We start from the raw sequence: 225,727 nt of genomic DNA on the forward strand, positions 1-225,727 counted from the left end.
CTCGGCCCGGTGCTCGAGTTGATCGTCAACGGCCGCTACGTCTGGCTGCCCATGGAAAACATCGCCAGCCTCAGCGTCGAAGCGCCCAGCGACCTGCGTGATCTGGTCTGGCTGCCGGCCCAGCTGACCCTGACCAACGGCGGCAGCACCGTGGCGCTGATCCCCAGTCGCTATCCTGGCACCCATGCCAGCAGCGATGGTGCGTTGCGCCTGGCCCGCAAGACCGAATGGCAGGACAACGGTGTACCGCTCGGCCAGCGCCTGCTGGCCTTCGATGAGGGCGAGAAGGCGCTGTTCGATCTGCGCACGCTGAGTTTCGAGCACGGGAATGCTGCGGCATGGCCGACCTGAAACGCCAGGAACGCCTGCAGCCCGCCCTGCTCGACCGTCTGCTCGACGACGACCCGAGCAACCCGGCGGAGAGCGTCGACAAGCGCGTGCTGACCCTCAACCAGTTGCGCGCCTCGGTGCTGCGCGACCTGGCCTGGCTGTTCAACACCATCGCTCCGCTGACCAGCGACGACGAGGCCCTGACCCGGGCCGGCAGTTCGGTGGTCAATTTCGGCCTGCCGCCATTGGCCGGGCACAGCGCTTCGAGCATCGACATCCCGGCGGTCGAGCGCCTGCTGACCAAGGCCATCGCCGACTTCGAGCCGCGTATCGTGCGCTCGTCATTGCGCGTGCGCGCCCGCCAGGAAGCCGAGGAAATGAGCCACAACTCCCTGAGTTTCGAGATCGAGGGTGATCTCTGGGCGCACCCGATGCCGCTGCGCCTGCTGCTGACCACCGAGCTGGACCTGGAAACCGGGCACGTCCAGGTGCTGCCCGCCGACGCCTCACGGAGACGCCGATGAACCCGCGCCTGCTCGGTTACTACAACCAGGAGCTGCAGCACATCCGCGAAAGCGCGGAGGAGTTCGCCGGCGAATTCCCGAAGATCGCCAGCCGCCTGAGCCTGTCCGGGGTCGAATGTGCCGACCCCTACGTGGAACGTCTGCTCGAAGGTTTCGCCTACCTGACGGCACGGGTGCAGCTCAAGCTCGACGCCGAATACCCGACCTTCACCCACAACCTGTTGGAAATCGCCTACCCGCACTACCTGGCGCCGACCCCGTCGATGACCGTGGTACAGCTGTGCGCCGATCCCAACGAGGGCTCGCTGAGCAGCGGCTTCACCCTCGAGCGCGGCGCCTCACTGCGCGGCGCCCTGGGCAGCGAGGCGCAGACCGCCTGCGAATACCGCACCTGCCAGCCGGTCACCCTGTGGCCGCTGGAGGTCACCCAGGCCAGCTATTTCGGCAACCCGAGCACCCAGCTCGGCCGCCTGGCCGCCAGCGAGCCCGGCGCCAAGGCCGCCGTGCGGCTGCGCCTGCGTACCGGTGCCGGTTTGGCGTTCAACGCCCTGGACCTGGATACCCTGACCTTCTTCCTGCACGGCGCCGACGAGCAGCCGTTCCGCCTCTACGAACAGCTGATGGGCAATGTCTGCGCGCTGTTCGTGCGCGCCGTGGACGGCTCCTGGGTCGAGCGCCTGCCGCCGGACAGCCTGCGCCCGCGCGGCTTCGACGACCAGGACGCCGCCCTACCGGTGGTGCCCCGCGCCTTCCAGGGCTACCGCCTGCTGCAGGAGTACTTCGCCCTGCCCAACCGCTTCCTGTTCGTCGAGCTGACCGGCCTCAAGCGCGCCGTGCAGCGCAATGCCAGCCAGGAGCTGGAGCTGGTGGTGCTGTTCAACCGCCTCGACAACAGCCTGGAAAACAGCATCGGTGCCGAGCAGTTCCGGCTGTTCTGCACCCCGGCGATCAACCTGTTCGCCCGCCGTGCCGACCGCATCCACCTGAGCGATCGCGTGCACGAGCACCAGATCATCGCCGACCGCACCCGGCCGCAGGACTTCGAGATCCACTCGATCACCGAAGTCAGCGGCCATGGCAGCGGCCCCGAGCAGCCCTTCCAGCCCTTCTACGCGGTGCGCGATCCGTCACGCTATGGCCGTGAACAGGCCTGGTACAGCTTGCGTCGCGAACCGCGGGTGCTGTCGAGCAAGCAGCGGCGCAACGGCCCGCGCTCCACCTACGTGGGCAGCGAGACCTTCATCTCCCTGGTCGACGCCAACCAGGCGCCCTATCGCCACGACCTGCGCCAGCTGGGCATCGGTGCGCTGTGCACCAACCGTGACCTGCCACTGTCGATGCCGACCGGTGGCACGCGCAGCGATTTCACCCTGGAAGACAGCGCCCCGGTAGTCGCCGTGCGCTGCCTGGCCGGCCCCAGCCGCCCACGGGCCAGCCGCGCCCACGACGCCAGCGCCTGGCGCCTGATCAGCCAGCTGTCGCTCAACTACCTGTCGCTCAGCGAGCAGGGCCAGGGCGCCGCCGCCCTGCGTGAACTGCTGCGCCTGTACGGCGATGCCGGTGACAACGCCCTGCAGCTGCAGATCGACGGCCTGCGCCAGGTCACCGCCCAGCCCTGCACGCGACGCCTGCCGATGCCGGGGCCGATCGTCTTCGGCCGGGGCCTGGAGATCGGCCTGGAGTTCGACGAGAACGCCTTCCGTGGTACCGGCGTGTTCCTGCTCGGCTCGGTGCTGGAGCGTTTCCTGACCCGTTACGTATCCATCAACAGCTTCACCGAGACGGTGCTGCGCACCAGCGAACGCGGTGAAGTGATGCGCTGGAGGGCCAAGCCCGGATGTCGGCCGACGCTGTGAACAGCCTGGCGGCGATGGCCGACGCGCCCTGGAACTATGACTTCTTCCAGGCCATGCGGCGCATCGAGTGCGAATACCCCGAAAGCCCGCGCCTGGGCCATTCCGTGCGCCTGGTCGACGACCCGCTGCGCCTGGGCCAGAAGCCGGACTGCGGCTTCGCGCCCTCGACCCTGGCCAGCGTCATCCACGACAGCACCGGCACGCCGCGCATCGAGCAGTTCTTCTTCGGCCTTACCGGGCCCAACGGGCCGTTGCCGATCCACCTGACCGAGCATGCCCGCGAGCGCCAGCGCCATCACGGCGACGCTACCTTCAAACGCTTTCTCGACGTTTTCAATCATCGCCTGCTGACCCTGTTCTACCGCGCCTGGGCCGAGGCCCGGCCAACGGTGGCCCAGGATCGCGCCGCAGACGACTACTGGTCACCGCGCCTCGGCGCACTGTCCGGCCGCGGCATGCACAGCCTGCTCGGCCAGGGCCCGATCCCGGATGCGGCGCGCTATTACTTCACCGGCCATCTGGCCGCCCAGACCCGCTACCCCGATGGCCTGCAGGCCATCCTCGCCGAGTACTTCGGCGTGCCGGTGGCGCTCGAGGAATACGTCGGCCAGTGGCTGCCGTTGCCCGAGTACAGCCGCCTGGGCGCCAGCACTTGCACCCTCGGCATGGACCTGTGCCTGGGCACCCACGTGTGGGACCGGCAGCACAAATTCCGCTTGCGCATCGGCCCGCTCAGCCTGGCGCAATACCGCCGCTTCTTGCCCTATCAGCCGCTGCTCGCCGAGCTGGGGGCCTGGGTCGCCGAGTACGTCGGCATGGAACTGGACTGGGACACCAACCTGGTGCTCAAACAGGAGGAGGTACCGCCCGCATCGCTGGATGGCGGTTGCCGACTCGGCTTCGATACCTGGCTCGGCAAACCGGGCGAGGATGCAAAGGATCTGCTGCTGGACCGACACCATGTCGCTACCCAGCCGCTCACTACCCCGAATTAGAGGACAGGAAAATGGGTGAAATCAGTCGCGCCGCGTTGTTCGGCAAGCTCAACAGCGTCGCCTACAAGGCCATCGAAGCCGCCACCGTATTCTGCAAGCTGCGTGGCAACCCCTATGTCGAGCTGAGCCACTGGCTGCACCAGATCCTGCAACTGCAGGACTCCGACCTGCACCAGATCATCCGCCAGTTCAGCATCGAGCCGGCGCGCCTGGCCAAGGACATCACCGAGGCCCTGGATCGCCTGCCGCGTGGCTCCACCTCGATCACCGACCTGTCCTCCCACGTCGAGGAAGCGGTCGAGCGCGGCTGGGTGTACGGCAGCCTGATGTTCGGCGAAAGCCAGGTGCGCACCGGCTACCTGATCGTCGGCATCCTCAAGACGCCAAGCCTGCGCAACGCCCTGCTGGCCATCTCCCGGGAGTTCGACAAGCTCAAGGTCGAGACCCTGACCGAGCGCTTCGACGAAGTGGTCGGCACCTCGCCGGAAAACGCCCTGGCCGCCACCGACGGCTTCCAGGCTGGCGCTGCACCCGGCGAAGCCAGCGGCGCCATCGCACCCAGCGCCATGGGAAAGCAGGAAGCGCTCAAGCGCTTCACCGTCGACCTCACCGAGCAGGCCCGTAGCGGCAAGCTCGACCCCATCGTCGGCCGTGACGACGAGATCCGCCAGCTGGTCGACATCCTCATGCGTCGCCGGCAGAACAACCCGATCCTTACCGGTGAAGCCGGCGTCGGCAAGACCGCGGTGGTCGAAGGTTTCGCCCTGCGCATCGTCGCCGGCGACGTGCCGCCGAGCCTCAAGGACGTCGAGTTGCGCAGCCTGGACGTCGGCCTGCTGCAGGCCGGCGCCAGCATGAAAGGTGAATTCGAGCAGCGCCTGCGCCAGGTCATCGAGGACGTGCAGAGCTCACCGAAGCCGATCATCCTGTTCATCGACGAAGCCCATACCCTGGTCGGCGCCGGTGGCGCGGCCGGTACCGGTGATGCCGCCAACCTGCTCAAGCCGGCGCTGGCCCGCGGCACCCTGCGCACCGTGGCCGCCACTACCTGGGCCGAGTACAAGAAGCACATCGAGAAAGACCCGGCCCTGACCCGCCGCTTCCAGGTGGTGCAGGTGGACGAGCCTTCCGAGCACCGGGCGATTCTGATGATGCGCGGCGTCGCCGCGACCATGGAGAAGCACCACCAGGTGCAGATTCTCGACGAGGCCCTGGAAGCCTCGGTCAAGCTATCGCACCGCTACATCCCGGCGCGCCAGTTGCCGGACAAGTCGGTGAGCCTGCTCGACACCGCCTGCGCCCGCGTGGCCATCAGCCTGCACGCGGTGCCCGCCGAGGTGGACGACAGCCGTCGGCGCATCGAAGCCCTGGAAACCGAGCTGGCGATCATTGGCCGCGAACAAGCCATCGGCGTGAACATCGGTAGCCGTCGCCGCGACAGCGAGTCGGCGTTGGCCGAGGAGCGTAGCCGTCTGGCCGGCCTGGAGGCACGCTGGAGTGAGGAGAAGGCACTGGTCGACGAACTGCTGGCCACCCGCGCCAGCCTGCGCGCTGCCGCCGAGCCGGTGGACGACACCAGCCGCGAGACGGGCGACGCCCACCTGAGCGACGAGGAGCACGCCGCCCTGCGCAGCAAACTGGCCGATCTGCAGAGCCGCCTGAGCGCCTTGCAGGGCGAAGACCCGCTGATCCTGCCGACCGTCGATTACCAGGCGGTGGCGTCGGTGGTCGCCGACTGGACCGGCATTCCGGTCGGGCGCATGGCCCGCAACGAGATCGAGACCGTTCTCAAGCTGGATGCGCACCTGAAGAAGCGCATCATCGGCCAGGACCACGCCCTGGAAATGATCGCCAAGCGTATCCAGACCTCCCGCGCCGGGCTCGACAACCCCAACAAGCCGATCGGCGTGTTCATGCTCGCCGGCACCTCCGGCGTGGGCAAGACCGAAACTGCCCTGGCCCTGGCCGAAGCCCTGTATGGCGGTGAACAGAACGTCATCACCATCAACATGAGCGAGTTCCAGGAAGCCCACACGGTGTCCACCCTCAAGGGCGCGCCACCGGGCTACATCGGCTACGGCGAGGGCGGTGTGCTGACCGAGGCGGTACGCCGCCGCCCTTACAGCGTGGTGCTGCTCGACGAGGTCGAGAAGGCCCACCCGGACGTCCACGAGATCTTCTTCCAGGTGTTCGACAAGGGCGTGATGGAGGACGGCGAAGGCCGCCAGATCGACTTCAAGAACTCCCTGATCCTGCTGACCACCAACGCCGGCACCGAGATGATCGCCGGGCTGTGCAGCGACCCGGAGCTGATGCCCGAACCCGAAGGCATCGCCAAGGCCCTGCGCGAGCCGCTGCTGAAGATCTTCCCGCCGGCCCTGCTCGGCCGCCTGGTGACCATCCCCTACTACCCGCTGTCGGACGACATGCTCAAGGCCATCACCCGCCTGCAGCTCGAGCGCATCAAGAAGCGCATCGAAAGCACCCACAAGGTGCCGTTCAGCTACGACGACGCGGTGGTCGACCTGGTGGTATCGCGCTGCACCGAGAACGAGAGCGGCGGCCGGCAGATCGATGCCATCCTCACCAACAGCATGCTGCCGGACATGAGCCGCGAGTTCCTCGGCCGCCTGCTTGAAGGCAAACCGCTGGCCGGCGTGCAGGTGAGCGTGCAGAACCAGGACCTGCATTACGAGATCGCGGCTACGCAGTAACCGGTAAGGGGAGCATGATGGCAATCACCCAGGCAACTCGCATGGCCGTGATCACCAGCCCCCTGGGCGGTGACACCCTGGTACTGGAACGGCTCGAGGGCCATGACGAACTGGGTCGGCCATTCAGCCATGAACTGGCGCTGATTTCGGAAGACGACGGGCTGTCCCTGGACGCGTTGCTCGGCAAGCCCATGGGCCTGGCGGTGCAGCTGGCCGACGGCAGCGACCGCTACTTCCACGGCATCGTCGCACGCTGCAGCCAGACCGCCCACCGTGGCCAGTTCGCCAGCTACCAGGTCACCCTCAAGCCCTGGCTGTGGCTGCTGTCGCGCACCTCCGACTGCCGCATCTTCCAGGGCAAGACGGTGCCGGACATCGTCAAGCAGGTGTTCCGCGACCTGGGTTTCTCCGACTTCGAGGACGCCCTGACCCGCTCCTACCGCGAGTGGGACTACTGTGTGCAGTACCGCGAAACCAGCTTCGATTTCGTCAGCCGGCTGATGGAGCAGGAAGGCATCTACTACTACTTCCGCCACGAGAAATCCCGCCATGTGCTGGTGCTGTGCGATGCCTACGGCGCTCACCACACGGCGCCCGGTTATGCCAGCGTGCCCTTCTACCCGCTCGACGACCAGATGCGCGAGCGCGACCACATTCACGACTGGCGCATGGCACGCGAGGTGCAACCTGGCTCCCTGGAGCTCAACGACTACGACTTCCAGCGCCCCAGCGCGCGTCTGGAGGTGCGATCCAGCATTGCCCGCCCACACAGCAATGCCGACTACCCGCTCTACGACTACCCGGGCGAATACGTGCAGAGCAAGGACGGCGAGCAATACGCCCGCAACCGCATCGAGGCGATCCAGACCCAGCACGAGCGGGTACAGCTGAAAACCAACGCCCGCGGCCTCGGCGCCGGCAACCTGTTCAGCATGACCGGCTACCCGCGCGAGGATCAGAACCGCGAGTACCTGGTCGTGGCCGTCGCCTACCTGATCACCCAGGAGCGTTACGAGAGCGGCAGCGACAGCGTGGCGTTCCAGTTCGACAGTGCCTTGACCTGCATCGATGCCAGCCAGGCGTTCCGCCCGCTGCCGCTGACCGTACAACCCATAGTGCAGGGCCCGCAGACGGCCATGGTGGTCGGCCCCAAGGACGAGGAAATCTGGACCGACCAGTACGGCCGCGTGAAGGTGCACTTCTACTGGGACCGCCACGACCAGTCCAACGAGAACAGCTCCTGCTGGATTCGCGTGTCGCAGAACTGGGCGGGCAAGAACTGGGGTGCGATCCAGATTCCGCGCATTGGTCAGGAGGTCATCGTCAGCTTCCTGGAAGGCGATCCCGACCGGCCGATCATCACCGGTCGCGTCTACAACGCCGAACAGACGGTGCCCTACGACCTGCCCGCCAACGCCACCCAGAGCGGCACCAAGAGCCGTTCGAGCAAGGGCGGTACGCCGGCCAACTTCAATGAAATCCGCATGGAGGACAAGAGGGGCGAGGAGCAGCTGTTCATTCACGCCGAGCGCAACCAGGACATCGAGGTCGAGAACGACGAGACCCACTGGGTGGGCCATGACCGCAGCAAGACCATCGACAACGACGAGACCGTGAAGGTCAAGCGCGACCGCAAGGAAACCGTGGATCGCCACGAGACCATCACCGTGCACGGTAACCGCAGCAAGACCGTCGACAAGAACGAGACGGTCAAGATCGGCATGAACAAGTCCGAGACCATCCTCATGGCCTCGCTGCAGAACGTTGGCATGGGGCGCATGGACAACGTCGGCCTGGGCTACAGCCTCAACGTCGGCATGATGATGAACACCTTGGTGGGCCTCAACCAGAGCACCCAGGTGACGAGGAAGAAGACCACCTCGGTGGGCGAGCAGTACGCCATCAGCGTAGGCGGCAACGACGATGGCTCGAGCGTTACCCTGGACGGCAAGAGTATTCGCCTCGGCGCCCAGACCATCGAGCTGACCGCCGACCAGGAGATCCGTCTTAGCTGTGGTCAGAGCACCATCCGCATCACCGCCGGCGAGATCGAGATCCTGTCGCCAAAGGTCGACATCAACTGCTAGGCACAGGCATGGCTCGCGCAAGCGAAGAACAGCGATATGCGAGGCGGTGTGAGGCCGTACGCGCTCTTCTCCCCGCGATCCGCGTGTCGCCGTGGCAATACGGGCCAGCCCCCAGGATAGGAAATCATGAGCATGTCATCCGTTACCCTGCATAAAACCCAGTCATCTGCGCGCCACGCATCCGCAGGGCTCTCGCTATGAGCGGTTCCGGGCTGCCGGTTTCTCATGTCGGAGAGAAGGTCGCCGGGGGCGTGATCGCCACGGGATCACCCACTGTGCATGTTGGCAGTACAGCGGTAGGTATCGCAGACCGTGTCTCGGCCTGCCTGCCGAGCGTCGGCCAGCCCGTCAATCCCATGCTGGGCTGCAAGCTGCTGCCCGAAGAGGTCGATTTCGCCCTGGCCGCACCAGACACCTTCGCCTTCGCGCGCGGTTATCTGTCCAGCAACCCGCGTGTCGGCAGCCTCGGGCAGGGCTGGTGGCTGCCTGGCGAAAGCATGCAGTTGCAGCTGAGCGAGCAGGCCTGCGTATTGGTGGATGCCCAGGCACGGCACATCAGCTTTCCCGCCCTGGCGCCTGGTGTGTCCTTCTATTCAGGCAGCGAGCGCCTGTGGATCCGGCGCGGCGGCCAGGATAATGCAACGTCCCAGCGCTGGCGCCCATGGGATGCCCGCTGGGCCGCCATTGCCGAAGCCCAGCAGCGGGACGAAAGCGCGATTTTCCTGCTTGACGGCAACGACCACTTTCATTTCCAACGCCATACGGACGGCATCTGGCGCCTGCATGCCACCTTCGGTCGCAATGGCTATCGCACGGAGTATGTCTGGGGTGAACGCGGCCACCTGACCAGCATCCGCGACAGCGCCGACCGTAGTTACGTGCTGGTCTACCAGATGGTCTGCGACCCAGGCGAGCATGATGACGGCATGCGCCTGTTCGGCGTGGTTCTCGCCAGCCATGCCGGCCCCACGCCCCTCATCGACCCACAGGCACCGGGCCTGGACTGGCTGGTGCGTTATGAATTCAATGACAGCGGTGACCTGATCGCAGTACGCAATCGCCAGGGCGAGGTGGTCAGGGTGTTCGCCTGGTGCAACCACATCATGATCGCCCACGGTGAACCGGGCGGGCTGGAGGTGCGTTACGAATGGGACGAGCACACCCCTGCTGGGCGAGTGGTGCGGCAAACCGAAAAGGACGGCCTGGCTCGCGAATTCCGCTACCACGAGGGCAGCACCGAGGTCATCGACAGCATCGGGCGCATCGAGCACTACCACTTCACGGGTGAAGGTGGAGAACGGCGCTGGACGGCGCTGATACGCGCCGACGGCAGCCGGTTCGAATTTGACTACGACCTGTTCGGCCGTCAGGTGGCTTTGCGCGATCCACTTGGCCGCGAGACACGTCGTCGGCTAGACGGCCAGGGGCGCTTGCGTGAAGAACAGTCGCCGGGCCGACATCGCTATCGCCAGGTGCTCAACGAGCAAACCGACCTGCTCGATGAGCTGGTGGATTTCGCGGGGCGAACCTGGCGCTTCGAGCGCGACACGCGAGGCAATCTGCTGCGTGTCGAAGGCCCTGCGGGCGCGACGCGCTACACCTACGGCGACCCCAGGCTCCCGGATCGCCCAACGTCCATCACCGATCCCTGGGGTGGCGTGCGCCTCATGCAGTGGAGCCCCCTAGGCCAGTTGACCAGCCATACCGACTGCTCCGGCCATACCACCCGCCACGAATACGACGCCGAAGGACGGCTCGTCGCCAGCCAGGATGCCATGGGGCAGGTCACCCGCTGGCAATACGATGCGCTCGGCCAGGTCACGACGGTGATCTTTGCCGATGGAACCCGCCTGCACTATCGCTACGACGCCCAGGGCCGGCAGACCGCAATCGGCGACGACGCCGGCAATGCCACCCAGTTCGTCTGGGACCATGCCGGTCGCCTGGTACAGGCGACCGATCCTGCTGGCCGCACGCAGCACTACCAGTACGACGCAGCCGGACGCCTGTGCGCGCTCACCGATGAGAACGGCGCACTGGCCCGCTTCGTCTACGATGTCGTGGACCGCCTGGTGGAACAGACCGGCTTCGATGGTCGCGTGCAGCGTTACCGCTACAACGCCGCCGATGAGTGCATCACGCGGATTGAGGCCGACGGCCTGGAAACCCGCTATGTCTATGATCGCGATGGCCGCCTGACCGCCCGTGAACTGCCAGGCACCCCTTTCGCAGCACCGAGCCGCGAGTGCTATTGCTGGCACGCCGATGGTCGCCTGGCCAGTGTCAGCAACCCCGAATGCCAGGTTCATTTGGCCTACGACAAGGCTGGCAACCTCTGCCTGGAAAACCAGGTTCACGCCGATGGCTGGGTCTACGACGTTGCCCATCAGCACGATGAACAGGGTGTGCGCCAGCTCAGCCGCTATGGCGATGCCCCGGTGCTGGCCTGGCTCACCTACGGCCCTGGTCATCTGCACGGCGTGCGCGTGGCCCATGTGGAAATGGCCTTCGAGCGTGATGCCCTGCATCGCGAGATACACCGCGACGCTCGACGCCTCGACCAGGCCGGTGTGCTGTTCGAGCGGACACAAGGCTACGACCCGCTGGGGCGGCTGGCCCAACAGCGGCTGACCACAGTCAGCGCCGCCTGGCAACGTCGTTACCGGCATGATGCCTGGGGTCAACTGACAGCCGTCGATGATGATCAATACCTGCCGCGCCGCTACCAGTACGAGCCCGGTGGGCGTCTGGTCGCCAGCAAACAGGGCGACGCCATACCGTGCCGCTACGTCTTCGACCCAGCAGGCAATCGCCTGGACAGTAGCGGTGAGCTGGCTGGCGGCCATGCCCGGTCGAGTCACCACGACAGCGAGTTATACCGCTCCGGCTACCAGCATACCGAGCGTGAACAAGAGCCGGGGATCTCTTCCGGCGCTACCAGGTGGCCGGGCAATCGCGTCACCACCCACGGTGGCAACCAGTATCGTTTCGACGCTGCCGGCAACCTGATTGAACGCGTTGGAGCGGATGGTCATCGGCTGCTGCTGGGCTACGATGGCGCGCAGCGGCTAGTGCAGCTCACACGCCACGAGGCGGATGGCAGCAGCCTGGAGGCCCATTACCGCTATGACGGCTTAGGAAGGCGCATTGCCAAACGGGTGCGCCAGGGAGGCCGTGACACACTGACCCGCTACGGCTGGGACGGCGATCGCCAATGTGCCGAGGCGGACGGCACGCAGGTGCGCACGCTGGTGCACGAGCCCGGTAGCTACATCCCTCTGCTGCGCCTGCAGCAACGCTGCGCGCCACTAAGCGAGGAGCTACTGCAGGTGCGACGCGCGCTGGCTTTAGAGGGCGAAGCCTTGCCCGATGCCTGCCGGCCAGTGCTGGACACGCCGCTTATCGCTTTCTTCCATAACGACCAGATCGGCACGCCCCTGCGCCTCAGCGATGACAAGGGTCTGCAGCAATGGCGCGCCGACCCCGATGACTGGCAAGCGGTACGCGATGAAACCGGCCCAGGCGAGCAGCCAGTGCGCTTCCAGGGCCAGTACCACGACAAGGAAAGCGGTCTGTACTACAACCGCCATCGCTACTACCTGCCGGAGCTCGGTCGCTATGCCAGCCAGGATCCGATCGGCCTGGCCGGTGGCAGCAACCCCTATCAGTACGCCCATGCCAACCCGGTGGTGGCTTACGACCCTACCGGCCTGATCGTGCCGCTGGTGATAGTGGCCGGTTTCCTTGGCCGTGCCGCGTTGGGTGCCGCAATCGAAGTGGGCATGCAGGGCGGCAAACAGATCCTCGGCCAAATGAAAGACAACTGGGACAACGACCGCTCGCTGACCGATATCAAACTGAGCTGCATCGACATCAACTGGAAACATGTGGCCGCTTCGGCGGCCGTTGGCACAGTCGCGCCCGGTATGCTGAGCACCGGCAAGACGGTCTACCAGTCGAGCAATGCGCTCAAGACGCTCTCCGGGCAGGCCGCCAACACCGCCAACCGCGCGGCCAAACTGGCGGCGCGCAAGGCCGCACACCGCAACACCATCAAGGAGGCCGTGGCAGTCCAGGCGGCGTGGCAAACCGGCAAGGCCGTGGTCAAATGTCCATTGAAAGACGAGCAAGAGGAGTGTCCGCCCCAGTGATCAAACGCTATCTGATCTACACCGCGCTGTTCATCCCGGTGGCGCTGCTTTACGTCGTGCTGGAGCACTACTTCGGCGACAGCTGGCTGACCGTGGGCATCTTCGTGGTGATCTTGCTGGCAGGCAGGATTGGCTTGCTGCTTTACCGACGTGCCAAGGGCATCCACGACAGCTGGCTCGACGGCTGAAAAGGTCTGCTGATCACCGCGCAGCCTGTGAACCGCTGCATCCCACAAGGCCGTTCACTCCAGACTGGAAAATTTCCGATGACCCAGGATCTGCCCAGCTTTCGCCACCTGCCTATATGCAAGCGTTGAGCACAGATGGCAACCCGACCGGATATCTGTTCCGCTGCGTGCGCTGCGGCACGTATCGGCTGCATACCGACGGCACCTGACCCTTGAGCCCTGCGCTAGAATCGCCCCATGAAAAGCCCACGCTCCAGCTTCCTGACCGTTCTGTCCATCTTCGCCATCGCCGCCACCGTGACCGGTGGATTCTGCCTGATCGGTTTGGCCATTTACCTGTTCTTCACGGGCGCGATCTTTATCGATGGGGTAGCCAGTGCCGCGGTCTTGCTGGCGTTCGCCGCCATTGCCTGGAAGGCGCACATCACCTGGGCGAAACCGGTGGCGGCGGCGGTGCTGATTGCCATCACCGCCTATGTCGGGATGTTCCTCGATGCCCGCGGCAATCCGGTCTACAACAAGCCGCTGGAGTGGTTGTTCGCCCCGGCGGGGGCGCAGTTGCAGACCCGAGAGATCGTTACCCACGGCGGTGGCAGCACCGGGGTCAATTACGATTTCCACTTCGTCGGTACCCGCGGCCAGTGGGTGGATGAGCTGAGCAGCTGGGTGGTGTTGCCCTTTCGTTTCCTCGAGTACCTGCTGATCCTGTCTGCACTCATGTGGCCACTGACCTGGCTGCGTGGCCGGTTCGGCCGATCGCACTGGTTGCCGCCACCGTCGCGCCAAGGCTCGCGCACCGCTCGCAAAACCCTTACCTGCTTCCAGCCTATCAGGAATCTTCATGGTCAATCCCTACGCGATCAATACGGCCGAATCCGGCACTTCCCATGAAGCCCGCCAACCGTCGCGACTGCCCATACGCCTGCTGTTCACGGCACTGGCGTGCTGTACGGCAAGCCTGGTGATCCACTGGGTCATCATGTGGCTGACCCTGGAGCCGGAGCATTTCCAGGCCTACCTGAACAACCTGTGGCAGCTGGGCGCCTATTGGCTCAGCGCCCTGGCGGTCGACGGCTGCAGCGCACTGCTGCTCGCCCGCTACTACCTGCAGCGATACGCGCTGGTGGATGTCAGCCGCCCGGCGCGGCTTGTCGCGCTGTCAGTAGGCCTCTACCTGGTGGCCATTTTCGTCGTCGGTTTGCTCTACAACCTGTTGTGGGCGCAGATAGGGCCCTGGCTGTACGAGAACGCCAGCGGCCTCTCGCCCACCCTGCTCATGCTGCCACTGAACCTGGTGTCCTACATGCTGGCGACCCTGTTGCCGCTGTGGCTGAGCCTGCAGCTGATGCGCCGCACGGGCCAGTTCCAGAGCGGCCCCACTCGGATAAGCCGTGGTGAAACCGCACTGGCCTTCGGCCTGCTGTTCGTCGTGTTCTACACCAAGCTGCTGACGCTGCTGCCCTCCACCGCCATCAGCCCCTACGGCATGGAGTGGATGCTGGGGCTCAGCAGTGCTGTCGGGTTGGTGTACGGCCTGGTGGCGCTGATCGCCGCCCACCGCTCCCTGCCGGCGCAGTTGCCACGGCTGGCCATCGGCCGCCTGCTGGTGAGCGTCCTGGTGTGCATGGCGATCTGGCTGCTGGTGGCCGGCGTACTGGGTTTCGTGTTGCTGGTGGCCCTGTACGCCGGCTCGGAAATTCTGGTGCTGGTGCTGATGGTGCTGTTCGGGATCCTGCTGCTGGCGCTGCTGTGGCCGCTGACTCACCTGAGCCTGCGCTGGATCTATCGCCCACTCGCGGCCTGAGTTGCCGGGGGCCTCGGGGTGCGGGACAATCCGCGCCGATTCAGGCCAGCGGATACCTTCACATGCAGCAGCGCACCGTTCTCTTCGACCTCGACGGCACCCTCACCGACCCACGTGAAGGCATCACCCGCTCGGTGCAGTATGCGCTGTCGAAACTGGATATCCATGAGCCCGACCTGGTGGCGCTGGAGCACTTCATCGGCCCGCCGCTGCTGCAGTGTTTCATGCATACCTACAGCCTGACGGAGGCGCGCGCCTGGGAGGCGGTGAATCACTACCGTGATCGCTTCCGCGAGGTCGGGCTGTACGAGAACCAGGTATTCGACGGCGTGATCGAGTTGCTGCAATTGCTGCAGGATCAGGGCCGCATCCTGTACATCGCCACCAGCAAGCCCACGGTGTTCGCCAGGGAGATCGCCCGGCACTTCGATTTCGCGCGCTACTTCAAGGCCATCTACGGCAGCGAGCTGGATGGCACGCGCACCAACAAGGTGGAACTGATCGCTCACCTGCTCGAACAGGAAGGGCTGGACCCGGCCGATACGCTGATGATCGGCGACCGTAAGCATGACCTGATCGGCGCCCATAGCAACGGCGTGCAGGCGGTGGCGGTCGGTTACGGGTTCGGTAGCCTGGAAGAGCTGAGCAGCGAGCGCCCGGCTCACCATGTGCAGACCCTGGCGCAGCTGCGCCAGGCATTCGCCGGCTGAAACGATAGCGGCGTGGGCCGCTACATCATTCGCGAGCCGGTCAGGTCGTTGCGCTGGTAGATCACCTTGCGGCTGCCACCGTCGCAGGTGCCGATCACCATGGTGTCGTCCTCGACCTCTTCGTTGGGCACGATTTCCAGGGTATAACTGGCCACGCCCGCCGCCTGGATCTTCACTTCGATTTCCTGCTTGAGCTCTTCACACGATTTGGGCGCCGCCCAGGCGCTGCCGCTCACCACGCCCAGCACCAGCATCACCGCCGTCCATCCTCTCATCACGACCTTCCTCTGCGTCTAGTTGGTTCTGACCCTACTCTGGGACAGCAGCCAACGCCTGCAGTTGTATAAGCCGTTGCGCTGGCGGCAACGAACCCAGGTCGGCGACCCGCCGGTAGAAGGTCGGCCAATCGCCGTTGACCTCGGCGAACAGCCTGGCGAACGCCGCGACCCACTGGTCGTAAAGCCCGAAAGGCAGCAGCTTGGCGTTGTTCAAGGGACCGTTGATCCAGGCATCGTAGTAACCCACGCCATTCCACTGGCTGGCGCGCAGTTGCCGATACTCGGCGCGCAGGCGGTCGAATTCCGCCTGCTTGCCGGCACGCATCGCCTCGTTACCCAGGTCGCTGGCGTAGAGGGTTTCCAGACGCACGCGGCTGGCCAGTACCAGCTCGGCGAACTGCTCCCGCGGCTGCACGCCGAGCGTCTTGGCGGCTGGCAGACCACGTGCGGCGCGCCATTGCCGCAAGCCCTCCTGCTCGACGAAGGTGGCATAGGACTCGTTGAACGCCGTGTCGCCGGCCAGGTAATACTGCTGGTGCGCCAGCTCATGGAAGATCACCGCCACCAGGCGCTCGTCGCTCCAGCGCAGCATGGTGTTGAGGATCGGGTCATCGAACCAGCCCAGGGTCGAATAGGCTTCAATGCCACCCAGATAGGTATCCAACCCCTGGGCCTCGAGCAAGGCTGCCGCGCCGCGGGCACGGCTCTGCTCGTAGAACCCGCGGTAGGCCACGCAGCCGGCAATGGGAAAACAGTGCAGCTGTGGTTGCAGCGAGAACTCGGGCGTTGCAAACAGATTCCACACCACGAACGGCCGCTGCAGATCGGCATACAAGCGATAGCTGCGATTGTCCGGCAGCGCCAGCTGCGCACTGGCGAACCGGCGAGCCTCCTGGGAAAGCGCCAGGCGCTGACGCACCTGTGCATCGGTCGCCGGGTCGTCGATCACGGCCTGCATCGGTTGCCGTGCATTGAGCAGTTGCAGTTGCCCGCGCGCCAGTTGCCCGTAGTAATCGACCGTGCTGCAGCCGGTCAGCAGCAGCGCCAGCAGGGGAACCCCAGCGCGGCGCGGCAGGTCGAGAAGAAGAGAGGTGCACTGCTCGAGCATGGCCGTCGTCATGTAAAGGGTAAGCGCCTCATCCTACCGCGAAGTCGCGGTTGCTTTGCGCGATACTGCTGCATCTGCACAATCGCCTACCGGAGACACTTCGATGCGCCAGCCCCTATTGCTTGCCAGCCTGTTGCTCCTCGGTGCCTGCGCGTCGCCGCTGCCACCCGCCGACCCGAACATGGCCTGGATCGACCTCAAGGGTGAAGGCATCGACCTGCTGATGGCCGAGCGCCTGGACCGCGAGCGCGTCAATGACGGCCGTTATTTTCAGGTGACCCCTGGCGCCCATGAGCTGGAAATGCGCTATCGCTTCGAAGTGGCCGGCGGCGGTGGCGCCTCGATGATGTCCGAGCCCCAGCAACTGACCTGTGATATCCGCATTCGCTATGACGACTTCAAGGCCGGCCAGCGCTATCGCGTCGAGGCCCGTTCGGTGGTAATGCGCGGTCAGGCGGTGCTCTACGATGCCGAGCGCAACGTATTGGCACAGGGCAAGAATCTGCGCTGCGGCAGTTTCTGAATAAAGTGGAACAAGCGGTCTGAGCCGCGCGGGGCGGCTCAGCGGCTGGAAGACGAGAAGCCGGTCAGGCTTCCAGTACGGCTTCCAGGGTGATCTCGGCGTTCAGGACCTTGGAAACCGGGCAACCGGTCTTGGCGGTCTCCACCGCTTTTTCGAAGGCGGCGCGATCAGCACCCGGAATCCTGGCCTTGAGCGACAGGTGCACGGCGGTGATGGCGAAGCCGCCGTCCTGCTTGTCCAGGGTCACTTCAGCCTTGGTATCGATGCTTTCGGCAGTCATGCCCGCTTCGCCAAGCTCCTTGGACAGCGCCATGGAGAAGCAGCCGGCATGGGCCGCACCGATCAGCTCTTCCGGGTTGGTGCCGGGCTTGTCTTCGAAGCGGGTATTGAAGCCGTAGGGCTGCTCGGAAAGCACCCCGCTCTGGGTGGAAATGGTGCCCTTGCCGTCTTTGATGCCGCCCTGCCAGTGGGCCGATGCTGTCTTCTTCATCTCGCTGCTCCGGTTGATGAGGGGTACAGGATTGAGAGAGACAGCGGCCAGGCAAGTTCGAGTTTTTTGGGCTGTGCCGCCTCGATCAACGCAGGCTGGCAAGGATATCGAAGGCGTGCAGGCGGTCGGCGAAATCATAGTGGTCGCAGGTGAAGATCAGCTCGTCGGCCTCGGTCTGCTCCAGCAACACCTCCAGCCGCGCGCGAATCTTCTGCGGCCCGCCGATCACCGCCATGCCCAGGAAGCTGCCCACGGCATCGCGCTCGTGGGGCAGCCACAGGCCGTCCATCGACTCCACCGGGGGGCGCTGCACCAGGCTCTGGCCGCGAATCAGCGAGAGGATGCGCTGGTAGGCGGAGGTGGCCAAGTGTTGCGCCTGCTCGTCGGTATCGGCGGCCAGCAGCGGCACGCCCAGCATCACGTAGGGCTTGTCGAGCACCTCGGAAGGCTGGAAGGCATTACGGTAGACCCGGATCGCCTCATGCACGTATCGCGGCGCGAAGTGCGAGGCGAAGGCATAGGGCAAGCCTCGCTCACCGGCCAGCTGGGCGCTGAACAGGCTGGAGCCGAGCAGCCAGATCGGCACGTTGGTGCCGGTGCCGGGTACGGCGATGACACGTTGATCCGGTGTGCGCGGGCCGAGGTAACGCTGCAGCTCGGCGACGTCCTGGGGAAAGTCGTCAGCGCTGCCGGAGCGCTCGCGGCGCAACGCATGGGCGGTGAACTGATCCGCCCCGGGCGCGCGCCCCAGCCCCAGCTCGATACGCCCCGGATACAGGGTCGCCAGGGTGCCGAACTGCTCGGCGACCACCAGCGGCGCGTGGTTGGGCAGCATCACCCCGCCCGACCCCAGGCGAATGCGCGAGGTGCCGGCCGCCAGGTAGCCGAGCAGCACGGCGGTCGCCGAGCTGGCGATGCCATCCATGTTGTGGTGCTCGGCGACCCAGAAGCGGTTGAAGTCCAATGACTCGACATGCCGGGCCAGCGCCAGCGAGTTATGCAGCGCCTGCTGCGGGCTGCCGGTGTCGCGGATCGGCGCCAGGTCGAGAACGGAGAAAGGAAGTTTCGCGAGTGCGGACATGAGAGAACCCTTGCTGGTGGATAACGCCGGGGCTTTATCCGAGTGAAACAGTAGGTCTTATCCTACGCTTCCCAATCGGCTCAGGCCAACTCATGACAAATCGCAGGCAGTAAAAAGCCGGCATCGCAGAGGCTGCGAGCCGGCTTTCGAGCCTCGTCATCAGTTGCGCTGGTAGACGATTTCCTTGGTGCCGCCATCGCAGGTGCCGACCACCTGGCGATCGGTCACGCTGCCTTTGTCGACGATTTCCAGGGTGTAGGACGATACGCCGTTGGCCTGGATCTTCGCATCGATCTCGTCTTTGAGCTCTTCGCAGTCTTTTGCCGCGAAAGCGGAACCCGCGAGTGCCATCAGGCCTGCTGCAAACAACACTTTCTTCATCACAAACGCTCCCTCGTAACAGTGAACAACACCGGGCGCCAAAAAAGTGGCCCGGCTCAATAAAGCCGCAGATCACCGTTATGGCAAGTGACTGCGGCTAACCCAGGCTCGCCATCATCAGCTGTTGGCGATGCGGAACCCGACTTTCAAGGTGACCTGATAGTGAGCCACCGCACCATCGGCGATATGCCCACGGGTCTCGGTGATTTCGAACCACTCCAGATGCCGAATGCTCTTGCTGGCCTCGGTCAGGGCATTGTTGATGGCATCTTCGATACTCGAGGTGGAAGAGCCAACCAGCTCGACCTTCTTGTAAGTGTGATGATCCGACATATCCGCCTCCAGGGCTGGTAAATACAGATGGGCCGATCGCCCTTAATCAATCAGTCACTGGAGGGCGCTGCTAAGTTCAGGTTTTCGCTAGCAGGATCGGGGCAGCATCCTTGACATGCCTCGATTCGCGCTCGACCCGCGCCAGGCAAGCAGCGCGCTGCCAACCATTTCGCGCACCGCTGAGGACACCGGATGCTTACCCGGCTGACCAACCGCCGACCGCCATGTTCACCATCGGCCAGATCCCAGCCGCTCGCCGACTGCTCCAGCTTACCGGCTGGAACGTGAGGATCGGTTGGCTCGCAGATGCCGTTCAGCCTGTCGCGGACCTCTTGGGATTGCCCGGCCCAGGCAGTAGAATCCGCCGCTTTCCCAGGCGATCACGACCATGCAACCAGGTGACTCCCCGCGTAACGGCGAACTGATCTACGGCCTCGAAGACCGCCCGCGCCCGCTGGTGGCGATCCTCGCCGCCCTGCAACACCTGCTGGCGATCATCGTGCCGATCGTCACACCGGGCCTGCTGATCTGCCAGGCGCTGGGGGTGTCGGCCCGCGACACCAACCTGATCGTGTCCATGAGCCTGGTGATTTCCGGCATCGCCACCTACGTGCAATGCCGCCGCTTCGGCCCGCTGGGTGCGGGTTTGCTGGTGGTGCAGGGCACCAGCTTCAACTTCGTCGGCCCGCTGATCGCCGGCGGCGCGCTGATGGTCAAGCAGGGCACCCCGGTGGAGGGCGTGATGGCGGCGATCTTCGGCGTGGTGATCGCCGGCTCGTTCGTGGAGATCGGCATCTCGCGCATCCTGCCGTTCGTGAAACGGCTGATCACCCCGCTGGTGACCGGCATCGTGGTGCTGATGATCGGCCTGACGCTGATCAAGGTCGGCCTGATCAGCATGGGCGGCGGCTACGGCGCCATGGCGGGCGGCACCTTCGCCAACGGCGAGAACCTGCTGCTGTCCGGCGTGGTACTGGCGGTGATCGTGGTGCTCAACCGCGTTCCCGTGGTGTGGATGCGCAGCTGCGCCATCGTCATCGCCCTGCTGGTCGGCTACGCCCTGGCCGGCTACCTGGGCCGCCTGGATTTCACCGGCATGCACCAGGCCGAGCTGTTCCAGGTGCCGACACCATTGCATTTCGGCCTGGGCTTCTCATGGAGCCTGTTCATCCCGATGCTGGTGATCTATCTGGTGACCTCCCTGGAAGCCATCGGCGACGTCACCGCCACCAGCAAGGTGTCCCGCCAGCCGGTGGAAGGCCCGCTGTGGATGCAGCGCATCAAGGGCGGCGTGCTGGTCAACGGCGTCAATTCGCTGCTGGCCGGCGTGTTCAATACCTTTCCCAGCTCGATCTTCGCCCAGAACAATGGGGTGATTCAGCTGACCGGCATCGCCAGCCGCCATATCGGCGTGTGGATCGCCCTGGCGCTGGTGATTCTCGGCCTGTTCCCGGCAGTAGCCGGCGTGATCCAGGCGGTGCCCGAGCCGGTGCTCGGTGGCGCGGCGATGGTCATGTTCGGCGCCGTGGCGGCCTCGGGCATCAACATCCTCGCCGGCATCGAGCTGGATCGTCGCGCGCTGCTGATCATCGCCGTGTCCCTGGCCCTCGGCCTGGGCGTTTCCCAGGTGCCGGAGTTCCTCGCCCATATGCCGGCAGCCCTGCGCAACGTGCTGGAGTCCGGCGTGGCCACCGGCGGCATCTGCGCGTTGGTGCTCAACTGGTTCCTGCCGGAGAGCACGGCCAAGGCCGACCTGCACGACTGAGAATCTGTCCACCGTCTGCTGCGCGTCGGCGCTACTGCGTTAAAAACAAGCTCGGAATGCTCATTTACCACTTGTAAACTCCGCTTCCTCGCTTGTTTTTGCCTTGTATCGCTCTAGCTCGCAAGACCGTGAACAGATTCTGTGGCCCGTCATCGCCAGGGTGCGTGCCACCCTGGCGGACTTCAGCGCAACTTCTCCAGCATCTGGTAGTACCACATGCCCGCCGCCAGCATCGGGTTGCCGAGCTGGTCGCCCAGGGGCACCTTGATGTGCTTGCAGGCGGCGAAGGTGTCGAACTGCTCCAGGTCGCCGGTAATCGCCTTGGCCATGATCTCGCCCATGATGTGACTGGTCGCCACGCCATGGCCGGAGTAGCCCTGGCAGTACCAGACGTTACCCGACAGCTTGCCCAGCTGCGGGATGCGGTTCATCACGATGCCCATGGCGCAGCTCCACTGAAAGTCGATCGGCACGCCCTTGAGTTGTGGAAAGGTGCGCTCGATGCACGGGCGCAGCTCGCCGGCGATGTCCCGTGAATCACGCCCGGAGTAGTTGGCGCCACCGCCGAACAGCAGGCGGCCATCGCCGGTGAGGCGGTAATAGTCGAGCACGAAGCGGCAGTCGTACACCGCCAGGTCCTGGGGGTTGATCTCTTGCGCCAACTCACCGAGCGGCGCGGTGGTGACGATACCGCCCATGGCCGGGAAGATCAGGCCCTTGAGCTGGCGGCGCTCCAGTTTGTGGTACACGTCGCCGGCCAGCAGCACCTGTTTGGCTTCGATGCGCCCGCCGGTGGTGACCACCGCCGGACGCGGGCCGTGGACGATTTCCAGCACCTTGGAATGTTCGAAGATCAGCGCCCCCAGGCGCTCGGCCGCCCTGGCCTCGCCGAGGCAGAGGTTGAGCGGGTGCAGGTGCATGTTGCGCGTGTTCTTCAACGCGCCGCAGTACAGGTCGCTGCCCAATTGCGCACGCACGCCGGCGGCGTCGAGTAGCGTCACGTCATCACCCATGCCACGGCGCAGCGCTTCGTCGTAGGTCGCCTTGAGCTCATCCATATGGCTGGCTTTCATCGCCGTATGCAGGTGGCCGTGCTTGAGGTCGCAGGCGATGTCGTACTTGGCCACGCGGCTCTTGATGATTTCATGGCCGCGCCAGCGCAGGTGCCAGATGAAGTCGTCCACCTCCTCGCCCAGGGTGTTGCCCATCTGCTTGCCCATGGCCTCGTCGCCGGACAGGCTGCCGGTGACCTGGCCACCGTTGCGCCCGCTGGCGCCCCAGCCGACCTTGTGGGTTTCCACCACGGCCGCCTTGAGGCCGCGCTCGGCCAGCTCCACCGCCGTGGCGATGCCGGTGAAACCGCCGCCGATGGTGGCCACGTCCACGCTCACGCTACCCTGCAGTGTCGGGTAGTCGCTCTCGAAGTTGAGCGAGGCCGCGTAGTACGACGGCGCGCGCTCGGCGGCGGGTTTGACGGGTTGATTGCTTGCGTTCATTGCTTGTCCTTGGGGTGCGTTCACACCGATAAATCAGCTATGGGGCTAAAGCCCCTCCCACGGAGCGCCTTATGTGGGAGGGGCTCCCCCAATCCTTGCAAAGAGGCGCCCTTAGGCGTTGCTCAGGTACCAGCGCCAGTCCTGCTCGCCGACCTCGCCCATGAACTGGCGGTATTCGGCGCGCTTGACCGCGAGAAAGACCTTGAGGAAATCGGCGCCGAAGGTTTCGTGCGCCCACTCGGATTGCTCCAGTGCCTGGATTGCCGCCGACCACTGGGTAGGCAGATGCTCGGTAGCCTGGGCATAGCCATTACCCTCGACCGGCGCACCAGGGTCCAGCGCCTGGCGGATGCCACGGTGAATCCCGGCCAGGATCGCGGCGGCGGCCAGATAGGGGTTGGCATCGGCGCCGCAGATGCGGTGCTCGACGTGCCGGGTATTCGCCGGGCCACCGGGTACGCGCAGGCTGACGGTGCGGTTATCCACACCCCAGGTGGGCGCCAGCGGCGCATAGCTGTTGGCCTGGAAACGCCGGTAGGAGTTGGCGTTGGGGCAGAACAGCAGCAGTGAGTCGAGCAGGCTGGCGAGCATGCCACCGACCGCCTGGCGCAGCAGCGGCGTGCCGGCTGGGCTTTCACTGGCGAACAGGTTGTCACCCTGCCCATCGGCCAGGCTCACGTGCATATGCATACCCGTGCCGGCCAGGTGATCGAAAGGCTTGGCCATAAAGCACGCCTGCATGCCGTGGGCATGGGCGACGCCCTTGACCAGGCGCTTGTAGCGCACCGCCTGGTCCATGGCCGCGAGCGCCGGGCCGTGCTCAAGGGTGATCTCCACCTGGCCGGGGGCGTATTCGGAAATCGCCGTGCGCGCCGGGATGCCCTGGGCCTTGCAGGCCCCATAGAGATCCTTGAGGAACGGTTCGATCTGCTCCAGCTCGCGCAGGCCGTAGACCTGGGTCTGCCGTGGCCGACCGCCGTCGCCGTCCAGCGCCGGCTGCGGGCGGCCGTGGGCGTCGCGTTTCTGGTCGAGCAGGTAGAACTCCAGCTCGCAGGCCATCACCGGGTGGTAACCGTCGGCTTCGAGCTGCTCGATCACCCGCTGCAGCAAATGCCGCGGGTCGGCCGGCGTAGCTGGCATTCCCTCGGTCGGGTGCATCGACACCTGCACGGCGGCGGTGGGAATCTGCCGCCAGGGCAAACGCACCAGGCTGCCGGCCAGCGGGTAGGCGCGGCAGTCGATATCGCCCACCTCCCAGACCAGCCCGGTGTCCTCGACGTCTTCGCCCTGGATGGACAGACCAAGCATCGTACTCGGCAGCGGCCGGCCACTCTGGTACAGCGCCAGCAGTTCCTCGCGGTGCAGCAGCTTGCCGCGCGGCACGCCATTGGCGTCAAGGATGAACAGCTCGATCAATTCGATATCGGGGTTAGCGGCCAGGAAATCCTGGGCTTGCTGCACAGCGGCAAAACTCGTCATATCGCACTCGCTTGCGCCAGTGGGGCGCTCGGTGTCCGCACGGCCGGCTCGCTTGGCGAACAGGTGGCGCAGGCAGACAGACAAATAGGCATCAGCGGCTGCGGACATGGCGCAGCCATCGGAATCAGCGGGCGAGAAGGACGTCAGGCGGGCGGGCGTGGCGGCAATGCCAGAGCGCCCAGAAGGCGAGGATCTGCGGCAGCGCCGTGGGTTCGGGCGCCCGGCCCCGCGAGCGCAAGGCTGGCAGGGCAAGAACGTGGGCAGGGCTGCAGACCGGGATAGACATGCCCCGAGGCTCGCACACCGCGACAGTCAGGTTAAATCGTTATTGCCGCACCTTCAGGTAGCCAGCGGCTAAACAATCGCAATCACGGCTCCGGCTTGTAGCCCAGGCGCAAGCCGCCCCAGTGCTTGCCCTGCACCCGGATCGGCACCGACAGGTCATGCATCAGTTCGCCGGTATCGCGCATGTAGGTCTGCAGCAGCACGCGCTGCTGGTGGCTGCCGCAACGAATCCCGGTGCGGTCGTTGAACAGCCGCTTGCTGCGACTCTTCACGGTGTCCACGGCGCGCTCACCGGTGGGCGGATGGTTGAAGGCCTGGTTGTGGGTCGGCACGTAGCCTTCGGGCGTGGTGGCGATGGCGAACACCAGGCCTTCGTGGCGCTTGAGCAGCGGCTCCTGGATGGCCGGTAGCACGCCATCGGCGTAGCTGTCGAAGCGCGTGCGGAACTTGGCCGGGAAGCTGCCTGGTATCGGCTGGTACTGACGGTCGAACAGGTCCGCCAGGCTGATGCGCCCGGCCTGGATATCGGCCTCGAATTGCCGGGCAATCGCCGTTGCACCTTCCAGCGCCAGGTCGTAGATGCGCTGGTGGTAGTCGTCGAGCCCGACGCTGGCCAGCTGCTCGCTGACGCTTTCCGCCTGGCCGACCAGTTGCTCGGCGGCCTTGCCCAGCTGGCGGGTCCGGTCCTCGCTGCTGCGCACGTCGCCACGCAGTTGCTCGACGGCCACCAGCAACTCGGCCAGATGCCGGTGATTGCTCGCCGTGCCGGCGCTGATCTGCTCCACCTGGGCGTCGACATCGGCGGCCAGGTCGGCGATGCCGCGCAGTTGCTCGCCGGTGAATTCGACCTGCCGGGCGGCCGCTTCCAGCTCCTCGGCCTGGCGCTGGATATGGCTGACCACCGCAGCGCTCTGCTGGCGGATATCGGCGACCATCTGCCCCACCTCGCCGGTGGCGCTGGCGGTACGCCCGGCCAGGCTGCGCACCTCGTCGGCGACCACGGCGAAACCGCGGCCCTGCTCACCGGCACGGGCGGCCTCGATGGCGGCGTTGAGCGCCAGCAGGTTGGTCTGGCTGGCAATGGACTGGATCACCTGGGTGACCTGCTCGATCTGCTCGGTCCGCGCGCCAAGGCCGTCGATCAATTCGCGACTGGCGGCGGCCTGGGCGCTGAGCTGCTGCATGCGCGCGATGGCCTGCTGCAACTCGGTCTGGCCACTGGCGCTGCTGGCGCGTACCCTCTGCGCGGCCCCAAGGGTCTGGCCGGCCCGTTCGGCATTGCTCTGCTCGGTGCGGGTCACGGCGTGGGCACCTTCGCTGATCTGCTCGACCGCGGCCAGCTGCGACTGCAACCGGCCAGCCAGCTGCTGCACGGTGAAGGCCACCTGGGCGGCGGACAGCGCGTTATGGCAGGTGTGCTGCGACAAGCTCTTGCTCAGCTTGTCCAGCGAGGCCGCGGGGGCGGCGGTAGACGCCGTTGCAGCCGGGCGTCGCCAGGGGCCGAGCCAAGGCCACAGCGCCAATCCAAACAAGGCGATGACGAATACATAGGCAGACAGCTGCACCTGCTGCCAGACCACCAGCAGCGCCAGCAAGCCCAGAACATGCAAGGCCAGCGCAAGCCGATCACGAGTAGTACCAGTATCCATGGCGAACCTCGTTGTTCTTTTTATGCGGTAATAAGGCTACAGGGCCCTGGCAACGGAAGCCGCCCTTCTCTTCAGCTCATCGACCGTGGGACGTAAAACTGTAGCCATGTATCGAACCGCTGAGTTGACCATTCCACGCCACATCGGGCTATGGCACTTTGGTCGCAGAGGGCGAACGCCGGTCAGCGTTCGAGGCGATGGCGTTTTACGAAGGCGCGGTCGAAGTAGTCCTTGCAGCGCCCGTAGAGCTGCCCACCCCCGCTCCACTGGTGCCAACCCAGCAGGGCGCCGCCATCGCCACTGGCCAGCAGCAGGGGGCGTTGGCCGTGCGCCTTGTAGTCACGCAGCGCGCCGCCGCGCAGGGCCGCAGCCAGGTTGGCGGCGAGCACCGGCACCTGGCGCATCGAGTACAGGCCGCTCTTGCGCACCCCGGGCAGGCTGGCGCAGTCGCCGACAGCGAACACCTGGGGGTGGGAATGGCTTTGCAGCGTGGGGGCGATGTGCACGAAGCCGTCGCCGTCGCAGCTCAGGCCGCTGGTGGCGATCCACGGCAGCGCCTGGGCGCCGCTGGCCAGCAGCAGGCGGCCACCGTGCCACACCGGGGCCTCACCGCTGATCAGGCAGTTGCCGTCGATACGGCTGATCGGGCAGTGCTCGCGCACCTGCACGCGGCGCATGCGCAGGTGCCCCCAGGCGCGCATGCGCAAACCGGCGCAGTGACCGGCCAGCAGCGGCTCACCGCAGAACAGCGCCAGCTGCGGCACCTGATCGGCGAGCGCCAGGGCCATTTCCACGCCCGCCACACCGCCACCGAGAATGGCCAGGGGTTGCGGGTCGCGCTGCCAGGCCTGCCAGCCGCTGATGAACTGATCGACCGGCTTCACCGCCAGCACGTCCAGGCCCTCGCCTTCACGCGGCGGGCAGGCAACCCGGTCGCCGACGTTGAGCGACAGCCAGTTGCCCTGCAGCACGCAGCCATCGGCCAGGGTCAGCTGGCGCGTGGCGGCGTCCAGCGTGACGACGGGCGCGACGATCAGCTCGACCTGCGCTGCCTGGCACAGTGCGCGCAAGCCGATCTGGCAATCCTCGGGGGAGTAACGACCACCGACCAGCCCGGGCAGCATGCCGGCGTGCCAGGTGTGCTCGGCACCCGCCACCAGGGCGATACGACCCCCCGGCCGCTCGATCAGCGCCCAACGCCGCAGAACCCCGAGATGGGCCGGGCCTGCGCCTACCAGCAACAGATCGTGGTCAATCATCTACACCGATATCCTTGAGAGCCTGGGAGCGACGTGCAGCCACCTCGGGCAATGCACCGCAAGCTTTGACCCAAACAGGCGCGCAATGATCCCGCCCACGACGGGTTGATGGAGCATGGCGGCGGCAGGCCGTTTCGAGCAAGAGAAGAGACGCTTGCGGCGGCCTTTCGGCACATTTTTCCTGCAGCCATTACGCGCCGCAGGTCGCCGCGGCCCGGTCGAGCGCTGCAGCGTCCGGGCTACAGGGGCGGTATAAATCGCAGGCAAAAAAAGACCCGCCGAAGCGGGTCTTTGCAACGGCGTGGCTTACGCCAGCTCGTCGAAGCATTCGGCCACGATGGCGATGCCTTTTTCCAGCTGGGCGTCCGGAATGGTCACCGGCATCAGGAAGCGCACCACGTTGTAGTAGGTGCCGCACGACAGCAGGATCAGACCCTTCTCGCGCGCCTTGGCGACGATCTTGCCGGTCAGTTCGGCAGCCGGCTTGCTGTGGTCGCCGCCCTCGAACAGCTCGATGGCGACCATCGAACCCAGGCCGCGCACGTCGCCGATCACCTTGTGCTTGGCAGCGATGTCACGCAGGCCCGCCTTCAGCTTCTCGCCAACGGCGTTGGAGCGATCCAGCAGCTTCTCTTCGTCGAATACCTTCAGCACGGCCAGGGCCGCGGCGCAGGCGATCGGGCTGCCGGCATAGGTGCCGCCCAGGCCACCGGGGGCAATCTTGTCCATGATCTCGGCCTTGCCGCTGACACCGGAGATCGGGAAGCCGCCGCCGACGGACTTGGCGAAGGTGGTCAGGTCCGGCACCACGCCCAGTTGTTCGGTGGCGAAGAAGGTGCCGGTACGGCCAGCACCGGTCTGCACTTCGTCAGCGATCAGCAGGATGCCGTGCTGGTCGCACAGGGCACGCAGGCGTTGCATGAAGGCTGGCGAGTTGACGTAGAAACCACCTTCGCCCTGCACCGGCTCGATGATGATCGCGGCGATGTCCTGGGGCTGGGCATCGTTCTTGAAGATGCGCTCGATGCTGGCGATGGATTCGTCTTCGCTCACGCCATGCAGCTCGCACGGCGCGATGGCGCGGTACACGCCAGCGGGCATCAGGCCCATGCCGGCGGAGTACGGCACCACCTTGCCGGTCAGCGACAGGGTCATCATGGTGCGGCCGTGGTAGGCGCCGGTGAAGGCGATCACGCCGGCACGACCAGTGGCGGCGCGGGCGATCTTCACGGCGTTCTCGACGGCTTCGGAGCCCGAGGTGACCAGCAGGGTCTTCTTGGCGAAGTCGCCCGGTACGCGCTTGGCGATTTCCTCGCACAGCTCGATGTAGGGCTCGTAGGCCAGCACCTGGAAGCAGGTGTGGGTCAGCTTGGTCAGCTGTTCCTGAACGGCGGCAACCACTTTCGGGTGCAGGTGGCCGGTGTTGAGCACGGCGATACCACCGGCGAAGTCGATGTACTCGCGGCCTTCGACGTCCCACACGGTGGCGTTCTCGGCGCGCTCGGCGACGATCGGGTGGATCTGGCCGACACCACGCGGTACGGCGGCTTGGCGGCGTTGCAGCAGGGATTCGTTGGTCTTGCTCATGGCTTCCTCATTCACCGCTCATCGTCGGTGTGGTTCAAGGATGAAATGACCGGGTCAGCGCCGTCGCAGCATACGATGATCGACTGCAACACTCGCCCCGATCACAGGGACTATTTTTGCTTTCACGCACTATCGGAGCGTAGCGAGCGAAGGTCAGGCAAGGCGGCGGGGTCGGGAAAAAGCGGAGTTGGCTGTTGCCAATGAGCATTTTTCCCGGCCCCGCCAACGCAGCATCACCGAAGCGCAGTAGCGACTACCTAGATGCTCAGGCAGAGGTACTTGATTTCCAGATAATCCTCGATGCCGTACTTGGAGCCTTCACGGCCCAGGCCCGAGGCCTTGATGCCGCCGAACGGCGCCACTTCGTTGGAGATCAGACCGGTGTTGATGCCGACCATACCGTATTCCAGCGCCTCGGCCACGCGGAATACGCGGGAGAGGTCGCGGGCGTAGAAGTAGGAGGCCAGGCCGAACTCGGTGTCGTTGGCCATGGCGATCACTTCGGCCTCGTCCTTGAAACGGAACAGCGGTGCCAGCGGGCCGAAGGTTTCGTCCTTGGAGACCAGCGCGTTCTTCGGCACGTCGCCCAGAATGGTCGGTTCGAAGAAGGTGCCGCCCAGGGCGTGGGTCTTGCCACCGGAGAGGATCTTGGCGCCTTTGGAAACGGCGTCCTCGATGTGCTCCTTGACCTTGGCCACGGCCTTCTCGTCGATCAGCGGGCCGGTGGTGGTGCCGTCTTCCAGGCCATTGCCGATCTTCAGTTTCTCGACCGCGACCTTGAGCTTCTCGGCGAAGGCATCGTAGACGCCATCCTGCACGTAGATGCGGTTGGCGCACACGCAGGTCTGACCGTTGTTGCGGTACTTGGAGATGATCGCGCCTTCGATGGCCTTGTCCAGGTCGGCATCGTCGAACACGATGAAGGGCGCGTTGCCGCCCAGCTCCAGGGATACCTTCTTGATATCCTGGGCGCATTCGGCCATCAGCTGGCGACCGATCTCGGTGGAGCCGGTGAACGACAGCTTGCGCACGATCGGGTTGCCGGTCAGCTCGCCGCCCACTTCACCGGCGCTGCCGGTCACCACGCTGAACACGCCAGCCGGGATGCCGGCACGGGTGGCCAGCTCGGCCAGGGCCAGGGCGGAGTAAGGGGTCTGCGAAGCTGGCTTGAGCACCATGGTGCAGCCAGCGGCCAGCGCCGGGCCGGCCTTGCGGGTGATCATCGCCGCCGGGAAGTTCCACGGGGTGATGGCCGCGGTGACGCCGATCGGCTGCTTGATGACGATCAGGCGCTTGTCAGCCTGGTGGCCCGGAATGGTGTCGCCGTACACGCGCTTGGCTTCTTCGGCGAACCACTCGATGAACGAGGCAGCGTAGGCGATCTCGCCCTTGGCTTCGGCCAGCGGCTTGCCCTGCTCGATGGTCATCAGGCGCGCCAGGTCGTCCTGGTTCTCCAGCATCAGCTCGTACCAGCGACGCAGCTTGGCGGAACGCTCCTTGGCGGTCAGTGCACGCCAGGCCGGCAGCGCCTTGTCGGCCGCTTCGATGGCACGACGGGTTTCGGCGGCGCCCATCTTCGGCACGCTGCCGATCACTTCACCGGTGGCCGGGTTGGTCACCTTGATGGTCTGGCCGCTGTCGGCATCAGCCCAGGCGCCGTTGATGAAAGCCTGCTGGCGGAACAGTTGCGCGTCTTTCAGTTGCATGGCGATCTCCTCTATCCCGGCACCATGGCGCCGGGAGATGACGAAAGAAGCTGGGAGCGAACCCAGGTAGGGTAGAGCGACAGATTAGCCACTGCCTGGCAGTTCGAACGGCGTGTAACCGGGAGCTCAGCCTGGTAAACACCGACGTTTGAAATATCAAACAGATCCTAAGATCAGCTCGCCAAAAGGGCAATAGGCTGTTCGAGAAAATTAACAGCCCCAGATGGATGGAAGTCGAGCCGGCTTTTCTTATAGCCCAAACCCGCTGCTAAGGCCCACCAAACGAGCCTCTCGCGCAGCATGGACGCACGCCAGCGACACGCGTATGATGGCGCCCCGCAACGCACTCGTAGCTCAGCTGGATAGAGTACTGCCCTCCGAAGGCAGGGGTCGTGGGTTCGAATCCCGCCGAGTGCGCCAGATCGCTGCTTTCCCTTCACCCGAGAGGCGATGAGAAAGCACACACGAAGCCCGCCATGTGCGGGCTTTGCCGTTTCTGGCGCTTGCTCCTTTGTTGCTCTGAATCGTTATGAGGCACTTGCCTCAGCGTTTGGGCCACCCTTGCACCACTGCGTCCGATGCAGTGCTTACGCCTGTGCATATCGGGTCGAAGCAGTTGCCTGATGACCAGGCAAGGAGGCGAATCCCTCGTCGCTTCTGCCATGCCCTCTACCGAAAGCCTGTGGTCAATCAATCGAAACCGCGATCCATTTGTGGGTGTCCACTGCATCACTATCGACTCTACCCACTCAGGATGCTCAGCATGTACAACCCGGCCATTCACGCCAAAGGCGAACTCTCCCGAGGCGTCGTCTGGCTCGCTCGGACTGGCTATGCGGCGCGTGGCGTGGTGTACCTGATCATCGGTACCTTTGCGCTGCTCGCCGCCAGAGGGAGCGGTGACACGGTCGGCACCAAAGGCGCCATTTCGCAGCTGATGGGGCAACCATTCGGCGAAACGCTGCTGTGGATCATGGTGGTCGGGCTTGTCGCCTATGCCGCCTGGCGGCTGACCCAGGCCGTCACCGACCCGGAAGACCACGGCACCGACGCCAAGGGGCTCGCCGCGCGTGCAGGCCTTGTCGGCAGCGCCATCAGTTACAGCCTGCTGACCCTGTTCACACTGGGCCTGCTGGGCAGCTCGCTCGGCGAGTCCTCCGGGGGTGGCAGTGGCGGCGAAGACTTCCTCTCCGGCATCCTGGGCTGGAAGTATTCAAACTATCTGGTCTACCTGGTCGCGCTGGTGCCCTTGGGCGTCGGTATCGCCCATATCATCAAGGGCTGGAAAGCCAAGTTCGAAAAGTACTTCTCGGCCTCGGACGAGGTCATGCGTTGGGTAACGCCCATTTCCAAAGCAGGCCTCATCGCCCGCGGCGTTTCCTTTCTCGTGGTGGCCGGCATGCTGTTCAGCGGCGGTACCCGTTACCAACCCACGTCTCCACCGGGCCTCGAGGACGCGCTGCACGCATTGCAATCCTTGCCCTTCGGCACCTTTTGGCTGGGCTTGATTGGCGCGGGCTTGATCGCCTTCGCGCTCTACAGTTTTGCCGAAGCGATCTGGCGGCGTATCGACACGGCGGCGGTCTTTGATTGAAGCCTCGCGCCCCAGAAAAGCGTCGGTATCCTGTTTTGTTTGGCGAACAGTGTCGGTAAGAATGCCAGGCAGCAAATCCCGCTATAAATGGGCTCTGTTGCTCTCGAGTAGGTAAGTCCAGGCATCACTATGCCCGGCTTTGCGACATGTTCCGTATGCAAGGCAGGCAGGTATTGAACTAGCCAGTCCCTGGGTATACGCCTTCAGCTGATACAAGCTACGAGCCATACGCAGATCCGTAGGGTGGAAGACGCTTCATCCTTCCACCACTATGTCGCTGCGGTGCACAGGCCCCTACGAGTCGGCCCGTAGCTGGTTTGAGCGCAGCCATACAGGGGGACATGCGAATCGCCTTTGTGGATCCGGTTTTCCCGCTCTGAAAAGACGAAACCCCAGATCTCTGTCGAGACCTGGGGTTTCTTATAGAAGCTTGACGATGACCTACTCTCACATGGAGAAGCTCCACACTACCATCGGCGATGCGTCGTTTCACTACTGAGTTCGGGATGGGATCAGGTGGTTCCAACGCTCTATGGTCGTCAAGCAAACTGGTTGCTGCTTCGGGTTTAGCCGCTGCAGCGAATTGGGTATGTGATATCGGTTGGTAGTGCGTGTTCTCGCAAATTTTCGGCATTACTGTCGACTTCAACCGTCTAACAGCCAAATTGTTTGGGTGTTATATGGTCAAGCCTCACGGGCAATTAGTACTGGTTAGCTCAACGCCTCACAACGCTTACACACCCAGCCTATCAACGTCGTAGTCTTCGACGGCCCTTTAGGGAACTCAAGGTTCCAGTGAGATCTCATCTTGAGGCAAGTTTCCCGCTTAGATGCTTTCAGCGGTTATCTTTCCCGAACATAGCTACCCGGCAATGCCACTGGCGTGACAACCGGAACACCAGAGGTTCGTCCACTCCGGTCCTCTCGTACTAGGAGCAGCCCCTCTCAAATCTCAAACGTCCACGGCAGATAGGGACCGAACTGTCTCACGACGTTCTAAACCCAGCTCGCGTACCACTTTAAATGGCGAACAGCCATACCCTTGGGACCGGCTTCAGCCCCAGGATGTGATGAGCCGACATCGAGGTGCCAAACACCGCCGTCGATATGAACTCTTGGGCGGTATCAGCCTGTTATCCCCGGAGTACCTTTTATCCGTTGAGCGATGGCCCTTCCATACAGAACCACCGGATCACTAAGACCTACTTTCGTACCTGCTCGACGTGTCTGTCTCGCAGTCAAGCGCGCTTTTGCCTTTATACTCTGCGACCGATTTCCGACCGGTCTGAGCGCACCTTCGTACTCCTCCGTTACTCTTTAGGAGGAGACCGCCCCAGTCAAACTACCCACCATACACTGTCCTCGATCCGGATAACGGACCAGAGTTAGAACCTCAAGGTTGCCAGGGTGGTATTTCAAGGATGGCTCCATGAGAACTGGCGTCCCCACTTCAAAGCCTCCCACCTATCCTACACAAGCAAGCTCAAAGTCCAGTGCAAAGCTATAGTAAAGGTTCACGGGGTCTTTCCGTCTAGCCGCGGATACACTGCATCTTCACAGCGATTTCAATTTCACTGAGTCTCGGGTGGAGACAGCGCCGCCATCGTTACGCCATTCGTGCAGGTCGGAACTTACCCGACAAGGAATTTCGCTACCTTAGGACCGTTATAGTTACGGCCGCCGTTTACCGGGGCTTCGATCAAGAGCTTCGCGTTAGCTAACCCCATCAATTAACCTTCCGGCACCGGGCAGGCGTCACACCCTATACGTCCACTTTCGTGTTTGCAGAGTGCTGTGTTTTTAATAAACAGTCGCAGCGGCCTGGTATCTTCGACCGGCATGTGCTTACGGGGTAAACCCTTCACACTCACCGGCGCACCTTCTCCCGAAGTTACGGTGCCATTTTGCCTAGTTCCTTCACCCGAGTTCTCTCAAGCGCCTTGGTATTCTCTACCTAACCACCTGTGTCGGTTTGGGGTACGGTTCCTAATTACCTGAAGCTTAGAAGCTTTTCCTGGAAGCATGGCATCAACCACTTCATCGTCCTAAAGGACAACTCGTCATCAGCTCTCGGCCTTGATTTCCCGGATTTACCTAAGAAACCAGCCTACCACCTTAAACACGGACAACCAACGCCGTGCTGGCCTAGCCTTCTCCGTCCCTCCATCGCAGTAATTAGAAGTACGGGAATATTAACCCGTTTCCCATCGACTACGCATTTCTGCCTCGCCTTAGGGGCCGACTCACCCTGCGTCGATTAACGTTGCGCAGGAAACCTTGGTCTTTCGGCGTGCGAGTTTTTCACTCGCATTGTCGTTACTCATGTCAGCATTCGCACTTCTGATACCTCCAGCAAGCTTCTCAACTCACCTTCACAGGCTTACAGAACGCTCCTCTACCGCTCAACTTACGTTGAACCCGTAGCTTCGGTGTATGGTTTGAGCCCCGTTACATCTTCCGCGCAGGCCGACTCGACTAGTGAGCTATTACGCTTTCTTTAAAGGGTGGCTGCTTCTAAGCCAACCTCCTAGCTGTCTAAGCCTTCCCACATCGTTTCCCACTTAACCATAACTTTGGGACCTTAGCTGACGGTCTGGGTTGTTTCCCTTTTCACGACGGACGTTAGCACCCGCCGTGTGTCTCCCGTGCTGACACTTGCTGGTATTCGGAGTTTGCATCGGTTTGGTAAGTCGGGATGACCCCCTAGCCGAAACAGTGCTCTACCCCCAGCAGTGATACACGAGGCGCTACCTAAATAGCTTTCGAGGAGAACCAGCTATCTCCGAGCTTGATTAGCCTTTCACTCCGATCCACAGGTCATCCGCTAACTTTTCAACGGTAGTCGGTTCGGTCCTCCAGTCAGTGTTACCTAACCTTCAACCTGCCCATGGATAGATCGCCCGGTTTCGGGTCTATACCCAGCGACTAAACGCCCTATTAAGACTCGCTTTCGCTACGCCTCCCCTATTCGGTTAAGCTCGCCACTGAATATAAGTCGCTGACCCATTATACAAAAGGTACGCAGTCACCCAACAAAGTAGGCTCCCACTGCTTGTACGCATACGGTTTCAGGTTCTATTTCACTCCCCTCTCCGGGGTTCTTTTCGCCTTTCCCTCACGGTACTGGTTCACTATCGGTCAGTCAGTAGTATTTAGCCTTGGAGGATGGTCCCCCCATATTCAGACAAAGTTTCTCGTGCTCCGTCCTACTCGATTTCATTGATAAGAGCATTTCGTGTACGGGGCTATCACCCACTACGGCGGCACTTTCCAGAGCCTTCCACTACACTCTAATCAACTTAAGGGCTAGTCCCCGTTCGCTCGCCACTACTAAGGGAATCTCGGTTGATTTCTTTTCCTCAGGGTACTTAGATGTTTCAGTTCCCCTGGTTCGCCTCATGCACCTATGTATTCAGTGCATGATACCCAGCTTATGCTAGGTGGGTTCCCCCATTCAGAGATCTCTGGATCACAGTCTGTTTGCCGACTCCCCAAAGCTTATCGCAGGCTACAACGTCTTTCATCGCCTCTGACTGCCAAGGCATCCACCGTATGCGCTTCTTCACTTGACCATATAACCCCAAGCAATCTGGTTACTGTCTATAACGTGAAGACGACATTCGCCGAAAATTTGCACTTGAGAACAACGCAAATTTTACCTTGACCAGATCAACTGCCAGTGAAAGCAGCCAATCAGTCACTTCTATCACATACCCAAATTTTTAAAGAACGATGTATCGACTGGTCAAAGACCAGAAATCAACATTCTCTCTGCCACCGGCAGGAATGCTCATTTCTGAACTCTCAACGTAACGACTGTAACCCGAAAGTGGTGGAGCCAAGCGGGATCGAACCGCTGACCTCCTGCGTGCAAGGCAGGCGCTCTCCCAGCTGAGCTATGGCCCCGTATCATCTGCACCTGAATTGGTAGGTCTGGGCAGATTTGAACTGCCGACCTCACCCTTATCAGGGGTGCGCTCTAACCAACTGAGCTACAGACCTATAACAGGGCGGCACCAAGCCGACCTCACCCTACTCTCTACAACAGCGTGGGGTGCGCTCCAACCAACTGAGCACCGGCCTAGGCAAGGCGTTACAGCATCGTCTTCTACAATGAATCAAGCAATTCGTGTGGGAGCTTATGAATAAGCTGCGATCTTCGATTAAGGAGGTGATCCAGCCGCAGGTTCCCCTACGGCTACCTTGTTACGACTTCACCCCAGTCATGAATCACACCGTGGTAACCGTCCCCCCGAAGGTTAGACTAGCTACTTCTGGTGCAACCCACTCCCATGGTGTGACGGGCGGTGTGTACAAGGCCCGGGAACGTATTCACCGTGACATTCTGATTCACGATTACTAGCGATTCCGACTTCACGCAGTCGAGTTGCAGACTGCGATCCGGACTACGATCGGTTTTATGGGATTAGCTCCACCTCGCGGCTTGGCAACCCTTTGTACCGACCATTGTAGCACGTGTGTAGCCCTGGCCGTAAGGGCCATGATGACTTGACGTCATCCCCACCTTCCTCCGGTTTGTCACCGGCAGTCTCCTTAGAGTTCCCACCCGAGGTGCTGGTAACTAAGGACAAGGGTTGCGCTCGTTACGGGACTTAACCCAACATCTCACGACACGAGCTGACGACAGCCATGCAGCACCTGTGTCTGAGCTCCCGAAGGCACCAATCCATCTCTGGAAAGTTCTCAGCATGTCAAGGCCAGGTAAGGTTCTTCGCGTTGCTTCGAATTAAACCACATGCTCCACCGCTTGTGCGGGCCCCCGTCAATTCATTTGAGTTTTAACCTTGCGGCCGTACTCCCCAGGCGGTCAACTTAATGCGTTAGCTGCGCCACTAAAATCTCAAGGATTCCAACGGCTAGTTGACATCGTTTACGGCGTGGACTACCAGGGTATCTAATCCTGTTTGCTCCCCACGCTTTCGCACCTCAGTGTCAGTATCAGTCCAGGTGGTCGCCTTCGCCACTGGTGTTCCTTCCTATATCTACGCATTTCACCGCTACACAGGAAATTCCACCACCCTCTACCGTACTCTAGCTTGCCAGTTTTGGATGCAGTTCCCAGGTTGAGCCCGGGGCTTTCACATCCAACTTAACAAACCACCTACGCGCGCTTTACGCCCAGTAATTCCGATTAACGCTTGCACCCTCTGTATTACCGCGGCTGCTGGCACAGAGTTAGCCGGTGCTTATTCTGTCGGTAACGTCAAAATTGCAGAGTATTAATCTACAACCCTTCCTCCCAACTTAAAGTGCTTTACAATCCGAAGACCTTCTTCACACACGCGGCATGGCTGGATCAGGCTTTCGCCCATTGTCCAATATTCCCCACTGCTGCCTCCCGTAGGAGTCTGGACCGTGTCTCAGTTCCAGTGTGACTGATCATCCTCTCAGACCAGTTACGGATCGTCGCCTTGGTGAGCCTTTACCCCACCAACTAGCTAATCCGACCTAGGCTCATCTATTAGCGCAAGGCCCAAAGGTCCCCTGCTTTCTCCCGTAGGACGTATGCGGTATTAGCGTTCCTTTCGAAACGTTGTCCCCCACTAATAGGCAGATTCCTAGGCATTACTCACCCGTCCGCCGCTGAATCAGGGAGCAAGCTCCCTTCAACCGCTCGACTTGCATGTGTTAGGCCTGCCGCCAGCGTTCAATCTGAGCCATGATCAAACTCTTCAGTTCAATACTGCTTGGGTTTTGAGAAAACCCTAAACTTGGCTCAGCAATCGCAAACCTCTCTATCGCTAGAGAGTTAACTCTCGAATTAACGAGTGCTTACTTGTGATGCTGATAATCTTGCGATCAGTCAGTCTTAACCCACAAGCACCCACACGAATTGCTTGATTCAGTTGTTAAAGAACGGTTGGCTGAGGCTTTCGTCTCAACCGAGGCGCGCATCTTACAGCACCCTCATTTGCTGTCAAGCTGCTTTTGAAGAACTTTTTCTTTCTTCTCAACACCTTGCAGCGCCCGACCAGATCATCTTCTCTCCAGCGGGAGGCGCATTCTACAGCGTTACAAACCGCTGTCAACACCCTCTTTACCGCCTTCGATCAAACCTGATCGAACCATCAACAGCGCCACTCAAACCACCCTGTCGATGCCGGCGCATTCTACTCGAATTCGCCGTCCGTGCAACCTTTATTTTCATCTAACTCGTTGATCTACAAGGAGTTTTCAGATCAGGCTGCGCCGGAAGTGGTGCGCATTATAGGCCCCCAGAAACTCAGGTCAACCGTTTATTTCATCGAATTGAAATAAAGCGGCTAAACGGGCTTTTCCCATATAGGCAGCCGCCTCCAGCCGGGCTATCTGAGTCCCAACCGCCTGGCCAGGCGCTGCAGGTTGGCACGATCGACCGCGAGCTCGCGCGCCACGTCTGTCCAGCGCCCGGCATGACGCTCGAGCGATGCTTCTATAAGACGCCGCTGGTAGTCATCCACCGAGTCGCGAAGCGGCTGGCCCACCGACGGCACCTCGGACTCAGTCGCCCTACTCACCTGTTCTTCTATATAAGTGGGATGTGCGGGGTGCAGATCCAGTGCGCGACTGTCGATGGTCAATATCTGCGGGCGCTCGGCGCAGGCCGATAGCGCCTTGATCGCCGCACGGCCGATCAGGTGCTCGAGCTCACGTACGTTGCCGGGCCAGTCATGCTGCAGCAGCGTCTTCTGCGCATCCGGCGCAAGACGCAGGCTACGAAGCCCCAGGCGCGCCCGGTTGTCTTCAAGGAAGTAACCCGCCAGCAGCAGCACGTCACGACCCCGCTCACGCAGGGCCGGCACCTTGAGCGGATATACGCTCAAGCGGTGGTAGAGGTCAGCGCGAAAACGCCCGGCACGCACTTCTTCGGCCAGATCACGGTTGGTGGCCGCCAGCACGCGGACATCTACCCGATGTTCCCGGTCCGAACCGACACGTTGCAACTGCCCACTCTGCAGCACCCGCAGCAGTTTGGACTGCACCGTAAGAGGCAGCTCACCCACCTCATCGAGAAACAGGGTGGCGCCGTCAGCCAGCTCGAACTTGCCACGCCGCTCGCTGACTGCCCCGGAAAAGGCACCGCGCACATGACCGAACAGCTCGCTTTCCACCAGGGTATCCGGCAAGGCTGCACAGTTGATGCTGACCATTGGCCTGGAGGCACGGGACGAAGCCCCATGCAGCGCCTCGGCCACCAGTTCCTTGCCGACGCCCGTCTCGCCGCTGATCAGCACCGTCAGGTCACTGCTGCCGACCAGCTCTATTTCCTGCAGCAGCGCCTTGTGCCTGGGGCTCTGGCCGATCATCTCCCTTGGCCGCACGGCGGCAGCTGCTTGCTTATAAAGGTCGGCGCGGCGCTGCTCATCTTCCACGCGCCCCATGAGCAGGGAAATGCGCTCACTGGCCGCCACGGTCGCCGCCGCCAGGCTGGCGAAAGCTTCCAGCATGCCCAGATCGACACGACCGAAGCTGCTTGACTGCAGTGAGTCCAGGGTCAACAACCCCCACAACTGCTCCTTGACGTAAAGCGGGCACCCCAGGCAGTCGTGTACCTCCAGGTGCCCGTTTTGGCCCTCCAGCAGGCCATCGTAGGGATCGGGCAGCTCGCAGTCAGCGGCGAATCGAGTAGGCCCGCGGTGCTGCAGCAGTTCATGCAGCCGGGGATGCTCGCTTACCTTGAAGCGGCGCCCCATGGTGTCGGCACTCAGCCCCTCTACGGACAGCGGTACCAGCACCTCGCCATCGAGCCTGAGCAGTGCCACGGCATCGCAGGGAAACAACTGCCGTAGCGCCGCGAGCAGGCGCCGGTAACGCTCGCTTTCAGGCAGATCCCGGGAGAGGTCATCGACCAGCGGAAGCAGGGCAACCAGCAGAGGATTGGAAGTCATAAAGACACCTGAAGAGTCATAAAGACACATAACGCATGCGGTCAAAATGACTCATAACATGCACAGGCCCAGTAATCCAGCAGGTTTGCCAGTTGGCACGGGATATGTAATGGCCATGGCAGATCCCATTCATGCCTTGCCACAGGAAACCATCACCATGCTGAGCCACCAACAACGCGCCATCATCAAAGCCACCGTCCCGTTGCTGGAAACCGGGGGCGAAGCCCTGACCCGGCACTTCTACGCGATGATGCTGGAGGAGTATCCCGAGGTACGTCCGCTGTTCAACCAGGCCCACCAGGCCAGCGGTGCCCAGCAGCGTGCGCTGGCCAATGCGGTCCTGATGTATGCCCGCCACATCGATCGCCTCGAAGCGCTCGGCCCGCTGGTGAGCCAGATCGTCAACAAGCACGTGGCGCTGCAGATCCTCCCGGAACATTACCCGATCGTGGGCAGCTGCCTGCTGCGCGCCATTCGCGAAGTGCTGGGCGAGGAGACCGCCACCGATGAAGTGATCCAGGCCTGGGGCGTGGCTTACGGGCAACTGGCAGACATTCTGATCGGTGCGGAGGAAAGTGCTTATAAGGAGCACGAACAGGCGCCGGGGGGATGGCGCGGCTCGCGGGACTTCAAGGTAGTGGCCAAGACGCCCGAGAGCGAAGAGATCACCTCGTTCCTTCTGGCGCCAGTGGACGGCGGTACGGTGCTGCTTCAACAGCCGGGGCAATACATCGGCCTGCGCATGGTCATCGACGGCCAGGAGCAGCGCCGCAACTACTCGCTATCCGCTCGGGGCAATGGTCGCCAGTACCGGATCAGCGTCAAGCGCGAAACCGACGGCAAGGTCTCCAACTACCTGCACGACCGTATTCAGGTCGGCGATACCCTGGAGCTGTTCCCGCCGGCGGGCGACTTCGTGCTACGCCCCTCAAGCAAGCCCCTGGCGTTGATCACCGCAGGCGTAGGCATCACCCCGGCGCTGGCGATGGTGGAAGCGGCCCGCGAGAGCGGCCGGCCCATTCACTTCATCCATTATGCCCGCCACGGCGGTGTGCATGCGTTCAGGCAGTGGATCGAGGCGCAGAGCCGCGACTACCCGCAGATCAGCTATCGCTTCTGCTACAGCGACCCGCGCGACGGTGACCAGCCCCATGCCCAGGGCGTGGTTAGCCGCGAGCAGCTGGCCGAGTGGCTGCCCGAGGATCGTGATCTGGATGCCTACTTCCTGGGGCCCAAGCCCTTTATGGCGCAGGTGAAACGGCATCTGAACGATCTGGGCGTACCCGCTGGACAGTGCCGCTACGAGTTCTTCGGCCCCGCCTCCCAGCTGGACGCCTGACGCCGATGTCCCTGGGGCGCTGGAGATAGGTCAGATCACGCCCTGGCTGCGCAGCGCCTCGATCTGCCCGGCGTCCAGCCCCAGCACCTCGCCTAGCACCCGCTCGGTATGCTCACCCAGCAGCGGCGGCGCCTGGCGGTACTCGACGGGGCTGGCCGACAGGCGCAGGGGGCTGGCCACCTGGGGCGTACTGCCCGCCAGGGGATGCGCCAGGTCGAGCCGCAGGCCCCGGGCAATCACCTGGGGATCGGCGAATACCTGCTGCAGATCGTTGACCGGGCCGCACGGCACGCCCGCGGCCTCGAGCAGCGTCACCCACGCAGCCGTGGTGCGGAACACCGTGGCCTGGCGGATCAGCGGGATCAGCTCGGCCCGGTGGGCGACACGTTGGCCGTTGCTGGCGAAACGCGGGTCCACGCCCCACTCGGGATGGCCGGCCACCTCGCAGAATTTGCGGAACTGGCTGTCGTTGCCGACGGTAAGGATCAGGTCGCCGTCGGCCGTCGGGAAGGCCTGGTAGGGCACGATATTCGGATGGGCATTGCCCAGGCGCTTCGGCGAAACGCCGGTGGTGAGGTAGTTCATCGCCTGATTGGCCAGGCACGCCACCTGCACGTCGAGCAGGGCCATGTCGATGTGCTGGCCTTCGCCGGTCTTCTCCCGGTGCGCCAATGCGGCGAGCACGGCGACCGTGGCGTACAACCCGGTGAGGATATCGGTCAGCGCCACGCCGACCTTCACCGGGCCCGCGCCGTCGCTACCGTCGGGCTGGCCGGTCAGGCTCATCAGGCCGCCCAGACCCTGGATCATGAAGTCGTAACCGGCCCGCTTGGCATAGGGGCCGCTCTGGCCGAAACCGGTGATGGAGCAATAGATCAGCCGGGGGTTGATCGCCTCGAGGCTGGCGTAATCCAGCCCGTAGGCCGCCAGCCCGCCGACCTTGAAGTTCTCGACAAGGATGTCCGACTTGGCCGCCAGCTCGCGCACCAGGCGCTGGCCCTCGGCCTGGGTGAAATCCAGGGTCAGCGACTGCTTGTTGCGGTTGGCCGCGAGGAAATAGGCCGCCTCGCTGGTATCGCGCCCCTTGCTATCACGCAGGTAGGGCGGCCCCCAATGGCGGGTGTCATCACCGACCTTGGGGCGCTCGACCTTGATCACCTCGGCGCCAAGGTCGGCCAGGTTCTGCCCGCACCAGGGGCCGGCGAGCACGCGGGACAGGTCGAGCACACGCAGATGGGACAGGGCACCGGACATCGCAGAGGCCTCGTACAAGGGTGGACGCAGGGCGTCACCGGCAGCGTTCCCACGCGGACGGTTCGACGGGGGAACAATAGACAGCTCAGAGCCGGGTATTAGAAGAAGGCCTGGATGCCCGTCTGCGCCCGCCCCAGAATCAGCGCGTGCACGTCGTGGGTGCCTTCATAGGTGTTGACCACCTCGAGGTTGACCAGGTGGCGGGCCACGCCGAACTCGTCGCTGATGCCGTTACCGCCGAGCATGTCGCGAGCCATCCGGGCAATATCCAGCGCCTTGCCGCAGCTGTTGCGCTTCATGATCGAGGTGATTTCCACCGCCGCCGTGCCTTCGTCCTTCATCCGCCCCAGGCGCAGGCAGCCTTGCAGGGCCAGGGTGATTTCGGTCTGCATATCGGCGAGCTTCTTCTGGATCAGCTGGTTGGCTGCCAATGGGCGGCCGAACTGCTGACGGTCCAGGGTGTACTGGCGCGCCGTGTGCCAGCAGGCTTCGGCGGCGCCCAAGGCGCCCCAGCTGATGCCATAGCGGGCGGAGTTCAGGCAGGTGAACGGGCCGCGCAGGCCGCGCACGTCCGGGAAGGCGTTCTCTTCAGGGCAGAACACGTTGTCCATGACGATCTCGCCGGTGATCGACGCACGCAGGCCGACCTTGCCGTGAATGGCAGGCGCCGAGAGACCTTCCCAGCCCTTCTCCAGCACGAAGCCGCGGATCTCGCCGGCGTCATCCTTGGCCCAGACCACGAAGACATCGGCGATGGGCGAATTGGTGATCCACATCTTGCTGCCGCTCAGGCGATAGCCGCCGTCGACCTTCCTGGCGCGGGTGATCATCGAGCCCGGATCGGAGCCGTAGTTCGGCTCAGTAAGGCCGAAGCAGCCGATATATTCGCCGGTGGCCAGCTTGGGCAGGTATTTCTGCTTGGTGGCTTCGCTGCCGAATTCATTGATCGGCACCATCACCAACGATGACTGCACGCTCATCATCGAGCGGTAGCCGGAGTCGATACGCTCCACCTCGCGGGCGATCAGCCCGTAGCACACATAGTTGAGGCCGCTGCCGCCATAGGCTTCGGGAATGGTGGCGCCGAGCAGGCCGGTTTCGCCCATCTCGCGGAAGATCGCCGGGTCGGTCTTCTCGTGACGGAAGGCTTCGAGCACCCGCGGCGCCAGCTTGTCGGCGGCGAACTGCTCGGCGCTGTCACGCACCATGCGCTCTTCTTCGCTGAGCTGCTGGTCGAGCAGCAGCGGGTCGATCCAGTTGAAGCTTGCCTTGGCGGCCATCGCAAAATCCTCGGGCAGTAACCTAGTGGGCTCAGCCTAAGAGCCTAGTCGGCTGGCCGCAAACGACTAATCCGCACGCCACTGTGCAAAAAACTCACTCCGAGATAGCCTGGGGAACCCGAATAACCACTCATGAGTGAGGCGTTTGCACATGCGGCGCAAGATTCCCAGCACGGCGGCGCTGGTCGCCTTCGAGGCCTCGGCTCGCCACCAGAGTTTCACCCGCGCCGCCGACGAACTGGCGCTGACCCAGGGCGCGGTGTGCCGGCAGATCGCCGGCCTGGAGGCATTTCTCGGCGTGGAGCTGTTTCGCCGCTCGCGCCGTGGCGTGCTGCTGACCGAAGCAGGCACCGCCTACGCGGCCAAGGTCGCGGCGCAGCTCGATGCGGTGGAGCGCGACACCCTGGCGCTGATGGGTGCCCAGGGCGCCATGGGCCTGGAGCTGGCCGTGGTGCCGACCTTCGCGACGCAGTGGCTGCTGCCGCGCCTGAAGGATTTCCAGCGCCTGCACCCGGAGGTCACCGTGCACCTGACCAACCGCACCCGCCCGTTCCTGTTCGCCGATACCGGCTTCGACGCGGCGATCTACTTTGGCGATGGCGACTGGTCGGGTACCGAAGCGCATTTCCTGATGCACGAGCACCTGATGCCGGTGTGCAGCCCGGCGCTGCTCGGCGGCCAGCCGGCCAGTGCCGAGCGCATCGCCGAGCTGCCGCTGCTGCAGCAGAGCACCCGCCCCTATGCCTGGCGCCAGTGGTTCGCCGCCCAGGGGCTGAACGTCAGCCGCGACATGACCGGGCCGCGCCTGGAACTGTTCTCGATGCTTGCCCAGGCGGCCCGCCACGAGATGGGCGTGGCACTGATCCCGCCCTTTCTTATCCAGCGGGAACTGGCCGATGGCAGCCTGATGGTCGTCCTCGACCGTCCGGTACCCGACGGCGGCCGCGCCTATTACCTGACGGTACCGGAGCGCAAGGTCGAGTCGGCGGCGTTGCAAGCCTTTCGGGACTGGTTGTTGGCCGAGGCGAAGCAGTATCGGGAGGTACACTGAAGAAACGGCGTTTAGCTGCAAAATGGTAAGAGTAGGCATTGGTCCGCTTTTTGTGGGAGCGGGCGGGGTCCATGCGCGAGAATCACGGGCATGGCTCGTTCCCACAGAAAAAATGCGCACCAACGACGGCTCCCACCAGAGAGCTGCCTACGTAGCCCTGGCAACATGGAAGGGTTCATGGCATCCGTAAATAGCCTCCATCACGGCTGATCGGCGGAAGCCTCAAGTTTGGGCAAATGCAGTATCCTGCGCATCGATCTAGATGACTGCCAGAACTGCCTTGTCCCTAATCGCCTCCAGCAAGACCCTTGTGTTCCGGATCATCGCGCTGATGCAGCGCCATCCGGGCGTGATCGCCATTTTCGGGTTTCTCTCCGGTGTCGCCAGTTTCGTGCTGGTCGACCGCCAGGCCGGGCTCGCCAAGGTGCTGGCCCTGGTCCTGCTGGTCAGCTGGCTGTGGCTGATTCTGGAAAACGTGCTGCGCGAACGCATCGCCGCGCGCTTCGGTTTCGAGTTGCCGCGCCCGCTGCTGCGCTACGCCACGCAGATGATTCACCAGGAAAGCCTGTTCTTCGTTCTGCCGTTCTTCTTCATCACCACCACCTGGAACAGCAGCCAGGCCCTGTTCAGCGGGTTGCTGGCCGCGGCGGCGCTGGTGTCGATCACCGACCCGCTGTACTACAAGTGGCTGGCGCCCAGGCGCTGGATCTTTCTCGCCTACCACACCCTGGCCCTGTTCGCGGTGATGCTCACGGCGCTGCCGATCATCTTCAAGCTCAACACCACCCAGAGCTATCAGTACTCGCTCGCCGCCGCGGTGGTGCTGTCGTTTCCGAGCCTGTTCAGCATCATCACCGTGCGCAAATGGTGGCGCGGCCTGCTGCTGGTCGGCCTGACCCTGGCCATCGGCGCCTTCGGCTGGGTGACCCGTACCTGGGTGCCGCCAGCCACGCTGTGGCTGACCGAGGTGGCGATCACCACCGAGTTCGACAACCAGAACCGCTCGCCCGGCGAAGGCATCGATCAGCTGACCGCCAGCCAGCTGCGCAGCACCGGCCTGTATGCCTACACGGCGATCAACGCCCCACGCGGCCTGGACGAGCGCATCTACCATGTCTGGGAACATAACGGCCAGGAGCTGGAGCGCATTGCCCTAGATATCCACGGCGGCCGCGAGAAAGGCTACCGCGCCTGGACGCACAAGCAGAATTTCCCCCAGGACGTGGAGGGTGACTGGCAGATTCAGGTGCTGACCGACGCCGGGCAGATGATCGGCGTGCTGCGTTTCGAGGTGACGCCTGACACGGCAGCTGGACAAAGCCCCGCCGCGGGCGCGGATCAGGCGCCGACGGAGCCGGAATCGGCAACGCCTGCGAGCGGCGAGGCCGAGCCACCGGCAGCTGTCGAGCCAGACGAGCCCGAAGCCCAGCCCGGGGCTCAGCCTTCAGAGATGCCCGAAAGCGCTGGTCAACCAAAGAACCAGTAACACACCGCGATCGCCGCGATGACCCCAGCCAGTTCGGCGAGCAGTGCGCATCCCACGGCATGCCGGGCGCGCTGGATGCCCACCGCACCGAAGTACACGGCCAGCACGTAGAAAGTGGTTTCGGTACTGCCCTGCACGGTGGCCGCCACCAGCGCCGGGAAGCTGTCGACGCCCTGGCTCTGCATGGTTTCGATCAGCATGGCACGTGCCGCGCTGCCAGAGAACGGCTTGACCATGGCGGTGGGTAGCGCGTCGACGAAGCGGGTATCCCAGCCGCCCCAGGCGACCAGCCAGCGAATGCCGTCCAGCGCCATTTCCAGGGCTCCCGATGCACGCAGCACACCGACGGCGCAGAGCATCGCCACCAGATACGGCAGCAGGCTCTTGGCCACATCGAAGCCTTCCCTGGCACCCTCGATGAATTGTTCGTATACCTGAATCTTGCGCAGTGCACCGAGGACCAGAAAGGCGATGATCACGCCGAACAGCGTCAGGTTGCCGAGCAGCGACGACAGCGCCGCCAGGGCCGTCGCCGTCATGCCCGCAAGCAGCGCCATAAAGCTGCCCAGCAGCAGCGCACCGGGGATCAGATACGCCAACACCACCGGATCCCACAGGCGCAGGCGCTGCATGATAGCTACCGAGAGCAGGCCGACCAGCGTCGAGGCACTGGTGGCCAGCAGGATCGGCAGGAACACCAGGGTCGGATCCGGTGCGCCCTGCTGGGCGCGGTACATGAAGATGGTGACCGGCAGCAGGGTCAGCGACGAGGCGTTGAGCACCAGAAACAGAATCTGCGCATTGCTCGCCGTGTTGCTGCTGGGGTTGAGATCCTGCAGGGCGCGCATGGCCTTGAGGCCGATGGGCGTCGCGGCGTTATCCAGGCCCAGGCCATTGGCGGCGAAGTTCATGGTGATCAGGCCGAGAGCCGGATGGCCACGCGGCACCTCGGGCATCAGCCGGGCGAACAGCGGGCCGAGCAAGCGCGCCAGGGCATCTACCAGGCCGGCCTTTTCGGCGATACGCAGCAGCCCCAGCCACAGGGTCAGGGTGCCGAACAGCACCACCATCACCTCGACCGAAAGCTTGGCCATGGCGAACAGGCTTTCCACCATGGCGGCGAATACCGCCGGGTCGTCCGCCAGCAACCAACGGCTGAGCCCCGCTACCGCTGCCACCACGAAAAAGCTCAGCCACAGGCCGTTGAGCATAGGTCACCCCCCTTGAACGTAGCGGCTGATGATAGCGCGCCTCGGCTCGAGAAGAAGCAGGCAACGGCATGCGGATTGGGGACTACAGAGGGAGCAACGGCGCCAGAAGGCGCCGTTATAAGCATCAGTACCAGTCGGGATCTTTCTGCAACTGTTCCTGTAGCAGTTGCTTGACGCCGTCATCCGGCTCGCCGAGCCAGCGCAGGTCAGCGTGCTTACTGGGCGCCTTGTCCTTCGGCAGACCTTCGGGTACCTGTACCCAGAGGGCGTAAGCATCGTCCTTGTCTGGTGTGAAGGCGACATATAGGCGTTGATTGAAACAGTTCGAGGTTTCGCACAACTGCCCGACCAGATATTGGTCACCGTCTTCTTCCAGGGTTTTCATCGGTGTGGCTACGCCACTGAGGTTGATCACCCATTCGGGCAGACGCTCCTCATCCTGAATCAGATCCTGCCAGGCTTCACGATAGTCCGGGTTGCTCCCGAGCAGCTCGTTGAGGCGGAACGCACCATCCGTATTGGCGGCCAAGGCCGCCGCGCTGCCACCCAGCATAAGGGCAGCAGCGAGCGTCTTGAATCGATTCATGGTCATGCCTCGCCTAGCCTCGTGGGCGGCGGCCCATGATGAAGGAAACGATGAACATGACCAGGAACACCACGAAAAGGATTTTCGCGATACCTGTGGCAGTGCCCGCGATACCACCGAAACCCAGTACAGCGGCAACAATGGCGATGATCAGAAAGGTAATGGCCCAACTCAGCATGGCGTTTCTCCTTGGTTTTTTGAGGTCTTACGGGTGTAACACTGAAAAGTCGGTGAAGGGGGGCTGTCAGAACACCCAACGGGTTTGCTTGGCAGGCACTTCAACAGAGTCGGCACGTACCCAATCACTGTCGCTGTGCGCCGTCGACGCGCTAATGGTTTGCAGAGAGGCCGCCGCGTGAATCGCGGCTGGGCGGGCTTCGGACCAGCCTTCGACCGAAACGGGCATGACCGCCTGGGCAGACACCTGTGGCGTCAGGACGTGCTGCTCAGGCGCCTTGGTCGCCACGCTCACCAACAGCACCAGTACGGCAGCGACGGCCAGAATCAGGACCTCGGTATGGGCGCGGTGAAGGTTCATGCTGGGCTCCTCAAGATCGTCGACGAACGGCTTGTCGTTCAGTTCATGAGGGGATAATTGCAGCCTGCGTGCCAGTTTTTTTAAAAAACTATTCCTTTTAAAAACAGATACTTAACAGAGATAAACCAAATGCCATCATTGGCATCCTGCACGATGCGCACCTGCGGCTCGGGCGTTCTGCACGACGCCGCAGACAGCGCTATCAGGCGTTCCTGAGTTCGCGCATGCGTTGATGACAGGCGCGCACCTTGGGCATCTCCACCGCGAGCAGCGCCTGGACGTCTGGTTGGGCGGTTTCCATGGCGTCTTCGAATGCCTCCAGAATGCGATCTTCGGCTTCTTCAAGCTGGGCGACGTAAGTCGTCTCCTCATCACTCGATAACGTGGCGCGAGCATCGGCATAGGCCTGGCGCAGCTTGCCGACGAGGGTGCCGCTGTCGGTAGGTTCCTCATGGTTGGCCGCGACCTTGACGGACAGCGCCTGGATAATCTGATGCTTGGCCTGGGCCATGTCTCGGCACAGGGCCTTGAGTTGCTCATTGCTGATTTCGTCGTGGGCATGCTCGTAGAAGCGCTGGCCGTCGCGGATGATGGCGATCAGCTCGTTCAATTGCTCTGTCTTGTGGCTCATGGTGGCTCTCCTGGTAAGGCCTGCAGCGCCGGTGGCACTGAATAGGGCAGTATGCGAGCCGGAGGGCCCGCCGTGCTGAGGGTGATTAGCTGGCGATGCGCAGTGCGTCGGCGTCGACGCCACGCACCCCGCGGATGTTGCGCGCAGTTTCCACGGCCAGGCGCTTTTCGGCATTGCTGAGCACCGTGCCGCTGAGACTGACGAAGCCCTCGCGGGTATCGACCTTGATGTTCAGGGCGTCGAGGTTGCGGCTATAGAGGAAGCTGGCCATCACCTTGTTGGTGATCCAGGTGTCGCTGATCGAGGCCGCTGCATCGTTGGCGGCGTTCTGCGCTTCGGCGGTGGCACTGTCGGCCGTGTTGATGCTGAGGTGGTTGTGTACCTCGCGCACGCCTTCGGTGTTGGTGACCAGTTCACCGGCCAGTTCCTTGGCAGCCGGCGTTCCGGCATTGCCACTGAGGCTGACCACGCCATTTTCGGCACGCACCTGGATGTCGAGCCCTTCGGTGTTGCTGTTCCACAACAGCTTGGACTTCACCGTCGCGGCCAGGGTCGCATCATCGAAGCGTTGGGCCAGGGTCTTTTCGGTAACGATCCTGGCCTGCTTTTCGATCACTGGCGGGGCCAGGTCGGGATCGATCTGCAACTGATTATCGACCTCGCGAACCCCTTCGATGCTGCTTGCCAGTTCGCTGGCAAGTTCCTGTTCGGCGGTGTTCTCCACCACTCCCGTCAAGGTGGCGACGCCATCTTCCACGGCCACCGCGATATCGAACGGGTCGAGATGCCGATTAAGGGCGAATGCGGTGTCGATGGCCCCCTGCTGGCGGGCATCGCTCAATTGCCGCGAGAGGTCGCCTTCGGCTGCCTGCACGAGCGGAGCCAGGGTGATCAGACCGGTAACGGCCATGGCCAACGTGCTTTGTCTCAACAGCATGTAACGCCTCCTTCTTTGCCAAAAAAAGCTGCCCGCAAGCGGACCGAGGAGCGTCGCAAGGGCTATGCCAGCCACCAGTAAAAATAAAAACCAACTAAAATCAGCTGGTTAAATCCAATGCCTGGCTAATGACCGCTTGCACGATGCAAGATCGCGTCATACTAGCCGTGCAACTTGCACGAAGATTTCCCGATAATCTCTGCCATTCACCCCATGGAGCACGTAAATGGAAGCAACAGGTCAGAGCGGACGCATTCTATTGGTCGACGACGAAGCGGCTATCCTGCGTACCTTCCGCTATTGCCTGGAGGACGAGGGCTATCAGGTCACGACCGCCAACAGCGCCGCGCAAACCGAATCGCTGCTGCAGCGCCAGGTATTCGACATGTGCTTCCTCGATCTGCGCCTGGGGGATGAAAATGGCCTGGACGTGCTCGCCCAGATGCGTGTCCAGGCGCCCTGGATGCGGGTGGTGATCGTCACCGCGCACTCGGCCATCGACAGTGCGGTGGACGCCATGCAGGCCGGCGCCGCCGATTACCTGGTCAAACCGTGCAGCCCCGACCAGTTGCGCCTGGCTGCCGCCAAGCAACTGGAAGTGCGCCAGCTGTCCGCACGCCTCGAAGCCCTGGAAGGCGAAGTGCGCAAGCCCAGCGATGGCATCGACTCGCACAGCCCGGCGATGATGGCGATCCTGGAGACCGCCCGGCAGGTGGCCGCCACCGACGCCAACATCCTCATCCTCGGCGAGTCGGGCACCGGCAAGGGCGAGCTGGCACGCGCCATCCACGGCTGGAGCCGCCGCGCCAAGAAGTCCTGCGTGACCATCAACTGCCCGTCGCTGACCGCCGAACTGATGGAAAGCGAGCTGTTCGGCCACAGCCGCGGCGCGTTCACCGGCGCCAGCGAAAGCACCCTGGGCCGAGTCAACCAGGCCGACGGCGGCACGCTGTTCCTCGACGAGATCGGCGACTTCCCGCTGACCCTGCAGCCCAAGCTGCTGCGCTTCATTCAGGACAAGGAGTACGAACGGGTCGGTGACCCGGTGACTCGCCACGCCGACGTGCGCATCCTCGCGGCGACCAACCGTGATCTCAACGAGATGGTCAAGGAGGGTCATTTCCGCGAAGACCTGCTGTATCGCCTCAACGTCATCACCCTGACCCTGCCGCCGCTGCGCGAACGAGCCGACGACATACTGACCCTCGCCGACCGCTTTCTGGCCCGCTTCGTCAAGGACTACGCCCGCCCGGCGCGGGGCTTCAGCGAAGACGCCGTCAAGGCGTTGCTCGCCTACCAGTGGCCCGGCAACATCCGCGAGCTGCGCAACGTGATCGAGCGCGCCAGCATCATCTGCCCAGGCGAGTGGGTGGAAGTCGCCCACCTGGGCATGAGCGCGCCAGCCGCCAACAGCGCGCCACGGGTGGGTGCCGACCTGAGCCTCGAGGAGCTGGAAAAAGCCCATATCGCCGCGGTGCTGGCCAACAGCGACACCCTGGACCAGGCGGCCAAGACCCTGGGCATCGATGCCTCGACCCTGTATCGCAAACGCAAGCAGCTCGGCCTATGAAGCTGCGCAGCAAGCTGTTTCTCAGCACCAGTGCGCTGCTTACCGTGGCCTTGCTGGGGCTGAGCCTGGGCATCTTCAGCGTGCTGCAGCTGACTCAGTCCCAGAGTCGCTCGCTGGCCCACAACCTGGAAGTCATCAGCACCAGCCTGGATCTACGCCAGGAACTGGGCCGGCAGTTGTTCCTGATGCTCGGCGAAGACTTCGACGAGCGCACCGTGCAGAGCCTGCAGGAGTCCGACCAGCGCATCCGCCGCTGGCTCGATGACAGCCTGAAAGGCAGCATGACCGAGAATGACCGCCGGGCGATTGTGGAGATCCAGACGGCCTACCAGAAGTTCAGCACCTTGCTCGAAGACCCGATAACGGTCCGTCACGAGTTGCTGACCAACGACGACTTCGCCAAGACCATCGAAACCGTCCGCGATCGCCTCAACTCCCTGCAGGTTCACTACGTCTCCACCGTCAAGGAAGCGGAGGCGCAGTCCCACGAACGGGCCTGGCTGATCGCTGGGCTGCTGGGCCTGGTCGGTCTGGCGGTGCTGGTGATCGGTTTCATCACCGCGCACACCATCGCCCGCCGGGTCGGTCAGCCGATCGATGCCCTGGCCCGCGCCGCCGATCAGATCGGCCGTGGCGACTTCCAGGTCACCCTGCCGATCACCCCGGTTGCCGAACTGTCGGCACTGAGCCGCCGCTTCGGCCTGATGGCCGAGAGCCTGCGCCAGCTCAAGAGCAGCAACGTCGAAGCACTGATGTCCGAGCAACGACGGCTGCAGGCGGTGCTCGACAGCATCGACGACGGCCTGCTGATCTTCGGCCGTGACGGCCTGCTCGAACATTTCAATCCGGTGGCCCAGCGCCAGCTGGGCTGGGACGATCAGCCGCTCGGCCAACGCCCGAGCCAGGCCCTGGGCCGCCCCGAGCTGGACGAGCAACTGCGGCACGTTCTCCTGGGACACAACCTGGAGCAGCGCCTGGCGGATCTGCAGGTCGAGGCCAATGGCGAGACGCGCCTGCTCAACTACAGCCTGACGCCGGTGAGCCACAGCCAGGGGCATATCCTCGGCGCGGTGATGGTGCTGCATGACGTGACCGAGCAGCGCGCGTTCGAACGGGCGCGTAACGAGTTCGTGCTGCGCGCCTCCCATGAACTGCGCACGCCGGTGACCGGCATGCACATGGCCTTTGGTTTACTGCGTGAACGCAGCAAGTTCGCCGAGGAATCCCGCGAAGCCGACCTGGTGCGCATCGTCGACGAGGAAATGGAGCGGCTGGTGCACCTGATCGAGGATCTGCTGAATTTCTCGCGCTACCAGAGCGGCGTGCAGAAACTCGAGCGGGCGCCCTGCGACATCCCGGAGCTGCTCGAAAACGCAGCCAGGCGCCACCGCGGCAAGGCCCAGGCCCGCGAGATCCATATGGAAATGGAAGTCGGCGATACCTTGCCGCGAACCCACCTGGACCGGGCGCAGATCGATCGGGTGCTCGATCACCTGATCGACAACGCCCTGCGCCACAGCCCGGAAGGTGGCACCCTGCGACTGTCCGCCCAGCGCCAGGACGAACGCCTGCTGATCAGCGTCGAGGACGAAGGCGAAGGCATCGCCTACGGCCAGCAGGCCCGCCTGTTCGAGCCATTCGTGCAGATCGGCCACAAGAAGGGCGGCGCCGGCCTCGGCCTGGCGCTGTGCAAGGAAATCGTCCAGTTACATGGCGGGCGCATCGGCGCCGAATCCCAGCCGGGACAGGGCGCGCGCTTTCACCTCGCCCTGCCGCTGTAAGTCCCCCGGGCCTACCCGGCGGGCGGTTCAGCCCCTGGCCAGGCGGTTGACTTCCAGCAGCAGGGCTGCGGTTTCCGCATCCGGCTGGCCGTCGTAGAGCGCCTGTCGGTACTTCATCTGGAAAGCACGAATCACGTTGCGCGTGGCTTCGTCCAGGACGCCAGTGCTCGGCACCTCATAGCCCTGTTCCGCCAATTGCTGCTGGAACCAGGCGACACTCGGTAGGCTGGTGCTGAACACGGCCTGTTGGCGAGCGACCACCTCGGCATTCGGCCAAGGCATCAGACCGGCGTCGGCCAGCTGCTTCCAGGGAAACAGCGGGCCCGGATCCACCTTGCGCTGCGGCGCGATATCGCTGTGGCCGATGATGCTGCCCGGCGGCAGGTTGTGGCGCTGCATGATGTCCTTGAGCAGCACGATCAGTGCGTCGATCTGCGCCTGGGCATAGGGCTGCCAGTAACGGCCCCTGGGCGTGTCGAAATAGCCCTGGTTGATCAGCTCGATGCCGATGGTCGTGCCGTTGAGCCAGGTGCGCCCCTGCCACTCGCTGACCCCGGCATGCCAGGCCCGGCGGTTCTCGTCGACCAACTGGTAGATGGTCGGCGGCACGGCGTTGATCAGGTAGTGGGCGCTGACCTCTTCCTCGGTCAGCAGCTGCAGCGAGCGCGGCAGGTCGGCCGAGGTGTAGTGCAGCACGATGTACTGCACGCGGCTGCTCTGCCCGCTGGCGGTGTAGCTGTGGTCGATGCGCGGGCCGCTGCTGCAGCCGGCGAGCAGGAGTACGAACAAGGCAAGGCTGAGAAATTTCATGGCTGGATATGCAATACGCTCTGAATGTTGTCCAGCAGCATGTCGACGCTGAGCATGATCAACAACATGCCCATCAGTCGCTCCACTGCGGTCAGCCCGCGAGGGCCGAGGAAGCGCTGCAGGAAAGAAGCCTGCAACAGGATGAATGCGGTCGCGGCCCAGGCCATGATCAGTGCCAGGTAAAGCTCCCAGAGCGCGCCTTCGTGGGTGTTGCGCAAGGTCATCAGCACCGCCAGGGCCGAGGGGCCGGCAACCGCCGGGGTGGCCAGCGGCACCAGCATCGGCTCGCCGTCCGGCACGTCGCCCAGTACGCCCTGGGGGCTGGGGAAGATCAAGCGCATGGCGATGACGAACAGGATGATACCGCCGGCGATCGCCGTTGCCTCCCGCGACAGGCCCAGCGCGCTGAGCACTTTGTCACCAAAGGTAAGGAACAGCAGCAGCAACGCCAGGGCGAACAGCAGCTCCCGCGCGGCCACCCACAGCCGGCGCTCGGGCGCGACGTTCTTCAGGGCAGCGATGAAGATGGCGATGTTGCCGAACGGATCGGTGACCAGAAACAGCAACACGGCGATGCTGAAGATATCCATTGTACGGGGCTCCTGAAAAACAGCCGCGTAGTCTAGTGGCTGCAGCCGCTCGCGTCAGTCAGCAACGCGCCCTCGACCCGTCTTCGATAACCACCGGTCGCCGCCGGACGGTGCTGAACTTGTCGTACCTCTATGCGATCAACATAGAGTCGACTATGAGGGAACATGCCATGCGCGCGCTGCTCTGGTTCAAACAGGATCTTCGCCTCGATGATCACCCCGCCCTGCAGGCCGCACTCGCGTCCAATTGTCTGCTGCCGCTCTACGTGCTCGACCCGGCACTGCTGCAATTCGACCAATTCGGCAGCCGGCGCATCGGCGTGCATCGCGCACGCTTCCTGCTGGAAAGCCTCACCGCCCTGGACAGCGCGCTGCGCCAGCGCGGCTCCAAGCTGCTGGTGGCGACCGGCAAGCCGGAAGAGGTGATCACCCAGCTGGTCGGTCAGTTCGACATCCGTCAGGTGCTGACACTCGACGAAATCGCCCCGCAGGAACGTGCGGTTCTCGCCCGCGTGCGTGACAGCCTGGGCAGCGTGCCGCTGCGCACTGCCCAGGGCAATGGCCTGTTCAGCGAAGCGGAGCTGCCCTGCCCGCTCGATCAGCTGCCCCAGGTCTACAGCCAGTTCCGCGCGCTGATCGATGCCCGCCAGTACGTGTTCCAGCCGCAAGCGGCCCCCGACCAGCTACCACCCTTGCCGGAAGGCCTGGACGCCCACGCCTACGCCCTGCCCACCCAGTCGCAGCTGGGCCTGGGCGATGCCCTGAGCGTGGTACCCAGTGCCTTCCCCTTCTCCGGTGGCGAAACCGCCGCCCTGGCGCGCCTGCGCGATTACCTGTGGGACAGCCAGCACGTGCGTACCTACAAGGACACCCGCAATGGCATGATCGGCAGCGAGTACTCCTCCAAGTTCTCGCCCTGGCTGGCCAATGGCTCGCTGTCGCCACGCCGCACCGCGGCCGAGTTGCGGCGCCATGAGTCGCTTTATGGCGCCAACGAGTCGACCTACTGGCTGTGGCTGGAACTGCTGTGGCGCGAATTCTTCCGCTGCACCCTGCAGCGTTATGGCCAGGCGCTGTTCGAGGCCGGGGGCCTGAAAGCCACCGAGCGGGCGCCGCAGCAGATCGACGAGCGTTTCGAGCACTGGACCCAGGGCCGCACCGGCATGCCGCTGGTGGATGCCAACATGCGCGAGCTGATCGCCACCGGCTATATGTCCAACCGCGGCCGCCAGGTGGTGGCCAGCTACCTCGTCAGCGATCTGCAGCAGGACTGGCGCCACGGCGCGGCCTGGTTCGAGGAACACCTGATCGACTACGATCCGGCAAGCAACTGGGGCAACTGGGCGTACCTGGCGGGTGTGGGCAGCGACCCTCGGCTCAAACGCACCTTCAATGCGCTCAAGCAGGCGCGCCAGTACGACCCCAAGGGCGAGTACGTGAGCCTTTGGCTACCGGAGCTGCGCCAGCTGCCGGAGCATCTGCGCCACACGCCGTTCCTGCTGCAGGCACAGCAGCTCGATGCCATCAACTACCCACGGCTGGAGCGGATTCCGGAAGCCTGGCAACGCCACCTCAACGAAGTGGCTTGAGCGAGAGCCAAGCGTGCTCGATGGCCGCTCGGCAGCTGGCTGGCAGCCCTGATCAGGCGCCCGGGGAGAAGTGTTTCTGGGCGGTACCACGGGCGATCAAGCGGGACAGGTAGTCCATCTTCTGTGGGTCGCGGTCGACGAAGCGAAACACTACCTGCAGCCATTCGCTGTCCGGCTTGGGCTCGAAGGCGGAAACGCTGTGCAGGTAGCCATTGAGCCGCGCCACTTCCGAGGCTTCACCCTGCTCGAGGTCGAGCACCGCACTTTCCAGCACCTGGGGTAGCAATTCGCCTCGCTTGACCACCAGCAACGCTTCCTTGAGGCTCAGGGCCTTGACCACGCAGGCCATCATGCCGCCCGGCAAACGCAGTTGCCCCTGGCCGCGCCCGGCTGGCGCCGCGGCAGCCTTGGCAGGCGCAGCTGCAGGATTCGGCGCAAAGGCTGCCGCAGGCGTGGGCGCAGCAGGCCGCACCACTTCGGTCTTGCCACCCGTCAGCGCGGCCAGCGAGTCGTTGGCAAAGGCACCGCTGCTGAGCATCTTCGGCGGTGCCGCCGACATCAGCGCGGCCAGCTTGCCAGCGCGCTGCAGGGCTTTCTTGACCTTGGTGATCAGTTGCTCGTTGGAAAACGGCTTGCCGATGAAATCGGAGACGCCGGCCTGAATGGCCTGCACCACGTTTTCCTTGTCGCCACGGCTGGTGACCATGATGAAGGGCACGCCTTTCAGCGCATCCTGCTCGCGGCACCATTGCAGCAGCTCGAGGCCGGACATTTCCGGCATTTCCCAATCACAGAGAATCAGATCGATCGGATTGCGGCCGAGAATCTGCTGGGCCTTGCGCCCGTTGACCGCTTCCTCGATCTGGATACCGGGCAGGTTGTCACGCAGCCCCTTCTTCACCAGATCGCGGATAAAGGTGGCGTCGTCCACCACCAGTACACTGACTTTGCTCATCGACCACTCCCTCGAATGGCCATTAGCATAGACGTGTGCACTGGCTCATTGCCAACACTAAAGCACATCCCCGGGCGAGCGCGCACAACCAGAGCATTCGCTGCGCAGACCTGCGCCCGCCGGACCGCCATCACTCCTTGGCGCCGCCCCGCACTTCTTCCTGCATGCGGGTCAGGCCGATGTGTTTGACGTCGGTGCCGCGCACCAGGTAGATCACCAGTTCGGCGATGTTGCGCGCGTGGTCGCCGATACGCTCCAGGGAGCGCAGCGCCCAGATCACGTTGAGCACGCGGGAGATCGAGCGTGGGTCTTCCATCATGAAGGTGACCAGCTCGCGCAGGGCGGTCTTGTACTCGCGGTCGACGGTCTTGTCGTACTGGGCGACCGACAGGGCCAGGTCGGCGTCGAAACGGGCGAAGGCGTCCAGTGCTTCCTGAACCATCTTGCGCACCTGGTCGCCGATGTGGCGAACCTCGACGTAACCGCGTGGCGACTCGCCCTCTTCGGTGAGCAGAATCGCGCGCTTGGCGATCTTGGTGGCTTCGTCACCGATGCGCTCCAGGTCGATCACCGACTTGGAGATGCTGATGATCAGGCGCAGGTCAGAGGCGGCCGGCTGGCGACGGGCGAGAATGCGCACGCATTCTTCGTCGATGTTGCGCTCCATCTGGTTGATCTGGTCATCGATCTCGCGCACCTGCTGGGCCAGGCCGGAGTCGGCCTCGATCAGCGAGGTGACCGCGTCGTTGACCTGCTTCTCGACCAGGCCACCCATGGCCAGGAGGTGGCTGCGCACTTCCTCCAGCTCGGCGTTGAACTGCTGGGAGATATGGTGGGTCAGGCTGTCTTTGTTGATCATCGGGTTCGCTCCGCGAGCCACAGGCTGCAGGCTACAGGCCGCAGGCTGTCAGTGATTGTCTGTACCATCGAGTCGGCGCATCGGCTTACGGCCTGTAGCCTGTAGCTGGCACGCAACGCGTGCCTTAACCGTAGCGGCCGGTGATGTAGTCTTCGGTCTGCTTCTTGGCCGGGTTGGTGAACAGCGCGTCGGTGTCACCGAACTCGATCAGTTTGCCCATGTACATGAACGCCGTGTAGTCGGACACCCGCGCGGCCTGCTGCATGTTGTGGGTCACGATGACGATGGTGTACTTGGATTTCAATTCGTAGATCAGCTCTTCGACCTTCAGCGTGGAGATCGGGTCAAGGGCCGAGCACGGCTCGTCGAGCAGCAGCACTTCGGGCTGCACCGCCACGGTACGGGCGATCACCAGGCGCTGCTGCTGGCCGCCGGACAGGCCGAGGGCCGACTCGTGCAGACGATCCTTCACTTCGTCCCACAGGGCGGCGCTCTTCAGGCCCCATTCGACGGCCTCGTCGAGGACGCGCTTCTGGTTGATACCCTGGATGCGCAGGCCGTACACCACGTTCTCGTAGATGCTCTTGGGGAACGGGTTGGGCTTCTGGAACACCATGCCGACGCGGCGACGCAGCTCGGCGACGTCCTCGCCCTTGCGGTAGATGTTGCGGCCGTCGATATTGATCTCGCCTTCCACGCGGCAGCCGTCGACCAGATCGTTCATCCGGTTGAAGGTGCGCAGCAGGGTCGACTTGCCGCAGCCCGACGGGCCGATAAAGGCGGTCACACGCTGCTTGGGGATGTTCATCTTGACGTCGTACAGCGCCTGCTTGTCGCCATAGAACAGGTTCAGGCCCGGTACTTCGATGGCCGTGGTTTCCTTGGTCAGGTCGAGGCTCTGCTTGTCACGGCCCAGTGCCGCGAGATCGATGCCGTGGGTAGCGGTTTCGTGTTGCATAGGTGCTCACTCCGTTCGCAGCGGCAAGCTGCAAGCTACAAGCTGCAAGCCCTTTCGCCACGCTTCTGCGGGAAGCTTGCGGCTCGAGGCTTGCGGCTCGGATTTAATGATCCAAGGCCTTGTATTTCTCGCGCAGGCGGTTGCGCAGGTAGATGGCCGTCAGGTTGAGAATCGCGATGACCAGCACCAGCAGCAAGGCTGTAGCGTAGACCAGGGGGCGCGCCGCTTCGACGTTGGGGCTCTGGAAGCCGACGTCGAAGATATGGAAGCCCAGGTGCATGATCTTCTGGTCCAGGTGCAGATAAGGGTAGTTGCCGTCCACCGGCAGGCTCGGCGCCAGCTTGACCACGCCCACCAGCATCAGCGGCGCGACTTCACCGGCGGCGCGGGCCACGGCGAGGATCAGGCCGGTCATCATCGCCGGGCTGGCCATCGGCAGCACCACGCGCCACAGGGTCTCCACCTTGGTCGCGCCCAGGGCCAGGGAGCCCTCACGCAATGCCCGTGGGATACGCGACAGGCCTTCCTCGGTGGCAACGATCACCACCGGTACCGCGAGCAGCGCCAGGGTCAGCGAGGCCCACAGCAGGCCGGGGGTGCCGAAGGTCGGCGCTGGCGCGGCTTCCGGGAAGAACAGGCGGTCGATCGAGCCACCCAGGACATAGACGAAGAAGCCCAGGCCGAATACGCCGTAGACGATCGCCGGCACACCGGCCAGGTTGTTCACCGCGATGCGGATCACCCGGGTCAACGGGCCCTGCTTGGCGTATTCGCGCAGGTAGATGGCGGCAATCACCCCGAATGGCGTGACGATCACCGCCATGATCAGGGTCATCATGATGGTGCCGAAGATCGCCGGGAAGATCCCGCCCTCGGTGTTCGCTTCGCGCGGGTCGTCGCTGACGAACTCCCACAGCTTGCTGCCGTAGAAGCCGAGCTTGTCCAGCGTGGTCATGGCGTTGGGGCGATAGGCCCGTACCACCTTGCCGAGGCTGATTTCCTGCTCGCGACCTTCGGCCGAGCGCACGGTCACGCTGTCGCGGTTGAACTGCTGGTGGCGGGCGTTGAGCTCCTGCTCCAGGACCTTGTATTCGGCGTCCCAGCGGGCGCGCTCGGCGGCCAGATCGGCTTGCGCGGCCTCGGTCAGCTGACCGTCGAGTTCCAGCCGGCGGGTCTGCAGGCGGACCCGCTCGAGACCGGCGTTGATACGGCCGATATCGCGCTTTTCCAGCCTGACGATTTCGCCGTGCAGCTTTTCGACACGCGCCAGGCGCTTCTGCAGCTCCGGCCAGGCTGCCTCGCCTTCGGCGACCAGGCGACCCTCTTCCTTGACGTTGACCACATAGCCATAGAAGTTGCCCCACTCGCGCCGCTCGAAGGCAGTCATGTCCCTGGGCTTGCGCAGATCGGTCAGCCATTCGCCGACCACCCAGGAGAAGTCCGCGCCATAGAAGTCACGGTTACCCACCTTGAGCAGTTCACGGGTCATGAACTCGCCACCATCGACGTTCACCGGCAGCCCGGCGGAGGCCAGGCGGGCGCGCGGAATCTCTTCCTTCTGCACCACTTCACCGGCCATGACCGTGGCGGCCTGGCCGGGTATCAGGTAGCTGCCCTCGACGATATCGGCCGGCCAGAAATGCGCCAGGCCGCGCACGGCGATCACCGCCAGCAGGCCAATGACCATGACGATGGCGATGGATACCGCACCGGCATTCATCCAGATCCACGGCGAGCCGCTCTTGAACCAGGATTTGAGGTTGTTCTGTTTCACGGACATGGTCTTGCAGTCCTCAGAGCGATGCGTACTTGACGCGCAGGCGTTGACGCACCAGCTCGGCCAGGGTGTTCATGAAGAACGTGAAGGTCAGCAGCACCAGCGCGGAGAGGAACAGCACGCGATAGTGCGTACCGCCGACCTCCGACTCGGGCATTTCCACCGCCACGTTGGCCGCCAGGGTGCGCAGGCCCTGGAAGATGTTCATGTCCATGATCGGCGTGTTGCCGGTGGCCATCAGCACGATCATGGTCTCGCCGACGGCGCGGCCCATGCCGATCATCAGCGCGGAAAAGATGCCCGGGCTGGCGGTCAGGATCACCACGCGGGTGAGGGTCTGCCAGGGCGTGGCACCCAGTGCCAGGGAACCGAAGGTCAGGCTCTTGGGCACGCTGAACACGGCGTCCTCGGCGATCGAGTAGATGTTCGGAATCACTGCGAAGCCCATGGCCAGGCCAACCACCAGGGCGTTGCGCTGGTCGAACGGAATGCCTAGGTCATTGGTCAGCCAGGCGCGCATGTTGCCGTCGAACAGCCAGTTTTCCAGGTGCCCGCTCATGCTCAGGGAGAACGAGCCGACCAGCAGGATCACCGGAATCAGCAAGGCTGCTTCCCAGCCATCCGGCACGCGCAGGCGAATGGACTCCGGCAGGCGGGACCAGAGGAAACCCGCCAGCAGGATGCCGACCGGGGTGAAGATCAGCAGACTGAATATCCCGGGCAGGTGTCCTTCGACGTAGGGCGCCAGGAACAGGCCGGCGAAGAAGCCGAGGATCACCGTCGGCAACGCTTCCATCAGCTCGATGACCGGCTTGACCTTGCCGCGCATGGCCGGGGCCATGAAGTAGGCAGTATAGATCGCCGCGGCGATAGCCAGGGGCGCAGCCAGCAACATGGCGTAGAAGGCAGCTTTCAGGGTACCGAAGGCCAGCGGAGCCAGACTCAGCTTGGGCTCGGCATCGGTACTGGCGGAGGTCGACTGCCAGACGTACTCCGGCTTGTCGTAGTTCTCGTACCACACCTTACCCCACAGCGAGCTCCAGGAAATCTCCGGGTGGGGGTTGTCGATCAGGATACGCTCGATCTTGCCATTGGCCTCGACCAGTGCACGGTTGGCTCGCGGCGACAGCGCGGCGATGTCGTGGCCTTCGGCCACCGGCTCGACCAGCAGGGTTCGGTGCGCAGTACTGTGGAAGATCCCCAGGTTGCCCTTCTCGTCCAGGGCGATGAAGCCCTTGCGACGCTCCTCGGAGAGGATCTGGCTGACCGGGCTGTCGGCCATCTGGAATTCACGCACCTGCTTGAGTTCGGACTTGCCGTCTTCGTCGCGCACCATGAACCACTGGCCGATACCGCCGGTGCTGTCGCCGATGAGCAGCGAGATGCCGCCCAGCAGCGAGGTGGCGTGGGTCACTTCGCGAGCGCCATCGTTGAGCAGCTTGTAGCGGCCGTTGAGGGCCTTGGCGCGCAGGTCGAATACATCGGCGGTGGCGCGACCGTTGATCACGAACAGCCAGTGCTGACGTGGCTCGATGATCAGCTCCTTGATTGGCTCGGCGATCTGCGGCAGCGCCAGGCGCTCCTCGCTGACCTCGACCTCGCCGGTCATCATGTTTTCCTCGCGGCTCAGGCTCAGCACCTGCAGCTCGCTGCCCACGGAGCCGGCGATCAGCAGCGTGCCGCTGTTCACACTGATGCCCATGTGCTCCAGCGGACGGCCTTGGGGATCGATGGTCAGCGGCGCCTCACCGAAGGGGTAGGCGATGGACGGCGTGATGGTCTTCACGTCATCGGGATAGGTGATGCGGTAGGCATGTTCGAACACCAGCGCCTGGCCATTGGACAGACCAAGGGCGACACGGTGGCTGCCTGGCTGATCCTGCCCGACGGAAACCACTTCGGTGCCGGCCGGCAGGGGCAGGTCGATCGCGGTCAGGGCTGCCATGCTCTTGGCATCGAAGAACTGGATCTTGCCATCGTTGGCCAGGCGCATGCCGACCTGGTTCTGCTCCTCCAGCGACATCAGCAGGGGCTTGCCGGCATCGGCCAGCCAGGCTGGCTGAACGGCATCGCGTTTCTCGAGATCGGCGCCCTGGAACATCGGCAACACGACATAGGCAAGATAGAAGAAGATCAGGGTAATGGCACCCAATACAGCCAGGCCGCCAATGGATACGCACCAGCGGGCCAGGCGATCCTTGAAGGCGCGTATGCGCCGCTTGCGTTTCAGGGCCGGCGTGTTGAAGTCCAGCCCGAGGGAATTGGGAGAGGCGGTCATGGGTTCACTTGCCAAGTCATTCATAATGGAGAGCGTCTCTGCGCGGCCATGAGCGCGCCGTATTTTTCGTCTGTTTCACGAGCCGGACAATCTAGCCGGCTCATGTGACAGAAAAGTTACAGCACGGTGACGTAGCGAAGCCCACCTCTCGAGGAGAGGCGGGCTTCGGTGTCGCTGATTAGGATCTGATTACAGACCCAGTTCCTTGCGGGTCTTCTCGATGACCTTGAGCGGCAGCGGGATGTAGCCGTCCTTGACCACCACGTCCTGGCCCTGCTTGGACAGGATCAGCTTGAGGAACTCGGCATCCAGCGGGCTCAACGGCTTGTTGGGCGCCTTGTTCACGTAGATGTAGAAGAAGCGAGCCAGCGGGTATTTGCCCGACAGCGCGTTGCTCTCGTTGGCTTCCTCGACTTCACCCTTCTTGTTGACCAGGGGAACGGCGCGCACGCTGGCGGTGCGGTAACCGATGCCCGAGTAACCGATGGCGTTGACGGTGCTGGAGATCGACTGCACCACGGAGGCCGAACCCGGCTGCTCGTTGACGTTGGACTTGAAGTCGCCTTTGCACAGGGCTTCTTCCTTGAAGTAGCCGTAGGTGCCGGATACCGAGTTACGGCCGAACAGCTGGATCGGCTTGGCCGCCCACTCACCGCTCAGGCCCAGTTCGCCCCAGGTTTTCACGTCCTTGGCTTCACCGCACAGACGGGTGCTGGAGAAGATGGCGTCGACCTGCTGCATGGTCAGCTGCTTGATCGGGTTGTCCTTGTGTACGAATACCGCCAGGGCATCGATGGCGACCGGCACGGCAGTCGGCTTGTAACCGAATTTCTGCTCGAAGGCCTGGATTTCGCTGTCCTTCATCGGGCGCGACATCGGGCCGAGGTTGGCGGTGCCTTCGGTCAGCGCCGGTGGCGCGGTGGAGGAGCCGGCGGCCTGGATCTGGATGTTCACGTTCGGGTAGGACTGCTTGTAGCTCTCAGCCCACAGGGTCATCAGGTTGGCCAGAGAGTCGGAGCCGACGCTGGACAGGTTGCCCGATACACCCGAGGTCTTCTCATAGGTCGGCAGAGCCGGATCGACAGCGGCAACCGCGTTGGCAGTGGCGACGCCAGCGGCGACGAATGTCATGGCGGCCATCAAACGCTTCAGTTTCATGCCTTGCTCCTAGCAGAGTGGTAATCAGTGAAAGGCTGGCTGCCGTGGTCGTAGCGCCCGATCTACCGCCTTGTCACGATTGGGTCGTGTTGGTTGGAACGGTGCTCAGTATCGTCAGCCCATGTGACCACTCTATGTAACAAATATGACAGTCGGATGACGGCGCAGACGGGCATGGCGGATTCGTGAATCGGCGCGCGCAGGCGTCTGCAATGCGCTAAGGTCGCGGTGCGACCACCCAGCCGGTATACTTTCCCGGCCCCTGCCTGCAGGGCCCACCACTGCGCCGCGAGCCGTGAACAGATGAAAGACCTCGAACAGGAAGACCCGATACCGCAAGGCGACCTGGCCCTGCAGATCACCGCCCTGCCGCGCGAAACCAATGGCTTCGGCGACATTTATGGCGGTTGGCTGGTTTCGCAGATGGACCTGGCAGGCACCGCCATGGCCACCAAGGTTGCAGCAGGCCGCGTGGCGACCGTGGCGATCGATCGCATGGCCTTCCTGGTACCGGTGCCGGTCGGCGCACAGCTGTCCTTCTATACCCAGACCCTGGAAGTCGGCCGCAGCTCGATCCAGATGCTGGTGGAAGTGTGGAGTGACGATCCGCTGTCCAGCGAGTGGCGCAAGGTGACCGAAGCGGTATTCGTGTTCGTCGCCATCGACAGCAGCGGCCGCACCCGCGCCGTATCGCGCCGCTGAGTTCGCGCCGCGCCTGATGCGCGGCGTCCTGCGGTAGGCTAGCGACCCTGCCCTAGCAACTCGGTGACCCGCAGACGATCCGCGGCAAAGGTTTTCTGCGCCTGCGCACGCGCCGCCTGATAGCGCTCAATGTCCTTTTTCACGCGAACTTGCTCATCGCGCTGGCTGGCGATCTGGTCCAGCAAGGGTTTGGGCACTTCGCGCCCGGCCCGCTCGTGATCCGCCGCCTGCTTCTGCAGGTTGGCCTGCTGCTGGCGCACCGACTGCAGATTGCCCTTGGCCACGCCGATCAGGCCGTCGAGCTCGGCGAGCTTGCGCGCCTGGGCGCGATCGACGTCCTCGAGGCTGCTGTACAGACGCAGCAGCTGGGCATCGGATTTCGCTCGTTCGCGATCGGCGAGAATCTTCTGCATCTCTTCGGCGGTCGGCGCCGGCGGCACCACGCGCACCACACGACCCTGCTCGTTGAGCACCTCGTAGCCCTTGGCGATGAACTCGCTGGGCACGCCCTGGCGGTCGATCACCGTGATGCCCTGGGCATTGGTGTAGCGATACATCTCCGCCGCATTCGCCCATAACGGCAGCAACAGACCAAGCCAGAGGGTACGGCGCATCAGGTGCAAGGTGGACATAGGCACGTTCTCTCGGCGAGCCGCCGGTCAGATGCCGAATTCGGCCCGGTAGGCTTCCACGGCTGGCAGGTGTTGTTTCAGTTCAGCATCCTCGGCCAGATATTCCAGCACCTGCTGCAGGGAAACGATGCTGACCACCGGAATGTTGAAATCGCGCTCGACTTCCTGGATCGCCGACAGCTCGCCGCGGCCACGCTCCTGGCGATCCAGGGCGACCAGTACGCCAGCGGCCTGGGCACCCTGGGCCTGGATGATCTGCATCACTTCGCGGATCGCCGTGCCGGCGGTGATCACGTCATCGATGATCAGCACGCGGCCACTCAGCGGCGCACCGACCAGGGTGCCGCCCTCGCCGTGATCCTTGGCTTCCTTGCGGTTGAAGCACCAGGGCGTATCCACATCATGGTGCTCGGCCAGGGCCACACCGGTGCTGGCGGCCAGCGGGATGCCCTTGTAGGCCGGGCCGAACAGCACATCGAAGGAAATGCCGCTGTTCACCACTGCCGCTGCATAGAAACGCCCCAGCTTGGCCAGCGCCAGGCCGCTGTCGAACAGCCCGGCATTGAAGAAGTACGGGCTGACGCGACCGGACTTGAGGGTGAACTGGCCGAAGCGCAGAACGCCTCGCTCGATGGCAAATCGAATGAAATCGCGCTGATACGTTTGCATGAAAGACCTTGAGGCAGCACAGGATGTGGCTTTGAATTACTAAACGACGTCTAGCTCAGGTATCATACACGCACGTGTTTTTGGGGGCCATTTATGCGGATCATCAGTGTGAACGTGAATGGTATTCATGCTGCAGTCGAGCGCGGTTTGCTCAGTTGGCTGCAAGCACAGAATGCCGACGTGATCTGCCTGCAGGATACCCGTGCCTCCGCCTTTGAACTGGACGACCAAGCCCTCCAACTGGATGGCTATTTCCTCTATGCCTGCGATGCAGAAGTACCAAGCCAGGGTGGCGTGGCGCTGTATTCGCGGTTGCAACCCAAGGCGGTAATCAGCGGGCTCGGTTTTGAAACGGCCGATCGCTACGGGCGCTACCTGCAGGCTGATTTCGACAAGGTGAGTATCGCCTCGCTGCTGCTGCCATCGGGCATGGGCGGTGACGAGAACCTGAATCAGAAATTCAAGTTCATGGACGATTTCTCCAAGTACCTGGACAAGCAACGCCGCAAGCGCCGCGATTACATCTATTGCGGCTCGCTGTACGTCGCCCACCAGAAGCTGGACGTGAAGAACTGGCGCGACTGCCAGCAATCACCTGGCTTCATGGCGCCCGAGCGCGCCTGGATGGACGAGGTGACCGGCACCATGGGTTATGTCGATGCCGTGCGCGAGGTCAATCGCGAGGCCGATCAGTTCAGCTGGTGGCCGGACAACGAGCAGGCGGAGATGCTCAACCTGGGCTATCGCTTCGACTACCAGTTGCTCACCCCGGGCATGCGCCGCAGCGTGCGCAGCGCCCGTCTGCCACGCCAGCCGCGCTTCTCGCAGCACGCGCCGCTGATCGTCGACTACGACTGGACGCTGACCGTCTGATCGATGCCATGCGGACGAAAACGCCCCGACCTGTACGGGGCGTTTTCATTTGCGCCGCGCTGTAGAGCGCCTCTAACAAGGTTGGCGAGTTTTCAGCGGTGCTCTGTATGGGGAAAAACGCCACTAACTGTGGCGTGTCACCCGAGCCCATACGCGTTAGCCTTCCGGTCCGCATACCACCACCCGAGGCCGCGCCCATGACACCCAAGGACATCCTGCTGGCCGCCGTGGTGATCGTCGCCTGGGGCGTCAACTTCGTGATCATCAAGGTCGGCCTCGAGGGTGTGCCGCCCATGCTGCTCGGCGCTCTGCGCTTCATGCTCGCCGCCTTTCCGGCGATCCTCTTCATTCGCCGCCCGGCCATGCCACTGCGCTGGCTGCTGGCCTACGGCCTGACCATCTCCCTGGGGCAGTTCGCCTTTCTGTTCTCGGCCATGTACGTCGGCATGCCCGCCGGGCTGGCGTCGCTGGTGCTGCAGGCGCAGGCGTTCTTCACCCTGGGTTTCGCCGCGCTGTTCATCGGCGAGACCGTGCGCCGCAGCAGCCTGATCGGCCTGGTAGTAGCGGCGGCGGGCCTGCTGCTGATCGGCAGCGAGAGCGGACGCGCCTTCACCCTGGCCGGCTTCGTGCTGACCCTGTGCGCGGCGGCGATGTGGGGGCTGGGCAATGTGGTCACCAAGCGCATCGGCAAGGTCAACCTGGTCAGTCTGGTGGTCTGGGGCAGCCTGATTCCGCCACTGCCGTTCCTGGCCCTGTCGCTGATAATGGAAGGCCCGGCGCAGATCGAGACGGCATTGCGCAGCATTTCCCTCAGCTCGGTGCTGGCCATCGCCTACCTGGCCTTTATCGCCACCCTGCTCGGCTACGGGCTGTGGAGCCGCCTGCTGTCGCGCTACCCGGCCAGCCAGGTGGCGCCGTTCTCCCTGCTGGTGCCGGTGGTCGGCCTCAGCTCGGCATGGCTGTTTCTCGGCGAGGCACTGAGCACCGTGCAGTGGCTCGGCGCGGCCATCGTCATGCTCGGCTTGCTGATCAACGTGTTCGGCCCGCGCCTGCTGCAACAACTGCGTGGCGCGACGGCCTGATCAGCCCTGCCGCGACATGCGCCAGCAGAACCAGCCCGCCCCGGCCATGGCAAAGGCGATCAAGCTGTGCAGCAGCAACGTCAGGCAATAGCCCAGTGGGTGGGTGGCAAGCGGGTAAAAGGTCGCCGGACCGATTCTGGACGGTGAGATGGCCACGCCGCTGTGCAGCGCCTGCCCCACCGTGAACAGCAGCGCCGCAGCGCAGACCGCCATGACCAGCGCAGTCACCGGCAACAGCAGGCGCGCTGCCCAGGCCGCGCGAGCGCTGGGCTGGGGCATCTGCCATTGCGGGCGATGGCGTGCATGGCCGGCGCGGCGGGCCTGACGTCTAGGGTCTGTTGCCGTTTCACGCACGGCCGCGCCGGAGCCCGTTTTGCCGCGAGGCAAGGCACGAGCCGCGAAGTTTGGCTGGCCAAATGAGCCGGCGAGAAGCGCCGCATCGCGACAAAACAGGCCCGGCCCTTCGGGTGGGGCCGCCTAGGTTGCGCGAGAAACCTCGCCTGGCGAGATTTCTCGCAGCAACGCGGCTCGCGTTGAAACGGCAACAGACCCTGGACAGGCGAGTCATCGGCTCAGTCGATGCGCTCGAACTTGAGGTCCCATACGCCGTGCCCGAGGCGCTCGCCGCGACGCTCGAACTTGGTCACCGGGCGCTCGGCCGGGCGTTCGACGCAACGGCCATCGGTGGCGAGGTTGCGATACCCCGGCGCCACGTTCATCACCTCCAGCATGTATTCGGCGTAGGGCTCCCAGTCGGTGGCCATGTGCAGCACGCCGCCCACCTTGAGCTTCTGGCGTACCAGCTCGGCAAAGGCCGGCTGGACGATGCGGCGCTTGTTATGACGCGCCTTGTGCCAGGGATCCGGGAAGAACAGCAGCACGCGGTCGAGGCTGGCATCGGGCACGCACTGACGCAGCACTTCCAGGGCATCGCAACTGTAAACACGCAGGTTGGTCAGGTTCTGCGTCATCACGCCGTTGAGCAAGGCGCCCACGCCCGGCCGGTGCACTTCCACGCCGATGAAGTCCTGTTCAGGCGCGGCGGCAGCCATTTCCAGGGTAGAGTGGCCCATGCCGAAGCCGATTTCGAAGGTACGCGGCGCCTGGCGTCCGAATACCGCGTCGAAATCCTGCATGCCATCGTTCAACTCCAGGCCGAATTTCGGCAGCCCCTGGTCGAAGCCACGCTGCTGGCCTTCGGTCATGCGCCCGGCACGCATCACGAAACTCTTGATGGCGCGCATGTGCCGTGGGGTTTCTTCGGCTGGGGTTTGTTCGATATCGCTCATTGGAACACTCGGCAACGCAGGTATTAAATTGATAAAGGGAGGGCAACTAATAACGATCTTGCGAGCTAGAGCCTGTTTTCAACGCAGCAGGGCCGACGCGCAGCTGATCGTGGAGAGTCAGCGGATCAGCCCCTCCAAGGGGGACGACGCGCTGGCATAGAGTTTCTTCGGCATGCGCCCGGCCAGGTAGGCCAGGCGGCCTGCCTCGATGGCGTATTTCATGGCCTGGGCCATCAGCACCGGATGCTGGGCATGGGCGATGGCGCTGTTCATCAGCACCGCCTCGCAACCCAGCTCCATGGCGATGGTCGCGTCGGACGCCGTGCCGACGCCGGCATCGACCAGCACGGGCACCTTGGCTTCCTCGAGGATGATGCGCAGGTTGTAGGGGTTGCAGATGCCCAGCCCGGTGCCGATCAGGCCGGCCAGGGGCATCACGGCGATGCAGCCCATCTCGGCCAGCTGGCGCGCGATGATCGGGTCATCGCTGGTATAGACCATTACGTCGAAACCTTCCTTGACCAGCACCTCGGCGGCCTTGAGGGTTTCGATCACGTTGGGGAACAGGGTCTTCTGGTCGGCCAGCACTTCCAGCTTGACCAGCTTGTGGCCGTCGAGCAGCTCGCGGGCCAGGCGGCAGGTACGCACGGCCTCGATGGCGTCATAGCAACCGGCGGTGTTGGGCAGGATGGTGTAGCGATCCGGGGAAATCACGTCGAGCAGGTTCGGCTCGCCCGGGTTCTGGCCGATATTGGTACGGCGCACCGCCACGGTGACGATCTCCGCGCCCGAGGCCTCGATGGCGTCGCGGGTCTCGTCGAGATCCTTGTATTTACCGGTGCCGACCAGCAGGCGCGACTGGTAGGTGCGGCCGGCCAGGGTAAACGGCTTGTCACTGACAGCGTGGCTCATGGAGATTCCTCTGCAGAAAGTGGGAAGGGCGTGGCGCGGGGCTCAACCGCCGCCGATGGCATGGACCACTTCGAGGCGGTCACCGTCGGCCAGCGCCGTGCTGGCGTACTGGCTGCGCGGCACGATATCGAGGTTACGCTCGACCGCCACGCGACGCCCGCTCAGTTCCAGGCGCTCGATCAGGTCGGCGACGCTGGCACCTTCGGGCAGCTCGAGGGATTCACCGTTCAACTGGATATGCATGGCGACCCGTCACAACAGGAGAAAGGGCCGGCATTCTAGCCCGATCCCCGGCGATGACCAAGGCGCAGGCCTGCCATTGGTCTCATGTCGTCTCAGAGCCTGATCAGGATCTTGCGAGCTAGAGCGATCCAAGGGCTAGGCGCCCCCGCAAAAACAAGCGAGGAACGGACTGGGCTCGCACTCGAGTTTACGAGTGGTAAATAAGCATTACTCGCTTCGCTCGCCCTTCGGGCCGCGCTAAAGCGCGTTAGCCGCAAGCGGCTTTCCGACTGGGCTGGCAATCCAGCTTGTTTTTAACGCAGGAGCGCCGACGCGCAGCAGATCATGAAGAGGCTCTCAGGCCATGCGCCAGGCAAGCAGCCCCAGGCAAGTCCAGCCGGCCAGAAAGGCCAGGCCGCCAATGGGCGTGATGATACCCAGCTTGCCGATACCGCTAAGGGTCAACAGGTAGAGGCTGCCCGAGAACAGCAGGATACCGACGGCAAAGCAGGTGCCTGCCAGGTTGACCAGGCGCCCTGGCGCGACCAGCGCCAGGATGGCCACGCCCAGCAGAGCCAGGGCATGGATCAACTGATAATGGGTGCCGGTCTGGAACACCGCCAGGTACTCGGCGCTCAGCCTGCTCTTCAGGCCATGGGCGGCGAAGGCACCCAGTGCAACTCCGGTAAAGCCGGCAAAGGCCGACAGCAACAACCACAGGCGAACCATAACGCTCTCATCGATGCGAAAAATGAGCGTGCAGTTTACGCCCACACCCGCCCGACCGCGCGCCCCGGATTGCCGCAGCGTTGTCCGCAACCTCACCAGGCGCCGTATACTAATCGGCCAATCAAGCCTGGCTACCTGCGCATGCTCCGATCCCTTCGCCGCCTCCTGCTGAAGTTGCTGCTCTGGTTCATCGCCGGCTCCTTCCTGCTGGTGCTCGCCCTGCGCTGGGTGCCGCCACCGGGCACGGCGCTTATGGTCGAGCGCAAGATCGAGTCCTGGGTCGACGGCAAACCCATCGACCTGCAGCGCACCTGGCGCTCCTGGGATCAACTGCCGGATGACCTGAAGATCGCGGTCATCGCCAGCGAAGACCAGAAGTTCGCCCAACACTGGGGCTTCGACGTCGAGGCGATCAAGGCGGCACTGTCCCACAACCAGCAAGGCGGCTCGGTACGCGGCGCCAGCACCCTCAGCCAGCAGGTGGCCAAGAACCTGTTCCTGTGGTCCGGCCGCAGCTGGCTGCGCAAGGGTATCGAGGTGTGGTTCACGGCGCTGATCGAACTGTTGTGGCCCAAGGAGCGCATCCTCGAGGTCTACCTCAACAGCGCGGAATGGGCGGACGGCGTGTTCGGCGCCGAGGCGGCGGCTCGGCACCATTTCAACATCGGCGCCGCCTACCTGTCGGCGCGCCAGGCCAGCCTGCTCGCGGCGGTGCTGCCCAACCCGCGGCAGTTCGATGCGGGCCGCCCCAGCGGCTACGTCAACCAGCGGGCCAACTGGATTCGCCGGCAGATGCGCCAGCTAGGTGGCAGCCACTACCTGGACCAGTTGCAGGCGCCACGGCCGGGGTGGTGGGCGAAGTAAGCTCAGGAAACGACGCGGCTCAAGGTGGGAGCGCCCGGGGACGCCTAGTCCATGCCCGCGAAAGGAGCGTCCACTCACAAGTGTGGAATTCGCGGGCATGGCCCACTCCCACAATCCCCACGATAATTAAAATCCGCAGTAGATCTAAATCGCCACCCCCAAAAAAACGCCCCGAACAGGTCGGGGCGTTTTGGGTGTTGCTGTAAGGATCAGGCGGCGATGGAGCCCTTGAGCTTGTTCATCGCATTCTTCTCCAACTGACGGATACGCTCCGCCGAGACGTTGTACTTGGCCGCCAGCTCGTGCAGCGTGGCCTTCTCTTCGGCCAACCAGCGCTGCTGCAGAATATCGCGGCTGCGCTCGTCGAGCGCTTCGAGCGCCTCGTGCAGGTTGGCACTGGAGGTGTCGCTCCAGTCCTCGTCTTCCATCTGCCGAGCGGGATCGTAGCGGTGGTCTTCCAGGTACTGGGCCGGGGACTGAAAGGCGCTGTCGTCGTCGGCATCGGCAGCCGGGTCGAAGGCCATGTCCTGACCGGTCAGGCGGCTTTCCATCTCGCGCACCTCACGGGCCTCGACGCCCAGGCTTTCGGCCACGGCGTTGACTTCGTCGTTATTCAGCCAGGCCAGGCGCTTCTTCTGGCTACGCAGGTTGAAGAACAGTTTACGCTGGGCCTTGGTGGTCGCGACCTTGACGATCCGCCAGTTCTTAAGAATGAACTCGTGGATTTCGGCACGGATCCAGTGCACGGCGAACGACACCAGGCGCACGCCCATTTCCGGGTTGAAACGCTTGACCGCCTTCATCAGGCCGACGTTGCCTTCCTGGATCAGGTCGGCCTGGGCCAGACCGTAGCCGGAGTAACTGCGCGCGATATGCACCACGAAACGCAGGTGAGCCAATACCATCTGGCGGGCTGCATCGAGGTCCTGCTTGTAGAAGAGATTACCGGCCAGTTCACGCTCCTGCTCGGGCGTCAGCAGCGGAATGCTGTTAACGGCATGCACGTAAGCTTCCAGGTTGGCGCCTGGAACCAGAGCATGAACAGGTTGCAAAGAAGTGGACATTCGAATCCTCCGATTCACGAAACATACGCAGTGTAGCACTGCGCAATATGACCGGAAGCCACCATCCTGGTTCCCCGGTCAATAGTCAATATCAACCAAATCAATATGTTAGCGAAACGCCTAACTGGCACGTCAGCGAGGAGCAAGCTCCCTGAGATGCCGCGCCACCGCCAGCCACGCACCGATATACCCCAACAGCACCGCCCCCAGCAATAGGGAGAAGCCGTCACCCGCCGGCACACCGGCCAGGGCGAAATCACTGCCATACAATCCGGACAGGCGCACCACGGCATCGTTCAACCAGTTCAGCCCAAAGGCCAGCACCAGCCACGACAGCACGCCGGCGCCCAGGCCATACAGCGCACCCATATAAAGGAATGGGCGGCGTACGTAGCTATCGGTGCCGCCGACCAGCTTGATCACCTCGATCTCGGTACGCCGGTTCTCGATATGCAGGCGGATGGTGTTACCTATCACCAGCAGCAGCGCCATGATCAGCAAAACCGTGAGGCCAAAAACGAAACGGTCGCCCAGCTTGAGGATTGCGCTCAAACGCTCGACCCAGACCAAGTCCAGCTGTGCCTGCTCCACGCCGGGCAGCTCTGCCAAACGCAAACGCAACGCCTCAAGAGTGGCTTTGTCGACTTCCTTGGGCGTTACCAGCACAGCACCAGGCAACGGATTGTTCGGCAACTCCTTGAGGGCTTCGCCCAGCCCGGACTGCTGCTGAAACTCTTCTAGCGCCTGCTCGCGACTGATCCATTCGGCTTCGGCCACGTCGTCCATGCCGGCGATTTCTTCGCGCAGAGCCTGGCCCTGACTATCGCTGGCGTCGATATTGAGGAACACCGAGATCTGCGCAGCACGCTCCCAGGTGCCACCCAGGCGCTCGACGTTGCCGAGCAGCAACGACAGGCCCATGGGCAGGCTTAGGGCCACGGCCATCACCAGGCAGGTAAAGAAGCTGCCGATCGGCTGCTTGCCCAGGCGGCGCAGGCTGTCGACCAGGCTGGAGCGGTGGCTTTCCAGCCAGGCGCGGGTCAGGGTGCGAAAATCCGGTTCGTTATCCGGCCCCTGGGGCTCGGCGTTCTTGGGTGCCGCGCCGACGCGCTGGGAGGGCTGCGGTGGTGGGATGCGCGACGCACTCATTCGCCGGCCTCCCCATCGCCGATCAGGCGGCCACGTTGCAGGGTGAGCATGCGGTGACGCATGCGCGCGATCAGTGCCAGGTCGTGACTGGCGATCAGCACGCTGGTGCCGAGGCGGTTGATGTCTTCGAATACGCCCATGATTTCCGCCGCCAGACGCGGGTCGAGGTTACCGGTGGGTTCGTCGGCCAGCAGCAGGGCCGGACGATGGACGATGGCACGGGCGATGCCGACGCGCTGTTGCTGCCCGGTCGACAGATCGCCAGGGTACAGCTCGGCCTTGTCGCTCAGCGACACCCGCTCCAGGGCAGAACCGACGCGGCGGCCGATATCGCTCTTGGACAGGCCGAGGATCTGCAGCGGCAGGGCCACGTTGTCGAACACGCTGCGGTCGAACAGCAGCTGGTGGTTCTGGAACACCACGCCGATCTGCCGGCGCAGAAAGGGAATCTGCGCGTTGCTGATCTGCCCCAGGTCCTGCCCGGCCAGCAGCAGCTTGCCCGAGGTCGGGCGCTCCATGGCCAGCAGCAGGCGCAGCAGGGTGCTCTTGCCGGCGCCGGAGTGACCGGTGACGAACAGAAACTCGCCGCGGCGCACGCGAAAACTCAACTCATGCAACCCGACATGGCCGTTGGGGTAACGCTTGCCGACCTGCTCGAATCGGATCATCACTGCTCCCGTTGCTGGAAAAGCGCCTGAACGAAGGGTTCGGCCTCGAAGGTACGCAGATCGTCGATACCTTCGCCAACACCGATGTAGCGAATCGGCAGGCCGAACTGCTTGGCCAGGGCGAAGATCACCCCGCCCTTGGCCGTGCCATCCAGCTTGGTCAGGACCAGGCCGGTCAAGTTCACCGTCTGGTTGAATTGTTTGGCCTGGTTGATGGCGTTCTGGCCGGTGCCGGCATCCAGCACCAGCAGCACTTCATGGGGGGCGCTGTCGTCGAGCTTGCCGATCACCCGACGGACCTTCTTCAGCTCCTCCATCAGGTTGTCCTTGGTGTGCAGACGGCCGGCGGTATCGGCGATCAGCACGTCCATGCCACGGGCCTTGGCGGCCTGCACGGCATCGAAGATCACCGAGGCCGAATCGGCGCCGGTGTGCTGGGCGATGACCGGGATCCTGTTGCGCTCACCCCACACCTGCAGCTGCTCGACGGCGGCGGCGCGGAAGGTATCGCCGGCGGCGAGCATGACCTTCTTGCCCTCGCCCTGCAGCTTCTTGGCCAGTTTGCCGATGGTGGTGGTCTTGCCGGCGCCGTTCACACCGACCACCAGGATCACGTAGGGACGCTTGGCGCCGTCGATATGCAGCGGTTGCTCGACCGGGCGCAGCATGGCGGCCAGCTCTTCCTGCAGCGCCTTGAACAGTGCATCGCTGTCGGTCAGCTGCTTGCGCGCGACCCTCTGGGTCAGGCTGCCGATGATCGCCGTGGTGGCTTCGACGCCTACGTCGGCGGTAAGCAGGCGGGTCTCGATCTCGTCGAGCAGATCGTCGTCGATGGTCTTCTTGCCGAGGAACAGACTGGCCATGCCTTCGCCGATGCTGGCGCTGGTCTTGGACAGGCCCTGGCGCAGGCGGGCGAACCAGCCGCCCTTGTTGTCCGAGGGTTTGTTCTGCTCGACCACCGCCTCACTGACCGCCTCGGCCGGTGCGGTGAGCACCGCGGCCGGCGTGGCGGGGACGGCATGCTGCACGTCGCTGCCGGTGGCCAGCTCAGGCGAATGCTCGGGCTGCGCCGCCGGCTGCTCGGCAACCGGCTCTGGCAGGGCTTCAGGGCCATGACGGGTGGCGTCGTCCACCACGGGCTCGGCGGCGACGGCCGGCTCGCTGACAGCCGGCGCGTCGACGGCAGCGCCCTGCACAGCCTGAGGCGCTTCGGCCGGCTGCTCTTGCGGCGACGGCTCTGGCTGGCTCTGCGCCGCTCCCTCCGGCACCTCGGCCTGGGGCTCGGAGGCGGCTGGCGCGGGCTCGGTCGGCTTCTTGCGCAGCCAGCCAAACAGACCGCGTTTTTCGGCTTTCTCGGCAACCGGCTCGGGGGCCGGAGTCTTGTTGTCGTCTTTTGAACCAAACATGGAGGACGGCTATCTCACTGGGGCGAACGCCATGGCGCCCTTGCACGGATGGGCTGAGGGGCTTGCAGATGGCTAATCGCAGACTGCCACCGCATAGACGTGGTCGCCGTTAAAACGGATGCGTATCCTAGCACCTCCGCAGCTGCCACGGCTAAGCCACGCGACCGTCATGACGGCCTGCTCCGGCGACGCTGCTCCGCGCTCACACCCGACCGCAATCCCACGCCCGGCGTGGTTCAACGAGGAGAGAGGTTTGTCCAGTTCACTTGCCCGCCATCTCGCCGGCCTGCTACTGGCCGCCTGTGCCCTGCCCTTCGGGGCGCAGGCCGCGGCACCGCAACCCACCCACGAATTCACCCTGGAAAACGGCCTCAAGGTCATCGTCCGCGAAGACCATCGCGCCCCCGTGGTGGTCTCGCAGATCTGGTACAAGGTCGGTTCCAGCTACGAGACCGCCGGCCAGACCGGCCTGTCCCATGCCCTGGAACACATGATGTTCAAAGGCAGCCGCAAGCTCGGCCCCGGCGAAGCCTCGCGGGTGCTGCGCGACCTGGGGGCCGAGGAGAACGCCTTCACCAGCGACGACTACACCGCCTACTACCAGGTGCTGGCCGCCGACCGCCTGGGCGTCGCCTTCGAGCTGGAGGCCGACCGCCTGGCCAGCCTGCGCCTGCCGCCGGAAGAGTTCGCGCGCGAGATCGAGGTGATCAAGGAAGAGCGCCGCCTGCGCACCGACGACAAACCCTCGGGCCTGGCCTACGAGCGCTTCAAGGCCATGGCCTACCCGGCCAGCGGCTACAGCATCCCGACCATCGGCTGGATGGCCGACCTGGACCGCATGAGCGTGCAGGAGCTGCGTCACTGGTACGAAACCTGGTACGTGCCCAACAACGCCACCCTGGTGGTGGTCGGCGACGTCACCGCGGACGCCGTGAAGGCCCTGGCCCAGCGCTATTTCGGCGCGATCCCCAAGGGTGACGTGCCGGCCGCGAAGATCCCCCTGGAGCTGCCGGCGCCGGGCGAACGGCAGATCACCCTGCACCTGAAGACCCAGCTGCCGAGCCTGATGATGGGCTTCAACGTGCCGGGCCTGGCCACCGCCGAGAACCCGCGTGACGTGCATGCCCTGCGCCTGATCGCCGCCCTGCTCGACGGCGGCTACAGCGCCCGCCTGGCCACCCGCCTGGAGCGCGGCGAGGAGCTGGTTTCTGGCGCCGGCGCCTGGTACAACGGCTACACCCGCGGCGACAGCCTGTTCACCCTCTCCGCCACCCCCAACGTGCAGACCGGCAAGACCCTGCAACAGACCGAAGCGGGCATCTGGCGCGAACTGCAGGACCTGCAGAACACCGCGCCCTCGGCCGAGGAGCTGGCCCGCGTACGCGCCCAGCTGATCGCCGAACTGGTCTACGACCGCGACTCGATCAGCAGCCAGGCCACCGCCATCGGCCAGCTGGAAACCGTCGGCCTGTCCTGGAAGCTGATCGATCAGGAACTGGCCGAGCTGGAGGCCGTGACCCCGGCCGACATCCAGAACGCCGCCAAGACCTATTTCACCCGCGATCGCCTCAGCGTCGCCCATGTTCTGCCCGAGGAGAAGCGCGATGAGTAAGCGCAACGGCCCGCGCTATGCCCTGCTGGGCCTGTTCCTGATCGCCCTGCTGGCGGCCCTGGCCTTTACCGTCAAACGCGCACCGGACGCCGCCGAGCCTGCTGGCCAGGCCGCACAAGCCGACAACAGCCAGCTGCAGTCGCTGGGCGAGCTGGACGGCAAGGAACCGGCACGCCGCAAGCTGGACATCCACAGCTGGCAGACCGCCGAAGGCGCCAAGGTGCTGTTCGTCGAGGCCCGCGAGCTGCCGATGTTCGACCTGCGCCTGACCTTCGCCGGCGGCAGCAGCCAGGACGGCGACGTGCCCGGCCTGGCGCTGCTGACCAACGCCATGCTCAACGAAGGCGTGCCCGGCAAGGACGTCGGCGCCATCGCCGCCGGCTTCGAGAGCCTGGGCGCCGAGTTCGGCAATGGCGCCTACCGCGACATGGCGGTCACCAGCCTGCGCAGCCTTAGCGCCGCCGAGCAGCGTGAACCGGCCCTGAAGCTGTTCGAGCAGGTGATCGGCCAGCCGACCTTTCCTGCCGACTCCCTGGCGCGCATCAAGAACCAGATCCTCGCCGGCTTCGAATTCCAGAAGCAGAACCCGGGCAAGCTGGCCAGCCTCGAACTGTTCGAGCGCCTGTATGGCAAGCACCCCTACGGTCACCCCAGCGAAGGCAACGCGCAGTCGGTTCCCGGCATCAGCCGCGAACAGCTGCAGGCCTTCCATGCCAAGGCCTACGCTGCCGGCAATGCGGTGATCGCCCTGGTCGGCGACCTGTCCCGCGAGGAAGCCGAGGCCATGGCCGCCGAGGTCTCCGCCGCGCTGCCCAAGGGCCCGGCGCTGGCGAAGACCATCGAACCGCAGGCGCCGCAGCCCGGCCTGACCCATATCGATTTTCCGTCCAACCAGACCCACCTGCTGATCGCCCAGCTCGGCATCACCCGCAATGACCCGGACTACGCAGCGCTGTACCTGGGCAACCAGGTGTTCGGCGGTGGTGGTTTCGGCACCCGGCTGATGACCGAAGTGCGTGAAAAACGTGGCCTGACCTACGGCGTGTACTCCGGTTTTACCGCCATGCAGGCCCGCGGCCCGTTCATGATCAACCTGCAGACCCGCGCCGAACAGAGCGAAGGCACCCTGCAACTGGTCAAGGACCTGCTGCGTGAGTTCGTCGCCAACGGCCCGACCCAGCAGGAGCTGGACGCCGCCAAGCGCGAAATGGCCGGCAGCTTCCCGCTGTCCACGGCCAGCAACGCGGCCATCGTAGGCCAGCTCGGCGCCATCGGCTTCTACGACCTGCCACTGACCTACCTGGAAGACTTCATGGCCCAGGTGCAGGCGCTCAGCGTCGAGCAGGTGAAAGCCGCCATGGCCAAGCATCTCGACCCCGAGGCCCTGGTGATCGTCACGGCCGGGCCGAAGGTCGCGCAGAAGGAACTGCCTCCGCCCACCGACCAGCCGGCAGAGATGCCCGCTGCCGTACCGGAGCACTGATGGCCAGACGACCGACTTCCGGCAAGGCCCCCGTCGCCCACGGTGGCGACGGGCAGCTGCGCATCATTGCCGGGCAGTGGCGCAGCCGCCAGTTCGCCTTCCCCATGGCCCACGGCTTGCGCCCGACACCCAACCGCGTGCGCGAGACGCTGTTCAACTGGCTGGCGCCCTACGTGGACGCCGCCCGGGTGCTCGACCCCTTCGCCGGCAGTGGCGCGCTGTTTCTCGAAGCGCTGTCGCGTGGCGCCGCCAGTGCCCTGGCGCTGGACCTCAACCCGGCGGCAGTGACCAGCCTGCGCGGCCACCTGGCCACCCTGCGCTGCGACAACGGCCAGGTGCTGCAGAGCGACGCCCTCGTCTACCTGCAGAGCCAGCCGGCCACGCCGTTCGACCTGGTGTTCCTCGATCCGCCATTCAGCCAGGACCTGCTGCTGCCCGCCTGCACGCTGCTCGAAGCGCGCGGCTGGCTGGCCGACGATGCCTGGGTCTACACCGAAAGCGAGCAGGTGCCCTCCAGCCTAGGTATGCCCGGCAACTGGCGCCTGCACCGTGAGCAGAAGGCCGGGCAGGTGCATTACGCGCTGTGGGAGCGCCGCGCGGCCTGAGGGCCGCCGGTGGCCTGCACATGGGCGTGCGAGCAGCGATGAACCACGGCTTCCGGCCGGCCTGGTGGCTGCCTGGCCCCCATCTGCAGACCCTGTGGGGCTCGCTGTGTCGCCGCCTACCCGCACTCGAACGCCAGCGCGAACGCCTGTGGCTGGAGGACGGCGACTTCCTCGACCTCGACTGGCATGGCCCCCATGAGGCCCACGCGCCCCTGGTGCTGGTGCTGCACGGCCTGACCGGCTCTTCCAGCTCCCACTACATGCTCGGCCTGCAACGCCAGTTGGCCGCCCGAGGGTGGGCCAGCGTGGCGCTGAACTGGCGTGGCTGCTCGGGTGAGCCCAACCTGCTGCCACGGGGTTACCATTCCGGCGCCAGCGAAGACCTGGTCGAAACCATTCGCCACTTGCACGCCAAGCGGCCCATGGCCCCGCTGTATGCAGTGGGCTATTCACTGGGCGGCAACGTCTTGCTCAAGTACCTGGGGGAAAGTGGTGCGCACAGCGGCCTGCAGGGGGCTGCCGCGGTATCGGTGCCCTTTCGTCTGGATCAGTGTGCCGACCGCATCGGCATCGGCTTCTCGCGGGTCTATCAGGCGCACTTCATGCGCGCCATGGTCGCCTACGTGAAGGACAAGCAGCGCCTGTTCGCCCATCAGGGCCAGGCCGACCGCCTGTCGACCCTGGAAAAGCTCGGCCCGTTGGACGGCATGCGCACCTTCTGGGATTTCGACGGCCGCATCACCGCGCCGCTGCACGGTTTCGAAGATGCCGACGACTATTACCGACGCTCCTCGAGCCGCTACTACCTGGGCCGCATCCAGACGCCGACGCTGATGATCCAGGCCACCGACGACCCCTTCGTCTACCCCCACAGCCTGCCAGAGGCCAGGGAGCTGGCCGACTGCATCCGCTTCGAACTGCATGACAGGGGCGGCCACGTCGGTTTCGTCGACGGCTCGCCGCGGCGGCCCGGCTACTACCTGGAAAGGCGCATTCCAGACTGGCTGCAAAGCCTCGGGGCGGCGTGAAGAAATCGCCTCGAAATAAGGCGTTCCCTCTGGGTTCGGCGCGATAAACGCCCATATCCGGGGTCGTGAACGGGTCACCGACTTGGCCCGCCCCGGCGTGCTGCGCTACCATCCGACTCCCTAACGCGCCTGCCAGGACGTCACGATGAATCGAGTGTTATACCCAGGCACCTTCGACCCCATTACCAAGGGGCATGGCGATCTGGTCGAGCGCGCCGCGCGGCTGTTCGACAGCGTGGTCATCGCGGTTGCCGCCAGCCCGAAGAAGAACCCGCTGTTCTCTCTCGAACAGCGCGTGGAACTGGCCCGGGAAGTCACCAAGCACCTGCCCAACGTCGAAGTGATCGGCTTTTCCACGCTGCTCGCCTCGTTCGCCAAGGAACAGGGTGCCAACATCCTGCTGCGCGGCCTGCGCGCGGTATCGGATTTCGAATACGAATTCCAGCTGGCCAACATGAACCGTCAGCTGGCGCCGGAGCTGGAAAGCCTGTTCCTCACCCCGTCGGAAAAGTACTCGTTCATTTCCTCTACCCTGGTGCGGGAAATCGCCAACCTGGGCGGCGACATCGGCAAGTTCGTGCATCCGGCGGTTGCCGAGGCGCTGACCGAACGCTTCAAGGCGCGCTAAGCGCTCCATCCGGCGCACTGGCGTGCGCTGGCGGCGACAATCCGGCACAATCGCGGCTAGCAGGCCGTTGAAAAACGTGATCGAGGCAGCTAGCGCAAGGCAAAAATAGGCGAAAAAGCGGAGTGTACGAGTAGTACATGAGCATTTTGAGCCTGTTTTTAACGCCGCGATAGCAACGTAGATAGTTTTCCAACAGTCTGCTTTCGTTCGACTGTGGCCCGGCGGGAGCTTGCCTTTCATGTCCCTGATCATTACCGACGATTGCATCAACTGCGACGTCTGCGAACCTGAGTGCCCGAACGCGGCGATTTCCCAGGGCGAGGAGATCTACGTGATCGACCCCAACCTGTGCACCGAATGCGTGGGCCACTACGACCAGCCGCAGTGCCAGCAGGTCTGCCCGGTGGACTGCATCCCCCTCGACGAGAACAACGTCGAGAGCAAGGAGCAGTTGATGGCCAAGTACCAAGCCCTCACCGGCAAGGCCTGAGGGTGCGCCGCCCCCTTCGCGGCCTCTCCTCCCTGCGTGCCCTGTCCGGCGCGCTGTTGCTGCTGTTCAGTCTCGGCCTGCAGGCCGCCGAGCGCCCAGGTAGTAGCGCCATCGCCACCGCCCACCCCGCCGCCACGGTCGCCGGCAAGGAAACCCTGGCGCTGGGCGGCAATGCCTTCGACGCCGCGGTGGCCATCAGCGCCGCCCTGGCGGTGGTCGAGCCCTATGGTTCGGGGCTGGGCGGTGGCGGTTTCTTCCTGCTGCGCAGCGCCGACGCCCGCTACGATTTTCTCGATGCCCGCGAGCGCGCCCCCGGCGCCGCCCATGCCGATATGTATCGTCGCGATGGCCAGGTGCAGGCGGCGCTGTCCCGTGATGGCGCGCTGGCCGCCGCAATTCCGGGCTTGCCCGCCGCGCTGGTCGAACTGGCCGAGCAGCACGGCAAACTGCCCCTGCGCGACAGCCTGGCGCCGGCCATCCGCCTGGCCCGTGAAGGTTTTCCGGTCGACCGCGTGTACCGCGATCGCGCCACCATGCGCCTGGCGGCCATGCGCGACGACGCGGAAACCGCGCGGCTGTTCCTCAGCAGCGGCGAGATTCCGCCGGAAGGCACGTTGCTGCGCCAGCCGGAGCTGGCCGACACCCTGCTGAGGCTGGCCAAGCATGGCCGTGACGGGTTCTATGCCGGCCCCCTGGCCGAGCGCCTGGTGGCCGGCGTGCGCGCCGCGGGCGGTATCTGGACGTTGCAGGATCTGGCCGGCTACCGCACTGTCAGTCGCCAGCCGATTCGCGTGCCATTGGCCGAAGGCCGCGAGTTGATCAGCGCACCGCCGCCCTCGGCAGGTGGCGTGGCTCTGGCCCAGAGCCTGTTGATGCTGCAGAACCTGCCCTGGCGTGAAGCCGACCCCGTGCAGCGCACCCATCTGGTGGTGGAAGCCCTGCGCCGGGCCTACCGCGATCGCGGCCAGCTGGGTGACCCGGACTTCGTCGGCAATCCTGCTGCGCGCCTGCTCAACCCGGATTACCTGCAAGGCCTGAGCCGCGATATCGAGCCGTACAGGGCCACCCCAAGCAGCCAGCTGCCGCCGGCCAAGCCCTGGAAGGAAGGCGATCACACCACCCACTTCACCGTGCTGGATGCCGACGGCAACGCGGTGAGCGCCACGTTGTCGATCAACCTGCCGTTCGGTGCGGCCTTCACGGTGCCCGGCACCGGCGTGCTGCTCAACGATGAAATGGACGATTTTGCCGCCGACCTCGCGGGCGCCAACGCCTATGGCCTCGCCGGCAGCCAGGCCAACGCCATCGCCGCGGGCAAACGCCCACTGTCGAGCATGAGCCCGACCTTCATCGACAGCCCAGGCGAATTCACCAGTTTCGGCACCCCGGGTGGCAGCCGTATCCCGAGCATGGTGCTGCTGTCGATCCTGCAGTACCTCGACGGCCAGCCCATCGCCAGCTGGCCGGCGGTGCCACGCTACCATCACCAGTACCGGCCGGACGTCATCGAGCACGAGCCGCAGACCTTTAGCGCCGCCCAGATCGCCGAGCTGCAGACGCGTGGCTATACGCTAGAGAAGCTGGAGCGCGAGTACGGCAACCAGCAGGTGCTGCGCTGGAACAAGGCCAGCGGCCAGGTCGAAGCGGCCAGCGATCCGCGCGGCATCGGCAACAGCGCGGTACAAGCCACTCGCTAAAGCTGCCAAATATCAGCTGCGTAGGGCGGACCGGGACGCCGGCCGGAAGCGACTCACCTGCAGAAGCGGGTCACCGGCCTGCCACGGCGCGCTGCCTTCGGCGAGTACGCCGTACAGTCTGCAGGCAATAAAAAGCCCCTCGTCGAGGGGCTTTTTATTGGGCGCCAGGCGCGATCACTGACGCTGGTTGTAGCCGTCACCGGTGCAGCCCAGGCAACGCACGAAGGCTGCCTTGCCCGGCTCGACCACCAGCGCACGGCCGGTGGCGCCGATGCCGCCGCCCAGCGCCGAGAACGGCAGGGCAACGACGAACGCCGCGGCGCCGATGGCGGTGGCGCCGATCAGCAACGGACGGGCGATCAGCAGATCACCGATCATGGCGAAACCATCCGGCGCCTGAACGGTATAGAGCGGGTCACCGCTGGCGTTCTGCTGCACCTCTTGCGCATTGGCGGTCAGCGCCAGCGAGGCAGCAGTCAGCGCCAGAACAGCAGCGCAAGAGCGAAACAGTTTCATGGGGCGATCCTTCAGAGGTATACGGGACGATGCCGGTAACTATAACAGCGCGGCGGCAATTGTCGCGTGATGGCCGTCAATCGCTGAACAACTGGTCACGTCAGCGGATGAAACGGCTCAGCGTTGGCATTTCGGGCAGTAAACGCTGGCCCGCTGGCCCAGCTTCACCTCGCGCAGGGTACTGCCGCATACCTTGCAGAACTGCCCGCCGCGGCCATAGGCGAACAGCTCCTGCTGGAAGTAGCCGGGCTGGCCATCGCCGCCGATGAAATCGCGCAGGGTGGTGCCGCCTCGCTCGATGGCGTGGGCCAGTACCCGCTTGATCTCCCGGGCCAGGCGCACATAGCGCGCCCGTGACACCGTACCGGCAGCGCGACGCGGGTCGATGCCAGCGGCGAACAGCGCTTCGGTCGCATAGATATTGCCCACGCCGACCACCACCGCGTTGTCCATGATGAACGGCTTGACCGCCACCGCCTTGCCGCGCGACAGCTGATACAGGCGCTCGCCGTCGAACAGCTCGGTCAGCGGCTCGGGGCCGAGGCGCAGCAGCAGCTCATGCTCCAGCGGCAACTCGCTCCACAGCAGCGCCCCGAAGCGCCGCGGGTCGGTGTAACGCAGCGACAGCCCGGACTCCAGTTCGATGTCGACGTGTTCGTGCTTGGCTGCCGGCAGCCCGGCCTCGACCAGGCGCAGATTGCCCGACATGCCCAGGTGGCTGATCAGCGTGCCGGTCTCGGCCTTGATCAGCAGGTACTTGGCGCGCCGCTCCACGGCTTCGATGCGCTGGCCGGACAGGCGCACATCGAGGTCTTCGGGAATCGGCCAGCGCAGGCGGCGCTCACGGACGATCACTCGGCTGACGCGCTGGCCGATCAGGTGGGGGGCGATACCACGGCGCGTGGTTTCGACTTCTGGCAATTCAGGCATGACGGACTCGAAACGGATTCAGGGACGGCGCCTCAGGCGGCGCCCAGGTCGCGGATGCTCTCGCGCAGGCTCTCGAAGTCGTACCCGGAAAGCCCCACGTAATCGAGAATCAGCGCCTCGATGGCCTGCCATTCGTGGTCTTCGCTCTGGTTGCCCAGCACCTGATAGCTGCGGCAGATGTGCTCGGCCATCTTGAGGATCGCCAACAGGTTCTTGAGCTGCGCGTCGTTGTCGTTTTCCTCGGCGAAGATGGCCAGCACGTTATGGTGATTGGCGATGGCCTGGCACAGGTGCAGCGGCAGGTTCCACGACTTGGCGGTGTAGTAGCCGACCACCGCGTGGTTGGTGTTGAGCAGGCGGTTCTCGGTGTCGACGATACGCCGCTCGGCATTGGCGCTGGCGTAGGACTCCTCGAGCACGCTCATGTAGTCGGGGAAGCGCTTGAGCATCAGCGGAATGCCGCAATTGTGGAACAGGCCCAGGGTGTAGGCCTCGTCCACGGACTCGTAGCCGATGCGCTTGGCCAGGGTCAGGCTGGTCATGGCCACGTCCTGGGCGGTGTCCCAGAAGCGGTTGAGGGTCACGATGGTCTCGTCGCTCATCTCGCCGCGGATCGACAGGGCGTTGACCATATTGATCACCGAGCGGCTGCCCAGCAGGTTGACCGCCCGCTGGATCGAGCCGATGCGGTTGGCCAAGCCGAAATACGGCGAGTTGACGATTTTCAGCAAGGCGCCGGACAGCCCCGGGTCCTGGCTGATCAGCCGCGCGATGGCCTTCAGATCCGGGTTGGGCATGTACTGCTCGAACTGCAGATCCACCATGATCTGCGGTTGCGGCGGCACGCTGATGCCTTGCAGAAACGCCTGTATCTGCTCGGCCGAGAGTTCTTTTTCCATGGAGGCGGCAAGGTAAGAATGTGATGGAGCGCGCAGTCTACCCTGAGCGCGATGACTTTGGATCGAACGGTTACAGAACAAATCTGCAGGTCGTCGCCTGGCCTGAACTTAGCGGCTCGCAATGCCCCGAAAGTACTCACTCCAGCCTATTCAGAGAGGTGTTTTCGATGAGCAAGTCCCTCACAGGCAAGCGTATCGCTCTGCTGGTTACCGACGGTTTCGAGCAGGTCGAACTGACCGGCCCCAAACAGGCACTCGAAGAACTCGGCGCCACCGCTGAGATCCTGTCCAGCCAAGCCGGAGAGGTCACCGGCTGGAACCACACCACCCCGGCCGACACCTTCACGGTCGACAAGACCTTCGATACCGCCAGGATCGACGATTACGACGCCATCGTGCTGCCCGGCGGGGTAGTCAATGCCGATACCATTCGCCTCGACGAGATGGCCGTGGAGCTGGTCAAGGACGCCGCCAAGGCCAACAAACCGATCGCCGTGATCTGCCACGGTGCCTGGATTCTCGCCACGGCCGACCTGCTCATGGGCAAGACCCTGACCAGCTACCCCTCGCTGACCGACGACCTGAAGAACGCCGGCGCCACCTGGGTGGACCAGGAAGTGGTGGTCGATGGCAAGCTGATCAGCAGCCGCACCCCGGATGACCTGCCGGCCTTCAACGAGAAGCTGATCGCCGCGCTCGCCGCCTGAGCCGGGGCGCCGCCGTGGGCCACGGCCGTACCTCCACGCCATCGCAACTGCGGCAAGCAGCTGCCGGGCTCCTCGTTTAGAATGCGCGTTTTTTACGACGGAGCCCACCATGTCCCTGCCTAGCCTGCGCCTGAAAGCCAACGCCGACCGACGCCTGCGCGCCGGCCACCTGTGGGTCTACAGCAACGAGATCGATGTCGCCGTCACGCCGCTCAATGCCTTCGAGGCCGGTGACCAGGCCGTTCTCGAAGCCGCCGGGGGCAAGCCCCTGGGCATTGTCGCCCTGAGCCCCAACAACCTGATCTGCGCGCGCCTGCTGTCGCGCGACGTCAAGCACGTGCTGGACAAATCCCTGCTGGTGCATCGCCTCAACGTGGCGCTGAGCCTGCGCGAGCGCCTGTTCGACCAGCCCTGCTACCGCCTGGTGTACGGCGACTCCGACCTGTTGCCGGGCCTGGTGGTCGACCGTTTCTTCGACATCCTCGTGGTGCAGCTGGCCTCGGCGACCATGGAACGCCACAGGGAGGACGTGCTGGCGGCGCTGATCCAGGTGATCAAGCCCAGCGGCATCCTGTTCAAGAACGACTCCGCTGCCCGCGATGCCGAAGGCCTGGAGCGCTACGTGGACACGGCCTTCGGCGTGGTGCCGGAGTGGGTCGCCCTGGAAGAAAACGGCGTGAAGTTCGAAGCACCGGTGATCGAAGGCCAGAAGACCGGCTGGTTCTATGACCACCGCATGAACCGCGCGCGCCTGGCGCCCTACGTCAAGGGCAAGCGCGTACTCGACCTGTTCAGCTATATCGGTGGCTGGGGCGTGCAGGCGGCGGCGTTCGGCGCCAGCGAAGTGTTCTGCGTGGATGCCTCGGCCTTCGCCCTCGACGGCGTGGAGCGCAACGCCACGCTCAACGGCTTCGCCGAGAAGGTCACCTGCGTGGAAGGCGACGTGTTCGCCGCCCTGCGTGAGCTGAAGGCGGCCGAAGAACGCTTCGACGTGGTGATCGCCGACCCACCCGCCTTCATCAAGCGCAAGAAGGACATCAAGAACGGCGAAGCGGCCTATCGTCGCCTCAACGAAACCGCCATGCGCCTGCTGGGCAAGGACGGCATCCTGGTCAGCGCCAGCTGCTCCATGCACCTGGACGAGGACAACCTGCAGAACATCCTGCTGACCAGCGCCCGCCATCTGGACCGCAATATCCAGCTGCTCGAGCGCGGCGCCCAGGGCCCGGATCATCCGGTGCACCCGGCCATCAATGAGACCCGCTACATCAAGAGCCTGACCTGCCGCCTGCTGCCCAACAGCTGACGACACGCTGTGCGCACCGCCCGCCGGGGCGGATGCCGCACCCTACAGGGCCCATCGCGGCCCTCGGCCCAGGGTTGCGCGGCCCAGTTCAACCGCCTGAACGGGCAGCCCTGCCGCCGCACGGCTACCATGCCGATGATTCGATCTCCCCTGCAAGCACCCGCGGCCTGATCGCCAGCGCTCGCCGCTACCAGCCGCCGCCGGCACCCTGGGTGCCCCCAAGAACCAGCGCATTGCCGCACGCCGCGGCGCGACAGCCTAGCGGCTGATCGCCGCAGCCTAGGCACCGGGCATCGGGTTCCGCCACATCCTGCACAAACCAGCTAGCGTTAATCGAAAGCCAGGCCGATCGACCTCGATGCCGACCAGGCGTCGTACCTGTGCCCTATCGTCCAGGCGAATTTTCCCGAGGCCCGCCCTGTTCAAGGATGCACCGATGATCCAGCTACTGATCGCCGACGACCACAGGCTCATGCGCGAAGGGCTCAAGCGCCTGTTCGAGCTGTACGAGGATGTGCAGGTTGTCGCCGAAGCCGCCGATGGCACCCAGGCCCTGGAGCAACTGCGCAGCGTTTCGGTCGACCTGCTGCTGCTCGATATCAGCATGCCCGGCCTGAGCGGCGAAGCCCTGATCGCGCGCATCGCCGACCAGAACCCTGCGCTGCCCATCCTGGTGCTCAGCATGCACAACGACCCCCACGTGGCCATGCGACTGATGCGCGGGGGCGCCCGGGGCTACGTCACCAAATGCCAGTCCCCGGAAATTCTCGTCGAGGCGGTGCGAACGGTCGCCGGCGGCAACCGCTACATCGATCCGTCGCTGATGGAGCCCATTGCCCTTAGCAGCCTCAAACCCGCCAGCAGAAGCGGGCTCGACAGCCTGACCAGCCGGGAATTCCAGATCATGCGGCTGCTTGCCGCGGGGCTGAGCGTCAACCAGATCGCCAGCCAGTTGACCATCAGCAACAAGACCGTCAGCACCCACAAGATAAATCTAATGGAGAAGATGAAGTTCTCCACCAACGCCGACCTTATCCGCTTCGCCTCCAGCCTGCTGAGTTCTGACATTGCATAAGGAAATCCCTAGATGTTTGCGGCCACAAAACCCGGATAAATGTCGGTTAAATCCGATGCCCCCATCGATGATGCTTCATGCATCCTGAGTACAGCCCAAAGGAATGCATGGTTATGGTGCCGGAGCTCTGCCCGCCTGAAACCCGTTCCGCCAGAGCCCGAGCCAGTTCGCCACGGAGCCGTAAATGCGCCAAACCCCAGTTTCCCTGCTAGCTCCCCTGCTGGTCCTGGCCGCCGGCATGGCCGCCGTAGTGCTCGTCGCCCAACAGCTGGTGAGCATGCTGCCAGCCCTGTTCGGGCTGATCCTGGTCGGTGCGGTGGCCACCGTCGGCTTGCGCCACAAGGGCGCCGAGTCTGGCGCCCTCTCTCAGGCACATGCCCAGGGGGCCGCACCTGCTGACACGGATGACAGCGTCGAGCGGCTCTGCGGCCAGGTGTTGCCGCTGTGGTCGCAGCACATCGAGAACGCTCGCAGCCACACCGAGGAATCCATCAGTTCCCTGAGCGAACGCTTCGCCCAGCTCGCCACGCGCATCCAGAGCAGCCTGGGCGGCAGCACCGAACGCGAAGCCGGCAAACGTCTGGTGGCGCTGTTGTCGAGCTGCGAGAGCGAACTGGACATGATCATCGTCGCCCTGCGCGACGCCCTGGCCAGCAAGGAATCGCTACTCAAGGAGATCACCCAGCTGTCCAGCTTCACCGAGCAATTGCAGGACATGGCCCAGGACGTCGCCAATATCGCCAAGCAGACCAACCTGCTGGCGCTCAACGCGGCCATCGAAGCCGCCCGCGCCGGCGAGAGCGGCCGCGGTTTCGCGGTGGTCGCCGACGAGGTGCGCAAGCTGTCGTCGATGTCGGGTGATACCGGCCAGCGCATCGGCGAAACCGTGGTGATCGTCAACGACGCCATCCACAAGACCCTGGACATCTCCCAGGAATACACCAAGACCGACACCGTCACCCTGAACAAGGCCAGTGACGTGATCGCCGGGGTGATCAGCCGCTTCAAGCAGAACGCCAGCGACATCGTCCAGCACAACGAGACCATGCGCACGCAAAGCGAGTCCGTCGCCCAGGACATCGCCGAGGTGCTGGTATCGCTGCAATTCCAGGATCGCATCAGCCAGACCCTCGGCCATATCGTCGCCGACCAGGACAAGCTGCATGCCCATATCCAGAATCGCACGGCGCAGCGCCAGCAGAGCCTGGCGCCGGAACCCCTGGACGCCGACCGCTGGCTCAGCGAGCTGGCCCAGACCTACACCACGCCCGAGCAGCACGGCATCCACCGCGGCGACAGCAGCAGCAAACGCAACGACTCCGACATCACGTTTTTCTGAGGTTCCCCCATGAGCAAGACCGTACTCATCGTCGACGACTCCGCCTCCATCCGTCAGGTCGTCAGCATCACGCTCAAAGGGGCCGGTTATCAGGTCATCGAGGGTTGCGACGGCAAGGACGCGCTGAGCAAGCTCGACGGTCGCAAGGTGCACCTGATCATCAGCGACGTGAACATGCCGAACATGGACGGCATCACCTTCGTGAAGAACGTAAAGCAGCTGCCCGCCTACAAGTTCACCCCGGTGATCATGCTCACCACCGAGGCCGGCGAAGCGCGCAAGGAAGAAGGTCGCGCAGCGGGTGCCAAGGCCTGGGTGGTCAAGCCCTTCCAGCCGGCGCAGATGCTCACTGCCGTCTCCAAGCTGATCCTGCCATGACCGACACGCCGGCCGAGAGCCTCTACCGCATCCTGCCGCTGGAAGGTGGCCTGACCATCTACAGCGCCACCGAGCACCTGCAGTTGCTGATGCAGGCGCTGGCCTGCGACGTGGAAGTGGAGCTCGACCTCGGCGCCGTCGACGAACTGGACTGTGCCGGCCTGCAACTGCTGATCCTCACCAAGCAGGAGGCGGCGCGCATGAACTGCGCCTTGCGCCTGACCAACCACAGCCCCGCCGTAATCGAGGCCTTCGAGTTGAGCGGGCTGGGCACCTTCTTTGGCGACCCCATCCTGATCAAGCCGGCCAGCGAGCAATCACCATGAACATGGACGAAGTGCTGCAGGTGTTCATCGCCGAGAGTCAGGAACTGCTGCAGCAGATGGAAGAAGCCCTGCTGCAGTTGGAGAACGATCCCGACGACGCCGACACCATCAACGCCATCTTTCGCGCCGCCCATACCATCAAGGGTTCGGCCGGGCTGTTCGGCCTCGACGTGATCGTCGCCTTCACCCATATCGCCGAGAGCGTTCTGGACCGGGTGCGCAACGGCGAGCTGCGCTTCGACAAGGCCATGACCGCCCTGTTCCTGCAGGTCGGCGACCACCTGGCACGGCTGGTGGCGCTGGTCGACAGCGGCGCCGACCTGAAAGACCTCGACGCCGATACGCAGATCGCCCATCAGCAACTCGGTGAACAGCTGTCCCGCTACCTGGCGCCTGCGCCGCGCAACGAGCCGGTACCCGCGGCAGCCCCGCGCGTCGAGCGCACCCCGGAAAACGGGGTTGGCGCCGACCACTGGCACCTGTCCCTGCGCTTCGGCCCGGACACCCTGCGCAACGGCATGGATCCCCTCGGCCTGTTCCGCTACCTGAATACCTTCGGCCATATCATCAGCATCGTCCCGCTGCTGGACCGCATCCCAGGCGCCGCCGAGATGGATCCGGAAACCTGCTACCTGGGTTTCGAGGTGGCCTTCGCCAGCGAGGCCGACAAGGCCACCATCGAGGGGGCCTTCGAATTCGTGCGCGAAGACAGCCTGATCCGCATTCTGCCGCCCAACAGCAAGTCGGACGAATACCTGGAGCTGATCCGTGCCCTGCCCGAAGAGGACATGCGCCTGGGCGAGATCCTCATGCGCTGCGGCACCCTGACCGCCAACGAACTGCAGGAAGTCCTGCATGCCCAGGTGCAGGGCCAGCAACGCGACGAGCCGCGCCCGATCGGCCGGGTGCTGGTCGAGGAAAGCCTGGTGCAGCCGCCGGTGATCGCCGCCGCCCTGCAGAAGCAACAGCAGATCAAGGAAAACCGCAACAACGAGAACAGCCTGATCCGCGTCGATGCCGGCAAGCTGGACAAGCTGATCGATCTCGTCGGCGAACTGATCATCGCCGGCGCCGGGGCGCGGATGACCGCCCAGACCTGTGGCCACCCGGAAATGCTCGAAGCCACCGAACTGCTCTCCCGGCTGGTCGAAGAGGTGCGCGATTCGGCCCTGCCGCTGCGCATGGTGCAGATCGGCAGCACCTTCAACCGCTTCCAGCGCGTGGTGCGTGACGTCTCCGGTGAGCTGGGCAAGGACATCGTCCTGTCCATCAGCGGGGCCGACACCGAACTGGACAAGACGGTCGTCGAACGCATCACCGACCCGCTTACCCACCTGGTGCGCAACGCCATGGATCATGGCATCGAGCCGGTGGAAACCCGCCTGGCGCGCGGCAAGACCGCCCAGGGCAAGGTGTCGCTCAACGCCTATCACGATGCCGGCAGCATCGTGCTGGAAGTCAGCGACGACGGCGGCGGCCTCGATGCCCAGCGCATTCTCGCCAAGGCCCGCGAGCGCGGCCTGGTCGGTGACGGACAGACGCTGGCGGAGAAAGACATCTTCGCACTGATCTTCGAGCCCGGTTTTTCCACCGCCGAGCAGGTCAGCAACCTGTCCGGCCGTGGCGTTGGCATGGACGTGGTCAAGCGCAACATCACCGCCCTGCGCGGCACCATCGAACTGGACAGCACCCTGGGCCAGGGCACGCGCATCCGCATTCGCCTGCCGCTGACCCTGGCGATCATCGACGGTTTCCTGGTCAGTGTCGGCCAGGCCGGCTACGTGATTCCCCTGGAGCTGGTGGAAGAATGCATCGAGCTGCCCGCCGGTACCGCATTCAGGCGTGGCCACCTGGAACTGCGCGGGCAGATGCTGCCCATCGTGCGCCTGCGTGACCTGTTCGAGGAAGCAAGCCAGCCGCCGCGCCGTGAAAGCGTGGTGGTGGTGCGCCATGCCGGGCTTCGCGCCGGGCTGGTGGTCGACCACCTGGCCGGCGAGTTCCAGACGGTGATCAAGCCGCTGGGCAAGGTGTTCGAAGCCTGCCAGGGGCTTGGCGGCTTCACCATTCTGGGCGACGGCAACGTGGCCCTGATCCTCGACATTCCCAGCCTGCTGACCCAGCTGACCAGCGCCTCGGAAACGGCACGTGCCGAGAGGCTTGAAGCATGAACACCCTCGCCAACGGCACCCGGGAACCGGCCCAGCAGTACCTCACCTTCGTGCTGGGCGACGAGCACTACGCCGTCGATACCCTGCATGTGCGGGAAATTCTCGAATGCACGCGCTTCACCCCGGTACCCCGCATGCCGGCAGCGGTACGCGGTGCGACCAATCTGCGCGGCTCCGTGGTGCCGGTGATCGACCTGCAGGCGCGCTTCAACGGCCAACTGACGCCGTTGGGCAAGCGTACCTGCATCGTGATTCTCGACTTGCCGGACGAGCAACGCCCGCAGCCCATCGGCGTGCTGGTGGATGCGGTCAGTGCGGTGCGGGAAATCCACCCGGCCGACATTCAGCCGGCGCCGTCCTTCGGCAGTCATTTGCGTAGCGATTTCATCACCGGTGTCGTGCGTCTGGAGGAACGCTTCGTCACCTTGTTGGCTCTCGCCCAGGTACTCGATCTGGAAGCACTCGGCAGCCCGCCGAATACAGAAAGCGACTGAGCCGACGGGCTTGACCTCATCAGCGACCTCCACTCGAAAGGATGTGCACCATGTTCAGTAACTTCAAGATCGGTACCCGGCTCATCGTCGCCTTCATTCTGGTCGCCGGGATCAGTGTCATCGTCGGCCTGGTCGGCCTGTCCAATGCCTCGAGCATCAACGAGCTGGCCGACAAGATGTATGCCAGGGAGCTGATCGGGCTCTCCAAGATCAAGGATGCCAACATCAACCTGATCTACATCGGCCGGGCACGTGCCAACTACCTGCTGGCCACCACCCAACAGGATCGTGAACGCATTGCCAGCGAAATCGCCCATAACAGCGAAACCGCCCGGGCATTGATGGACGAAGCCCGCAAGTTGTTTTCCAGCGATCGCGCCATGGAGCTGTTCCGCGAATCCGACTCGGTGTGGAAGGACTATCAGGATAGCCTGACGCAGACGCTGAGAACGGCAGCGTCTCAGAACCTGTATGTCGAAAACCCGGAACTGCAGCGGCAGATGACCGAAACCCGCGCCCATGGCGACAAGATCGGCGCGATCTTTTCCGAGCTCTCCCAGATCAAGGAAGCCAACGCCAGCGCTGCCAGTGTAGAAACCACCGATATCTACAACGCCAGTCGCACGGTCCTGATCTGTCTGATCATCGGCGGCGTATTGCTGGGAATCGCCCTGGGCTTTTTGATCAGCCGCAGCATCACCCGCCCGCTGGGCCGTGCCGTGGACGCGGCGAACCTGCTGGCCGAGGGTGACCTGCGGGTCAACCTGGACAGCAAGGCCCGCGATGAAACCGGTCAGTTGCTCAACGCCATGAGCAACATGAGCGCCAAGCTCGCGCAGATCATCGCCGAGGTGCGCAGTTCGGCCGATTCGCTGTCCAGCGCCTCCGAGGAGATTTCCTCCACCGCCCAGAGCATGAGCCAGGCCGCCTCCGAGCAGGCTGCCTCGGTGGAGGAAACCAGCGCCTCGATGGAGCAGATGTCCGCCTCCATCGCGCAGAACACCGAGAACGCCCGGGTCACCGATGGCATGGCCAGCAAGGCCGCCAACGAGGCCGGTGAAGGCGGCCAGGCGGTGAAGGACACCGTGCGCGCCATGAAGACCATCGCCGACAAGATCGGCATCGTCGACGACATCGCCTACCAGACCAACCTGCTGGCCCTCAACGCCGCCATCGAAGCGGCCCGTGCCGGCGAGCACGGCAAGGGCTTCGCCGTGGTGGCCGCCGAAGTGCGCAAGCTGGCCGAACGCAGCCAGGTGGCCGCCCAGGAAATCGGCGAGGTGGCCAAGAGCAGCGTGGCCCTGGCCGAACGCGCTGGTACCCTGCTCGACGAGATCGTGCCGTCCATCGCCAAGACCTCCGACCTGGTGCAGGAAATCGCCGCGGCCTCCGACGAGCAGAGCAGCGGCGTCGGCCAGATCAGCACGGCGATGAACCAGCTCAGCGAACTGACCCAGCAGAATGCCTCGGCGTCCGAGGAGCTGGCCGCCACCGCCGAAGAAATGAGCGGCCAGGCCGAGCAGCTGCAACAGCTGATGGACTTCTTCCGCCTCACCAGTGCGGGCGAGCGCATCACCGTAGCCAACCCGCCGCGCAATCGCCCCCAGCCCCCGCGCGGCAATGGCCCGACGCGCCAGCCCCGTGACGACGATGGCCACACCGGCGGCCTGCCAGCCGGCTACGTGCGCTTCCAGGAGTAGCCCATGAGTGAGCCACGGCTGCTCGACAACGCCACGGCGGAGTCGGGCCAGTACCTGACCTTCACCCTGGCCCACGAGCTGTTCGCGGTGGAAATTCGCGCCGTGCGCGAGATCATCGAGTACGGCCGGCTGACCACGGTACCGATGATGCCGCCGAGCATTCTCGGCGTGATCAACCTGCGCGGCGCCGTGGTGCCGGTGGTGGACCTCGGCCAGCGCTTCGGCGGGCAAGCCACCGCCATCGGCTCGCGCACCTGCATCGTGATTCTGGAGATCGCCGGGCCAGGCCATACCCAAGTCATCGGCATCGTCGTCGATGCGGTCAATGAAGTACGCGAGCTGGGCGCCGAGCATATCGAGCCGACGCCTGCCTTTGGCGGCAGCATTCGCGCCGACTTCATTCGTGGCATGGGCAAGCTGGATGGCCGCCTGGTGGTGATGCTGGATATCGGCCGGGTGATCTCGGCGGAGGAATACGTCGCGCTGAACCAGGCCCAGCAACAGGGGGCTGACCACTGACATGCCCACGTCGAACCAAGCCGCGCTTTCTGATAGCGAGTTCAGCCAGTTTCGCCAGTTGATCCACGATATCGCCGGCATTCACCTGTCCGATACCAAGAAGACCCTGGTGGCCGGCCGCCTCAACAAGCGCCTGCGCTCGCTGGCCATGGGCTCCTATGGCGAATACTTCCGCCTGGTCGGCAAGGACAAGGCGGAGCTGCAGACCTGCGTGGACCTGCTCACCACCAACGAAACCTACTTCTTCCGCGAGCCCAAGCACTTCGACTTCCTGCGCGAGCTGCTGCAAAGGCCCGGCGCGATTCCCAGCGGTCGTCCCCTGCGCATCTGGAGCGGCGCCTGCTCCAGCGGCGAGGAACCCTACACCCTGGCCCTGCTGCTGGCCGAACGCCTGGGCGAGCGCCCCTGGGAGATTCTCGCCTCGGACATCAGCCAGCGCATCCTCTCCCAGGCGCGCAACGGCGTGTACGACCTCGAGGACGGCCAGAACATCCCCCGTCATCTGCTGGTCAAGCACTGCCTGCGCGGCGTCGACGACAACCAGGGGCGGATGATGATCGCCCCGTCCCTGCGTCAGCGGGTGCGCTTCGCCCAGATCAACCTCAACAACGCGCTGCCGGATATAGGCCTGTTCGACGTGATCTTCCTGCGCAACGTGATGATCTACTTCGACACCGAGACCAAGCGCCAGGTCGTCGCGCGCCTACTCAACCACCTGCGCCCGGGCGGCCATTTCATCATCAGCCACTCGGAGAGCCTGAACGGCGTCAACGACACCCTCAAGGTCATAAAACCCTCGATCTACCAGAAGCCAAATGCCTAAACGCCCTGCTATTACCGAAGTTTATCTGCAACCCGGCGGTTATCACTTCGGCGGGCTCTACACCCGCGTGCGCACCCTGCTCGGCTCCTGCGTGTCGATCGTGCTCTGGCATCCCCAGGCACGCCTGGGCGGCATGTGCCATTTCATCCTGCCCACGCGTGGCCGCCCCAGCACCCAGCGCGACGGGCGTTATGGCGACGAGGTGATGAGCCTTTTGTGCGACGCGATCAGCCAGAGCGGCACAGCGCTGGGCGACTACCAGGCACGGATATTCGGCGGCGCCCACATGTTTCCCGAACTGGCCCACTCCCGACGCCAGCATGTGGGCCAACACAACGTCGCCATGGCCCGCCGCCTGCTGGCCGAGCGCAACCTCGACTGTTACGGCGAGCATGTCGGCGGTACCCGCCACCGCAATCTCATCTTTGATATCTGGAGCGGCCAGGTCGCCCTGAAGCAAAGCCTGCCACTCAACGCCCCCGGGCTCCGCGCTGGACAGCATTGGAAATGAAAAGCATAAAAGTCATGATCGTCGACGACTCGGCCGTGGTGCGCCAGGTGCTCTCCCAGGTGCTGGCGGCCGACCCGGCGATCGAGGTCATCGGCACCGCCGCCGATCCGCTGTTCGCCCTCGACAAGATGCAGCGTCAATGGCCCGACGTGATCGTGCTGGATGTCGAGATGCCGCGCATGGACGGCATCACCTTTCTGCGCAAACTGATGGCCGAGCACCCCACCCCGGTGGTGATCTGCTCGACGCTCACCGAAAAGGGCGCTACCACCACCATGCAGGCGCTGTCGGCGGGGGCGGTGAGCATCGTCACCAAACCCCAGGCCAGCCTCAGCAAATTCCTGGTCAACGCCAGCGACGACCTGGTCAATGCGGTCAAGGCGGCGGCCCGCGCCAACGTGCGACGCCTGGCCAACAAGGCGGTGCCCGCCGCGCCCCAGGCCAAGCTCAGCGCCGACGCCATCCTGCCGCCCGCCAGCGGTGCCATGGCGCGCACCACCGAGCGCATCGTCGCCATTGGCACCTCCACCGGCGGCACCCAGGCGCTGGAGTACATCCTCACCCGCCTGCCACGGGTGTGCCCGGCGCTGGTGATCGTCCAGCACATGCCCGAGCGTTTCACCGCCGCCTTCGCCGAGCGCCTCAACGGCCTGTGCGAACTGGAGGTGCTGGAGGCGCGCCATGGTGACCGCGTGGTGCCCGGTCGCGCCCTGATCGCCCCGGGCGGCCGCCACCTGCTGCTCAAGCGCAGCGGCGCCCAGTACGTGGTCGAGGTGGTCGATGGCCCGCCGGTCAGCCGCCACAGGCCCTCGGTGGACGTGCTGTTTCGCTCCACCGCCCGCGCCGCCGGGGCCAACGCCACCGGCATCATCATGACCGGCATGGGTGACGACGGCGCCCGTGGCCTGCGCGAAATGTTCGAGGCCGGCGCCCTGACCCTCGGCCAGGACGAGGCCAGCTGCGTGGTCTACGGCATGCCCAAGGAAGCCATGAAGCTCGGCGCGGTCAGCCGGGAAATCCCCCTGGAGCAGATACCAGCCGCCATCCTGCGCGGTTAGCGCGCTCGCAACTGCGAGACGGCTGGCAGCCGCCAGCCTTTCCTCCCCCGCTCGGTGCGGCGTAGAATCAGGGCATTTCCCGCCAGCCACCCTTCGGCGGGCCTGTGAGCCCGGGCAGGCAGACGGAGATCCCGTCGTGCGCCATGCCACCTTGCTTCGCGGTCATCTGCCGCTGATCCGCTCACCCCTCTATCAACGCCTACCTGATTAGCCGCAGGAATCCGTCATGCCTGATTACCGCTCGAAGACCTCCACCCACGGCCGCAACATGGCCGGCGCCCGTGCCCTGTGGCGCGCCACCGGGATGAAGGACGAAGACTTCAAGAAACCGATCATCGCCATCGCCAACTCCTTCACCCAGTTCGTGCCCGGCCACGTGCACCTCAAGGACCTGGGTCAGCTGGTCGCCCGCGAGATCGAGAAGGCCGGCGGCGTGGCCAAGGAATTCAACACCATCGCCGTGGATGACGGCATCGCCATGGGCCACGACGGCATGCTCTATTCGCTGCCGAGCCGCGAGATCATCGCCGACTCCGTGGAGTACATGGTCAACGCCCACTGCGCCGACGCCATCGTGTGCATCTCCAACTGCGACAAGATCACCCCCGGCATGCTCATGGCCGCCCTGCGCCTGAACATCCCGGTGATCTTCGTATCCGGCGGGCCGATGGAAGCCGGCAAGACCAAGCTGGCCAGCCACGGCCTGGACCTGGTCGACGCCATGGTGATCGCCGCCGACTCGACCGCCTCGGACGAGAAAGTCGCCGAATACGAGCGCAGCGCCTGCCCGACCTGCGGCAGCTGCTCCGGCATGTTCACCGCCAACTCGATGAACTGCCTGACCGAAGCCCTGGGCCTGGCCCTGCCGGGCAACGGCTCGACCCTGGCCACCCACAGCGACCGCGAGCAGCTGTTCCTCAAGGCCGGGCGCACCATCGTCGAGCTGTGCAAGCGCTACTACGGCGAAGGCGACGACTCGGTGCTGCCGCGCAGCATCGCCAACTTCAAGGCGTTCGAGAACGCCATGATGCTGGACATCGCCATGGGCGGCTCGACCAACACCATCCTGCACCTGCTGGCGGCCGCCCAGGAAGCCGAGGTGGACTTCGACCTGCGCGACATCGATCGCCTGTCGCGCCTGGTGCCGCAGCTGTGCAAGGTGGCGCCGAACATCCAGAAGTACCACATGGAAGACGTGCACCGCGCCGGCGGCATCTTCTCCATCCTCGGCTCCCTGGCCCGCGGCGGCCTGCTGCACACCGACCTGCCGACCGTGCACAGCCGCAGCATGGCCGAAGCCATCGCCAAGTGGGACATCACCCAGACCGATGACGAAGCCGTGCACCACTTCTTCAAGGCCGGGCCGGCGGGCATCCCCACCCAGACCGCGTTCAGCCAGTCGACCCGTTGGGAAACCCTGGACGACGACCGCGAGAATGGCTGCATCCGCAGCTTCGAACATGCCTACTCGAAAGAAGGCGGCCTGGCCGTCCTGTACGGCAATATCGCCCTGGACGGCTGCGTGGTGAAAACCGCTGGCGTGGACGAGTCGATCCACGTGTTCGAAGGTAACGCGAAGATCTTCGAAAGCCAGGACAGCGCGGTGCGTGGCATCCTCAATGACGAGGTGAAGGCAGGCGACATCGTCATCATCCGCTACGAAGGCCCGAAAGGCGGCCCGGGCATGCAGGAGATGCTCTACCCGACCTCGTACCTGAAATCCAAGGGCCTGGGCAAAGCCTGCGCCCTGCTCACCGACGGCCGCTTCTCCGGCGGTACCTCGGGCCTGTCCATCGGCCACGCCTCGCCGGAAGCGGCGGCCGGCGGCGCCATCGGTCTGGTGCAGGACGGCGACAAGGTGCTGATCGACATTCCCAACCGCTCGATCAACCTGTTGGTCAGCGACGAGGAAATCGCCCACCGCCGCCACGAGCAGGACAAGAAGGGCTGGAAACCGGTGGAACAACGCCCCCGCAAGGTGACCACCGCCCTGAAGGCCTACGCCCTGCTCGCCACCAGCGCCGACAAGGGCGCGGTGCGCAACAAGGCGCTGCTGGACGGTTGATCCCGTCACGCTGTAACGGAAACCCGGCCTTGTGCCGGGTTTTCTGTTTTTGGGAACGCCCCGGGTGTCGCTTCGCTCGACCCGGGCTACGGTTTTACGGAACGCATCGCGGGCGAGCCTGCTCCTAGAAAGACCATGCAGGAGAACCCATGAAGATTGGCCTGATCGCCGACACCCACGGCCTGTTGCGGCCCCAGGCGCTAGCGGCGCTGCAGGGTGTCGATCATCTGATCCACGCCGGCGATATCGGCGGGCCACAGATCCTCGCCGAGCTCGAACGCATCGCGCCGCTGTCGGTGGTGCGCGGCAACAACGATGGCGACGCCTGGGCCAATAGCATCCCGGAGCACCTGACGCTGCGCTTCGGCGCGATCCGCCTGTACGTGCTGCATGACCTCAAAGGGCTGGATATCGACCCCAGGGCCGAAGGTATCGATGTGGTGATCGCCGGACACTCGCACAAGCCGCTGCATGAAGAGCGCGATGGCGTGCTGTACCTCAACCCCGGCAGCGCCGGCCCGCGACGCTTCAAGCTGCCGATAGGGGTGGCCATTGTGCATATCGATGGCGACAGGGTGCGGGCTGAGATGATCACGTTGAAAGTCTGAATGGCTACAAGGAGCCAGACGTGGGAGCGAGCCAGGCCCGCGATTTTTTTCGCGGGCATGGCCCGCTCCCACACTGAGTCGCGGACCATCTGCTTGAGCCACCGACCTTGAAAAACCCTCCCCACGAGGCCATCTACTGGCCCAATGACTGTTCGAATCGTCCACTCACCTGATGGAGACGCCCATGACCCTCGATGAACTCAACACCCTGCCCGGCGTGACCGGCAAGCCTGACCTCGCCACGGCGGACTTCGTCTACAACCACACCATGATCCGCGTGAAGGATCTCGAGAAGTCCCTGGACTTCTACACCCGCGTGCTGGGCTTCACCCTGCTGGAGAAGAAGGATTTCCCGGATGCCGAATTCAGCCTGTACTTCCTGGCGCTGATCGCCGACAAGTCGCAGATCCCGGCTGACCCGGACGCGCGTCACCAGTGGCGCAAATCCATCCCTGGCGTGCTGGAGTTGACCTACAACTACGGCACCGAGAAGGATCCGCAGTTTTCCTACCACAGTGGCAACAGCGACCCGCGCGGCTTCGGTCATCTGTGCGTGGCGGTGCCGGACATCAAGGCCGCCTGCCAGCGCTTCGAAGACCTCGGCGTGGACTTCCAGAAGCGCCTGACCGACGGGCGCATGCGCAACATCGCCTTTATCAAGGATCCGGACGGCTATTGGGTGGAAATCATCCAGTTCACCGACGTGGATTGATGAACGCGGCGCCCCAGCCCCGGGGCGCCCGTTTCTATTGGCGCTCGACCTTGTTGTCGATGCCGCTCATCTGCACCTCCGGCTCCTCGCCGCGCCAGCGCACCTGCTGGTTGGTGCCGCCAACCTCCAGCTTCACCGGCCCCTCGAACTGCAGGTCCAGCTCCTGATCGGCGCCCGCAATCTCGACCAGCGCCGCTTGATCGCTGCCCGCAACAGTCGTACGCACCTGGTTTTCGGTGGTGTCGACACTCAGTGCATTGACGCGCTCGGCGACCACCTCGTGTTCGGCACCCGAAACGCTCAGCGACCTGGCCGTGTCCAGCGTCACCTTGTGCTGGGAACCGTAGACCATCACGGCGCCACAATCACCCTTGAGATGAATCACGTTGGCGTTGCCGGAAATGTTCACGTCCTGACCCTTGCACGATACGTCGCGTGACAGGCCAATCCCCTCGATATTCAGCGGCTCGGCTTGGGCCAGGCTCGCCAGCGCTATAGCGGCCAGCAGAGCACCCGCCTTTTGCATCCTGTTCATCGGCAAATCCCTCTCTCAGTGACGGCCCAGGGCAGATCGCGGGGCCGATGCTATGACCGACGCCCACCCGCGATGGTTCTCGCCGGCCGCCGACTCAGTGGACGATTTGCAACTCGCTTCGCAACCAGGCGGCGAGCCGCTCGGCACGCCCGCCGCTGCGCCGCTGCGGCACCCACAGAGCCAGGCGTGCTTCGGTCTCGACGAAGCCCCAGGGCGCGACCAGCCGCCCCGCCTTCAGGTCATCGGCCACCAGCTGCAGCGGCGCGATGGCCACGCCAAGGCCGGCCACCGCCGCTTCGAGCAGGTAGTAGAGGTGCTCGAAGCCCTGGCCCAGACCCATGGCGGACGGATCGAGGCCCATCGCGGCCAGCCATTGTGGCCAGGCCTGGGGCCGTGAAGTGGTGTGCAACAGCGCTTCGTGCAGCAAGGCGGCCGGCGCGGCGGCGCCCAGCTCGGCAAAACGTGGATGCTGCGGGCTGATGACTGGGCCGATGGATTCGCGCGCCAGTTCGAAGACCTGCATATCAGCCGGCCAGGGCGGCTCGGCATACAGCAGGGTGGCGTCTACCTGGGGGCTGCGCGGGTCCAGCTCGCCCTGGCTGGTGGACAGCTGCAGGCGCAGATCCGGCAAGGCCCCGTTGAGCCGATCCAGGCGCGGAATGAACCAGCGCGCCAGCAGGCTGCCCGGGCAGCCGAGCACGAACGGCGTATCGACCTCGCGCTGGCGCAGCTCGCCGCACACCTGGCGCAGCCGGGCGAAGGTTTCACCACTCACGTCTCGCAGGCGCATACCGGCGTCGGTCAGCTTCAGGCCACGCCCGTCCTTGGCGAACAGCGCCACGCCCAGTTGCTCTTCGAGGGTGCGGATCTGCCGGCTCACCGCGCCATGGGTGACGTGCAACTCGACGGCCGCACGGCTGACGCTGCCCAATCTTGCGGCCGCCTCGAAGGCATGCAGGGCGTTGAGCGATGGCAGCTCCTGGGCCATCTCAGTCCGCCAGCTCGGGCAGGAAGCGGGTGTCCATGCTGTAGCGCTTGGGGTTGTTCGGATCGATCATCACCGTGACCAGCGACTCGCTGATATAGGGGCCCGGATCGAACCACAGGTTGGCGCTGCGAAACACGTGCAGCTTGTTGGTCTGCGGGTTCAACCACTGGGCGACGATGCGGTAGGGGTTGCGGCCATTGATGCTCAGCGAGCCATTGAGCTCGACATCCACCAGCTCGGCCTGCACCGCTGTGCCGGTAACCAGCAGCTCGGCGGCGCGCCGCTTGGCGAGCAGCGGCGGCAGCACGAACAGCAGGCCGATCGCCAGAAATACCGCGCCGATGCCACCGACGATCAGGCTACCTATCCAGTTCTGCTCGAAACTGTCGAGGTGGGCGCGCTCAAGGTCCTGCGGGTCGTAATACACCGCCACGCGCTCACCGATATCGAAGGACGGCGGCGTGCTGCAGGTGCTGCTGTGATGCTCGCCCAGGGTGCCATCGAGCGTGGTGAACGACACCGTCGGGCAGCCATCCTCGATATCCACGACGGAGCCCTCGGTGCGCGTCATCTGCGCCTCGCCACTGATACGCGAGACCTGAATGCCAATGGCAAGCGCCAGCAGCAATGCGCCGATCCCCGGAAATATCCATAACCAACCTGTCTTCATGACCTTTCTTACCTGTGCATAAAATTCATAGCTGAGCGATTATTGACCAACCCGCCAAGGTCGCCAATAGCTAGGCCTTGAAGCTTTCATAGTTGCGATGTTGCGCACACTTGAAGCGCTAGATAGCAGCTCTTATATGTGAATTTTAGTCACCCATTCGTTAAAACTAATCGCTTTTCCGACTGGTGCTGCGGCGTTAGTCTGGCCACCATCGACGCCAACGCCATCTGGCTGGCGGGCCGACCAAGGCCCCTGAGTTCACAGGAGAACCCCATGACTTCATTACGCAACGGCCCAGACGCCACCGGCCTGTTCGGTAGCTTCGGCGGGCAGTACGTCGCCGAGACGCTGATGCCGCTGATCCACGACCTGGCCGCCGAGTACGAAAAGGCCAAGGAAGATCCCGCGTTCGCCAAGGAACTGGCCTACTTCCAGCGCGACTACGTCGGCCGCCCCAGCCCGCTGTATTTCGCCGAGCGCCTGACCGAGCACTGCGGCGGCGCGAAGATCTACCTCAAGCGCGAGGAGCTCAATCACACCGGCGCGCACAAGATCAACAACTGCATCGGCCAGATCCTGCTGGCCAAGCGCATGGGCAAGCAGCGCATCATCGCCGAGACCGGCGCCGGCATGCACGGCGTGGCCACCGCCACCGTGGCGGCGCGTTTCGGCCTGCAGTGCGTGATCTACATGGGCACTACCGACATCGACCGCCAGCAGGCCAACGTCTTTCGCATGAAGCTGCTCGGCGCCGAGGTGATTCCGGTCACCGCCGGCACCGGCACCCTGAAGGACGCCATGAACGAAGCCCTGCGCGACTGGGTGACCAACGTCGACAGCACCTTCTACATCATCGGCACCGTGGCCGGCCCGCACCCCTATCCGGCGATGGTGCGCGACTTCCAGGCCGTTATCGGCAAGGAAACCCGCGACCAGTTGCAGGAGCAGGAAGGTCGCCTGCCGGATTCGCTGGTCGCCTGCATCGGCGGCGGCTCCAACGCCATGGGCCTGTTCCACCCGTTCCTCGATGACCGGTCGGTACAGATCATCGGCGTCGAAGCGGCCGGCCATGGCGTGGAAACCGGCAAGCATGCCGCCAGCCTGAACGGTGGCGTGCCGGGCGTGCTGCACGGCAACCGCACCTTCCTGCTGCAGGACGACGATGGCCAGATCATCGACGCCCACTCGATTTCCGCCGGCCTCGATTACCCGGGCATCGGCCCGGAACACGCCTGGTTGTTCGACATCGGCCGCGTCGAGTACACCTCGATCACCGACCAGGAGGCGCTCGCGGCCTTCCACCTGTGCTGCCGCCTGGAAGGCATCATTCCGGCGCTGGAGTCGTCCCACGCCCTGGCTGAAGTCTTCAAGCGCGCACCGACCCTGCCCAGGGATCACCTGATGGTGGTCAACCTCTCGGGCCGCGGCGACAAGGACATGCAGACCGTCATGCACTACTTCGACGAACAGGAAGAACATATATGAGCTCGGTAAACTCCCGCCTGCAGACGCGCTTCGCCGAGCTGAAGGAACAGAATCGCGCCGCCCTGGTGACCTTCGTCACCGCTGGCGACCCGAACTACGACGCCTCGCTGAAGATCCTCAAGGGCCTGCCGCAGGCCGGCGCCGACGTGATCGAACTGGGCATGCCGTTCACCGACCCGATGGCCGATGGCCCGGCGATCCAGCTGGCCAACATCCGCGCCCTGGCCGGCAAGCAGAACCTGGCCAGGACGCTGCAGATGGTCCGTGAATTCCGCCAGGACGACAGCACCACCCCGCTGGTGCTGATGGGCTACTTCAACCCGATCCACAAGTACGGCGTCGAGCGTTTCATCGCCGATGCCCAGGAGGCCGGCGTCGACGGCCTGATCGTGGTCGACCTGCCGCCGGAGCATAACCGCGACCTGTGCGACCCTGCCCAGGCTGCCGGTATCGACTTCATTCGCCTGACCACCCCGACCACCGACGACAAGCGCCTGCCGACCGTACTCGCCGGCAGCTCGGGCTTCGTCTACTACGTGTCGGTGGCCGGCGTTACCGGAGCGGGTTCGGCGAACGTGGAACACGTGCAGGAGGCGGTCACCCGCCTGCGCCGCCACACCGACCTGCCGATCAGCATCGGCTTCGGCATCCGCACCCCGGACCATGCGGCAACCATCGCCCGCCTGGCCGATGGCGTGGTGGTGGGTTCGGCACTGATCGACCATATCGCCAAGGCCGAGAACGACGGGCAGGCCATCGATGGCGTGCTCGCGCTGTGCAGCCAGCTGGCCGAAGGCGTGCGCAGCGCCCGTCGCTAAGCCATCGCACAAAAAACCGCTGCTCCGTTTGCGGGGCAGCGGTTTTTATTGCCGGTCACGAGGGTCTGTTGCCGTTTCACGCACGGGCCCGGCCCTGCGGTCGCGTTGAAACGGCAACGGACCCTAAACCGGCGTCACCGCCTTGCCCTGCCTGAAGAAGCCGTCGAGGTTGGTGCAGAACAGGTCGGCCATGGCCTGACGGGTCTCGTGGGTGCCGCTGCCGATGTGCGGGGTGAGCACCACGTTATCCAGTGTCAGCAACGCGGCCGGCACCTGGGGCTCGTCGGCGAACACGTCGAGGGCGGCGCCGGCGATGGTGCCACTCTGCAGCGCCGTGACCAGGGCCTGCTCATCCACCACCGAGCCGCGGGCGATATTCACCAGGTAGCCTTTCGGGCCGAGGGCGCGCAGTTGCTCGGCGCCAATCAGCTTGTCCGTCGCGCTGCCACCGGGCACCACCAGCACGGCGTAGTCGGCCGCTTCGAGCAGGCCTTCCAGGGTTTCGTGATAGGTGTAGGCGACATCGTCCCGGCGCCGGCGGTTGTGGTAGATGACGGTCATGCCAAATGCCTCGACGCGCTTGGCGATGGCCCGGCCGATATTGCCCATGCCGACGATGCCGCACACCTTGCCGCCGATGCTGCTGGCCAGTGGGAAGCGCGCGTTCTGCCACTCGCCCGCCCGTACGAAGCGATCCGCCTCGCTGATCCGGCGGCCCAGGTCGAGCAGAATCGCCACGGCGGTATCGGCGACGCAGTTATCCAGTACGCTTGGTGTATTGGTCACGGTAATGCCACGTTTCTTCGCGGTATCGACGGCGATGGCGTCATAGCCCACGCCGAAGCTGATGATCGCCTTAAGGTTCGGCAAAGCCTCGATCAGCTCGGCCCTGGCGCCGAATACGCCGCTGGTGGCGATGGCGTCGATGCTGTCGCCATGGTCGCGCAACCAGCCGGGCTGGTCATCGATTTCCCAGAAACGATGTACGCGGTAGGTCTGTTCGATGCGTTCCACAAGCGCTGGCGACAAGGGGCCGATCATCAGCAATTGGGCAATGGGGGCGGGTGATGTCATGGGCTCTCCTGAACAATGCAAGATTGGCGTGCTGCACACGACAGCGGAGTAGCAGGAAACTAACACGAAGACATCGTACATCCGCAACATCTGGAAATACCGATGGCGTCGGCAGCGGGTTCTTGAAACCCTTACGCAACCAGGCTAATCGGGCCTAATGGCCGCTTATCGGCTAGCCCCTGAAAAATTCTCATTGCCACTTTGCAACAAGTCAATTTGTATGATGTCGTATCACAACGTGCTACTCCCAACAAAAACAACACAGAGGCTATTCCCATGGCTGGTACCGACGTTGCCGATAAAGGCGTGTCTGCAAGCTCGTCAGGCAACCCCCTAAGCAAAATGGCCAAGCTTCTCGGCCCCGGCATCATCGCGGTGCTGTCCTGGCTGGGTGCAGGCGACCTGATCACCTCGTCCGTCGCCGGTGCCAACTACGGCTACGCGATGATGTGGGTGCTGGCGGTCTCGCTGCTGCTGCGCTTCCTGATCGTCAACATCATCGCCCGCTTCCAGTTGTGCAATAACCAGGGTATGTCGATCCTTGGCGGTTATGCGCAACTGCACCCCAGCTTCGCCTGGTTCCTGTTCGGTTATGCGCTGTTCATGGGCCACCTGATGAACGCCTACATGGTCAAGGGCGCTGGCGAGGCATTGTCCACGCTGCTGCACCTGAACCAGCCGCTGCTGTGCTCCTTTGCGGTGGTGCTCGGTGTCTGGCTGCTGGTCGGTCGCAGCATCTACAGCCTCATCGAAGGCGTGATGAAGGTGTTGCTGGCGATCATGACCCTGGCGTTCCTGTCCCTGGCGGTGATGTCCGGGCCGGATCTGGGCGGCATCGTCTCCGGTACCTTCGGCTTCAGCATCCCCAAGGACGAAGGCGTGCATGGCGCCCTGCTGGTCGCCGTGTCGGTCATCGGCGCCGTCGCCGGCTCGATCGCCAACTTCGTGCACCCCTACGTGATGAAGCAGAAAGGCTGGACCGGCCCGGAGCACAAGCGTATCCAGCGCAACGACCTGCTGTTCGCGGTGTTCGTCGGTATCGTCATCAACCTGGCGATCTGGGTAGTGGGTGCGGAAATCCTGCGACCCAATGGCCTGAAGGTGGAAACCCTCAATGACCTGGGCGCCGCCCTACAGATGTTCTTCGGCCCAGGCGGCTGGTACATCTTCTTCATCGGCGTGTTCGCCACCCTGTTCGCCAGCGTGGTGGGCAAGACCACCGCCTTCCCCATGCTGATCACCGATGCCCTCCACCACATCCAGCCCAAGCGCCGCCAGCAACATGGCGAAGCGCTGCAGAAGGACCCGCTGCACAAATGGTTCCTGCTGTTCGTGCTGGTCACCCCGCTGATCTGGTCGCTGCCGGGCATGCCGGACTTCGTGACCCTGACCATCGCGGTCAACGCGCTGAACATCGTCGGCCTGCCGATCATTTCCCTCGGCCTGCTGATCATGTCCAACCAGAAGAAACTGCTCGGCCAGTACTGCAACAACTGGTTCGAGAACCTGGCACTGGGTGCCGCGACCATCCTGGCGGTCTGGGTCGCCATCCAGCTCGGCATGCAAATGCTGGCCTAAGGTCAACAAACCCTTGCATTGAGTGGCTCGAGGCCCTGCACGCGGCCAGGCCGCTCCCCCGCATTGCCGAGCGGGGGTAGCGCTTGAGCCGCGTCTTTTTTGCGTTGGCTAGGCCGTCAGTAACCCACGGTGAAACGCTGACGCGAATGCTGGGGCTGCTCCAGCTCGTCGACCAGGGCGATGGCGTAGTCTTCCATGGAGATCGCGCTGTTGCCGTCGGCATCCATCAGCAGGTTGTCCTTACCAACACGGAATGTGCCGGTGCGCTGGCCCGGCTCGAACAATGCCGAGGGCGACAGGAAGGTCCAGTCCAGCGCCTGCTCGCCCCGCAACACGTTGAGGAAATCACGCCCCGCCCCGGCCTCATCCTTGTAGGCCGCCGGAAACGCCGGCGTGTCGATCAGCGCGACGCCCGGCGCCACCTCCAGGCTGCCGGCCCCACCGACCACCAGCAGACGCGGCACGCCCGCCGCCTTCACCGCGCCGATCAGGCGGGCGGCATCGCTGCCGACGAAACGCGTGGTGCTGATCACCGCATCATGGCCCTGCAGCAGCGGCACCAGACGGTCACCGTCGGCCACATCCGCGCGGGCCAGGGTCAGCCCGTCCTGGGCCGGCACAGCGCTCACATCGCGGGCTATCCCCGTGACCTGATGGCCACGCTGCAGCAGTTCATCACGCAGACGCGCACCCACACGCCCGCTGATACCAAGAATGACGACTTTCATGTCAGGCTCCACTGTAACAGGCAAGAAACCACCGGCCGCCGCAGCCATCACCGCTGAGGTCGCCGATGGACGAGTGATGAGCTTAACCGCGTGTAACGCCTCAAAAAGCCGCATAATCACCGCAACACAGTTGCATGAATCGAGCGAATCATGGACAGACTCACGGCAACCCGCGTTTTCGTCGAAGTGGTGGATCGTGGTAGCCAGACCGCGGCCGCCGAGCATCTGGATCTGTCCCGGGCCATGGTCTCGCGCTACCTGGCCGAGCTGGAGGGCTGGGTCGGCGCACGGCTGTTGCACCGCACCACGCGCAAGCTGAGCCTCACCCAGGTGGGCAATGAACTGCTGCCGCATTGCCGGGAGATGCTGCACACCGCCGAGATGATGCAGGCCACGGGCCTGAAGGCCACCGACGGGCCGAGCGGCAACCTGCGCATCACCACCAGCCAGTCCTTTGCGCAAACCTGGCTAAGCCCGGTGCTGGTGGAATACCTGGCGCGCTACCCGAAAACCTCGGTGGATGTGCTGGTGGGCAGCCACGCCGTGAACCTGGTCGAGGAGCGTATCGACCTGGCGCTGCGCATCACCAATCAGCTCGAGCCCAATCAGGTGGCCCGTCACCTGGGCGATTGCCATTCGGTGGTGTGCGCCGCGCCCGCCTACCTGGCCCGCGCCGGCACCCCGAGCCAACCCGAGGGGCTGAGCGCGCACAACTGCCTGACCTACAGCTATTTCGGCCGCAGCCTGTGGCAGTTCACGGGCCCTCAGGGGCCGGTGCAGGTGCCGGTGGATGGCAACCTGAGCAGCAACGACACCGCCGTGTTGCTGGAAGCGGCGGTGGCCGGTGGCGGCATCTGCATGCAGCCGCTCTACGCGGCCGCGCCGTTGCTGGAGGAGGGTCGCCTGGTGCGCCTGTTGCCGGCCTGGCAGCCGCAGTCCCTGGGCATCCACGCCATCTACGCCTCACGCCGACAGATGCTGCCGGCGCTGCGCACCCTGCTCGACTTCATCGCCGAACGCCTGGCGGCCGATCCACGTTGGCAAACGCGTTAGCGCTCACTGTGCCGCCTGCAACTGGCGCTGCGAGGCGCGCTGCTGCTTGTAGGCCAGGGCGGCGGGCGCCACCGGGGTGACCTTGCCGGTTTCCACCCATTTGCGCAGGCGGCTGGCGTCGGCCATGTGGGTGTACTTGCCGAAGGCGTCGAGCACCACGAAGGCCACCGGCTTGCCGGCCATGGTGGTGCGCATCACCAGGCAGTGGCCGGCGCTGTTGGTGAAACCGGTCTTGGTCAGCTGGACGTCCCAACCGGGCTTGCGGGTCAGCGCATTGGTATTGCGGAAACCCAGGGTGTAGTTGGGTTTGCGGAAGGCCACGGTCTTCTCGCCGGTGGCGCTCAGTTCACCGATCAGCGGGTAGCTGCGGGTCGCCTTGAGCAGCTTCACCAGGTCGTTGGCGGTGGAGACGTTGTGTTCCGACAGGCCGGTCGGCTCCACGTAGCGAGTCTGGGTCATGCCCAGGGCGCGGGCCTTGGCGTTCATGGCCGCAACGAAGGCGGTGACGCCACCCGGATAGTGATGGGCCAGACTGGAGGCGGCGCGGTTTTCGGACGACATCAGGGTCAGCAGGAGCATTTCCCGGCGGCTGATCTCGCTGCCGACACGCACGCGGGAATACACGCCGCGCATGTCGTGCACGTCACGGATGATCACCGGCAACTGTTCGTTGAGCGGCAGCTTGGCGTCCAGGGCGACCATGGCGGTCATCAGCTTGGTGACCGAGGCGATTGGCACCACCATGTTGGGGTTGCTGGAATACAGCACCTTGTCGGTGTTCAGATCGACCAGCAGGGCGCTGCCAGAGGCCAGCTCCTGCTTGGCGGGAGCGGCGGCTTCGGAGGCCAGGGGCGCGGCGAGAAACAGGCAGGCCAGGGCGAGGCTGGCGAAGGGGCGACGAATATTCACGATGGCATTCACTGGGCAAGAGATGGCTGAAAAGGCGCTCCATGCCGGTGAAAGAAATTCATCCGTGGCCACTTGGGCCTATATAGAAGTACCTGCGCTCGGTGATGCTTCGTTAAAAATCGCCTCGGACTGCTCATTTACAAGGCGTAAACTCCGCGTCCTCAACGATTTTTGCCTCGCCTGACCTTTGCTCGGAAACTTTTATAAAAGCCCCAGGAAAATAGGGTTCTAAAACAGCTAATTGCGTTTGCAATTGAAGGTGCGATGTTAGCACCCGTCAAGGCAGGTTCCTATTCTCCGATAAATGGATCAGGCCGCTGCCAGGCGCCGCCGGCCGAGGCGGTTGAGCCACAGCGAGGCGAGGATGATAGCGCCACCCAGGGCCAGGCGTGGCAGGTCGGCGTCGCGGTTCCAGATCAGCAGGTTCACCACCAGGCCCGCCGGCACGTGCAGCTCGTTCATCACCGCCAGGGTGCCGGCATCCACCTTGACGCTGCCCTTGACCCACCAGAACAGCCCCAGCGCCGTGGCGAACAGGCCCATCCACAGCAGGATGCCCCACTGCAGCGCGGTACTCGGCAGCTTGTCCGGGTTGCCGAACAGCAGGAACGAGGGCACCACCAGCACCAGCGCACCGAGGAAGAAATGTCCGAAGAAACGGTGCAGCGGCTGCTCGGTCGGGTGGCGCATCAGCAGCTGGCGGCATAGTACCTGGCCTGCCGCGAAGGTCAGGTTGGCCAGCTGCAGCAACAGGAAGCCGACCAGGTACTCGCCTTCCAGGCGCTCGAAGCGGATCACCACGCCGCCGCCCACCGCCACCAGCGCGGCGACCAATGCCCAGGGGCTGAAGCGCCGCGCCAGGGCATCGTCGAGCAGGGTCACGTAGATCGGAGTGAGCACGGTGAACAGCAGCACCTCGGGCACCGTCAGCACCTGGAAGCTGCGGTACAGGCACAGGTAGGTGACCCCGAACTGCAGCGCCCCGGCCAGCCAGAAACCGGCCAGCAAACGCCGCGGCAGGCCGCGCCACAGGGTGAAGGGCAGGAACACCAGCGCCGCGACGGCCACCCGCGCCAGCACGGCGAAGTCGCTGTCCACCCGGCCCGCCAGGTATTCGCCGATCAGGCTGAAGGAAAACGCCCAGAGGACGGTGACGGCGAGCAGGTAAGGCATGGCATGGGCTCTCGAAAAATCAGCCGCGGATCATACCCTGCCTACCGCCCGAAGGTGAGCGGCCCACCTGCCGGCACCGACAGAACCAGCGGCTGCGCGGTGCTCGACCAGAGGGCGCGGTGCTCGATCAGGTAGTAGCCGATGACTGCGGGTGCCGGGTTCGCTCACAGGGCAAGCCCCTTGGGGTCGATGCCGCCCGGCCAATCGGGCCGGGGTTCGCGCTGCAGCTCGTCCTGCAGCCAGGCGACGAAATGCTCCACCAGGCGAATGCGCCGCTTGCGCGCGGGCAACACCACGTAATAGCCGAAGCGCGAGGTGGCCGAGCGCGCGTCGACCCGCACCAGCAGACCCTGCTCGATCAGCTCGTCGACCAGATGCCGCCAGCCGATGGCCACGCCGCGCCCGGCGATGGCGGCCTGGATCAGCAGCGTGTAGTTGTCGAAACGCAGGCTGCCGGGGCTGGGCAGTTCGGCGATGCCCAGGGCGCGGAACAGGCCGTTCCAGTCGAACCAGCGCGAGCGGCTTTCCGGGCGCAGGTGCAGCAAGGGCAGCTGCGCCAGCAGCTCGCCGGGTGGGGTGTCGACGCGGTTGAGCAGCAGCGGGCTGCACACGGCGAACACCTCCTCGCTGAACAGCAGGTGCTGCTCGCCGTGTTTGAAACGCCCGTCACCGAAGGAGATGACCACGTCGATTTCCGCCGGCAGGCTGGCCAGGTCGCGCTCGCTGGTGATCAGGCTCACGTCGACGTCCGGGTACCGCTGGTGAAACCGCTGCAGGCGCGGCATCAGCCAGTAGGCGGCAAAGGCGAAGTCGGTCGCCACCTGCAACACCTCATGCTGCTGGCGGCCGGCGACCGTCGCCAGGCCGGCGTCCATGGCCGCCAGGCCTTCCTGCACGGGCACCAGCAACGCCTCGCCGGCATCGGTCAGCACGATACCGCGGTACACGCGGTCGAACAGGCGGGTTGCCAACTGTGCTTCCAGCCGCTTGATCTGCTGGCTGACCGCCGGCTGGGTGCTGCCAAGTTCCGCCGCCGCAGCGGTAAAGCTCAGATGGCGCGCCGCCGACTCGAACACCCGCAACGTATCGAGGGAGATGGCAGCGAGCGCATCAAACATAAGCGTTGCTTATCCGAGCCATGTGCTGCATACGGGTTTACCCCTGTTCATCGAGCCTTGATCATCGGATGATCAATTTCGCATAAAACAACGATATGGAATACGCCGCCATGAAACGCCCCAACATCCTTTTCATCATGGCCGACCAGATGGCCGCACCGCTGCTGCCGCTGCATGACGCGAGCTCGCCGATCAAGGTGCCGAACCTGCAGCGCCTGGCCGCCGAGGGCGTGCTGTTCGACTCTGCCTACTGCAACAGCCCGCTCTGTGCGCCGTCGCGCTTCACCCTGGTCAGCGGCCAGCTGCCCAGCCAGATCGGCGCCTACGACAACGCCGCCGACTTCCCTGCCGACGTGCCCACCTACGCCCACTACCTGCGCCGCCTCGGCTATCGCACCGCGCTGTCCGGCAAGATGCACTTCTGCGGCCCGGATCAGCTGCACGGCTACGAGGAACGCCTGACCAGCGACATCTACCCCGCCGACTACGGCTGGGCGGTGAACTGGGACGAGCCCGACGTGCGCGCCAGCTGGTACCACAACATGTCCTCGGTGCTGCAGGCCGGCCCTTGCGTGCGCACCAACCAGCTCGACTTCGACGAGGAGGTGGTGTTCAAGGCCCAGCAATACCTCTACGACCACGTGCGGGTGACGCCGGAGCAGCCGTTCTGCCTGACCGTGTCGATGACCCACCCCCACGATCCCTACACCATTCCCGAGGAATACTGGAATCGCTACAGCGACGAGGACATCCCGCTGCCGCGCCAGGTGATCGACCAGGCCGAGCAGGACCCGCATTCCCAGCGCCTGCTCAAGGTCATCGATCTGTGGGACAAGCCGCTGCCCGAACACAAGGTCCGTGATGCGCGGCGCGCCTACTTCGGCGCCTGCAGCTACATCGACGACAACATCGGCAAGCTGCTCAAGACGCTGAAGGACTGCAAGCTGGCCGACGACACCATCATCGTGTTCTCCGGCGACCACGGCGACATGCTTGGCGAGCGCGGCCTCTGGTACAAGATGCACTGGTTCGAGATGGCCGCCCGGGTGCCGCTGCTGGTCCATGCGCCAGCGCGTTTCGCGGCGCATCGGGTCAGCCAGTCGGTGTCCACCGTCGACCTCCTGCCAACCCTGGTGGAACTGGCCGGCGGCCAGGTCGAGTCGGGCCTGGCGCTCGACGGCCGCTCGCTGCTGCCGCACCTGCAGGGCAATGGCGGCCACGATGAAGTGCTCGGCGAATACATGGCCGAAGGCACCACCAGCCCACTGATGATGATCCGCCGTGGCGAATGGAAATTCGTCTACAGCGAGGAAGACCCGCTGCTGCTGTTCAACGTGGCCGACGACCCCCAGGAGCGCGAAAACCTCGCCGCCTCAGCCGATCATCGCCAGCAGCTCGAGGCGTTTCTTGCCGAGGCCCGCGGCCGCTGGGACATGGCCGCCATCCACGGTGCCACCCTGGCCAGCCAGCGCCGGCGCCGCCTGGTCGCCGAGGCGCTGACCCAGGGCAAACTGAAGAGCTGGGATCACCAGCCGCTGGTCGATGCCAGCGAGCAATACATGCGCAACCACATCGACCTCGACGACCTGGAGCGCCGCGCCCGCTTTCCCCAACCGTGACGTCGCACACCGGGGCCAAAAAGCGGGAACCTGGCGCGCTCCCTTGCGTCGCATAGCCTGCCCAACAGAAAACCAACATAAGGAATAGGCATGAACACATTCAAGAAAGCCGTCGCGGGCAGCCTGCTCTTGGCCGCCACCCTGGCCAGCCAGGCCCACGCCGAAGACGCCAGCTGCGCCACGGTCACCCTCGGCGATCCGGGCTGGAGCGATATCGCCGTGACCAACGGCATAGCCAGCCTGGTGCTCGATGGCCTGGGCTACCAGGTGAAGACCCAGACCCTGGGTGTGCCGATCATCTTCGCCGGCCTGCAGAAGGGCCAGGTCGACGTGTTCCTCGGCAACTGGATGCCGGCGCAGCAGGCCAACTACGACAAGTTCGTCGCCACCGGCGTGGTCGACAAGGTCGCGGAAAACCTCAGCGGCACCGAATACACCCTGGCCGTGCCGACCTACGCCTATGACGCCGGCGTGAAGACCTTCGCCGATCTGGAAGAGCACGCCGACAAGTTCGGCCGCAAGATCTACGGCATCGCCTCCGGCGCGCCGGCCAACGAGTCGATCAAGGAAATCATCGCCGCCAACGAGTTCGGCTTGAAAGACTGGAAACTGGTCGAGTCCAGCGAGCAGGCCATGCTGGTGCAGGTCGGCCGGGCGGTGAAGCGCGACGAATTCGTGGCGTTCCTCGGCTGGACGCCGCACCCGATGAACGTGCAATACGACATGAAGTACCTCAAGGGCGGCGAGAAGTACTTTGGCGATAGCGGCAGCGTCAACACCCTGGCCCGCAAGGGCTATGCAGCGCAGTGCCCGAACGTCGGCAAACTGCTGAGCAACCTGAAGTTCACCCAGGACATGGAGAACGCCATCATGGACAAGGTACTGAGCAAACAGGCCAGCAACGACGGCGCCGTGAAAGACTGGATCAAGGCCAATCCCGAGGTGCTGGACGGCTGGCTCGAGGGGGTGACCACCCGCGAAGGCGGCGATGCGGTGGCGGCGGTGAAGGCCAAGTTGTAGACCTCCATGCAGCAGTGCATTGTGGGAGCGGGCGGGGACGTCTAGTTCATGCCCGTGAGATCCGCAGTTCGCGGGCATGGCCCGCTCCCACGGATATGTGCTTGCCCGCATCTTTTAGGATGGGTCGGGTCGCGTAGGTGAAACCCATCGGCCTGTAAGCCTGGCTGCAGCGATCGGATTGTGGGGTGGTCAAACACTGTGGGAGCGCGCCATGCGCGCGAAATCACGGGCATGGCCCGTTCCCACAGACACAATCGTCGCCCGCTCCATACAGGTATTACGCCCGAGCACTGCCAGGAAATAATCACCAACACCTCTGCTACCCTGCCCACCACCCAGCCCACTCAACGAAAAAGCCCCATGCGTCTACCCAGCCGATACAGCCTGTTGCCCTTCCTGCTCTGGTGGCCGACCGTCACCCGGCGCACGCTGGGCACGGATCTGCTGGTCGGGCTGAGCGGCGCCATCCTCGCCCTGCCGCAATCGATCGCCTATGCGCTGATCGCCGGGCTGCCGGCCGAGTACGGGCTGTATGCGGCCATCGTGCCGGTGATCATCGCCTGCCTGTGGGGCTCGTCGTGGCACCTGATCGGCGGGCCCACGGCGGCCATCTCCATCGTGCTGTTCACCAGCGTCAGCCCCATGGCCCGGCCGGGTAGCGACGAGTTCGTCGCCCTGGTGCTGGTGCTGACGTTTCTCGCCGGGCTGTTCCAGTGGCTGCTCGGGCTGCTGCGTTTCGGCAACCTGGTCAACTTCGTCTCGCCCTCGGTAATCCTCGGTTTCACCCTGGGCGCCGCGCTGGTGATCGCCCTTGGCCAGTTGCCCAACCTGCTGGGCCTCGATGTGGACAGCCAGCGTACCGCCGTGGCCACCCTGCTCGAACTCGGCCAGCACCTGCACCAGGCCGACTGGCACGCCGTGCTGGTGGCGGCCTTTACCCTGGCGGTCAGCCTGCTCTGCCGGCGCCTGTGGCCACGCTTGCCGGCACTGCTGATCGGCGTGGTGGCCGGCAGCCTGCTGGTCGCCGCCCTGCCCGGCTTGTTCGCCGGCATCCGCCTGGTCGATGCCTTCGAGGGCACCTTGCCGCCGTTTACCCTGTTGCACTTCGAGGTCAACAGCCTGCTCGAACTGCTGCCCGCGGCGATTGCCTGCGGCATGCTCGGTCTGGTCACCAGCCTCTCCATCGCCCGCTCCCTGGCCGCCCGCTCCCAGCAACTGCTGGACGCCAACCAGGAGGTGCGCGCCCAGGGCCTGTCCAACCTGATCGGCCCGTGGTTCTCCGGCTCGTTGTCAGCCGGCTCCTTCACCCGCTCGGCGCTCAACCTGCAGGCTGGCGCTACCTCGCCGATGGCCGGGGTGTTCTCGGCGCTGCTGGTGGCCATGTTCGCGCTGTTCTGCGCAGGGCTGATCGCCCATATCGCCCTGCCCAGCATGGGCGCGGCGATCCTGCTGATCTGCTGGGGGCTGGTGGACGTGGCTGGCGTGCGCGCGCTGCTGCGGGTCAGCCGTGCGGAGTTCGTGGTGATGCTGCTGACCCTGCTCGCCACCCTGGTGCTGGAACTGCAGACGGCGATCTACGCCGGCGTGCTGGCCTCGCTGTTCTTCTACCTCAAGCGTACCTCGCAGCCGCGCTTCAAATACACCCGCGACGGCGACGACGAACTGCTGCGCCTGGAAGGCTCGATCTTCTTTGGCGCCTGCCATTACGTGCAGCAGATCCTGCAGCTCAGCAGTGGCGATCGGGTGGTGGTCGATGCCCGGCACATCAACTTCATCGATTACGCCGGGGTGGAGATGCTTCATCTGGAGGCACGCCGCCTGCAGGCACAGAACCGTCAGCTGGTGCTGCGCCACGCCCGCCCCCATGTGGTCGAGGAAATTCAGAAGCTCGAAGGCCCTGGCTGCCCGGTGCAGTTCGAGGAATGAGCCGCCAGGCTACCGCCAGCCGTGCCGACGAAAGTAACGCCCCACCAGCAGCAATGCCGCCAGCCCCAAGACCCCGGCGCAGACGAACAGGCCGTCATACCCCAGCGCCTTGGCCAGCACGCCGCTGGCCGCGCCGACGAAGCCGCCAAGCAGAATCTGCGTGGAGGCCTGCAGGGTGAAGTCCGCGCCTTCATGACCGGGGCGGCACTGGCGCATCATCGCGGCGAACAAGGCGACTGTGGATAAGCCATCGGCGGCCTGCTCGCTCAGGGTCAAGGCATACACCCACGATGCGTCACCGCCACGGCTGACAAGCAGCGCCAGCCCGGCCAGGCTCAGCGCCTGCAACGCACCGAAGATCAGCAGCGCACGTAGCACACCGAGGCGCGCATACAACAGGCCGCCCAATAGCGCGCCGCCAATACCGACCAGGCTGCTGATCAACGTCAGCTGGCCCAGCTCGGCATTGCTCCAGCCCTGATCCACCAGCATCGGCTTGATCATCGGCGAGCCCAGGGCGTCGCCCAGCTTGAAGGCCAGCACCACGGCCAGCCACAGGCCCATGCCCGGCAGCGCCAGCAGGCCGCGGTAATGACGCCACAGCAGGCCGATGCCCAACGGCTCGGCCGGCGCGCTGGTTGGCGGCAATTGTTGTGTTTCGGCGAAGCGCCATACCGGCAGCAGCATCAGGGCGACCAGCAGGGTCAGCGCCAGCAGCGACAGGTTCCAGCCCACGCGGTCGATCACCAGCAACAGGCCGCTGCCGCTGACGATCATCCCGACCTTGTAGCCGCCCACCTGCAGGCTATTACCCAGCCCGCGCCAACGCTCGGGCAACAGGCGCACGGTCAGGCCGTCGGTGGCGATGTCCTGGGTCGCCGCCGCCAGGTTGATCAGCACCAGCAGGCCGAGCAGCAGCGGCAACTGCGCACCAAATAGCGAGCCCGGTGAGAGCAGCGCCAGGGCCAGCAGAATCACCACCACCGCGCCCTGCAACGGCAGAATCCAGCCGCGGTGATGGCCCAGGCGCCGCGATGAAAGGCGGTCCACCCACGGCGCCCACAGCACCTTGAGCAGCCAGGGCAGCGCCAGCAGCTTGAGCAAGCCGATCACGGCCAGGTCCACGCCATGCTGGCGCAGCAGCACCGGCAACGCATGGGCGATCAGCCCGGACGGCAAACCCTGGGCGCAATACAGCGAGGCCAGCAGCACCAGGGTGGCGCCGGCCGGGTGGCGTAAATCGGCAGGAGTGGGCGACATGGTGGCGTCCGCAGGAGTTCAGCGGCGCAGCATAGCGCAGGCGTGAAAGCACCAGCAGCCCTGGCATGCTGCGGTTACAACTCGATACCCGAAACCAGTCGCGGCGGCGAACGCTGGCGTGGTGTTTCGGTCTATTCGCCTGTCACCCTCCCCCCGCCCCTGCGCCGCCCGTGAGCGAAGCGCGGCGCGCGTTACGTTTGCAAACTCCGCGGAGAACCATGGCCACCACACTTATCCACACCCTGCGTCGTCGCTGGCTGAGCATCGGCTTGCTGCTGTGTCTGGCCGTCGGCCTGCCGGTCGGCTGCGCCAAGCTGGAAGAAAAGGAGCGCGAGCTGGTGTTTCGCATCGAGCCGGGCACCGCCAGCTGGTTTCACGGCCTGCCTGCCGGAGTGAAAGACATGACCCTCAGCGTGCCCGAGTTCGGCGACAGCCAGAATATCCACGCCTGGTGGTGGCCAGCCCGCAAGGCGGACGCGCCAACCCTGCTGTACCTGCACGGTTCGCGCTGGAACCTGACCGGCCAGCTGTTTCGTATCGAACAGCTGCACGCCATGGGCTTCTCGGTGCTGGCCATCGACTACCGCGGCTTTGGCGAGAGCCGCGGCGAGCTGCCTTCCGAGCGCACCCTCTACGAAGACGCCGAGATCGCCTGGCAACGCCTCACCGAGCTGCAGCCCGATCCTGCCAAGCGCTTTATCTACGGGCACTCCCTGGGTGGTGCCGTGGCGGTCAACCTGGCCGACTCCCTGGGCCGTGATCGCCACACCCCGCCGCTGGCCGGGCTGATCATCGAATCGACCTTCACCAACCTGGCCGATGCCGCTACCGCCGTCGCCTCCGAGTACACCTCGCTGCCGGTGCGCTGGCTGCTGTCGCAGAAGTTCGACTCCCTGAGCAAGATCGGCGACATCAAGGTACCGGTGCTGATCGCCCACGGCACCGGTGACCGCTACGTGCCGGCGCGCTTCAGCGAAAGCCTGTACCAGGCGGCCAACCAGCCCAAGCGCCTGCTGCTGATCGACGGCGGCAACCACAACAACAGCATGCGCACCGGCAGCCGTGAATACCGCGAGGCGATTCGCACGCTGTTCTCCCAGCAGATGCTCGGCAAGGGCTGACCGCGCTCAGCACGCCAAAGGACAGCCCCATGCAGGTCATCGATCACCAACCCCACGCCTGGTTGCTGCTGCAAGACGACAGCGGACTGCTGATCGACGTGGAGTGCCATCACGGCGCCGTCAGCTGCAGCGTGCTGATCCGTCTGAATGATGAAGAGCTGGCCGAGTACCGGCGCGACGGCCACGCCTATCTGAATCGCCTGGCCGAGGCCATCCACTACAGCGCGCCGATCCTGGCGATCAGCAACTCGCCCTACAAGGCGCGCAAGCTGCGCGGCTACGAAGAGCAGGTGCTGCAGGCGATCCGCCAGTGGCAGGCGCAGGCTCAACCCGGCGGTGCCGCCAGGCAGGATTGACGCATCGTCAGCGCGGTGGACAGGCAGCGGCTGAATCCACTGACCAATGCCATGTCGCCTAGCTCACCTCCCTCCCGGACCGACGTTGCGGCACCTATCGCACGCCCCTTGGCGACGCACTGACCGAAGCTCGTCAGCCTGCCCTCGGGTTATGCTGCGCGAATGACAGAGGCGCGCCCGCCCGTGGCGCTAACGGAAGCCTGCATGCTGATTGGCCACCGCTTCGAACGCACCCCACGGGGCGATCTGCACATTCACTCGCACAACGGGGTGATGAACATCGTTGCCCCGCTGATGGGCGCGATCGCCTTTGCCGCCCCGGTTGCACTCGTGGCCATTGCGGTTGCCAGTGACTCCTCGCCCTCGGCCAGCCTGGACCCACTGACCTTACTGCTGATCGTGCTCGGGCTGCTGCTGTTTCCTGCGCTTGGCCTGGTGATAATGGTCTATACCGGCATGCGTGAAACCTTGCTGCTGTCACGCCTCGATGGCGAGGGCAAACGCCGCACACGAAACTTCTTTGGTCGTCGCGAGCGGATCACCGAGGTGTTTCGACTCGACAGGACGCAGCGCCTCGAGCTGCGCCGTCGCCAAGGCGCCGAGCCCGCCCACACCCAACTGTGGCTGGTGATGCGCGATGGCACCGAGCACCGGTTGACCACCGACAGCGTGCCGGTCATACCGGGCAGCGAACGCACCGACCGGTGGCTGCGAGAACTGGCCGAATACCTGCAGCTGGACGTGCCGACGACCATCATCGACCCCACGACAGTCAAAGCGCCGACGCCCTACAAGCCCGTCAGCAGCCGTGCCGCGAAAGCTGCAGCGCAGTCGAAAGCCGAGGCGCCAGCCCCTTCTCATGGGAAAAGCACCACCGTCAGCACGCCTGCCCGGGCCTTCTGCGCACTACTGGGCGCCTTCCTGGCGGTATTCGAACTGAGCCACCTCACCACATTGATGCCAGCGCTGTTCACCGGCCGCTTGCGGGTCAGCGGCTTTCGAACGGGAGCGCATAGCTTCTACTGGAGCGAGCAACCCCTGGTGTTCTCGTTCAATTTGCTGGTTGGCTATGCCGAAGTGCTGATCATCGGCGCCATCGCCTGGGGATGCCTGCGCGCCGCCGTCACCGGTCGTTTGAAGGCAGCAAGCGGATAGCGGGGGTTCCGAACGCCCCTGAGCCGCACACCGGTGCCATGACGAACTGCCTAGCTGGTTGTCAGATAACAGCTAAGCTGTTTTTCGTATCAAGATCATTCCGGCCTGGCATTCGCTGCCCCGAGCCGCTGCTCGTCAGAACGCCCTCCACAACAATAAAAGGAAGTTCGACCATGACCCACCCCCACCACCTGCTGTCCGGCCTGGCCCTCTCTCTGGCGATTGCCACAGGTGCCAACGCTGCCGGGCTGACCAGCGAACACAAGCCATTCGGCAAGACCCGCGACGGCACGCCGGTCGAGCAGTATCAATTGCGCAACAGCCATGGCATGCAGGCCACCATCATCACCTACGGCGGCGTGCTGCAGGCCCTGGCAGTGCCGGACAAGAACGGCAAGGTCGAAGACGTGGTATTGGGCTTCGATGACGTGCAGGGCTATGAGACCGGCACCGCCTTCTTCGGCGCCACCATCGGCCGCTTCGGCAATCGCCTGGCTGGCGGCGCCTTCGAACTCGATGGCAAGCGTTTCCAGGTGCCACTCAACGACGGGCCGAACGCCCTGCACGGTGGCGCCGAGGGCTTCGACAAGAAGGTCTGGGAAGCCAAGCCGGTAAAGGATAAGGATTCGGTCGGCGTGACCCTCACCTACCTGTCCAAGGACGGCGAGATGGGCTTTCCCGGCAACCTGAAAACCGAAGTCACCTACCGCCTCACCGACGACAACGAACTGCACATCGACTACAAGGCCACCACCGACAAGCCCACCGTGGTCAACCTCACCAACCACAGCTACTTCAACCTCGCCGGGGCCGGCAACGGCGATATCCTCAAACAGGTCGCCACCCTGCACGCCAGCCACTACACGCCGGTCAACAAGACGCTGATCCCCACCGGTGAACTGGCCCTAGTCAAAGGCACGCCGATGGACTTCAGCAAACCGACGCCCATCGGCCAGCACATCAAGGATGACCACGAGCAGCTCAAATTCGCCGAAGCCAAGCAGGGCGGCTTCGACTTCAACTGGGCGCTGGACGGCAAAGGCGACATCAAGCAACTCGCCGCCGAAGTCCACGACCCCGCCTCCGGCCGCCTCCTGCAGCTCTACACCACCGAGCCGGGCGTACAGTTCTACACCAGCAACTTCCTGGACGGCTCGGTAAAAGGCAAAGCCGGCAAGACCTACGCCCACTGGAGCGCCTTCACCCTGGAAACCCAACACTTCCCAGATGCGCCGAACCAGCCGAAGTTTGCCTCCACCCGCCTGGATCCGGGGCAGACGTATACGCAGAATACGGTGTTCAAGTTTTCGGTGAAGTGAGGACGGGCGTCTAATAGCGCCAGAGGGCATAACTGTGAGCCTTGAAACGGAACACAGTTATGCCTGTTGTTAAAGGCCGATAGCGCAGGCGATGCCTCCCAGCAACCAATGGTCACCGACTTCAGCTTGGCGTATCCCGATGAATGCCAAGCCGAATCACGACCAAGCCGGAGGCCTCGGTGCCGCCGAAGCTGTTCCACAAGAGCTTCGAAGGCCTCACCGAAGCCCAACTGCGCAACCTCAACCAAGTGCTGGAGCATTTTCGCCAACCTGCCCGAACACTGATCGCAGCCGCCCGGCGGCGCCCATTGGCAGCCCGTCATGTCCGCGGTCAGCAGCGTTTGCCCTACCTGCGTCGCCCCCCTAGAATGCCGCGATGCAAAATGACCTCGATCAGCGACTCAGTTCTCTCAACCCAGCCCAGCACCATGCGGTCACCACGCCGCCAGGTCATCAACTGGTGCTGGCCGGTGCCGGCTCCGGCAAGACCCGCGTGCTGGTGCACCGCATCGCCTTTCTGATCCAGCGCCTGGACGTGTCGCCACACAGCATCCTGTCGGTGACCTTCACCAACAAGGCCGCGGCCGAGATGCGCCACCGCATCGAGGACGTGCTCGGCCAGAGCCCGGCCGGCATGTGGGTCGGCACCTTCCACGGCCTGGCGCACCGCCTGCTGCGCGCCCACTGGCAGGAAGCCAATCTGGTCGAGAACTTCCAGATTCTCGACTCCGACGACCAGCAGCGCTTGATCAAGCGGGTGATCCGCGAACTGGGCCTGGATGAGCAGCGCTGGCCGGCCAAGCAGGCGCAGTGGTTCATCAATGGCCAGAAGGACGAAGGCATCCGCCCGGCCGGCATCCAGGCCAGCGGCGACCTGTTCCTGGCCACCATGCGCAGCATCTACGAGGCCTACGAGGCCGCCTGTGCCCGTGCCGGGGTGATCGACTTCGCCGAGCTGCTGCTGCGCGCCCTCGACCTGTGGCGCAACAACGCCGGCCTCTTGGCGCACTACCAGAAGCGCTTCCGGCACATCCTGGTCGACGAGTTCCAGGACACCAACGCCGTGCAGTACGCCTGGCTGCGCTTTCTCGCAATGGGCGGCGAAAGCCTGATGGTGGTGGGCGACGACGATCAGTCGATCTACGGCTGGCGCGGTGCGAAGATCGAGAACATTCAGCAGTTCGACAGCGATTTCGCCGACGCCGAGATCATCCGCCTGGAGCAGAACTACCGCTCCACGGCGAACATCCTCAACGCCGCCAACGCGCTGATCGCCAACAACCAGGGGCGCCTGGGCAAGGAATTGCGCACTGATGTCGGTGACGGCGACCTGATCAGCCTGTACGCCGCCTTCAACGAACACGACGAAGCGCGCTACGTGGTCGAGACCATCGAGGGTGCCCTGCGCAAGGACGGCCTCAGGCGCAGCGACATCGCCATCCTCTACCGCTCCAACGCCCAGTCGCGGGTGCTGGAAGAGGCCCTGCTGCGCGAGAAGATTCCCTACCGCATCTACGGCGGCCAGCGCTTCTTCGAGCGTGCGGAAATCAAGAACGCCATGGCTTACCTGCGCCTGATCCACCAGCGCGGCAACGACGCGGCGCTGGAGCGGGTGATCAACGTGCCGGCCCGCGGCATCGGCGAGAAGACGGTGGAAACCCTGCGCCAGTTCGCCCGCGCCAACGACCTGTCGATGTGGGCCGCGCTGCACGAGGCGGTCGGCACCAAGGTGATCGCCGGCCGCGCCGCCAGTGCGCTGAACGCCTTCGTCGAGCTGATCGACACCCTGGCGCTGAAGGTCGAGGGCCTGCAGCTGCACAGCACCGCGCAGCTGGTCATCGAACAGTCCGGCCTGCTTGCCTACCACCGCGACGAGAAGGGCGAGAAGGCCCAGGCCCGGGTGGAAAACCTCGAGGAACTGGTGTCCGCCGCCCGCGCCTTCGACTCCTATGAGGGTGAGGAAGGCGACGAGGCGCAGACGCCGCTGGCCGCCTTTCTCGACCATGCCTCCCTGGAAGCCGGTGACACCCAGGCCGCCGAGCATGAGGACAGCGTGCAGATGATGACCCTGCACAGCGCCAAGGGCCTGGAGTTCCCGCGGGTGTTCCTGGTCGGCATGGAAGAGGGCCTGTTCCCCCACAAGATGAGCCTGGAAGAGCCCGGCCGCCTGGAAGAGGAGCGCCGCCTGGCCTACGTGGGCATCACCCGGGCCATGCGCCACCTGGTGATCAGCTACGCGGAAACCCGCCGCTTGTACGGCAACGAGACCTACAACAAGGTGTCGCGCTTCGTGCGCGAAGTGCCGCCGCACCTGGTCCAGGAAGTGCGCCTGTCCAACAGCGTCAGCCGCCCGTACGGCAGTGGCAGCCGCAGCATGAGCGGCAGCAGCCTGTTCGCCGGCAGCGCCGTGCCGGACACGCCATTCAACCTCGGCCAGCGCGTGCAGCACTCGCTGTTCGGCGAAGGCACCATCCTCAACTTCGAGGGCTCGGGCCCTCAGGCACGGGTGCAGGTGAACTTCGAGAGTGAAGGCAGCAAGTGGCTGATGCTGGCCTATGCCAAACTGGAACCCATTTGAAGAGCAGATCAGACGATTCACGTTGCAAGACGACCGCCCTTCAGGGGCGGCTGCCCTAACAAAAATCAAGGCACCCTGCTCGACATGCAAGCTGCGGGTCGCATTCACCTCCCTCCATCAGTAACCTGGCGCGGCACAGGCCGCCTCGCTGGGCAAAAGCTCGAAACATTCTGTTGCTGGTCATGCCGGCCAGCCACGGGCAAGATGCCCTTCAGTGTTTCAATAACCGAGAGAAAACCGATAATGCAGCGTTTCCTCAGCATCGCCCTGGTACTTTGCCTGGGCCTGTCCTTCAGTTTCACTGCCGACGCCAAGCGTATGGGCGGCGGTAAATCCTTTGGCGCCGCGCCGAGCCACCAGACTCGCCAGGCCACGCCACCTTCCCAACCCAACGCCAATGCCGCAGCGCCAGGCCGTACCCCGGCTGCCGCCAGCGGTGCCTCGCGCTGGCTCGGCCCGCTGGCCGGCCTGGCCGCCGGTGGCCTGCTGGCCTCGATGTTCATGGGTGACGGCTTCGAAGGCCTGCAGATCATGGACATGCTGATCTTCGGCCTGATCGCGTTCCTGCTGTTCCGCTTCCTGGCCGCTCGCCGCCAGAAGCAGCAGCCGAACGTCGCCGCTGCTGGTGGTGCGCCGTTCCAGCGTGAAGCCCATGGCCAGCCGCAGCCAGCCCAGCCGTCGATCTTCGGTGGCAGCAGCGCGGCCGCAATCAAGCCGGTGATCAACGCACCGGCCTGGTTCAACGAGCAGAGCTTCATCAATGCCGGTCGTGAGCACTTCCTGAGCCTGCAGCAGCACTGGGACGCGAACGAGATGGACAAGATCGCCGAGTTCGTGACCCCGCAACTGCTGGAGTTCCTCAAGCGCGAGCGCGCCGACCTGGGTGATGGCTTCCAGTCCACCTACATCGACAACCTCGACGTACAGCTCGATGGCGTCGACGACCACGCCGACAAGACCATCGCCACCCTGACCTTCAGCGGCATCTCGAAGACCTCGCGCTTCGACCAGGGCGAAGCCTTCAGCGAAAGCTGGCGCCTGGAGCGTGCGGTTGGCGAAAACCAGCCCTGGCTGGTTGCCGGTATTCGCCAGAACGGCTGATCCCATATGCGTTGACGAAACCCGGGCTTGCCCGGGTTTCTTTTTTTCCGCCACCCGCTTTTTCGCAGCCTGCGGGCGCGCAGTGCAACAACGGCGGGCGGAATCCGTCGCAGGCCGACATGGCGTTTTGCCTATTGTCGGCTTGTGGCCATTTTGCATTCAGCGTAAAAAGCTGCGTTATCACAGGAACGGAAAAGCAGGCAGCGCCCGTTGCCCCTCGCCTTCCCGAATCTGACCAGAATCGTCGAACTCAGGTGGAGCCGCCGTGGAAGAAGTCATCGAACAACTGCGTGAATTGAACGAGCCAGTGCCGGTGCCGCTGGAACTGCCCGACGAGGAGCTGCTGGTGGAGATCGAAGAGCAGATCCTCATCAACCTGCCGTTCGAGCTGCGTGAATTCCTGCTCAAGGTCAGCGACGTGGTGTACGGCCGCCTCGAACCGGTCACCGTCACCGACCCGCAGTCGCATACCTACCTGCCGGAAGTGGCCTCGGTCGCCTGGTCCCTGGGTGTGCCCCGTGAGCTGGTACCGATCTGCGAAGACCAGGGCAACTACTACTGCGTCGAACAGGACGGCACCGTGCTGCTCTGGGACGGCGAAGAAGAAGACCTGACCGACGACAGCTGGGACTCGGTCTGGCACTGGGTGCGGGAAGTCTGGCTGGAGGAATGACAGCAGCTGCAAGCTGCAAGCTGCAAGCTGCAAGACAAGCATTGGCGCTGACCTTGCTTGGGCAAAACGCCATCGAGCGCCGACCGCCAGCACCTTGCCTCGCGCAATGATCCGCTGCACCAACGCAAAGCCCCGCACTCACGTTCACGAGCGCGGGGCTTTTTCTTGCAGCTTGCGGCTCGGAGCTTGCCGCTGCCTCAGTGATGCCCCGGTGTTTCGGGCTTGTCGAGGGTTTCGAACAGGGCGATCTGCAGGCGCGTGTGCACGCGGATGAACCAGCGCCACAGCACGGCCACCACGCCGGCCGCGACCACACCGACCAGCAGCAGCATGTCGTTGGACGGCAGGATGCTCGACGACAGCGCGGTGAGCAGCACCATGATGCCGACCAGCGAGAGCAGCGGGATCACTTCGGAGATCACCTTGCGCACCCGCGCCGTATGACGGCCAGCCTTCTCCTGACGCACGCCCATTTCGGCGAGCAGCATGGAGAGCGCCTTGATCTTGCGGTACGCGGCGATCAGGCATGGCAGCGAAAGGATCAGCGCGGCGCCCCAGATCACCGCCTTGCGCAGGTTTTCCTGGTCGATCCACTCGGCCAGCCAGGCACCGATCTGCGCGGCGAAGAAGGCAATGCCGAGGAAGATCGCCACCACGAAGGCCAGGTTGACCAGCACCTGCAGGACGATCTTGCGGATCATCCCCGCGAGAATCGCACCCTGGCCTTGCGGCTGGATGCTGCGCAGCCACTCGCCATAAAGCGAGAACACCCGGGACACACGCTGCGGCATCACGTTGCCGAGGCTTACCGCCAGCGGGTCGGCGGCGCGGATCAGGTACGGGGTGGTCAGGGTGGTGATCACCGAGACGGCCACCGCCACCGGGTAGAGGAAGTCGCTGGTCACCTGCAGGGTCATGCCCAGGGTGGCGATGATGAAGGAGAACTCGCCGATCTGCGACAGGCCCATGCCGACGCGCAGCGAGGTGCGTCCATCGTTGCCGGCGATAAAGGAGCCGACGCTGCACGACAACACCTTGCCGACGATCACCGCCACGGTGATCACCGCGATCGGCCAGGCGTACTCGACCAGCACGTTGGGGTCGAGCAGCAAACCGATGGCGACGAAGAAGATCGCGCTGAACATGTCGCGCACCGGCTCGATCAGCCGCTCGATCTGCACCAGCTGGCGCGACTCGGCCATGATCGCGCCGATCAGGAAGGCACCCAGCACCATGCTGTATTCCAGCTTGACCACCAGCAGGCAGAAGCCGAAGCACATGCCCAGCACCGCCACCAGCAGCATCTCGTTGCTTTCGAACCTGGCCACGTAGGCGAGGACGCGCGGCACCAGGATGATGCCGATGACCAGGGCGACGATCATGAACAGCGACAGCTTGCCGACGGTGGCGAACACCTCGCCGGTCTCTACCGTGCCGCTCAGGGCGATACCGGAGAGCAGCGCGATGATGCCGATACCAAGGATGTCCTCGACGATCAGCACGCCGAAGATCAGCTGGGCGAACCGCTCGTTCTTCATCTTCAGGTCGCCGAGCGCCTTGATGATGATGGTGGTCGAGGAAATCGCCAGGATCGCGCCGAGGAACAGCGAGTCCATGGTGCTCCAGCCGAAGTAGCGGCCGATCTCGAAACCGATCCAGATCATCAGGATGATTTCCAGGAACGCCGCGATGAACGCCGTGGCACCGACGCTGAACAGCTTGCGCAGGCTGAACTCCAGCCCCAGGCAGAACATCAGGAAGATTACCCCCAGCTCGGCCAGGGTGCGGATGGTCTCTTCTTCATGGATAAGGCCGAACGGCGGGGTGTGCGGGCCGATCAGAAAGCCGGCGAGGATGTAGCCCAGTACCACTGGCTGCTTGAAGCGGTGAAACAGCACGGTGACCACACCGGCCACCAGCATGATCACCGCTAGATCCTGGATGAAGCTGATGGCATGCATGAGGGAACGGCTCCTTGTTTTGGGCAGGCACGAACGCGCGCGGGCGGCTGCTCGATGGCGCGTTGGAGCCTGCTGGAAGGCGGGAAGATCGGCCCGTTGCTGGGCCACACTGGCCGCAGGTTAACATCCGGGCCAGACGCGTCACGGTGTGGAAATATTCAGAAATATTTACCGAAACCCGCGAGGTGTACACCTTACAGCGCTGCCGGAAAAGACGCCGGGCATCTCCTTATGGTCACCGCCGGTGGCGACCCACGGTGCTCCCCGCACGAAGATCACTGAATGGGCGCTTGCGGCGCCTGCGGCTCGGCACTGACCTTCAGGTAGCGTCCCGCCACGCTGATACCAGAGCCGCCATACACCTGGCAGCGCGGATCGATCACCTCCACCACCTGGATATCCAGCCCTTCGTGGAGCAGCGCCACCGAGCAGCCCTTTGGCAACTGCGCTGCGGTCAGCTGGAAATAGGCCTTGTCGCCCTGCAACGTGCCTTGCAGGTTACCGACGGCCGCCGGGCCGTATTCCTCGACCTTGCCGCCGGCGCGCAGCGGCGAAAAACTCGCTCGATAGCGGCCATCGGCCTGGCGACTGATATCCAGGCTGCTCCACACCGCCGCACCGGCGTAACGCAGGTAACGGCCCTCGATGCTCGCGCCCAGGGCCTGGTAATCCACGGCGGAGGCCACCGAACGTAGGTTGTTGCGGGTGGCGGTGCCCTGCATGCCATCGGCCAGGGCGAGGTTCAACCAGGCGCGGGCCTGGCCGGGCTGCTCCAGGCGCAGGCTGGTCACCACCAGGTTGTTCAGCGCCAGCTCGCGGGCGGCGCTGCCGTCCTGCTCCTGCTCCTGCTCGGCGCGGCGCAGCTGTCGTTCGAAGGCTTCGGCAGCCTCGGCGTAGCGACCTGCCTGATAGGCCGCGGTGCCGGCGGCATTGCACAGGCTGACGCTGTCGCAGGACTGGGGGGCGGCCTGGGCCGTGCCAACGAGCAACGACAGCAGGGCTAGACAGATAACGGGGCGCGTCATGGGATCGTCCTGAATGAATGAGAGACTATGGCTCTAGAGTGAAATGCCGGTACATACGTTGCAGCAATCGACGGCATAGACACAATCGACCAGCCAGGGCCGCGCAGACGGCCGACAATCACGCCCCCAGCCACCCGATGAGCGAGACCTTATGGAACCCGGCAATGCGCAATTGACGATGACCGTCCTGATGACCCCGGACATGGCCAACTTTTCCGGCAATGTACACGGCGGCACCCTGCTCAAGTATCTCGATGAAGTGGCTTACGCCTGCGCCAGCCGGTACGCCGGTCGCTACGTGGTCACCCTGTCGGTGGACCAGGTGACCTTCCGCGAGCCGGTACACGTCGGTGAGCTGGTCACCTTCCTGGCCTCGGTCAACTACACCGGCCGCACCTCCATGGAAGTCGGCATCAAGGTGATCACCGAGAACATTCGCGAACGCTCGGTGCGCCATACCAACAGCTGTTTCTTCACCATGGTGGCGGTCGACGAGCACGGCAAATCCACCGAAGTGCCGCCGCGTCAACCGCAGAGCGCCGAGGAGCGGCGGCGTTTCGAGCAGGGCCGCCAGCGTCGGGAGATCCGTCAGGAACTGGAAAACCGTTACCAGGCCCTCAAAGGCGAGGCGTGACGCGGCTCACAGCATCGGCCATGACAATCGACACATCCTGTATAAAGACCTTTTAGTTATAAGTAGTGTTTTAATATAAACTATTGATCTTTATGGCCGGGCAATCCGGCCCTGGCCGTTACGCTGTTCTACGCGCTATCCGCTGCCGCGCAGGCATGCCAGGCCCTTTTCACCAAGGAGACCGCATGCCGCATCACACCCCCCTGATTGCGACGATTGCTGCCGGCTTCGTGCTGGCCTACCTGTTCGGCAGCCTGGCCAACCGCCTGCGCCTGTCGCCACTGGTAGGCTACCTGCTGGCTGGGGTGATCGTCGGCCCCTTCACCCCCGGCTTCGTTGCCGACAAGGAGCTGTCCCAGGAAATCTCCGAGATCGGCGTGATCCTGCTGATGTTCGGGGTGGGCCTGCACTTCTCCCTCAAAGACCTGATGTCGGTCAAACACATCGCCATCCCTGGCGCCGTGGTGCAGATCGCCGTGGCCACGCTGATGGGCATGGGCCTGTCCTGGGCGATGGGCTGGGGCTGGGGCGCCGGCCTGGTGTTCGGCCTGGCACTCTCGGTGGCCAGTACCGTGGTGCTGCTGCGCGCCCTGGAAGAGCGCCAGCTGATCGACACTCGGCGCGGCAAGATCGCCGTCGGCTGGCTGATCGTCGAGGACCTGGTGATGGTCCTGGCCCTGGTGCTCTTGCCGGCACTGTCCGGTGTGCTCGGCGGCATTCCCCAGGGCGACGGCTCCAACAGCATCGGCCTGCAACTGCTGATCACCCTTGGCAAGGTCAGCGCCTTCGTGGTGCTGATGGTCGTGGTCGGCCGCCGGGTCATTCCCTGGCTGCTGGAGCGCAGCGCCGGCACCGGCTCGCGCGAGCTGTTCACCCTCGCCGTGCTGGCCATCGCCATGGGTATCGCCTACGGATCGGCGCAGCTGTTCGGCGTGTCCTTCGCCCTCGGCGCATTCTTCGCCGGGATGATCCTCAACGAGTCGGAGTACAGCCACAAGGCCGCCGAGGATTCGCTGCCGCTGCGCGACGCCTTCGCCGTGCTGTTCTTCGTTTCGGTGGGCATGCTGTTCAATCCGGCGATCCTGCTCGAGCAGCCGTTGCTGGTGCTCGGCACCTTCCTGGTCATCGTGCTCGGCAAGTCGCTGGCGGCGATGCTCATCGTGCTGGCCTTCCGCAAACCGCTGAGCACCGCGCTGACCATTTCGGTGAGCCTGGCGCAGATCGGCGAGTTCTCGTTCATCCTCATCGGCCTGGGCATCGGCCTCAACCTGGTGCCAGAAGCAGCGCGCGACCTGGTGCTGGCCGGCGCGATCCTGTCGATCCTCTGCAACCCGCTGCTGTTCCTGCTCATCGACCGCCTGCAGCCCTGGCTGGATCGCCGCGAGAACACCACGCCGGCCGATCAGGTCAGCGTGGCGGACCGCGAGGACAATGACCTGCACCCGATCACCGAAACCGGCCACGCCATCCTGATCGGCCATGGCCGTGTGGGCAGCCGCATCAGTCGGCGCCTGCGCGAGGAAGGCGTGCCGCTGGTGATCATCGACGATAATCGCACCCGCGCCCAGGAACTGCGCGAGGAAGGCTTCAGCGTGGTACTCGGCAACGCGGCCAGCACCCAGGTGCTGGAACTGGCCAACGTGACCTCGGCGCGCTGGCTGATGATCGCCATTCCCAACAGCCTGGAAGCCGGACAGATCGCCATCCACGGCCGCCAGGCCAATGCCGATCTGGACATCATCGCCCGCGCCCACTTCGATGATGAGGTCGACTATCTGCAGACCCACGAGGCCGATCTGGTGGTGATGGGCGAGCGGGAAATCGCCCGGGTGATGTTCGAGCGTCTCGGCCTGCAGGCGCCCGCGCCGGTCACGCCACTGCCGATCAACCCCCATGGCCTGGCCAGCTGACGCATCGGCAACGGATAGCGAACCTGACACCGACTCACGGCGGCAACTGTCACCGTGGATCGGGTAAGCTGGGCGCTCCTCGTCACGAGTTCGCCTGCCATGCTGACCCTCGGCAACCTGTTCATCCTGATGCTGCTCGCCGCCGGCGCCGCCTGGCTGTGGCACGGCCACGGCATTCGCGAGCGCGCGCTGACGCGGGTCAAACAGCACTGCGCCAGGCTGGATATCGAACTGCTCGATGGCAACGTGGCCTTCCAGCGCTTCGGCCTGGTTCGCGATGGCCGGGGCAACCGCCGTTTCGCACGGATCTACGGGTTCGAATTCACGGTAACCGGCGAGCAGCGTCATGCCGGGCGCATCGTCATGTTCGGCGCCCACCTGGGCACCATCGAGCTCGATCCCTACCCGTTTCGCGAGCCGGCAGAGGCCCTGCCACCGGTAGTCGAAGCCGCCGCGCCAGCTGCGCCCCGCAAGACCGGCCAGGTGATCGAACTGCAGCAATGGCGCCGTGACCACCCCGCTTCTCGGGACTGATTGGCCTGGCCGACCCTGTGCTATCGTCGGCCGCCTACCTGCCTTGGCTGACCCGCATTGATGTCATCCCGCCCCCTGCGCATCGCCCTGCTGACCGCCCTGTTGCTGGCCGGGCTGTGTCTGAGTGCCTACCTGGCCGAACGCCAGGCCGAGCGCCAGCGCCTCGCCGAAGCCAGCAGCCAGGCGCAGGAACAACTGGCGGCCTACGCCGGTACGCTGCAGACGCTGATCGACCGCTATCGCGCCCTACCTGCCGTGCTGGCGCTCGACCCGGAGCTTGTGGAAGCGCTGCAAAGCCCACTTACCCCGGTGCTGCAACACCGCCTGAACCTCAAGCTCGAAGCCATCAATGCCGCCGCGCACTCCTCCACGCTGCAGGTGATGAACGCCGACGGCCTGGGCGTCGCAGCCAGCAACTGGCGCCTGCCGACCAGCTACGTCGGCCACGACTACAGCTTTCGCCCCTACTTCAGCGAAGCCCGCGAACACGACACCGGGCGTTTCTATGCCGTGGGCGTGACCAGTGGCATTCCTGGCTACTTCCTGTCCCATGCCGTGCGCGATGGCCGCGGGCGGTTTCTCGGCACCGTGGTGGTCAAGCTGGAGTTTCCCGGCATCGAGCAGGCCTGGAGCCAGAGCCCACACGTGCTGCTGGTCAGCGACCGCCAGGGCATCACCTTTATCGCCAACCGCCCGGCCTGGCGCTACCGCGAGCTGCAGCCGATCTCCGCGGCGGTGCGTGAAACCCTTGCCGCCACCCGCCAGTACGACAGGAAGCCGCTGGCGCCCCTGCGTTATCAACAGCGCCAATCCCTGGCCGATGACGGTCGCCTGGTACGTGTCAGCGACCGCGAGCTGGCCGGCGACTACCTGTGGGAAACCCGCGAGCTGGCCAGTGAAGACTGGACGCTGCACCTGCTGCTCGACACTCGCAGCCTGGCCGGCAGCAGCTACACCGCCGCCCTGGCCGCTGGCGGTGCCTGGCTGGCGCTGTTTCTGCTGGGCCTGGTGCTGCACCAGCGCTGGCGCATCGCACGCCTGCGCCAACGCACCGCCGACGAGCTGCAGGCACTGGTCGAACAGCGCACCGCCGCCTTGCGCACCGCTCAGGATGGCCTGGTCCAGGCTGCCAAGCTGGCCGCACTGGGGCAGATGTCGGCGGCCCTGGCCCACGAGATCAACCAGCCGCTCACGGCCCTGCAAGTGCACCTCGGCACCCTGCGGATGATCCTCGCCGACGGCGAGCTGGAGGAGGCGCGCCAGTCCCTGGTGCGCCATGAGGAACTGCTGCAGCGCATGGCGGCGCTGGCCGGCCACCTGAAAACATACGCCCGTAAGAGCCCCGGTGGCCTGCGCGAAACCCTGGAGCTGGGCGCCGTGCTCGACAAGGCCCTGCAGCTGCTGGAGCCGCGCCTGCGCGATGTCGAGGTAACGATTCAGCGCACACCCGAGCAACCGGCCTGGGTGGCTGGTGATGCAATCCGCCTGGAGCAGGTGCTGGTCAACCTGATCCGCAATGCACTGGATGCCATGCAGCATCACCCTGCGCCGCACCTGATCATCGAGTTGCTGCTCGCTGATGGGCACTGGCTGCTGCATATCGACGACATCGGCAGCGGTATCGCCGCCGAGGCCCTGCCCCACCTGTTCGACCCCTTCTTCACCACCAAACCCGTGGGCGATGGCCTGGGCCTCGGCTTGGCGGTGTCCTACGCCATCGTCCGTGAATTGGATGGCGACCTGCGGGCTGCCAACCGCCCCGAAGGCGGCGCACGCTTCACCCTGCGCCTGCCTGCCGCCACCGCCCCCCAGGAGCTGCCATGAAACCCAGCGTGATATTCGTCGACGACGAGGCGCCGATCCGCGACGCCGTGCGCCAGTGGCTGGAGCGCTCCGGCTTCGAGGTGCTGCTGTGCGCCAGCGGCCGCGAATGCCTGGAGCGCCTGCCCGAGGATTATCCCGGCGTGGTGGTCAGCGACCTGCGCATGCCGGGCATGGATGGCATGGCGCTGCTCGAACAGGTGCAGGGCCGCGACCCCGAGCTGCCGTTCCTGCTGGTCTCGGCCCACGGCGACGTGCCCCAGGCGGTGGAGGCCATGCGCCTGGGCGCCTACGACTTCATCGAGAAACCCTTTACCCCCGAGCGCCTGCTCGGCAGCCTGAGTCGCGCCCTGGAGAAACGCCAGCTGACCCGGGAGAACCGCCAGCTGCGCCAGCAGGTCGAGCACAAGGACGAACTCGCCGGGCGCCTGCTCGGCTCGTCCGCCACCATGGTGCAATTGCGCCGCCAGGTGCTGGAGCTGGCGCACACGCCGGCCAACGTGCTGATGCGCGGCGAGACCGGCAGCGGCAAGGAGCTGGTCGCCCGCTGCCTGCACGACTTCGGCCCGCGCGCCAAGGGCCCCTTCGTGGCGCTGAATTGCGCAGCCATTCCGGAGCACCTGTTCGAGAGCGAACTGTTCGGCCACGAAAGCGGCGCCTTTACCGGGGCCCAGGGCAAGCGCATCGGCAAGATCGAACACGCCAACGGCGGCACCCTGTTTCTCGACGAGATCGAAAGCATGCCCCTGGGCCAGCAGGTCAAGCTCTTGCGCGTGCTGCAGGAGCGCCAGCTGGAACGGCTCGGCTCCAACCAGGTGATCAGCCTCGACCTGCGGGTGGTCACCGCCACCAAGCCGGACCTGCACGAGCGCGTGCGCGAAGGCACCTTCCGCCAGGATCTGCTCTATCGCCTCAACGTCGCCGAGCTGCAGTTGCCGGCGCTGCGCGAACACCGCGAGGACGTGCCGCAGCTGTTCGAGCACCATGCCCGGCAGATCGCCGAACGCTTCGAACGCCCGCTGCCGCCGATCACCCCGGCGCTGCTGGCCCATTTGCTGGCCCACGACTGGCCTGGCAACGTGCGCGAGCTGGTCAACGCCGCCGAACGCCATGTGCTGGCGCTGTCCGGCTCGGGCGTTCAGCCAGCCGCGGTGGACAACTCCCTCAGCGCGCGTATGGAGGCCTTCGAAGCGCAGTGCCTGCGCGAGGCCCTGGCCAGTTGCCACGGTGACATGAAGCTGGTCACCGAACTGCTGCAACTGCCGCGCCGCACCCTCAACGAGAAGATGCAGCGCCACGGTCTGCTGCGTACCGACTTTCTCGATAGCGAAGTAACCGGCGCCGGTTGAGCCGCCTGGCAAGATTCCGCTAGCCCACCTGCAGCGCTAGCGGATTTTCGCTAGAAACCACCTTCCCCATTTCGTCACAGTGCCCACAGGGCGGGCCTCTCAGCGCCTGGCACAGCTTCTGCAATGACCCGGCCAGCGCCTGCACCGGCGTACAAGAATAATGACGATACGAGGTTCCCCCTGATGGAAAGCACCAGCACGCTGTCTGCCTCTGCGCCTACGCGCACCACGTCCCAGCGCATCAAATCGATTTTCAGCGGCTCCGTCGGCAATCTGGTCGAGTGGTACGACTGGTACGTCTACGCCGCCTTCTCGCTGTACTTCGCCAAGGCCTTCTTCCCGCAAGGCGACCTGACCGCCCAGCTGCTCAATACCGCCGCGATCTTCGCCGTGGGCTTCCTGATGCGCCCGATCGGCGGCTGGCTGATGGGTATCTATGCCGACCGCAAGGGCCGCAAGGCGGCGCTGCTGGCCTCGGTGCTGCTGATGTGCTTCGGCTCGCTGATCATCGCCCTGACCCCCAGCTACGAAACCATCGGCGTCGCCGCGCCGGTGTTGCTGGTGGTCGCGCGCCTGCTGCAGGGCCTGTCGGTCGGCGGCGAATACGGCACCTCGGCCACCTACCTGTCGGAGATGGCCTCCAAGGAACGCCGCGGCTTCTTCTCCAGCTTCCAGTACGTGACGCTGATCTCCGGCCAGCTCATCGCCCTGGCGGTGCTGATCATCCTGCAGCAGACCCTGACCGTCGAGCAGCTGGAAACCTGGGGCTGGCGCGTACCCTTCGTGATCGGTGCACTGTGCGCGGTAGTGGCCATGTACCTGCGTCGCGGCATGGAGGAGACCGACTCGTTCAAGAAGACCGAGGCGCCGAAGGAAAATATCATGCGCACCCTGCTGCGCCATCCCAAGGAGCTGCTCACCGTGGTCGGCCTGACCATGGGCGGCACCCTGGCCTTCTACACCTACACCACCTACATGCAGAAGTACCTGGTCAACACCGTGGGCATGAGCAAGAACGACTCGACCATGATCTCGGCCGCCACGCTGTTCCTGTTCATGCTGCTGCAGCCGCTGGTCGGCGCGCTGTCCGACAAGATCGGCCGGCGCCCGATCCTGATCGCCTTCGGCGTGCTGGGTACGCTGTTCACCTACCCGATCCTGACCACCCTGCACACCGTGCAGAGCTGGTGGGGCGCGTTCTTCCTGATCATGGCGGCGCTGATCATCGTCAGCGGCTACACCTCGATCAACGCGGTGGTGAAGGCCGAACTGTTCCCCACCGAGATCCGCGCCCTGGGCGTCGGCCTGCCGTACGCGCTGACCGTGTCGATCTTCGGCGGCACCGCCGAGTACGTGGCGCTGTGGTTCAAGAGCGTGGGCATGGAGAGCGGCTTCTACTGGTACGTGACCGGCTGCATCGCCTGCTCGCTGCTGGTGTACATCACCATGAAGGACACCCGCACCCACTCGCGGATCACCACGGACTGAAATGATCGGGCGCCCTAAGCGGCGCCCTCTTGGAGCCTGCTCACGATCTTTCGGCTCGACTTCAGCGCTTTGACTGCAAAGTGGTGGAAGCAGCCGCAAGCTGCAAGCCCCAAGCTACAAGTTAAAAGCAGTCCGCAGTGCTCTAGCTTCTTCTTGCAGCTTGAAGCTCGATGTCCGCTTTTGCCTTGCAGCAGCCTCTTTATTTCGCCTAAAAAGATCGCCAACAGTTCTTACAGTCGGCAGGCCGCCATGCCGGCCTGCAGCGCCGCCTCGTCCCGAGCGCCGGCAAAGATCAACTCCAGCCGCGAATCCTTGCGCCACTCGCTGTTCTGCCAGTGCAACGCCTGGCCTTCCAGGGCATTGGCCGACAGCCAGCCGGCACTGGTCTGCACCACCAGCTTGGCGCGCCGCCAGGGCAGGGTCGCCAACCATTGCTGGATGGCCAGCAAGTCGAAGCGCTGGCTGGGGTGCCAGCGCCACCCCATGCTCCAGCCTTCGGGCTGATCCTGAATCAGGCAGATCGGCTCATCGGCACGGCGCCACACCACCGCAGGCGGCGGTGGGCCGTCTGGAAGGGCGCTGCCAGTCGCGCCAGCAGCCGCCGCAGAGGCCTTTGGCAACTGGCTGAAGGGCAAGGCGCCCTGGCTCGTCCAGTAGCAGGCTTGTTGAAAGCCCGATCCAAGCCGCGAACGTGTCGGCTGATCCAGCCCCTCGCTCTTGTTCAGCACCAGCAGCCCGGCGTGAGCCAGGGCGTCACGCTGGGTGTCGGCGAGCGGCTGACCGGCAGCCAGCGCCGCAGCGTCGAGGACCATCAGCAGCGGCTGCACGGCGAGTGCGCCTTCCCAGGGCGCCTGGCGCAGTTGCTCCAGTAGCGCCAGGGGATGGCCCAAACCGGACGGTTCGATAAACAGCCGATGCGGTTTGGCCTTGCGCAGCAATCGGCCCAGGCCGACCTGGAAGGGCGCGCCATTGACGCAGCACAGGCAGCCACCGGCCACCTCGCTGAAGCTCAGCCCCTCTTCATCGCGGGCCAGCAGGGCGGCGTCCAGGCCGATCTGGCCGAATTCGTTGATCAGCACCGCCCAGCGCTCGTGGGCAGGGCGCTGGGCCAGCAGCTGACGGATCAGGCTGGTCTTGCCGGCGCCCAGCGGGCCGGCGATCAGGTGGGTGGGTATCTGTTCGAGCATGGCGCTATGGTGAAGGCTCGGCGACGCGGGGAAAAGCCCGGCTTGCGCTGATCGAGCGGCAGACCTAAAGTCTGCCGCATCTCGAGTGGAGTCGTAACGATGCGCCGTTTGCTGCCCCTGCTGTTGTGTGGTTTGTCCGGCCTGGCCTGGGGCGAAGCCTGCGTGGTGCATAGCCAGGCCGAGCGCCTGGACGTGAAGGTCTGTCAGCAGAACCGCAGCATCCCGCCGAACCTGTTCCGCAGCGGTTTCTGCCAGCCGCAGCTCAAGGGCCAGAAGGTCGACGTCAGCTTCGTCGAGCAGTGCCCGGTCGGCGCCTTCGGCGTGTGCCGCAACGCCCGGGTCGGCGGCACGCCCTACCAGCAGGATATCCATTACTACGGCGTGGCCGAGGACGCCGCCTACCTCAAGCCCTTCTGCGAAAGCCAGAGCAAGGGCGTGTGGATGGCCTACTAAGAGCCTGTTCACGATCTTTAAGCCCAGGTTCGCCGATTTTGGCAGCTAAGGGGCGGAAGCAGCCGCAAGCTGCAAGCCCCAAGCTACAGGTTAGAAGCAGCCCGCAGTGCTCTAGCTTCTTCTTGCAGCTTGAGGCTTGCGGCTTGAAGCTCGATGTCCGCTTCTGCCTTGTAGCTGCCGCTTCATGCACATACAGATCGTGAACAGGTCCTAGGCCGTCATTCAATCGTCATCTCTATCGGCGTTAATACAACCTCTCTTGGCTGCCGGACAGGCCCGGTGGCGATGTTGCTGCGCTCAGGCGCAGCATTTTTTTGCCTACCATTCAGGCCAGCCAGTCCAGGGTCAGCAGCAGGCGGCGCTCGCCAGCGGGCAGCGCAGGCGAGCGGTGAACCAGACCGCGCCCTTCATTGCCAATCCAGCGCTCACCCTTGACCAACGCGACGTGCCCACAGCCGATCTGCTCGACCACGGCCTGTTCGTCGGGCTGCGCCTGGGGACCGCCGAGGTGCTGGCGTGACAGCGCACCTTCGCGCAGCCACTGGCTGCCGGGGCCGGCGTAGCTGGTGATCAGCCGGAGCGGCACATGATCGACGTGAAAGCGCGGGCACATGGCGCCATCCAGCGCCCGCAGACGCAGGCCGATACGTCGCGCATCGAGCAGGCAGGCATAGGCGCGTACCAGCCAGGCGACGTCGGCGAGAAACGCCGCCTGGCCGGGCAGGTCGCTGTAGCCGCTGAGCAGCCCGTGCAAATTGGGCTCGGCTTGCGGATCGGCCAGCTCGATGCTCAGGGATTCGGCCAGCGGCTCGCCCTGGGCCAGCAAGGCGCCGGCGAATGCGGCGAGGTGTTCGGGCAGTTGGCGCTGCCAGACCGCCAGGTTGACCTCATCGCGCAGGGCCTCGCCGAGTACCTCGATACGCGCGTTGCCGACCTGCTGCGGCGCCGGTTTTACCTTGAACGCCAGCATCAGGCGGCCTCCTGCCAGGGGCCGAACGGGTCGGGCAGGCGCAGCCAGGTCTCGGCGCCGGCGGCCATTTCCGCATCGCTGAGCAGGCAGGCGTCCAGCTCGGCGTGCAGCCGGGCGAAGTCGATGTGCTGGCCGATGAACACCAGCTCCTGGCGGCAGTCACCGCTGGCCTTGTCCCACTGGTGAATGATGCCCTTGAGTTCGTCTTCGTCCTGGGGCCACTGGCTCTTCGGCACGAAGCGCCACCAGCGTCCGGCCAGGCCGTGGCGCATCAGGCCGCCGGCCTGGGACCAGCTGCCCGCCTCCTGGTACTTGCTGGCGAGCCAGAAGAAGCCCTTGGAGCGCAGCAGCCGGCCATTGCTCCACTCGCGGCTGAGGAAATCGAAGAAGCGCTGCGGGTGGAACGGCCGCCGCGCCCGGTAGGCGCTGGAGGCGATGCCGTAAGCCTCGGTTTCCGGCACATGCTCGCCGCGCAGTTCCTTGAGCCAGCCGGGTGACTCGGCGGCGCGTTCGAAGTCGAACAGGCCGGTGTCGAGAATGGCCTCCAGCGGTACCGCGCCCATGCTCATCGGCACGATCCTGGCGCGGGTATTGAGGCGCCGCAGGATGGCGCTCAGCTCCTCGCGCTCGGCCCTGCTGATCAGGTCGATCTTGCTGATCAGCAGCACGTCGGCGAACTCGACCTGTTCGATCAGCAGGTCGGTGATCGAGCGCTCGTCCTCTTCACCAAGGGTTTCACCGCGGCTGGCAAGGCTCTGCGCGGCCTGGAAGTCGGGCAGGAAATTCACCCCGTCGACCACCGTGACCAGGGTATCCAGGCGCGCCAGATCGGCCAGGCTCTGGCCCTGCTCGTCGCGAAAGGTGAAGGTCTCGGCCACCGGCAGCGGCTCGGAAATACCCGTGGACTCGATCAGCAGGTAGTCGAAGCGGCCGTCGCGGGCCAGCTTGCTGACCTCCTCGAGCAGGTCTTCGCGCAGGGTGCAGCAGATGCAGCCGTTGCTCATCTCCACCAGTTTTTCTTCGGCGCGGTTGAGGCTCACGCCCTTCTGCACCTCGCTGCCGTCGATGTTGATTTCGCTCATGTCGTTGACGATCACCGCGACGCGCAGGCCGTCGCGGTTCTTCAGCACATGGTTGAGCAGGGTGCTCTTGCCGGCACCGAGAAAGCCGGAAAGCACGGTAACGGGAAGACGGTCGGGCATGGCGGGGTCCTCATCGGGCATCAGGGTTCACAGGTCACGTTGGTGGCGTTCGCGCTGTTCTTCGCGCTCTTTGGCTTCGATACACAGGGTGGCGGTGGGCCGCAGCAGCAGACGACGCAGGCCGATCGGCTCGCCAGTCTCGCGGCACCAGCCGTATTCGCCGCGGGCCAGGCGTTCGAGAGCCTGGTCGATCTTGTCGAGCAGCTTCTTTTCCCGCTCCAGCAAGCGCAGTTGCCACTGGCGCTGCTCTTCGCGGCTGGCGATGTCGGCCTCGTCGGCGGGTCGCTCCTGCTCGCGCAATTCGCCGAACTCCTCGTCGATGCGCTGCTGCAGGTCCTCGCGCTGGCGGGTCAGCAGGTCGCGAAAGAACGCCTGCTGGGCATCGTTCATGTAGGCCTCGGCTGGCTGGGCCAGCAATTCATCGGACGTCATGGTGGGCTCACGGATATTCAATTGTTATAACATAACATTAAATCACCGTTTGTCATGCCGATCACAAAGAGGATGCCGATGAATCGCCAGATCACGCTGCCCGATATCGCCGCACAACGCAGCGCTCACTCAACCGCACCCCTCGACTGGGTGGGCATGCGCGGCATCGCCCTGCCGGTGCGGCTGGGCGAGCAGCCGCTGGATGCGCAGGTAGATGCCGGGGTCAGCCTCGACGACGGGCAGACCCGCGGCATCCACATGTCGCGTCTTTACCTGGCCCTGGCCGCGCTGCAGCGCGAGCCGCTGTCGCCTGCGGTGTTGCGCGAGGTGCTGGAGGATTTCCTGCACAGCCACCACGGCCTCTCGTACTGCGCCTACCTGGAACTGCGCGGCGACTGGCTGATCGAGCGTCCGGCGCTGGTCAGTCCGCTTGCCGGTTACAAGGCCTACCCGCTGACCCTCAGGGCTCGCCTCGACCCGGCCGGTTTTCATCTACAGCTGGGCCTGCACCTGGGCTATTCATCGACCTGCCCCTGCTCGGCCGCCCTGGCCCGGCAGTTGATCCAGCAGCGCTTCGCCGCTGACTTCGCGGATCGCCCGCTGGATTTCGACGCCCTGCATGCCTGGCTGGGCGGCCCGGGCATCGTCGCCACGCCCCATAGCCAGCGCAGCGACGCGCACATTCGCGTGCGCCTGCCCGCGGACACCAGCGCCCTGCCCTTCCTGGCGCTGCTCGATGGCGCCGAAGCCGCCCTGGGCACCGCCGTCCAGACTGCCGTCAAACGTGCTGACGAACAGGCCTTCGCCCTGGCCAACGGCCAGAACCTGATGTTCTGCGAGGACGCTGCCCGCCGCCTGCACCAGGCGCTGCGGGCGATGCCGGAGATCACCGCCTTCCATATCCAGGTGACCCACGCCGAAAGCCTGCACGCCCACGATGCAGTGGCTTGTGCCAGCCACGGCTGGTGCTGAGACCGGCGACGCCCATGGGATAAACGGAGCGGTGCGTCATCCTGGCGGCATCGATAGCCGCCGCTGCCGTCGGCTTCGGGCGTCACTCGGCCCCGTCACCTGCCTGTAAAGCCCTCTCCAATTGCCCACTTTTCAGGCTGCTCAACCCTCCAGGCAGGCCGTCAAGGCACCGTCGTGCCTGGGATTCGGCAAGGTTTGCATATTCTGTATTCTGGTATACCATAATACCCAACACCAACCAGCCGAGGAGCTGCCATGAGTTTCGAGATTCGCAAGATCGTCAGCTACATAGAAGAAACCCTGATCGAAGGCGGCAAGGCGACCGACAAGCCGGTCACCATGGTCGGCCTGGCCGTGGTGATCAGGAACCCGTGGATCGGCAACGGCTTTGTCGAAGACCTCAAGCCGCAGATCAAGGCCAACTGCTCCGCACTGGGCGAGCTGATGGTCGCGCGCCTGACCGCTGCCATCGGCGGCGCCGACAGGATCGAAGCCTACGGCAAGGCTGCCGTGGTCGGTGCCGATGGCGAAATCGAACATGCTTCGGCGGTTATCCACACCCTGCGTTTCGGCAACCACTACCGCGAGGCGGTGCAGGCCAAGAGCTACCTGTCGTTCACCAACAAGCGTGGCGGCCCGGGCACTTCGATCCAGATCCCGATGATGCACAAGGACGACGAAGGCCTGCGTTCGCACTACATCACCCTGGAGATGCAGATCGAAGACGCCCCGCGCGCCGACGAGATCGTCGTGGTACTGGGCGCTGCCAACGGTGGCCGTCTGCACCCGCGTATCGGCAACCGCTACATCGATCTGGAAGAACTGGCGGCCGAGAAGGCGCGGTAATCGGGAGCAGGCCATGATTCGGCACCTCGCTGAACGTACCCCCGCCGGCACCAGTTACCGGGTGATCGGCCAGGGCCAACCCGTGGTATTGATCCACGGCGTGGGCCTGAACAAAGACATGTGGGGCGGCCAGGTCGTCGGCCTGGCCCAGCATTTCCAGGTCATCGTCTACGACATGCTCGGCCATGGCGACAGCCCGCGCCCGGCCGTGGACACCGACCTGGCCGGTTACGCCGACCAGCTGCGCGAACTGCTCGACCACCTTGGCCTGGCGCAGGCCATGGTGATCGGTTTCTCCATGGGCGGCCTGGTGGCTCGTGCCTTCGCGCTGCATTACCCGCAGCGCATCGCCGCCCTGGTGGTGCTCAACAGCGTGTTCAACCGCAGCCCCGAGCAGCGCGCCGGGGTCATCGAGCGTACTGCCCAGGCCGCCGAACATGGCCCGGACGCCAACGCCGAAGCGGCGCTGTCGCGCTGGTTCAGCCGTGAGTACCAGGCCGCCAACCCCGCGCAGATCGCCGCCATTCGCCAGACCCTGGCCGGCAACGATGCCCAGGGTTACCTGACCACCTATACGCTGTTCGCCACCCAGGACATGTACCGCGCCGACGACCTGGCCGAGATCCAGGTGCCCACGCTGATCGCCACTGGCGAACTGGACCCGGGCTCGACGCCGCAGATGGCCAAACAGCTGGCGCAGCGCATCGCGGGCGCGCGCGCTGTGGTGCTGGCCGAGCAACGGCATATGATGCCGGTAGAATCGCCGCGCCTGGTCAACCAGATGCTGCTGGAGTTTCTCGAGCAAGCCTGCCAGCTGCAAGACACCGCCAAGGGGATCGTCGCATGACACTCACACGCTATCAGATGTGCATTGACGGCCAGTGGGTCGACGCACAATCGGGCAACACCTTCGAAAGCCTCGACCCGGCTCGTGCGCAAGCCTGGGCCGTGCTCCCGGATGCCGGCGCCGAGGATGTCGAGCGCGCCGTGCAAGCCGCCCAGGCGGCCTTCGACAACCCGGCCTGGCGCGGCCTCAGCGCCACTGCGCGGGGCAAACTGCTGCGTCGCCTGGGTGACCTGATCGCCGACAACAAGGAAGCCCTGGCCCAGCTGGAGAGCCGCGACAACGGCAAGCTGATCCGCGAAACCCGCGGCCAGGTCGGCTACCTGCCGGAGTTCTTCCACTACACCGCGGGCCTGGCCGACAAGCTCGAAGGCGGCACCCTGCCCCTCGACAAGCCGGACATGTTCGCCTACACCACCCACGAGCCGATTGGCGTGGTGGCCGGGATCATCCCCTGGAACAGCCCGCTGTACCTGACCGCGATCAAGCTCGCCCCGGCCCTGGCCGCCGGCAACACCATCGTGCTCAAGCCGTCGGAACATGCCTCGGCGACCATTCTTGAACTGGCCCGACTGGCGCTGGAAGCGGGCTTTCCCGCCGGCGTGGTCAACGTGGTCACCGGCTACGGCCCGACCACCGGCGCGGCGCTGACCAGCCACCCGCTGGTGCGCAAGATCGCCTTCACCGGCGGCGCGGCCACTGCCCGCCATGTGGTGCGCGCCAGCGCCGAGAACTTCGCCAAGCTGTCGCTGGAGCTGGGCGGCAAGTCGCCGAACATCATCTTCGCCGATGCCGACCTGGACAGCGCCGTGAATGGTGTGGTCGCCGGCATCTATGCCGCCTCCGGGCAGAGCTGCGTGGCCGGCTCGCGCCTGCTGGTGCAGGACAGCATCTACGACGCGTTCGTCGAGCGCCTGGTCGAGCGCGCCATGTGCATCCGCATCGGCAACCCGCAGGACGACGCCAGCGAGATGGGCCCCATGGCCACTGCCCAGCAACTGGCGGTGGTCGAAGGCCTGGTCGCCACAGCCGTGGCCGAAGGTGCGAAACTGCGCCTGGGTGGCAAACGGCCGCAGATCGACGGTGAAGGCTGGTACTACGAGCCGACCCTGTTCGAATGCGACCGCCACTCGATGACCATCATGCAGGAAGAGGTCTTCGGCCCGGTCGCCTCGGTGATTCGTTTCAAGGACGAAGCCGACGCCCTGGCCATGGCCAACGACTCGCAGTTCGGCCTCGCCGCCGGCATCTGGACCCGCGACCTAGGGCGCGCCCACCGCATGGCCAAAGGCGTGCGCTCGGGCATCATCTGGGTCAACACCTACCGCGCCGTATCGGCCATGGCGCCGATCGGCGGTTTCAAGAACAGCGGCTACGGCCGTGAAAGCGGCATCGATTCGGTGCTGGCCTACACCGAGCTGAAAACGGTGTGGATCAACCTGTCGCAAGCGCCCATGCCCGACCCGTTCGTGATGCGCTGAGCGCATCGAGGAAAAGCAAAATGATCGAACCCGGACTCTACAAATCCGTCATGGCCGCCTTCCCTTCCGGGGTGACCATCGTCACCACCCTGGGCCCCGATGGCGGCATCGTCGGCATCACCGCCAGCGCCTTCAGCGCGCTGTCCATCGACCCGGCGCTGGTGCTGTTCTGCCCCAACTACAGCTCCGATTCCTACCCGGTGCTGCGCGACAGCAAGCGCTTCGCCATCCACCTGCTGTCCGCCGAGCAGCAGAAGGAAGCCTACGCCTTCGCCGGCAAGGGCAAGGACAAGGCTGCCGGTATCGACTGGACGCTCAGCGCGCTGGGCAACCCGCTGCTCAATAACGCCGCGGCGATCATCGAGTGCGAGCTGTGGCGCGAATACGAGGGTGGCGACCACGCCATCATGGTCGGCGCGGTGAAGAACCTGATCCTGCCCGAAGTTGCCCCGGTGCCGATGATCTATCACCGCGGCAAGCTCGGCGCTTTGCCGGCGTTCGCCTGAGCGACGCCTTGTAGGGTGGACGACGCTTCACCCGTCCACCGTCCACCGTCCAGCAATCGCGCGATGGTGGACAAAAAAAGCGCTGACTGCGCGTCCCGGTCCACCCTACGAGCTGCCGGCATTGCCTGAGCGAGCTGACCATCGGCTGCCACGGGCGGATGGTCGATGCGCTGCACATCCTTTCTTTGGCCGTGCTCACCCACCCTCGGGCACGGCCTGTTTTCTTCCGGAGCCACCATGACGCCTGAAGCCTCGCGCCTGTTTCGCCAGCACGCCTACCTCGACGGCCAGTGGCTGGCTGCCGATGAGGGCGCCACCCAAGCCATCTTCAACCCCGCCACTGGCGAGGAAATCGGCCGCGTGCCCGAGATGGGCGGCGCCGAAGCGCAACGCGCCATCGTCGCCGCCAATGCCGCCTGGCCGGCCTGGCGGGCACGTACTGCCAAGGAGCGCAGCGCCATTCTCAAGCGCTGGCACGCGCTGATGCTGGAAAACGCCGACGCGCTGGCCGAAATCCTCACCCTCGAGCAAGGCAAGCCGCTGGCCGAAGCCAAGGGGGAGATTGTCTATGCCGCCAGCTTTATCGAGTGGTTCGCCGAGGAGGCCAAGCGCATCTACGGCAACACCATTCCCAGCCACAAGCCCGATGCGCGCATCGTGGTGACCAAGGAGCCGATTGGTGTGGTCGCCGCGATCACGCCGTGGAATTTCCCGGCGGCGATGATCACCCGCAAGGTCGGCCCGGCCCTGGCCGCCGGCTGCCCGTGCATCGTCAAGCCGGCTCCGGAAACGCCGTTCTCGGCCCTGGCCCTGGCCGCGCTGGCCGAAGAAGCCGGGCTGCCCCCAGGCCTGCTCAACGTGATCACCGGCGATGCGCTGGCCATCGGCAACGCGCTGTGCGCCAGCGCCGAGGTGCGCAAGCTGTCGTTCACCGGCTCCACGCCGATCGGCAAGCTGCTGATGCAACAGTGCGCCAGCACCCTGAAGAAGGTCTCGCTGGAACTGGGCGGCAACGCACCGTTCATCGTCTTCGATGACGCCGACCTGGAGCGTGCGGTCGACGGCGCCATGCTCGCCAAGTACCGCAACGCCGGGCAGACCTGCGTATGCGTGAACCGCTTTCTGGTGCAGGGCGGCATCCACGATGCCTTCGTCGCCCGCCTGGCCGAGCATGTAGCCGAGCTGAAGGTCGCCGATGGTTTTACCGAAGGCGCGCAACAAGGCCCGCTGATCAACAGCCGGGCCGTAGCCAAGGTCGCCGATCACGTCGCCGATGCCCTCGGCAAAGGCGCCCGGCTGGTGTGCGGCGGCGAGCGCCACGCCCTCGGCCACGGCTTCTACCAGCCCACCGTGCTGAGCGAGGTGACTACCGATATGAAGGTCGCCCGCGACGAAACCTTCGGCCCCCTGGCGGCGGTGTTTCGCTTCAGCGACGAGGCCGAGGCGATCCGCATGGCCAACGACACCGAGTTCGGCCTGGCCGCCTACTGCTACACCCGCGACCTGGGCCGCGCCTGGCGGATGAGCGAGGCGCTGGAATATGGCATGGTCGGCATCAACGAAGGGCTGATCTCCACCGAAGTGGCGCCCTTCGGCGGCATCAAGTCGTCCGGCCTGGGCCGCGAAGGCTCCCACTACGGCATCGACGATTACCTAGAAATCAAATACACCCTGATGGGTGGGCTGTAAGGACAGGCGACTATGTGGCGGAAGCAGCCGCAAGCTGCAAGCCCCAAGCTACAAGTTAGAAGCAGTCCGCAGTGCTCTAGCTTCTTCTTGCAGCTTGAGGCTTGCGGCTTGAAGCTCGATGTCCGCTTCTGCCTTCCAACAGCCGCATTGCCAGCCGACAGGAGAACCGACATGAGCAACGACAAGTACGAAAAGGGCCTGAAGATCCGCACCCAGGTGCTGGGCGAGGCCTACGTGAAGCGCTCGGTGGAGAACGCCGACGACTTCAACCGCCCGCTGCAGGAGCTGGTCACCGAATACTGCTGGGGGCACGTGTGGGGCCGGGAAGGCTTATCGATGCAGGAACGCAGCATGATAAACTTGGCAATGATTTCCGCGCTCAATCGCCCGCACGAACTGAAGCTGCACATTCGCGGCGCCCTGCGTAACGGCCTCAGCCGTGAGCAGATCCGCGAGATTCTGCTGCAGGTCGGCATCTACTGTGGCGTGCCTGCCGCGGTCGACAGCTTCCGCATCGCCCGTGAAGCCTTTGCCGAAGCGGATGCCGAGCAGCAGCAACCCGAGGCATAAGCGGCCACGGCAATGCGATGAGTGCGCCCATACCTATAACGCGAGCACCAACCATGAAACGCCAGCCGATCGACGACAGCTTCAAGGTCAACCGCAATCCCGTGACCCTGCGGGAAATCGTTCTGGACAAGCTGCGCAGCGCCATCATGAACTTCCAGCTGCTGCCCGGCGACCGCCTGGTGGAGCGCGACCTCTGTGATCGCCTGGGCGTCAGCCGCACTTCGGTGCGCGAGGCGCTGCGTCACCTGGAGTCCGAAGGCCTGGTGGAATTCGCCGACGCCAAGGGCCCGCGGGTGGCGATCATCACCCTGGAAGATGCCTGCGACCTCTACGAGCTGCGCTGCGCCCTGGAAGGCATGATCGTCCAGCTGTTCACCCTGCGCGCCCGCGCCAAGGACATCCGCGCCCTGGAACGCGCCCTGGAGAACAACCGCCAGACCCTCGAACAGGGCGAACTGCCGGACGTGCTGGAGTCGGTGCAGGAGTTCTACAACGTGCTGCTCGAAGGCTGCGGCAATGAAGCAGCGGCCACCCAGCTGCGCCAGCTGCAGGCGCGTATCAGCTACCTGCGCGCCACCTCGGTGTCGCAGAGCAACCGCCGCAGCACCAGCAACCAGGAAATGGAGCGCATGGTCGAGGCGATCAAGAGCGGCGACCCGATCGCCGCCCACCAGGCCTCGGTGGATCACGTGCGCGCCGCGGCCAAGGTCGCCCTGGAGTACCTGGAAGCCAAGCAGGAAGGCGCCAAGGCCCGCGATATCGTCGCGCCCATCGGCCTCAAAGACCCGCGCATCGGACGCTGACCGCCATGCCCAGCCCGCGCTTCTGTACCCAATGCGGCAGCGCGACGCTGGAGCGCCGCCGCCCGGCCGGCGATGACCATCACCGCCTGGTGTGCAGCGGCTGCGGGCATATTCACTACGAAAACCCGAAGATCATCACCGGCTGCATCATCGAGCAGGACGGTCGCTACCTGCTCTGCCAGCGCGCCATCGCCCCGCGTATCGGTACCTGGACGCTGCCCGCCGGCTTCATGGAAAACGGCGAGACCACCGAGGAAGCGGCCCTGCGCGAAGTGCGCGAGGAAGCCGGCGTGGTGGCGGAAATCACCTGCCCCTATTCGATCTTCAGCGTGCCCTCGATCAGCGAGGTGTACCTGATCTTCCGCGCCAGGCTGCTGCACGACACCGGCCACTTCGGCAGCGAAACCTCGGCCCGCCGCTTCTTCGCCCCCGAGGACATCCCCTGGGAGCAGATCTACTACCCGGCCATCCGGCAGATCCTGGAGCGCTACATCGCCGAGCGCGAGACCGGCAGCTACGGCATCTACATGGGCAGCGACGATACCGGCAAGGTGCATTTCATTCGCTAGCGTGTTGTACCGCTAAGTGGCGGAAGCAGCCGCAAGCTGCAAGCTCCAAGCTACAGGTTAAAAGCAGTCCGCAGTGCTCTCTCTGGTTCTTGCAGCTTGAGGCTTGCGGCTTGAAGCTCAATGTCCGCTTCTGCCTTACGGCAGCCTTCCCAACCGCACCAATCAACTCACCGAACCCGGCTTACCCGCCCCCGCCACCTCGGCAACCACGGCCTTCTTCGCCGCCCCCGGCTTGAGCTGCCAGATACCGAACATCACCAGCGCCAGCCCGGCCATCTGGTACGGCGAGATGCCTTCGCCGAGCAGCGCCCAGGCAGCGAAAATGGTCAGCACCGGGCCGAGATTGCCGACGGCGGCGGTATGGGTGGTGCCGATGCGCTGGATCGCCAGGGCCATCCAGTACACCGGCAGCACCGTGGAGATCAGTGCCATCAGCGCGGCGCAAAGCCATACCTGAGCCGGCTGTGCCAGCAGGCCGCCGAGTGGCTCGGTAACGGCGAAGTGCGCCAGCACCATCAGCGACGATGCGCTGCCCGCCAGCCCAGCCAGGCGCATCGAGCCCAGGCGCTTCACCATCACTCCGGTGCCCAGGTAATACAGGGCATAGGTCACAGCGCTGGCGAACACCCAGAGCGAGCCGATGATCACCTGGCTGCCCATGTCGGTGGCGCCGATGTCGTGGATCAGCGCCACGCCAAGGCCCAGGTAACAGACTGCCATCGCCAGCAGCGTGCGGCGGCTGGGGCGTTCGCGAAAGGCGATCATCTGGAACACCAGCACCAGGGTCGGGTAAGTGAACAGGATCAACCGTTCCAGGCCCGCACTGATGTACTGCAAGCCGTAGAAATCGAACAGGCTCGACAGGTAATAGCCAAACAACGCCAGCACCACGACGCGGCCACCGTCGGCGAGCGAGAAGCGCCCACCGATGCCGCTGCGGCTCAGCCACACCAGCCACAGGAACAGCGGCAGCGCGAGGGTCATGCGCATCGCCAGCAGGGTGATCGCCTCCACGGGGGCGGCGGCATAGGCCAGCTTGACGAAGATCGCCTTCATGCTGAAGCCGGCGGCGGCGAGGATCGCGAACAGAGTGCCATTACCGGCGCAGCGCTGAAAAAAGGCAGATGGGTTCATGGCAGTCTGGATCAGGGGTGTGGAACGGTTATTCTGATCCGAATGGTATCGCCTAAGAATCGGTATTTCCCGAAGGCCGCCTTCTGTTCTGGAGAACCCCTGTGCATTTCGATCTCGTGGACGTACGCCTGTTGGTCGCCATCGCTTCGAGCGGCAGCCTCAGCAAGGCGGCGGCCAGCTTTCCGGTGGCGGTGTCGGCGGCCAGCACCCGGCTGCGGCAGTTCGAGGAGCGCTGCCAGGTCACCCTGTTCGCCCGCAACGCCAGCGGCATGACCCCGACCCCTGCCGGGCGCCTGGTGCTCGAAGCCTGCCAGCGCATCCTCAACGAAACCCAGCGCCTGAAGGACCACCTGCAGGATCTGTCCGGCCAGCAACGGGTGGTGCTCAAGCTGTGCGCCTCCACCGTGGCCAACAGCACCTTTCTGCCGGCGGCGCTCGGCCCCTTCCTGGCCGACTACCCGGAGGTGGACCTGCAACTGACCGAAGGCAGCAGCCGCGCCATCCTGCGCGACGTGCAGGCCGGCGAAATCGATCTGGGCGTCTATGACGGCAACCAGCCAACCGGCGGCCTGCTGTCACTGCCGTTTCGTCATGATCGCCTGGTGCTGCTGGTGCCCCACGGCCATCAGCTGGCTGGCCGCCGGCTGGGGCTGGTGGAGGCGCTGGGTTTTCCCTATATCGGCCTGCCCGGCGAACGGGCGATGCAGCGCTTCATCGAGGACAAGGCGATCGCCGCCGGCATCGCCCTGCGCGTGCGGGTGCGCGCGCCGAGCTTCGACGCCATCGCCCAGCTGGTCGCCCAGGGCGCCGGGATCGCCATGCTGCCCGAGGCTGCTGCCTCACGACTGGCCCAGGAGCTGCCGCTGACCCTGGTCGACATCGCCGACAGCTGGGCAAGTCGCGAACTGCGCCTGTGCATCAGGGACTGGCAAAGCCTGCCCTCCCATGCCTGCCAGCTGGTCAGTCATCTCTCCGGCGTTGCCCATCCCGGCTGAAAAGCCTCGCACGAGCTCGTGGCCGAGCCAGGCGACCCACCACCGCGGCGGGGGCGCAGTTGCGCCGCATAGATCAGCTCGTTGCGCCGCGCTGCATGGCAGTCAGAGGCGCCATTTGCCGAAAAGGGCTTGCACAGGATGCGTTCCGGCGGTACTAATTTGTACATGATTAGACAGGTTCGATTCGACAAGAAAACCCGAGTGGTGCGTGCCTTGGCCGAACGCATCGAACAGGGTGTGCTCGGCAACGGCGAGCGGCTGCCGGGTGAACACGAGCTGGCGGCGGCATTCGACGTCAGCCGCGGCACCCTGCGCGAGGCGCTTTCCGAGCTCAAGCGGCGCAACTACATCGGCACCCAGCCAGGCGTCGGTTCCGTGGTCACCTACGACGGCGTGCCCCTGCACCAGGGTGGCGGCTGGGCGCAGGCCCTCGCCGCTGGCGGTGCCCAGGTAAGCACCGAACTGCTGGGTATCAGCAGCGTGGAGCGCGAGGAATTCGCCGAGCGCTTCGGCCGTGCCCGCTTCATGCTCGTCGAGCGCCGCCGGCGGGCCGCCGATGGCAGCCTGGTGTCGCTCGAGCGCGCGCTGATTCCAGCCTGCGATGGCCTGGAATACCTGACCGAAGAAGGCCTGCTCGAGGACTCGCTGACCGCCACCCTGGCCGCCCATGGCTATCGCGCCGGGCAAGGCAAGCAGTGGATCGGTGCCGCACCGCTCGACAGCGAGGCGGCCAGCCAGCTGCAACGCACGCCGGGCAGCGTGTTCCTGAGGGTGGTCAGGGAAACCTTCGATAGCCGCGGGCGCTTCATGGAACGCGTCGAGAGCTACCTCGACCCGCTGCACTTTCAACTTCATCTCGATTTCGGGGATACCCAGTGAGCCAACCTTCCACCGCGCGAGACCGCGCCCTCGGCGCCTTCCACGGGTTGGCCCTGGGCGACGCCCTCGGTATGCCGACCCAGTCGCTGTCCCGCGAGCAGATCCGCGCATGCTACGGCCGCATCGACGGCCTGATCGATGCCGACGCCGATCAACCCATCGCCCCGAACATGCCGGCTGGCGCGATCACCGACGATACCGAGCAGGCGATTCTGGTGGGCGAGCTGTTGGTCGAAGGCCAAGGCCGCATCGCACCGACTGACCTGGCGCAGCGCCTGATCGACTGGGAAGCGGCCATGCGCGCCAAGGGTTCCCAGGACCTGCTCGGCCCGTCGACCAAGCGCGCCATCGAGATGATTCTCGCTGGCGCCAGCCCGGAACAGGCCGGGCGCTTCGGCACCACCAATGGCGCGGCGATGCGCATCACGCCGGTGGGCATTGCCGCCGATGTGCGTGACCCTGGGCGGTTCATGCAGCAGGTGCTGCAGGCTTGCCAGGTAACCCACAACACCGGCCTGGGCATCGCCAGCGCCGCCGCCGTGGCGGCAGTCGTGTCGGCGGGTATCAACGGCGACAGCCTGGCCAGCGCCCTGGACAGTGGAGTCGCCGCGGCCCGGCAAGGCCAGCGACTCGGCCATTGGGTGGCCGGCGGCGATATCGCGGCACGCATCGAGTGGACAGCGCGGCTCTGCGACGCCGCCAGCCCCGACGCCTTGGCCGACCTGATCTACGAGGTGATCGGCACCTCGGTGGCGTCCCAGGAATCGGTGGTCGCGGCGTTCGCCCTGGCGCGCGCCGTCGCCAACGACCAGCTGGCGCCCTACGAGGCCCTGTGCATGGCCGCCAGCCTGGGCGGCGACACCGACACCATTGCCGCCGTGCTCGGCGCCATGCTCGGCGCCACCTTTGGCCTGGATGGGTGGCCGAGGGAGGCGCTGGCACAGGTCTGCGCGGTGAGCCAGATCGACCTGGCGCCCTTGACCGACCAGCTGCTGGCCTTGCGAACGACCTGAAAACCCATGGGTGGCCGCCCGTGCGGCCACCCAGCCCTGCCAACAACAACTATCGCAGGAGTCACGCCATGCGCGCATCCGAACAGGTGGGCCAGTTGGAAACCCGCGGCATCGAGCCGGTGCCCGAGCATGAATGCAACGGGCACCCGTTGCAGCTGTTCTGGGTCTGGTTCGCGGCCAATATCAGCATCCTCGGCTTGCCGCTGGGCGCCACCCTGATCGCCTTCCAGGGCCTGTCGATCTGGCAGGCGCTGGTCGTCGCCATTCTCGGTGCCGGTGGCTCCTTCGCCATCGTCGGCCTGCTGTCGATTGCCGGTCGCCGTGGTCGCGCGCCGAGCCTGACGCTGTCACGGGCGATCTTCGGCATGCGCGGCAATATCGGCCCGACCCTGGTGTCGCTCGGCTCGCGCCTGGGCTGGGAGACGGTCAACACCACCACGGCGGCCTTCGTGCTGCTGTCTTTGGTGTCGATCATCCAGGGCACGCCGGTGGAGGCCAAGTCGGCGCCCTTTCTCACCCTGCTGTTCATCGGCCTGTTCGTGCTGCTGACCCTGTGCGTATCCGGCCTCGGCCATGCCACCCTGCTGGTGATCCAGAAGTGGGCCACCTGGGTGTTCGGCGCTCTTAACCTGGTGGTCGGCGGCTTTCTCGCCCTGCACATCGACTGGGCACTGGTGTGGGCAGCCACCCCGGCGCCGCTGTCCGCCGTGCTGATCGGCGTCGGCACCATGGCCGCCGGCACGGGCATCGGCTGGGCCAATGCCGGCGCCGACATGTCGCGCTACCAGCACAAGAGCGTTCGCGCGGCGGGGCTGGTGGCCTCCGCGGCCTTTGGCGCAGGGATCCCGCTGGTGCTGCTGATCACCCTTGGTGGCCTGATCTCGGTGGGCAATGACCACCTGGCCTCGGCGACCGACCCCATCGTGGCGATACGCGAGCTGCTGCCGACCTGGATGGCCGTGCCCTACCTGATCACCGCGTTCGGCGGCCTGCTGCTGTCCAACAACCTGTCGGTGTATTCCGCGGGCCTCACTACCCTGACCCTCGGCCTCAAGGTCAAGCGGGTCTACGCCGTGGTGGTGGATATCGTGGTGATCTTCATCGGCTCGATCTACTTCATGCTGATCGCCGAGAGCTTCTACGGGCCGTTCATCACCTTCATCTCCATGCTCGCCGTGCCGATCACCGCCTGGGTGGGTATCTTCCTGGTCGACCTGCGCCATCGCCAGCGCTATGAGCCGGCCGACCTGATGAATGTCAGCCCGAGCAGCGCCTACTGGTACGCCGGTGGCGTGGAATGGCGCGCCCTGGGTGCCTGGGCGCTGGCGATCGTGCTGGGCTTCAGCTTCACCACGGTGAAGATCGGCGCCGACAACGTGCTGTTCCAGGGCTGGCTGGCCGGTTCCTGGTTTGGCCAGAATGGCCTGGGCTGGATCGTCACCTTTATCGTCGCCGGTGGCCTCTATGGGCTGCTCGGCGGCTGCCGTGACCGCCGCGCCGCCGTGACCCACGAGGCCGCCCATGGCCGCTAGGTTGCTGTACACCGGCCAGGTGGTCGTCGACCTGGTGATGAGCGTCAGCACCCTGCCGGCCGCGGGCCAGGATGTGCTGGCCAGCAGCGCCGCCTTCGAAGTGGGTGGCGGCTTCAACGTGATGGCGGCTGCCACACGTAACGGCCTGAGCACCTGCTACCTGGGCCGGCATGGGGTTGGCCGCTTTGGCGACATGGCGCGCCAGGCCATGCAGGCGGAGGGCATCGATTGCCGACTGGCGCCAAGCGATGACGGCGATACCGGCCTGTGCGTTGCGCTGACCGATGCCAGCGCCGAGCGCTCGTTCATCACCCGCGTCGGCGCCGAGGGCGTGTTGCAGGCCGAGGATCTAGGCGGCGAAACCGCCACGGCCGACGACTGGGTGATGGTCAGCGGCTACAGCCTGCTGCACGCCGACAAGGCAGGCCCGCTGCTGGGCTGGCTGCAGCAGGGCGGCGCTGCCGGAGCCCTGGTGTTCGACCCGGGCCCCCTGGCCTGCAACCCGGATATCCCTGGCGCCGAGCAGTTGTTGAGGCGGCTGGCGATCTGGAGCAGCAACCGTGAGGAAGCCCTGCAATTCACGGCAACTGACAGTCTGGAACAGGCGCTGCAGCAGCTGACGACGCGCCTGCCGGAGGGCGCGCTGGTGATTCTGCGCGACGGCCCACAGGGCTGCTGGCTGGCCCGGGACGACTGGCGCCTGCAGGTACCGGGCTTTGCCGTGACTGCACTGGATACCAATGGCGCCGGTGATGCGCATATCGGCGTGTTCCTGGCCAGCCTGGCGGCCGGCTTGAACGAGCAGGCCGCCGCCACCCGGGCCAACGCCGCAGCGGCCATTGCGGTCACCCGGCATGGCCCGGCGACCTGCCCGTCCGCCGGGGAGCTCGATGCCTTCCTGGCAACCCAGTCCGCGGTTCGACGCTGATCGGCCACTGACCTCTCCCAGGGCTCCCGCACCCGAGCCGTGAACGCCCTTCGCGGTGCTCGGGCAGCCGAGTCCTGCTGGCGCAGTCCCCGTGCAATCAGGGCGCCATGCCCTCGACGATGATCACTTCCGACCGCGCCGCACCGGCTCGGTGGCTGCTCGCCTCCTGATAGGCCGCGGAGCGGTAGCAGGCCAGCGCCTGTTCGTACGATTCGAACTCGATCACCACACTACGCTGAGGCGTATCACGACCTTCCTGCGCCTCGGAGCGGCCGCCGCGGGCCAGGAACCTGCCGCCGAATTCGGCGAACACGGCCGGGGCGCGTTTAGTGTATTCGCTGTAGCGCTCGGGGTCGGTAACGTCCACGTGCGCGATCCAGTAACCCTTCATGGTTGACCTCCTTTAATTTGATTTCGTATTACGGTATACCATAATTCAGAATAATCGGACCTGCGAGAACCGCCATGCCCTTTCACCCCATCCGTGAACTCATCGATGACTTTCGCCAGGGCAAGATGGTCTTGCTGGTGGACGACGAAGACCGCGAGAACGAGGGCGACCTGCTGCTCGCCGCCGAATTCTGCACCCCCCAGGCGATCAACTTCATGGCCCGCGAAGCCCGCGGCCTGATCTGCCTGACCCTCACCGACGAGCACTGCCAGCGCCTCGGCCTGGAGCAGATGGTGCCCAGCAACGGTAGCGTATTTTCCACGGCCTTCACCGTGTCCATCGAGGCTGCCAGCGGTATCAGCACCGGCATATCCGCTGCCGACCGTGCCCACACGGTGCTGACCGCCGTGGCGCCGGGCGCAACGGCAGCCGATCTGGTGCAGCCTGGGCATACCTTCCCGCTGCGCGCCAAGGAAGGCGGCGTACTGACCCGCGCCGGGCATACCGAGGCAGGCTGCGACCTGGCCAGGCTGGCCGGGCTGACGCCAGCGGCGGTGATCGTCGAGGTGATGAACGAGGACGGCAGCATGGCCCGTCGCCCGGAGCTGGAAGCCTTCGCCCACGCCCATGGCATCAGGATCGGCACCATCGCCGACCTGATCCAGTACCGCCTGAGCACCGAACACACGGTCACCCGCATCGGCGAGCGGCAGTTGCCCACGGTGCACGGCGAGTTCCGTCTGATCACTTATGAAGACCGCATCGCCGGCGGCGTGCACATGGCCATGGTGATGGGTGATATCCGCCATGACGAGCCCACCCTGGCGCGGGTTCACGCCATCGACCCGCTGCGTGATCTGGTCGGCGCCGAGTACACCGGCCCGCGCAGCTGGACGCTGTGGGCCGCCCTGGAGCGCATCGCCGCCGACGGCAAGGGCGTGGTCGTGGTGCTGGCCAACCATGAGTCGTCGCAGGCCCTGCTCGAGCGAGTACCGCAGCTGACCCAGCCGCAGCGGCCGTTCAACCGCGGACAGAGCCGGGTGTATTCGGAGGTCGGCACCGGGGCACAGATTCTCCAGGATCTCGGCGTCGGCAAGCTGCGCCATCTGGGCCCGCCGCTCAAGTACGCGGGTCTTGCCGGCTACGAGCTGGAAGTGGTGGAAAGCGTACCGTTCGAGTGACGGACGGCCGGTTGTACGAGGACAACACCTGGTATGGCAAATGGCTTGCGGAAACTTTGGAATACCATAATATGATATTCCTAATGCCAGCCAGATTATCGCCTGTCCCGCCCGGGTCACCCCGACTGCAGCACCGGTGATGGCCGCCATTGAAGAACCACTGCTCCGGTCAAGCGGGCAAAACGCTCGCTTGCGCACAAACACAACAAAGAGGGCAAGCAAGATGGTGTTTATCAAAGGTATTACCTCGGTGCTCGCCGCGAGCATCCTGAGTGCGGCAATCACCACCAGTGCCTCGGCGCAAACCGTCAACTTCGTCAGCTGGGGTGGCACCACCCAGGATGCCCAGAAGGCCGCCTGGGCCGAGCCCTTCACCCGCGACACCAAGATCACCGTGGTGCAGGACGGCCCGACCGACTACGGCAAGCTCAAGGCCATGGTGGAGAGCGGCAACGTGCAGTGGGACGTGGTCGACGTGGAAGCCGACTTCGCCCTGCGCGCCGCCGCCGAAGGCCTGCTCGAGCCGCTGGACTTCAACGTCATCGAGCGTGATCGCATCGACCCGCGCTTCGTCAACGAGCATGGCGTCGGCTCGTTCTTCTTTTCCTTCGTGCTCGGCTTCAACGAGGGCGCTATCGGCGGCAAGAAGCCCGAGGACTGGAGCGCGCTATTCGACACCGCCACCTACCCCGGCAAGCGTGCCCTGTACAAATGGCCGAGCCCCGGCGTGCTGGAACTGGCCCTGCTGGCCGACGGCGTAGAAAAGGACCAGCTGTACCCGCTGGACCTGGACCGCGCCTTCAAGAAACTCGACACCATCAAGAAGGACATCGTCTGGTGGGGCGGCGGCGCGCAGTCGCAGCAATTGCTGGCCTCCGGCGAAGCGAGCATCGGGCAGTTCTGGAATGGCCGTATCCACGCGCTGCAGGAAGACGGCGCGCCGGTCGCGGCGAGCTGGAAACAGAACCTGGTGATGGCCGACATGCTGGTCGTTCCCAAAGGCGCCAAGAACAAGGAGGCGGCCATGAAGTTCCTGGCTCATTCCAGCAGCGCCAAGGGCCAGGCCGACTTCTCCAACCTGACCGCCTACGCCCCGGTCAACCTGGACAGCGTGGCACGCCTGGACTCGGTGCTGGCAGAGAACCTGCCGACCGCCCACGAGGCTGACCAGATCACCCTGGACTACGCCTACTGGGCCAAGAACGGCGCGCAGATCGCCACCCGCTGGAACGAATGGCTGGTGAAATGAGATGACCGCGCTCCGTACCCCCGAGGTCGGTGCAGCAGACCGTCAGCGTGGCAACGCTGACGGCAACCCGGAACGGGCGGCGCGCTGGCGCGGTGCCCCGTACCTGCTGCCGGCCCTGCTGTTTCTCGGCTTGTTCTTCCTGGTGCCGCTGGTCAGCCTGCTGCTGCGCGGCGTGCTGGAGCCGGAGCCGGGCCTGGGCAACTACGCCCAACTGTTCGCCAACTCGGCCTACTCCAAGGTGCTGTTCAACACCTTCGCGGTGGCCGGGCTGGTCACCCTGATCAGCCTGCTGCTGGGCTTTCCCCTGGCCTGGGCGATCACCCTGATGCCCAGCGGCTGGGGTCGCTGGCTGTTGAATATCGTGCTGCTGTCGATGTGGACCAGCCTGCTGGCGCGTACCTACTCGTGGCTGGTGCTGCTGCAGTCCTCGGGTGTGGTCAACAAGTTCCTGATGGGCATCGGCATCATCGATCAACCCCTGGAGATGGTGCACAACCTGACCGGCGTGGTGATCGGCATGAGCTATATCATGATCCCGTTCATCGTGCTGCCCCTGCAGGCGACCATGAGCGCCATCGACCCGATGGTGTTGCAGGCCGGCTCGATCTGCGGCGCCAGCCCGTGGCGCAACTTCTTCAAGGTGTTCATTCCGCTGTGCCGGCCGGGCATCTTCAGCGGCGGCCTGATGGTCTTCGTGATGTCCCTCGGCTACTACGTGACCCCGGCGCTGCTCGGCGGCGCGCAGAACATGATGCTGCCCGAATTCATCATCCAGCAGGTGCAGTCGTTCCTCAACTGGGGCATTGCCAGCGCGGCCGCAGCCTTGCTGATCCTCATCACCCTGGTGTTGTTCTACGTCTACCTGAAGCTGCAACCGGAATCGCCGGTCGCTTCCAGCACTGCGAGGTAAGCCGCCATGCTGCTGTCACCCAATGCCATGGGTCGTGGCCTGCGCTACGGCCTGACCGCGACCACCGCGCTGATCGCCGTGTTCCTGCTGCTGCCGATCCTGTTCATCGTGCTGCTGTCGTTCGGCTCTTCGCAGTGGCTGGTCTTCCCGCCACCGGGCTGGACGTTCAAGTGGTACGGGCAGTTCTTTTCCAACGCCCAGTGGATGGACTCGGCGCTGGTCAGCCTCAAGGTGGCCATGCTGACCACCCTGTGCGCCCTGGCCATCGGCCTGCCAAGTGCCTTCGCCCTGGTGCGCGGCAAGTTCCCGGGTCGTGAGCTGCTGTACGCGCTGTTCACCCTGCCGATGATCGTGCCGCTGGTGATCATCGCCGTGGCCGTGTACGCGTTGTTCCTCAAGCTCGGCTACACCGGCACGCTGTTCGCCTTCGTGGTCAGCCACGTGATCGTCGCGCTGCCGTTCACCATCATCTCGATCATCAACTCGCTGAAGCTGTTCGACCGGTCCATCGAGGATGCCGCGGTGATCTGCGGCGCCACGCGCCTGCAGGCCATCGTCAAGGTGACCTTCCCGGCGATTCGCCCGGGCCTGGTCTCCGGTGGGCTGTTCGCCTTCCTGGTGTCGTGGGACGAGGTGGTGCTCAGCGTGATGATGGCCAGCCCCGGCCTGCAGACGCTACCGGTGAAGATGTGGACGACGCTGCGCCAGGATCTCACTCCGGTGATCGCCGTCGCCTCGACGCTGCTGATCGCCCTTTCCCTGCTGGTCATGATCATCGCCGCCATTGCACGCCGGCGCGCCGAAGCCAAAGGCTGAGCGCCGAGGAGAACCCCATGAGTGCCGTCATCCAAGAACAACAGGCGCCCCAGACCCTGGTCAGCCTGCGCAACCTGAACAAGCACTACGGCGACTTCACCGCTGTGGATAACATTTCCCTGGATATCCAGGAGGGCGAGTTCCTTACCTTCCTCGGCTCCAGCGGCTCGGGCAAGAGCACCACGCTGTCGATGCTGGCCGGCTTCGAGACGCCCAGCTCGGGTGAAATCCTCGTGGAGGGCAAATCCCTGGTCAACGTGCCACCGCACAAGCGCGATATCGGCATGGTGTTCCAGCGCTATTCGCTGTTCCCGCACCTCAACGTGCGCGACAACATCGCCTTCCCGCTGGGCATCCGCAAGCTCAGCGCCGACGAGCAGAAGCGCAAGGTCGACGCCATGCTCAAGCTGGTGCAACTGGAAGCCTTCGCCCACCGCCGCCCGTCGCAGATGTCCGGCGGCCAGCAGCAGCGCGTGGCCATCGCCCGGGCGCTGGTCTACGAGCCGCGCATCCTGCTGATGGACGAGCCCCTCGGCGCCCTGGACAAGAAATTGCGCGAGGATCTGCAGGACGAGCTGCGCCACCTGCACCGCCGCCTGGGCATCACCATCGTCTACGTGACCCACGACCAGGAAGAGGCGATGCGCCTGTCCCAGCGCATCGCCATCTTCAGCCACGGCAGGATCGTCGGCCTGGGCACCGGCTACGACCTCTACCAGAACCCGCCGAACGCCTTCGTCGCCTCGTTCCTCGGCAACTCCAACTTCCTGCGTGCCAAGGTCAGCGGCCAGGCCGCGGTGCAGTTCGAGCAGCAGAGCCTGGCCATCACCCCAACGGCCAACCTGAAGAACGAGCAGGAGGTGCTGCTGATGCTGCGCCCGGAAAAAGCCCAGGTGCTGCCCCTCGAGGTTGCCGCGCAAACCCCGCTGCCGGCCGGCTGGAACGAGATCGCCGTGCAGGTCGCCGAAGTGGTGTTCCTCGGTGAAAGCCTGACCTGCCACGTAGTCACGCCGGGCGGCTGCCACCTGACCCTGAAAGCCATGGGCAGCGGCCTGCAACCGCTGCAACCCGGTGCCCAGGCCAAGGTGCGCTGGGCGGCCAGCGAGGCCTGCCTGTACGACAGCTGGAACGAGAGTGATCTGAGCAAGGGCGCTGGGGCGCACTGAGTGGTGGTGCGCTGACAGGAAATCCACACCTGTGGGAACGGGCGGGGACGCCCAGTCCATGCCCGTGGTTTTTTCGCGGGCATGGCCCGCTCCCACATCAGCTCACCGCCGCCCCATCCGTTACACCCGCCCCGATCAAGTGGTACCGCTTTTCCCACACAAAACCAGCGCATCCGGCGGCTAACACCGCCGCCACCCGCTCCAGCGCCTCCGGCGATCTGGAGCACATCTTGCAATGTGCCATCGCAATACGGGCCGCGGCATTTGGCCAGGCCGGTAACCAGGAGTGTCTTTATCGTCGGTCAACCTCGGTGCCTCGGCCCTGGTCGACCCCAAGCTCGCGGAAAACCAGCCGGGCGCCCGCAAAGCCGGGCAGATCACCCTCGGCTTCAAATACCAGAGCCTCTACGGCGAGCGCATCGCCGAGCGCTGGTATGCCTGGCAGGTCGCCAGGAACTGAAGCTTTTCGACATGAGGGATCTCGAGCACTCGCCAAAGTATTTTATATTATGGTATACCATAGACCACGAGCCATCTGATCCTGCAGGCGGCCAGTCCCGACAGCGCCTCGCGCCTGGGGCCTTACAAGAATCGAGGAAAGCGACATGAAATTTTCTTTGTTCGTCCACATGGAACGCTACGACCAGGAAGTCGGCCACCGCGAGCTGTTCGATCAGTTGACCGAGCTCACCCTGTTGGCCGAGGCCGGCGGCTTCAGCACCGTGTGGGTTGGCGAGCACCACGCCATGGAATACACCATCTCGCCAAGTCCGATGCCGATCCTCGCCTACCTGGCGGCCCGTACCAGCACCATTCGCCTCGGCGCCGGCACCATCATCGCGCCGTTCTGGAACCCGATCCGCGTAGCAGGTGAATGCGCCCTGCTCGACGTGATCAGCAACGGTCGCATGGAAGTCGGCCTGGCCCGTGGTGCCTACCAGTACGAGTTCGACCGCATGGCCGGTGGCATGCCGGCCAGCGATGGCGGCAAGTACCTGCGCGAGATGGTGCCGGTGGTCAAGGCGCTGTGGAAAGGTGATTACGCCCACGACGGCGAGATCTGGAAATTCCCCACCAGCACCTCGTCGCCCAAGCCCCTGCAGCAGCCGCTGCCGCCCGTGTGGATCGCCGCCCGCGACCCGGACTCGCACAACTTCGCGGTGGCCAACGGCTGCAACGTGATGGTCACGCCGCTGATGAAGGGCGACGAGGAAGTGGTCGACCTGAACGACAAGTTCAATGCCGCCCTGGCCAACAACCCCGGCGTACCGCGCCCACAGTTGATGGTGCTGCGCCATACTCACGTGCACCTGGCCGACGACCCTGACGGCTGGAAGGTAGGCGCCGCGGCAATCTCGCGTTTCTACCGCACCTTCGATGCCTGGTTCGGCAACAAGACCACCCCGGTCGACGGCCTGCTGGATCCGAGCCCTGAAGAGAAATTCAAGGAGCGCCCGGAGTTCGAACTGGAGAACATCCGCAAGAACACCATGATCGGCACGCCCGAGGAAATCATCGCGCGCATTCGTCACTACCAGGAACTGGGCGTCGACGAATTCAGCTTCTGGGCCGACAACAGCCTGCCCTACGCCGAGAAGAAAAAGTCCCTGGAGCTGTTCATCCAGCACGTGGTGCCAGTCTTCCGCTGAGCCCCGCCACCGCTGCACCGGCCACGCCGGGCAGCGGTTTTCGCCAACCTGGCGATACGCAAAACCCTATCCGAATAAAGACAAGAAGTAGGTTTCCCATGGTGTTCCGCACAGCCCTGCTGCTCCACCCCTCCCCGTTCTCCGCCGCCTGCAAGCCGCCCCGCAGCAGGCGCAGCTGACTCGTTCAGCCACCCCCACGCATCTATACCCAACGGCCTGCCCCGCCCCACGCGGCGCTGCATGCCGTCGCCACCTTGCGCAGGAGAACCCGACATGTCCCATTCCAACGCTCCGCAAGAGCTCGTCGAAAGCAACAGCGTTGGCCAGGTGGCCGACGCCGACCGTCATGGCCGCGTCCGTGATCTGTTCACCCTGTGGTTCAGCACCAATATCGCGCCACTGCCCATCGTCACCGGTGCCATGGCCGTGCAGGTGTTTCACCTGAGCATCGGCTGGGCGATCTGCGCCATCCTGGTTGGCCACCTGCTTGGCGGCATCGTGCTTGGCCTGGCTTCGGCCCAAGGGCCGCAGATGGGCCTGCCGCAGATGCTGCAGAGCCGCGGTCAGTTCGGCCGCTACGGTGCGCTGCTGGTAGTGGTGATCGCCGCCGTGCTGTACATCGGCTTCTTCATCTCCAACTGCGTTTTGGCCGGCAAATCCATCCACAGCGTGGCGCCGGATCTGCCCCTGCCTGCCGCCGTGCTGATCGGCGCCTGCGCCGCGACGCTGATCGGCATCCTGGGCTACAACTTCATCCACACCCTCAACCGTATCGGCACCTGGGTGATGGGCATCGGCCTGCTGGCGGGCTTTATCGCCCTGTTCGCCAACGGCCTGCCGGCGGACTTCGCCAGCCGTGGTGGCTTCAACCTGGCCGGCTGGCTGGCGATGGCCTCCCTGGGCGCCATCTGGCAGATCTCCTTCGCGCCCTACACCTCGGACTACTCGCGCTACCTGCCGCGCAACGTGGGCATCTGGAAGCCGTTTCTCGCCACCTACTGCGGCGCCGTGCTGGGCACCGCGCTGTGCTTCATCTTCGGCACCCTGGTGGCGCTGTCGGTGAGCGCCGAGACCGACACCATGGACGCGGTGAAGCAGAGCACCGGCGTGTTCGGCCCGGTGCTCATGCTGCTGTTCATCCTCAGCATCATCAGCCACAACGCCCTGAACCTGTATGGCGCGGTACTGGCGCTGATCACCTCGGTGCAGACCTTCGCCGCCGACTGGGCGCCCAGCCGCCAGGCCCGGGTGGCCCTCTCGTCGATCCTGCTGGTGGCCTGCTGCGTGGTCGCGGTAACCGCGCCGGCGGACTTCATCGCGCGCTTCATGCAGCTGATCCTGGCGATGATGATCGTGCTGGTGCCCTGGGCGGTGATCAACCTCGCCGACTTCTACCTGGTGCAGAAGCAGCGCTATCACATTCCCTCGCTGTTCGACGCCACGGGCGGCATCTACGGGCGCTTCAACCCCAATGCAGTCAGCGCCTACGCCATCGGCATCCTGGTCCAGCTGCCGTTCGCGGTCACGCCGATCTATACCGGCCCCATCGCCAGCAAGCTGGATGGCGCCGACCTGTCGTGGCTGGTGGCGATCGTCGTTACCCTGCCGCTGTACCTGCTGCTATCGGGCCGCGACACGGTGTACCGGCGCAGGCAAATCTCGGCGCTGTCGCGGGCCTGATGGCAGGCATCGGCGAAGCCCCGCCGCTTGCGGGGCTTGCTCGATGCGGCCGGGGCAAGGTGACACGCCACGAGGTTTCACGTGGAACGCTGATTTCTATCGGTGACGACCCATCGATAGCGTGGTCTATGCTGGCACGGCAGTCATCAAGCGAACGGCAATGGAATTCGGCATCCAGCATTTCTTCGGTTACCTGATCGCAGCGATCCATGTACTGGGTACGCTCGCTGCCGTGCATGCGATCCTCACCGTGCGCACCGCCCAGGGTGCCATTGCCTGGGCGCTGTCGCTGTTCTTCATGCCCTACCTGACCCTGCTGCCGTACGTGATCTTCGGGCGCAGCCGCTTCTATGCCTATATCGAGGCGCGCCGGTTGGTCGACAGGCAGATGCACAAGGCCATGGCCTCGCTGGACTGGCGGCCCTGGGTGCAGGAGGCCATCGCCGCCGGTGAGTCCGAAGCCTACGGCCAGCTGCGCGCGCTGCCGCGCCTGGGGCGCATGCCTTGCCTGGCCGGCAACCAGGTCAACCTGCTGGTCGACGGCAAGGCCACCTTCGAGGCGATCTTCCAGGCGATTGCCGAAGCGCACCAGGTGATCCTCATCCAGTTCTTCATCGTGCATGACGACAAGCTCGGCCGCCGCCTGCAGCAAGCCCTGCTGGAGCGCGCGGCAGCTGGCGTGCAGGTGTACTTCCTCTACGATGCGGTCGGCAGCCATGCCCTGCCGCGCCGCTATATCAAGCGCCTGCGCGAAGGCGGTGTGCACGTGCATGCCTTTCCCACCGGGGGCGGCGTGCTCAACCGCTTCCAGCTGAATTTCCGCAACCACCGCAAGATCGTGGTGGTCGATGGCGAGCGTGGCTTTCTCGGCGGCCACAACGTCGGCGACGAATACCTGGGCGAGAAACCGCGCCTGTCGCCGTGGCGCGACACCCATGTCGACGTGCACGGCCCGGCGGTGGCCTGTCTGCAGGAATCCTTCGCCGAGGACTGGTTCTGGGCGACGCGCAAGCTTCCGCCGTTGCTGCTGCCGGAGCGCTACCCGGACGAAGGCATGCTCTGCCAGGTGATCAGCAGCGGCCCGGCCGATGCCCAGGAAACCTGCTCGCTGCTGTTCGTGGAAATGCTCAACGCCGCCCGCGAGCGCATCTGGCTGACCAGCCCCTACTTCATCCCCGACGAGGCACTGTTCGCCGCCCTGCGCCTGGCCGTGCTGCGCGGCGTGGACGTGCGCATCCTGCTGCCCTCACGGCCGGACCACCGCATCGTCTACGCCGCCTCCAACCTGTTCGCCCTGGAGGCGCTGCGCGCCGGCGTGCGGATCTTCCGCTACCTGCCGGGCTTCCTGCACCAGAAGGTCGCGCTGATCGATGGGGATATCGGCGTGGTCGGCAGCGCCAACCTGGACAACCGTTCGTTCCGCCTGAACTTCGAAATCACCCTGGTGACGGTCGACCCGGAGTTCGCCCGCCAGGTCGAAGCGATGCTGGAGAACGACTTCAGCCAGTCCCGCGAACTGATCGGCGCCGACCGTCGCGAGGTGCATCGTCTGCAGCAACTGGGCATGCGCGTGGCACGGCTGATCTCGCCGATTCTCTAGCGGCCTGTCACTGCCGCGGCTTCAACGCGCCGCAATCAGCCGACACCCAGCGGGCCTCGGATTCCATGCTGCCCTGCTGGCGGCCGCCACCACTGTCGAACTCACCACTGACCTGGGTGGTAAACGACTTGTCGTCGAGGAAATGCGCCTCGCCCTGGCCGCGGCCCTGCGGGCAGGTGAAGTTGAAGACCCAGCGGTCGTTGTCACGGGAGGTGATCTGCTGGCTGCAGTTGGGGTCCTGCAGGGGGATGTTCTGGGCATCGACCTGGGCCTGGCTGATGCAGTACTGCACGCCCTTTTCGCCGAGCTGGATGCCCTGCTTGGCCATGGCCCGCTCCATCATTTCACGCTGGGCCTGGGGCAGGCTCTTGAACTGCTCCAGCATTACGTCGCTGCTGGGCAGGGTCTTGCCGCCGAGCTGCATGTTCTTCGAGGTGATCTCCCAGAGACCGGGCTGGATCTGCTGCTCGGCGGACGCCATGAAGGGCAGCGCCAGCAGGCAGAGAGGCAGTAACTTCACACTAAGCTTTGGCATAGGAACTCCGTTCAGTGACCGCGATGCGGCTCGCTCGATATCCGACAGCGCCGCCACCGGGATGTCTCGACGCAATCCGCTTCAGCCCGCAGGTTCCTGATGGTAGAGCCTGAGGCCCCGCGCCTGATAATTGGCCAGCGCACTGGGGTGGTCGAGGCTGCAGGTGTGCACCCACACCCGCCGGGTGCCAGGCCAGGCCCAGGCGGACTGCAGCGCGTGGGTCAGTAGCGGGCCGCCAAAGCCGCGGCCGAAGAAGGCGGCGGCCAGGCCGAAATAGAGAATTTCTACGGCGCCCTCGGCATCGCGCTGCAGTTCGTAGTAACCGGCGATGGCGCCCCCGTGGTAGGCCACCCAGGTGCGGTGATCGTCACGCTCGATCGCTTCGCGCCACTGCGCGTCCGACCAGGCCAGCTTGTCCGTCCACCCCCAGGGCTCGCCGACCAGCTGGTAGAGAAAGCGGTTGAGCTGGAACTGCTTGATCCGGCACTCGACCACCTGCAGGTCATCCGGCATCGGCTTGCTGCGCACCTGCTCGGGGCTGTGCATTTCCAGGTAATAGGTGATGTTGCTGCCCTGCTCGCTCATGCCGTGATCCGTCATATTGGTCAGGGCCACCTGGCCCAGGCAAAGAGCGCAGGCTAATGACCCGCGATGGATTCGGCAATCCGCTCGGGGCCTGCAATCCGTTACGCCGACTTCCTATCTGCTAGTGCAGCAACTGCTCTGCCGAGGTAATGGGTTGCTACGGCTGGTAAGGATGGTGCTCGACCCAGTGGCGGGCGATATCGACTCGGCGCGCCACCCAGACGCGATCATGGGCCTCGATGTGGTCGAGGAAACGTTGCAGCGCGCGGAAACGCCCGGGGCGACCGATCAGGCGCGGGTGCAGACCAACCGACATCATCTTCGGCGCCGTTTCGCCCTCGGCGTAGAGCACGTCGAAGGTGTCCTTCAGGTAGGCGAAGAACTGCTCACCACTGTTGAATCCGCCCGGGCTGGAGAAGCGCATGTCATTGGCGTCGAGGGTATAGGGCACGATCAGGTGGGGCTGACGGGTACCGTCGCGGGTCTCGACGGTGCTCCATAGCGGCAGGTCGTCGCCGTAATAATCGCTGTCGTAGAGAAAGCCGCCCTGCTCGACCACCAGGCGCCGCGTGTTGGGGCTGTCCCGGCCGGTGTACCAGCCGAGCGGCGCGGCGCCGGTGAGGCGGGTGATCAGCTCCACCGCGCGCTCGAGGTGCTCGCGCTCGAGGTCGACCGGTACGTTCTGGTAGTGCAGCCAGCGCCAACCGTGACTGGCGATCTCGTGGTTACGTGCGACCAGCGCCTCGGTGATTTCCGGGCAGCGCTCCAGGGCCATGGCGACGGCAAAGGCGGTCAGCGGCAGGTCGCGGCGCTGGAACTCATCGAGGATGCGCCACACGCCCGCACGGGAGCCGTATTCGTACATCGACTCCATGCTCATGTGGCGATCGGCAAAGCTCTGCGCACCGACGATTTCGGAAAGAAAGGTTTCGCTCTGCGGGTCCCCGTGCAACACGCAGCTCTCACTACCTTCCTCGATGTTGAGCACGAACTGCACGGCGATTCGCGCATTGCCCGGCCATTTTGGCTGCGGCGGGTTGCCTGCGTAACCGCGCAGATCCCGGGGATAGTGTGGCTGGGGCTGGGTCATGGATGATTTTCTTCCTTACGCGGCTGTAGCCATGACAGGCCCGGGGTAATCGGCAGCAGGCTGGAGCCACCGGAGCCGTCGTTACTCAAGTCGGCCTGGCGCTTACAGCGCCTTGTTGCGTGGCCAGGCATAGCTCAGGCTCTTGCTGCTGCCCAGGCCCAGCTGCACCAGCGCCTCCACCCATTTCAGCGCCACCTGCACGCCGTCGATCACCGGCACGCCGAGATCCCCCTGCAGGCGCTGTGCCCACTGGCTCATGCCCGCGCAGCCCAGCACCAGGCATTCGCTGCGGTCATCGCGCAGAATCCGCTGACCCAGGTCGCGCAGACGCCGGTAATGGGCCGGGTCACGCTCCAGCTCCAGCACCGGGATATCCGCCGCATGAATATTCGCGCAGCGCCGCTGCAGGCCGTAACCGTGCATGTTGCGCTCGATGATATGGATCGAGCGCGGCAGGCTGGTCAGGATCGAATAACGCACACTGAGCATGCTCGCCGCGTGCATCGCCGCTTCACCAATGCCCAGCACCGGGCCGCTGGCCAACTCGCGGGCGGCGTCCAGCCCGGTGTCGTCGAAACAGGCGATCACGAAGCCTTGCACACCCTCGTCCTGCGCCTGGCGCATCGCTCCCAGCAGGTGATACGCCGCGCACACCCCATCGGCAGCGCCCTCGATACTCGCCACCGAGCCCGGCAGATGGATCACGCTCAACTGTGTATCGGCCGCCTTGATGCCCTGGCAGGTGGTGTCCAGCAGCCGGGCCATACCTGCCGAGCCGTTGGGATTGATCACGCGAATCTTCATGCGGTTTTTCTCATCCGTTGGCTGAGGCTCATCAACAGCAGCACCAGCGCGATCAGTGCCAGGGAAAACAGCGTGGTCAGGGTGCCCAGGGCGTAGAGCACCGGCGTGGTGACGTTGGTGGTCATGCCGAAGATCTCCAGCGGCAAGGTATTGAAGCTGCCGGAGACCATCAGGGTGCGGGCGAACTCGTCGTAGGACAGGGTGAAACCGAACAGCGCCACGCCGAACAGGCTCGGGGCAATCAGTGGCAGGACGATCAGGCGCACCGTTTGCCAGGCACTCGCGCCCAGGTCGCGGGCCGCCATCTCGTAGGCACGGTTGAAGCGGTTGAACACCGCGAACATGATCAGCAGGCCGAACGGCAGGGTCCAGGTCAGGTGCGCGCCAAAGGCCGAGCTGTACCAGATCGGCTCCCAGCCGAGGCGATCGAACATCAGGCCGATGCCCAGGCTGACCAGGATCGAGGGAATGATCAGGCTCGCCAATGTCAGGTAGAACAGGGCCTGGCTACCCGCGAAAGGGCGCCGGTAGGCGAAGCCGGCCAGCACCGAGAACACCAGGGTGCAGGCCATGACCGCGATGCCGAGAAGAATCGAGCGGCTGAAGGCACCGGCGAAATCGCCCACCTGCTGGGCCTGGAACAGGTTGTGAAACCAGTGCAGGGATATCCCGTTCATGGGAAAGGTCAGCCCACCGCCAGGTCCCTGGAACGAGAGGATGCCGATGGTCAGCGTCGGGCCGTAGAGAAACAGCACGAACAGGGCGAAGAACAGGCTCAGGCAATAGAAGCTCAACGGGCGTGCCGTGGATTTCATGGTCATAGCTCCTTGCGGATATCCACCAGGCGGAACATCACCACCAGCATCAGCAGCACCGTGGCCAGCAGCACCACGGCACTGGCCGCCGCCGCCGGGTACTGCAGCAGGCTGATCTCGTTGTGGATCAGCACGCCAACCGAGGCATGCAGGCCGCCGCCCATGATGCGCACGGTGACGAAATCACCCATCACCAGGGTCAGCACGAAGATGCTGCCGATGAGGATGCCCGACTTGCACAGCGGCACGATCACCAGCGCGAGGATCTGCCAGGTCTGCGCCCCGGCATCCCGCGCCGCCTCGATCAGGCGGCGGTCGATGCGCATCATGGTGTTGAAGATCGGCACCACCATGAACAGGGTGTACAGGTGCACGTAGGCCAGCACGATGGAAAAGTCGCTGTACAGCAGAAACTCCAGTGGCTGGTCGATCAGCCCGGCGCCGAGCAGGCTGCCGTTGACCAGGCCATTGCGCCCCAGCAGCGGTATCCAGGAAATCATGCGGATGATGTTGGAGGTGAAGAAGGGGATGGTGCACAGCAGAAACAGCAAGGTCTGCACCTTGTTGCTGCGGATGTGGAAGGCCAGGTAATAGGCCAGGGTAAAGCCCAGCAGCAGGGTGATCAGCCAGGTCAGCAGGGCGTACTTGAAGGTATTCAGGTAGGCCTGCAGAGTGGTCGGCGAAGACAGCAGGTAGCGGTAGTTATCGAAGATGAAGTCCGGGATCAGCTGGTAGGAGTCGTAGTCCCAGAAGCTCACCACCACGATCACCGTGATGGGAAAGACCAGGAACAGCAGCAGGGTCAGCGCCAGCGGCATGGCCTGCAGGTGGCTGAGGTTGGCGAGTCCGGTGCGCATATCGAATCCAGGCTGCGGAAAAGTAGGGTGTCGAAGGCGCAGCGGTGGAGGAAACGAGGTCATCCACCGCTACGGCCGGCTCAGGAAACGATGAATTCGTTCCACTTGCGGATCATGTGGCGGTTCTCGTCCATTACCGAATTCCAGCAGGCCACGCTGCCCATGCGCTGCTCGAAGGAGCCACCATCACGCACGGCTCCGGCCTTCTCCATGACCTTGCCGTCGGGGCTGAGAATGTCGCTCTGGGCAGCTTTGCCCTCCATCCAGAAGCCCCACTCATCGGCGCTCATGTACTGCCTGGAGGTCTCCGGCGCAGCACTGTAGTAGCCCTGGCGGTTCAGATAAGCGCCGACCCAGCCCGACAGGTACCAGTCGATGTATTCATAGGCAGCATCCAGCTCCAGGCCGCTGAGGTGCTTGGCCAGGCCGATACCGCCGCCCCAGGCGCGATAACCTTCTTCGAGCGGCTGGTAGGTGCAGGGCACCCCGCGGCTGCGCACCGCGGCCACGGCCGGCGACCACATGGACTGGATCACCACCTCACCGGAGGCCATCAGGTTCACCGACTCGTCGAAGCTCTTCCAGAAGGCACGGAACTGGCCGTCCTTCTTGGCCTGCATGAGGATGGCGATGGTCTTGTCGATCTCCCCACGGGTCATGTTGCCCTTGTCGCCGTAACGGATCTCGCCCATGGACTCGCAGATCATCGCCGCATCCATGATGCCGATGGACGGGATGTTGAGGATCGAGGTCTTGCCCTTGAAGGCAGGGTCCAGGATGTCGCGCCAGTTGCTGATCGGCCGGCCCACCAGGTCCGGACGTATACCCAGGGTGTCGGCGTTGTAGATGGTCGGCACCAAGGTCATCCAGCGGGTCGGTTCGCTGGCGAACTTCAGCGAATCGGCGCTTTCGACGAAGCCCACGGTATGCGGCGCGGTGCCCTGGGCGATGGTCGATTCCGGGGTCAGCTTGCCGTCGATGAACAGCCGGGAAATCTTGTCGAAGTTCTTCAGCCGCCTGGTATCCATGGCCTGCATGGTGCCGGACGGATAGACCTTCTTGCCGATCCAGTACTCGATGTCGGCAATGTCGAAGGAGCGTGGCTGGGTAACGGCTCGTTGCGCCACCGCATCGGAATCCAGGGCGGTGAGCTGCAGGGTGATGCCCAGGTCTTCCTTGGCCTTCATGGCGATGTCGTTGAGGTTGGAGACCCCGGTGCCGAACTGGCGCAAGGTGACGTTCTTGATGTTCTGCGCCCAGATCATCGGAAAACCGCTGATCGCGCCGGAGCCCACGGCCACCGCCGAGGCCACCCCCAGACCCTTGATCAGGCTGCGCCTGGACAATCCCTTGGCGGACTCCACCTGCGGGGCTTCGGCGGGGCATTGCGGGGTGCTGTCGTCGTGCTCGCTCATCGGTGAACCTCCTCGGTCGGGTTGGCGTGTTGCGGGGAGAACAGGTTGAGGTGCGCGGCGTCCCAGGTCAGGGTGACCTCGGCACCTATTTCAGGTACCCGACGCTGGCGGTCGGCCAGGTAAACCATCAGTGGCGTGGCGCTGGCGGTCAGGCATTCGACATAGATGAAGGCGCCCTGAAACTCGACATCGCAGACCCGCGCCGGCAGGACAAACTGCCCGGCCGGTGGCGCGCTGCCAGGCGGCAGGATGTCCAGGTGGTCGCAGCGCACCGAGAACGCCAGCGGCGTACCCTCGGCGGCGACATGCTGGTCGCCCAGTTGCGCCAGGCTCAGGCTGCCCTGCCCCGTGCCCTCGACGCTGAGCCTCACGCGATCCCCCTCACGGCTGCCCAGCTCGCCGCGCATCAGGCTGTGGCCGCCGATGAACTGGGCGACGAAGGGGGTGGCCGGGTGCTCGAACAATTGCCGTGGCGGGGCGACCTGCTGGATCCTGCCGCCGTCCATCACCACCGCCAGGTCGGCCAGGGCGAAGGCTTCTTCCTGGGAATGGGTGACGTGGATGAAGGTCAGCCCCAGCTGTTTCTGGATCGCCTTGAGCTCCTTGCGCATGCGAATCCGCAAGAACGGGTCGAGGGCCGACAGCGGCTCGTCGAGCAGCACCACGTCCGGCTGGGTGATCAGGGCCCGGGCCAGCGCCACGCGCTGCTGCTGGCCGCCGGAAAGCTGCTCGGGGTAGCTGTCGGCGTAGTCTTGCATGTTCACCAGCGCCAGCAGCTCCCGGGCCCTGGCGTGGCGCTCGGCCTTGGGCATGCCGGCGATGCGCAGGCCGAAGGCGACGTTGTCCAGGCAGCTCATGTGCGGGAACAGCGCGTAGTTCTGAAACATCATCGCCGTACCCCGCTGGGTCGGCGAAAAATCGGTGACGTTGCGGTTATCCATGAGGATGTCGCCGTCGCTCACCGCTTCGTGGCCGGCCAGCATGCGCAAGGTGGTGCTCTTGCCGCAGCCGCTGGGGCCGAGCAGACAGCAATAGCTGCCACTGGGAATCTTCAGATGCAGATCGGTGACAGCCACGCGCGCATCGTAGGCCTTGTGCACCGCCACCAATTCGACCTGACCTTTTCCAGACATGCTTGCCGCCTAAATTGCTAAACATTTTATTTTTATTGTTAGCAATCACTGTGCCAGGCATTCGTTTGACCGTCATCAATGCGGCCAGGCCCTCGGTTTTACAGGGTAAGCCACTGATAACCCGCAGTTTTTTCAATGTCGCCTTGAATCCGCCCAGCTGTACGCTGGATGTCCGCACACAGCCTGTAGGACGCGATCCAGGTGCACAGCCCTGGAGCAATGCGACAAAGTTGTGCACTTGCCACCGATAGGCAGCTACTTTGCGACAGCATTGTTAACAATTACACTGCCAGCAATTTCCAGCCGCCCCGGCTTCCCACGCAAATGAGCATCGTCCATGGCCAGTCACGTCATCCGTGAAGTGCAACGCATCTATGACGCGATCTACGATGCCATCGTCGAGCAGCGTCTGCCGCCCGGTACCCGCCTGACCGAACTCAACCTGGTCGAGGTGTTCCAGGCCAACCGCAATCACATCCGCAGTGCGTTGCGCGACCTGGCTCACCTCAAGCTGGTGCGCCTGGAGATGAACCGTGGCGCCTTCGTCGAAGAACCCACGCCGCAACAGGCCCGCGAAGTGTTCGCCGCCCGCCGGGTGATCGAAAAGGCGCTGATCGAGGAAGCCTGCAAGCGCACCCAGGCCGCTGACCGGCGCGCCATCGAAGCGCACCTGCAAGCCGAGCTGGCGCTTGGTCATGAGCCGGCAAAACCCGAGTTCATCCGGCTGTCGGGCGACTTCCATCGCTTGCTGGCGCGTATCGCCGGCAACAGCACGCTGGGCGAGATGCTCGAAGGCCTGATCGCCCGTAGCTCGCTGATCATCGCCCTGTACGAGAAGCACGGCGGCGTCCAGTGCTCGCACAACGAGCACGAGGCCCTGGCCGCAGCGCTGCTCGACGGCGATGTTCAACAGGCGACGCGGTGCATGGAGGAGCACCTGCTGAATATCGAACAGCGTTTGCGCCTGGCCCCGCCGGAAAGCGAAGAGGTCGATCTGTTCAAGGTGTTCACCAGCCGTACGGTTTGACGCTTCGCTCCCAGGGGCCCTAGCGCAGCCCCCGGATACTTCCCGGCGACAACGCCCCAGGGTTGCCCGGCTGAAACAATGGGTAACTCGAAACTCCAGCTGCAGCCCCTCTGCTGCCTGATCACCGTCAAGCGGACACCTTAGAATCGTCAGCCTCCTACCCAACCGAATATCGACCGACGCCCGCCATGAACGCCCCACAATCCTCCTCGCGCACCACCTGGCGCCTGAAATTGGCCGAGGTCATGGATGGCAAGCCCGTGCAGCGCCTGATCACCGTGCTGATCCTGATCAACGCCGCGATCCTCGGCCTGCTCACCTCGAAGGACATCGTCGCCGAGTGGGGCTGGCTGCTGTTGCCTGTGGATATGTTCATCCTGGCGGTGTTCGTGGTCGAATTGGCGCTGCGTTTCGCGGCCCGGGGCATTGGTCTGTTGCGCGATCCGTGGGCGGTATTCGACTGCATCGTGGTGGGCATCGCCCTGGTGCCGGCCAGCGGGCCGTTCAGCGTGCTGCGTGCCTTGCGCGTATTGAGGGTGCTGCGCCTGGTGTCGATCAACCCGAACATGCGCAAGGTGGTGCAGGCGCTGCTCGCCTCGCTGCCCGGCCTGGGCAGCATCATCATGCTGATGGGGCTGATCTTCTACGTGTCGGCGGTGATGGCTACGCAGTTGTTTGGCGAGCGCTTTCCCGAGTGGTTCGGCAGCCTGAGCGCCAGCCTGTATTCGCTGTTCCAGATGATGACCCTGGACAGCTGGTCGAGCGGCACGGTGCGGCCAATCATGGAGGTCTACCCGCTGGCCTGGCTGTTCTTCATCCCCTATGTGCTGATCGCCACCTTCATGATGCTCAATCTGTTTATCGCGGTACTGGTCAACGCCATGGAGGATGCCCAGGGGCCTGACCCTGAAGCCGAGGCGCGGGTACGGCGCGAGGAGATGATCCTTCAGGAGTTGAAGGCGTTGCGGGCGGAGTTGGCACAAATGAGGCGCGGGATTGCAGGTTAGAGCAACACGTATATCGTTGTAGGAGGGGCTAAAGCCCCTCCTACGAATTTGCTGAGCGGCCACTCTCACAGCTCCACAGCTCCACCTCTGGCTGGCTCGCCGTCGGTGGCCCGAGCCACTCGCTGAAGGGTTTGCAGCCCTGCGCATCGCACAGCTGGTAGTCGCCCGCCTCGGGCGTGCGCCCGAGGCGTAGCGGTTGCAGCGGCGGCAGCTGGCGTTGGTAGCGCCAGGCGCCATCACGCAGTTCGGCGCCATCCGGAATCTCCATGCCGGCGCCGCTGCCGCGTACCCGCGCCTCGCCGAGCAGCAGCCCGGCCCGGGTGACGCGGTAGTCCTCCTCCCAGCGGATCTTCTCGATGCTGTGGTCCCAGGCCAGGGTGAAGGACGGCAAGGGCAACGTCGCCCATGCCGTCCCGGCGAGCCCCAGGCATAGACCGATCAAGCCGCGACCACGGCAACGCGGCGCGCGCGCCAAAGGTGTTGAGCGATCAGCAGAGCGCCCAGGGCATAACCGATCTCGTCACTGATCGGCATCGCCAGAATCAGCGCGACACCGGCGGCGAATGCCCAAATACGTTCCCACCAGGCCAGACGCATATTCAGGTAGCCGACCACCGCCATGCCCCACAGCCCGACCGCGAACACACTCTTGATGAACATGTACAAGGTCGCGCCCCAGCTGTCGCCCTGCATCATCAGCGCCGGGTCATACACGGCCATGAACGGCACCACGAAGCCCGCGGCGGCGATGCGCACCGCCCACAGGCTGATCTTGAAGCCGTTCTCCTTGGCGATGGGTGCGGCTGCGAAACAGGCCAGCGCCACCGGCGGCGTCAGGTCGGCCATCAGGCCGAAATAGAACACGAACATGTGCGAGACGATCAGCGGCACCCCCAGGTCCAGCAGCGCCGGCGCGGCAATGGCGCTGGTGATGATGTAGTTGGGAATGGTCGGGATGCCCATGCCGAGAATCAGGCAGGTGATCATCGTCAGCACCAGCGACAGGAACAGGTTGTTCTGGCCGATGGCGAGAATGTAGCCAGCGAACGTGGTGGCGATCCCGGTCAGCGAAACCACGCCGATGATGACGCCCACCAGGGCGCAGGCGATACCGACCGGAATCGCATGACGCGCCCCTTCCGCCAGCGCGTGCACGCAGGCCTGCAGGGTTTCCCGGCCGCCCTTGATGAACCAGCAGACCGCCACCAGCGCGCCGATGACCCCGAACACCACGCCGATACCGAGTTGGAAGAAGCCCGCGCAGAGAATGCCCAGGGCTATCCAGAACACCATGCGCATGATCTTCGACGACACCTTGAGGATGATCGCCGAGCCCAGGATCACGATGGCGGTGAGCGCCAGGCCCACGGTGCCGGAGAACATCGGCGTGCGCCCGGAGAACAGCAGGTAGACCAGTACCAACAGCGGGATCAGCAGGAACCAGCGCTGTTTCACCGCTCCCCAGGCGCTGGGGCACTGGTCTTTCGGCAGGCCGCGCAGGTTGGCGCTCTTGGCCTCCAGGTGAACCATCCAGAACACCGAGCCGAAATACAGCAGCGCGGGAATCAGCGCCGCCTTGGCCACTTCCACGTACGGTACGTTGATGGTCTCGGCCATGATGAACGCCACGGCGCCCATCACCGGCGGCATGATCTGGCTACCCATGCTCGATGTCGCTTCCACCGCGCCGGCAAAGGCCGGGCGATAACCGAAGCGCTTCATCAGCGGAATGGTGAATTGCCCGGTGGTCACCACGTTGGCCACACCCGAGCCGGTGATGGTGCCCATCAATGCAGATGAGGCCACCGACACCTTGGCCGGGCCGCCCAGCTTGTGGCCGAACAGGCCCATGGCGAAATCGGTGAACAGCTTGATCATGCCAGCCTGCTCGAGAAAGGCACCGAACAGGATGAACAGGAAGATGTAGGTCGCCGACACGTAGGTTGGCGTGCCGTAGAAGCCCTCGGTGCCGAAGGCCAGCTGGTTGATGATCTGGTCGAAACCATAGCCACGGTGCGCCAGATCGCCCGGCAGGTATTCACCGAACAGGCCGTAGAGCAGGAACAATCCGCAGATCAGCGGCAGGGCGATACCCATGACCCGTCGTGCCGCCTCGAAGATGAGCAGCGTCAGGCCGACGCCGATGACCATGTCCAGGGGGGTGAGGTCGCCTGAACGCTGAATCAGGTCACCTTCGAAAACCCACTGGTAGGCGAAGGTGGCCATGCCGGCAAGGCCCAGCAACCAGGCCAGCGGCTGGTTCGGTCGGCCCTTGCCGAAGGCCGGGTAGCAGAGAAAGACCATCAGCAGCAGAAAGCCGACATGCCCGGCGCGCAGCACCTGACTGGACACCGGGTGGAAGGCCGCCGTGATGATCTGATACGTGGAGAACAGCAAGGCGGTGTAGAACAACGCCTTCGGCCATTCGTTGGGGCTGCTGTTGAGCCCTTGATGTTCGCTCATGAAGGTCGTGCCTCACGCAAGAGGAGCTGGAGATGGGCCGGTGCATTCGAAGTTGGCAGGGGTGGGTGACGCATGGCCGCATCGGCAACACGGCGCATTAGTCGTGCGTCCCGTAACCCACCGTGTAGTAGCCGGCGTTGCGACCAAGGCGGGTTACGGCACCATCGTCATGGCGGCGCCTGGCTGCCACCGACAGGTGCCTGACCCACCCCAGGGTTCGGCTGTTACTTCAGAACGCCAGCTTCCTTGTAGAAACGCTCGGCCCCCGGGTGCAGCGGAATCGGCAGCCCTTCGGTGGCGGTTTCCAGTTTGATGTCCTTGGCGGCCGAGTGCGAATTGACCAGGCGCGGCAGGTTGTCGAACATCAGCTTGGTCATCTGGTAGGCCACTTCGTCGTCGACGCCTTCGTGGCTGACCAGAATGTTGATGATGGCGGCGGTCGGCACGTCCTGATCCTGACCGTCGTAGGTGCCGGCTGGAATGACGCGGGCCTGGTAGGCGCTGCTGCCGATCTTGGTCACCACCTCTTCCGGAATCGCCACGAAGGTGATTGGCACCATCGACGCCAGGTCGCGGATAGCGGCCATGCCCAGGCCGGAGGACTGCAGGGTGGCGTCCAGCTGGCGGTTCTTGATCAGCTCGACCGACTCGGCATAGGGCATGAACTCGACGCGGCCCATGTCCTTGTAGCTCAGGCCTGCGGCCTTGAAGATCGCCCGGGCGTTGAGCTCGGTGCCGGACTTCGGCGCACCGACGGAGATGCGCTTGCCCTTGAGATCTTCCAGGGTCTTGATGCCGGATTCCTTGCTGGCGACAATCTGGATGTAGTTCGGGTAGGTGGCGGCGATGGCGCGGATCTTCTTCAGCGGCGCCTTGAAGCCGGCGTCCTCGACACCCTTCCAGGCATCGTCCACCGAGTCGCCCAGAGCAAAGGCCAGCTCACCGCGCCCTGCCTGCAACAGGTTGAGGTTTTCCACCGAGGCCTTGGTAGCCTGCACCGAGGTCTTCGAACCCTCGATGCCGTTGCCATAAACCTGCGAGAGCGCCACGCCAATCGGGTAATAAACCCCGCTGGTACCACCGGTCAGAACGTTGATGAAGGTAGGTGCGGCGAACACCGCCGTGCTGGCGGTAATGGCGGCGGCAGCGGCAAGAAGGCTGAAACGCTTGGTCAGTCGCATGGGTGTTTCTCCGTGATTATTCTTGTCAGAGAGCCGGTTCTGGATGTCCGGTTACCCGCAGCCATAGCAGGTGCCGTGCCATTGGCGAAAAGCCGCGAGCCAGAGCGGTGGCGGGATGACGGGGAGAAAGAAAGCAGCGAAAGGTCGCCTATTGGCCAAGTGGCAATCGGCAGGATTCCGCTTATGCGAAGCGCGTTTTCGCGCTCCGGGATGTGACCAAGGTTGCTGGCCTCCCAGCGCATCACCTGTGGGGAGCGCGCCATGCGCGCGAAAAATCGCGGGCATGGACTAGGCGTCCCCGCCCGCGCCCACAGAGAGTTGCAGGTAGCGGCCTTACGCAGCTTCTACCCTGACCGTAGGGTGGGCTTCAGCCCACCAGTGAGGATGTAAGGCCTATCAGTCGGGCTCAATCCTCGTCGCTACTACCCGCAGGACGATAAGTGCTGCGCTGCAGCCCATGGCGCTGCATCTTTTCGTTGAGGGTGCGGCGTGGCAGTTGCAGCAGCTCCATGGTCTGCAGGATGCTACCGCGGCAGCGCAGCAGGGCGTTGTGCAGGCACTGCGCCTCGAACGCTTCCATCTGCCCGGCGAGGGAGTGGCTGCCCTCCTCGGAGGCGCTATCACCGAGGCCCAGGGCATGGCGCTCGGCGGCGTTGATCAGCTCGCGCACGTTGCCCGGCCACGCATGGCCGAGCAACGCGGCCAGCTCGGCAGGCGTCAGCGGCTCCAGGGTGCGACCGTGACGCTGGGCAGCCTCTTCGGCGAAATGCTCGAACAACAGCGAGATGTCCTCACGGCGCTCGCGCAGCGGAGGAATCTGCAGGGTCGCGACATTCAGCCGATAGAGTAGATCCTCACGGAAGCGCCCGGCCTTCACTTCGTCGAGCAGGTCCGGCTTCACTGCACTGATGACCCGCAGGTCGACCCGAATACTGCGGTTGGAACCCAGCCGTTCCAGGGTCTTTTCCTGCAACACGCGCAGCAGCTTGACCTGTTGCGCCAGCGGCAGGCTTTCCACCTCGTCCAGAAACAGCGTGCCGCCATGGGCATGCTCGATACGGCCGATGCGCTTGCTCTGGGCGCCGGTGAAGGCACCGCTCTCATGGCCGAACAGCTCACTCTCGAACAGGTGCTCGGGAATCGCCGCGCAGTTCAACGCCACGAACGGCTTGTCGGCGCGCTCGCTGAAGTCGTGCAGGCAGCGCGCCACACACTCCTTGCCGGAGCCGGTTTCGCCGCGGATCAGCACGTTCACCGACGTACCGGCCAGGTCGATGATCTGCCGGCGCAGGCGTTCCATGGGGCGCGATACGCCAAGCAGCTGTGCCGCGATGCCGTCCTTGAGCCCGAACTGCTGACGCAGGGCGCGGTTCTCGCAAACCAGCCGGCGCTTCTCCAGTGCGCGGCGCACGACGTCGAGCAGCCGGTCCGGGGTGAAGGGTTTTTCGATGAAGTCGTAGGCGCCCTGCTGGATCGCCTGCACGGCCATGGGCACGTCACCATGGCCGGTGATCATGATCACCGGCAGGTCGCGATCGCACTCGACCACCTTGGCCAGCAGCTGCAGGCCGTCGGTACCGGGCATGCGTACATCGCTGATCAGCACGCCGGGAAACTCGACATCGATCAATGCCAGCGCCTGCGTGGCGTTGGAGCAGACCTGCACGCTAAAACCGGACAACTCCAGCCATTGTTGCGCCGCCTCGCGAATCGCGGCTTCATCGTCGACGACGATCACCTGACCACCCATACCACCTCCTGGCTCAACGCCGCAGTGTAACGCCACGGCCGCACCCGCGTGGCAGCGAGCGCCATGCATGATCGAACGAGCCACTGCGCCTGCAATCACTCATGCCTTGGGCAGCCGCAGGGTAAAGACCGCCCCTGGGGCGCCATTGGCAGCCTCCAGATTACCGCCCAGATCGCGCACGATCCCGTAGGAAATCGCCAGACCGAGGCCCAGGCCCTCGCCCACCGGTTTGGTGGTGAAGAACGGCTCGAACACCCGGCCCAGATTCGCTTCGGCGATACCGCCGCCGCTGTCGCTGATGCGCATCACGCACTGCTCGTCCTGAACATCGATCTGCACGCCTAGCCGCCGCTCGGGGCGGTCGAGCATGGCATCCAGGGCATTGTTGAGCAGATTGAGGATCACCTGCTCCAAACGGATGGCATCGCCACGGACCCAGGCTTCGCTGCCCACTTCGCGCACCAACTCGACCTGTTCGCTGCGCAGGCGCGGCGCCAGCAGCATCAGTGCCTGCTCCAGCACGTCGCTGAGCAACAGCCGTTCGCTGAGCCCGGCCGGGCTCTTGCGGGCAAAGGTCTTCAGGTGGCTGGTGAGGCTGGCCATGCGCTGCAGCAGACCATCGATGCGTGCCAGCCCGCTGCGTACATCGCGCTCACGGCCGTTGTCGAGCAGCAGGCCAAGGCTGCTCAGGTGCATCTGGATGGCCGTCAACGGTTGATTGATCTCATGGGCCATGGCCGCCGACATCTGCCCCAGCGCGGCCATTTTCGCGGCATGCACCAGGCCCTCCTGGGCCTCACGAAGCTCGGCGGTACGCAGCGTCACCTCACGCTCGAGGTTTTCCCGGATACTGGCCTGCAACCGCTGGTTCTTGCGCCGCTGGAACAGGAACAACACCAGAAACACCAAGGTCAGCCACACGCCCGCCGCGGCCAGGCGATAGCTGCGAGCGGTGTCGCCGAGGCTGTCTTCCTTGATCAGCAGGTGCAACGTCCAGGCCTCGCTGGCCAGATCCTGGCGTTGCCACAGGTAGTTGTGCCGACCATCGGGGCCATCGATGATCATCCAGTCGGCATCACCATCGAAACTGCGCCCCGGCTGCCTGGCCAGCCGCTCGAGCGGGCGCTCCGCATATTTGCGGACCTCCACCAGCTCGGCCTGATCCAGCGCGTCGAGCTCTTCCAGCGCCCGGAACCGCCAGGCCGGGCGGCTGCTGAGAATCACCACGCCATAGCTGTCGGCAACCAGCAGCACGCCGGGCTGGCCGACCCATTCGCGCTGCAATTCCTCGAGCTCGAGCTTGACCACCAGCACACCAATTACCGCGCCGCTGTCGTCGTACACCGCATGGGACAGGAAGTAACCCGGCACCCCGGTGGTCACCCCGACCGCGAAATAACGGCCCGACGTGCGATGCAAGGCGTCCTGGAAGTAAGGGCGAAAGCCGTAGTTGTTGCCCACGAAGCTGCTCCACTCGTTCCAGTTGCTGGCCGCCAGGGTCTGGCCATTGCGGTCGATCAGGTACAGCACACTGGCGCCAGCGGCGGCGTTGAGCAGCTCGAAACGGCGATTGAGCTTGTCGCGCAACTGCGGGTCATCCGGCGCGTGCAGTAGCGCCTGGATGTCGCTGTCCATCGCAAGCAGCTGCGGCACCGAACGGAAGCGATCGACCAGGGTCTGGATCGATTGCGCGTAGAGCTGCAGCTGGCCGTGGGCCTCGCTGCTGCGATCTTCCCAGGCGCGCTGCTCGGCGTAGCGGCTGGCCAGCCACAGGCTGGCGGCCAGGCCGACGATCACCAGCAGCACGATGGCAACGATGCGATAGCGCAGAAACAGGGCGGTCATGCATGACTCGAATTCTTATGATGCCCGCATGTTAGCCCGAAATGCGCGCAGGGCGAGCAGCCGATGCCAACGGCCGTAGCCCGGGTTAGCCGCCGGCGTGACCCGGGGCAAAAAATTCGGGATGCCCTGGCGACCCGGGTATCGCTGCGCTCGACCCAGGCTACGGGCAATACCGCTCAGGGCCGCGCCATCAGCAGCTCGGGCACCACACGGCCGGCGACCAGCTGCTCGTCGACCAGGCGCACCACGTCCGCCTCGCTGCGCACCCGATACCAGTGCCCCTGTGGATAAACCGTCAGGGTCGGGCCCTGGTCGCAGGGGAACTGGCATTGCGTACGGGTGATATGCACGCCGCCCCCGCACTCCAGTTTGCCGGCCGCCTTGACCTGCTCGCGCAGTTTTTTCCACAGCGGCAAGGCGCCGCGCCGGGTGCAGCGCGGGCCATTGCAGAGCAGCACGCGGTACTCGTGGGCGGGAATCTTCGACCAGGCGTGACTGCCCGGCAGCGCCGGCACCTCGACGCAGCCCAGGTGCAGCTCGGGCCGCTCGACCAGCGCGCAGGCGGCGCCGGCTGCATCGGCATCCAGCTGACCGAACAGGCTGGCGACGAATACCCGCTGGGGATCGGTCTTGCAGGCCAGCTCGCTGCGCAGCCAGTCGACATGCTGGCTGCTGCTCTGCGGCTCCAGGTCGATCACCAGCAGCGTGCCGCTGCCCTCGCCCACCCGCTGCCAGAGGCTGTCATAACCCGTACCGGTATCGACGATATCGGCCAGCGCCGGCTCGCCACGCAGCGCGACTAGGCGGGCACGAAACAGCTCGGCGAACGAGCCGTCGAGCAGGTCCGGGCCGGCGAACAGCACCTGGGCATAAGGCTTGGCAGTCATGGTCGGGCTCCGCAAAAAGTGCGGCAGTTTAACAGTGTCACGGCGGACGGGGCTTCGTAGCCTGGTTGAGCGCAGCAATACCCAGGATGGCCTGTGGATTCGCGCATCTATCGAAATGGCTTCCCGGGTTTCGCTGCGCTCTACCAGGGCCTACGGGTTGGTTGAGTTGGTTACGCCAATATCCAGCAACGCCTGCCACAGCGTCTCGGGCTCGGCGAACTCGCGATCCACCGCGGGCAACGCCGGCCGCTGCAACACCAGCACCGGCACGCCACGTTCGCGGGCGACCTGCAGCTTGTGTTCGGTGGCCGCGCTGCCGCTGTTCTTGCTGACCAGCACGTCGCAGTTCAGCCGCGCGAACAGCGCGCGCTCGTCCTCGAGGCTGAACGGCCCACGTGCTCCGATTACCTCGGCCCGCTCGCTGGCCGGCTGGCTTTGCAGGCAACGTACCGTCCAGTGCTGATGGGCGGGAATCTCGTGCAGATGCTCCAGCGGCTCGCGGCCCAGGGTGAACAGCGGCCGCCGAAAGGCGGCCAGGGCGGCGATCAACGAGGGCCAGTCGAACACCTCACGCCAGTCATCGCCGGGTGATGCCATCCAGCCCGGCCGCCGCAGCGCCCAGCAGGGAATGCCGGCCTGTGCGGCGGCGCGGGCCGCGTTGCGGCTGATCCGCGCGGCATATGGATGGGTAGCATCGACCAGCAGCTCGATGCCCGCCCTGTGGATAAAGTCGCCCAGCCCCTCGGCACCGCCAAAGCCACCAACGCGCACCTGGCAGGTCAGATCCCCAGGCACCTTGCCCAGTCCGGCCAGGCTGTAGATATGTTCGGGGCCGAGACGACGGGCGAGACCCAGCGCTTCGCCGATGCCGCCCAGCAACAGGGTGCGGCTCATCGTGGCTTGTGGACCTCGAGCAGGGTGATCGGCAGTGCGCCGCGCCAGGTATCGAAGCCGCCCAGAGGTTTGGCCTGGGCCGCCTCGATACGGGTCAGCTCGCCGCCCTGCTTGCCGCGAAAGGCGATCAGCGCCGCCTCGCTCTGCAGGGTCACCGCATTGGCCACCAGCCGGCCGCCGGGCTTGAGCGCCTGCCAGCAGCGCTCCAGCACACCCGCTGTGGTGACGCCGCCGCCGATAAAGATCGCATCTGGCGCAGCCAATCCCCCCAGCGCCTCGGGCGCCCGCCCGGCCACCAGTTGCAGGCCCGGTACGCCTAAGGCATCACGGTTATGGGCGATATGGGCCTGGCGCCCTTCATTGCCCTCGATGGCGATGGCGCGGCAGCTGGAGTGCACGCGCATCCACTCGATACCGATGGAGCCGCAGCCGGCGCCGACATCCCAGAGCAGCTCGCCGGGCGATGGCGCCAGGCGCGACAGGGTGATGGCGCGCACGTCGCGCTTGGTCAGTTGGCCGTCGTGGCGATAGGCGTCGTCCGGCAGGCCAGGCGTCAGCGGCAGGCGCTTGGCTTCATCGCCGGCGAGGCACTCGATGGCCACCAGGTTGAGATCCGCTGCGCGCGCCAGGAACCAGCCGTTGGCCAACCCGTCGATACGTCGCTCGCGCTCGCCACCCAGGTGCTCGAACACGCTCAGCCGGCTGGGGCCAAAGCCCCGTTCACGGAGCAATTCGGCGATGGCGGCCGGGCTGTCGCCATCGTTGCTCAGCACCAGCAGACGCACGCCGGGGTGGATCTGCGCCTGCAACGCCGCCAGCGGCCTGGCAACCAGGGACACCAGCGTGCAGCCCTGCAGCGGCCAGCCCAGGCGCGCCGCCGCCAGGGAAGCGGACGACGGCGCCGGCAGAATGCGCAGCTCACCCGGCTCCAGCTCGCGGGCCAGGCTGGCGCCCACGCCAAACAACATCGGATCACCGCTGGCCAGTAAGCACACCAGTGTACCGCGCCTCTCGAGCACCGGCACCAGGGAAAACGGCTTTGGCCAGGGTAGGCGCGTGGCACGGATGCAAGGGGGCAACAGCGCCAACTGGCGCTCGCTGCCGACCACCTGCTCGGCCGCCAGCAACGCATGCCGCGCCGCCTTGCCGAGGCCGGGGTAGCCGTCTTCACCAATGCCCACGACGGTCAGCCAGGGGGTCATGCGTTTTTCCTCATTAATCAGAACTACCCGTACTCATTCGCCATAAAGAACCAGCGTGCTTTCCGTAGGGTGGACAATGCTCTTCTTGTCCACCTTTGCAATGCTGGAACGGTGGACGGATGGAGCGTCGTCCACCCTACGTCTGCGTGGGAATGCCGCTCAGGACGCTTCGCGTCCGCTGCTGAACGAGTGCACCTGGTGGACAAAAACAGCGTTGTCCACCCTACTCAGGCCCGCGATTCGTAGGGCATGGCTACCATCCGACGAGGCGGCTTTTCATCCCGGCGGGCAAAGCGGGCATAATAGCGCCTCTGTCGGTGCCCAGCGGCTACATGTGAGCAAAAGCGGGCCTAAGAGGGAACACGAGAAAACCTGTTCAATAGCTAGCGAGCTAGCGCCCTGCAACGCAGCAGGGCCGACGCGCAGCAGATATTGGGCAGGTTTCAGCCGTGGCTGCCCCCGCAACTGTAGCAGCGAGCGCCTGCGCCAATCGCCACTGGGAAACCGGGAAGGCCGGCCAGGCGCCATGACCTGCGAGCCAGGAGACCTGCCGACCGATTCAGTCGCATGTGCCCACACCGGACGGGGTGTCCCGGTGAGAGAAGCTGACCCTTCTCTGGCCTGTCCTCGAACGGATGCCCATGTGACCCGACCCCGGTGATCCGTTGAAACAGGCTTTTCGCATTCCGTCCACTGCTGTTCGCCCCTCGGCCTGTCCGGGGTTGCTGCGTATCGTGCAGGCGAAGGATGGCGGCATCTGCCGCATCAAGCTGCCCTGTGGTCGCCTCGAAGCCGAGCAGGCCGAGCGCGTCGCCAGGGCGGCGCTGCAGCATGCCGGCGGGGTGATCGAAGCCACCAACCGCGGCAACCTGCAGATTCGCGGTATCCGGGTAGGCCGCGAAGACGCACTGATAACCGAGCTGCTGGACGCCGGCCTGGGGCCCAACACACCCGGTGCCGATGACGTACGCAATCTGATGGTCAGCCCGGCCGCCGGCCTCGATCCGCAGGCACTTGTGGATAGCTCGCCACTGGCTGCCGAGCTGCTGGCCACCCTGGAAAACTCTCCGCGCCTGCATGCCCTGTCACCGAAGTTCGCCCTGCTGCTCGACGGCGGCGAACGCCTGGCGATGCTCGAACACCCCCACGATATCTGGCTCAGCGCCCTTACCCTCGGAGATGGGATCGGCTATGCCTTCGGCCTGGCCGGTTGCCCGCCGGTCACGGCAAAGGATGCACCCGCGCTGGCTGTGGTGCCCCAAGCCCTGGCTCATAAGCTGATCATCGCCCTGCTCGATCTGTTCCTGGAGCTGGCCACGCCCGAGCAGGCACGCATGCGCCATCTGCTGGAAATCCATTCGCCTGCCGAGCTGCTGCAGCGTCTGCAGGCACGGCTGGAGGATGCGCTGCTGCCGGCCGGCAATTGGCGCCGGCCCCCGGCGCAAGCCAATGCCCATCTCGGCATCAAGGGGCAGCGCCAGCCGGGTCTCGTGCATATCGGCGCCGCCACCGTGCTCGGTCGGCTGGAGGCCGAACAGCTGGCCGGCCTGGCGGATCTCGCCCGCCGTCATGGCGATGGCGCCCTGCGCCTGACGCCCTGGCAGAGCGTGTTGCTGCCCAATGTTCCCGAGGCGGCTGCCGATGGGGTTATCCACAGCCTGCATGCGCTGGGCCTGTTGACCGATGCCGCCGCGCCGCTGGCCCGCATCATCGCCTGCACCGGCGCCAGCGGTTGCGCCAAGGGCTTGGCCGACACCAAGGTCGATGCCCTGCGCCTGGCCGAACGGCTACCCGCTGGCAGCGAGCAGCCGGGCATTCACCTCACTGGCTGCAGCCGCTCCTGCGCCGCCGCCCACCGCGCGCCCTTCACCTTGCTGGCGGTGGCCGAGGGTCGTTACGACCTGTTCGCCCGCCAGCCCCTCGGCACGGGCTTCGGCCAGTTGCTGGGCCTCCACCTGACACCTGACGAGGCCGCCGAATTGCTGGCCTCGCTCACCGCTACCCGGAGTTTCACCCGATGACCGATTACATCCGCGATGGTCAGGCGATCTATCGCAATTCCTTCGCCATCATTCGTGCCGAGGCCGACCTGAGCGGCATTCCGGCTGATCTGGAGAAGCTCGCGGTGCGGGTCATCCACGCCTGTGGCATGGTCGATGTGGTGCAGGATCTGCGCTTCTCGCCGGGCGCCGGTACCGCCGGGCGTGAAGCGCTGGCCAAGGGCGCGACGATTCTCTGCGACGCACGCATGGTCGCCGAAGGCGTGACCCGTGCACGGCTGCAGGCCGCCAACCCGGTGATCTGCACCCTCAACGATGCCGGCGTACCGGAACTGGCCAAACGGTTGGGCAACACCCGCTCGGCGGTGGCCCTGGAACACTGGCGCGAGCACTTGGAAGGCTCGGTGGTGGTGATCGGCAATGCACCGACGGCGCTGTTCTACCTGCTCGATATGCTCGCCGCGGGTGCGCCCAAGCCGGCGTTGATTCTCGGCTTCCCGGTCGGTTTCGTCGGTGCCGCCGAATCCAAGGACCTGCTTGCTGCCACTTATGCCGAGCATGGCGTGCCCTACGTGATCGTCCAGGGCCGCCGCGGGGGCAGCGCCATGGCCGCCGCGGCGATCAATGCCCTGGCGACGGAGGTCGAGTGATGAACGGTATGGACCTCCCCGGCAAAGGCCGCCTGATCGGCCTGGGCGTAGGCCCGGGCGACCCGGAGCTGATCACCCTCAAGGCCCTGCGTTTGCTGAAAGCGGCGCCGGTGGTCGGCTATTTCGTGGCCAAGGCCAAGGCCAACGTCGGCCAGGGCGGCAATGCCTTCGGTATCATCGAGGCGCATCTGGATGAAAGCCAGCAGCGCCTGCCGCTGGTCTACCCGGTCACCACCGAAAAGCTCGAACCGCCGCTGACCTACGAAGGCGTGATCAGCGACTTCTACGACACCTGCGCGGCGCAGATCGCCGCCCACCTGGATGCCGGCCGCGACGTGGCGGTGATCTGCGAAGGTGACCCGTTCTTCTACGGCTCCTACATGTATCTGCACGACCGCCTCGCCGAGCGCTACGAGGCCGAGGTGATTCCTGGCGTCTGCTCGATGCTCGGCAGTGCGGCAGTGCTCGGCGTGCCGCTGGTGTACCGCAACCAGAGCCTGTCGGTACTCTCCGGCGTGCTGCCCGAGGACGAACTGCGCGAGCGCCTGCAGGGCGCCGAAGCCGCCGTGGTGATGAAGCTCGGCCGCAACTTCGAGAAGGTGCGCCGCGTGCTGCAGAGCCTCGGCATGCACGACCGCGCCCATTACGTGGAACGGGCGACCATGGCCAACCAGCGCATCGTGCCGCTCGATGAAGTCGAGCCGATGGCCTCGCCGTATTTTTCGATGATCGTGGTGCCGGGCGAGAAGTGGCGCGGTTGAGCCGCGCCCTCTCCTGCATGTTGAATCTGGAATCCCCATGACCCTTTCCCCTGCCATCGTCATCCTCGGCCCCTCCGCGCTGGCCACCGCCCGGCGCATCCAGGCGCTTTATCCACAGGCAGTGATCCACGGCCTGAGTGGCCGGATCGAGGCCGATCAGGCCTACGCCGACTTCGGCGACACCCTGCGCAACCTGTACCGCAGCGGCGCGCCGATCATCGCCCTGTGCGCCGCCGGTATCGTGATCCGCAGCCTGGCGTCGCTGCTCGCCAGCAAGGGCGCCGAGCCACCCGTGCTGGCGGTGGCCGAAGACGGCAGCGCGGTGGTGCCGCTGCTCGGTGGCCTGGGTGGGGTCAACCGCATGGCCCGGGAGATTGCCACGGCGCTAGAGGTCAGCGCGGCGATCACCACCAGCGGCGAACTGCGCTTCGGCACCTGCCTGCTCGACCCGCCAGGCGGCTACGCCCTGGCCGATATCGAGCAGGGCAAACGTTTCGTTTCCGATCTGCTCGGCGGTGAGCGCCTGCGCATCGAGGGTAACGCGCCCTGGCTGGATCGGGGCAAGCTGCCGATGGCCGACAATGGCGGGCGCACCCTGCATATCACTCCCTCGCAACGCGCAGCGCGGCCGGACGAACTGCTGATTCATCCCCGCACGCTGCTGGCCCTGGTCGACAGCGCGGACGATCTCGCTGCGCGAATCGGCCAGGCGTTCGAACAGGCTGGCCTGGCGCAGAAATCCCTCGCCGCCCTGCTCGCGCCGCCAGCGCTGATGACCGACAAACACCTGGCTCAGGTCGCCGCCGAGTTCGCCGTACCGCTCCGTTTTATCCGCCCTGAGGATGCGCTGCCGCCTCAGCTGCAGCGCAGCGAAAACCTGCAGCTGCTGCAGGCCGCATCCCCCGAAGCTGCACAGAACATTGGCCGCCCACTCGGGCGCCTGAGCGTGATCGGCCTGGGCCCCGGCGCCGCCGAACATATGACCCCCGCGGTACGCCGCGCCCTGGATGAAGCCCAGGACCTGCTCGGCTACGAAACCTACGTGAAGATGGCCGAGCCGCTGCGCGACGATCAGGTGCGCCATTGCAGCGACAACCGCGAGGAACTGCAGCGCGCCCGCCACGCCTTCGAACTGGCCGCCAGCGGTCGCCGCGTGGTGGTGATCTCCTCCGGCGACCCCGGCGTTTTCGCCATGGCGGCGGCGGTGCTGGAAGCCTTGGAAGAGCGCGCTGCACCCGCCGACTGGCATGCCGTCGAGCTGGAAGTGCTACCCGGCGTCTCCGCAGCCCTGGCCACCGCGGCCAAGGCCGGCGCGCCGCTGGGCCATGACTTCTGCCTGATCTCCCTCTCGGACAACCTCAAGCCCTGGGCGGTGATCGAAAACCGCCTCGACCACGCCGGCGCCGCCGACCTGGCCATGGCCTTCTACAACCCGATCTCCAAGGCTCGCCCCTGGCAGCTCGGCCGCGCCCTGGACATCGTCCGCACGCATCGGGCGCCCCACACCGTGGTGGTGCTCGGCCGCGATATCGGCCGCCCCGCCGAAGCGCTGCGGGTACTCAGCCTCGGCGAGCTGATACCGGAGATGGTCGACATGCGCACCCTGGTGATCATCGGCTCCAGCCAGACCCGGCGTTTTCCGCGGCGCGACGGCGGCGAGTGGGTGTACACGCCGCGCAGTTATCCACAGCCGTAAAGAGCGCGGCGCTGGGCTTTACGTCTCCTTTACGTCGACCTGACCGCACCTTGCACAGGCGTCCCGATAATCGATGCTGCCCCGCCATCCGGACGGGGTCATCCTCTTCTCTGGAGCCCCATGATGAACGCACGTCTGCCCCGTTCCGCCATCGCCGCACTGTTGCTCGCAACGCTTTCCCTGAATGCGCTGGCCGGGCCCGGCGGGCCAGGTGGCGGCCCTGGGGGCCCCGGGGGCTATCACGGGCAGGGCAGCCCCGGGCCGGACTGGGGCGGGCCGGGACCACGGCACGGCCATGGCCTGCCGGACCATGCCCGTGAACTATGGATCGGCAGTGCGCTGTACTTCGTGGTGGCCGGCACCTACTACATGTGGAACGCCGATCGCCGGCAGTACGTGGTGGTCGAGGCGCCGCCGCTAGCCGTGGCGGCCCCTGCGGCCAACTACAACGTGATCGCCTATCCGGCCCGCGGCCAGAACGCCGACCTGCAGGCCCGCGACCGCTACGAATGCCACAGCTGGGCGGTCAGCCAGAGCGGTTTCGATCCGGCTACCGCCGTCAGTGCGCCGGCCGCCAGCGCCACCGATACCTACCGACGCGCCTTGGGCGCCTGCCTGAGCGGGCGCGGCTACAGCATCAATTGAGCAACGCCTTGAGGTCGTCGTAGAGCGCCTGGGGAATCTGCACGCCGTCGGCCAGGCTGCGCTCCCGGGCATCGTAGCGACGCTGGGAGGGCAGCCGCGCGCCCTGCCCTTCGATGCCGTCGAACAGCGCTTCGGCGCGGGCCAGGTGCTCGTCTGTCGCGTCGCCGAGAAAGCGTTGCGGGTCGAGGGCGATGATCAACTCGCCGTGATACGGCGAGGACTTGCTGCCGGCGTCATAGGCCAGCGACTCGGCGCTGGTCAGGTCGCCGATCAGCGGCCCGGCGATCAATTCCACCATGGCCGCCAGCGCTGAGCCCTTGTGCCCGCCAAAGGTCAGCATGGCGCCGTTCATCACCGCTTCGGCACTGGTACTCGGCCGGCCGTTGGCATCGATACCCCAGCCTTCGGGAATGGCCTTGCCGGCGCGCCGGTGCAACTCGATATCACCGCGGGCGATGGCGCTGGTGGCGAAGTCGAAGATGAACGGCTGCTTGCCGGCACGCGGCCAGCCAAAGGCTATGGGGTTAGTGCCGAAGATCGGCTTGCTGCCACCGGCCGGCGCCACCCAGGCATGGCTGGGGTTGCAGGCCAGGGCGACGAGGCCGTGCTCGGTGAGCTGCTCGATTTCCACCCAGAGGGCGGAAAAGTGCACGCAGCGGTTGATCGCCAGGGCGGCTATACCGTTGCCTTTGGCCTTCTCGGCCAGCACCGGTAACCCCGCCTGGAAGGCCAGTTGCGAGAAACCGCCGCGGGCATCCACACGCACGATGGCCGGCGCCTGGTCGATCACTTCCGGCTCGGCATCGGCGACCACCTTGCCGGCCTGCAGCGAGCTGACGCAGCCCAGCACCCGGTACAGGCCGTGGGAGGCGCAGCCGTCGCGCTCGCCGGCCACCACGGTGGCGGTCACCGCCTGGGCCTGGGCCTCGCTGAAACCGGCATGGCGCAGGATGGACAGGGACAAGCTGCGGGCTTCGTCCAGGGTCAGTCGAATCATCGTGGGCTCCTGTGGCAGTGATAAGGTCAGTGGCATACGCCGACCTTATACGCTGGCGTTGCCAGCGCCCGCTGGCTTGATCGCTTTGCCCCACGGCGCTGACGAATTCGGCACAGCCCTGGGGCCTGGATCAGCCGGCCGCCAGTTGCCGACGCAGTTCGGCAAGCACCGGGGCGCTATCCGGCCGTACGCCGCGCCATAGATGGAAAGCCTCCACGGCCTGCTCGACCAGCATGCCGAGACCATCCAGGGTGCGGGCCGCGCCCTGTTCCTCGGCCCAGCGATTGAACGCCGTGGGGCCGGCGCCATACATCATGTCGTAGCAGCAGGTATGGCCGGGCTGGATCAGGCTGGCGGAGATCGGCGGCAGCTCGCCGGCCAGACTGGCCGAGGTGCCGTTGATGATCAGGTCCACCGGTGCATCGATCCAGTCGAAACCGCTGGCCACCACCGGGCCGAGGTCGGCGAACTGGCGAGCCAGCTGCTCGGCCTTGTCGACCGTGCGATTGGCGATCACCAGGCTCTGCGGCTGCTCGGCCAGGAAGGGTTCGAGAATGCCGCGCACCGCACCACCGGCACCAAGCAGCAGGATGCGCTTGCCACGCAGCACGATGCCGGCGTTCACGGTCAGATCGCGCACCAGGCCGGCGCCATCGGTGTTGTCACCGAGCAGGCTGCCGTCCTCCAGTTTCTTCAGGGTATTCACCGCACCGGCGCGGCGGGCGCGCTCGGTCAGGCTGTGGGCCAGGGCGAAGGCCTGCTCCTTGAACGGCACGGTGACGTTGCCGCCACGGCCCTGAGCAAAGAAGGCGCGGGCATAGCCCTCGAAATCCTCCAGCGGCGCCAGCAGCGCATCGTAGCTCAGTTGCTGACCGGTCTGCTCGGCGAACAGCCGGTGGATCAGCGGCGACTTGCTGTGGCCGATGGGGTTGCCAAATACACCGTAGCGATCCATGAACATTTCCGCGCGTAGAAGCCAAAGGCGGCAAGCCTGCAGCTTTTGCCGCCGCGCTTCAAGCCTGCGGCTGCAGGCCGAGCCAGTCACGGTCGGTGAGGTAGTACTCGGTCAGGCGCGCTTCCTCGCTGCCCGGCGCCGGCTTCCAGTCGTAACCCCAGCGCACCTGGGGCGGCAGCGACATGAGGATCGACTCGGTACGCCCGCCCGACTGCAGGCCGAACAGCGTGCCGCGGTCGAACACCAGGTTGAACTCCACATAGCGGCCGCGCCGGTACTCCTGGAACTCACGCTGGGCCGGCGTGTAAGGCGTGGCCTTGCGGCGCTGGACGATGGGCAGGTAGGCGTCGATATAGGCATCGCCGATGGCGCGGATGAACGCGAAGCAGGTGTCGAAGCCCCACTCGTTAAGGTCGTCGAAGAACAGGCCGCCAATGCCGCGCGGCTCACCGCGATGCTTGAGGTGGAAGTAACGGTCGCACCAGGCCTTGTAGCGCGGGTACACATCCGCCCCGAACGGCGCGCAGGCCTGCTCGGCGACGCGGTGCCAGTGCACGCAGTCCTCTTCGTTGCCGTAGTAAGGCGTCAGGTCGAAGCCGCCACCGAACCACCAGACCGGCTCCTCGCCTTCCTTCTCGGCGCTGAAGAAGCGCACGTTGGCATGGGAGGTCGGCACGTGCGGGTTGTGCGGGTGGATCACCAGCGACACGCCAAGGGCCTGGAAGCCGCGCCCGGCCAGCTCGGGGCGATGGGCACTGGCCGACGGCGGCAGGTTTTCGCCGAACACGTGGGAGAAGTTGACGCCGCCCTTCTCGATCACCGCGCCATCACCGATCACCCGCGTACGCCCGCCGCCGCCACCCGGACGCTGCCAGGCGTCTTCGGCGAAGCTGGCCTGGCCATCCTCGCGTTGCAGCGCGGCACAGATACGGTCTTGCAGGTCGAGCAGGTAGGCCTTCACGGCCTCGGTCTGGTCACTCACGGGCTTACCCTGGTTGCGGCGAAATCGGCGGCTAGCATAGCACCGGGCATCCAGGCCCCGCAGTTGACGCCGGTCAAGCAGAGGTGCGACGTTCAGCCGCTCAGGGAAAAACGCATCCAACGCCCCGATGGACTCGGGGTCTATTGCACTCACCTTCCAGCAGGAGCAAGACGATGGCCAAACGCATCCAGTTCAGCCGCCACGGTGGCCCCGAGGTACTCGAATACGTCGACTACCAGCCCGCCGCGCCCGGCCCCCACGAGGTGCGTGTGCACAACCAGGCCATCGGCCTCAACTTCATCGACACCTATTTTCGCAGCGGCCTGTATTCCCCGCCTTCGCTGCCCTCCAGCCTGGGCACCGAAGGCGCCGGCTTCGTCGACGCCATCGGCTCCGAGGTCGAGGGCCTGCAGGTCGGCGACCGCGTGGCCTATGCCACCGGGCCTCTGGGCGGCTACAGCGAACTGCACGTGCTGCCGGCCGACAAGCTGGTCAAGCTGCCCGACGCGATCAGCTTCGAACAGGCCGCCGCGGTGATGCTCAAGGGCCTGACCGTGCAGTATCTGCTGCGCCAGACCGCCGACCTGAAGAGCGGCGACATCATCCTGTTCCATGCCGCGGCGGGCGGTGTCGGTTCCTTCGCCTGCCAGTGGGCCAAGGCCCTGGGGGTCAAGCTGATCGGCACCGTGAGCTCGGCGAAAAAGGCCGAGCGCGCCCTGCAGCAGGGTGCCTGGGCGACCATCGACTACAGCCACGAAAACGTCGCCCAGCGCGTGCTGGAACTGACCGACGGCAAGAAGTGCCCGGTGGTCTATGACGGCGTCGGCAAGGACACCTGGGAAACCTCGCTCGACTGCGTGGCGCCACGCGGCCTGCTGGTCAGCTTCGGCAATGCCTCGGGTGCGGTAACGGGCGTCAACCTGGGCATCCTGGCGCAGAAGGGCTCGCTGTACGTCACCCGCCCGACCCTGGCGGGTTACGCCGATACCCCGGAGCGCCTGCAGAAGATGGCCGACGAGCTGTTCGGCATGATCGCCAAGGGCAAGCTCGACGTGGAAATCGCCGGCCGCTACCCCCTCAGCGACGCCGCCACCGCCCAGACCCTGCTCAGCGAGCGCAAGACCACGGGGTCGACGATTCTGTTGCCGTAAGCCGGCCCGCGATCCGCTGCCTTTTGGTTTCCAGAGGACCCCCTGTTTGTCCGAAAGGTGACCAGATCTCCGGATGGATCACTTTTGCGGGAGCGGGCGGGGTCGCCTAGTCCATGCCCGCGAACGTCATGGGCATAGGCTAAGCCCCCCGCCTGGCACCCTATCCGCCATCAGTAGAGGTTTACCTCTATGGCCGGAAAGTGGCGGAAGCAGCCGCAAGCTGCAAGCCCCAAGCTACAGGTTAGAAGCAGTCCGCAGTGCTCTAGCTTCTTCTTGCAGCTTGAGGCTTGCGGCTTGAAGCTCAATGTCCGCTTCTGCCTTCAAGCGTCAGGCAGGCCGGCGCACGTCACCAGTCACCAAATCCCGAATTACACTCGGATTACGCCGACCGCCCAGGGCACCACCCAGGACCGCATCCAGCTGCCTTGGAAAATACTGCTCGACCCGCAACCGCGAACGCGCGGCCGGGCGGCCGGCGGGGTTGGCCGAGGTCGACACCAGCGGGCCGGTCAACGCACAGAGTTCACGCACCCGCGGGTGGTCGCTGACCCGCAGGGCCACGGTATCGTGCTGGCCGGTGATCCACTGCGGCAGGCGATCCTGATGCGGCACCAGCCAGGTATTCGGGCCTGGCCAGGTGCTGGCCAAGCGGTCCTGCCAGACCTCGGGCAGGTCTTCGAGCAGAAAGTCGAACTGGCGAATGGTGTCGGCCACCAGGATCAGCCCCTTGTGCACCGGCCGTTCCTTCAAGGCCAATAGCCGATCCACGGCCATCTCGTCCCAGGGGTCGCACCCCAGCCCCCAGACCGCCTCGGTCGGGTAGGCGATCACGCCACCGGCACGCACCACGCGCGCTGCCTGCTGAACCTGCCAACTGGTGACCATGCATACCTCCGCCGAAAAACACTGGGCGCAGTGTATTACGCCTTGCGGCCCACCCAAAGCCCGGCTTCGCAGGCCACCAGCCCATCGAGCTCCAGCTCGGTCAACGCCGCCAGCACCTCCGGCAACGGCCAGCCGGCGGCATGGGCCAGGGCTTCGCTGCTATGGGGCGCGGCGTACAACAAGGCCAGCAAGGGGTGGGTGGCAGCCGGCGGCGCGTGGCGGGCCTGCTCCGTCACCGGCACCCGCTGCCAGCCGCGCAGGGCTTCGAGGATATGCTCGATGCTTTCCACCAGCGTGGCGCCATCGCGGATCAGCTGATGGCAGCCCTTGGCGCCTGGATGGTGGATGGAGCCAGGGATCGCGTACACCTCGCGGCCCTGCTCGGCGGCCAGGCGCGCGGTGATCAGCGATCCGCTGGACGGGCTGGCCTCGACCACCAGCACGCCCAGCGACAGGCCGGAAATGATTCGGTTGCGACGGGGGAAGTTGGCCGCCTGGGGTGGGCTGTCCAGCGGCAGCTCGGACACCAGCGCCCCGCCGCGCTCGACGATGTCCCGGGCCAGGCGCGTGTGGCGCGCCGGGTACAGGCACTGCAATCCGGTGCCGAGTACAGCCACGGTATGCCCATCGGCATCCAGGGCGCCCTGGTGGGCTGCACCATCGATGCCCAGGGCCAGCCCGCTGGTGACCACGAAGCCGCCACGCGCCAGGCTGCGGGCGAAGCTGTGCGCGGTATCCAGCCCCGGCCTGGAGGCGCGCCGGCTGCCGACCATGGCCAGCTGCGGGCGCTCCAGCAGGGCCGGGTCGCCAGCCACGAAGAGCAGCGGCGGCGCATCGGAGAGTTCTGCCAGCAAGGCGGGATAACCTGGCTCGTCCCACATCACAAGCTGCTGACCAGGCACCTGCAGCCAGTCGAGCGCCAGGCGCGCCCGCTCACGAATCCCCGGGCTGCGTCGCGCCTCGCTGCAGGCCAGTGGCAAGCCGAGCGAACGCCAGGCACTGGCAGGCGCGCTGAGCGCAGCAGAGGCGCTGTCGAAGGCGCTGAGCAATTTTCGGAAACGCCTGGGCCCCAGTTCCGGCAGGCAATGCAGGCGCAGGCGGGCTTCGAGTTCGGCGGGGGAATGGGCGGTCGACATGGCGGATCATCCTTGATCGTGAGCCCTATCCAAGGGTCTATTTCCGTTTCAGCGCGAGCTGCGTTGATGCGTGAAACGGGACAACAGACCCTAGCAAAAGCCCCGCATCGGCGGGGCTTGCAGGTGTTACGGATTGCGTACCTTGTCCATCACCGCCAGTTGCCTGGAGGCATTGAGGATCATGCCGTAGCTGAGCTTCTCGTAGGTGCGGAACACCATCAGCAGGCCGGCACGCTCGTCCGGGATCTTCACCGACTCGCCGGTAACCCGGTCGCGAACGGTTTCGCCGGTCTTGTAGACGGCCAGCACGTTGCCGATCTCCAGGCCGTCACGGATGCCCTTGTTGAGGGTGACCACGTCGAACTGACCGATCTGGCTGACGCCACGGGGCACGTCGAGGATCAGGCCCTTGATTTCGCTCTTCGGCTCGCTGGGCATGAAGGTCGAATTGATCGCGCGCTCCTCGGTGGGGAACAGGCGGTCGCCGTTGCGCACTTCCTGGGTGGTGCGGGTCAGATTGAGGGTACCGACGCCCTCTTCCTCGGCGACGATTTCGCCACCGCCGATGTCATCGGCGTTGATGCCCAGGAACTCCTTGGTCACCGGGTCGGTGTAGGTCTTGCCTTGGCGGAAGATGCCGTACACCGGCGCGGCCGGGTCGAAGCTGCCGCGGGCATACACGCGGTCGCCAGCGCCACTGACCACGCGCTCGGCGTTGCCGGCGACGATATAGGGCGCGCTCTGGAATTGCTCGGGGGAATCGACGATGCGGTTTTTCAGCAGGAAGCTGTTGATCGCCTCCAGCGGAATGGTCGGAATGGCCTCGGCCATCGGCGTGCTGCGCACTTTCGGCGACAGCTTGATGGTGCCGCGCGAATCACCGCGGCCCAGCATCAGCCGGGGCTGACCATCGATATAGACCAGGCTCAGCACATCACCGGGATAGATCAGATGAGGGTTCTGGACCTGCGGATTGGCGTGCCAGATTTCCGGCCACTTCCAGGGCTGACGGAGGAACTTGCCAGAGATATCCCAGAGGGTGTCGCCCTGCACGACCGTGTAACGGTCGGGGTGGCCTTCCTTGAGCTGCACCTCGGCCAGGGCCATCCCGGTCTGGGCCAGGCTGCTCGCGCCGACCAGCAGCAGGGCGAGTAGTGATTTCCTCATGCGGTGAATCCCTTTATGATGTGCCTTCGCGTGAAGCGCCCTAGCGCTGCGACAGAGCCCAGTAAATCCGCGGCTTGACGCCGTTTTTTGAATGCTTGCGTCATCTTAGCAGCGGATTTTGAATTTATTCCACAAGTGCATCACAAACGTATTATGGCGATTTTAAACATTCTCGAATTTCCCGATCCGCGCCTGCGCACCATCGCCAAGCCGGTGGACGTGGTCGATGACGCCCTGCGTCAGCTGATCGACGACATGTTCGAAACCATGTACGACGCCCCCGGGATCGGCCTCGCCGCCACCCAGGTGAATGTGCACAAGCGCGTGGTGGTGATGGACCTGTCCGAAGACAAGAGCGAGCCGCTGGTCTTCATCAACCCCACCTTCGAGTCGCTGACCGATGAGATGGACCAGTACCAGGAAGGCTGCCTCTCGGTGCCCGGCTTCTACGAAAACGTGGATCGCCCGCAGAAGGTGAAGATCAACGCCCTGGATCGCGACGGCAAGCCGTTCGAAATGATCGCCGAGGGCCTGCTCGCCGTGTGCATCCAGCACGAGTGCGATCACCTCAACGGCAAGCTGTTCGTCGACTACCTGTCCACGCTCAAGCGCGACCGCATCAAGAAGAAGCTGGAAAAGCAGCACCGCCAGCAGGCCTGACTCGGCCCACAGCAAAGGCTTGCCGCGGCAAGCCTTTTGTTTTTTCAGCGCTCTCAATCTGCCCGTTACAGCGAGACCCCATGACCGAAGCTCTGCGTATCGTATTCGCCGGCACCCCGGAATTCGCCGCCGCCCACCTCAAGGCGCTGCTCGACACGCCGCACCAGATCGTCGCGGTCTACACCCAGCCGGATCGCCCGGCCGGCCGTGGCCAGAAGCTGATGCCCAGCCCGGTCAAGCAGCTCGCTGTGGAACACGCCATCCCGGTGCTGCAGCCGCCGAGCCTCAAGGATGCCGCTGCGCAAGCCGAACTGGCGGCGCTGGAGCCGGACCTGCTGGTGGTGGTCGCCTACGGTTTGATCCTGCCCCAGGCGGTGCTGGATATTCCGCGCTTCGGCTGCATCAACAGCCACGCCTCCCTGCTGCCGCGCTGGCGTGGTGCGGCGCCGATCCAGCGCGCCGTGCAGGCCGGTGATGCCGAGAGCGGCGTGACCGTGATGCAAATGGAGGCCGGCCTGGATACCGGGCCGATGCTGCTCAAGGTGCGCACGCCGATCTCGGCCTCCGACACCGGCGGCAGCCTGCACGACCGCTTGGCCGAGCTCGGCCCGCCGGCGGTGATCGAAGCCATCGCCGGCCTGGCCAGCGGCACCCTGATGGGCGAAGTGCAGGACGATGCCCAGGCCAACTACGCCCACAAGCTCAACAAGGATGAGGCGCGTATCGACTGGAGCCGCCCGGCCATTGATCTGGAGCGGCTGATCCGCGCCTTCAACCCCTGGCCGATCTGCCACAGCACCCTGAACGACGCGCCACTCAAGGTCTTGGCCGCCTGTATCGGCGAAGGCCAGGGCCAGCCCGGGGCAATTCTCGCCGCCAGCAAGGACGGCCTGACCGTCGCCTGCGGCACTGGCGCCCTGCTGCTCACCCGCCTGCAACTGCCCGGCGGCAAGGCGCTGAACTTCAGCGACCTGTACAACAGCCGCCGCGAGCAGTTCGCCGTCGGCACGGTGCTGGCATGAACCCCAGGCTGGCAGCGGCCCGTGCCCTGGCCGCGGTGCTCGAAGGCAAGGCGTCGCTGGGCACCAGCCTGCCGCCGCTGCTCGACCGGGTCGAGGCCCGCGACCGTGGCCTGGCCCAGGATCTGGCCTTTGGCGCCGCGCGCTGGCAACCACGCCTGGCGCTGATCGCCGACAAGCTGCTGCGCAAACCCTTCAAGGAGGGCGACCGCGACCTCGAAGCGCTGCTGCTGGTCGGCCTCTACCAGCTGTTCTACACCCGTATCCCGGCCCATGCGGCGATCGGCGAGACGGTGGGCTGCGTCGACAAGCTGAAGAAGACCTCGGCCAAGGGCCTGCTCAACGCCGTGCTGCGCAATGCCCAGCGCGACAGCGAAAACATTCTGGCCGAACTGGACCGCGACCCAGTGCTGCACACCGCCCATCCGCGCTGGCTGCAAAAGCAGCTCAAGGCCTCCTGGCCCGAGCACTGGCAGGCCATCTGCGCGGCCAACAATGCCCATCCGCCGCTGATCCTGCGGGTCAACCGGCGCCATGGCAGCCGCGACGACTACCTGGCGCGCCTGCACCAGGCCGGTTTCGAGGCCGAACCCTGCACCTTCAGCAGCGATGGCATCCGCCTCTTGCAGGCCTGCGACGTGACGCTGCTGCCGGGCTTCGCCGAGGGCCACGTGAGCGTGCAGGACGAGGCCGCGCAACTGGCTGCCGAGCTGCTGCAACTGGCGCCCGGCCAGCGTGTGCTGGATGCCTGTGCAGCGCCCGGCGGCAAGACCTGCCACCTGCTCGAGACCGAGTCGGGTTTGAGCGAAGTGGTCGCCGTGGACCTGGAAGCCAAGCGCCTGGCGCGGGTGCGCGAGAATCTCGACCGCCTGGGCCTTGATGCCACGCTGATCGCCGCCGATGGCCGCGATACCGCTACCTGGTGGGACGGCAAGCCGTTCCAGCGCATCCTGCTCGACGCGCCCTGCTCGGCCACCGGCGTAATCCGCCGCCACCCGGACATCAAGCTGACCCGCAAGGCCGATGACATTCCCGCCCTGGCCACCCTGCAAGGCGAACTGCTCGACGCCCTGTGGTCGGCCCTGGAAGTTGGCGGCATTCTGCTCTACGCCACCTGCTCGACCCTGCCGATGGAAAACACCGAGGTCATCGGCGCGTTTCTCGAACGCACGCCGGACGCGCGCGAGCTGGATATCAGCGGCCCGTTCGGCCTCAAGCAACCCCATGGCCGCCAGCTGCTCGCCCAGCAGGACGGCCATGATGGCTTCTACTATGCCAAGCTGATCAAGATCGCAGCCGCTGGAGCAACCCGATGAAGATCATCATCCTCGGCGCCGGCCAGGTCGGCGGCACCCTGGCCGAACACCTGGCCAGCGAAGCCAACGACATCACCGTGGTGGACACCGACGGTGATCGCCTGCGCGCCCTGAGCGATCGCCTGGACATCCGCACGGTGCAGGGCAAGGGCTCGTTTCCCACCGTGCTGCGCCAGGCCGGTGCCGACGACGCCGACATGCTGGTGGCGGTGACCAACAGCGATGAAGTCAACATGATCGCCTGCCAGGTGGCCTACACCCTCTATCACACGCCGACCAAGATCGCCCGGGTGCGCGAACCGGCCTACCTGACCCGCACCGGCCTGTTCGACAACGAAGCCATCCCCATCGACGTGCTGATCAGCCCCGAGCAGGTAGTCACCAACTACATCAAGCGCCTGATCGAATACCCCGGCGCCTTGCAGGTCATCGACTTCGCCGAAGGCAAGGCGCAACTGGTAGCGGTACGCGCCTACTACGGCGGCCCGCTGGTTGGCCAGCAGCTGCGCCAGTTGCGTGAACACATGCCCAAGGTCGACACCCGGGTGGCGGCAATCTTCCGCCGTGACCGGGCGATCATGCCCCAGGGCGATACCGTCATCGAGGCCGACGACGAAGTGTTCTTCATCGCCGCCAAGGCCGATATCCGCGCGGTGATGAGCGAGATGCGCCGCCTCGAGGAAGGCTACAAGCGAGTGGTCATCGCTGGCGGCGGCAATATCGGTGAGCGCCTGGCCGAAGCCATCGAAAGCCGTTACCAGGTCAAGATCATCGAGATGAACCCGGCGCGCTGCCGCTACCTTTCCGAGAACCTGCAAAGCGCCATCGTGCTGCACGGCAGCTCGTCCGACCGCGACCTGCTGGTGGAAGAGAACATCAAGGACGCCGACATCTTCCTGGCCCTGACCAATGACGACGAGGCCAACATCATGTCCTCGCTGCTGGCCAAGCGCCTGGGTGCGCGCAAGGTGATGACGCTGATCAACAACCCGGCCTACGTCGACCTGATCCAGGGCGGCGAGATCGACATCGCCATCAGCCCGCAACTGGCCACCATCGGCAGCCTGCTGGCCCACGTGCGCCGCGGTGACATCGAGAGCGTGCACTCGCTGCGCCGTGGCGTTGCCGAAGCCCTGGAAGTCATCGCCCACGGTGATGCACGTTCGAGCAAGGTGGTCGGCAAGGCCATCAAGGACATCTCGCTGCCGTCGGGTACCACCATCGGCGCGATCATCCGCGATGAACAGGTGCTGATCGCCCACGACGTCACGGTGATCGAATCCGGCGACCACGTGATCCTGTTCCTGATGGACAAGAAACACATCCGCGACGTGGAACGGCTGTTCCAGGTCGGCCTGACGTTTTTTTGAGCCGCAAGGCCTCAAGCGCTTTACTTGCAGCTTGAGGCTTGCCGTTTGAAGCTGCCGACGAAGGAGCCCTCATGAGTACCGACGCACTGGAAAAGATGCTCGCCAAGGGTGTGGATAACTCGCTGTTGCGCTTCGGCCTGGGCAAGGGTTATCTGGATGCAGGCGATGCCGCCAGGGCCGCCGGACACCTGCAGCGCTGCGTCGAGCACGACCCGCAGTATTCCGCGGCGTGGAAGCTGCTCGGCAAGGCCCAGCAAACCGCCGGCAACCCCGACGCGGCGCGCAGCGCCTGGCAACAGGGTATCCGGGCTGCCCAGGCCAAGGGCGACAAGCAGGCGGAAAAGGAAATGGCCGTGTTTCTTCGCAAGCTGGATAAAGCCGCTCAATAGACCATAGCCCAGGTCACTGAGGCTACTTGAGCGCCTGCACCTCGCGGGTCAGCAGGTCGATGAAAGCCTGGGCCAGGGGCGAGCGTTCCTGGCGCCGCTTGACCAGCCACACCGCAGTGGTGGCCTCGGCATCGGTCAGGGTGCGGAACACCACGCCATCGATGCGGATGCGCCGAAACGATGCCGGCAGCACCGATACGCCGAGCCCCGCGGCCACCAGCCCGATGATGGTCAGAGCCTCGTGGGCCTCCTGGCTGATGCGCGGGGTGAAGCCGGCCTGGCGGGCCAGACTGAACAGTTGGCCGTACAGGCCGGTGCCATAGCTACGCGCAAAGAACACGAATGGCTGGTCCGCCAGCTCGGCCAGCGCCAGCCCGCCATCCTGTTCACCAGCCAGCGGATGCCCGGCATGCAGCAGCGCCACCAGCGGCTCGCTGAGCAGCTCCACGGCGTCCAGCTCGGCGGACAGTTCCAGCGGGCGAATCATGCCGATCTGCAGCTTCTTCTCCATCAGCGCCTGGCAGACCTGGCTGCTGGTCATTTCCTGCAGGTCCAGGTGCACGGCCGGAAACGCCTGGCGAAAGGCGAACACCGCCCGGGGAATGATCGACACGAAGGGTGCCGAGGCGGTGAAGCCGATCTGCAGCTCGCCGATTTCGCCCTGCTCGGCGCGGCGCACCACGTCCACCGACTTGCTGACCTGGGCCAGGGTCTGCCGCGTCTCCTCGAGAAACAGCCGCCCGGCATCGGTGAGCGCCACGTGGCGGTTGCTGCGCTCGAACAGGCGCACCCCCAGTTCCTGCTCCAATGCCTGGATCTGCTGGCTCAGCGGCGGCTGGGAAATGCCCAGCAGGTCGGCAGCGCGGCCAAAGTGCAGCTCTTCGGCGACCGCTACGAAATAGCGCAGGTGGCGCAGCTCCATACCCACTCCAATAGGTCGAGAAACATATCGATCATGTCGAATATTATATTGGAAAGAACTTGCCCGCCTATTTATCCTGGCCCCATTCCCAATAACAACAACCACCCGTGCTGGCCGGCGCCAGCGCACGCGGCGGCGTTTTGCCTGGGAAAAGTACAGCCAAGAGGAAGTGATGAGTCAGCCTGTTCCACACGCACCGGACGAGTGTGTCAGCCCCGCAAACGAGGAACCTGCCCCGCGCGGCGCTCCACTGGAGCCCACCTATGTCCAGAAGGGCACCCGCGCCTTTCTGCGTACTCTTCTCGCCATGTGCAGCGGCGGCTTCGCCACCTTCGCGCTGCTCTATTGCGTGCAGCCGATGATGCCGATGCTGGCGCAGCAGTTCGCGCTCAGCGCGGCGCAGAGCAGCCTGGTTCTCTCCGTTTCCACCATCACCCTGGCCGTGGGCCTGTTGATAACCGGGCCGCTGTCCGATGCCCTCGGGCGCAAGCCGGTGATGGTGGTGTCGCTGCTCGCCGCCGCCCTGTTCACCGTTGGCAGCGCGCTGATGCCGACCTGGGAAGGCGTACTGCTGATGCGTGCGCTGGTCGGCCTGGCACTCAGCGGCCTGGCCGCCGTGGCCATGAGCTACCTGAGCGAGGAAATCGACCCGCTGCACCTGGGCCTGGCCATGGGCGTATACATCGGCGGTAACGCCATCGGGGGCATGAGCGGCCGCCTGCTCAGCGGCGTGCTGGTGGACTTCATGTCCTGGCACGCGGTGCTCGGCACCCTCGGTGGCCTGGGCCTGCTGGCCGGCGCGGCGTTCTGGCGTCTGTTGCCCGAGTCACGCAACTTCCGCCCCCGCTCGCTGCGCCCGCGCAGCCTGCTGCAGGGCTACACCCTGCAGTTCCGCGATGCCGGCCTGCCATGGCTGTTCCTGCAAGGCTTCCTGCTGATGGGCGCCTTCGTGACCCTGTTCAACTACATCGGTTACCGGCTGATCGAGGCCCCCTTCAAGCTCGACCAGACCAGTATCGGCCTGCTGTCGATCGTCTACCTGTCGGGCATCTACAGCTCCGCGCAGGTGGGCGCCCTGGCCGACAAGCTGGGCCGTCGCAAGGTGCTCTGGGCGGTGATCGGTCTGATGCTCACCGGCCTGGCGCTGACCCTGTTCGATGTGCTGCCGGTGATCCTGGTCGGCATGCTGCTGTTCACCTTCGGCTTCTTCGGCGCCCACTCGGTGTCGAGCAGCTGGATTGGCCGCCGGGCCACCCAGGCCAAGGGCCAGGCGTCGTCGCTGTACCTGTTCTGCTATTACCTGGGCTCCAGCGTCGCCGGCACCCTGGGCGGGGTGTTCTGGCAGGCCGGTGGCTGGGATGGCCTGGGCCTGTTCATCGGCTCGCTGCTGCTGATCTCCCTGGCCGTGGCCCTGCACCTGTCGCGCCTGCAGGCGTTGCCAATGGCCGCCACATCGCGCTAAGCCAGCCAATCACCCCATGCAAAACGCCGGATGCCCGTGAGGGGGATCCGGCGTTTTTCGTTTGCGGCCGTGTCAGTTCAGCGCGGTGCGCTGCGGCAAGCGCCGCACGATGGCGCCGAGCAGCATGCCGTACAGGGGCACGAACAGGATCAGGCTGATGGTCAGCTTGATCACATAGTCGACCGTGGCGATTTCCACCCAGTTGGCCGCCATGAATGGATCGTCGCTGTGCCAGAAGGCCACCGAGAAGAAGGCGAAGGTATCTAGCAGGTTGCCGAAGACGGTCGAAGCGGTGGGTGCGATCCACCACTGTTTGAGCTGGCGCAGGCGGTCGAATACCTGGATGTCGAGCAGCTGGCCGAGCACGTAGGCCAGAAAGCTGGCCAGGGCGATGCGGAACACGAACAGGTTGAATTCGCCGAGGGCCGCCAGGCCACCAAAGGCGCCTTCATGGAACAGCACCGAGACGATATAGGAGGCGATCAAGGCGGGCACCATCACCCGGGCGATCACCACGCGTGCGGCATGCTTGCCGATCAGGCGGACGGTGAGGTCGGTGGCCAGGAAGATGAACGGGAAGCTGAAGGCGCCCCAGGTGGTGTGCCAGCCGAACAGGGTGATCGGCAGCTGCACCAGGTAGTTGCTGGCGATGATGATGAGGATATGGAATGCGATCAGCGCAGCCAATACGGTGCGGCTGACCGAGGCGGGAAGCAGGGTCATGGGATGTCCTTTTTCGTGAAATGGGGTTAGGGAACCCATTGCCGCAGCCGACATGGCTGCAAGCGGCGCGCAGTGTACTGCCTGGGCTGCCCTGGTGACAGCCCGCCCGGCGGATGAGGAGCTCTTTGATTAGTGATGCATAGAAGGCAAAAGCAGACATTGCTGTTTTACCTGTGGGAACGGGCGGGGACACCCAGTCCATGCCCGTGATTCTTCGCGGGCATGGCCCGCTCCCACAGATACTGCGCGGATGGCTGCTCCCTCTACACCACAGTCGTTTCGCCGACCCTGTCAGCCGTTGCTGGCCAGTTGCGCGCCTTCAGGCATCACCCGACGGGCCAGCTGGAAGTGCTTTTTCCAGTAGCCGTCGCTGAGCTTGTCGATGCGCACGTTGGTGCCACGCCGCGGCGCGTGAATGAAGCGGTCGTTGCCCAGGTAAATGGCCACGTGATCGACGCTGCGCCCACGGATGCGGAAGAACAGCAGGTCGCCCGGCTCCAGATCGCCCTTGGCCACCTTGGGACCATCGACGCGGGAGAGCGCGCGGGAGGTGCGGGGCAGGTCGAGGTCATCGACCTTCTTGAACGCATAGTTGACCAGGCCGCTGCAGTCGAAGCCGTGCTCGAGGCTGGTGCCGCCCCAGCGGTACGGGGTGCCCAGTGCGCTCAGCGCCCGGTTGACAACGGCCTGGGAGGAGTTGGGATCGGCCTTGGTGGGGGCGACGACACGGCTGCTACCGTCCTGCAGATGAACCCAGAAGCTGGCCGAGGCATTGCCAGCTGCAGCACATAAGAGGGTGCCGCCCAAAAACAGAGAAAGGATCTGTTTATTCAATTCGATGACCTTGAAAGAAGACTCAAGCCGCCGCGAATCCCTTCTTGATCAGCCACTTGCAACCTAAATAATGAACTAAAAGAGTGCTCCGCACGTCCCGTGGACGGACAGTTGAAAATTGCCCTGGGTTCATTTTTTCCGCTTTTCGGCGACGAACGGTGCAGGTCAGAAGCCGCCTGACACCGGGCAAGAACCGCCCCTGTATCTGCTAGGGTTACAGCTCCCCTCACGCATCAGGACAATGCCGATGAAGCCACTCAAGACCGTGATCACCGCCAGCCTGCTGGCCCTGAGCGCCAGCCTGTACGCCCAGGCGGAAGACGCCAAATGCGCCAGCGTCAGCCTGGCCGACCCAGGCTGGAGCGATATCGCGGTCACCAACGGCATCGCCAGCCTGCTGCTCGACGGCCTGGGCTACAAACCGCAGACCCGCACCCTGGCGGTGCCGATCATCTTCGCCGGCCTGCAGAAAGGCCAGGTCGACGTGTTTCTCGGCAACTGGATGCCCGCCGGCCAGCATGACTACGAGCGCTACGTGGCCAGCGGGCAGATCGACAAGGTGGTGGAGAACCTCGGCGGCACCGAATACACCCTGGCCGTGCCGACCTACGCTTATGAAGCCGGCGTGAAGGATTTCAACGACCTCGCCAAATTCGCCGACAGGTTCGGCAAGAAGATCTACGGTATCGGCTCGGGCTCGCCCGCCAATGACTACATCCGCCAGATGATCGCCGGCGACGAATTCGGCCTGGGTGACTGGCAGTTGGTGGAGTCCAGCGAGCAGGCCATGCTGGTGCAGGTCGGCCGCGCGGTGAAGCGCGACGTGTTCGTGGTGTTCCTCGGCTGGACGCCGCACCCGATGAACGTGCAGTTCGACATGAGGTACCTCAAGGGCGGCGAGAAGTTCTTCGGCAGCACCGGTTCGGTCAACACCCTGGCAAGCAAGGGCTATGTAGCCGAATGCCCGAACGTGGGCAAACTGCTGACCAACCTGAAATTCACCCAGGAGATGGAAAATACCATCATGGACGACGTGCTCAACCGCAAGGTGGCCAATGCCACGGCGATCCGCAACTGGATCAAGGCCAACCCGCAGGTGCTGGAAGGCTGGCTGGAGGGCGTGAAAACCCGTGATGGCGGTGATGGCCTGGCGGCGGTCAAGGCCAAGCTCTAGTCCGGCGGAGCAGGGCGTCGGCCTTCGGCTCAGTCGCGGATAAAGCGCAGCCCCACGCCATCGGCGCTGACGCGCATGACCTCCATCTCCAGGATCGGCGCCTCGATGGGCAGATCCTGCACCTGGCCGGTCACCCGAGTGCCGGGCTCCAGGTCGGCCAGACTCTCGTGCTTGACGTACACGCCGCCATCGGAAAGATCGCGGGTCTGGGCGACCAGCTCACCGAAGCTCGGGTGGCAGATCTTGATCCGACATTTCATCGGTGTACGGGGATGCTGACGCTGGTTGGCGGACATATCCTGACAGCCTCGGGAAAGATGTGCCCCGTTAATAACCCAAATCGCCGAACCCGCGCCAGCGCAGCGGCGCCGTGTTGCGAGGCGCCGCCGGTTTCAGTACCAGCGCTCTTCGCCCTCGGGGCGTTTCTTGAAGCGCTTCATGCTCCACATGTACTGGCTGGGGTAGGCGCGTACGTACTTCTCGACCACGCCACTCATGGCCGCCACGGCGGTGTAGGTGTCCTCGCTGTACATGCCCTCGGGCGCGGCCTCGAGGATCACCTTGTAACCGGAGCCGTCCTCCAGGCGCAGCGCATGCAGGAACACGCCGACCGCCTTGCCGCCGGCGAGCATGCCCGGCACGAACTTGCTGGTCAGCGCAACGGTGCCGCAGAAGGGCACGAAGATACCGGCCGACAGGCTCGGCTCCGGGTCGGCGGGAATGCCTACGGCGCCGCCCTTGCGCACTTCCTTGATGACGCTGAGGATGCCTTCCTTGGTCGACGGCGCCACACGGTTGCCGAGTTGCACGCGCTGCTCGCGCAGCAGGTCATCGACTGCCTTGAGCTTGGGCGGGCGGTAGAAAATGATCGGTTTGCACTGCGAGCAGTAGAAGTGGTTGAGCACTTCCCAGTTGCCCAGGTGGCTGGTGATGCCGACCACGCCCTTGCCGGAGGCAAGCGCGGCTTCGAGCACTTCCAGGCCCTCGACCTCGCGCACGCGGGCCAGTGACTTGTGGGCCGGCCAGACCCAGGCGCAGGCGCTCTCGGTCAGGGTGCGGCCGATGTCCATCAGGCTGCGGCCGACCAGCCTGTCGTGCTCGGCGGCAGTCAGTTCCGGAAAGCACTTGGCGAGGTTGATGCGCACGACTTCACGGGAGCCGTTGGGCAACTTCCACATCAGCCAGCCGATCATCGCGCCGAGCGACTGCACCGCACGCCAGGGCAGGAGGGCGAACAAGCGCAGGGATCCGACCACCAGCGCGCCTTTGAGCTTTTCCACAAGCAGCTCCCGATAAAAAAGGGCACGTATTGTAACCGTCCGGGGCCGGCCTGACTGTTACATACACGATCAGAAACGACGAAACGTTCAATAAAGCTGGGTTTTCAGCCGTTCCTGCAACTGTTGCTCGTAGGCCTGCACGTCGAACCCGGGGTCCAGTACCGATTTGAGCAGGTCGCCGGCCGATGGCAGGCTGGCCCGCTCGACCTGCCGTTCGACCGCCCACAACCCGGAGCGCACCGCCGCCTTGGAGCACTGGAAGTAGCAGGTGTCGACGTTGATGCGCAGCACGCTGCGCGGCAGCTTGCCTTGCGCCTCGCACAGCGCCAGCAGCTCGGGCTCCAGCGAAATGCTCGCGCGGCCGTTGACCCGGAAGCTTTCGCCCACGCCGGGAATCAGAAACAGCAGCGCCACGTGGGGGTCGTGGAGGATGTTGCGCAGGCTGTCGATGCGGTTGTTGCCGGGGCGGTCCGGCAGCAACAGGGTGCGCTCGTCGAGGATCCGCACGAAACCCGGCGCATCACCCCGTGGCGAACAGTCCAGTCCATCCGGCCCATGGGTGCCCAGCACCACGAACGGCGAAGCCGCCACCAGCGCCTGGTAGGGCGCGCTCAGGTAGCCCAGCTCCTTGCGCAGGGAGCGCTCGTGGGGCACGCCGTAAAGCGCCTCCAGTTGTTCGAGGGTATCGATGGTGGTGCTCATGGCTGCTTCTCCGTTTGCAGTTGTGCGTAGCGATCGCAGTCGCGGGTGTGGTCCATGACCATGCCGGTGGCCTGCATGAAGGCGTAGCAGATGGTCGGGCCGACAAAGGTGAAGCCGGCCTTCTTCAGCGCCTTGCTCATGGCCTCGGCTTCGGGGGTGACCGCCGGCACGTCGCCGCGGCCAGTGAAATGATTGATCTTCGGCTGGCCACCGACGAACGACCAGAGCAGCGCCACCGGATCCTCGAGGCGCAGCCAGGCCTGGGCGTTCTTGCGCGCGGCCTGCAGCTTGAGACGATTGCGGATGATGCCGGGGTCCTGCATCAGGGTGTCGATATAGGCATCGCTCATCGCTGCCAGGCGCTCGGCATCGAAACCGAACAGCACGTCACGGTAGCGCTCGCGTTTCTTCAGTACGGTGATCCACGACAGCCCGGCCTGGGCTCCTTCGAGCAGCAGCATCTCGAACAGGTGCCGGGGATCGCGCGAAGGCACGCCCCATTCCTCGTCGTGATAGGCCTGATACAGCGGATCGTCGTTACACCAGAAACAGCGGGGCATGGCAGTCGGCTCGGTGAGGGGCGAGGGCAGACTATAACCGCGGACCATCGGCGCCTGCAGCCTGGGCGAGACCCGGGAAGCGATATCGGCGCGACCGCCAGGTTTCCCGCCGAAGGGCTGATGACGATTTCGCGCGCATGGTGCGCGCCCACAAAGGCCGGGACGAGTCGCCGCCAGAGGGCTCACCTCTCGCTAGCCTCGCATTCACCGAGGCCGTGCTCTGCGCCGCGGCCGTTTTATCAGGCAAGACGGCGCAGCATGCGGGCTGCGCCTTGCATCGGGTATACTCCCCGGCTTTCTGTCGCAGCCCCAACAGGTGAATTTTTCGTGAGCCAGACAACGCCTGCCGTGCGCACCTTCCAGGACCTGATCCTCGCCCTGCAACAATACTGGGCCGAGCAGGGCTGTGTGGTACTGCAACCCTATGACATGGAAGTGGGTGCCGGTACCTTCCACACCGCCACTTTCCTGCGTGCCATCGGCCCGGAAACCTGGAACGCCGCCTACGTGCAGCCATCGCGCCGGCCGACCGACGGCCGTTACGGCGAGAACCCCAACCGCCTGCAGCACTACTACCAGTTCCAGGTGGTGCTCAAGCCGAATCCGGAAAACTTCCAGGAGCTGTACCTGGGCTCGCTGAAGGCCATCGGCCTCGACCCTGAAGTGCACGACATCCGCTTCGTCGAGGACAACTGGGAATCGCCGACCCTCGGCGCCTGGGGTCTGGGTTGGGAGATCTGGCTCAACGGCATGGAAGTCACCCAGTTCACCTACTTCCAGCAGGTCGGTGGCATCGAGTGCTACCCGGTCACCGGCGAGATCACCTACGGCCTCGAGCGCCTGGCCATGTACCTGCAGGGCGTCGACTCGGTCTACGACCTGGTATGGGCCGACGGCCAGTTCGGCAAGGTCACCTACGGCGACGTGTTCCACCAGAACGAAGTGGAGCAGTCGACCTACAACTTCGAACACGCCAACGTCGACAAGCTGTTCGAGCTGTTCGATTTCTACGAGAGCGAAGCCAACCGCCTGATCGAACTGGAGCTGCCGCTGCCGACCTACGAGATGGTCCTCAAGGCCTCCCACACCTTCAACCTGCTGGATGCCCGCCGCGCCATTTCGGTGACTGCGCGCCAGCAGTACATCCTGCGCGTGCGCACCCTGGCCCGCGCCGTGGCGCAGAGTTATCTGCAGGCCCGGCGCCGCCTGGGCTTCCCGCTCGCCACCGCCGATCTGCGTGATGAAGTACTGGCCAAGCTGGAGGCTGCAGAATGAGTGCGCTCGATTTTCTGGTTGAACTGGGCACCGAAGAGCTGCCACCCAAAGCCCTGAAAACCCTGGGCGAATCCTTTCTCGCCGGTGTCGAGAAAGGCCTCAAGGCCGCCGGCCTGAGCTACCGCGGAGCACGTTACTACGCCGCGCCACGCCGCCTGGCGGTGCTGGTCGAGCAATTGGCCACCGAGCAGCCGGATCGCACCGTCAACCTCGACGGCCCGCCGGTGCAGGCGGCCTTCGATGCCGAGGGTAACCCGACCCAGGCCGCCCTGGGCTTCGCCAAGAAGTGCGGCGTGGAGCTGTCGGCCATCGACCAGAGCGGGCCGAAGCTGAAATTCAGCCAGCACATTCCTGGCCAGCGCGCCTACACGCTACTGCCCGGGATCGTGGAAAACTCCCTGAACGAGCTGCCGATTCCCAAGCGCATGCGCTGGGGTGCCCGCAAGACCGAATTCGTACGCCCGAGCCAGTGGCTGGTGATGCTGTTCGGCGATCAGATCGTCGACTGCGAAATCCTCGCCCAGAAGGCCAACCGTTTCTCCCGCGGCCACCGCTTCCATGCCAACCATGAAGTGCGCATCTCCGCGCCCGCCATGTACGCCCAGGAGCTGCGCACCGCCTACGTGATCGCCGACGTCGCCGAGCGCCGCGAGCAGATCGCCAAGCGCGTCGACCAGTTGGCCGCCGAGCAGCAGGGCACCGCCATCGTGCCGCCGGCGCTGCTCGATGAAGTCAGCGCCCTGGTCGAATGGCCGGTGCCGCTGGTCTGCTCTTTCGAGGAACGTTTCCTGGCGGTGCCCCAGGAAGCGCTGATCACCACCATGCAGGACAACCAGAAGTACTTCTGCCTGCTCGATGTGCACGGCAAGCTGCTGCCGCGCTTCATCACCGTGGCCAATGTCGAGAGCAAGGACCCGGCGCAGATCATCTCCGGCAACGAGAAGGTGGTGCGCCCGCGCCTCACCGACGCCGAGTTCTTCTTCAAGCAGGACAAAAAGCAGCCACTGGAAGCCTTCAACCAGCGCCTGGCCAACGTAGTGTTCCAGGCCCAGCTCGGCACCGTCTACGACAAGGCCCAGCGCGTCTCGGCCCTGGCCGGCTTCATCGCCGGGCGCATCGGCGGCGACGCCAAGCGTGGCGCCCGCGCCGGCCTGCTGAGCAAGTGCGACCTGGCCAGTGAAATGGTCGGCGAGTTTCCGGAGATGCAGGGCATCGCCGGTTATTACTACGCGCTAAACGACGGCGAGCCCGAAGACGTTGCCCTGGCCCTGAACGAGCAGTACATGCCGCGTGGTGCCGGCGCCGAGCTGCCAAGCACCCTGACCGGTGCAGCGGTAGCCCTGGCCGACAAGCTCGACACCCTGGTCGGTATCTTCGGCATCGGCATGCTGCCCACCGGCAGCAAGGACCCCTACGCCCTGCGCCGCGCCGCCCTGGGCGTGCTGCGCATCCTGATCGAAAAGGGCCTGGAGCTCGATCTGGGCGCCACCGTCGAGTTCGCCGTGCGCCAGTACGGCAGCAAGGTCAAGGCCGCCGGCCTGGCCCCGCAGGTGCTGGAGTTCATCTTCGATCGCCTGCGTGCGCGCTACGAAGACGAAGGCGTGGACGTCTCGGTCTACCAGGCCGTGCGTGCAGTGAACCCGATGTCGCCGCTGGACTTCGACCAGCGCGTGCAGGCCGTGCAGGCCTTCCGCACGCTGCCCGAAGCCGAGGCACTGGCCGCTGCCAACAAGCGCGTGTCCAACCTGTTGAGCAAGGCCGACGGCCAGATCGCCAGCAGCATCGAAGCCCACTACTTCGACACGCCGGCAGAGTTCACCCTCAACGCCGCGATCCAGAAGGCCGACAACGCCGTGCAGCCACTGGCGCAGTCGCGTCAGTACCGCGAGGCGCTGGCCCAACTGGCCTCGCTGCGCACGCCGGTGGACAGCTTCTTCGAAGCGGTTCTGGTCAACGCCGAAGATCCCAAGGTACGTGCCAACCGCTATGCGCTGCTGGCGCGTCTGCGTGGCTTGTTCCTGGGTGTCGCCGATATCTCGGTGCTGGGCTAACGCCCAGCAGCGACAAGCTACAAGCTTCAAGCGGCAAGATGTCTGCTTGAAACTTGTAGCTTGAGGCTTGCCACTATGAGGCTGATCATTCTCGACCGCGACGGGGTCATCAACCATGACTCCGACGCCTATATCAAAAGCCTCGAGGAGTGGATTCCGATCCCCGGCTCCATCGAGGCCATCGCTGCGCTGAGCAAGGCGGGCTGGACCGTGGCCGTGGCCACCAACCAGTCCGGCATCGCCCGCGGCTATTACCCGCTGAACGTACTGGAAGCCATGCACGCACGGCTGCGCGAACGGGTGGCGGAGCAGGGCGGTGAAGTCGGCCTGATCGTGCAGTGCCCCCATGGCCCGGACGATGGCTGCGAGTGCCGCAAACCCAAGCCCGGTATGCTGCGCCAGATAGGCGAGCACTACGGCGTACCGTTGAGCGGAATCTGGTTCGTCGGCGACAGCGCCAGTGACCTGGAAACGGCACTGGCCGTCGACTGTCAGCCCGTGCTGGTGAAAACCGGCAAGGGTGAACGCACCCTGGCCAAAGGACTGCCGGCGGGAACGCTGGTATTTGATGACCTGGCAGCCGTGGCTGCCCAGCTTCTCACTTGATAGCGCAGGCTCGACCTGCCACGGTAATTGCTCACATGTCGACAGTGCAGTTCCTCAGAACCTTCCTCTTCTACCTGTTGCTGTCATCCAGCTCGTTCGTCTGGTGCATCATCAGCGTATTCGTCGCGCCATTCCTGCCATTTCGTGCCCGCTACCGTTTCGTGGTGCAGAACTGGTGCCGTTGCGCGGTGTGGCTGGCCAAGGTGGTTGCCGGCATCAGCTACGAGATCAGGGGCCAAGAAAACATCCCCGAGCGGCCCTGCGTGATTCTCGCCAAACACCAGAGCACCTGGGAGACTTTCTTCCTGTGCGCCTACTTCGAGCCACTGAGCCAGGTGATCAAGCGCGAGCTGATGTACGTGCCGTTCTTCGGCTGGGCGCTGGCCATGCTCAAACCCATCGCCATCGACCGCAGCAACCCCAAGGCCGCGCTCAAGCAACTGGCCCAGCAAGGCCGTACGCGTCTGGAGCAGGGTGCCTGGGTGTTGGTGTTCCCGGAGGGCACACGCATCCCGGACGGCCAGATCGGCAAATTCTCCCGGGGTGGTACCGCCCTGGCAGTCAACAGCAACCTGCCGGTGCTGCCGATCGCCCACAATGCCGGGCAGTTCTGGCCGAAGGACGGCTGGAGCAAGAAGCCAGGCGTGGTGCAGGTGGTGATCGGCCCGGCCATGTATGCAGAGGGCGAAGGCCCACGGGCGATCGCCAATCTCAACGAGCGCGCATTTCAATGGGTTAGCCAGGCGCAATGCGAAATCGGTGCGCTGAGCCCACAGGCCGCTCCGGTGGAAACCGCCAACGACCTCGCCTGACCCGGCCCATCTGTGGATAACCTGTTGAGCAAATTCTTTTTTTAATTGAATTTGCTCGCGCAACGCACTGATTTAAATGGACTTTTATTGGTACCCAAACTGTCGATAAATTGGGCATAAGTTTTACGCGGCAACTTGACGATGTTCACGTTGGCGTATCGCTTAGTAGGGGGTCAACCGGCTAAGCTGGCGGTCTGCCAGACACAGAAACATGGCGAAACGGAGTTCGTGACATGCTTTCGATTTATCAGCTGAAACCGCGCTTTCAGAACCTCTTGCGTCCCCTGGTACAGCGCCTCTTCGACGCTGGCGTTACCGCCAATCAGGTAACCCTGAGCGCCGCCGTCGTATCGGTGCTCATCGGCCTGCTGCTGGCCATCTTCCCCGAGCGCCTCTGGCTGTTCGCCCTGATCCCGCTGTGGATGATTCTGCGCATGGCGCTCAACGCCGTGGACGGCATGCTGGCCCGCGAGTTTGGCCAGCAATCGACGCTGGGCGCCTACCTCAATGAACTCTGCGACGTGATCGCCGATGCCGCGTTGTTCCTGCCCTTTGCGTTGCTGCCCGGGGTCTCACCGACCCTGGTGGTGTTGCTGGTGCTGTTCGCGCTGATTAGCGAATACGCCGGGGTGATGGGCCCCATGGTCGGTGCCGCGCGTCGCTATGACGGGCCGATGGGCAAGAGCGACCGGGCTTTCTGCTTTGGCGTGCTGGGTGCCGGGGTGGCCACCGCGCTACTGCCGTTGAGCTGGATCGATCCGATTCTCGCGCTAATCACCGCGCTGCTGCTGTACACGCTGTTCAACCGCGTACGCCAGGGTCTGGCGCAAGCGTCTTCCTCTGCGCAATAGGAATGCCTCCGATGATTGAAGCTCGCTCCAGTACCTTCACGACCCACGACGGTGTCAGTCTGTTCTATCGCCATTGGCCGGCTGCCGATGGGCAGCCCGGGGCAGCCCGTCGCGCCATCGTGATGTTTCACCGCGGTCACGAGCATGGCGGGCGCATGGCCCATCTGGTCGACGAGCTGGGCCTGCAGGGTTTCGATTTCTTCGCCTGGGACGCCCGCGGCCACGGCGAGTCGCCGGGGGAGCGGGGCGACAGCCCGAGCTTCGCCACCAGCGTGCGCGACGTGCAGACCTTTATCGACCATATCGCCGCTAGGTATGGCATCGATACCGGGGACATGGTGGTGCTGGCGCAAAGCGTTGGCGCCGTGGTGGTTTCCACCTGGGCCCACGATTACGCGCCGAAGATCCGCGCCCTGGTGCTCGCCTCGCCGGCATTCAAGGTCAAGCTGTATGTGCCGTTCGCCCGCCCGGGCCTGAAGCTGATGCGCGCCTGGCGCGGCAACTTCTTCGTCAACAGCTACGTGAAAGCCAGGTTTCTCAGCCACGATCCGCAGCGCATCGCCTCCTTCGAGGCCGATCCGCTGATCAGCCGGCCAATATCGGTGAACATGCTGCTGGGCCTCTATGACGCCGCCGAGCGCGTAGTGGCCGATGCCCAGGCGATTCAGATTCCCACCCAGCTGCTGATCTCCGGCAGCGATTTCGTGGTGCACCGCAAACCCCAGGAGCAGTTCTTCCAGCGCCTGGGCAGCCTGGACAAGGAAATGCACATCCTGCCCGGCTTCTTCCACGACACCCTGGGCGAGCGTGACCGCGCCCACGCACTGAGCCGCATTCGCCGCTTCGTGCTGAAAGCCTTCGAGCAGCCGTTGCAGCGCCCGTCACTGCTGGACGCCGATCGCCTGGGCTGGAGCTGCGCCGAAGCCGAAGAGCTGGCGGCGCCGCTGCCGAAAAACTCGCCGCGTGATCTCTACTGGCGCGCCACCCGTGGCAGCATGCGGTTCGGCAGCAGCCTGTCCGCCGGCGTGAAGCTGGGTTTCGAGACCGGTTTCGACTCGGGCAGCACCCTGGATTACGTGTACCGCAACACCCCCACCGGCAGTTCGCCGATTGGCCGACTGATCGACCGCAACTACCTGAACTCCATCGGCTGGCGGGGCATCCGCCAGCGCAAGGTGCACGCCGAAGAGCTGCTGCGCCTGGCCATGGGCAAACTGCGCGAGCAGAGCCGCCCAGTGCGTATCGTCGATATCGCCGCCGGCCATGGCCGTTACATTCTCGAAGCGCTGGAGCAGGGCAGCGACAAACCGGATTCGATCCTGCTGCGTGATTACAGCGACATCAACGTGCGCGACGGTGCGGCACTGATCGAGCAGAAAGGCCTGGGCAGCATCGCCCGCTTCGTCAAGGGTGATGCCTTCGACAAGGCCGACCTGGCCGCGCTCGACCCGCAACCTACCCTGGCGGTGGTCTCCGGCCTCTATGAACTGTTCGCCAGCAACGCCATGGTCGGCGACTCCCTGGCAGGCCTCGCGGCAGCGGTGGAAGAGGGTGGTTACCTGATCTACACCGGTCAACCCTGGCACCCACAGCTGGAACTGATCGCCCGAGCGCTGACCAGCCACAGGGGCGGCGAGGCCTGGGTGATGCGCCGGCGCAGCCAGGCGGAGATGGATCAGCTGGTGGAGGCGGCGGGCTTTCGCAAGCTGACCCAGCGCGTCGATGAGTGGGGCATCTTCAGCGTGTCCCTGGCGCAGCGGGTGTCCTGATGACGCCCGCCGCGGTCGTCCGCGAAAGCGGATTATGGAAGCGCGGCGTACTCTGGCTGCTGCTGCTCGCGCCGCTGTTCTTCGGCACCTATGGCTTCGCCAATGGTTACACCGCGCAACGTGACGACGTCGGCAGCCTGGTGTTCGGTTGGGAGCGACAGATTCCCCTGTGGCCGTGGACGATCATTCCCTACTGGTCGATCGACCTGCTCTACGGCCTGGCCTTCCTGCTACCGGCCTCCCGTGCCGCGGTGGATCGCCTCGGTCTGCGACTGCTCACCGCCCAGGTGATCTGCATCACCTGCTTCCTACTCTGGCCGCTACGTTTCACCTTCGACCGGCCAGCGCTGGATGGACTATTCGGCATGATGTTCGACGTGCTGATGGGTTTCGACAAGCCCTTCAACCAGGCGCCATCGCTGCATATCACCCTGCTGGTAGTGCTCTGGGCCTGCTTTGCCCAGCACGCCAGCGGCCTGTGGCGTGCAGTCGTGCATATCTGGTTTCTGCTGATCGGCCTGTCAGTGCTGACCACCTGGCAACATCATTTCATCGACGTACCGACCGGCATGCTCGCCGGTTTCCTGTGCCTGTGGCTGTGGCCCAGCGAAGGGCGCAGCCCGTTGTTTGCCTGGTGCCTGGCCCGCGACCCGCGGCGCTGGCGGTTGGCCCTGCGCTACGCCTTTGGCGCAGCCCTGTGCAGCGCCGTGGCGATTCATTTCGGCGGCTTCGCCTTGTGGCTGCTGTGGCCGGCACTGTCGCTGCTGATGGTCGCGTTGAACTATGCACTGTTCGGAGCCAAGGGTTTTCAGAAGCGCGCGGACGGCCGCCTCAGCGCTGCCAGCAGCTGGTTGCTGGCACCCTATCTGATGGGTGCCTGGATCAATTCCCGGGCCTGGACCCGCAAGCATCCGCAGCCCGATGAAGTGATCGACGGCGTTTGGCTCGGACGCATTCCCGGAAACGGAGAAGGGCAGGCGTTCGCCGCCATCGCCGACCTCTGTGCCGAGCTGCCGTGCCGGGTGGAAGGCAAGGTCTACCGCGAACTGGCCAGTCTCGATCTGATCACGCCGAGCAGTGAACATTGCCTGCAGGCGGCAGTGGCCATTGAGAATCTACGCAGCCACGGGCCGGTACTGGTGTGCTGTGCCCTGGGCTATTCACGCAGTGCCACCGCCATCGCTGCCTGGCTACTGCACAGCGGCCGCTGCAGGAGCGTCGCAGAGGCGGTTTCAAGGCTGCGCCAGGCTCGCCCACAGGTTGTGCTGGGAGACGCGCATCTACAGGCCCTGGAAAGCGTTTTAAGCCACTCGGTATCCACCCTGGGAGGGACATTACATGGGCAGTGAAATGCAGCTGCAGCTGGTCGCCGGGCTGCTGCGCCGCGGCAAGTCCCTAGATCGCTTGTCGGGCGCGCTGACTTTGCTCGCACTGCTCATCGGCCTGGGGCCACTGCTCGGTTTCATGGCGCTCAGCACGGGGGCGGCCGTGTGCATCGCCTTGCTGGTGTGTGGCCTGGCCCAGAAGTACTACGCGCTGCGCGTTGCCCTCGATGCCGAGCTGTTCGCCACCCTGGCTGCCGCGCCCGAACAGCTAGAGCGGCGCACCACGGAGCTCGATCAGGCCTTGGCCTGGCTGGGTCGCAAAGCCGGGCCAGCGCGTTCCTGGCAACAACGCAGCCAGGGCGCCCTGCGCCTGCTGCGTCTGCAGGCCCTCTGGCTGGCCCTGCAGTTGTTGGTCGCCCTGGCGGCCATCGTGCTGATGCCGTGGCTTTCACACATTCGATTCGGATAAGGACGCTGACATGCTCGCCTCGCTGGTCGCCTTTTTCATCACCTCCGGTGCGCGGCTGCTCACCGGTGCCCGGGCCTTGTGGCTCGGCAGCACCGCGCAGCCGGTACAACGCATCTATTACGCCAACCACAGCAGCCACGGCGACTTCGTGCTGCTCTGGGCATCGCTGCCGGCGGAGCTGCGCAAACGCACCCGCCCGGTAGCCGGCTCCGATTACTGGATGAAGGGCGCGCTGCGCAGCTTCCTGATCCAGCGGGTGTTCAACGGGGTGCTGGTCGACCGCCAGCGCAGCGACCCCAACGCCAACCCGCTGCAGGCGATGCTCGATGCGCTGGGCGAAGGTGATTCGCTGATCGTCTTCCCCGAGGGCACCCGCAACCTGGAAGACGGCTTGCTGCCGTTCAAGGCAGGCCTCTATCACCTGGCCAAGGCGCGCCCGGATGTGGAGGTGATCCCGGTGTGGATCGCCAACCTCAACCGGGTCATGCCCAAGGGTCGAGCCTTGCCGCTGCCGCTGCTGTGCACCCTGAATTTCGGCGCGCCGCTGGGCATGGGCGAGGAGGAGGGCAAAGAGGCCTTCCTCGAACGCGCCCGCGATGCCTTGCTGGCCCTGGCTCCCGAGGAGGTTTGAGATGGATCGCAATACCTTGCTGTTATTCGCCGGCATTGGCGGCATTCTGCTCCTCGCCAGCCTGATCGGCTGGCTGCTGAAACTGCGCGCCGGCCCCGGCCAGCATTCGGTCATCGACAACCTCAATGCGCGCATCAACGCCTGGTGGGTGATGGTGGCGGTGATCGGCTTCGCCTTCCTGTTCGGCAATACCGGCGTGGTGGTGCTGTTCTATTGCGTGTCGTTCTATGCGCTGCGCGAGTTCATGACGCTCACGCCCACCCGGCGCAGCGACTACCCGGCACTGGTCGCCGCCTTCTATTTCGCGCTGCCGATGCAGTACCTACTGATCGGTATCGACTGGTACGGTCTGTTCGCCATCTTCATTCCGGTCTACGTGTTCCTGCTGCTGCCGATCCTGTCGTCACTGGGCGGCGACACCACGCGCTTCCTCGAACGTACCTCCAAGGTGCAGTGGGGCCTGATGATCGCGGTGTACTGCATCTCCACCGTACCGGCGCTGCTGACCCTGGACATCGCCGGCTTTGAGGGCCGCAACCTGCTGCTGATCGCCTGGCTGGTGATCGTCGTGCAGATCTCCGACGTGCTGCAGTACGTGTGCGGCAAGCTGGCCGGCAAACGCAAGATCGCACCCAACCTGTCGCCGTCGAAAACCGTCGAGGGTTTCTTCGGTGGCGTGGCCCTGGCAACCCTGATCGGCGCCTCGCTGTACTGGATCACCCCCTTCGCCTTCTGGCAGGCCGGCCTGTTCGCCTTGCTGGTATGCCTGCTCGGTTTCGCTGGAGGCCTGGTGATGTCGGCGATCAAGCGCGACCGCGGGGTTAAGGACTGGGGCCATATGATCGAAGGCCACGGCGGCATGCTCGACCGCCTCGACTCGGTGTGCTTCGCCGCCCCGGTGTTCTTCCATATGGTGCGCTACTGGTGGGGCTGAGCTGCTAAGCGATCGACAGGCAAGAAAAAACCCGGCGCCAGGCCGGGTTTTTTATGCACGGTAAACGGCGATCAGACGTCGAGGTTGGCTACCGCCAGGGCATTGCTCTCGATGAAGTCGCGGCGCGGTTCCACTTCGTCGCCCATCAGGGTGTTGAAGATCTGGTCCGCGGCGATGGCGTCTTCGATGCGCACCTTGAGCATGCGGCGTACTTCCGGGTCCATGGTGGTTTCCCACAGCTGGTCCGGGTTCATCTCGCCAAGACCCTTGTAGCGCTGGATGCTGTGGCGCTTGGTGCTTTCGGCCATCAGCCAGCTCAGGGCTTCCTTGAAGGTGGTGACCGGCTTCTTGCGCTCGCCACGCTGCACGTAGGCACCTTCTTCCAGCAGACTGTTCAGCTGGTCGCCCAGGCTGGTGACGGTCTTGTAATCGTTGCTGGTGAAGAAGTCACGGTTGAAGGTGATGTAGCTGGAGTTGCCGTGGGAAATCAGCTCGACCTCGGGCAGCCACAGGTGGCGCTCGGTGTCTTCGCGCAGGCTGGTCTTGTAGGCCAGGCCGGAACGCTCCATGGCTTTCAAACGGGCATCGAACTTCAGGCGCCAAGCCTCCATGAC

General features: G+C 64.8%; 206 protein-coding genes, 3 tRNA genes, 3 rRNA genes, 1 pseudogene and 1 riboswitch (2 of these 214 only partly in view). Of the genes and pseudogenes, 117 read left to right on the top strand and 96 right to left on the bottom strand.

Annotated features, from left to right (window positions below; translation table 11 throughout):
* The 11 genes from SA190iCDA_RS01570 to SA190iCDA_RS01620 all read left to right on the top strand — a co-directional run.
* On the top strand, nt 1–351 hold the 3' end of the coding sequence (locus SA190iCDA_RS01570) for a type VI secretion system accessory protein TagJ (RefSeq protein WP_070885808.1). 450 nt of this gene lie to the left of the window's left edge; 351 of the gene's 801 nt are visible here — the last part of the coding sequence; the start codon falls outside the window, past its left edge; its stop codon occupies nt 349–351.
* Nucleotides 339–854, top strand: a complete 516-nt coding sequence (tssE, locus tag SA190iCDA_RS01575) for a type VI secretion system baseplate subunit TssE (RefSeq protein WP_070885807.1) — start codon at nt 339–341, stop codon at nt 852–854. Before SA190iCDA_RS01570 ends, tssE begins: the two co-directional genes overlap by 13 nt.
* Nucleotides 851–2,710 carry a type VI secretion system baseplate subunit TssF gene (gene tssF, locus SA190iCDA_RS01580; protein ID WP_070885806.1) on the top strand — a complete coding sequence of 620 codons (1,860 nt, stop codon included), beginning with the start codon at nt 851–853 and terminating at the stop codon, nt 2,708–2,710. The genes tssE and tssF overlap by 4 nt, the downstream gene beginning before the upstream one ends.
* The gene (tssG, locus tag SA190iCDA_RS01585) at nt 2,692–3,705 is read left to right on the top strand and encodes a type VI secretion system baseplate subunit TssG (protein ID WP_070885805.1); all 1,014 of its coding nucleotides are present in this window, start codon (nt 2,692–2,694) and stop codon (nt 3,703–3,705) included. Before tssF ends, tssG begins: the two co-directional genes overlap by 19 nt.
* 11 nt (nt 3,706–3,716) lie before the next feature.
* On the top strand, nt 3,717–6,419 hold the full coding sequence (gene tssH, locus SA190iCDA_RS01590; protein WP_070885804.1) for a type VI secretion system ATPase TssH: 2,703 nt from the start codon (nt 3,717–3,719) through the stop codon (nt 6,417–6,419).
* Between the two features lie 17 nt (nt 6,420–6,436).
* Nucleotides 6,437–8,506, top strand: a complete 2,070-nt coding sequence (gene tssI / locus SA190iCDA_RS01595) for a type VI secretion system tip protein TssI/VgrG (RefSeq protein ID WP_070886182.1) — start codon at nt 6,437–6,439, stop codon at nt 8,504–8,506.
* A gap of 197 nt (nt 8,507–8,703) precedes the next feature.
* Entirely contained in the window at nt 8,704–12,657 is a 3,954-nt protein-coding gene (locus SA190iCDA_RS01600; RefSeq protein ID WP_070885803.1) for an RHS repeat-associated core domain-containing protein, read from the top strand.
* The gene (locus tag SA190iCDA_RS01605; RefSeq protein ID WP_070885802.1) at nt 12,654–12,845 is read left to right on the top strand and encodes a hypothetical protein; all 192 of its coding nucleotides are present in this window, start codon (nt 12,654–12,656) and stop codon (nt 12,843–12,845) included. The genes SA190iCDA_RS01600 and SA190iCDA_RS01605 overlap by 4 nt, the downstream gene beginning before the upstream one ends.
* Nucleotides 12,846–13,082: 237 nt before the next feature.
* Nucleotides 13,083–13,736 carry a hypothetical protein gene (locus SA190iCDA_RS01610; RefSeq protein ID WP_205881597.1) on the top strand — a complete coding sequence of 218 codons (654 nt, stop codon included), beginning with the start codon at nt 13,083–13,085 and terminating at the stop codon, nt 13,734–13,736.
* The gene (locus tag SA190iCDA_RS01615) at nt 13,687–14,649 is read left to right on the top strand and encodes a hypothetical protein (RefSeq protein WP_070885801.1); all 963 of its coding nucleotides are present in this window, start codon (nt 13,687–13,689) and stop codon (nt 14,647–14,649) included. The genes SA190iCDA_RS01610 and SA190iCDA_RS01615 overlap by 50 nt, the downstream gene beginning before the upstream one ends.
* Before the next feature lie 62 nt (nt 14,650–14,711).
* Nucleotides 14,712–15,359, top strand: coding sequence for an HAD family hydrolase (locus SA190iCDA_RS01620; RefSeq protein ID WP_070885800.1), 648 nt, complete (start codon nt 14,712–14,714; stop codon nt 15,357–15,359).
* Between the two features lie 20 nt (nt 15,360–15,379).
* Here SA190iCDA_RS01620 and SA190iCDA_RS01625 read toward each other — a convergent pair whose 3' ends face one another.
* Nucleotides 15,380–15,634 (bottom strand): DUF1161 domain-containing protein, encoded by a 255-nt coding sequence (locus tag SA190iCDA_RS01625; RefSeq protein ID WP_070885799.1) that lies wholly within the window; start codon nt 15,632–15,634, stop codon nt 15,380–15,382.
* 34 nt (nt 15,635–15,668) lie between these two features.
* A complete protein-coding gene (locus tag SA190iCDA_RS01630; protein WP_070885798.1) occupies nt 15,669–16,745 on the bottom strand; it encodes an aminopeptidase in 1,077 nt (358 codons plus the stop codon).
* Nucleotides 16,746–16,848: 103 nt separating this feature from the next.
* Between SA190iCDA_RS01630 and SA190iCDA_RS01635 the strand changes: the two genes are divergently transcribed.
* Nucleotides 16,849–17,268, top strand: coding sequence for a hypothetical protein (locus SA190iCDA_RS01635; RefSeq protein ID WP_070885797.1), 420 nt, complete (start codon nt 16,849–16,851; stop codon nt 17,266–17,268).
* Between the two features lie 64 nt (nt 17,269–17,332).
* On the opposite strand, the gene SA190iCDA_RS01640 is transcribed toward SA190iCDA_RS01635, so the two are convergent.
* The 4 genes from SA190iCDA_RS01640 to SA190iCDA_RS01655 form a co-directional block, all read right to left on the bottom strand.
* A complete protein-coding gene (locus SA190iCDA_RS01640) occupies nt 17,333–17,758 on the bottom strand; it encodes an OsmC family protein (RefSeq protein ID WP_070885796.1) in 426 nt (141 codons plus the stop codon).
* 85 nt (nt 17,759–17,843) lie between these two features.
* Entirely contained in the window at nt 17,844–18,839 is a 996-nt protein-coding gene (locus SA190iCDA_RS01645; protein ID WP_070885795.1) for an LLM class flavin-dependent oxidoreductase, read from the bottom strand.
* Between the two features lie 159 nt (nt 18,840–18,998).
* Nucleotides 18,999–19,220, bottom strand: coding sequence for a DUF1161 domain-containing protein (locus tag SA190iCDA_RS01650; protein WP_070885794.1), 222 nt, complete (start codon nt 19,218–19,220; stop codon nt 18,999–19,001).
* Between the two features lie 117 nt (nt 19,221–19,337).
* On the bottom strand, nt 19,338–19,553 hold the full coding sequence (locus tag SA190iCDA_RS01655; protein ID WP_070885793.1) for a dodecin: 216 nt from the start codon (nt 19,551–19,553) through the stop codon (nt 19,338–19,340).
* A 388-nt stretch (nt 19,554–19,941) separates the two neighbouring features.
* Between SA190iCDA_RS01655 and SA190iCDA_RS01660 the strand changes: the two genes are divergently transcribed.
* A complete protein-coding gene (locus SA190iCDA_RS01660) occupies nt 19,942–21,318 on the top strand; it encodes a uracil-xanthine permease family protein (RefSeq protein WP_070885792.1) in 1,377 nt (458 codons plus the stop codon).
* Between the two features lie 182 nt (nt 21,319–21,500).
* On the opposite strand, the gene SA190iCDA_RS01665 is transcribed toward SA190iCDA_RS01660, so the two are convergent.
* The 6 genes from SA190iCDA_RS01665 to gabD form a co-directional block, all read right to left on the bottom strand.
* A complete protein-coding gene (locus SA190iCDA_RS01665) occupies nt 21,501–22,814 on the bottom strand; it encodes an NAD(P)/FAD-dependent oxidoreductase (protein WP_070885791.1) in 1,314 nt (437 codons plus the stop codon).
* A 111-nt stretch (nt 22,815–22,925) separates the two neighbouring features.
* Nucleotides 22,926–24,293: a glutamine synthetase family protein gene (locus SA190iCDA_RS01670; protein WP_070886181.1), complete on the bottom strand. Its 1,368-nt coding sequence runs from the start codon at nt 24,291–24,293 to the stop codon at nt 22,926–22,928.
* 368 nt (nt 24,294–24,661) lie between these two features.
* Nucleotides 24,662–26,227, bottom strand: a complete 1,566-nt coding sequence (locus SA190iCDA_RS01675; protein ID WP_070885790.1) for a methyl-accepting chemotaxis protein — start codon at nt 26,225–26,227, stop codon at nt 24,662–24,664.
* Between the two features lie 182 nt (nt 26,228–26,409).
* On the bottom strand, nt 26,410–27,486 hold the full coding sequence (locus SA190iCDA_RS01680; RefSeq protein WP_070885789.1) for an FAD-dependent oxidoreductase: 1,077 nt from the start codon (nt 27,484–27,486) through the stop codon (nt 26,410–26,412).
* A 306-nt stretch (nt 27,487–27,792) separates the two neighbouring features.
* Entirely contained in the window at nt 27,793–29,073 is a 1,281-nt protein-coding gene (gene gabT / locus SA190iCDA_RS01685) for a 4-aminobutyrate--2-oxoglutarate transaminase (RefSeq protein ID WP_070885788.1), read from the bottom strand.
* Nucleotides 29,074–29,330: 257 nt separating this feature from the next.
* Nucleotides 29,331–30,779 carry an NADP-dependent succinate-semialdehyde dehydrogenase gene (gabD, locus tag SA190iCDA_RS01690; RefSeq protein WP_070885787.1) on the bottom strand — a complete coding sequence of 483 codons (1,449 nt, stop codon included), beginning with the start codon at nt 30,777–30,779 and terminating at the stop codon, nt 29,331–29,333.
* A gap of 343 nt (nt 30,780–31,122) precedes the next feature.
* On the opposite strand from gabD, the gene SA190iCDA_RS01695 reads away from it, so the two are divergent.
* Nucleotides 31,123–31,199, top strand: a tRNA-Arg gene (locus SA190iCDA_RS01695).
* Nucleotides 31,200–31,542: 343 nt separating this feature from the next.
* A complete protein-coding gene (locus tag SA190iCDA_RS01700; RefSeq protein WP_070885786.1) occupies nt 31,543–32,373 on the top strand; it encodes a DUF1206 domain-containing protein in 831 nt (276 codons plus the stop codon).
* Between the two features lie 428 nt (nt 32,374–32,801).
* Here the strand turns inward: SA190iCDA_RS01700 and rrf are convergent.
* From rrf to norR, 6 genes are all read right to left on the bottom strand, one after another.
* Nucleotides 32,802–32,917: ribosomal RNA gene (gene rrf, locus SA190iCDA_RS01705) — 5S ribosomal RNA — on the bottom strand.
* A gap of 136 nt (nt 32,918–33,053) precedes the next feature.
* Nucleotides 33,054–35,945, bottom strand: a 23S ribosomal RNA gene (locus SA190iCDA_RS01710).
* Nucleotides 35,946–36,203: 258 nt separating this feature from the next.
* Nucleotides 36,204–36,279 (bottom strand) — tRNA-Ala (locus SA190iCDA_RS01715).
* A 19-nt stretch (nt 36,280–36,298) separates the two neighbouring features.
* A tRNA-Ile gene (locus SA190iCDA_RS01720) sits at nt 36,299–36,375 on the bottom strand.
* 162 nt (nt 36,376–36,537) lie between these two features.
* Nucleotides 36,538–38,073 (bottom strand): 16S ribosomal RNA (locus SA190iCDA_RS01725).
* The 16S, 23S and 5S rRNA genes sit together here with 2 tRNA genes alongside, the layout of an rRNA operon.
* Before the next feature lie 626 nt (nt 38,074–38,699).
* Nucleotides 38,700–40,262 carry a nitric oxide reductase transcriptional regulator NorR gene (gene norR / locus SA190iCDA_RS01730; RefSeq protein ID WP_070884690.1) on the bottom strand — a complete coding sequence of 521 codons (1,563 nt, stop codon included), beginning with the start codon at nt 40,260–40,262 and terminating at the stop codon, nt 38,700–38,702.
* Nucleotides 40,263–40,419: 157 nt separating this feature from the next.
* On the opposite strand from norR, the gene hmpA reads away from it, so the two are divergent.
* Nucleotides 40,420–41,601: an NO-inducible flavohemoprotein gene (gene hmpA, locus SA190iCDA_RS01735; RefSeq protein WP_070885245.1), complete on the top strand. Its 1,182-nt coding sequence runs from the start codon at nt 40,420–40,422 to the stop codon at nt 41,599–41,601.
* 30 nt (nt 41,602–41,631) lie between these two features.
* On the opposite strand, the gene SA190iCDA_RS01740 is transcribed toward hmpA, so the two are convergent.
* Together SA190iCDA_RS01740 and SA190iCDA_RS01745 are read right to left on the bottom strand one after the other, a co-directional pair.
* Complete coding sequence (locus SA190iCDA_RS01740; RefSeq protein ID WP_070884691.1) at nt 41,632–42,855, bottom strand: CaiB/BaiF CoA transferase family protein; 1,224 nt, start codon at nt 42,853–42,855, stop codon at nt 41,632–41,634.
* Between the two features lie 98 nt (nt 42,856–42,953).
* A complete protein-coding gene (locus SA190iCDA_RS01745) occupies nt 42,954–44,135 on the bottom strand; it encodes an acyl-CoA dehydrogenase (protein WP_070884692.1) in 1,182 nt (393 codons plus the stop codon).
* 151 nt (nt 44,136–44,286) lie between these two features.
* On the opposite strand from SA190iCDA_RS01745, the gene SA190iCDA_RS01750 reads away from it, so the two are divergent.
* Both SA190iCDA_RS01750 and SA190iCDA_RS01755 read left to right on the top strand, forming a co-directional pair.
* Nucleotides 44,287–45,186, top strand: a complete 900-nt coding sequence (locus SA190iCDA_RS01750; protein ID WP_070884693.1) for a LysR family transcriptional regulator — start codon at nt 44,287–44,289, stop codon at nt 45,184–45,186.
* Between the two features lie 331 nt (nt 45,187–45,517).
* The gene (locus tag SA190iCDA_RS01755) at nt 45,518–46,672 is read left to right on the top strand and encodes a DUF5924 family protein (protein WP_236101202.1); all 1,155 of its coding nucleotides are present in this window, start codon (nt 45,518–45,520) and stop codon (nt 46,670–46,672) included.
* Here the strand turns inward: SA190iCDA_RS01755 and SA190iCDA_RS01760 are convergent.
* From SA190iCDA_RS01760 to SA190iCDA_RS01785, 6 genes are all read right to left on the bottom strand, one after another.
* Nucleotides 46,654–47,883: a nucleoside recognition domain-containing protein gene (locus SA190iCDA_RS01760; protein ID WP_070884695.1), complete on the bottom strand. Its 1,230-nt coding sequence runs from the start codon at nt 47,881–47,883 to the stop codon at nt 46,654–46,656. The genes SA190iCDA_RS01755 and SA190iCDA_RS01760 overlap by 19 nt on opposite strands.
* A gap of 124 nt (nt 47,884–48,007) precedes the next feature.
* Nucleotides 48,008–48,475 (bottom strand): inhibitor of vertebrate lysozyme family protein, encoded by a 468-nt coding sequence (locus tag SA190iCDA_RS01765; RefSeq protein WP_083329734.1) that lies wholly within the window; start codon nt 48,473–48,475, stop codon nt 48,008–48,010.
* A 7-nt stretch (nt 48,476–48,482) separates the two neighbouring features.
* Nucleotides 48,483–48,647 (bottom strand): DUF1328 domain-containing protein, encoded by a 165-nt coding sequence (locus SA190iCDA_RS01770; RefSeq protein WP_013789335.1) that lies wholly within the window; start codon nt 48,645–48,647, stop codon nt 48,483–48,485.
* Nucleotides 48,648–48,713: 66 nt separating this feature from the next.
* Nucleotides 48,714–49,007 (bottom strand): hypothetical protein, encoded by a 294-nt coding sequence (locus SA190iCDA_RS01775; RefSeq protein WP_070884696.1) that lies wholly within the window; start codon nt 49,005–49,007, stop codon nt 48,714–48,716.
* Between the two features lie 202 nt (nt 49,008–49,209).
* Nucleotides 49,210–49,638, bottom strand: a complete 429-nt coding sequence (locus SA190iCDA_RS01780; RefSeq protein WP_070884697.1) for a ferritin-like domain-containing protein — start codon at nt 49,636–49,638, stop codon at nt 49,210–49,212.
* 85 nt (nt 49,639–49,723) lie between these two features.
* Complete coding sequence (locus tag SA190iCDA_RS01785) at nt 49,724–50,575, bottom strand: BON domain-containing protein (RefSeq protein ID WP_070884698.1); 852 nt, start codon at nt 50,573–50,575, stop codon at nt 49,724–49,726.
* Between the two features lie 226 nt (nt 50,576–50,801).
* Here SA190iCDA_RS01785 and algB point away from each other — a divergent pair, with 226 nt between their 5' ends.
* On the top strand, nt 50,802–52,145 hold the full coding sequence (algB, locus tag SA190iCDA_RS01790; RefSeq protein WP_070884699.1) for a sigma-54-dependent response regulator transcription factor AlgB: 1,344 nt from the start codon (nt 50,802–50,804) through the stop codon (nt 52,143–52,145).
* Nucleotides 52,142–53,926: a KinB sensor domain-containing domain gene (locus SA190iCDA_RS01795; RefSeq protein ID WP_070884700.1), complete on the top strand. Its 1,785-nt coding sequence runs from the start codon at nt 52,142–52,144 to the stop codon at nt 53,924–53,926. The genes algB and SA190iCDA_RS01795 overlap by 4 nt, the downstream gene beginning before the upstream one ends.
* A 27-nt stretch (nt 53,927–53,953) precedes the next feature.
* On the opposite strand, the gene SA190iCDA_RS01800 is transcribed toward SA190iCDA_RS01795, so the two are convergent.
* Together SA190iCDA_RS01800 and SA190iCDA_RS01805 are read right to left on the bottom strand one after the other, a co-directional pair.
* Nucleotides 53,954–54,736 carry an N-acetylmuramoyl-L-alanine amidase gene (locus SA190iCDA_RS01800; RefSeq protein ID WP_070884701.1) on the bottom strand — a complete coding sequence of 261 codons (783 nt, stop codon included), beginning with the start codon at nt 54,734–54,736 and terminating at the stop codon, nt 53,954–53,956.
* Nucleotides 54,733–55,326, bottom strand: coding sequence for a MarC family protein (locus tag SA190iCDA_RS01805; protein ID WP_070884702.1), 594 nt, complete (start codon nt 55,324–55,326; stop codon nt 54,733–54,735). Before SA190iCDA_RS01805 ends, SA190iCDA_RS01800 begins: the two co-directional genes overlap by 4 nt.
* A 170-nt stretch (nt 55,327–55,496) precedes the next feature.
* Between SA190iCDA_RS01805 and SA190iCDA_RS01810 the strand changes: the two genes are divergently transcribed.
* Nucleotides 55,497–56,915: a DASH family cryptochrome gene (locus tag SA190iCDA_RS01810; RefSeq protein ID WP_070884703.1), complete on the top strand. Its 1,419-nt coding sequence runs from the start codon at nt 55,497–55,499 to the stop codon at nt 56,913–56,915.
* A 52-nt stretch (nt 56,916–56,967) separates the two neighbouring features.
* On the opposite strand, the gene SA190iCDA_RS01815 is transcribed toward SA190iCDA_RS01810, so the two are convergent.
* The 6 genes from SA190iCDA_RS01815 to SA190iCDA_RS01840 all read right to left on the bottom strand — a co-directional run bounded on the left by SA190iCDA_RS01815 (nt 56,968) and on the right by SA190iCDA_RS01840 (nt 64,900).
* Nucleotides 56,968–57,870 (bottom strand): response regulator, encoded by a 903-nt coding sequence (locus SA190iCDA_RS01815; protein ID WP_070884704.1) that lies wholly within the window; start codon nt 57,868–57,870, stop codon nt 56,968–56,970.
* A 130-nt stretch (nt 57,871–58,000) separates the two neighbouring features.
* The gene (gene phoU / locus SA190iCDA_RS01820) at nt 58,001–58,729 is read right to left on the bottom strand and encodes a phosphate signaling complex protein PhoU (protein WP_070884705.1); all 729 of its coding nucleotides are present in this window, start codon (nt 58,727–58,729) and stop codon (nt 58,001–58,003) included.
* Between the two features lie 124 nt (nt 58,730–58,853).
* Entirely contained in the window at nt 58,854–59,687 is an 834-nt protein-coding gene (gene pstB, locus SA190iCDA_RS01825) for a phosphate ABC transporter ATP-binding protein PstB (RefSeq protein WP_070884706.1), read from the bottom strand.
* Between the two features lie 103 nt (nt 59,688–59,790).
* On the bottom strand, nt 59,791–61,467 hold the full coding sequence (gene pstA, locus SA190iCDA_RS01830) for a phosphate ABC transporter permease PstA (RefSeq protein WP_170833922.1): 1,677 nt from the start codon (nt 61,465–61,467) through the stop codon (nt 59,791–59,793).
* Between the two features lie 13 nt (nt 61,468–61,480).
* Nucleotides 61,481–63,766 carry an ABC transporter permease subunit gene (locus SA190iCDA_RS01835; RefSeq protein ID WP_070884707.1) on the bottom strand — a complete coding sequence of 762 codons (2,286 nt, stop codon included), beginning with the start codon at nt 63,764–63,766 and terminating at the stop codon, nt 61,481–61,483.
* A gap of 165 nt (nt 63,767–63,931) precedes the next feature.
* A complete protein-coding gene (locus SA190iCDA_RS01840) occupies nt 63,932–64,900 on the bottom strand; it encodes a PstS family phosphate ABC transporter substrate-binding protein (RefSeq protein ID WP_070884708.1) in 969 nt (322 codons plus the stop codon).
* Nucleotides 64,901–65,203: 303 nt separating this feature from the next.
* Here SA190iCDA_RS01840 and SA190iCDA_RS01845 point away from each other — a divergent pair, with 303 nt between their 5' ends.
* Complete coding sequence (locus SA190iCDA_RS01845) at nt 65,204–65,602, top strand: acyl-CoA thioesterase (RefSeq protein ID WP_070884709.1); 399 nt, start codon at nt 65,204–65,206, stop codon at nt 65,600–65,602.
* A gap of 38 nt (nt 65,603–65,640) precedes the next feature.
* Here SA190iCDA_RS01845 and SA190iCDA_RS01850 read toward each other — a convergent pair whose 3' ends face one another.
* Together SA190iCDA_RS01850 and pyrE are read right to left on the bottom strand one after the other, a co-directional pair.
* The gene (locus tag SA190iCDA_RS01850) at nt 65,641–66,234 is read right to left on the bottom strand and encodes a DUF4124 domain-containing protein (protein ID WP_070884710.1); all 594 of its coding nucleotides are present in this window, start codon (nt 66,232–66,234) and stop codon (nt 65,641–65,643) included.
* Nucleotides 66,235–66,261: 27 nt separating this feature from the next.
* Nucleotides 66,262–66,903, bottom strand: coding sequence for an orotate phosphoribosyltransferase (pyrE, locus tag SA190iCDA_RS01855; protein ID WP_070884711.1), 642 nt, complete (start codon nt 66,901–66,903; stop codon nt 66,262–66,264).
* Between the two features lie 93 nt (nt 66,904–66,996).
* On the opposite strand from pyrE, the gene SA190iCDA_RS01860 reads away from it, so the two are divergent.
* Together SA190iCDA_RS01860 and SA190iCDA_RS01865 are read left to right on the top strand one after the other, a co-directional pair.
* Nucleotides 66,997–67,776 (top strand): exodeoxyribonuclease III, encoded by a 780-nt coding sequence (locus SA190iCDA_RS01860; RefSeq protein ID WP_070884712.1) that lies wholly within the window; start codon nt 66,997–66,999, stop codon nt 67,774–67,776.
* A 197-nt stretch (nt 67,777–67,973) separates the two neighbouring features.
* A complete protein-coding gene (locus tag SA190iCDA_RS01865) occupies nt 67,974–68,858 on the top strand; it encodes an EamA family transporter (RefSeq protein ID WP_070884713.1) in 885 nt (294 codons plus the stop codon).
* Here the strand turns inward: SA190iCDA_RS01865 and SA190iCDA_RS01870 are convergent, their stop codons facing one another.
* From SA190iCDA_RS01870 to SA190iCDA_RS01890, 5 genes are all read right to left on the bottom strand, one after another.
* Nucleotides 68,859–69,137 carry a hypothetical protein gene (locus tag SA190iCDA_RS01870; RefSeq protein ID WP_070884714.1) on the bottom strand — a complete coding sequence of 93 codons (279 nt, stop codon included), beginning with the start codon at nt 69,135–69,137 and terminating at the stop codon, nt 68,859–68,861. It abuts the gene before it with no gap.
* 293 nt (nt 69,138–69,430) lie between these two features.
* Nucleotides 69,431–70,102, bottom strand: a complete 672-nt coding sequence (gene trmB / locus SA190iCDA_RS01875) for a tRNA (guanosine(46)-N7)-methyltransferase TrmB (protein ID WP_236101203.1) — start codon at nt 70,100–70,102, stop codon at nt 69,431–69,433.
* 162 nt (nt 70,103–70,264) lie between these two features.
* Nucleotides 70,265–71,059 carry a thiazole synthase gene (locus SA190iCDA_RS01880; RefSeq protein WP_070884716.1) on the bottom strand — a complete coding sequence of 265 codons (795 nt, stop codon included), beginning with the start codon at nt 71,057–71,059 and terminating at the stop codon, nt 70,265–70,267.
* A gap of 42 nt (nt 71,060–71,101) precedes the next feature.
* Complete coding sequence (gene thiS, locus SA190iCDA_RS01885; RefSeq protein WP_070884717.1) at nt 71,102–71,302, bottom strand: sulfur carrier protein ThiS; 201 nt, start codon at nt 71,300–71,302, stop codon at nt 71,102–71,104.
* 336 nt (nt 71,303–71,638) lie between these two features.
* The gene (locus tag SA190iCDA_RS01890; RefSeq protein WP_070884718.1) at nt 71,639–72,010 is read right to left on the bottom strand and encodes a DUF423 domain-containing protein; all 372 of its coding nucleotides are present in this window, start codon (nt 72,008–72,010) and stop codon (nt 71,639–71,641) included.
* A 141-nt stretch (nt 72,011–72,151) separates the two neighbouring features.
* On the opposite strand from SA190iCDA_RS01890, the gene mtgA reads away from it, so the two are divergent.
* Complete coding sequence (gene mtgA / locus SA190iCDA_RS01895; RefSeq protein ID WP_070884719.1) at nt 72,152–72,874, top strand: monofunctional biosynthetic peptidoglycan transglycosylase; 723 nt, start codon at nt 72,152–72,154, stop codon at nt 72,872–72,874.
* A 209-nt stretch (nt 72,875–73,083) separates the two neighbouring features.
* On the opposite strand, the gene rpoH is transcribed toward mtgA, so the two are convergent.
* The 4 genes from rpoH to ftsY all read right to left on the bottom strand — a co-directional run bounded on the left by rpoH (nt 73,084) and on the right by ftsY (nt 77,161).
* Nucleotides 73,084–73,938, bottom strand: a complete 855-nt coding sequence (rpoH, locus tag SA190iCDA_RS01900) for an RNA polymerase sigma factor RpoH (protein ID WP_070884720.1) — start codon at nt 73,936–73,938, stop codon at nt 73,084–73,086.
* 132 nt (nt 73,939–74,070) lie between these two features.
* On the bottom strand, nt 74,071–75,087 hold the full coding sequence (ftsX, locus tag SA190iCDA_RS01905; protein ID WP_070884721.1) for a permease-like cell division protein FtsX: 1,017 nt from the start codon (nt 75,085–75,087) through the stop codon (nt 74,071–74,073).
* Nucleotides 75,084–75,755: a cell division ATP-binding protein FtsE gene (ftsE, locus tag SA190iCDA_RS01910; RefSeq protein WP_070884722.1), complete on the bottom strand. Its 672-nt coding sequence runs from the start codon at nt 75,753–75,755 to the stop codon at nt 75,084–75,086. Before ftsE ends, ftsX begins: the two co-directional genes overlap by 4 nt.
* On the bottom strand, nt 75,755–77,161 hold the full coding sequence (ftsY, locus tag SA190iCDA_RS01915; protein ID WP_070884723.1) for a signal recognition particle-docking protein FtsY: 1,407 nt from the start codon (nt 77,159–77,161) through the stop codon (nt 75,755–75,757). The genes ftsE and ftsY overlap by 1 nt, the downstream gene beginning before the upstream one ends.
* A 253-nt stretch (nt 77,162–77,414) precedes the next feature.
* On the opposite strand from ftsY, the gene SA190iCDA_RS01920 reads away from it, so the two are divergent.
* From SA190iCDA_RS01920 to ggt, 7 genes are all read left to right on the top strand, one after another.
* A complete protein-coding gene (locus SA190iCDA_RS01920; RefSeq protein ID WP_070884724.1) occupies nt 77,415–78,773 on the top strand; it encodes a M16 family metallopeptidase in 1,359 nt (452 codons plus the stop codon).
* On the top strand, nt 78,766–80,256 hold the full coding sequence (locus SA190iCDA_RS01925) for a M16 family metallopeptidase (RefSeq protein ID WP_070884725.1): 1,491 nt from the start codon (nt 78,766–78,768) through the stop codon (nt 80,254–80,256). Before SA190iCDA_RS01920 ends, SA190iCDA_RS01925 begins: the two co-directional genes overlap by 8 nt.
* Nucleotides 80,256–80,861 carry a 16S rRNA (guanine(966)-N(2))-methyltransferase RsmD gene (gene rsmD, locus SA190iCDA_RS01930; protein WP_070884726.1) on the top strand — a complete coding sequence of 202 codons (606 nt, stop codon included), beginning with the start codon at nt 80,256–80,258 and terminating at the stop codon, nt 80,859–80,861. The genes SA190iCDA_RS01925 and rsmD overlap by 1 nt, the downstream gene beginning before the upstream one ends.
* Nucleotides 80,862–80,899: 38 nt before the next feature.
* Nucleotides 80,900–81,889 carry a hydrolase gene (locus tag SA190iCDA_RS01935; protein ID WP_070885248.1) on the top strand — a complete coding sequence of 330 codons (990 nt, stop codon included), beginning with the start codon at nt 80,900–80,902 and terminating at the stop codon, nt 81,887–81,889.
* 145 nt (nt 81,890–82,034) lie between these two features.
* Nucleotides 82,035–82,517: a pantetheine-phosphate adenylyltransferase gene (coaD, locus tag SA190iCDA_RS01940; protein ID WP_070884727.1), complete on the top strand. Its 483-nt coding sequence runs from the start codon at nt 82,035–82,037 to the stop codon at nt 82,515–82,517.
* A gap of 238 nt (nt 82,518–82,755) precedes the next feature.
* Nucleotides 82,756–83,007, top strand: coding sequence for a YfhL family 4Fe-4S dicluster ferredoxin (locus SA190iCDA_RS01945; RefSeq protein ID WP_070884728.1), 252 nt, complete (start codon nt 82,756–82,758; stop codon nt 83,005–83,007).
* 2 nt (nt 83,008–83,009) lie between these two features.
* Nucleotides 83,010–84,704, top strand: a complete 1,695-nt coding sequence (gene ggt, locus SA190iCDA_RS01950) for a gamma-glutamyltransferase (RefSeq protein ID WP_139159452.1) — start codon at nt 83,010–83,012, stop codon at nt 84,702–84,704.
* A gap of 174 nt (nt 84,705–84,878) precedes the next feature.
* Here ggt and SA190iCDA_RS01955 read toward each other — a convergent pair whose 3' ends face one another.
* The 3 genes from SA190iCDA_RS01955 to SA190iCDA_RS01965 all read right to left on the bottom strand — a co-directional run bounded on the left by SA190iCDA_RS01955 (nt 84,879) and on the right by SA190iCDA_RS01965 (nt 86,995).
* Nucleotides 84,879–85,220 carry a multidrug transporter gene (locus SA190iCDA_RS01955; RefSeq protein ID WP_070884729.1) on the bottom strand — a complete coding sequence of 114 codons (342 nt, stop codon included), beginning with the start codon at nt 85,218–85,220 and terminating at the stop codon, nt 84,879–84,881.
* A 117-nt stretch (nt 85,221–85,337) separates the two neighbouring features.
* On the bottom strand, nt 85,338–86,150 hold the full coding sequence (gene mutM, locus SA190iCDA_RS01960; protein ID WP_070884730.1) for a bifunctional DNA-formamidopyrimidine glycosylase/DNA-(apurinic or apyrimidinic site) lyase: 813 nt from the start codon (nt 86,148–86,150) through the stop codon (nt 85,338–85,340).
* A gap of 32 nt (nt 86,151–86,182) precedes the next feature.
* A complete protein-coding gene (locus SA190iCDA_RS01965) occupies nt 86,183–86,995 on the bottom strand; it encodes an HDOD domain-containing protein (RefSeq protein ID WP_170833927.1) in 813 nt (270 codons plus the stop codon).
* Nucleotides 86,996–87,216: 221 nt separating this feature from the next.
* Between SA190iCDA_RS01965 and SA190iCDA_RS01970 the strand changes: the two genes are divergently transcribed.
* From SA190iCDA_RS01970 to gloA, 16 genes are all read left to right on the top strand, one after another.
* Complete coding sequence (locus SA190iCDA_RS01970; RefSeq protein ID WP_070884732.1) at nt 87,217–87,756, top strand: type 1 glutamine amidotransferase domain-containing protein; 540 nt, start codon at nt 87,217–87,219, stop codon at nt 87,754–87,756.
* Between the two features lie 109 nt (nt 87,757–87,865).
* A complete protein-coding gene (locus SA190iCDA_RS01975) occupies nt 87,866–89,062 on the top strand; it encodes a class I SAM-dependent rRNA methyltransferase (protein WP_070884733.1) in 1,197 nt (398 codons plus the stop codon).
* A gap of 436 nt (nt 89,063–89,498) precedes the next feature.
* Complete coding sequence (locus tag SA190iCDA_RS01980; protein WP_070884734.1) at nt 89,499–90,137, top strand: response regulator transcription factor; 639 nt, start codon at nt 89,499–89,501, stop codon at nt 90,135–90,137.
* Nucleotides 90,138–90,756: 619 nt separating this feature from the next.
* Nucleotides 90,757–91,476 carry a methyl-accepting chemotaxis protein gene (locus SA190iCDA_RS23290; RefSeq protein WP_419203875.1) on the top strand — a complete coding sequence of 240 codons (720 nt, stop codon included), beginning with the start codon at nt 90,757–90,759 and terminating at the stop codon, nt 91,474–91,476.
* A 9-nt stretch (nt 91,477–91,485) separates the two neighbouring features.
* On the top strand, nt 91,486–91,854 hold the full coding sequence (locus SA190iCDA_RS01990) for a response regulator (RefSeq protein ID WP_070884736.1): 369 nt from the start codon (nt 91,486–91,488) through the stop codon (nt 91,852–91,854).
* Nucleotides 91,851–92,180: an STAS domain-containing protein gene (locus SA190iCDA_RS01995; RefSeq protein WP_070884737.1), complete on the top strand. Its 330-nt coding sequence runs from the start codon at nt 91,851–91,853 to the stop codon at nt 92,178–92,180. Before SA190iCDA_RS01990 ends, SA190iCDA_RS01995 begins: the two co-directional genes overlap by 4 nt.
* Entirely contained in the window at nt 92,177–94,348 is a 2,172-nt protein-coding gene (locus SA190iCDA_RS02000; protein WP_070884738.1) for a chemotaxis protein CheA, read from the top strand. Before SA190iCDA_RS01995 ends, SA190iCDA_RS02000 begins: the two co-directional genes overlap by 4 nt.
* Nucleotides 94,345–94,842, top strand: a complete 498-nt coding sequence (locus SA190iCDA_RS02005) for a chemotaxis protein CheW (RefSeq protein WP_070884739.1) — start codon at nt 94,345–94,347, stop codon at nt 94,840–94,842. Before SA190iCDA_RS02000 ends, SA190iCDA_RS02005 begins: the two co-directional genes overlap by 4 nt.
* Nucleotides 94,843–94,892: 50 nt before the next feature.
* Nucleotides 94,893–96,542 carry a methyl-accepting chemotaxis protein gene (locus tag SA190iCDA_RS02010; RefSeq protein ID WP_070884740.1) on the top strand — a complete coding sequence of 550 codons (1,650 nt, stop codon included), beginning with the start codon at nt 94,893–94,895 and terminating at the stop codon, nt 96,540–96,542.
* Nucleotides 96,543–96,545: 3 nt separating this feature from the next.
* Nucleotides 96,546–97,061 (top strand): chemotaxis protein CheW, encoded by a 516-nt coding sequence (locus SA190iCDA_RS02015; RefSeq protein WP_070884741.1) that lies wholly within the window; start codon nt 96,546–96,548, stop codon nt 97,059–97,061.
* 1 nt (nt 97,062) lies between these two features.
* Nucleotides 97,063–97,884 (top strand): CheR family methyltransferase, encoded by an 822-nt coding sequence (locus SA190iCDA_RS02020; protein WP_070884742.1) that lies wholly within the window; start codon nt 97,063–97,065, stop codon nt 97,882–97,884.
* Nucleotides 97,877–98,395, top strand: a complete 519-nt coding sequence (locus tag SA190iCDA_RS02025) for a chemotaxis protein CheD (protein WP_070884743.1) — start codon at nt 97,877–97,879, stop codon at nt 98,393–98,395. Before SA190iCDA_RS02020 ends, SA190iCDA_RS02025 begins: the two co-directional genes overlap by 8 nt.
* Nucleotides 98,392–99,453, top strand: a complete 1,062-nt coding sequence (locus tag SA190iCDA_RS02030) for a protein-glutamate methylesterase/protein-glutamine glutaminase (protein WP_070884744.1) — start codon at nt 98,392–98,394, stop codon at nt 99,451–99,453. Before SA190iCDA_RS02025 ends, SA190iCDA_RS02030 begins: the two co-directional genes overlap by 4 nt.
* Nucleotides 99,454–99,679: 226 nt before the next feature.
* Nucleotides 99,680–101,518: a dihydroxy-acid dehydratase gene (ilvD, locus tag SA190iCDA_RS02035; RefSeq protein WP_070884745.1), complete on the top strand. Its 1,839-nt coding sequence runs from the start codon at nt 99,680–99,682 to the stop codon at nt 101,516–101,518.
* Nucleotides 101,519–101,667: 149 nt separating this feature from the next.
* Nucleotides 101,668–102,126, top strand: a complete 459-nt coding sequence (locus SA190iCDA_RS02040) for a metallophosphoesterase family protein (RefSeq protein ID WP_070884746.1) — start codon at nt 101,668–101,670, stop codon at nt 102,124–102,126.
* A gap of 184 nt (nt 102,127–102,310) precedes the next feature.
* The gene (gene gloA, locus SA190iCDA_RS02045; RefSeq protein WP_070884747.1) at nt 102,311–102,838 is read left to right on the top strand and encodes a lactoylglutathione lyase; all 528 of its coding nucleotides are present in this window, start codon (nt 102,311–102,313) and stop codon (nt 102,836–102,838) included.
* 34 nt (nt 102,839–102,872) lie between these two features.
* Here gloA and SA190iCDA_RS02050 read toward each other — a convergent pair whose 3' ends face one another.
* From SA190iCDA_RS02050 to SA190iCDA_RS02060, 3 genes are all read right to left on the bottom strand, one after another.
* On the bottom strand, nt 102,873–103,373 hold the full coding sequence (locus tag SA190iCDA_RS02050; protein ID WP_070884748.1) for a DUF3060 domain-containing protein: 501 nt from the start codon (nt 103,371–103,373) through the stop codon (nt 102,873–102,875).
* Nucleotides 103,374–103,467: 94 nt separating this feature from the next.
* Entirely contained in the window at nt 103,468–104,361 is an 894-nt protein-coding gene (locus tag SA190iCDA_RS02055) for a LysR family transcriptional regulator (RefSeq protein ID WP_070884749.1), read from the bottom strand.
* Nucleotide 104,362: 1 nt separating this feature from the next.
* Nucleotides 104,363–105,031, bottom strand: coding sequence for a DUF3592 domain-containing protein (locus SA190iCDA_RS02060; protein WP_070884750.1), 669 nt, complete (start codon nt 105,029–105,031; stop codon nt 104,363–104,365).
* A 273-nt stretch (nt 105,032–105,304) separates the two neighbouring features.
* Between SA190iCDA_RS02060 and trpB the strand changes: the two genes are divergently transcribed.
* Both trpB and trpA read left to right on the top strand, forming a co-directional pair.
* Nucleotides 105,305–106,516, top strand: coding sequence for a tryptophan synthase subunit beta (gene trpB, locus SA190iCDA_RS02065; RefSeq protein ID WP_070884751.1), 1,212 nt, complete (start codon nt 105,305–105,307; stop codon nt 106,514–106,516).
* Nucleotides 106,513–107,334 carry a tryptophan synthase subunit alpha gene (gene trpA, locus SA190iCDA_RS02070; RefSeq protein WP_070884752.1) on the top strand — a complete coding sequence of 274 codons (822 nt, stop codon included), beginning with the start codon at nt 106,513–106,515 and terminating at the stop codon, nt 107,332–107,334. The genes trpB and trpA overlap by 4 nt, the downstream gene beginning before the upstream one ends.
* Nucleotides 107,335–107,457: 123 nt before the next feature.
* Here the strand turns inward: trpA and SA190iCDA_RS02075 are convergent, their stop codons facing one another.
* Complete coding sequence (locus SA190iCDA_RS02075) at nt 107,458–108,408, bottom strand: 2-hydroxyacid dehydrogenase (protein WP_070884753.1); 951 nt, start codon at nt 108,406–108,408, stop codon at nt 107,458–107,460.
* A 276-nt stretch (nt 108,409–108,684) separates the two neighbouring features.
* Here SA190iCDA_RS02075 and SA190iCDA_RS02080 point away from each other — a divergent pair, with 276 nt between their 5' ends.
* On the top strand, nt 108,685–109,986 hold the full coding sequence (locus SA190iCDA_RS02080; RefSeq protein ID WP_070884754.1) for an Nramp family divalent metal transporter: 1,302 nt from the start codon (nt 108,685–108,687) through the stop codon (nt 109,984–109,986).
* A 116-nt stretch (nt 109,987–110,102) separates the two neighbouring features.
* Here the strand turns inward: SA190iCDA_RS02080 and SA190iCDA_RS02085 are convergent, their stop codons facing one another.
* A complete protein-coding gene (locus SA190iCDA_RS02085; RefSeq protein ID WP_070884755.1) occupies nt 110,103–110,714 on the bottom strand; it encodes an NAD(P)-dependent oxidoreductase in 612 nt (203 codons plus the stop codon).
* A gap of 150 nt (nt 110,715–110,864) precedes the next feature.
* Here SA190iCDA_RS02085 and SA190iCDA_RS02090 point away from each other — a divergent pair, with 150 nt between their 5' ends.
* Nucleotides 110,865–111,767, top strand: a complete 903-nt coding sequence (locus SA190iCDA_RS02090; RefSeq protein ID WP_070884756.1) for a LysR family transcriptional regulator — start codon at nt 110,865–110,867, stop codon at nt 111,765–111,767.
* A 3-nt stretch (nt 111,768–111,770) separates the two neighbouring features.
* Here the strand turns inward: SA190iCDA_RS02090 and pbpG are convergent, their stop codons facing one another.
* The 3 genes from pbpG to SA190iCDA_RS02105 form a co-directional block, all read right to left on the bottom strand.
* Nucleotides 111,771–112,676, bottom strand: coding sequence for a D-alanyl-D-alanine endopeptidase (gene pbpG / locus SA190iCDA_RS02095; RefSeq protein ID WP_070885250.1), 906 nt, complete (start codon nt 112,674–112,676; stop codon nt 111,771–111,773).
* A 309-nt stretch (nt 112,677–112,985) separates the two neighbouring features.
* On the bottom strand, nt 112,986–113,849 hold the full coding sequence (locus SA190iCDA_RS02100) for a carboxylate/amino acid/amine transporter (RefSeq protein WP_070884757.1): 864 nt from the start codon (nt 113,847–113,849) through the stop codon (nt 112,986–112,988).
* Between the two features lie 164 nt (nt 113,850–114,013).
* Nucleotides 114,014–114,967: a choline sulfate utilization transcriptional regulator gene (locus tag SA190iCDA_RS02105; protein ID WP_070884758.1), complete on the bottom strand. Its 954-nt coding sequence runs from the start codon at nt 114,965–114,967 to the stop codon at nt 114,014–114,016.
* A gap of 110 nt (nt 114,968–115,077) precedes the next feature.
* Here SA190iCDA_RS02105 and betC point away from each other — a divergent pair, with 110 nt between their 5' ends.
* The 3 genes from betC (at nt 115,078) to SA190iCDA_RS02120 (ending at nt 119,532) form a co-directional block, all read left to right on the top strand.
* Nucleotides 115,078–116,586 (top strand): choline-sulfatase, encoded by a 1,509-nt coding sequence (gene betC, locus SA190iCDA_RS02110; RefSeq protein ID WP_070884759.1) that lies wholly within the window; start codon nt 115,078–115,080, stop codon nt 116,584–116,586.
* Between the two features lie 90 nt (nt 116,587–116,676).
* The gene (choX, locus tag SA190iCDA_RS02115) at nt 116,677–117,606 is read left to right on the top strand and encodes a choline ABC transporter substrate-binding protein (RefSeq protein ID WP_070884760.1); all 930 of its coding nucleotides are present in this window, start codon (nt 116,677–116,679) and stop codon (nt 117,604–117,606) included.
* A gap of 360 nt (nt 117,607–117,966) precedes the next feature.
* Complete coding sequence (locus tag SA190iCDA_RS02120; protein WP_070884761.1) at nt 117,967–119,532, top strand: SulP family inorganic anion transporter; 1,566 nt, start codon at nt 117,967–117,969, stop codon at nt 119,530–119,532.
* Between the two features lie 9 nt (nt 119,533–119,541).
* Here SA190iCDA_RS02120 and SA190iCDA_RS02125 read toward each other — a convergent pair whose 3' ends face one another.
* Complete coding sequence (locus tag SA190iCDA_RS02125) at nt 119,542–120,792, bottom strand: MFS transporter (protein ID WP_070884762.1); 1,251 nt, start codon at nt 120,790–120,792, stop codon at nt 119,542–119,544.
* A gap of 218 nt (nt 120,793–121,010) precedes the next feature.
* Between SA190iCDA_RS02125 and SA190iCDA_RS02130 the strand changes: the two genes are divergently transcribed.
* The 7 genes from SA190iCDA_RS02130 (at nt 121,011) to SA190iCDA_RS02160 (ending at nt 129,095) form a co-directional block, all read left to right on the top strand.
* Complete coding sequence (locus SA190iCDA_RS02130) at nt 121,011–121,913, top strand: alpha/beta hydrolase (protein ID WP_070884763.1); 903 nt, start codon at nt 121,011–121,013, stop codon at nt 121,911–121,913.
* Between the two features lie 29 nt (nt 121,914–121,942).
* Entirely contained in the window at nt 121,943–122,269 is a 327-nt protein-coding gene (locus SA190iCDA_RS02135; protein ID WP_070884764.1) for a hypothetical protein, read from the top strand.
* Between the two features lie 204 nt (nt 122,270–122,473).
* Nucleotides 122,474–123,424, top strand: a complete 951-nt coding sequence (locus SA190iCDA_RS02140; protein WP_070884765.1) for a hypothetical protein — start codon at nt 122,474–122,476, stop codon at nt 123,422–123,424.
* 173 nt (nt 123,425–123,597) lie between these two features.
* Nucleotides 123,598–124,743 (top strand): aldose epimerase family protein, encoded by a 1,146-nt coding sequence (locus SA190iCDA_RS02145; RefSeq protein WP_070884766.1) that lies wholly within the window; start codon nt 123,598–123,600, stop codon nt 124,741–124,743.
* Between the two features lie 376 nt (nt 124,744–125,119).
* Nucleotides 125,120–127,321, top strand: a complete 2,202-nt coding sequence (uvrD, locus tag SA190iCDA_RS02150; protein ID WP_070884767.1) for a DNA helicase II — start codon at nt 125,120–125,122, stop codon at nt 127,319–127,321.
* Between the two features lie 243 nt (nt 127,322–127,564).
* The gene (locus tag SA190iCDA_RS02155; RefSeq protein WP_070884768.1) at nt 127,565–128,422 is read left to right on the top strand and encodes a Tim44 domain-containing protein; all 858 of its coding nucleotides are present in this window, start codon (nt 127,565–127,567) and stop codon (nt 128,420–128,422) included.
* 265 nt (nt 128,423–128,687) lie between these two features.
* Entirely contained in the window at nt 128,688–129,095 is a 408-nt protein-coding gene (locus tag SA190iCDA_RS02160; protein ID WP_070884769.1) for an SMI1/KNR4 family protein, read from the top strand.
* 197 nt (nt 129,096–129,292) lie between these two features.
* Here SA190iCDA_RS02160 and SA190iCDA_RS02165 read toward each other — a convergent pair whose 3' ends face one another.
* Together SA190iCDA_RS02165 and SA190iCDA_RS02170 are read right to left on the bottom strand one after the other, a co-directional pair.
* Complete coding sequence (locus SA190iCDA_RS02165) at nt 129,293–131,056, bottom strand: cation:proton antiporter (RefSeq protein ID WP_070884770.1); 1,764 nt, start codon at nt 131,054–131,056, stop codon at nt 129,293–129,295.
* 275 nt (nt 131,057–131,331) lie between these two features.
* A complete protein-coding gene (locus SA190iCDA_RS02170; protein ID WP_070884771.1) occupies nt 131,332–132,081 on the bottom strand; it encodes a tetratricopeptide repeat protein in 750 nt (249 codons plus the stop codon).
* Nucleotides 132,082–132,232: 151 nt separating this feature from the next.
* Here SA190iCDA_RS02170 and SA190iCDA_RS02175 point away from each other — a divergent pair, with 151 nt between their 5' ends.
* The 6 genes from SA190iCDA_RS02175 to SA190iCDA_RS02200 all read left to right on the top strand — a co-directional run bounded on the left by SA190iCDA_RS02175 (nt 132,233) and on the right by SA190iCDA_RS02200 (nt 139,817).
* Nucleotides 132,233–132,715 carry an acyl-CoA thioesterase gene (locus tag SA190iCDA_RS02175; RefSeq protein ID WP_070884772.1) on the top strand — a complete coding sequence of 161 codons (483 nt, stop codon included), beginning with the start codon at nt 132,233–132,235 and terminating at the stop codon, nt 132,713–132,715.
* Between the two features lie 185 nt (nt 132,716–132,900).
* Nucleotides 132,901–134,625: a YbaL family putative K(+) efflux transporter gene (ybaL, locus tag SA190iCDA_RS02180; RefSeq protein WP_070884773.1), complete on the top strand. Its 1,725-nt coding sequence runs from the start codon at nt 132,901–132,903 to the stop codon at nt 134,623–134,625.
* A gap of 99 nt (nt 134,626–134,724) precedes the next feature.
* A complete protein-coding gene (locus SA190iCDA_RS02185; protein ID WP_070884774.1) occupies nt 134,725–135,159 on the top strand; it encodes a DUF3301 domain-containing protein in 435 nt (144 codons plus the stop codon).
* 60 nt (nt 135,160–135,219) lie between these two features.
* Nucleotides 135,220–136,983 carry an ATP-binding protein gene (locus SA190iCDA_RS02190; RefSeq protein WP_070884775.1) on the top strand — a complete coding sequence of 588 codons (1,764 nt, stop codon included), beginning with the start codon at nt 135,220–135,222 and terminating at the stop codon, nt 136,981–136,983.
* Entirely contained in the window at nt 136,980–138,329 is a 1,350-nt protein-coding gene (locus tag SA190iCDA_RS02195; RefSeq protein ID WP_070884776.1) for a sigma-54-dependent transcriptional regulator, read from the top strand. Before SA190iCDA_RS02190 ends, SA190iCDA_RS02195 begins: the two co-directional genes overlap by 4 nt.
* 183 nt (nt 138,330–138,512) lie before the next feature.
* Complete coding sequence (locus SA190iCDA_RS02200; protein ID WP_070884777.1) at nt 138,513–139,817, top strand: MFS transporter; 1,305 nt, start codon at nt 138,513–138,515, stop codon at nt 139,815–139,817.
* A 230-nt stretch (nt 139,818–140,047) separates the two neighbouring features.
* On the opposite strand, the gene SA190iCDA_RS02205 is transcribed toward SA190iCDA_RS02200, so the two are convergent.
* A complete protein-coding gene (locus SA190iCDA_RS02205) occupies nt 140,048–141,004 on the bottom strand; it encodes a CobW family GTP-binding protein (RefSeq protein WP_070884778.1) in 957 nt (318 codons plus the stop codon).
* A gap of 99 nt (nt 141,005–141,103) precedes the next feature.
* Here SA190iCDA_RS02205 and SA190iCDA_RS02210 point away from each other — a divergent pair, with 99 nt between their 5' ends.
* Nucleotides 141,104–141,457, top strand: a complete 354-nt coding sequence (locus SA190iCDA_RS02210; protein ID WP_070884779.1) for an NADH:ubiquinone oxidoreductase — start codon at nt 141,104–141,106, stop codon at nt 141,455–141,457.
* 325 nt (nt 141,458–141,782) lie between these two features.
* Here the strand turns inward: SA190iCDA_RS02210 and SA190iCDA_RS02215 are convergent, their stop codons facing one another.
* Genes SA190iCDA_RS02215 through dksA form a run of 3 tightly spaced genes read right to left on the bottom strand, consistent with a single transcriptional unit; the run spans nt 141,783 to nt 144,061 of the window.
* On the bottom strand, nt 141,783–142,427 hold the full coding sequence (locus tag SA190iCDA_RS02215) for a DUF1826 domain-containing protein (RefSeq protein ID WP_070884780.1): 645 nt from the start codon (nt 142,425–142,427) through the stop codon (nt 141,783–141,785).
* The gene (zigA, locus tag SA190iCDA_RS02220) at nt 142,427–143,629 is read right to left on the bottom strand and encodes a zinc metallochaperone GTPase ZigA (protein WP_070884781.1); all 1,203 of its coding nucleotides are present in this window, start codon (nt 143,627–143,629) and stop codon (nt 142,427–142,429) included. The genes SA190iCDA_RS02215 and zigA overlap by 1 nt, the downstream gene beginning before the upstream one ends.
* Nucleotides 143,630–143,656: 27 nt before the next feature.
* Entirely contained in the window at nt 143,657–144,061 is a 405-nt protein-coding gene (gene dksA / locus SA190iCDA_RS02225) for an RNA polymerase-binding protein DksA (RefSeq protein WP_070884782.1), read from the bottom strand.
* A 78-nt stretch (nt 144,062–144,139) separates the two neighbouring features.
* Here dksA and folE2 point away from each other — a divergent pair, with 78 nt between their 5' ends.
* The 9 genes from folE2 (at nt 144,140) to SA190iCDA_RS02270 (ending at nt 152,341) form a co-directional block, all read left to right on the top strand.
* Complete coding sequence (gene folE2, locus SA190iCDA_RS02230) at nt 144,140–145,033, top strand: GTP cyclohydrolase FolE2 (protein WP_070884783.1); 894 nt, start codon at nt 144,140–144,142, stop codon at nt 145,031–145,033.
* Between the two features lie 255 nt (nt 145,034–145,288).
* On the top strand, nt 145,289–145,879 hold the full coding sequence (locus tag SA190iCDA_RS02235; protein ID WP_070884784.1) for an amino acid synthesis family protein: 591 nt from the start codon (nt 145,289–145,291) through the stop codon (nt 145,877–145,879).
* Nucleotides 145,880–145,892: 13 nt separating this feature from the next.
* Nucleotides 145,893–146,726 (top strand): alpha/beta fold hydrolase, encoded by an 834-nt coding sequence (locus SA190iCDA_RS02240; RefSeq protein ID WP_070884785.1) that lies wholly within the window; start codon nt 145,893–145,895, stop codon nt 146,724–146,726.
* Nucleotides 146,723–148,204 (top strand): aldehyde dehydrogenase, encoded by a 1,482-nt coding sequence (locus SA190iCDA_RS02245; protein ID WP_070884786.1) that lies wholly within the window; start codon nt 146,723–146,725, stop codon nt 148,202–148,204. Before SA190iCDA_RS02240 ends, SA190iCDA_RS02245 begins: the two co-directional genes overlap by 4 nt.
* Nucleotides 148,205–148,224: 20 nt before the next feature.
* The gene (locus SA190iCDA_RS02250) at nt 148,225–148,710 is read left to right on the top strand and encodes a flavin reductase family protein (RefSeq protein WP_070884787.1); all 486 of its coding nucleotides are present in this window, start codon (nt 148,225–148,227) and stop codon (nt 148,708–148,710) included.
* Between the two features lie 237 nt (nt 148,711–148,947).
* Complete coding sequence (locus tag SA190iCDA_RS02255) at nt 148,948–150,399, top strand: NAD-dependent succinate-semialdehyde dehydrogenase (protein ID WP_070884788.1); 1,452 nt, start codon at nt 148,948–148,950, stop codon at nt 150,397–150,399.
* A gap of 171 nt (nt 150,400–150,570) precedes the next feature.
* Nucleotides 150,571–150,969 (top strand): carboxymuconolactone decarboxylase family protein, encoded by a 399-nt coding sequence (locus SA190iCDA_RS02260; RefSeq protein WP_013789224.1) that lies wholly within the window; start codon nt 150,571–150,573, stop codon nt 150,967–150,969.
* Nucleotides 150,970–151,022: 53 nt separating this feature from the next.
* Nucleotides 151,023–151,772 (top strand): GntR family transcriptional regulator, encoded by a 750-nt coding sequence (locus SA190iCDA_RS02265; RefSeq protein WP_070884789.1) that lies wholly within the window; start codon nt 151,023–151,025, stop codon nt 151,770–151,772.
* Nucleotides 151,773–151,777: 5 nt separating this feature from the next.
* Complete coding sequence (locus tag SA190iCDA_RS02270; RefSeq protein ID WP_070884790.1) at nt 151,778–152,341, top strand: NUDIX hydrolase; 564 nt, start codon at nt 151,778–151,780, stop codon at nt 152,339–152,341.
* A 162-nt stretch (nt 152,342–152,503) separates the two neighbouring features.
* Here SA190iCDA_RS02270 and SA190iCDA_RS02275 read toward each other — a convergent pair whose 3' ends face one another.
* On the bottom strand, nt 152,504–153,475 hold the full coding sequence (locus tag SA190iCDA_RS02275) for a DMT family transporter (protein WP_070884791.1): 972 nt from the start codon (nt 153,473–153,475) through the stop codon (nt 152,504–152,506).
* A gap of 101 nt (nt 153,476–153,576) precedes the next feature.
* Here SA190iCDA_RS02275 and SA190iCDA_RS02280 point away from each other — a divergent pair, with 101 nt between their 5' ends.
* From SA190iCDA_RS02280 to SA190iCDA_RS02300, 5 genes are all read left to right on the top strand, one after another.
* Nucleotides 153,577–154,470, top strand: coding sequence for a LysR substrate-binding domain-containing protein (locus tag SA190iCDA_RS02280; protein WP_070884792.1), 894 nt, complete (start codon nt 153,577–153,579; stop codon nt 154,468–154,470).
* 165 nt (nt 154,471–154,635) lie between these two features.
* Entirely contained in the window at nt 154,636–155,349 is a 714-nt protein-coding gene (locus tag SA190iCDA_RS02285) for a GntR family transcriptional regulator (protein ID WP_070884793.1), read from the top strand.
* Entirely contained in the window at nt 155,346–156,362 is a 1,017-nt protein-coding gene (locus SA190iCDA_RS02290) for an ADP-ribosylglycohydrolase family protein (protein ID WP_070884794.1), read from the top strand. Before SA190iCDA_RS02285 ends, SA190iCDA_RS02290 begins: the two co-directional genes overlap by 4 nt.
* A gap of 68 nt (nt 156,363–156,430) precedes the next feature.
* On the top strand, nt 156,431–157,894 hold the full coding sequence (locus SA190iCDA_RS02295; protein WP_070884795.1) for a purine-cytosine permease family protein: 1,464 nt from the start codon (nt 156,431–156,433) through the stop codon (nt 157,892–157,894).
* Entirely contained in the window at nt 157,884–158,822 is a 939-nt protein-coding gene (locus SA190iCDA_RS02300) for a PfkB family carbohydrate kinase (RefSeq protein WP_070884796.1), read from the top strand. The genes SA190iCDA_RS02295 and SA190iCDA_RS02300 overlap by 11 nt, the downstream gene beginning before the upstream one ends.
* A 97-nt stretch (nt 158,823–158,919) precedes the next feature.
* Here the strand turns inward: SA190iCDA_RS02300 and SA190iCDA_RS02305 are convergent, their stop codons facing one another.
* The gene (locus tag SA190iCDA_RS02305; RefSeq protein ID WP_070884797.1) at nt 158,920–159,213 is read right to left on the bottom strand and encodes a DUF1330 domain-containing protein; all 294 of its coding nucleotides are present in this window, start codon (nt 159,211–159,213) and stop codon (nt 158,920–158,922) included.
* Nucleotides 159,214–159,287: 74 nt separating this feature from the next.
* On the opposite strand from SA190iCDA_RS02305, the gene ribBA reads away from it, so the two are divergent.
* The 9 genes from ribBA to cls all read left to right on the top strand — a co-directional run bounded on the left by ribBA (nt 159,288) and on the right by cls (nt 169,464).
* Nucleotides 159,288–160,394, top strand: a complete 1,107-nt coding sequence (gene ribBA / locus SA190iCDA_RS02310) for a bifunctional 3,4-dihydroxy-2-butanone-4-phosphate synthase/GTP cyclohydrolase II (protein WP_070884798.1) — start codon at nt 159,288–159,290, stop codon at nt 160,392–160,394.
* A 223-nt stretch (nt 160,395–160,617) separates the two neighbouring features.
* Entirely contained in the window at nt 160,618–161,643 is a 1,026-nt protein-coding gene (locus tag SA190iCDA_RS02315) for a polyamine ABC transporter substrate-binding protein (RefSeq protein ID WP_070884799.1), read from the top strand.
* Nucleotide 161,644: 1 nt separating this feature from the next.
* Complete coding sequence (locus SA190iCDA_RS02320) at nt 161,645–162,553, top strand: ABC transporter permease (RefSeq protein WP_070884800.1); 909 nt, start codon at nt 161,645–161,647, stop codon at nt 162,551–162,553.
* Between the two features lie 6 nt (nt 162,554–162,559).
* A complete protein-coding gene (locus SA190iCDA_RS02325) occupies nt 162,560–163,369 on the top strand; it encodes an ABC transporter permease (protein ID WP_070884801.1) in 810 nt (269 codons plus the stop codon).
* 17 nt (nt 163,370–163,386) lie between these two features.
* Nucleotides 163,387–164,535, top strand: coding sequence for an ABC transporter ATP-binding protein (locus SA190iCDA_RS02330; RefSeq protein WP_070884802.1), 1,149 nt, complete (start codon nt 163,387–163,389; stop codon nt 164,533–164,535).
* A gap of 286 nt (nt 164,536–164,821) precedes the next feature.
* Nucleotides 164,822–164,995, top strand: a complete 174-nt coding sequence (locus tag SA190iCDA_RS02335; protein ID WP_205881590.1) for a hypothetical protein — start codon at nt 164,822–164,824, stop codon at nt 164,993–164,995.
* Between the two features lie 145 nt (nt 164,996–165,140).
* Nucleotides 165,141–166,184 (top strand): LLM class flavin-dependent oxidoreductase, encoded by a 1,044-nt coding sequence (locus SA190iCDA_RS02340; protein WP_070884803.1) that lies wholly within the window; start codon nt 165,141–165,143, stop codon nt 166,182–166,184.
* Between the two features lie 273 nt (nt 166,185–166,457).
* Nucleotides 166,458–167,864, top strand: coding sequence for a purine-cytosine permease family protein (locus SA190iCDA_RS02345; RefSeq protein ID WP_070884804.1), 1,407 nt, complete (start codon nt 166,458–166,460; stop codon nt 167,862–167,864).
* Nucleotides 167,865–168,024: 160 nt separating this feature from the next.
* Nucleotides 168,025–169,464 carry a cardiolipin synthase gene (gene cls, locus SA190iCDA_RS02350; protein ID WP_070884805.1) on the top strand — a complete coding sequence of 480 codons (1,440 nt, stop codon included), beginning with the start codon at nt 168,025–168,027 and terminating at the stop codon, nt 169,462–169,464.
* Between the two features lie 7 nt (nt 169,465–169,471).
* Here cls and SA190iCDA_RS02355 read toward each other — a convergent pair whose 3' ends face one another.
* The 8 genes from SA190iCDA_RS02355 to SA190iCDA_RS02390 form a co-directional block, all read right to left on the bottom strand.
* The gene (locus tag SA190iCDA_RS02355) at nt 169,472–169,999 is read right to left on the bottom strand and encodes a DUF3617 domain-containing protein (RefSeq protein WP_083329735.1); all 528 of its coding nucleotides are present in this window, start codon (nt 169,997–169,999) and stop codon (nt 169,472–169,474) included.
* 81 nt (nt 170,000–170,080) lie between these two features.
* Nucleotides 170,081–170,584 carry a GNAT family N-acetyltransferase gene (locus tag SA190iCDA_RS02360; RefSeq protein ID WP_070884807.1) on the bottom strand — a complete coding sequence of 168 codons (504 nt, stop codon included), beginning with the start codon at nt 170,582–170,584 and terminating at the stop codon, nt 170,081–170,083.
* A gap of 157 nt (nt 170,585–170,741) precedes the next feature.
* Nucleotides 170,742–171,674, bottom strand: a complete 933-nt coding sequence (gene puuE, locus SA190iCDA_RS02365; RefSeq protein ID WP_070884808.1) for an allantoinase PuuE — start codon at nt 171,672–171,674, stop codon at nt 170,742–170,744.
* Between the two features lie 102 nt (nt 171,675–171,776).
* Nucleotides 171,777–172,478 (bottom strand): aspartate/glutamate racemase family protein, encoded by a 702-nt coding sequence (locus SA190iCDA_RS02370; protein WP_070884809.1) that lies wholly within the window; start codon nt 172,476–172,478, stop codon nt 171,777–171,779.
* Complete coding sequence (locus SA190iCDA_RS02375; RefSeq protein WP_070884810.1) at nt 172,475–173,293, bottom strand: ABC transporter permease; 819 nt, start codon at nt 173,291–173,293, stop codon at nt 172,475–172,477. The genes SA190iCDA_RS02370 and SA190iCDA_RS02375 overlap by 4 nt, the downstream gene beginning before the upstream one ends.
* Nucleotides 173,294–173,295: 2 nt before the next feature.
* On the bottom strand, nt 173,296–174,111 hold the full coding sequence (locus SA190iCDA_RS02380; RefSeq protein ID WP_419203876.1) for an ABC transporter permease: 816 nt from the start codon (nt 174,109–174,111) through the stop codon (nt 173,296–173,298).
* 119 nt (nt 174,112–174,230) lie between these two features.
* Nucleotides 174,231–175,565: an ABC transporter substrate-binding protein gene (locus SA190iCDA_RS02385; RefSeq protein WP_070884812.1), complete on the bottom strand. Its 1,335-nt coding sequence runs from the start codon at nt 175,563–175,565 to the stop codon at nt 174,231–174,233.
* Nucleotides 175,562–176,698, bottom strand: coding sequence for an ABC transporter ATP-binding protein (locus tag SA190iCDA_RS02390; RefSeq protein WP_070884813.1), 1,137 nt, complete (start codon nt 176,696–176,698; stop codon nt 175,562–175,564). The genes SA190iCDA_RS02385 and SA190iCDA_RS02390 overlap by 4 nt, the downstream gene beginning before the upstream one ends.
* Before the next feature lie 337 nt (nt 176,699–177,035).
* Between SA190iCDA_RS02390 and SA190iCDA_RS02395 the strand changes: the two genes are divergently transcribed.
* Nucleotides 177,036–177,725: a GntR family transcriptional regulator gene (locus SA190iCDA_RS02395; RefSeq protein ID WP_070884814.1), complete on the top strand. Its 690-nt coding sequence runs from the start codon at nt 177,036–177,038 to the stop codon at nt 177,723–177,725.
* A 188-nt stretch (nt 177,726–177,913) separates the two neighbouring features.
* Nucleotides 177,914–178,732 carry an ion transporter gene (locus tag SA190iCDA_RS02400; protein WP_070884815.1) on the top strand — a complete coding sequence of 273 codons (819 nt, stop codon included), beginning with the start codon at nt 177,914–177,916 and terminating at the stop codon, nt 178,730–178,732.
* A 40-nt stretch (nt 178,733–178,772) separates the two neighbouring features.
* Here the strand turns inward: SA190iCDA_RS02400 and SA190iCDA_RS02405 are convergent, their stop codons facing one another.
* The 9 genes and pseudogenes from SA190iCDA_RS02405 to cbiE all read right to left on the bottom strand — a co-directional run bounded on the left by SA190iCDA_RS02405 (nt 178,773) and on the right by cbiE (nt 188,954).
* Complete coding sequence (locus SA190iCDA_RS02405) at nt 178,773–179,174, bottom strand: DUF1850 domain-containing protein (protein ID WP_070885251.1); 402 nt, start codon at nt 179,172–179,174, stop codon at nt 178,773–178,775.
* The gene (locus tag SA190iCDA_RS02410; protein WP_070884816.1) at nt 179,171–181,195 is read right to left on the bottom strand and encodes a TRAP transporter permease; all 2,025 of its coding nucleotides are present in this window, start codon (nt 181,193–181,195) and stop codon (nt 179,171–179,173) included. The genes SA190iCDA_RS02405 and SA190iCDA_RS02410 overlap by 4 nt, the downstream gene beginning before the upstream one ends.
* 224 nt (nt 181,196–181,419) lie before the next feature.
* Complete coding sequence (locus tag SA190iCDA_RS02415; protein ID WP_070884817.1) at nt 181,420–182,376, bottom strand: TAXI family TRAP transporter solute-binding subunit; 957 nt, start codon at nt 182,374–182,376, stop codon at nt 181,420–181,422.
* Nucleotides 182,377–182,782: 406 nt separating this feature from the next.
* Nucleotides 182,783–184,126, bottom strand: coding sequence for a sigma-54-dependent transcriptional regulator (locus SA190iCDA_RS02420; protein ID WP_070884818.1), 1,344 nt, complete (start codon nt 184,124–184,126; stop codon nt 182,783–182,785).
* 99 nt (nt 184,127–184,225) lie between these two features.
* The gene (locus tag SA190iCDA_RS23295) at nt 184,226–184,729 is read right to left on the bottom strand and encodes a sensor histidine kinase (RefSeq protein WP_419203878.1); all 504 of its coding nucleotides are present in this window, start codon (nt 184,727–184,729) and stop codon (nt 184,226–184,228) included.
* Between the two features lie 18 nt (nt 184,730–184,747).
* Nucleotides 184,748–185,971 (bottom strand): annotated as a pseudogene (locus SA190iCDA_RS02425) (cache domain-containing protein); the annotation flags it as partial.
* Nucleotides 185,972–186,147: 176 nt separating this feature from the next.
* Nucleotides 186,148–186,858 (bottom strand): 2Fe-2S ferredoxin, encoded by a 711-nt coding sequence (locus SA190iCDA_RS02430; RefSeq protein WP_070884820.1) that lies wholly within the window; start codon nt 186,856–186,858, stop codon nt 186,148–186,150.
* A gap of 150 nt (nt 186,859–187,008) precedes the next feature.
* A complete protein-coding gene (locus SA190iCDA_RS02435) occupies nt 187,009–187,752 on the bottom strand; it encodes a cobalt-precorrin-6A reductase (protein ID WP_070884821.1) in 744 nt (247 codons plus the stop codon).
* Nucleotides 187,749–188,954 (bottom strand): precorrin-6y C5,15-methyltransferase (decarboxylating) subunit CbiE, encoded by a 1,206-nt coding sequence (cbiE, locus tag SA190iCDA_RS02440; RefSeq protein WP_070884822.1) that lies wholly within the window; start codon nt 188,952–188,954, stop codon nt 187,749–187,751. Before cbiE ends, SA190iCDA_RS02435 begins: the two co-directional genes overlap by 4 nt.
* 298 nt (nt 188,955–189,252) lie before the next feature.
* Nucleotides 189,253–189,524, top strand: a riboswitch (cobalamin riboswitch).
* A 95-nt stretch (nt 189,525–189,619) separates the two neighbouring features.
* On the opposite strand from cbiE, the gene cobG reads away from it, so the two are divergent.
* The 5 genes from cobG to SA190iCDA_RS02465 all read left to right on the top strand — a co-directional run bounded on the left by cobG (nt 189,620) and on the right by SA190iCDA_RS02465 (nt 194,706).
* Nucleotides 189,620–190,975 carry a precorrin-3B synthase gene (gene cobG, locus SA190iCDA_RS02445; protein ID WP_070884823.1) on the top strand — a complete coding sequence of 452 codons (1,356 nt, stop codon included), beginning with the start codon at nt 189,620–189,622 and terminating at the stop codon, nt 190,973–190,975.
* Nucleotides 190,972–191,604 carry a precorrin-8X methylmutase gene (locus SA190iCDA_RS02450; protein WP_070884824.1) on the top strand — a complete coding sequence of 211 codons (633 nt, stop codon included), beginning with the start codon at nt 190,972–190,974 and terminating at the stop codon, nt 191,602–191,604. Before cobG ends, SA190iCDA_RS02450 begins: the two co-directional genes overlap by 4 nt.
* Nucleotides 191,605–191,612: 8 nt before the next feature.
* A complete protein-coding gene (locus SA190iCDA_RS02455) occupies nt 191,613–192,365 on the top strand; it encodes a precorrin-2 C(20)-methyltransferase (RefSeq protein WP_070885252.1) in 753 nt (250 codons plus the stop codon).
* 37 nt (nt 192,366–192,402) lie between these two features.
* A complete protein-coding gene (gene cobJ / locus SA190iCDA_RS02460; RefSeq protein WP_070884825.1) occupies nt 192,403–194,061 on the top strand; it encodes a precorrin-3B C(17)-methyltransferase in 1,659 nt (552 codons plus the stop codon).
* A 123-nt stretch (nt 194,062–194,184) separates the two neighbouring features.
* Nucleotides 194,185–194,706 (top strand): hypothetical protein, encoded by a 522-nt coding sequence (locus SA190iCDA_RS02465; RefSeq protein ID WP_070884826.1) that lies wholly within the window; start codon nt 194,185–194,187, stop codon nt 194,704–194,706.
* Here SA190iCDA_RS02465 and SA190iCDA_RS02470 read toward each other — a convergent pair.
* From SA190iCDA_RS02470 to hemF, 3 genes are all read right to left on the bottom strand, one after another.
* Nucleotides 194,699–195,703, bottom strand: a complete 1,005-nt coding sequence (locus SA190iCDA_RS02470; protein WP_070884827.1) for an Ldh family oxidoreductase — start codon at nt 195,701–195,703, stop codon at nt 194,699–194,701. The two genes, SA190iCDA_RS02465 and SA190iCDA_RS02470, sit on opposite strands and share 8 nt — an antisense overlap.
* Nucleotides 195,704–195,833: 130 nt before the next feature.
* Nucleotides 195,834–196,658, bottom strand: coding sequence for a shikimate dehydrogenase (aroE, locus tag SA190iCDA_RS02475; protein ID WP_070884828.1), 825 nt, complete (start codon nt 196,656–196,658; stop codon nt 195,834–195,836).
* Between the two features lie 58 nt (nt 196,659–196,716).
* Nucleotides 196,717–197,640, bottom strand: a complete 924-nt coding sequence (hemF, locus tag SA190iCDA_RS02480) for an oxygen-dependent coproporphyrinogen oxidase (RefSeq protein WP_070884829.1) — start codon at nt 197,638–197,640, stop codon at nt 196,717–196,719.
* Between the two features lie 173 nt (nt 197,641–197,813).
* On the opposite strand from hemF, the gene SA190iCDA_RS02485 reads away from it, so the two are divergent.
* Nucleotides 197,814–198,791: an NADPH:quinone reductase gene (locus SA190iCDA_RS02485; protein ID WP_070884830.1), complete on the top strand. Its 978-nt coding sequence runs from the start codon at nt 197,814–197,816 to the stop codon at nt 198,789–198,791.
* A 327-nt stretch (nt 198,792–199,118) separates the two neighbouring features.
* On the opposite strand, the gene SA190iCDA_RS02490 is transcribed toward SA190iCDA_RS02485, so the two are convergent.
* The 3 genes from SA190iCDA_RS02490 to SA190iCDA_RS02500 all read right to left on the bottom strand — a co-directional run bounded on the left by SA190iCDA_RS02490 (nt 199,119) and on the right by SA190iCDA_RS02500 (nt 201,979).
* Nucleotides 199,119–199,676, bottom strand: coding sequence for an L-threonylcarbamoyladenylate synthase (locus SA190iCDA_RS02490; RefSeq protein ID WP_070884831.1), 558 nt, complete (start codon nt 199,674–199,676; stop codon nt 199,119–199,121).
* 35 nt (nt 199,677–199,711) lie between these two features.
* The gene (dprA, locus tag SA190iCDA_RS02495) at nt 199,712–200,812 is read right to left on the bottom strand and encodes a DNA-processing protein DprA (RefSeq protein ID WP_070884832.1); all 1,101 of its coding nucleotides are present in this window, start codon (nt 200,810–200,812) and stop codon (nt 199,712–199,714) included.
* Between the two features lie 126 nt (nt 200,813–200,938).
* Nucleotides 200,939–201,979, bottom strand: a complete 1,041-nt coding sequence (locus SA190iCDA_RS02500; protein ID WP_070884833.1) for a LysM peptidoglycan-binding domain-containing protein — start codon at nt 201,977–201,979, stop codon at nt 200,939–200,941.
* 153 nt (nt 201,980–202,132) lie between these two features.
* Here SA190iCDA_RS02500 and def point away from each other — a divergent pair, with 153 nt between their 5' ends.
* The 5 genes from def (at nt 202,133) to SA190iCDA_RS02525 (ending at nt 206,733) form a co-directional block, all read left to right on the top strand.
* Nucleotides 202,133–202,639 (top strand): peptide deformylase, encoded by a 507-nt coding sequence (gene def, locus SA190iCDA_RS02505; RefSeq protein ID WP_070884834.1) that lies wholly within the window; start codon nt 202,133–202,135, stop codon nt 202,637–202,639.
* 80 nt (nt 202,640–202,719) lie between these two features.
* Nucleotides 202,720–203,661: a methionyl-tRNA formyltransferase gene (gene fmt / locus SA190iCDA_RS02510; protein ID WP_070884835.1), complete on the top strand. Its 942-nt coding sequence runs from the start codon at nt 202,720–202,722 to the stop codon at nt 203,659–203,661.
* Complete coding sequence (gene rsmB / locus SA190iCDA_RS02515; RefSeq protein WP_070884836.1) at nt 203,658–204,974, top strand: 16S rRNA (cytosine(967)-C(5))-methyltransferase RsmB; 1,317 nt, start codon at nt 203,658–203,660, stop codon at nt 204,972–204,974. Before fmt ends, rsmB begins: the two co-directional genes overlap by 4 nt.
* The gene (gene trkA, locus SA190iCDA_RS02520) at nt 204,971–206,344 is read left to right on the top strand and encodes a Trk system potassium transporter TrkA (protein WP_070884837.1); all 1,374 of its coding nucleotides are present in this window, start codon (nt 204,971–204,973) and stop codon (nt 206,342–206,344) included. Before rsmB ends, trkA begins: the two co-directional genes overlap by 4 nt.
* Before the next feature lie 71 nt (nt 206,345–206,415).
* Nucleotides 206,416–206,733 (top strand): tetratricopeptide repeat protein, encoded by a 318-nt coding sequence (locus tag SA190iCDA_RS02525; protein WP_070884838.1) that lies wholly within the window; start codon nt 206,416–206,418, stop codon nt 206,731–206,733.
* Between the two features lie 22 nt (nt 206,734–206,755).
* Here SA190iCDA_RS02525 and SA190iCDA_RS02530 read toward each other — a convergent pair whose 3' ends face one another.
* Nucleotides 206,756–207,655, bottom strand: a complete 900-nt coding sequence (locus tag SA190iCDA_RS02530; protein WP_070884839.1) for a LysR family transcriptional regulator — start codon at nt 207,653–207,655, stop codon at nt 206,756–206,758.
* Nucleotides 207,656–207,827: 172 nt separating this feature from the next.
* On the opposite strand from SA190iCDA_RS02530, the gene SA190iCDA_RS02535 reads away from it, so the two are divergent.
* Nucleotides 207,828–209,117, top strand: a complete 1,290-nt coding sequence (locus tag SA190iCDA_RS02535; RefSeq protein ID WP_070884840.1) for an MFS transporter — start codon at nt 207,828–207,830, stop codon at nt 209,115–209,117.
* Between the two features lie 72 nt (nt 209,118–209,189).
* Here SA190iCDA_RS02535 and SA190iCDA_RS02540 read toward each other — a convergent pair whose 3' ends face one another.
* Together SA190iCDA_RS02540 and SA190iCDA_RS02545 are read right to left on the bottom strand one after the other, a co-directional pair.
* Complete coding sequence (locus SA190iCDA_RS02540) at nt 209,190–209,840, bottom strand: 7-cyano-7-deazaguanine/7-aminomethyl-7-deazaguanine transporter (RefSeq protein WP_070884841.1); 651 nt, start codon at nt 209,838–209,840, stop codon at nt 209,190–209,192.
* A gap of 291 nt (nt 209,841–210,131) precedes the next feature.
* Nucleotides 210,132–210,674: a C40 family peptidase gene (locus tag SA190iCDA_RS02545; protein WP_070884842.1), complete on the bottom strand. Its 543-nt coding sequence runs from the start codon at nt 210,672–210,674 to the stop codon at nt 210,132–210,134.
* A gap of 247 nt (nt 210,675–210,921) precedes the next feature.
* Between SA190iCDA_RS02545 and choX (SA190iCDA_RS02550) the strand changes: the two genes are divergently transcribed.
* On the top strand, nt 210,922–211,848 hold the full coding sequence (choX, locus tag SA190iCDA_RS02550) for a choline ABC transporter substrate-binding protein (protein WP_070884843.1): 927 nt from the start codon (nt 210,922–210,924) through the stop codon (nt 211,846–211,848).
* Between the two features lie 29 nt (nt 211,849–211,877).
* Here choX (SA190iCDA_RS02550) and SA190iCDA_RS02555 read toward each other — a convergent pair whose 3' ends face one another.
* The 4 genes from SA190iCDA_RS02555 to SA190iCDA_RS02570 form a co-directional block, all read right to left on the bottom strand.
* Nucleotides 211,878–212,144, bottom strand: coding sequence for a PilZ domain-containing protein (locus tag SA190iCDA_RS02555; RefSeq protein WP_070884844.1), 267 nt, complete (start codon nt 212,142–212,144; stop codon nt 211,878–211,880).
* Between the two features lie 96 nt (nt 212,145–212,240).
* The gene (locus tag SA190iCDA_RS02560; protein ID WP_070884845.1) at nt 212,241–213,128 is read right to left on the bottom strand and encodes a lysophospholipid acyltransferase; all 888 of its coding nucleotides are present in this window, start codon (nt 213,126–213,128) and stop codon (nt 212,241–212,243) included.
* A gap of 87 nt (nt 213,129–213,215) precedes the next feature.
* Nucleotides 213,216–213,830 (bottom strand): pyridoxamine 5'-phosphate oxidase family protein, encoded by a 615-nt coding sequence (locus SA190iCDA_RS02565; protein WP_070884846.1) that lies wholly within the window; start codon nt 213,828–213,830, stop codon nt 213,216–213,218.
* Nucleotides 213,827–214,390: a DNA-3-methyladenine glycosylase I gene (locus SA190iCDA_RS02570; RefSeq protein WP_070885253.1), complete on the bottom strand. Its 564-nt coding sequence runs from the start codon at nt 214,388–214,390 to the stop codon at nt 213,827–213,829. The genes SA190iCDA_RS02565 and SA190iCDA_RS02570 overlap by 4 nt, the downstream gene beginning before the upstream one ends.
* Before the next feature lie 327 nt (nt 214,391–214,717).
* Here SA190iCDA_RS02570 and glyQ point away from each other — a divergent pair, with 327 nt between their 5' ends.
* The 10 genes from glyQ (at nt 214,718) to SA190iCDA_RS02620 (ending at nt 225,113) form a co-directional block, all read left to right on the top strand.
* Nucleotides 214,718–215,665: a glycine--tRNA ligase subunit alpha gene (gene glyQ / locus SA190iCDA_RS02575; RefSeq protein ID WP_070884847.1), complete on the top strand. Its 948-nt coding sequence runs from the start codon at nt 214,718–214,720 to the stop codon at nt 215,663–215,665.
* Nucleotides 215,662–217,716, top strand: coding sequence for a glycine--tRNA ligase subunit beta (gene glyS, locus SA190iCDA_RS02580; protein ID WP_070884848.1), 2,055 nt, complete (start codon nt 215,662–215,664; stop codon nt 217,714–217,716). The genes glyQ and glyS overlap by 4 nt, the downstream gene beginning before the upstream one ends.
* A 75-nt stretch (nt 217,717–217,791) precedes the next feature.
* Nucleotides 217,792–218,322 (top strand): D-glycero-beta-D-manno-heptose 1,7-bisphosphate 7-phosphatase, encoded by a 531-nt coding sequence (gmhB, locus tag SA190iCDA_RS02585; RefSeq protein ID WP_070884849.1) that lies wholly within the window; start codon nt 217,792–217,794, stop codon nt 218,320–218,322.
* Nucleotides 218,323–218,357: 35 nt separating this feature from the next.
* Nucleotides 218,358–219,134, top strand: coding sequence for a lysophospholipid acyltransferase family protein (locus SA190iCDA_RS02590; protein ID WP_070884850.1), 777 nt, complete (start codon nt 218,358–218,360; stop codon nt 219,132–219,134).
* 233 nt (nt 219,135–219,367) lie between these two features.
* Complete coding sequence (locus SA190iCDA_RS02595) at nt 219,368–219,985, top strand: CDP-alcohol phosphatidyltransferase family protein (RefSeq protein ID WP_070884851.1); 618 nt, start codon at nt 219,368–219,370, stop codon at nt 219,983–219,985.
* Nucleotides 219,986–219,996: 11 nt separating this feature from the next.
* Nucleotides 219,997–221,754: a bifunctional alpha/beta hydrolase/class I SAM-dependent methyltransferase gene (locus SA190iCDA_RS02600; protein WP_070884852.1), complete on the top strand. Its 1,758-nt coding sequence runs from the start codon at nt 219,997–219,999 to the stop codon at nt 221,752–221,754.
* Nucleotides 221,754–223,103 (top strand): phosphatase PAP2/dual specificity phosphatase family protein, encoded by a 1,350-nt coding sequence (locus SA190iCDA_RS02605; protein WP_070884853.1) that lies wholly within the window; start codon nt 221,754–221,756, stop codon nt 223,101–223,103. Before SA190iCDA_RS02600 ends, SA190iCDA_RS02605 begins: the two co-directional genes overlap by 1 nt.
* Nucleotides 223,093–223,548, top strand: a complete 456-nt coding sequence (locus SA190iCDA_RS02610; protein WP_070884854.1) for a hypothetical protein — start codon at nt 223,093–223,095, stop codon at nt 223,546–223,548. The genes SA190iCDA_RS02605 and SA190iCDA_RS02610 overlap by 11 nt, the downstream gene beginning before the upstream one ends.
* A 10-nt stretch (nt 223,549–223,558) precedes the next feature.
* Nucleotides 223,559–224,179: a lysophospholipid acyltransferase family protein gene (locus tag SA190iCDA_RS02615; RefSeq protein WP_070884855.1), complete on the top strand. Its 621-nt coding sequence runs from the start codon at nt 223,559–223,561 to the stop codon at nt 224,177–224,179.
* 1 nt (nt 224,180) lies between these two features.
* Complete coding sequence (locus tag SA190iCDA_RS02620) at nt 224,181–225,113, top strand: phosphatidate cytidylyltransferase (protein ID WP_070884856.1); 933 nt, start codon at nt 224,181–224,183, stop codon at nt 225,111–225,113.
* 71 nt (nt 225,114–225,184) lie between these two features.
* On the opposite strand, the gene gyrB is transcribed toward SA190iCDA_RS02620, so the two are convergent.
* Nucleotides 225,185–225,727: the final stretch of a DNA topoisomerase (ATP-hydrolyzing) subunit B gene (gyrB, locus tag SA190iCDA_RS02625; RefSeq protein WP_070884857.1), read on the bottom strand. The gene runs 1,875 nt beyond the window's last position; only the last 543 of its 2,418 coding nucleotides appear in the window; the start codon falls outside the window, past its right edge; it ends in the stop codon at nt 225,185–225,187.

It is taken from the genome of Pseudomonas argentinensis (genome assembly GCF_001839655.2).
Taxonomy (GTDB): domain Bacteria; phylum Pseudomonadota; class Gammaproteobacteria; order Pseudomonadales; family Pseudomonadaceae; genus Aquipseudomonas; species Aquipseudomonas argentinensis_B.

Bases quoted from the DNA above. Each gene is read 5' to 3' on its own strand.
- SA190iCDA_RS02245 (WP_070884786.1), top strand. From the start codon at position 146,723: ATGACACTCACACGCTATCAGATGTGCATTGACGGCCAGTGGGTCGAC.
- SA190iCDA_RS01835 (WP_070884707.1), bottom strand. From the start codon at position 63,766: ATGAATGACTTGGCAAGTGAACCCATGACCGCCTCTCCCAATTCCCTC.
- SA190iCDA_RS02420 (WP_070884818.1), bottom strand. From the start codon at position 184,126: ATGGGTGGTCAGGTGATCGTCGTCGACGATGAAGCCGCGATTCGCGAG.
- hmpA (WP_070885245.1), top strand. From the start codon at position 40,420: ATGCTGAGCCACCAACAACGCGCCATCATCAAAGCCACCGTCCCGTTG.
- glyS (WP_070884848.1), top strand. From the start codon at position 215,662: ATGAGTGCGCTCGATTTTCTGGTTGAACTGGGCACCGAAGAGCTGCCA.
- zigA (WP_070884781.1), bottom strand. From the start codon at position 143,629: ATGCCCGACCGTCTTCCCGTTACCGTGCTTTCCGGCTTTCTCGGTGCC.
- SA190iCDA_RS01645 (WP_070885795.1), bottom strand. From the start codon at position 18,839: ATGTCCGCACTCGCGAAACTTCCTTTCTCCGTTCTCGACCTGGCGCCG.
- SA190iCDA_RS01740 (WP_070884691.1), bottom strand. From the start codon at position 42,855: ATGTCCGGTGCCCTGTCCCATCTGCGTGTGCTCGACCTGTCCCGCGTG.
- gmhB (WP_070884849.1), top strand. From the start codon at position 217,792: ATGAGGCTGATCATTCTCGACCGCGACGGGGTCATCAACCATGACTCC.
- tssG (WP_070885805.1), top strand. From the start codon at position 2,692: ATGTCGGCCGACGCTGTGAACAGCCTGGCGGCGATGGCCGACGCGCCC.
- choX (WP_070884760.1), top strand. From the start codon at position 116,677: ATGAACACATTCAAGAAAGCCGTCGCGGGCAGCCTGCTCTTGGCCGCC.
- SA190iCDA_RS02455 (WP_070885252.1), top strand. From the start codon at position 191,613: ATGGACCTCCCCGGCAAAGGCCGCCTGATCGGCCTGGGCGTAGGCCCG.
- gloA (WP_070884747.1), top strand. From the start codon at position 102,311: ATGACCCTCGATGAACTCAACACCCTGCCCGGCGTGACCGGCAAGCCT.
- SA190iCDA_RS01615 (WP_070885801.1), top strand. From the start codon at position 13,687: ATGGTCAATCCCTACGCGATCAATACGGCCGAATCCGGCACTTCCCAT.
- cls (WP_070884805.1), top strand. From the start codon at position 168,025: ATGGAATTCGGCATCCAGCATTTCTTCGGTTACCTGATCGCAGCGATC.
- SA190iCDA_RS02345 (WP_070884804.1), top strand. From the start codon at position 166,458: ATGTCCCATTCCAACGCTCCGCAAGAGCTCGTCGAAAGCAACAGCGTT.
- SA190iCDA_RS02105 (WP_070884758.1), bottom strand. From the start codon at position 114,967: ATGTTTGATGCGCTCGCTGCCATCTCCCTCGATACGTTGCGGGTGTTC.
- SA190iCDA_RS02570 (WP_070885253.1), bottom strand. From the start codon at position 214,390: ATGCCCCGCTGTTTCTGGTGTAACGACGATCCGCTGTATCAGGCCTAT.
- SA190iCDA_RS01955 (WP_070884729.1), bottom strand. From the start codon at position 85,220: ATGAAACTGTTTCGCTCTTGCGCTGCTGTTCTGGCGCTGACTGCTGCC.
- SA190iCDA_RS02490 (WP_070884831.1), bottom strand. From the start codon at position 199,676: ATGGTCACCAGTTGGCAGGTTCAGCAGGCAGCGCGCGTGGTGCGTGCC.
- SA190iCDA_RS01750 (WP_070884693.1), top strand. From the start codon at position 44,287: ATGCGGCGCAAGATTCCCAGCACGGCGGCGCTGGTCGCCTTCGAGGCC.
- SA190iCDA_RS02040 (WP_070884746.1), top strand. From the start codon at position 101,668: ATGAAGATTGGCCTGATCGCCGACACCCACGGCCTGTTGCGGCCCCAG.
- SA190iCDA_RS02265 (WP_070884789.1), top strand. From the start codon at position 151,023: ATGAAACGCCAGCCGATCGACGACAGCTTCAAGGTCAACCGCAATCCC.
- SA190iCDA_RS01755 (WP_236101202.1), top strand. From the start codon at position 45,518: ATGCAGCGCCATCCGGGCGTGATCGCCATTTTCGGGTTTCTCTCCGGT.
- algB (WP_070884699.1), top strand. From the start codon at position 50,802: ATGGAAGCAACAGGTCAGAGCGGACGCATTCTATTGGTCGACGACGAA.
- SA190iCDA_RS02130 (WP_070884763.1), top strand. From the start codon at position 121,011: ATGGCCACCACACTTATCCACACCCTGCGTCGTCGCTGGCTGAGCATC.
- dksA (WP_070884782.1), bottom strand. From the start codon at position 144,061: ATGACGTCCGATGAATTGCTGGCCCAGCCAGCCGAGGCCTACATGAAC.
- SA190iCDA_RS02050 (WP_070884748.1), bottom strand. From the start codon at position 103,373: ATGAACAGGATGCAAAAGGCGGGTGCTCTGCTGGCCGCTATAGCGCTG.
- pstA (WP_170833922.1), bottom strand. From the start codon at position 61,467: ATGTCCGTGAAACAGAACAACCTCAAATCCTGGTTCAAGAGCGGCTCG.
- dprA (WP_070884832.1), bottom strand. From the start codon at position 200,812: ATGTCGACCGCCCATTCCCCCGCCGAACTCGAAGCCCGCCTGCGCCTG.
- SA190iCDA_RS02430 (WP_070884820.1), bottom strand. From the start codon at position 186,858: ATGACTGCCAAGCCTTATGCCCAGGTGCTGTTCGCCGGCCCGGACCTG.
- SA190iCDA_RS02185 (WP_070884774.1), top strand. From the start codon at position 134,725: ATGCTGACCCTCGGCAACCTGTTCATCCTGATGCTGCTCGCCGCCGGC.
- tssF (WP_070885806.1), top strand. From the start codon at position 851: ATGAACCCGCGCCTGCTCGGTTACTACAACCAGGAGCTGCAGCACATC.
- SA190iCDA_RS01890 (WP_070884718.1), bottom strand. From the start codon at position 72,010: ATGGTTCGCCTGTGGTTGTTGCTGTCGGCCTTTGCCGGCTTTACCGGA.
- SA190iCDA_RS02400 (WP_070884815.1), top strand. From the start codon at position 177,914: ATGAACGCCCCACAATCCTCCTCGCGCACCACCTGGCGCCTGAAATTG.
- SA190iCDA_RS02305 (WP_070884797.1), bottom strand. From the start codon at position 159,213: ATGAAGGGTTACTGGATCGCGCACGTGGACGTTACCGACCCCGAGCGC.
- SA190iCDA_RS01850 (WP_070884710.1), bottom strand. From the start codon at position 66,234: ATGTCCACCTTGCACCTGATGCGCCGTACCCTCTGGCTTGGTCTGTTG.
- SA190iCDA_RS02285 (WP_070884793.1), top strand. From the start codon at position 154,636: ATGATTAGACAGGTTCGATTCGACAAGAAAACCCGAGTGGTGCGTGCC.
- SA190iCDA_RS02535 (WP_070884840.1), top strand. From the start codon at position 207,828: ATGAGTCAGCCTGTTCCACACGCACCGGACGAGTGTGTCAGCCCCGCA.
- SA190iCDA_RS02620 (WP_070884856.1), top strand. From the start codon at position 224,181: ATGGATCGCAATACCTTGCTGTTATTCGCCGGCATTGGCGGCATTCTG.
- SA190iCDA_RS01630 (WP_070885798.1), bottom strand. From the start codon at position 16,745: ATGCTCGAGCAGTGCACCTCTCTTCTTCTCGACCTGCCGCGCCGCGCT.
- SA190iCDA_RS01990 (WP_070884736.1), top strand. From the start codon at position 91,486: ATGAGCAAGACCGTACTCATCGTCGACGACTCCGCCTCCATCCGTCAG.
- SA190iCDA_RS02450 (WP_070884824.1), top strand. From the start codon at position 190,972: ATGACCGATTACATCCGCGATGGTCAGGCGATCTATCGCAATTCCTTC.
- SA190iCDA_RS02360 (WP_070884807.1), bottom strand. From the start codon at position 170,584: ATGAGCGAGCAGGGCAGCAACATCACCTATTACCTGGAAATGCACAGC.
- SA190iCDA_RS01775 (WP_070884696.1), bottom strand. From the start codon at position 49,007: ATGAACCTTCACCGCGCCCATACCGAGGTCCTGATTCTGGCCGTCGCT.
- SA190iCDA_RS02465 (WP_070884826.1), top strand. From the start codon at position 194,185: ATGAACGCACGTCTGCCCCGTTCCGCCATCGCCGCACTGTTGCTCGCA.
- SA190iCDA_RS02565 (WP_070884846.1), bottom strand. From the start codon at position 213,830: ATGAGCACCACCATCGATACCCTCGAACAACTGGAGGCGCTTTACGGC.
- gabT (WP_070885788.1), bottom strand. From the start codon at position 29,073: ATGAGCAAGACCAACGAATCCCTGCTGCAACGCCGCCAAGCCGCCGTA.
- SA190iCDA_RS01815 (WP_070884704.1), bottom strand. From the start codon at position 57,870: ATGAGCAAAGTCAGTGTACTGGTGGTGGACGACGCCACCTTTATCCGC.
- SA190iCDA_RS01970 (WP_070884732.1), top strand. From the start codon at position 87,217: ATGAGCAAGTCCCTCACAGGCAAGCGTATCGCTCTGCTGGTTACCGAC.
- SA190iCDA_RS02255 (WP_070884788.1), top strand. From the start codon at position 148,948: ATGACGCCTGAAGCCTCGCGCCTGTTTCGCCAGCACGCCTACCTCGAC.
- fmt (WP_070884835.1), top strand. From the start codon at position 202,720: ATGACCGAAGCTCTGCGTATCGTATTCGCCGGCACCCCGGAATTCGCC.
- SA190iCDA_RS02025 (WP_070884743.1), top strand. From the start codon at position 97,877: ATGCCTAAACGCCCTGCTATTACCGAAGTTTATCTGCAACCCGGCGGT.
- SA190iCDA_RS02020 (WP_070884742.1), top strand. From the start codon at position 97,063: ATGCCCACGTCGAACCAAGCCGCGCTTTCTGATAGCGAGTTCAGCCAG.
- SA190iCDA_RS02435 (WP_070884821.1), bottom strand. From the start codon at position 187,752: ATGAGCCGCACCCTGTTGCTGGGCGGCATCGGCGAAGCGCTGGGTCTC.
- SA190iCDA_RS02415 (WP_070884817.1), bottom strand. From the start codon at position 182,376: ATGCGACTGACCAAGCGTTTCAGCCTTCTTGCCGCTGCCGCCGCCATT.
- gabD (WP_070885787.1), bottom strand. From the start codon at position 30,779: ATGCAACTGAAAGACGCGCAACTGTTCCGCCAGCAGGCTTTCATCAAC.
- cbiE (WP_070884822.1), bottom strand. From the start codon at position 188,954: ATGACCCCCTGGCTGACCGTCGTGGGCATTGGTGAAGACGGCTACCCC.
- SA190iCDA_RS02500 (WP_070884833.1), bottom strand. From the start codon at position 201,979: ATGAGGAAATCACTACTCGCCCTGCTGCTGGTCGGCGCGAGCAGCCTG.
- SA190iCDA_RS02410 (WP_070884816.1), bottom strand. From the start codon at position 181,195: ATGAGCGAACATCAAGGGCTCAACAGCAGCCCCAACGAATGGCCGAAG.
- rpoH (WP_070884720.1), bottom strand. From the start codon at position 73,938: ATGTCCACTTCTTTGCAACCTGTTCATGCTCTGGTTCCAGGCGCCAAC.
- SA190iCDA_RS02395 (WP_070884814.1), top strand. From the start codon at position 177,036: ATGGCCAGTCACGTCATCCGTGAAGTGCAACGCATCTATGACGCGATC.
- SA190iCDA_RS02205 (WP_070884778.1), bottom strand. From the start codon at position 141,004: ATGCTCGAACAGATACCCACCCACCTGATCGCCGGCCCGCTGGGCGCC.
- SA190iCDA_RS02165 (WP_070884770.1), bottom strand. From the start codon at position 131,056: ATGCATGCCATCAGCTTCATCCAGGATCTAGCGGTGATCATGCTGGTG.
- SA190iCDA_RS01975 (WP_070884733.1), top strand. From the start codon at position 87,866: ATGTCCCTGCCTAGCCTGCGCCTGAAAGCCAACGCCGACCGACGCCTG.
- SA190iCDA_RS02275 (WP_070884791.1), bottom strand. From the start codon at position 153,475: ATGAACCCATCTGCCTTTTTTCAGCGCTGCGCCGGTAATGGCACTCTG.
- SA190iCDA_RS02590 (WP_070884850.1), top strand. From the start codon at position 218,358: ATGTCGACAGTGCAGTTCCTCAGAACCTTCCTCTTCTACCTGTTGCTG.
- SA190iCDA_RS01945 (WP_070884728.1), top strand. From the start codon at position 82,756: ATGTCCCTGATCATTACCGACGATTGCATCAACTGCGACGTCTGCGAA.
- SA190iCDA_RS01625 (WP_070885799.1), bottom strand. From the start codon at position 15,634: ATGAGAGGATGGACGGCGGTGATGCTGGTGCTGGGCGTGGTGAGCGGC.
- SA190iCDA_RS01780 (WP_070884697.1), bottom strand. From the start codon at position 49,638: ATGAGCCACAAGACAGAGCAATTGAACGAGCTGATCGCCATCATCCGC.
- SA190iCDA_RS02170 (WP_070884771.1), bottom strand. From the start codon at position 132,081: ATGACGCGCCCCGTTATCTGTCTAGCCCTGCTGTCGTTGCTCGTTGGC.
- SA190iCDA_RS01675 (WP_070885790.1), bottom strand. From the start codon at position 26,227: ATGGATACTGGTACTACTCGTGATCGGCTTGCGCTGGCCTTGCATGTT.
- SA190iCDA_RS01760 (WP_070884695.1), bottom strand. From the start codon at position 47,883: ATGCTCAACGGCCTGTGGCTGAGCTTTTTCGTGGTGGCAGCGGTAGCG.
- SA190iCDA_RS01800 (WP_070884701.1), bottom strand. From the start codon at position 54,736: ATGAAATTTCTCAGCCTTGCCTTGTTCGTACTCCTGCTCGCCGGCTGC.
- phoU (WP_070884705.1), bottom strand. From the start codon at position 58,729: ATGATCAACAAAGACAGCCTGACCCACCATATCTCCCAGCAGTTCAAC.
- SA190iCDA_RS01635 (WP_070885797.1), top strand. From the start codon at position 16,849: ATGCGCCAGCCCCTATTGCTTGCCAGCCTGTTGCTCCTCGGTGCCTGC.
- SA190iCDA_RS02175 (WP_070884772.1), top strand. From the start codon at position 132,233: ATGGAACCCGGCAATGCGCAATTGACGATGACCGTCCTGATGACCCCG.
- SA190iCDA_RS02530 (WP_070884839.1), bottom strand. From the start codon at position 207,655: ATGGAGCTGCGCCACCTGCGCTATTTCGTAGCGGTCGCCGAAGAGCTG.
- SA190iCDA_RS01610 (WP_205881597.1), top strand. From the start codon at position 13,083: ATGAAAAGCCCACGCTCCAGCTTCCTGACCGTTCTGTCCATCTTCGCC.
- SA190iCDA_RS02030 (WP_070884744.1), top strand. From the start codon at position 98,392: ATGAAAAGCATAAAAGTCATGATCGTCGACGACTCGGCCGTGGTGCGC.
- SA190iCDA_RS02525 (WP_070884838.1), top strand. From the start codon at position 206,416: ATGAGTACCGACGCACTGGAAAAGATGCTCGCCAAGGGTGTGGATAAC.
- SA190iCDA_RS02330 (WP_070884802.1), top strand. From the start codon at position 163,387: ATGAGTGCCGTCATCCAAGAACAACAGGCGCCCCAGACCCTGGTCAGC.
- SA190iCDA_RS02250 (WP_070884787.1), top strand. From the start codon at position 148,225: ATGATCGAACCCGGACTCTACAAATCCGTCATGGCCGCCTTCCCTTCC.
- SA190iCDA_RS01805 (WP_070884702.1), bottom strand. From the start codon at position 55,326: ATGGATATCTTCAGCATCGCCGTGTTGCTGTTTCTGGTCACCGATCCG.
- SA190iCDA_RS02600 (WP_070884852.1), top strand. From the start codon at position 219,997: ATGATTGAAGCTCGCTCCAGTACCTTCACGACCCACGACGGTGTCAGT.
- SA190iCDA_RS02355 (WP_083329735.1), bottom strand. From the start codon at position 169,999: ATGCCAAAGCTTAGTGTGAAGTTACTGCCTCTCTGCCTGCTGGCGCTG.
- SA190iCDA_RS02190 (WP_070884775.1), top strand. From the start codon at position 135,220: ATGTCATCCCGCCCCCTGCGCATCGCCCTGCTGACCGCCCTGTTGCTG.
- SA190iCDA_RS01810 (WP_070884703.1), top strand. From the start codon at position 55,497: ATGCGCGCGCTGCTCTGGTTCAAACAGGATCTTCGCCTCGATGATCAC.
- SA190iCDA_RS02060 (WP_070884750.1), bottom strand. From the start codon at position 105,031: ATGAAGACAGGTTGGTTATGGATATTTCCGGGGATCGGCGCATTGCTG.
- uvrD (WP_070884767.1), top strand. From the start codon at position 125,120: ATGCAAAATGACCTCGATCAGCGACTCAGTTCTCTCAACCCAGCCCAG.
- SA190iCDA_RS02610 (WP_070884854.1), top strand. From the start codon at position 223,093: ATGGGCAGTGAAATGCAGCTGCAGCTGGTCGCCGGGCTGCTGCGCCGC.
- rsmB (WP_070884836.1), top strand. From the start codon at position 203,658: ATGAACCCCAGGCTGGCAGCGGCCCGTGCCCTGGCCGCGGTGCTCGAA.
- SA190iCDA_RS02260 (WP_013789224.1), top strand. From the start codon at position 150,571: ATGAGCAACGACAAGTACGAAAAGGGCCTGAAGATCCGCACCCAGGTG.
- SA190iCDA_RS01670 (WP_070886181.1), bottom strand. From the start codon at position 24,293: ATGACGAGTTTTGCCGCTGTGCAGCAAGCCCAGGATTTCCTGGCCGCT.
- SA190iCDA_RS02270 (WP_070884790.1), top strand. From the start codon at position 151,778: ATGCCCAGCCCGCGCTTCTGTACCCAATGCGGCAGCGCGACGCTGGAG.
- puuE (WP_070884808.1), bottom strand. From the start codon at position 171,674: ATGACCCAGCCCCAGCCACACTATCCCCGGGATCTGCGCGGTTACGCA.
- tssI (WP_070886182.1), top strand. From the start codon at position 6,437: ATGGCAATCACCCAGGCAACTCGCATGGCCGTGATCACCAGCCCCCTG.
- SA190iCDA_RS01765 (WP_083329734.1), bottom strand. From the start codon at position 48,475: ATGACCATGAATCGATTCAAGACGCTCGCTGCTGCCCTTATGCTGGGT.
- SA190iCDA_RS02210 (WP_070884779.1), top strand. From the start codon at position 141,104: ATGCGCCGTTTGCTGCCCCTGCTGTTGTGTGGTTTGTCCGGCCTGGCC.
- ybaL (WP_070884773.1), top strand. From the start codon at position 132,901: ATGCCGCATCACACCCCCCTGATTGCGACGATTGCTGCCGGCTTCGTG.
- SA190iCDA_RS02000 (WP_070884738.1), top strand. From the start codon at position 92,177: ATGAACATGGACGAAGTGCTGCAGGTGTTCATCGCCGAGAGTCAGGAA.
- tssE (WP_070885807.1), top strand. From the start codon at position 339: ATGGCCGACCTGAAACGCCAGGAACGCCTGCAGCCCGCCCTGCTCGAC.
- pstB (WP_070884706.1), bottom strand. From the start codon at position 59,687: ATGCAACACGAAACCGCTACCCACGGCATCGATCTCGCGGCACTGGGC.
- SA190iCDA_RS23290 (WP_419203875.1), top strand. From the start codon at position 90,757: ATGATCATCGTCGCCCTGCGCGACGCCCTGGCCAGCAAGGAATCGCTA.
- SA190iCDA_RS02090 (WP_070884756.1), top strand. From the start codon at position 110,865: ATGGACAGACTCACGGCAACCCGCGTTTTCGTCGAAGTGGTGGATCGT.
- SA190iCDA_RS01865 (WP_070884713.1), top strand. From the start codon at position 67,974: ATGACACCCAAGGACATCCTGCTGGCCGCCGTGGTGATCGTCGCCTGG.
- SA190iCDA_RS02555 (WP_070884844.1), bottom strand. From the start codon at position 212,144: ATGTCCGCCAACCAGCGTCAGCATCCCCGTACACCGATGAAATGTCGG.
- SA190iCDA_RS02605 (WP_070884853.1), top strand. From the start codon at position 221,754: ATGACGCCCGCCGCGGTCGTCCGCGAAAGCGGATTATGGAAGCGCGGC.
- SA190iCDA_RS02385 (WP_070884812.1), bottom strand. From the start codon at position 175,565: ATGAGCGAGCACGACGACAGCACCCCGCAATGCCCCGCCGAAGCCCCG.
- SA190iCDA_RS02390 (WP_070884813.1), bottom strand. From the start codon at position 176,698: ATGTCTGGAAAAGGTCAGGTCGAATTGGTGGCGGTGCACAAGGCCTAC.
- thiS (WP_070884717.1), bottom strand. From the start codon at position 71,302: ATGCATATCCAGTTGAACGGTGAATCCCTCGAGCTGCCCGAAGGTGCC.
- mutM (WP_070884730.1), bottom strand. From the start codon at position 86,150: ATGCCTGAATTGCCAGAAGTCGAAACCACGCGCCGTGGTATCGCCCCC.
- SA190iCDA_RS02595 (WP_070884851.1), top strand. From the start codon at position 219,368: ATGCTTTCGATTTATCAGCTGAAACCGCGCTTTCAGAACCTCTTGCGT.
- folE2 (WP_070884783.1), top strand. From the start codon at position 144,140: ATGAATCGCCAGATCACGCTGCCCGATATCGCCGCACAACGCAGCGCT.
- trmB (WP_236101203.1), bottom strand. From the start codon at position 70,102: ATGCGCGCCATCAAGAGTTTCGTGATGCGTGCCGGGCGCATGACCGAA.
- betC (WP_070884759.1), top strand. From the start codon at position 115,078: ATGAAACGCCCCAACATCCTTTTCATCATGGCCGACCAGATGGCCGCA.
- SA190iCDA_RS02075 (WP_070884753.1), bottom strand. From the start codon at position 108,408: ATGACATCACCCGCCCCCATTGCCCAATTGCTGATGATCGGCCCCTTG.
- SA190iCDA_RS02320 (WP_070884800.1), top strand. From the start codon at position 161,645: ATGACCGCGCTCCGTACCCCCGAGGTCGGTGCAGCAGACCGTCAGCGT.
- trkA (WP_070884837.1), top strand. From the start codon at position 204,971: ATGAAGATCATCATCCTCGGCGCCGGCCAGGTCGGCGGCACCCTGGCC.
- aroE (WP_070884828.1), bottom strand. From the start codon at position 196,658: ATGGATCGCTACGGTGTATTTGGCAACCCCATCGGCCACAGCAAGTCG.
- mtgA (WP_070884719.1), top strand. From the start codon at position 72,152: ATGCTCCGATCCCTTCGCCGCCTCCTGCTGAAGTTGCTGCTCTGGTTC.
- SA190iCDA_RS02485 (WP_070884830.1), top strand. From the start codon at position 197,814: ATGGCCAAACGCATCCAGTTCAGCCGCCACGGTGGCCCCGAGGTACTC.
- SA190iCDA_RS02120 (WP_070884761.1), top strand. From the start codon at position 117,967: ATGCGTCTACCCAGCCGATACAGCCTGTTGCCCTTCCTGCTCTGGTGG.
- SA190iCDA_RS01650 (WP_070885794.1), bottom strand. From the start codon at position 19,220: ATGAAGAAAGTGTTGTTTGCAGCAGGCCTGATGGCACTCGCGGGTTCC.
- SA190iCDA_RS01980 (WP_070884734.1), top strand. From the start codon at position 89,499: ATGATCCAGCTACTGATCGCCGACGACCACAGGCTCATGCGCGAAGGG.
- rsmD (WP_070884726.1), top strand. From the start codon at position 80,256: ATGGCCAGACGACCGACTTCCGGCAAGGCCCCCGTCGCCCACGGTGGC.
- SA190iCDA_RS01600 (WP_070885803.1), top strand. From the start codon at position 8,704: ATGAGCGGTTCCGGGCTGCCGGTTTCTCATGTCGGAGAGAAGGTCGCC.
- SA190iCDA_RS01680 (WP_070885789.1), bottom strand. From the start codon at position 27,486: ATGATTGACCACGATCTGTTGCTGGTAGGCGCAGGCCCGGCCCATCTC.
- SA190iCDA_RS01700 (WP_070885786.1), top strand. From the start codon at position 31,543: ATGTACAACCCGGCCATTCACGCCAAAGGCGAACTCTCCCGAGGCGTC.
- SA190iCDA_RS02005 (WP_070884739.1), top strand. From the start codon at position 94,345: ATGAACACCCTCGCCAACGGCACCCGGGAACCGGCCCAGCAGTACCTC.
- SA190iCDA_RS02055 (WP_070884749.1), bottom strand. From the start codon at position 104,361: ATGGCCCAGGAGCTGCCATCGCTCAACGCCCTGCATGCCTTCGAGGCG.
- SA190iCDA_RS01785 (WP_070884698.1), bottom strand. From the start codon at position 50,575: ATGCTGTTGAGACAAAGCACGTTGGCCATGGCCGTTACCGGTCTGATC.
- SA190iCDA_RS02375 (WP_070884810.1), bottom strand. From the start codon at position 173,293: ATGAAATCCACGGCACGCCCGTTGAGCTTCTATTGCCTGAGCCTGTTC.
- SA190iCDA_RS01770 (WP_013789335.1), bottom strand. From the start codon at position 48,647: ATGCTGAGTTGGGCCATTACCTTTCTGATCATCGCCATTGTTGCCGCT.
- SA190iCDA_RS01745 (WP_070884692.1), bottom strand. From the start codon at position 44,135: ATGGCCGCCAAGGCAAGCTTCAACTGGATCGACCCGCTGCTGCTCGAC.
- tssH (WP_070885804.1), top strand. From the start codon at position 3,717: ATGGGTGAAATCAGTCGCGCCGCGTTGTTCGGCAAGCTCAACAGCGTC.
- SA190iCDA_RS23295 (WP_419203878.1), bottom strand. From the start codon at position 184,729: ATGGCCAGCCTCACCAGCCACCTGAAGACCTTTGCCCGCAAGAGCCCG.
- SA190iCDA_RS02240 (WP_070884785.1), top strand. From the start codon at position 145,893: ATGATTCGGCACCTCGCTGAACGTACCCCCGCCGGCACCAGTTACCGG.
- SA190iCDA_RS01845 (WP_070884709.1), top strand. From the start codon at position 65,204: ATGAAAGACCTCGAACAGGAAGACCCGATACCGCAAGGCGACCTGGCC.
- SA190iCDA_RS02295 (WP_070884795.1), top strand. From the start codon at position 156,431: ATGCGCGCATCCGAACAGGTGGGCCAGTTGGAAACCCGCGGCATCGAG.
- ribBA (WP_070884798.1), top strand. From the start codon at position 159,288: ATGCCCTTTCACCCCATCCGTGAACTCATCGATGACTTTCGCCAGGGC.
- ilvD (WP_070884745.1), top strand. From the start codon at position 99,680: ATGCCTGATTACCGCTCGAAGACCTCCACCCACGGCCGCAACATGGCC.
- SA190iCDA_RS01880 (WP_070884716.1), bottom strand. From the start codon at position 71,059: ATGAGCCACGCTGTCAGTGACAAGCCGTTTACCCTGGCCGGCCGCACC.
- SA190iCDA_RS02315 (WP_070884799.1), top strand. From the start codon at position 160,618: ATGGTGTTTATCAAAGGTATTACCTCGGTGCTCGCCGCGAGCATCCTG.
- SA190iCDA_RS02615 (WP_070884855.1), top strand. From the start codon at position 223,559: ATGCTCGCCTCGCTGGTCGCCTTTTTCATCACCTCCGGTGCGCGGCTG.
- SA190iCDA_RS02300 (WP_070884796.1), top strand. From the start codon at position 157,884: ATGGCCGCTAGGTTGCTGTACACCGGCCAGGTGGTCGTCGACCTGGTG.
- SA190iCDA_RS02470 (WP_070884827.1), bottom strand. From the start codon at position 195,703: ATGATTCGACTGACCCTGGACGAAGCCCGCAGCTTGTCCCTGTCCATC.
- SA190iCDA_RS02100 (WP_070884757.1), bottom strand. From the start codon at position 113,849: ATGCCTTACCTGCTCGCCGTCACCGTCCTCTGGGCGTTTTCCTTCAGC.
- coaD (WP_070884727.1), top strand. From the start codon at position 82,035: ATGAATCGAGTGTTATACCCAGGCACCTTCGACCCCATTACCAAGGGG.
- SA190iCDA_RS01640 (WP_070885796.1), bottom strand. From the start codon at position 17,758: ATGAAGAAGACAGCATCGGCCCACTGGCAGGGCGGCATCAAAGACGGC.
- SA190iCDA_RS02325 (WP_070884801.1), top strand. From the start codon at position 162,560: ATGCTGCTGTCACCCAATGCCATGGGTCGTGGCCTGCGCTACGGCCTG.
- SA190iCDA_RS02380 (WP_419203876.1), bottom strand. From the start codon at position 174,111: ATGCCGCTGGCGCTGACCCTGCTGCTGTTCCTGGTCTTTCCCATCACG.
- SA190iCDA_RS02370 (WP_070884809.1), bottom strand. From the start codon at position 172,478: ATGAAGATTCGCGTGATCAATCCCAACGGCTCGGCAGGTATGGCCCGG.
- trpB (WP_070884751.1), top strand. From the start codon at position 105,305: ATGACTTCATTACGCAACGGCCCAGACGCCACCGGCCTGTTCGGTAGC.
- SA190iCDA_RS02235 (WP_070884784.1), top strand. From the start codon at position 145,289: ATGAGTTTCGAGATTCGCAAGATCGTCAGCTACATAGAAGAAACCCTG.
- SA190iCDA_RS01655 (WP_070885793.1), bottom strand. From the start codon at position 19,553: ATGTCGGATCATCACACTTACAAGAAGGTCGAGCTGGTTGGCTCTTCC.
- SA190iCDA_RS02135 (WP_070884764.1), top strand. From the start codon at position 121,943: ATGCAGGTCATCGATCACCAACCCCACGCCTGGTTGCTGCTGCAAGAC.
- SA190iCDA_RS02015 (WP_070884741.1), top strand. From the start codon at position 96,546: ATGAGTGAGCCACGGCTGCTCGACAACGCCACGGCGGAGTCGGGCCAG.
- SA190iCDA_RS01795 (WP_070884700.1), top strand. From the start codon at position 52,142: ATGAAGCTGCGCAGCAAGCTGTTTCTCAGCACCAGTGCGCTGCTTACC.
- SA190iCDA_RS01660 (WP_070885792.1), top strand. From the start codon at position 19,942: ATGCAACCAGGTGACTCCCCGCGTAACGGCGAACTGATCTACGGCCTC.
- SA190iCDA_RS02140 (WP_070884765.1), top strand. From the start codon at position 122,474: ATGCTGATTGGCCACCGCTTCGAACGCACCCCACGGGGCGATCTGCAC.
- SA190iCDA_RS01935 (WP_070885248.1), top strand. From the start codon at position 80,900: ATGAACCACGGCTTCCGGCCGGCCTGGTGGCTGCCTGGCCCCCATCTG.
- SA190iCDA_RS01925 (WP_070884725.1), top strand. From the start codon at position 78,766: ATGAGTAAGCGCAACGGCCCGCGCTATGCCCTGCTGGGCCTGTTCCTG.
- SA190iCDA_RS01870 (WP_070884714.1), bottom strand. From the start codon at position 69,137: ATGCCCCAGCCCAGCGCTCGCGCGGCCTGGGCAGCGCGCCTGCTGTTG.
- trpA (WP_070884752.1), top strand. From the start codon at position 106,513: ATGAGCTCGGTAAACTCCCGCCTGCAGACGCGCTTCGCCGAGCTGAAG.
- ftsX (WP_070884721.1), bottom strand. From the start codon at position 75,087: ATGAGTGCGTCGCGCATCCCACCACCGCAGCCCTCCCAGCGCGTCGGC.
- SA190iCDA_RS02155 (WP_070884768.1), top strand. From the start codon at position 127,565: ATGCAGCGTTTCCTCAGCATCGCCCTGGTACTTTGCCTGGGCCTGTCC.
- pyrE (WP_070884711.1), bottom strand. From the start codon at position 66,903: ATGCAAACGTATCAGCGCGATTTCATTCGATTTGCCATCGAGCGAGGC.
- SA190iCDA_RS01620 (WP_070885800.1), top strand. From the start codon at position 14,712: ATGCAGCAGCGCACCGTTCTCTTCGACCTCGACGGCACCCTCACCGAC.
- SA190iCDA_RS02215 (WP_070884780.1), bottom strand. From the start codon at position 142,427: ATGCTGGCGTTCAAGGTAAAACCGGCGCCGCAGCAGGTCGGCAACGCG.
- SA190iCDA_RS02340 (WP_070884803.1), top strand. From the start codon at position 165,141: ATGAAATTTTCTTTGTTCGTCCACATGGAACGCTACGACCAGGAAGTC.
- norR (WP_070884690.1), bottom strand. From the start codon at position 40,262: ATGACTTCCAATCCTCTGCTGGTTGCCCTGCTTCCGCTGGTCGATGAC.
- SA190iCDA_RS02125 (WP_070884762.1), bottom strand. From the start codon at position 120,792: ATGTCGCCCACTCCTGCCGATTTACGCCACCCGGCCGGCGCCACCCTG.
- SA190iCDA_RS01860 (WP_070884712.1), top strand. From the start codon at position 66,997: ATGCGGATCATCAGTGTGAACGTGAATGGTATTCATGCTGCAGTCGAG.
- SA190iCDA_RS02540 (WP_070884841.1), bottom strand. From the start codon at position 209,840: ATGACCCTGCTTCCCGCCTCGGTCAGCCGCACCGTATTGGCTGCGCTG.
- choX (WP_070884843.1), top strand. From the start codon at position 210,922: ATGAAGCCACTCAAGACCGTGATCACCGCCAGCCTGCTGGCCCTGAGC.
- SA190iCDA_RS02200 (WP_070884777.1), top strand. From the start codon at position 138,513: ATGGAAAGCACCAGCACGCTGTCTGCCTCTGCGCCTACGCGCACCACG.
- SA190iCDA_RS01840 (WP_070884708.1), bottom strand. From the start codon at position 64,900: ATGAAACTGAAGCGTTTGATGGCCGCCATGACATTCGTCGCCGCTGGC.
- SA190iCDA_RS01995 (WP_070884737.1), top strand. From the start codon at position 91,851: ATGACCGACACGCCGGCCGAGAGCCTCTACCGCATCCTGCCGCTGGAA.
- def (WP_070884834.1), top strand. From the start codon at position 202,133: ATGGCGATTTTAAACATTCTCGAATTTCCCGATCCGCGCCTGCGCACC.
- SA190iCDA_RS02010 (WP_070884740.1), top strand. From the start codon at position 94,893: ATGTTCAGTAACTTCAAGATCGGTACCCGGCTCATCGTCGCCTTCATT.
- SA190iCDA_RS02080 (WP_070884754.1), top strand. From the start codon at position 108,685: ATGGCTGGTACCGACGTTGCCGATAAAGGCGTGTCTGCAAGCTCGTCA.
- cobJ (WP_070884825.1), top strand. From the start codon at position 192,403: ATGACCCTTTCCCCTGCCATCGTCATCCTCGGCCCCTCCGCGCTGGCC.
- SA190iCDA_RS02085 (WP_070884755.1), bottom strand. From the start codon at position 110,714: ATGAAAGTCGTCATTCTTGGTATCAGCGGGCGTGTGGGTGCGCGTCTG.
- ftsE (WP_070884722.1), bottom strand. From the start codon at position 75,755: ATGATCCGATTCGAGCAGGTCGGCAAGCGTTACCCCAACGGCCATGTC.
- ftsY (WP_070884723.1), bottom strand. From the start codon at position 77,161: ATGTTTGGTTCAAAAGACGACAACAAGACTCCGGCCCCCGAGCCGGTT.
- SA190iCDA_RS01665 (WP_070885791.1), bottom strand. From the start codon at position 22,814: ATGAACGCAAGCAATCAACCCGTCAAACCCGCCGCCGAGCGCGCGCCG.
- SA190iCDA_RS02145 (WP_070884766.1), top strand. From the start codon at position 123,598: ATGACCCACCCCCACCACCTGCTGTCCGGCCTGGCCCTCTCTCTGGCG.
- SA190iCDA_RS02195 (WP_070884776.1), top strand. From the start codon at position 136,980: ATGAAACCCAGCGTGATATTCGTCGACGACGAGGCGCCGATCCGCGAC.